This is a genomic window from Mesorhizobium sp. B2-3-5, assembly GCF_006442395.1.
Classification (GTDB): domain Bacteria; phylum Pseudomonadota; class Alphaproteobacteria; order Rhizobiales; family Rhizobiaceae; genus Mesorhizobium.
The window spans coordinates 163716-357265 of sequence record NZ_VFVX01000003.1 but is presented as its reverse complement, the minus strand read 5'-3'; the positions used below and the strand labels follow the sequence as shown (position 1 = coordinate 357265).

At 63.8% G+C, this 193550-nt stretch carries 175 protein-coding genes, 2 tRNA genes and 4 pseudogenes (1 of these 181 only partly in view); 84 read left to right on the top strand and 97 right to left on the bottom strand.

Annotated features, from left to right (window positions below):
• Positions 1 to 183, top strand: a 183-nt coding sequence (locus tag FJ958_RS31930; protein ID WP_348642194.1) for a transposase, incomplete at its 5' end; no start/stop codon positions are given.
• Here FJ958_RS31930 and FJ958_RS06425 read toward each other — a convergent pair.
• Positions 155 to 364, bottom strand: coding sequence for a recombinase family protein (locus FJ958_RS06425; RefSeq protein ID WP_140740786.1), 210 nt, complete (start codon positions 362 to 364; stop codon positions 155 to 157). The two genes, FJ958_RS31930 and FJ958_RS06425, sit on opposite strands and share 29 nt — an antisense overlap.
• Positions 365 to 543: 179 nt before the next feature.
• The gene (locus FJ958_RS06420) at positions 544 to 3423 is read right to left on the bottom strand and encodes a DNA methyltransferase (RefSeq protein ID WP_140740784.1); all 2880 of its coding nucleotides are present in this window, start codon (positions 3421 to 3423) and stop codon (positions 544 to 546) included.
• Between the two features lie 246 nt (positions 3424 to 3669).
• On the opposite strand from FJ958_RS06420, the gene FJ958_RS06415 reads away from it, so the two are divergent.
• Together FJ958_RS06415 and FJ958_RS06410 are read left to right on the top strand one after the other, a co-directional pair.
• Positions 3670 to 5055, top strand: a complete 1386-nt coding sequence (locus FJ958_RS06415; RefSeq protein WP_140740782.1) for a hypothetical protein — start codon at positions 3670 to 3672, stop codon at positions 5053 to 5055.
• Positions 5016 to 5501, top strand: a complete 486-nt coding sequence (locus FJ958_RS06410; protein WP_140740780.1) for a hypothetical protein — start codon at positions 5016 to 5018, stop codon at positions 5499 to 5501. Before FJ958_RS06415 ends, FJ958_RS06410 begins: the two co-directional genes overlap by 40 nt.
• Before the next feature lie 38 nt (positions 5502 to 5539).
• On the opposite strand, the gene FJ958_RS06405 is transcribed toward FJ958_RS06410, so the two are convergent.
• Together FJ958_RS06405 and FJ958_RS06400 are read right to left on the bottom strand one after the other, a co-directional pair.
• Positions 5540 to 5971, bottom strand: a complete 432-nt coding sequence (locus FJ958_RS06405) for a hypothetical protein (RefSeq protein WP_140740778.1) — start codon at positions 5969 to 5971, stop codon at positions 5540 to 5542.
• Positions 5972 to 5975: 4 nt separating this feature from the next.
• Positions 5976 to 6941 carry a hypothetical protein gene (locus FJ958_RS06400; protein ID WP_140740776.1) on the bottom strand — a complete coding sequence of 322 codons (966 nt, stop codon included), beginning with the start codon at positions 6939 to 6941 and terminating at the stop codon, positions 5976 to 5978.
• Positions 6942 to 7158: 217 nt separating this feature from the next.
• Here FJ958_RS06400 and FJ958_RS06395 point away from each other — a divergent pair.
• Positions 7159 to 8601 (top strand): annotated as a pseudogene (locus FJ958_RS06395) (YifB family Mg chelatase-like AAA ATPase); the annotation flags it as partial.
• Between the two features lie 1156 nt (positions 8602 to 9757).
• Here FJ958_RS06395 and FJ958_RS06390 read toward each other — a convergent pair.
• From FJ958_RS06390 to cysK (FJ958_RS06345), 10 genes are all read right to left on the bottom strand, one after another.
• Complete coding sequence (locus FJ958_RS06390) at positions 9758 to 10726, bottom strand: FkbM family methyltransferase (RefSeq protein ID WP_246679512.1); 969 nt, start codon at positions 10724 to 10726, stop codon at positions 9758 to 9760.
• Between the two features lie 309 nt (positions 10727 to 11035).
• Positions 11036 to 11215, bottom strand: coding sequence for a hypothetical protein (locus tag FJ958_RS06385; RefSeq protein WP_140740774.1), 180 nt, complete (start codon positions 11213 to 11215; stop codon positions 11036 to 11038).
• A 78-nt stretch (positions 11216 to 11293) separates the two neighbouring features.
• A complete protein-coding gene (locus tag FJ958_RS06380; protein ID WP_246676979.1) occupies positions 11294 to 11521 on the bottom strand; it encodes a hypothetical protein in 228 nt (75 codons plus the stop codon).
• Between the two features lie 269 nt (positions 11522 to 11790).
• Entirely contained in the window at positions 11791 to 13962 is a 2172-nt protein-coding gene (locus FJ958_RS06375) for a malate synthase G (RefSeq protein WP_140740772.1), read from the bottom strand.
• A gap of 257 nt (positions 13963 to 14219) precedes the next feature.
• A complete protein-coding gene (locus FJ958_RS06370) occupies positions 14220 to 16262 on the bottom strand; it encodes a hydantoinase/oxoprolinase family protein (protein ID WP_140740770.1) in 2043 nt (680 codons plus the stop codon).
• Between the two features lie 250 nt (positions 16263 to 16512).
• A complete protein-coding gene (locus FJ958_RS06365) occupies positions 16513 to 17139 on the bottom strand; it encodes a CDGSH iron-sulfur domain-containing protein (RefSeq protein WP_140740768.1) in 627 nt (208 codons plus the stop codon).
• Positions 17140 to 17251: 112 nt separating this feature from the next.
• Positions 17252 to 17623, bottom strand: a complete 372-nt coding sequence (locus FJ958_RS06360; protein ID WP_140740766.1) for a hypothetical protein — start codon at positions 17621 to 17623, stop codon at positions 17252 to 17254.
• 128 nt (positions 17624 to 17751) lie between these two features.
• Positions 17752 to 18108 (bottom strand): hypothetical protein, encoded by a 357-nt coding sequence (locus FJ958_RS06355; protein WP_140740764.1) that lies wholly within the window; start codon positions 18106 to 18108, stop codon positions 17752 to 17754.
• Positions 18109 to 18176: 68 nt separating this feature from the next.
• Positions 18177 to 19664 carry an aspartate aminotransferase family protein gene (locus tag FJ958_RS06350; RefSeq protein ID WP_140740762.1) on the bottom strand — a complete coding sequence of 496 codons (1488 nt, stop codon included), beginning with the start codon at positions 19662 to 19664 and terminating at the stop codon, positions 18177 to 18179.
• A 14-nt stretch (positions 19665 to 19678) separates the two neighbouring features.
• Positions 19679 to 20767, bottom strand: a complete 1089-nt coding sequence (gene cysK / locus FJ958_RS06345; RefSeq protein WP_140740760.1) for a cysteine synthase A — start codon at positions 20765 to 20767, stop codon at positions 19679 to 19681.
• A 253-nt stretch (positions 20768 to 21020) separates the two neighbouring features.
• Between cysK (FJ958_RS06345) and FJ958_RS06340 the strand changes: the two genes are divergently transcribed.
• Both FJ958_RS06340 and FJ958_RS06335 read left to right on the top strand, forming a co-directional pair.
• Complete coding sequence (locus tag FJ958_RS06340) at positions 21021 to 23009, top strand: BTAD domain-containing putative transcriptional regulator (RefSeq protein WP_140740822.1); 1989 nt, start codon at positions 21021 to 21023, stop codon at positions 23007 to 23009.
• 97 nt (positions 23010 to 23106) lie between these two features.
• On the top strand, positions 23107 to 23283 hold the full coding sequence (locus FJ958_RS06335; RefSeq protein WP_181176298.1) for a hypothetical protein: 177 nt from the start codon (positions 23107 to 23109) through the stop codon (positions 23281 to 23283).
• Positions 23284 to 23320: 37 nt separating this feature from the next.
• On the opposite strand, the gene FJ958_RS06330 is transcribed toward FJ958_RS06335, so the two are convergent.
• The 12 genes from FJ958_RS06330 to FJ958_RS06275 all read right to left on the bottom strand — a co-directional run bounded on the left by FJ958_RS06330 (position 23321) and on the right by FJ958_RS06275 (position 35405).
• Positions 23321 to 23629, bottom strand: coding sequence for a UBP-type zinc finger domain-containing protein (locus FJ958_RS06330; RefSeq protein ID WP_140740757.1), 309 nt, complete (start codon positions 23627 to 23629; stop codon positions 23321 to 23323).
• 85 nt (positions 23630 to 23714) lie between these two features.
• Positions 23715 to 25412, bottom strand: a complete 1698-nt coding sequence (locus FJ958_RS06325) for a cyclic nucleotide-binding domain-containing thioredoxin-disulfide reductase (protein ID WP_140740755.1) — start codon at positions 25410 to 25412, stop codon at positions 23715 to 23717.
• A 179-nt stretch (positions 25413 to 25591) separates the two neighbouring features.
• Complete coding sequence (locus FJ958_RS06320) at positions 25592 to 26134, bottom strand: cytochrome b (RefSeq protein WP_140740753.1); 543 nt, start codon at positions 26132 to 26134, stop codon at positions 25592 to 25594.
• A 289-nt stretch (positions 26135 to 26423) separates the two neighbouring features.
• Positions 26424 to 26508: transfer RNA gene (locus tag FJ958_RS06315), tRNA-Leu, on the bottom strand.
• Positions 26509 to 26582: 74 nt separating this feature from the next.
• Positions 26583 to 27203: a 2,3-bisphosphoglycerate-dependent phosphoglycerate mutase gene (locus FJ958_RS06310; RefSeq protein WP_140740751.1), complete on the bottom strand. Its 621-nt coding sequence runs from the start codon at positions 27201 to 27203 to the stop codon at positions 26583 to 26585.
• 33 nt (positions 27204 to 27236) lie between these two features.
• Positions 27237 to 28079 carry a 4-hydroxy-tetrahydrodipicolinate reductase gene (gene dapB, locus FJ958_RS06305; RefSeq protein ID WP_140740749.1) on the bottom strand — a complete coding sequence of 281 codons (843 nt, stop codon included), beginning with the start codon at positions 28077 to 28079 and terminating at the stop codon, positions 27237 to 27239.
• Positions 28076 to 29935, bottom strand: a complete 1860-nt coding sequence (locus FJ958_RS06300; RefSeq protein ID WP_140740747.1) for an ABC transporter ATP-binding protein — start codon at positions 29933 to 29935, stop codon at positions 28076 to 28078. The genes dapB and FJ958_RS06300 overlap by 4 nt, the downstream gene beginning before the upstream one ends.
• 132 nt (positions 29936 to 30067) lie before the next feature.
• Complete coding sequence (locus tag FJ958_RS06295) at positions 30068 to 31093, bottom strand: glucokinase (protein ID WP_140740746.1); 1026 nt, start codon at positions 31091 to 31093, stop codon at positions 30068 to 30070.
• Positions 31094 to 31270: 177 nt separating this feature from the next.
• Entirely contained in the window at positions 31271 to 32356 is a 1086-nt protein-coding gene (gene mepA / locus FJ958_RS06290) for a penicillin-insensitive murein endopeptidase (protein WP_140740744.1), read from the bottom strand.
• A gap of 124 nt (positions 32357 to 32480) precedes the next feature.
• A complete protein-coding gene (locus FJ958_RS06285) occupies positions 32481 to 33365 on the bottom strand; it encodes an SDR family oxidoreductase (RefSeq protein WP_246679511.1) in 885 nt (294 codons plus the stop codon).
• Positions 33366 to 33577: 212 nt separating this feature from the next.
• Positions 33578 to 34732, bottom strand: coding sequence for a tRNA epoxyqueuosine(34) reductase QueG (queG, locus tag FJ958_RS06280; RefSeq protein ID WP_140740742.1), 1155 nt, complete (start codon positions 34730 to 34732; stop codon positions 33578 to 33580).
• Positions 34713 to 35405 carry a glutathione S-transferase family protein gene (locus tag FJ958_RS06275; protein WP_140610628.1) on the bottom strand — a complete coding sequence of 231 codons (693 nt, stop codon included), beginning with the start codon at positions 35403 to 35405 and terminating at the stop codon, positions 34713 to 34715. Before FJ958_RS06275 ends, queG begins: the two co-directional genes overlap by 20 nt.
• 162 nt (positions 35406 to 35567) lie before the next feature.
• On the opposite strand from FJ958_RS06275, the gene FJ958_RS06270 reads away from it, so the two are divergent.
• Positions 35568 to 36374, top strand: coding sequence for an undecaprenyl-diphosphate phosphatase (locus FJ958_RS06270; protein ID WP_140740818.1), 807 nt, complete (start codon positions 35568 to 35570; stop codon positions 36372 to 36374).
• Between the two features lie 164 nt (positions 36375 to 36538).
• Here the strand turns inward: FJ958_RS06270 and FJ958_RS06265 are convergent, their stop codons facing one another.
• Together FJ958_RS06265 and rsmI are read right to left on the bottom strand one after the other, a co-directional pair.
• Positions 36539 to 36916: a YraN family protein gene (locus FJ958_RS06265; RefSeq protein ID WP_140740740.1), complete on the bottom strand. Its 378-nt coding sequence runs from the start codon at positions 36914 to 36916 to the stop codon at positions 36539 to 36541.
• Entirely contained in the window at positions 36909 to 37814 is a 906-nt protein-coding gene (gene rsmI / locus FJ958_RS06260; protein WP_140740738.1) for a 16S rRNA (cytidine(1402)-2'-O)-methyltransferase, read from the bottom strand. The genes FJ958_RS06265 and rsmI overlap by 8 nt, the downstream gene beginning before the upstream one ends.
• A gap of 182 nt (positions 37815 to 37996) precedes the next feature.
• Between rsmI and FJ958_RS06255 the strand changes: the two genes are divergently transcribed.
• The gene (locus FJ958_RS06255; RefSeq protein ID WP_246679510.1) at positions 37997 to 38170 is read left to right on the top strand and encodes a hypothetical protein; all 174 of its coding nucleotides are present in this window, start codon (positions 37997 to 37999) and stop codon (positions 38168 to 38170) included.
• Between the two features lie 79 nt (positions 38171 to 38249).
• On the opposite strand, the pseudogene FJ958_RS31925 reads toward FJ958_RS06255, so the two are convergent.
• From FJ958_RS31925 to rph, 6 genes and pseudogenes are all read right to left on the bottom strand, one after another.
• Positions 38250 to 38360: pseudogene (locus FJ958_RS31925) on the bottom strand (transporter); the annotation flags it as partial.
• A gap of 229 nt (positions 38361 to 38589) precedes the next feature.
• A complete protein-coding gene (locus FJ958_RS06245; protein WP_140740734.1) occupies positions 38590 to 38913 on the bottom strand; it encodes a low molecular weight protein tyrosine phosphatase family protein in 324 nt (107 codons plus the stop codon).
• Between the two features lie 55 nt (positions 38914 to 38968).
• On the bottom strand, positions 38969 to 40132 hold the full coding sequence (gene hemW / locus FJ958_RS06240; protein WP_140740732.1) for a radical SAM family heme chaperone HemW: 1164 nt from the start codon (positions 40130 to 40132) through the stop codon (positions 38969 to 38971).
• Between the two features lie 11 nt (positions 40133 to 40143).
• Entirely contained in the window at positions 40144 to 40806 is a 663-nt protein-coding gene (gene rdgB, locus FJ958_RS06235; protein WP_140740731.1) for an RdgB/HAM1 family non-canonical purine NTP pyrophosphatase, read from the bottom strand.
• A complete protein-coding gene (locus FJ958_RS06230; protein WP_140740729.1) occupies positions 40806 to 41216 on the bottom strand; it encodes a VOC family protein in 411 nt (136 codons plus the stop codon). Before FJ958_RS06230 ends, rdgB begins: the two co-directional genes overlap by 1 nt.
• 276 nt (positions 41217 to 41492) lie before the next feature.
• Positions 41493 to 42209 carry a ribonuclease PH gene (gene rph, locus FJ958_RS06220; RefSeq protein WP_140740728.1) on the bottom strand — a complete coding sequence of 239 codons (717 nt, stop codon included), beginning with the start codon at positions 42207 to 42209 and terminating at the stop codon, positions 41493 to 41495.
• Between the two features lie 156 nt (positions 42210 to 42365).
• Between rph and hrcA the strand changes: the two genes are divergently transcribed.
• The 6 genes from hrcA to FJ958_RS06190 all read left to right on the top strand — a co-directional run bounded on the left by hrcA (position 42366) and on the right by FJ958_RS06190 (position 48108).
• Positions 42366 to 43448 carry a heat-inducible transcriptional repressor HrcA gene (hrcA, locus tag FJ958_RS06215; RefSeq protein ID WP_140740726.1) on the top strand — a complete coding sequence of 361 codons (1083 nt, stop codon included), beginning with the start codon at positions 42366 to 42368 and terminating at the stop codon, positions 43446 to 43448.
• An 81-nt stretch (positions 43449 to 43529) separates the two neighbouring features.
• Positions 43530 to 43727, top strand: coding sequence for a hypothetical protein (locus FJ958_RS06210; RefSeq protein ID WP_140610618.1), 198 nt, complete (start codon positions 43530 to 43532; stop codon positions 43725 to 43727).
• Positions 43728 to 43854: 127 nt separating this feature from the next.
• The gene (locus tag FJ958_RS06205; protein WP_246679519.1) at positions 43855 to 45204 is read left to right on the top strand and encodes a sorbosone dehydrogenase family protein; all 1350 of its coding nucleotides are present in this window, start codon (positions 43855 to 43857) and stop codon (positions 45202 to 45204) included.
• 290 nt (positions 45205 to 45494) lie between these two features.
• Positions 45495 to 46112, top strand: a complete 618-nt coding sequence (locus tag FJ958_RS06200; protein ID WP_140740723.1) for a LysE family translocator — start codon at positions 45495 to 45497, stop codon at positions 46110 to 46112.
• A gap of 178 nt (positions 46113 to 46290) precedes the next feature.
• Positions 46291 to 47271 (top strand): cysteine synthase A, encoded by a 981-nt coding sequence (gene cysK / locus FJ958_RS06195; RefSeq protein ID WP_140740721.1) that lies wholly within the window; start codon positions 46291 to 46293, stop codon positions 47269 to 47271.
• 210 nt (positions 47272 to 47481) lie between these two features.
• Positions 47482 to 48108: a glutathione S-transferase family protein gene (locus FJ958_RS06190; protein ID WP_140740719.1), complete on the top strand. Its 627-nt coding sequence runs from the start codon at positions 47482 to 47484 to the stop codon at positions 48106 to 48108.
• Between the two features lie 21 nt (positions 48109 to 48129).
• On the opposite strand, the gene FJ958_RS06185 is transcribed toward FJ958_RS06190, so the two are convergent.
• Together FJ958_RS06185 and FJ958_RS06180 are read right to left on the bottom strand one after the other, a co-directional pair.
• The gene (locus FJ958_RS06185) at positions 48130 to 49377 is read right to left on the bottom strand and encodes an RNA polymerase sigma factor (protein ID WP_140740717.1); all 1248 of its coding nucleotides are present in this window, start codon (positions 49375 to 49377) and stop codon (positions 48130 to 48132) included.
• Between the two features lie 7 nt (positions 49378 to 49384).
• Entirely contained in the window at positions 49385 to 49753 is a 369-nt protein-coding gene (locus tag FJ958_RS06180; RefSeq protein WP_140740716.1) for a YciI family protein, read from the bottom strand.
• A 257-nt stretch (positions 49754 to 50010) separates the two neighbouring features.
• Here FJ958_RS06180 and FJ958_RS06175 point away from each other — a divergent pair, with 257 nt between their 5' ends.
• From FJ958_RS06175 to FJ958_RS06165, 3 genes are read left to right on the top strand one after another with little or no spacing between them, the layout of a single operon-like run.
• Positions 50011 to 50967 (top strand): TAXI family TRAP transporter solute-binding subunit, encoded by a 957-nt coding sequence (locus FJ958_RS06175; protein WP_246679509.1) that lies wholly within the window; start codon positions 50011 to 50013, stop codon positions 50965 to 50967.
• A 60-nt stretch (positions 50968 to 51027) separates the two neighbouring features.
• The gene (locus FJ958_RS06170; RefSeq protein WP_140740713.1) at positions 51028 to 53148 is read left to right on the top strand and encodes a TRAP transporter permease; all 2121 of its coding nucleotides are present in this window, start codon (positions 51028 to 51030) and stop codon (positions 53146 to 53148) included.
• Entirely contained in the window at positions 53145 to 53528 is a 384-nt protein-coding gene (locus FJ958_RS06165) for a DUF1850 domain-containing protein (RefSeq protein ID WP_140740711.1), read from the top strand. The genes FJ958_RS06170 and FJ958_RS06165 overlap by 4 nt, the downstream gene beginning before the upstream one ends.
• A gap of 596 nt (positions 53529 to 54124) precedes the next feature.
• Here the strand turns inward: FJ958_RS06165 and FJ958_RS06155 are convergent.
• The gene (locus FJ958_RS06155) at positions 54125 to 54265 is read right to left on the bottom strand and encodes a hypothetical protein (RefSeq protein ID WP_013892047.1); all 141 of its coding nucleotides are present in this window, start codon (positions 54263 to 54265) and stop codon (positions 54125 to 54127) included.
• A gap of 398 nt (positions 54266 to 54663) precedes the next feature.
• Between FJ958_RS06155 and FJ958_RS06150 the strand changes: the two genes are divergently transcribed.
• From FJ958_RS06150 to ligD, 3 genes are all read left to right on the top strand, one after another.
• A complete protein-coding gene (locus FJ958_RS06150) occupies positions 54664 to 55170 on the top strand; it encodes a ferritin-like domain-containing protein (protein ID WP_140740709.1) in 507 nt (168 codons plus the stop codon).
• A gap of 127 nt (positions 55171 to 55297) precedes the next feature.
• On the top strand, positions 55298 to 56176 hold the full coding sequence (locus FJ958_RS06145) for a Ku protein (RefSeq protein WP_140740707.1): 879 nt from the start codon (positions 55298 to 55300) through the stop codon (positions 56174 to 56176).
• Positions 56177 to 56188: 12 nt separating this feature from the next.
• Entirely contained in the window at positions 56189 to 58699 is a 2511-nt protein-coding gene (ligD, locus tag FJ958_RS06140) for a DNA ligase D (protein WP_140740705.1), read from the top strand.
• 5 nt (positions 58700 to 58704) lie between these two features.
• Here ligD and FJ958_RS06135 read toward each other — a convergent pair whose 3' ends face one another.
• Positions 58705 to 59379 (bottom strand): winged helix-turn-helix domain-containing protein, encoded by a 675-nt coding sequence (locus FJ958_RS06135; protein ID WP_140740703.1) that lies wholly within the window; start codon positions 59377 to 59379, stop codon positions 58705 to 58707.
• 188 nt (positions 59380 to 59567) lie between these two features.
• On the opposite strand from FJ958_RS06135, the gene FJ958_RS06130 reads away from it, so the two are divergent.
• Both FJ958_RS06130 and FJ958_RS06125 read left to right on the top strand, forming a co-directional pair.
• Positions 59568 to 59900, top strand: a complete 333-nt coding sequence (locus FJ958_RS06130; RefSeq protein ID WP_140740701.1) for an NIPSNAP family protein — start codon at positions 59568 to 59570, stop codon at positions 59898 to 59900.
• Complete coding sequence (locus tag FJ958_RS06125) at positions 59897 to 60241, top strand: antibiotic biosynthesis monooxygenase (RefSeq protein ID WP_140740699.1); 345 nt, start codon at positions 59897 to 59899, stop codon at positions 60239 to 60241. The genes FJ958_RS06130 and FJ958_RS06125 overlap by 4 nt, the downstream gene beginning before the upstream one ends.
• Positions 60242 to 60443: 202 nt before the next feature.
• Here the strand turns inward: FJ958_RS06125 and mbfA are convergent, their stop codons facing one another.
• A complete protein-coding gene (gene mbfA, locus FJ958_RS06120) occupies positions 60444 to 61427 on the bottom strand; it encodes an iron exporter MbfA (protein WP_140740697.1) in 984 nt (327 codons plus the stop codon).
• Positions 61428 to 61604: 177 nt separating this feature from the next.
• Here mbfA and FJ958_RS06115 point away from each other — a divergent pair, with 177 nt between their 5' ends.
• Together FJ958_RS06115 and FJ958_RS06110 are read left to right on the top strand one after the other, a co-directional pair.
• Positions 61605 to 61928 (top strand): hypothetical protein, encoded by a 324-nt coding sequence (locus FJ958_RS06115; RefSeq protein ID WP_140610601.1) that lies wholly within the window; start codon positions 61605 to 61607, stop codon positions 61926 to 61928.
• Positions 61929 to 62105: 177 nt separating this feature from the next.
• Positions 62106 to 63086, top strand: a complete 981-nt coding sequence (locus FJ958_RS06110; RefSeq protein ID WP_140740695.1) for a threonine/serine dehydratase — start codon at positions 62106 to 62108, stop codon at positions 63084 to 63086.
• 69 nt (positions 63087 to 63155) lie between these two features.
• Here FJ958_RS06110 and FJ958_RS06105 read toward each other — a convergent pair whose 3' ends face one another.
• From FJ958_RS06105 to FJ958_RS06090, 4 genes are read right to left on the bottom strand one after another with little or no spacing between them, the layout of a single operon-like run.
• The gene (locus FJ958_RS06105; protein WP_140740693.1) at positions 63156 to 64292 is read right to left on the bottom strand and encodes an ABC transporter permease; all 1137 of its coding nucleotides are present in this window, start codon (positions 64290 to 64292) and stop codon (positions 63156 to 63158) included.
• The gene (locus FJ958_RS06100) at positions 64289 to 65209 is read right to left on the bottom strand and encodes an ABC transporter ATP-binding protein (RefSeq protein WP_140740691.1); all 921 of its coding nucleotides are present in this window, start codon (positions 65207 to 65209) and stop codon (positions 64289 to 64291) included. Before FJ958_RS06100 ends, FJ958_RS06105 begins: the two co-directional genes overlap by 4 nt.
• On the bottom strand, positions 65206 to 66159 hold the full coding sequence (locus tag FJ958_RS06095) for an HlyD family efflux transporter periplasmic adaptor subunit (protein WP_140740689.1): 954 nt from the start codon (positions 66157 to 66159) through the stop codon (positions 65206 to 65208). The genes FJ958_RS06100 and FJ958_RS06095 overlap by 4 nt, the downstream gene beginning before the upstream one ends.
• Positions 66156 to 66860 carry a CerR family C-terminal domain-containing protein gene (locus FJ958_RS06090; RefSeq protein ID WP_140740687.1) on the bottom strand — a complete coding sequence of 235 codons (705 nt, stop codon included), beginning with the start codon at positions 66858 to 66860 and terminating at the stop codon, positions 66156 to 66158. The genes FJ958_RS06095 and FJ958_RS06090 overlap by 4 nt, the downstream gene beginning before the upstream one ends.
• A gap of 89 nt (positions 66861 to 66949) precedes the next feature.
• Here FJ958_RS06090 and FJ958_RS06085 point away from each other — a divergent pair, with 89 nt between their 5' ends.
• The 3 genes from FJ958_RS06085 to FJ958_RS06075 are packed head-to-tail and all read left to right on the top strand — an operon-like array spanning position 66950 to position 69007.
• Positions 66950 to 67423: a CYTH domain-containing protein gene (locus FJ958_RS06085; RefSeq protein WP_140740685.1), complete on the top strand. Its 474-nt coding sequence runs from the start codon at positions 66950 to 66952 to the stop codon at positions 67421 to 67423.
• Entirely contained in the window at positions 67420 to 68361 is a 942-nt protein-coding gene (locus FJ958_RS06080) for a CHAD domain-containing protein (protein ID WP_140740683.1), read from the top strand. Before FJ958_RS06085 ends, FJ958_RS06080 begins: the two co-directional genes overlap by 4 nt.
• A gap of 28 nt (positions 68362 to 68389) precedes the next feature.
• On the top strand, positions 68390 to 69007 hold the full coding sequence (locus FJ958_RS06075) for a DNA-3-methyladenine glycosylase (protein WP_246679507.1): 618 nt from the start codon (positions 68390 to 68392) through the stop codon (positions 69005 to 69007).
• A 31-nt stretch (positions 69008 to 69038) separates the two neighbouring features.
• Here the strand turns inward: FJ958_RS06075 and FJ958_RS06070 are convergent, their stop codons facing one another.
• The 4 genes from FJ958_RS06070 to FJ958_RS06055 form a co-directional block, all read right to left on the bottom strand.
• Positions 69039 to 70775, bottom strand: coding sequence for a SulP family inorganic anion transporter (locus FJ958_RS06070; RefSeq protein WP_140740679.1), 1737 nt, complete (start codon positions 70773 to 70775; stop codon positions 69039 to 69041).
• A 67-nt stretch (positions 70776 to 70842) separates the two neighbouring features.
• On the bottom strand, positions 70843 to 71121 hold the full coding sequence (locus tag FJ958_RS06065; RefSeq protein WP_140740676.1) for a helix-turn-helix transcriptional regulator: 279 nt from the start codon (positions 71119 to 71121) through the stop codon (positions 70843 to 70845).
• Between the two features lie 95 nt (positions 71122 to 71216).
• Positions 71217 to 71918: a phosphatase PAP2 family protein gene (locus FJ958_RS06060; protein WP_140740673.1), complete on the bottom strand. Its 702-nt coding sequence runs from the start codon at positions 71916 to 71918 to the stop codon at positions 71217 to 71219.
• 28 nt (positions 71919 to 71946) lie between these two features.
• A complete protein-coding gene (locus FJ958_RS06055; protein ID WP_140699180.1) occupies positions 71947 to 72285 on the bottom strand; it encodes a hypothetical protein in 339 nt (112 codons plus the stop codon).
• A 170-nt stretch (positions 72286 to 72455) separates the two neighbouring features.
• On the opposite strand from FJ958_RS06055, the gene FJ958_RS06050 reads away from it, so the two are divergent.
• Together FJ958_RS06050 and FJ958_RS06045 are read left to right on the top strand one after the other, a co-directional pair.
• Positions 72456 to 73847, top strand: coding sequence for a sensor histidine kinase (locus tag FJ958_RS06050; protein ID WP_140740670.1), 1392 nt, complete (start codon positions 72456 to 72458; stop codon positions 73845 to 73847).
• Positions 73844 to 74506: a response regulator transcription factor gene (locus FJ958_RS06045; RefSeq protein ID WP_140740667.1), complete on the top strand. Its 663-nt coding sequence runs from the start codon at positions 73844 to 73846 to the stop codon at positions 74504 to 74506. Before FJ958_RS06050 ends, FJ958_RS06045 begins: the two co-directional genes overlap by 4 nt.
• A gap of 106 nt (positions 74507 to 74612) precedes the next feature.
• Here FJ958_RS06045 and FJ958_RS06040 read toward each other — a convergent pair whose 3' ends face one another.
• Complete coding sequence (locus FJ958_RS06040) at positions 74613 to 75146, bottom strand: hypothetical protein (protein ID WP_140740664.1); 534 nt, start codon at positions 75144 to 75146, stop codon at positions 74613 to 74615.
• A 276-nt stretch (positions 75147 to 75422) separates the two neighbouring features.
• Here FJ958_RS06040 and FJ958_RS06035 point away from each other — a divergent pair, with 276 nt between their 5' ends.
• Positions 75423 to 77426, top strand: coding sequence for a PhoX family phosphatase (locus tag FJ958_RS06035; RefSeq protein WP_140740661.1), 2004 nt, complete (start codon positions 75423 to 75425; stop codon positions 77424 to 77426).
• Between the two features lie 130 nt (positions 77427 to 77556).
• On the opposite strand, the gene FJ958_RS06030 is transcribed toward FJ958_RS06035, so the two are convergent.
• Positions 77557 to 78744 carry an NAD(P)/FAD-dependent oxidoreductase gene (locus FJ958_RS06030; protein WP_140740658.1) on the bottom strand — a complete coding sequence of 396 codons (1188 nt, stop codon included), beginning with the start codon at positions 78742 to 78744 and terminating at the stop codon, positions 77557 to 77559.
• A gap of 367 nt (positions 78745 to 79111) precedes the next feature.
• On the opposite strand from FJ958_RS06030, the gene FJ958_RS06025 reads away from it, so the two are divergent.
• Positions 79112 to 80149 carry a phosphatidylglycerol lysyltransferase domain-containing protein gene (locus FJ958_RS06025; RefSeq protein ID WP_140740654.1) on the top strand — a complete coding sequence of 346 codons (1038 nt, stop codon included), beginning with the start codon at positions 79112 to 79114 and terminating at the stop codon, positions 80147 to 80149.
• Between the two features lie 22 nt (positions 80150 to 80171).
• Here the strand turns inward: FJ958_RS06025 and FJ958_RS06020 are convergent, their stop codons facing one another.
• Both FJ958_RS06020 and FJ958_RS06015 read right to left on the bottom strand, forming a co-directional pair.
• On the bottom strand, positions 80172 to 80951 hold the full coding sequence (locus FJ958_RS06020) for an ABC transporter permease (protein ID WP_140740816.1): 780 nt from the start codon (positions 80949 to 80951) through the stop codon (positions 80172 to 80174).
• Positions 80952 to 80965: 14 nt separating this feature from the next.
• Positions 80966 to 81892 carry an ABC transporter ATP-binding protein gene (locus tag FJ958_RS06015; RefSeq protein WP_140740652.1) on the bottom strand — a complete coding sequence of 309 codons (927 nt, stop codon included), beginning with the start codon at positions 81890 to 81892 and terminating at the stop codon, positions 80966 to 80968.
• A 240-nt stretch (positions 81893 to 82132) separates the two neighbouring features.
• Between FJ958_RS06015 and FJ958_RS06010 the strand changes: the two genes are divergently transcribed.
• Together FJ958_RS06010 and FJ958_RS06005 are read left to right on the top strand one after the other, a co-directional pair.
• Positions 82133 to 83494 carry a cytochrome ubiquinol oxidase subunit I gene (locus tag FJ958_RS06010; protein WP_140740649.1) on the top strand — a complete coding sequence of 454 codons (1362 nt, stop codon included), beginning with the start codon at positions 82133 to 82135 and terminating at the stop codon, positions 83492 to 83494.
• 106 nt (positions 83495 to 83600) lie between these two features.
• Complete coding sequence (locus FJ958_RS06005) at positions 83601 to 84605, top strand: cytochrome d ubiquinol oxidase subunit II (RefSeq protein ID WP_140740645.1); 1005 nt, start codon at positions 83601 to 83603, stop codon at positions 84603 to 84605.
• Between the two features lie 162 nt (positions 84606 to 84767).
• Here the strand turns inward: FJ958_RS06005 and msrA are convergent, their stop codons facing one another.
• The 4 genes from msrA to FJ958_RS05980 all read right to left on the bottom strand — a co-directional run bounded on the left by msrA (position 84768) and on the right by FJ958_RS05980 (position 88316).
• Complete coding sequence (gene msrA / locus FJ958_RS06000) at positions 84768 to 85493, bottom strand: peptide-methionine (S)-S-oxide reductase MsrA (protein WP_140740642.1); 726 nt, start codon at positions 85491 to 85493, stop codon at positions 84768 to 84770.
• 298 nt (positions 85494 to 85791) lie between these two features.
• Positions 85792 to 86094: a hypothetical protein gene (locus FJ958_RS05995; RefSeq protein ID WP_140740639.1), complete on the bottom strand. Its 303-nt coding sequence runs from the start codon at positions 86092 to 86094 to the stop codon at positions 85792 to 85794.
• 129 nt (positions 86095 to 86223) lie between these two features.
• Entirely contained in the window at positions 86224 to 86922 is a 699-nt protein-coding gene (locus FJ958_RS05990; RefSeq protein WP_140740637.1) for a DUF1223 domain-containing protein, read from the bottom strand.
• 311 nt (positions 86923 to 87233) lie between these two features.
• Complete coding sequence (locus FJ958_RS05980; RefSeq protein WP_140740631.1) at positions 87234 to 88316, bottom strand: TadE/TadG family type IV pilus assembly protein; 1083 nt, start codon at positions 88314 to 88316, stop codon at positions 87234 to 87236.
• A 208-nt stretch (positions 88317 to 88524) separates the two neighbouring features.
• On the opposite strand from FJ958_RS05980, the gene lepA reads away from it, so the two are divergent.
• Positions 88525 to 90330, top strand: coding sequence for a translation elongation factor 4 (lepA, locus tag FJ958_RS05975; protein WP_140740629.1), 1806 nt, complete (start codon positions 88525 to 88527; stop codon positions 90328 to 90330).
• A gap of 81 nt (positions 90331 to 90411) precedes the next feature.
• Here lepA and FJ958_RS05970 read toward each other — a convergent pair whose 3' ends face one another.
• Both FJ958_RS05970 and FJ958_RS05965 read right to left on the bottom strand, forming a co-directional pair.
• Positions 90412 to 90999, bottom strand: coding sequence for a Swt1 family HEPN domain-containing protein (locus tag FJ958_RS05970; RefSeq protein WP_140740626.1), 588 nt, complete (start codon positions 90997 to 90999; stop codon positions 90412 to 90414).
• Positions 90996 to 91712 carry a DUF5343 domain-containing protein gene (locus FJ958_RS05965; protein ID WP_140740623.1) on the bottom strand — a complete coding sequence of 239 codons (717 nt, stop codon included), beginning with the start codon at positions 91710 to 91712 and terminating at the stop codon, positions 90996 to 90998. The genes FJ958_RS05970 and FJ958_RS05965 overlap by 4 nt, the downstream gene beginning before the upstream one ends.
• A 262-nt stretch (positions 91713 to 91974) precedes the next feature.
• On the opposite strand from FJ958_RS05965, the gene FJ958_RS05960 reads away from it, so the two are divergent.
• A complete protein-coding gene (locus FJ958_RS05960) occupies positions 91975 to 92490 on the top strand; it encodes a hypothetical protein (protein ID WP_140740620.1) in 516 nt (171 codons plus the stop codon).
• A 119-nt stretch (positions 92491 to 92609) separates the two neighbouring features.
• Positions 92610 to 92798, top strand: a complete 189-nt coding sequence (locus FJ958_RS05955; RefSeq protein ID WP_140740617.1) for a hypothetical protein — start codon at positions 92610 to 92612, stop codon at positions 92796 to 92798.
• Between the two features lie 220 nt (positions 92799 to 93018).
• Here FJ958_RS05955 and FJ958_RS05950 read toward each other — a convergent pair whose 3' ends face one another.
• The 3 genes from FJ958_RS05950 to FJ958_RS05930 all read right to left on the bottom strand — a co-directional run bounded on the left by FJ958_RS05950 (position 93019) and on the right by FJ958_RS05930 (position 96499).
• On the bottom strand, positions 93019 to 94659 hold the full coding sequence (locus tag FJ958_RS05950) for an ABC transporter substrate-binding protein (protein WP_140740614.1): 1641 nt from the start codon (positions 94657 to 94659) through the stop codon (positions 93019 to 93021).
• Between the two features lie 491 nt (positions 94660 to 95150).
• The gene (gene secB, locus FJ958_RS05940; RefSeq protein WP_140740611.1) at positions 95151 to 95651 is read right to left on the bottom strand and encodes a protein-export chaperone SecB; all 501 of its coding nucleotides are present in this window, start codon (positions 95649 to 95651) and stop codon (positions 95151 to 95153) included.
• A gap of 347 nt (positions 95652 to 95998) precedes the next feature.
• Positions 95999 to 96499 (bottom strand): FxsA family protein, encoded by a 501-nt coding sequence (locus FJ958_RS05930; RefSeq protein WP_140740608.1) that lies wholly within the window; start codon positions 96497 to 96499, stop codon positions 95999 to 96001.
• Positions 96500 to 96713: 214 nt separating this feature from the next.
• On the opposite strand from FJ958_RS05930, the gene FJ958_RS05925 reads away from it, so the two are divergent.
• From FJ958_RS05925 to FJ958_RS05910, 4 genes are all read left to right on the top strand, one after another.
• Positions 96714 to 97421, top strand: a complete 708-nt coding sequence (locus tag FJ958_RS05925) for a Tim44/TimA family putative adaptor protein (RefSeq protein WP_140740814.1) — start codon at positions 96714 to 96716, stop codon at positions 97419 to 97421.
• 129 nt (positions 97422 to 97550) lie between these two features.
• Entirely contained in the window at positions 97551 to 98648 is a 1098-nt protein-coding gene (locus tag FJ958_RS05920; protein WP_140740605.1) for a murein transglycosylase A, read from the top strand.
• Entirely contained in the window at positions 98648 to 99178 is a 531-nt protein-coding gene (locus FJ958_RS05915) for a Smr/MutS family protein (RefSeq protein WP_140740602.1), read from the top strand. The genes FJ958_RS05920 and FJ958_RS05915 overlap by 1 nt, the downstream gene beginning before the upstream one ends.
• Positions 99179 to 99188: 10 nt before the next feature.
• Positions 99189 to 99557: a helix-turn-helix transcriptional regulator gene (locus FJ958_RS05910; RefSeq protein ID WP_140613432.1), complete on the top strand. Its 369-nt coding sequence runs from the start codon at positions 99189 to 99191 to the stop codon at positions 99555 to 99557.
• A 90-nt stretch (positions 99558 to 99647) separates the two neighbouring features.
• On the opposite strand, the gene FJ958_RS05905 is transcribed toward FJ958_RS05910, so the two are convergent.
• From FJ958_RS05905 to FJ958_RS05890, 4 genes are all read right to left on the bottom strand, one after another.
• Complete coding sequence (locus tag FJ958_RS05905; RefSeq protein WP_140740599.1) at positions 99648 to 99899, bottom strand: hypothetical protein; 252 nt, start codon at positions 99897 to 99899, stop codon at positions 99648 to 99650.
• 423 nt (positions 99900 to 100322) lie between these two features.
• Positions 100323 to 100934 carry a transglutaminase-like cysteine peptidase gene (locus tag FJ958_RS05900; RefSeq protein WP_140740596.1) on the bottom strand — a complete coding sequence of 204 codons (612 nt, stop codon included), beginning with the start codon at positions 100932 to 100934 and terminating at the stop codon, positions 100323 to 100325.
• Between the two features lie 169 nt (positions 100935 to 101103).
• Entirely contained in the window at positions 101104 to 102381 is a 1278-nt protein-coding gene (locus FJ958_RS05895) for a polyhydroxyalkanoate depolymerase (RefSeq protein WP_140740593.1), read from the bottom strand.
• Between the two features lie 232 nt (positions 102382 to 102613).
• Positions 102614 to 102982 (bottom strand): septal ring lytic transglycosylase RlpA family protein, encoded by a 369-nt coding sequence (locus tag FJ958_RS05890; protein WP_140740590.1) that lies wholly within the window; start codon positions 102980 to 102982, stop codon positions 102614 to 102616.
• A 309-nt stretch (positions 102983 to 103291) separates the two neighbouring features.
• Here FJ958_RS05890 and FJ958_RS31520 point away from each other — a divergent pair, with 309 nt between their 5' ends.
• From FJ958_RS31520 to FJ958_RS05850, 7 genes are all read left to right on the top strand, one after another.
• Positions 103292 to 103477 carry a hypothetical protein gene (locus FJ958_RS31520; RefSeq protein WP_181176295.1) on the top strand — a complete coding sequence of 62 codons (186 nt, stop codon included), beginning with the start codon at positions 103292 to 103294 and terminating at the stop codon, positions 103475 to 103477.
• A 219-nt stretch (positions 103478 to 103696) separates the two neighbouring features.
• Positions 103697 to 105139: a pyridoxal-phosphate dependent enzyme gene (locus FJ958_RS05880; RefSeq protein WP_140740587.1), complete on the top strand. Its 1443-nt coding sequence runs from the start codon at positions 103697 to 103699 to the stop codon at positions 105137 to 105139.
• On the top strand, positions 105136 to 106317 hold the full coding sequence (locus tag FJ958_RS05875) for a PLP-dependent aspartate aminotransferase family protein (RefSeq protein WP_140740584.1): 1182 nt from the start codon (positions 105136 to 105138) through the stop codon (positions 106315 to 106317). Before FJ958_RS05880 ends, FJ958_RS05875 begins: the two co-directional genes overlap by 4 nt.
• Before the next feature lie 362 nt (positions 106318 to 106679).
• Positions 106680 to 107648 (top strand): GlxA family transcriptional regulator, encoded by a 969-nt coding sequence (locus FJ958_RS05870; RefSeq protein ID WP_140740581.1) that lies wholly within the window; start codon positions 106680 to 106682, stop codon positions 107646 to 107648.
• A gap of 258 nt (positions 107649 to 107906) precedes the next feature.
• On the top strand, positions 107907 to 109211 hold the full coding sequence (locus FJ958_RS05865) for a Xaa-Pro peptidase family protein (protein WP_140740578.1): 1305 nt from the start codon (positions 107907 to 107909) through the stop codon (positions 109209 to 109211).
• 327 nt (positions 109212 to 109538) lie between these two features.
• Positions 109539 to 110219: an isochorismatase family protein gene (locus FJ958_RS05855; protein WP_140740572.1), complete on the top strand. Its 681-nt coding sequence runs from the start codon at positions 109539 to 109541 to the stop codon at positions 110217 to 110219.
• On the top strand, positions 110219 to 111193 hold the full coding sequence (locus tag FJ958_RS05850; RefSeq protein WP_140740570.1) for an alpha/beta hydrolase: 975 nt from the start codon (positions 110219 to 110221) through the stop codon (positions 111191 to 111193). Before FJ958_RS05855 ends, FJ958_RS05850 begins: the two co-directional genes overlap by 1 nt.
• Positions 111194 to 111259: 66 nt before the next feature.
• Here the strand turns inward: FJ958_RS05850 and dnaQ are convergent, their stop codons facing one another.
• The 5 genes from dnaQ to FJ958_RS05820 form a co-directional block, all read right to left on the bottom strand.
• Complete coding sequence (gene dnaQ / locus FJ958_RS05845; RefSeq protein ID WP_140740567.1) at positions 111260 to 111988, bottom strand: DNA polymerase III subunit epsilon; 729 nt, start codon at positions 111986 to 111988, stop codon at positions 111260 to 111262.
• 75 nt (positions 111989 to 112063) lie between these two features.
• On the bottom strand, positions 112064 to 112669 hold the full coding sequence (gene coaE, locus FJ958_RS05840; RefSeq protein ID WP_140740564.1) for a dephospho-CoA kinase: 606 nt from the start codon (positions 112667 to 112669) through the stop codon (positions 112064 to 112066).
• The gene (locus FJ958_RS05835) at positions 112666 to 113508 is read right to left on the bottom strand and encodes a shikimate dehydrogenase (protein WP_140740561.1); all 843 of its coding nucleotides are present in this window, start codon (positions 113506 to 113508) and stop codon (positions 112666 to 112668) included. Before FJ958_RS05835 ends, coaE begins: the two co-directional genes overlap by 4 nt.
• A complete protein-coding gene (locus tag FJ958_RS05830; protein ID WP_140740559.1) occupies positions 113501 to 114100 on the bottom strand; it encodes a Maf-like protein in 600 nt (199 codons plus the stop codon). The genes FJ958_RS05835 and FJ958_RS05830 overlap by 8 nt, the downstream gene beginning before the upstream one ends.
• A 271-nt stretch (positions 114101 to 114371) precedes the next feature.
• A complete protein-coding gene (locus FJ958_RS05820) occupies positions 114372 to 115193 on the bottom strand; it encodes a pyruvate, water dikinase regulatory protein (protein WP_140740556.1) in 822 nt (273 codons plus the stop codon).
• A gap of 403 nt (positions 115194 to 115596) precedes the next feature.
• On the opposite strand from FJ958_RS05820, the gene hemE reads away from it, so the two are divergent.
• The 4 genes from hemE to FJ958_RS05800 all read left to right on the top strand — a co-directional run bounded on the left by hemE (position 115597) and on the right by FJ958_RS05800 (position 119749).
• Positions 115597 to 116628 carry a uroporphyrinogen decarboxylase gene (gene hemE, locus FJ958_RS05815; protein ID WP_140740553.1) on the top strand — a complete coding sequence of 344 codons (1032 nt, stop codon included), beginning with the start codon at positions 115597 to 115599 and terminating at the stop codon, positions 116626 to 116628.
• A complete protein-coding gene (hemJ, locus tag FJ958_RS05810; protein WP_140740550.1) occupies positions 116628 to 117173 on the top strand; it encodes a protoporphyrinogen oxidase HemJ in 546 nt (181 codons plus the stop codon). The genes hemE and hemJ overlap by 1 nt, the downstream gene beginning before the upstream one ends.
• Positions 117174 to 117333: 160 nt before the next feature.
• The gene (rho, locus tag FJ958_RS05805) at positions 117334 to 118599 is read left to right on the top strand and encodes a transcription termination factor Rho (protein WP_140697565.1); all 1266 of its coding nucleotides are present in this window, start codon (positions 117334 to 117336) and stop codon (positions 118597 to 118599) included.
• A gap of 217 nt (positions 118600 to 118816) precedes the next feature.
• The gene (locus tag FJ958_RS05800; protein WP_140740547.1) at positions 118817 to 119749 is read left to right on the top strand and encodes an EamA family transporter; all 933 of its coding nucleotides are present in this window, start codon (positions 118817 to 118819) and stop codon (positions 119747 to 119749) included.
• A gap of 33 nt (positions 119750 to 119782) precedes the next feature.
• Here the strand turns inward: FJ958_RS05800 and FJ958_RS05795 are convergent, their stop codons facing one another.
• Positions 119783 to 121801: a thioredoxin domain-containing protein gene (locus FJ958_RS05795; RefSeq protein WP_140740544.1), complete on the bottom strand. Its 2019-nt coding sequence runs from the start codon at positions 121799 to 121801 to the stop codon at positions 119783 to 119785.
• Between the two features lie 88 nt (positions 121802 to 121889).
• Here FJ958_RS05795 and mnmE point away from each other — a divergent pair, with 88 nt between their 5' ends.
• The 5 genes from mnmE to FJ958_RS05770 all read left to right on the top strand — a co-directional run bounded on the left by mnmE (position 121890) and on the right by FJ958_RS05770 (position 127759).
• Entirely contained in the window at positions 121890 to 123221 is a 1332-nt protein-coding gene (gene mnmE / locus FJ958_RS05790) for a tRNA uridine-5-carboxymethylaminomethyl(34) synthesis GTPase MnmE (protein WP_140740541.1), read from the top strand.
• Positions 123222 to 123434: 213 nt separating this feature from the next.
• The gene (gene mnmG, locus FJ958_RS05785; RefSeq protein ID WP_140740538.1) at positions 123435 to 125306 is read left to right on the top strand and encodes a tRNA uridine-5-carboxymethylaminomethyl(34) synthesis enzyme MnmG; all 1872 of its coding nucleotides are present in this window, start codon (positions 123435 to 123437) and stop codon (positions 125304 to 125306) included.
• Positions 125303 to 125935: a 16S rRNA (guanine(527)-N(7))-methyltransferase RsmG gene (gene rsmG / locus FJ958_RS05780; RefSeq protein ID WP_140740535.1), complete on the top strand. Its 633-nt coding sequence runs from the start codon at positions 125303 to 125305 to the stop codon at positions 125933 to 125935. Before mnmG ends, rsmG begins: the two co-directional genes overlap by 4 nt.
• A gap of 56 nt (positions 125936 to 125991) precedes the next feature.
• A complete protein-coding gene (locus FJ958_RS05775) occupies positions 125992 to 126792 on the top strand; it encodes a ParA family protein (protein WP_140612853.1) in 801 nt (266 codons plus the stop codon).
• Between the two features lie 76 nt (positions 126793 to 126868).
• The gene (locus FJ958_RS05770) at positions 126869 to 127759 is read left to right on the top strand and encodes a ParB/RepB/Spo0J family partition protein (RefSeq protein WP_140740532.1); all 891 of its coding nucleotides are present in this window, start codon (positions 126869 to 126871) and stop codon (positions 127757 to 127759) included.
• 285 nt (positions 127760 to 128044) lie between these two features.
• Here FJ958_RS05770 and holA read toward each other — a convergent pair whose 3' ends face one another.
• The 7 genes from holA to FJ958_RS05735 all read right to left on the bottom strand — a co-directional run bounded on the left by holA (position 128045) and on the right by FJ958_RS05735 (position 146213).
• The gene (holA, locus tag FJ958_RS05765) at positions 128045 to 129088 is read right to left on the bottom strand and encodes a DNA polymerase III subunit delta (protein ID WP_140740529.1); all 1044 of its coding nucleotides are present in this window, start codon (positions 129086 to 129088) and stop codon (positions 128045 to 128047) included.
• Positions 129089 to 129350: 262 nt separating this feature from the next.
• Positions 129351 to 129899, bottom strand: coding sequence for a GNAT family N-acetyltransferase (locus FJ958_RS05760; protein ID WP_246679506.1), 549 nt, complete (start codon positions 129897 to 129899; stop codon positions 129351 to 129353).
• A 14-nt stretch (positions 129900 to 129913) separates the two neighbouring features.
• The gene (locus tag FJ958_RS31920) at positions 129914 to 131233 is read right to left on the bottom strand and encodes a hypothetical protein (protein WP_140740523.1); all 1320 of its coding nucleotides are present in this window, start codon (positions 131231 to 131233) and stop codon (positions 129914 to 129916) included.
• Positions 131234 to 131261: 28 nt separating this feature from the next.
• Positions 131262 to 131792: a tail fiber protein gene (locus FJ958_RS05750; RefSeq protein WP_140740520.1), complete on the bottom strand. Its 531-nt coding sequence runs from the start codon at positions 131790 to 131792 to the stop codon at positions 131262 to 131264.
• A 9-nt stretch (positions 131793 to 131801) separates the two neighbouring features.
• Positions 131802 to 132305 (bottom strand): tail fiber protein, encoded by a 504-nt coding sequence (locus FJ958_RS05745; protein ID WP_140740516.1) that lies wholly within the window; start codon positions 132303 to 132305, stop codon positions 131802 to 131804.
• Positions 132306 to 132317: 12 nt separating this feature from the next.
• Complete coding sequence (locus tag FJ958_RS05740; RefSeq protein WP_140740811.1) at positions 132318 to 132818, bottom strand: tail fiber protein; 501 nt, start codon at positions 132816 to 132818, stop codon at positions 132318 to 132320.
• A gap of 240 nt (positions 132819 to 133058) precedes the next feature.
• The gene (locus FJ958_RS05735; RefSeq protein ID WP_181176293.1) at positions 133059 to 146213 is read right to left on the bottom strand and encodes a right-handed parallel beta-helix repeat-containing protein; all 13155 of its coding nucleotides are present in this window, start codon (positions 146211 to 146213) and stop codon (positions 133059 to 133061) included.
• 354 nt (positions 146214 to 146567) lie between these two features.
• Between FJ958_RS05735 and FJ958_RS05730 the strand changes: the two genes are divergently transcribed.
• A complete protein-coding gene (locus FJ958_RS05730; RefSeq protein ID WP_246679504.1) occupies positions 146568 to 147047 on the top strand; it encodes an invasion associated locus B family protein in 480 nt (159 codons plus the stop codon).
• A gap of 196 nt (positions 147048 to 147243) precedes the next feature.
• Positions 147244 to 148488 (top strand): Xaa-Pro peptidase family protein, encoded by a 1245-nt coding sequence (locus FJ958_RS05725; protein WP_140740510.1) that lies wholly within the window; start codon positions 147244 to 147246, stop codon positions 148486 to 148488.
• A gap of 325 nt (positions 148489 to 148813) precedes the next feature.
• Here FJ958_RS05725 and FJ958_RS05715 read toward each other — a convergent pair whose 3' ends face one another.
• From FJ958_RS05715 to FJ958_RS05690, 5 genes are all read right to left on the bottom strand, one after another.
• Complete coding sequence (locus FJ958_RS05715; RefSeq protein WP_140740507.1) at positions 148814 to 150250, bottom strand: amidase; 1437 nt, start codon at positions 150248 to 150250, stop codon at positions 148814 to 148816.
• A 75-nt stretch (positions 150251 to 150325) separates the two neighbouring features.
• Positions 150326 to 151414: a Gfo/Idh/MocA family oxidoreductase gene (locus tag FJ958_RS05710; RefSeq protein WP_140740504.1), complete on the bottom strand. Its 1089-nt coding sequence runs from the start codon at positions 151412 to 151414 to the stop codon at positions 150326 to 150328.
• Between the two features lie 306 nt (positions 151415 to 151720).
• Positions 151721 to 152887: an ABC transporter substrate-binding protein gene (locus tag FJ958_RS05700; protein WP_140740501.1), complete on the bottom strand. Its 1167-nt coding sequence runs from the start codon at positions 152885 to 152887 to the stop codon at positions 151721 to 151723.
• A 61-nt stretch (positions 152888 to 152948) separates the two neighbouring features.
• On the bottom strand, positions 152949 to 153791 hold the full coding sequence (locus tag FJ958_RS05695) for an ABC transporter permease (protein ID WP_140740498.1): 843 nt from the start codon (positions 153789 to 153791) through the stop codon (positions 152949 to 152951).
• Positions 153788 to 154621 carry an ABC transporter ATP-binding protein gene (locus FJ958_RS05690; RefSeq protein WP_140740495.1) on the bottom strand — a complete coding sequence of 278 codons (834 nt, stop codon included), beginning with the start codon at positions 154619 to 154621 and terminating at the stop codon, positions 153788 to 153790. Before FJ958_RS05690 ends, FJ958_RS05695 begins: the two co-directional genes overlap by 4 nt.
• Positions 154622 to 154931: 310 nt before the next feature.
• On the opposite strand from FJ958_RS05690, the gene FJ958_RS05685 reads away from it, so the two are divergent.
• The 3 genes from FJ958_RS05685 to FJ958_RS05675 all read left to right on the top strand — a co-directional run bounded on the left by FJ958_RS05685 (position 154932) and on the right by FJ958_RS05675 (position 158462).
• Positions 154932 to 155864, top strand: a complete 933-nt coding sequence (locus tag FJ958_RS05685; protein ID WP_140740492.1) for a MurR/RpiR family transcriptional regulator — start codon at positions 154932 to 154934, stop codon at positions 155862 to 155864.
• Between the two features lie 112 nt (positions 155865 to 155976).
• On the top strand, positions 155977 to 157773 hold the full coding sequence (locus tag FJ958_RS05680; RefSeq protein ID WP_140740489.1) for an NAD(P)/FAD-dependent oxidoreductase: 1797 nt from the start codon (positions 155977 to 155979) through the stop codon (positions 157771 to 157773).
• A 107-nt stretch (positions 157774 to 157880) separates the two neighbouring features.
• Complete coding sequence (locus tag FJ958_RS05675; RefSeq protein WP_140740486.1) at positions 157881 to 158462, top strand: CatB-related O-acetyltransferase; 582 nt, start codon at positions 157881 to 157883, stop codon at positions 158460 to 158462.
• Between the two features lie 54 nt (positions 158463 to 158516).
• Here FJ958_RS05675 and FJ958_RS05670 read toward each other — a convergent pair whose 3' ends face one another.
• On the bottom strand, positions 158517 to 159752 hold the full coding sequence (locus tag FJ958_RS05670) for an amidohydrolase/deacetylase family metallohydrolase (protein ID WP_140740483.1): 1236 nt from the start codon (positions 159750 to 159752) through the stop codon (positions 158517 to 158519).
• 28 nt (positions 159753 to 159780) lie between these two features.
• Positions 159781 to 160146, bottom strand: coding sequence for a RidA family protein (locus tag FJ958_RS05665; RefSeq protein WP_140612859.1), 366 nt, complete (start codon positions 160144 to 160146; stop codon positions 159781 to 159783).
• A 218-nt stretch (positions 160147 to 160364) separates the two neighbouring features.
• Between FJ958_RS05665 and FJ958_RS05660 the strand changes: the two genes are divergently transcribed.
• A complete protein-coding gene (locus tag FJ958_RS05660; protein ID WP_140740480.1) occupies positions 160365 to 160850 on the top strand; it encodes a hypothetical protein in 486 nt (161 codons plus the stop codon).
• Positions 160851 to 160994: 144 nt separating this feature from the next.
• Here the strand turns inward: FJ958_RS05660 and FJ958_RS05655 are convergent, their stop codons facing one another.
• A complete protein-coding gene (locus FJ958_RS05655; RefSeq protein ID WP_140740477.1) occupies positions 160995 to 161630 on the bottom strand; it encodes an isoprenylcysteine carboxylmethyltransferase family protein in 636 nt (211 codons plus the stop codon).
• A 264-nt stretch (positions 161631 to 161894) separates the two neighbouring features.
• On the opposite strand from FJ958_RS05655, the gene FJ958_RS05650 reads away from it, so the two are divergent.
• The 9 genes from FJ958_RS05650 (at position 161895) to FJ958_RS05610 (ending at position 170303) form a co-directional block, all read left to right on the top strand.
• Entirely contained in the window at positions 161895 to 162152 is a 258-nt protein-coding gene (locus tag FJ958_RS05650; RefSeq protein ID WP_140740474.1) for a hypothetical protein, read from the top strand.
• Positions 162153 to 162179: 27 nt separating this feature from the next.
• On the top strand, positions 162180 to 162977 hold the full coding sequence (locus FJ958_RS05645) for a hypothetical protein (RefSeq protein ID WP_140740471.1): 798 nt from the start codon (positions 162180 to 162182) through the stop codon (positions 162975 to 162977).
• Between the two features lie 103 nt (positions 162978 to 163080).
• Positions 163081 to 163764: a winged helix-turn-helix domain-containing protein gene (locus tag FJ958_RS05640; RefSeq protein WP_140740468.1), complete on the top strand. Its 684-nt coding sequence runs from the start codon at positions 163081 to 163083 to the stop codon at positions 163762 to 163764.
• On the top strand, positions 163761 to 165140 hold the full coding sequence (locus FJ958_RS05635; RefSeq protein WP_140740465.1) for an ATP-binding protein: 1380 nt from the start codon (positions 163761 to 163763) through the stop codon (positions 165138 to 165140). The genes FJ958_RS05640 and FJ958_RS05635 overlap by 4 nt, the downstream gene beginning before the upstream one ends.
• A 131-nt stretch (positions 165141 to 165271) precedes the next feature.
• Positions 165272 to 165877, top strand: coding sequence for a hypothetical protein (locus tag FJ958_RS05630; RefSeq protein WP_140740462.1), 606 nt, complete (start codon positions 165272 to 165274; stop codon positions 165875 to 165877).
• A gap of 1 nt (position 165878) precedes the next feature.
• Positions 165879 to 166541 carry an ABC transporter ATP-binding protein gene (locus tag FJ958_RS05625; protein WP_140740459.1) on the top strand — a complete coding sequence of 221 codons (663 nt, stop codon included), beginning with the start codon at positions 165879 to 165881 and terminating at the stop codon, positions 166539 to 166541.
• The gene (locus tag FJ958_RS05620; protein ID WP_246679503.1) at positions 166534 to 167217 is read left to right on the top strand and encodes an ABC transporter ATP-binding protein; all 684 of its coding nucleotides are present in this window, start codon (positions 166534 to 166536) and stop codon (positions 167215 to 167217) included. The genes FJ958_RS05625 and FJ958_RS05620 overlap by 8 nt, the downstream gene beginning before the upstream one ends.
• Positions 167214 to 169868 carry an ABC transporter permease gene (locus FJ958_RS05615; RefSeq protein WP_140740454.1) on the top strand — a complete coding sequence of 885 codons (2655 nt, stop codon included), beginning with the start codon at positions 167214 to 167216 and terminating at the stop codon, positions 169866 to 169868. Before FJ958_RS05620 ends, FJ958_RS05615 begins: the two co-directional genes overlap by 4 nt.
• 180 nt (positions 169869 to 170048) lie before the next feature.
• Positions 170049 to 170303: a DUF1344 domain-containing protein gene (locus FJ958_RS05610; RefSeq protein WP_140740451.1), complete on the top strand. Its 255-nt coding sequence runs from the start codon at positions 170049 to 170051 to the stop codon at positions 170301 to 170303.
• Positions 170304 to 170588: 285 nt separating this feature from the next.
• Here the strand turns inward: FJ958_RS05610 and FJ958_RS31515 are convergent, their stop codons facing one another.
• On the bottom strand, positions 170589 to 170759 hold the full coding sequence (locus FJ958_RS31515; RefSeq protein WP_181176292.1) for a hypothetical protein: 171 nt from the start codon (positions 170757 to 170759) through the stop codon (positions 170589 to 170591).
• Positions 170760 to 170911: 152 nt separating this feature from the next.
• Entirely contained in the window at positions 170912 to 171340 is a 429-nt protein-coding gene (locus FJ958_RS05605; RefSeq protein ID WP_140740809.1) for an Lrp/AsnC family transcriptional regulator, read from the bottom strand.
• Between the two features lie 44 nt (positions 171341 to 171384).
• Here FJ958_RS05605 and FJ958_RS05600 point away from each other — a divergent pair, with 44 nt between their 5' ends.
• Positions 171385 to 172566 (top strand): saccharopine dehydrogenase family protein, encoded by a 1182-nt coding sequence (locus tag FJ958_RS05600; RefSeq protein ID WP_140740448.1) that lies wholly within the window; start codon positions 171385 to 171387, stop codon positions 172564 to 172566.
• Between the two features lie 196 nt (positions 172567 to 172762).
• Here the strand turns inward: FJ958_RS05600 and lpdA are convergent, their stop codons facing one another.
• The 5 genes and pseudogenes from lpdA to FJ958_RS05575 all read right to left on the bottom strand — a co-directional run bounded on the left by lpdA (position 172763) and on the right by FJ958_RS05575 (position 178656).
• A complete protein-coding gene (gene lpdA / locus FJ958_RS05595) occupies positions 172763 to 174157 on the bottom strand; it encodes a dihydrolipoyl dehydrogenase (protein WP_140740445.1) in 1395 nt (464 codons plus the stop codon).
• A 264-nt stretch (positions 174158 to 174421) separates the two neighbouring features.
• Positions 174422 to 175801 (bottom strand): annotated as a pseudogene (locus FJ958_RS05590) (dihydrolipoamide acetyltransferase family protein).
• 17 nt (positions 175802 to 175818) lie between these two features.
• The gene (locus tag FJ958_RS05585) at positions 175819 to 176832 is read right to left on the bottom strand and encodes an alpha-ketoacid dehydrogenase subunit beta (RefSeq protein ID WP_140740442.1); all 1014 of its coding nucleotides are present in this window, start codon (positions 176830 to 176832) and stop codon (positions 175819 to 175821) included.
• Between the two features lie 3 nt (positions 176833 to 176835).
• Positions 176836 to 178068 (bottom strand): 3-methyl-2-oxobutanoate dehydrogenase (2-methylpropanoyl-transferring) subunit alpha, encoded by a 1233-nt coding sequence (locus tag FJ958_RS05580; protein ID WP_140740439.1) that lies wholly within the window; start codon positions 178066 to 178068, stop codon positions 176836 to 176838.
• A 315-nt stretch (positions 178069 to 178383) separates the two neighbouring features.
• Entirely contained in the window at positions 178384 to 178656 is a 273-nt protein-coding gene (locus tag FJ958_RS05575; RefSeq protein ID WP_140740436.1) for a hypothetical protein, read from the bottom strand.
• Positions 178657 to 178974: 318 nt separating this feature from the next.
• Between FJ958_RS05575 and FJ958_RS05570 the strand changes: the two genes are divergently transcribed.
• Positions 178975 to 179778, top strand: a complete 804-nt coding sequence (locus FJ958_RS05570; protein WP_140740433.1) for a SapC family protein — start codon at positions 178975 to 178977, stop codon at positions 179776 to 179778.
• Positions 179779 to 179948: 170 nt separating this feature from the next.
• The gene (locus tag FJ958_RS05565) at positions 179949 to 180149 is read left to right on the top strand and encodes a DUF2934 domain-containing protein (RefSeq protein ID WP_140740430.1); all 201 of its coding nucleotides are present in this window, start codon (positions 179949 to 179951) and stop codon (positions 180147 to 180149) included.
• Positions 180150 to 180315: 166 nt separating this feature from the next.
• Here the strand turns inward: FJ958_RS05565 and FJ958_RS05560 are convergent, their stop codons facing one another.
• Positions 180316 to 180816: a type 1 glutamine amidotransferase domain-containing protein gene (locus FJ958_RS05560; protein ID WP_140740427.1), complete on the bottom strand. Its 501-nt coding sequence runs from the start codon at positions 180814 to 180816 to the stop codon at positions 180316 to 180318.
• A gap of 30 nt (positions 180817 to 180846) precedes the next feature.
• Between FJ958_RS05560 and FJ958_RS05555 the strand changes: the two are divergent.
• The 5 genes and pseudogenes from FJ958_RS05555 to FJ958_RS05535 form a co-directional block, all read left to right on the top strand.
• Positions 180847 to 181818: pseudogene (locus FJ958_RS05555) on the top strand (Ti-type conjugative transfer relaxase TraA); the annotation flags it as partial.
• A 128-nt stretch (positions 181819 to 181946) separates the two neighbouring features.
• The gene (locus tag FJ958_RS05550) at positions 181947 to 182147 is read left to right on the top strand and encodes an AlpA family transcriptional regulator (RefSeq protein ID WP_140740808.1); all 201 of its coding nucleotides are present in this window, start codon (positions 181947 to 181949) and stop codon (positions 182145 to 182147) included.
• Between the two features lie 837 nt (positions 182148 to 182984).
• Positions 182985 to 184115 carry a transglutaminase family protein gene (locus FJ958_RS05545; protein WP_246679501.1) on the top strand — a complete coding sequence of 377 codons (1131 nt, stop codon included), beginning with the start codon at positions 182985 to 182987 and terminating at the stop codon, positions 184113 to 184115.
• Positions 184116 to 184153: 38 nt separating this feature from the next.
• On the top strand, positions 184154 to 184975 hold the full coding sequence (locus FJ958_RS05540) for an RHS repeat-associated core domain-containing protein (protein WP_181176290.1): 822 nt from the start codon (positions 184154 to 184156) through the stop codon (positions 184973 to 184975).
• Between the two features lie 2 nt (positions 184976 to 184977).
• A complete protein-coding gene (locus tag FJ958_RS05535) occupies positions 184978 to 185319 on the top strand; it encodes a hypothetical protein (protein ID WP_140740424.1) in 342 nt (113 codons plus the stop codon).
• A 148-nt stretch (positions 185320 to 185467) separates the two neighbouring features.
• Here the strand turns inward: FJ958_RS05535 and FJ958_RS31510 are convergent, their stop codons facing one another.
• Together FJ958_RS31510 and FJ958_RS05525 are read right to left on the bottom strand one after the other, a co-directional pair.
• A complete protein-coding gene (locus FJ958_RS31510) occupies positions 185468 to 185611 on the bottom strand; it encodes a hypothetical protein (protein ID WP_181176305.1) in 144 nt (47 codons plus the stop codon).
• Between the two features lie 281 nt (positions 185612 to 185892).
• Positions 185893 to 186120: a helix-turn-helix transcriptional regulator gene (locus FJ958_RS05525; RefSeq protein WP_140740418.1), complete on the bottom strand. Its 228-nt coding sequence runs from the start codon at positions 186118 to 186120 to the stop codon at positions 185893 to 185895.
• Positions 186121 to 186366: 246 nt separating this feature from the next.
• On the opposite strand from FJ958_RS05525, the gene FJ958_RS05520 reads away from it, so the two are divergent.
• Positions 186367 to 186795, top strand: a complete 429-nt coding sequence (locus FJ958_RS05520; protein ID WP_140740413.1) for a hypothetical protein — start codon at positions 186367 to 186369, stop codon at positions 186793 to 186795.
• Positions 186796 to 187034: 239 nt separating this feature from the next.
• Here the strand turns inward: FJ958_RS05520 and FJ958_RS05515 are convergent.
• Positions 187035 to 187109 (bottom strand) — tRNA-Gly (locus tag FJ958_RS05515).
• Between the two features lie 213 nt (positions 187110 to 187322).
• Here FJ958_RS05515 and FJ958_RS05510 point away from each other — a divergent pair.
• The 4 genes from FJ958_RS05510 (at position 187323) to FJ958_RS05490 (ending at position 190132) form a co-directional block, all read left to right on the top strand.
• Entirely contained in the window at positions 187323 to 187820 is a 498-nt protein-coding gene (locus tag FJ958_RS05510; RefSeq protein ID WP_140740410.1) for a prolyl-tRNA synthetase associated domain-containing protein, read from the top strand.
• An 85-nt stretch (positions 187821 to 187905) separates the two neighbouring features.
• Positions 187906 to 188913 (top strand): thioredoxin, encoded by a 1008-nt coding sequence (trxA, locus tag FJ958_RS05505; protein ID WP_140740803.1) that lies wholly within the window; start codon positions 187906 to 187908, stop codon positions 188911 to 188913.
• A gap of 207 nt (positions 188914 to 189120) precedes the next feature.
• Positions 189121 to 189792, top strand: a complete 672-nt coding sequence (locus FJ958_RS05495; RefSeq protein ID WP_140740407.1) for an LON peptidase substrate-binding domain-containing protein — start codon at positions 189121 to 189123, stop codon at positions 189790 to 189792.
• Positions 189793 to 189883: 91 nt separating this feature from the next.
• Positions 189884 to 190132: a Trm112 family protein gene (locus tag FJ958_RS05490; RefSeq protein ID WP_140610253.1), complete on the top strand. Its 249-nt coding sequence runs from the start codon at positions 189884 to 189886 to the stop codon at positions 190130 to 190132.
• 245 nt (positions 190133 to 190377) lie between these two features.
• Here FJ958_RS05490 and FJ958_RS05485 read toward each other — a convergent pair whose 3' ends face one another.
• Positions 190378 to 193550 carry the 3' portion of an error-prone DNA polymerase gene (locus tag FJ958_RS05485; RefSeq protein ID WP_140740404.1) on the bottom strand. Its footprint extends 175 nt past the window's final position, so 3173 of the gene's 3348 nt are visible here — the last part of the coding sequence; its start codon lies off the right edge, out of view; it ends in the stop codon at positions 190378 to 190380.

Below are 193550 nucleotides of genomic sequence, written 5' to 3'. Positions count from 1 at the left end.
CCACCTTATAGCCCCGACTTTAACCCGATCGAAAATGCCTTCTCGAAGCTGAAGTCGATCCTCAGGAAAGCCGCCGCACGCAACATCCCCGAGCTTTGGGACGCAATCCGCGACGCGCTGCCCCGCTTCACCGCCGAGGAATGCACAAACTACTTCAGCGCCGCAGGCTACGAGCCTGAGTGATCAGATTCTGCTCTAGTTCAAGTCGTCGATCGTCCCGGCCAGATTCCACCTCAACGAATTCTCCGACCAGCTCGCCATTGCATCCGGCAAACTCCCGGACCATCTGCTGCTGAGCCTCTAATCCGAGCCCAGATCGGGCCTGTTTTTTGGTCGAAACGCGGTAATAGCCGACGTATTTCATCGATCCTCGTCAAACATAAACGCTCGTTTATGTTTTAAAGGCTCCTCCCTAAATGCGATCCGAGACAACGGCGCCAAAGCCCCCGAGGACAAGCCGACGCCCTATCGAGAGAAGAGCTGTACCGATTGGTCTGGGATGAGCCGATAATCAAAGCCGCAGTACGGCTTAACACGTCCGTTTCAGCTCTGTTGCGCTGCTTGCTGTTGGTTAAGGGAGAAAAGGAGAGCAAGAACTTCCTCGTCTGGAAGGTTCGCGGGCCAGCCATAAGCTGCGGCTACGGCATCGTCTACCGCGCAATGCGCATGGACCAGCCAAGAGGGACGCGCGTTGTAGAGATTGGTTAGCGTTCGCTTCTTCAACATCTTCGCAGCTTCCTCGTTCAGCGGAAGGATTCGTTCCGGCAATCCGGGCACGACTTCCGCCTCTCGTCGAACGAGGTCCGAAGGGTTCAACCAATTCTCGCGAAGCTTATCTAGCTGACGCGCCGCATCAGCGATAGCAACAGCTCTCGGGTCGTCTGCGTAGTCCGCCGCAGGGACATCCGGAGTTAGTCCTTCAGGAAACGGAAATGTTTCGAAAGTCGTAGTCGGCGTGTAACGGGGATCGTTCCCGACACCAAGCCACGTTCCCATGCCAAGCGCCCATAGCTCATGGAAGCGGGAATGAAGGATTCCGAACGCGGTGTCGTCGTCGCGAGCGATCGCGACCGTGGCGGAATCAGGAACCACCGTCGAGTCACGCCAGACAAAGAGGCGATGCTTCGAAACACGCGGGGTAATGATGATCCTCTTTAGAGAGGCAATAGCTGCGAACAACTCTGGGCGACTACGCCAAAGTCGCCACCAATATCGATTCAGTTCCTCGTTATCTCGTTCGGCCCTGAAGGGGCGAACTATCTGACGAACATGATCAAATGGAGCCTCGAACAGTGCTGCTTCTTGTTCGGTGCTGGCCGCATCGAAGAAAATGATCCATCGATCCTCAGGACGCCGTGTTATGTCACGGCCATTGGTCCATGGTCTGAGAACCGCCGCATTGCCCTGACCGTTAGGATTGATTGGGGCCCGCAGTATCTCTCGGGCGAAGTCACCATCGATCTCAAAAGGCCCATAACTGATGATTCCCTGGAAGGCTATTCGCTCGTTTTGACCGATGACGGCTGAGCGGGTCAGGTCCACACCATTTGATGCTGCTGTCAGATCAGAGAAGATCTGCTTCACCATCGTACCGTTAAGCGTGCTGACATCGTGGCGGTTACGGGAGAAACAAATCAATGACACCCGAACAGCGGCTCCATCCACCGTCCATCCTTTATCCGGATAGGCGCAATATATTGAGCCATCAGCGACGATCGGCCTGAGAACTTCCCGATTCGCCCCGCCCCGAATCGAATTCGTCGAAACCAGGCCGACCCGCTCCGCTTGGCCGCGCGCCACGTACTGCCACGCCTTGGCAAACCAAAAGCATACCAGATCGGCGCCGCCTCTGACCCGGCCGTTATACAGCTTCCGTAGCGCCTCGGTGTAATCGCGACCCAATTCCGGCTTCATTTTTCGATCACCAAGGAAGGGCGGATTGCCGATAATGGCATTGGCTTCCGGCCATTCGGCTTCGATCCATTCGTCACCTCTTTCGCCGATCGAAACGCGAGTCATCAAGGCATCGCGGCACTCGATATTGTCGAGAGACTTCAGCACCGGATTTTGGCTGGCAGCGAATCCGTTCTTTAACATCCACTGAATTTCACCGATCCAGACGGAAACGCGTGCAAGCTCGGCTGCATAGGGATTGAGCTCAATGCCTTTCACGACCTCAGGTCCGATCTGTGGGAATCCCCTCGGCAGGCCAAAGGCCTCTGCCTCCACCTGTGCACGGTGTTCCAAATCCTTCAGCGCTCGCAGGGCTAAATAGAGAAAATTTCCGGAACCGCAGGCCGGGTCGAGAACCCGGTAATCGGCAAGGTGCTTCAGGAATCCGTCAAGAATTGACTGTGCCTGGTTCCTTGCTCGTGTCGCCGCAGCACCCTTCGAGGTCGCCGCCTTTTCCATCAGGTTGGCTATTTGGGTCCTCGCTGCCTCCCACTCGGCCGACAGAGGCTCCACGATGACCGGATTGATGATCATCATGATCTTGTCGCGGTCGGTGTAGTGGGCACCAAGTTGGCTGCGCTTATCCGGGTCGAGTCCGCGCTCGAAGAGGGTGCCCAAAATGGAGGGATCGATGTCGCCCCAATATCGCGACGCCGCATGATGGACGATCTTGATCTCGTCCTTCGTCAACGCGAACGCGAAGTCGTCATCGAAAAGACCGCCGTTGAACCAGGCGACCTTCTCGAAGCCAATCCTGCCGCCCCCCTTCATGGCCGAAAACAGGTCTCGGGCGAAGGATCTGAATTCACTTGGGTCTTCCAGAGCCCGCTCCAGCATGCGGGTGAAAATGGCGTCCGGAAGCAGCTTCACGTCCTCGGCGAACATACAGAAGACGAGCCTGTTGATGAAGTGCGCCACCTGTTCCGGCCCGTGGTCTCGAGCACGTAGGGAGCGCGCCAGCCGAGCGAAGTCGCCGGCGACTTCCTCGGTCAATTCCTGCCGGGTCTTGGTCGGGCGAAGGCCATCCGGATCGGACAGCGCTGCCTTCAGCCAACTTCGCTTTTCCGGGTCTTCAAGCTCGGCAATGGCGATCTCATAAACTTTCGAAACAGAGTTGGTCCAGTTCGTATGAATTCTAATCCTCGTGCCGATGTCGGACACAACAAGCAGCGGCGGATTGTCAAGGGCGACCGCATACCGCTGGAGCTGGGCAAAAGCGGTGTCCAGGTTGGCTTTGGTGCCCTTATATTCCCACGCAAAGCAGTTGCGTTTGAAAACGTCAGCGAACCCTTGGCCGCCGGTTGTCTTCGAGGCACCAACCTCGAATCCATAGTCTTTTCCTGTCGGATCAACGTCGGCCGGCGCTGGTTCGTCCAGCAGCCTACACAGGTCTAGGAAATGTGCTTGGGCGGCGGCTCGCTCCTTCAACTGGGAGTTCTGCCACTTCGCAATGAATTCCCTTGGCGTCACGCTGCTGTTCCCCCCCGAATCCTTCCCGGCGACAATAGGACACCAAAAGAGAACCCGATAGCTGAGTCCCCGTCACATGGAAATTGACTAATCGACGCTGGACCTCCGGCGGTCGGCCCGCGCCCACTGTCGCGCGAAAGAGCTCGACAGACTGCTGTCCGCACAGTATATTAGCCTTCCATAAAAAAGAGGGACGAATAGATGTCTGGGACAAGCCCAGTTAGGCCTATTGGATTCGCCCAAGCGTTGAACGTAAGCCTTAACGATTATTACGATCTTCTCAAGGTGAACGTGACCGGTATCAAGGCAGAAGAATTCCTGCAGCTGAAGCTGGTGGCCGACCCCGTCTCAATAAGCAACGACAAAGCGAGCGCAGGTGGATACATCTGGTGGTCCTACTACAATCTGCTGGATCGTGGGGACCATGTCGTTGTCCCTCAGGCAGTCGACGATCAAGTCGCCATCAGCGCTGCGCGACTCGCAAACGTCTATGGCGACTTCCTGAACATCCTTATTAAATTCGTAGCAAAAAAAAATCTGACGCCGCCTGAGGAAAAGGAACTCGCTAACCTGCAGAAGCAGATTGCGGCATGCAAGAAGAAGATTGGCAAGCTGCTCGCGGAGGACACCGCGAATTGGGAAAAATACGCTCGGGGACACGGTTTCGCTGTTGGTGATCAAGGGCAGTATCTCAAGTGGTCCCAGTACCAGGGAAATTGGGACGACGTTCTTGAGCAGCAGGACCTTCTGAAGGACTACCGTTTAGATCGCAAGATTCTCCTAAACGGGCAATATCCGGATCCCGAAGACCGGAAGATAAGGGACCAGCTGGACCTTTTCGACAGTCTGCCCATGCAGCTCGGCTACCCGGTTCATGCCGACCACCTGTATTCGAACGGCGACTCGTTTGATGTCGGTTACTTGAGCACGATGGCAGGTTCGGAAAACGCGATGTTCGACAGCCGGCGCTATGTTGAATGGAAGCAGGATCTGAAGACGATCCTAACGACCGGCGGCGGGCACTTTGATGCAACACTTGACCACAGCACCGGCACCTCGACGTCAATGACAACTGACTGGGGAGCGAGCGGTAGCGGTAGTTACGCCTTCATAAGCGCACATGCCAACGTGAGCGAACATACCGCCATCCAGGAAGACTTCAACACGCTGACGCAGATGAACCTGCACTGCGAGTCTGCGTTTCGAGTTGAGATCACGTATGGTGGCTGGTTCGATCCAACGCTCTTCGATTGTCAGCATGTCATCGACAATCCACACACCTTCGCGCCGTTCCTGGGCGACAAGGGGTCGCTTCTTTATTATCCTACGAGCCTCATTTTAGTCCGCGGCTTTGCCGTTGAATTCCTCAATACGCAGAATTGGTCATACGACTACGACCATAGCTTCTCTGCAAGCGCGGGCGGTGGTTTCAGTTGTTGCGGGATCAGCTTCGGTGCCAGTGCCAACTACTCGGAGCACACCCATGCGCACAAGATCGATCAAGCTACTACCCATTTGGTTTTCAAGGACGACGTCAACACGATACGCTTCGTTGGACTGGGAGTAGTGAAGAACACAGCCTTCATGAAGGCATGGCGGAAGAACGTAAAGAAGATTCACGGGCGCGGCTGATGGAGTGCCGCACAATGCCAAAGGGTCCCGTGGCGGCGCTTTCAAGCCTGCTTCTTGTGGGGTGTTCGAGTCTCGACTTTATCCCCAGCCAGAAGTTTCCACTATGCCCCCAAATCGCAGAGATGAGCTACGGTCAGGATGATGCGACTGGCAAGACCGTGAACCTCTATGTGCAGGAACAGGCTCACGTGCGGCATTTGCGGATTAATCCAATTTCGGAGTACGTTGCGGAAGTCCACGGCAACCCCGTGGATCTCCAGTGGTTCACGAAGAACTATCCTCAGATGCTTTGCTCGTTTGATCCCCGACAGGAGTCCCACGTCAAGGAGACCTACATCTCGTGCGTCAGCCATGTGTCTAACTGGATCAAGATCGTACGCTCCGAGCATCCAGAAGCCTTGATGTATGACAAGACTCTGTTCGAAGCCAACTGTGCGTCGCTATAGCACGTTGGACCGTCGTCTCCCGCAAAGTCGGCTGCTGCTCATTTCGCGCTGTTGGGCGCATACCCGAACAATGACTTGGAGATCATGCCAATGAATACGCCGAAAAAGGTTTCCACACCACCCAGCGTAATCTTTAGCTGATCTGGGCCAAAATGATCAAGCTGTTGGTAAAAAAGCCAGAACAATGCAAGCACAAGTCCCACCAAAAACAACGGAAAAACAACGCAAATAGTCGCATACATTAACGAGACTCTAGTCCTTTCCGACGGGTCAGCCTTGTTTTCAATAACGTTGCTAAAGGCGCCGAACGCGATCACAGCTAGCACTGGGCTAGCCATCAGCAGGGTCTGCATTGCGTCCACGCCACCAAGAAGGGAGAACACCCCAAGAGCCATCGCAGTAAGAAACACCAGCAGGTGTCCAAAAATTACAATCACTGATACCAGTGCTCGCAAAACTCCGAGGTTCATTTCTCTACCTGTAGTCGATTTGCATAGTGCAACCTAGATGCAGTTCGCCTTCCACACCCTCGAACTCAGCCTTGCATCGGCTCGGGCTTCCGCCTAAAAACGATCCAAAGCTGACAGCGGCAACAAATTCTTCTGTATAACTGTTATATTCATCTCCGACCAATCGTCTAAAATGTTCATCTGTTGGCGGGCTTTTCCGCGCATTTACCTTCGGTGCAACGAGTAGATTCTCCGTGTGCACGACCACCAGATAGTCAGAACCGCGGGGTGCCAGTAGCGTCGCAATTAGGTCGTACTTGTCCCAGGTACCCTTTGCGCGGTTGCCGCGAGAAATTTCCGACGGCACTATAATCGTCATGCGCTTAGTTGGGTAGTACGGATCTATCGGTGCGATAGAAAGGGGGCCTTCTACAATATCGGAAGAGCCATGCGCTGGAGAGACATATCTTGCCACAGCAGACTTTATAAAGCTCTCGAACTGCTGACCCTTCGTTAAATCGCCGACAGCAGCCTTCCCGACGGCCGCGTAGCTGATTTCGGCTCCTCCGCAAAAGCCCTTTGCATGAGTGACTGATTTGGCTATTCCCGCTTTAACAAGGTATTCGGCAACAAACTTTTCCGATCCTATTGGAACAACAAAATCATTAGCGGGGTCGGCCCCATATGGAGTTCCCGCTTTCCAGGCGCCCTTGAGTTGTAGTCTTACAGTGGTTTTCTGCTTGCTCGCGTAATCAATTGCCGCTGAAATTTTCTTATTCGCCCAGTCAGCTTTTGCAAGAAGGGCGTCAACATCCTTGAAGCTTTTCATCTTCTTACTGAAGACAATCGAAAGGCCGCCGTACTCTCCGCCGCATTGCGTCTTGCCTAGGTCATATGCTTGGGCCTCGATGGGCCCAACGGAAAATGCCGCGCAAATGAGACCGGCCAACGCAAGGGGTAATCTTCTTTGGTTCACGCCTGCGGTAACCATTCAATACCCTCCTTGAAGAACTATCGCAACTTGTGCTGGCAAATTCAAGGTATCACTAATATTCTGTCGCCTCGCGCAACAGCCATTCAGGGAATTTTGCGGCGCTTAATGGTCTCGCCGCTAACATTAGGCACCGCTCAATCAGCCTCAATGCCAATGCCAGTATGTGGTGGCCACTGCTGCGCGGGCGGTCTGTTGGGAATTAAATCGCTTCACAATCCAGATCGTCGGCTTGCCGGACAAGGCGGTGGCCGAAAGCCGCGAGCGGGTGCAGGCGGCGCTTCATGCGTCGGGCCTGTCGATGCCGTCGAAGAAGGTGACGGTCAATCTCGCGCCCGCCGACCTGCCGAAGGAAGGCAGCCACTACGATCTGCCGATCGCGCTCGGCCTGATGGCGGCTCTCGGCGCCATTCCGGGCGACATGCTGGCCGGCTACGTCGTTCTCGGCGAATTGTCGCTCGACGGCACGATTGCCGCCGTCGCCGGTGCCTTGCCGGCAGCGATTGGCGCCAACGCCGAAGGCAAGGGCCTGATCTGCCCGTTCGCCTGCGGACCGGAAGCCGCCTGGGCCGGCGCGGATTTCGACATATTGGCGCCGCGCAGCCTGATCGCGATCGCCAACCATTTCCGCGGCACGCAGGTGCTGTCGCGGCCCGAAGCCGGCATCCACGCCTCGGCCCGCGACCTGCCCGACCTCGCCGACATCAAGGGCCAGGAGACGGCCAAGCGGGCGCTTGAGGTCGCGGCCGCCGGAGGCCACAACCTCCTGATGGTCGGCCCGCCGGGCTCGGGCAAATCGATGCTGGCGCAGCGGCTGCCGTCGATTCTGCCGCCGCTGGCGCCGAAGGAACTTTTGGAAGTCTCGATGATCGCCTCGGTGGCGGGCGAGCTCGGCGAAGGCAAGCTGACCGACCGGCGGCCGTTCCGCGCCCCGCATCATTCGGCCTCGATGGCGGCGATGGTCGGCGGCGGGTTGCGGGCGCGGCCCGGCGAAGTGTCGCTCGCGCATCACGGCGTGCTGTTCCTCGACGAATTTCCCGAATTCACGCCGCAGACGCTCGACGCGCTGCGCCAGCCGCTGGAGACCGGCGACTGCATGATCGCGCGCGCCAACCATCGCGTCACCTATCCGGCGCGCATCCAGCTGGTGGCGGCGATGAACCCATGCCGCTGCGGCATGGCCGGCGAACCCGGCTATCGCTGCCTGCGCGGCGAACGCTGCCGCACCGACTACCAGGCGCGCATTTCCGGTCCGCTGCTCGACCGCATCGATCTCAGGATCGAAGTGCCGGCCGTTTCGGCCAGCGACCTGATCCGGCCGGACCGCGCGGAGAAGAGTGCCGATGTGGCGCTGCGCGTGGCCCGTGCCCGCGCACTGCAGCGCGAACGCTTCGAGCGGCTCGGCGCCACCCGCGCCACCACCAACGCCCATTGCGCGCCGGCGGTCATCGAGGAAATCGCCATGCCGGATGCCGCAGGCCTGTCGCTGCTCAAGGATGCCAGCGAAAAACTCGCCTTTTCCGCGCGGGCCTATCACCGCGTGCTGAAAGTGGCACGGACATTGGCCGATCTCGACGCCAGCGAAACCGTCGGTCGCATCCATCTGGCCGAGGCGATTTCCTATCGCATGAGTTCAGAGCGGATGGCGCAGGCGGCGTAGCAAGTGGCCGTTGGAACACAGATCCGTCCACATTGAAGGAATTGAAGACCGTATTTGCCTCCCGGGCCTCAATCGTTGAGATGTCCCGCTGGCGGCGTGAGAAAAGCCGTTTCAGAAGATACCAGGGGTAGTTGCGAACGCCAGCCCATATAGCGGCCCCAACCAGCGCCGTGAGGACGGCGTATCCTGCCAGGGTCCGGACAGAAGGCCGGCTCAACGTTACGAACAGAATCCAAGAAGCAGAAGGGCGGGAAGGAGGGCGGCGGCGAAGTCGCTCACGATCTTGACAGGCTGAGCCAGGAACCGTGCCGATTCTGCATCTTGCTTCTGCAATTCGGGGCGATCTGCCCACCCTGTGAAATCGTTGAATTGTGCCGCTCTCGAGCGCCTTCGAGACCCTATATGCGATATCGTCGGCGACTATAGGATCGTCGGAAAAATGATTCGACATATTCCGTTTGGAACCCATCTCCCCCCACGCGCGCGTGTCGGAAAACAACGCTTCCCCAGGATTGGCAGCCCTATTGCGTGCTCCCCCGCGCCAAGGTGGCGCAGGATCTGTGCGGTCTCGGCCCCCTGTGGGTTTCATTCCCACCTGTCGCGAACCGGTTTCTGTCGCTCGGATGGGTACGATTTCCTTTGGGCCGTTGCGGTGTCGATCTCGACCATGACCCGAGCGGTAATCTTGACTGTCACCTTACCTGCCTCATCATCAACGCGCGTCACGTATCCCGTTATCGCCACCTTTTCGCCGGGCTTGGCTTTCCTCGGAGGCTCAATGGCAATTGGGAGGTTGTAGCTTGGAATGCTCACACACGCTCGACCACTCCGACGCACCATCAAGATAGTCGCCGTCAGCGTCACCTCATCGCCGATGTCTATGCTCCGCCTCATACCTGGATTCCGGCGCCGATGACGGGCTCATCAAGACATTGCTAATATAACGGTGACGCAGTGACGCAAAGATGACAGTTGTCGCCCACTCCCTCGCAAGGCAGAAGCTGCGGGTTCGAATCCTGTCGGGTGGCCATTCAGGTCAACCCCTGAACCCTGTTCCACGTCAGGCAAGCGGGCGTCGAGAAACTCCGGACTGGAATTGATCCTCATGTTGAGGCCGGGGCGGATCCGCGGAACAAGTACACTCCGATAGCGGACGCTATACCCATCTGCTTATAGGCGTGCCGGCCTCCAGGAACTCACGGACAATTTCGCGTTCCATGGCAGCGGTCCTTCGTCCTTCCGAGTTCCTCATGTAGGGGGAATGGAACTCGACATAAGCGGCATGGAGATCACGATGCAGCCCCGACCGGATCATGTCGTCCAGAATCTCGTACTCCGCCCCTTCGACATCGAGTTTGAGAACGACCACTTCGTAAAGGCTACGCTTGGCTTGGATCATCCGTGACAGCGAAAACGTTTCGACAAGCTCCGGCGCAAATCGCTGCGACTGATACAAGCTTCCGTTGTGGCCGGGAATTATAGAGCAGCCTTCGTAGGTAGGGTCCGAGTGCTCTGGCGGGGGACCGAGCAGTTCGGCATAGCCATCTTTCACGCTCGCAGCCTTGGCCACGATCTCCATGGCTCCGTTTTCCGAGCGCAAACCATGAAGGTACTCCAGGCAATTCTTGTTTGGCTCGACAAGAATGTAGTCAAAGTGGTCGGGCGTGTAGTACCGGGAAAAGAATTTATACCCTTGGCCGATGTTTGATCCGCAATCGATAAACAAGCCACGACTTCGCGTTGCCGCCTTGAGCTTGGACAAGGCCTGCCTTGCATCGCTCGCGACGCGATGCCGGAGCCTTTGCGACCGAATTGGTTCGCTTAGTGATAGCGCCAACAACTGGAGGAGCCGACCGAACCTATTGGTTCTCAGCACATCTGCTATCTGGTTGATCTTTCTGATTGCCTTACCGGAGCCGTATGCCGTGCGCTCCAGTGGCGGACAGGGCAACCCGAGGCGCATGCGTTGGGTGTGTGCGAAGGCAATCGCATCGCGCTCGCGCCTGAATTCATGGAACGTTTCCTGGCCGCCCTCGCATACGCGGGCAAACCAGCCCTCGAAGCCCTCCGACAATTCCACGGAGGTTTTGGAGCAACCGGCATCATATTCGGGGGAAACAGGCATGGCGCTTCCTGCATAGCGGTCGAAACCCGACGTTCCATTAGGTTACGCTGATACAATGAATGTGCTGTGACAGGCGCAACGGCCGGCCAACTTCTTGGCTGATGCGGACCTATGCGATCGGCGAGTTCGATCTCTCGGCGCCGAGCGCGTGGATCGAAGTGCCGGCCGTCATCTGGCCGAGGCGATTTTCCGTCGCATGAGTTCGGAGCAGGTGGCGCAAGGGCCTGCGATACCGCCGCTGACTGCGCTCCGACCCTTCGGCGCGAGCGGACCCAGTATGGTCGTCGGCTGCGGTGATGACGGCCGGGATCAATAGGTTCCGGTCGCGGCCTTATACCTCCTGTGTTTCTTGTGCTTCTTTGCGGCGGCCTTTTCCACGCCAGCCGGGCCAGCGCTGGTCGACGCAGCGGCCGCGGCGTTGGCTTCGAGCACCGGTATCGTGACCACCAAGGCAATGCCACGCCGAGCGCCGAGAATAGATTTCTTCATCGCTTCATATAATTTCAGGAATGATGGCGGGCGCTTGAGTGGCCAGCAGGCCCGCCATTCCGCAAAATCGCGAAATCCTTATTTCTTCTTGCACTCCATGGCGGCCTTCATCGCGGCGGTCGCTGCGGCCTCGGTCTTGTAGGACGTCTTACCGACCATCATCACTGTCTTGCCGTCGGGCTTGGTAGTGGCGACGGAACACGTCTTGTCGCTTACCTTTTGAGCCACAAAATACTCTGTCGCCGCAAAGGCCGGTGCCGCTGCGAACACCGCGATGATCGCTGCAGAAACAAGTCTTCTGGTCATGATATTCCTCCGCTTCAGGCCCCGATCGCCCTTGAACACTATGACGCGGCGACTTGTCGGAAGCCTTGCTGGAGCATTACGGTTCGGTAATGTAGTCAGCGATGGCGCGCTCTCGACGCCAGCGAGACCCACGGCCGCATCCATCTGGCCGAGAGACTTCTTATCGCATGAGTTCGGAGCACGTGAGCCGGCGCACTTCACACACGACCCACCCGGCCCTTCGGGCCGCCTCCAGGGGGGACGCCGAAGCTCCCGCCCGCCCGATCCTCTCAGGCCCGCCCCTTCGCCTTCAATTCCAGCCGGCGTGCATGCAACACCGGCTCGGTGTAGCCATTGGGCTGGCTGGTGCCCTTGAACACGAGATCACAGGCTGCCTGGAAGGCGATGGAATCGTCGAAATCCGGCGCCATCGGCTGGTAGAATGGATCGCCGACATTCTGGCGGTCGACGATGGCCGCCATGCGCTGCAGGGAATCCATCACCTGGATTTGCGAGCACACTTTGTGGCGCAGCCAGTTGGCGATGTGCTGGGAAGAGATGCGCAACGTGGCGCGGTCTTCCATCAAGCCGACATCGTTGATGTCAGGCACCTTGGAGCAGCCGACGCCCTGGTCGACCCAGCGCACGACATAGCCCAGAATGCCTTGCGCATTGTTGTCGAGCTCGCGCTGAATCTCGTCGGGCGTCCAGTTGGGCCGTACGGCGACCGGCACCGACAGGATGTCGTCGAGCTTGGCCTTCGGCCGGTTTTTCAGCGCCGCCTGCACGGCGTGCACATCGACCTTGTGGTAGTGCGTGGCATGCAGCGTGGCCGCCGTCGGTGACGGCACCCAGGCGGTGTTGGCGCCGGCCTTGGGGTGGGCGATCTTCTCGACCAGCATGGCGGCCATCAGATCCGGCATCGCCCACATGCCCTTGCCGATCTGGGCGTGGCCGGCCAGCCCGCATTCGAGCCCGATGTCGACATTCCAGGCTTCGTAGGCGGATATCCAGGCGGCCTGTTTCATGTCGCCCTTGCGGATCATCGGGCCGGCTTCCATCGAGGTGTGGATCTCGTCGCCGGTGCGGTCGAGGAAACCGGTGTTGATGAAGACGACACGGTCTTTTGCCGCGCGGATCGCCTCCTTGAGGTTGACGGTGGTGCGCCGCTCCTCGTCCATGATGCCCATCTTGATGGTGTTCCTTGGCATGCCGAGCAAGGCTTCCACCCGGTCGAAAATCTCGACGGCGAAGGCGACTTCCTCCGGCCCGTGCATCTTCGGCTTCACCACATACATCGAGCCGGCGCGGGAATTGGCGCGGCGGCCCTTCGGCCCGACATCGTGCAATGCGATCAGCGCTGTGACGGCCGCGTCCATGATGCCTTCCGGCACCTCGTTGCCGTCGCGGTCCAGGATCGCAGGATTGGTCATCAGATGGCCGACATTCCTGATCAGCATCAGCGAGCGGCCGGGCAAGGTCAGGGTACCGCCGGCGGGCGCGGTGTAGACGCGGTCGGGATTGAGCTTGCGGGTAAAAGTCTTGCCGCCCTTGGTGATCTCCTCAGCCAGGTCGCCCTTCATCAGGCCGAGCCAGTTGCGGTAGACGACGACCTTGTCCTGCGCATCCACGGCAGCGACCGAATCCTCGCAGTCCTGGATGGTGGTCAGTGCCGATTCCAGGATGACATCGGCGATGCCGGCCGGATCGGTGCGGCCGATCTGGTTGTCGCGGTCGATCACGATCTCGATATGCAGTCCATTTTTCACCAGCAGCACGGCTTGCGGATTGGCGGCATCGCCGCGATAGCCAACGAATTGTTTCGGGTCGGCGAGCGTGGTGGAGCCGGCGCCTTCGCCCAGCTTCAGCGCGCCGTTCGCCACCGACAATCCGTTGACGCCGGCCCATTTGCCCGAGGTCAGGGGCACGGACTGGTTGAGGAAATCCTTGGCCCAGGCAATGACCTTGGCGCCCCGCGCCGGGTTGAAGCCCTTGCCCTTCTGCGCGCCATCCGTTTCAGGAATGGCGTCGGTGCCGTAGAGCGCGTCGTAGAGCGAGCCCCAGCGCGCATTGGCGGCGTTCAGCGCATAGCGCGCGTTCATCACCGGCACGACCAGCTGCGGCCCGGCGACGACAGCGATTTCAGGATCGACATTTTCCGTCGACACGCTGAAGGCCGGCCCTTCGGGAACGAGATAGCCGATCCCCTTCAGGAAGGCCTTGTAGGTTTCCATGTCGACGGGTGCGCCATTGTCGCGATACCAGCCGTCGAGTTTCTCCTGCATGGCGTCGCGTTTTGCCAGCAGCGCCCGGTTCTTCGGCGCGAGATCGTGGACGATGGCCGAGAAGCCGTTCCAGAACGTGTCCGCATCGATGCCGGTTCCCGGCAGTGCTTCGTTGGCGACAAAGTCGTGAAGCTCGCGGGCAATCCGCAATCCGGCGATTTCGACGCGATCGGTCATCAGGGCTTTCTCCAGGCGAAAGGCTTGGCCGGCCTTTGGCATGTCAGGGCGCAAGGGTCAATTCGGCTAAGGGTGAAGGTCCCGCATTTTGCCGCCGCGAAGCCGCGTATCTCCCCCCTTGAGGGGGAGATGGCCGGCAGGCCAGAGGGGGTCGGATCGATTGGACGCCGACGTCCTGCGGCTCATCTAGGTCAGCGCTCCACGCGCGGCGACCCCCTCTGTCGCCTTCGGCGACATCTCCCCCTCGAGGGGGGAGATTACACCGCGATCCTCGGCCTGCCCGAGGCCACCGCCACCACATGCGCCTCGATGAACATGCGCTGGGCTTCGACGGTCGAGACGCGAAACTCGGTCGCGACATCGATCTCGGCGCTGTCGGTGCCTGCATCCCGGGCCCGCTGGGCGACGATCGCCCGCACATCGGCCTCGGCCGCCGCGATCGCCGCCGCCTCGTCGAGGAAGTCGCGCACGGTTTCCCCGGAGGCAAGACGGAACAGCCCTTCCTTGGGCTGGCTGACCCGCGCCTCGGCCGAAACCCTGACCTGGCCGACCACGGCGCCGAGCGCGTTGGCGACATCGGTGTCCTCAGGCACCACGCAATCATTGCCGACCAAGGGCGCGAGGCCGGCATAATGCAGCGGTGCGGAGGCGCCCAGCCCGATGACCGGGCGGTCGAGCGCGACGGTGAGGCGAGCGATGCCGGGGTGCGCGTCGACCGCGCGCTGGACCAGCGCATGCGCCACGGTCGCGGCGCCGTCGAGCCCGTCCTCGGCAAAGGCGGTTTCGAGGATGTATTCGGCCGACCAGCGCGTCAGCGTCACCAGCACCCGCTCCGAGATCGCTTCCGGCGAGGCTGCGATGGGCTGGCCACGGCCGTCGCGCCTGCGGGCGAACAGTTCGGCGCCGAGGCGGGCGGTGGCGGCATCCCAGTTTGCCTGCTTGCCAAGCACATGTGCCGCGTCCGACGGGGTGAAGCCGCAAATATGCACCAGCCCGCGCGACACCAGCCGGTTCAAGGTGGCGTTCTGGGCATTCGACGTCAGCAGCCGGTCGAGGGCAAGCGGCGTCGCGCCGATCGCCTCGTATAGCCGTGCTTCCGGGGCGGTCAGGCCTGCGGCAAGCCTGTCCGGCACGCCGGTGCGGACGGCAAAGCGGCCATCCATGCGGCCGGTGTTGGGCGCGCGCAGCTGGCGTTCGAGCTCCGATTTGACCGCTTCGCCATGCGCCATGCCGGCAAGCGCCAGCGGCACCAGGCGGCGCGGCCCGAGCAGGACCTTCGGGTTGAGCGCGCCGTCCTCCAGCGTCACTTCGGAATCGCCGCCAAGGCCGAAGGTGCGCATGGCGACGGCCTCGACCATGGTGCGGAAGCCGCCGACGGTGGCGCCTTCCGGATCAAGCCTGGGCCGGCCTTTGTCGAGGACGGCCACGTCGGTGGTGGTGCCGCCAATGTCGGACACCATGGCATTGTCGAGCCCGGTCATGTGGCGGGCGCCGACCAGGCTGGCGGCCGGGCCGGAGAGTATGGTCTCGATCGGCCGCTGGCGGGCGAATGCCGCCGAGACCAGCGCGCCATCGCCGCGCACCACCATCAGAGGGGCGGCGATACCGCGTTGATCGAGAAAGCCCTCGGTTGCCGCCACCAGCCGGTCGATCATCGAGATCAGCCTGGCGTTGAGCAGTGTCGTCAGCGCCCGGCGCGGGCCGCCAAGCTTGGCCGACAGTTCGTGGCTGGCGGTAACCGGCAGGCCGGTCTTCTCGCGGATCAGGTCACGGGCGGCGACCTCGTGCGCCGGATTGCGGGTGGCGAAATAGGCGCAGACGGCAAAGCCGGACACTGAAACGCCGAGTTCCGGCAAGGCGGCCTCCAGCCCGGACAGATCGAGCTTGGCGGCATTGCCGTGGACGTCATGGCCGCCTGGACAAAACACCACCGGGTCGGTGCCAAGCGCCGTCTTCAGCCCATCGCGGGCAAGGTCGGCTTCGGAAAAGCCGATCATGACCAGCGCGACGCGGCCGCCCTGGCCCTCGACCAGCGCATTGGTGGCGAGCGTCGTCGACATCGAGACCAGCTTGATGGCGGTCGGATCGGTGCCGGCCTTCTGCAGCACCGCGTCGACGGCGCCGGAAATGCCGACGGCCAGATCATGCCGCGTGGTCAGCGCCTTGGCCTTGGCCAGCGCCTTCCCCTTGTTGGGCCCCGCTTGCGGACCTTCGGTTTCAGACCACAGCACGGCATCGGTATAGGTGCCGCCGGTGTCGATCCCGAGGAAGAGAGGTTTGGGTTTGGGTTTGGCGGTCATTTCTGGTGGCGGTCCGGACACGAGGAATTCTGCTGCGAAGCCCTTAGCCGATACGGCCCGGAGGATAAAGGCGGGAGCGATGGGCCAGTCGGTGGAGAGCGTATTCTCCCCCCTTGAGGGGGAGATGGCCGGTAGGCCAGAGGGGGTCGGTCCGACCTGACGCGGCGCCCTCTTCGCGGCGAAAGAAGAGGTTAGCGCTTCACGCGCACCGACCCCCTCTGTCGCCTTCGGCGACATCTCCCCCTCAGGCTCAGCCGATAAATCCCACCTTCTTGTGGCTGCCATCGCAAAACGGCTTGTTGGCGGAATGGCCGCAGCGGCAGAGGAAGGCAACCCTCGTGCGGTCGATTGTGTGGCCGGTGCCGGTGACGATTTCGAGATTGCCCTCTAGCTTGACCGGGCCATTGGTCGTCGGCGTAACCTTCAGTGGCCCATTCCGCGCTTCGAGGGCCGGCGTGTCCTTCAGCGCCGGCTCGCCGGTGGCCGTGAAACCTGCCTTGGTGTGACTGCCGTCGCAGAATGGCTTGTTTTCCGACGCGCCGCAGCGGCAGAGCGTGGCGCGATGGAACGTCTCGCCGTCGAGCACGATTTCGGCGTGAACGGCAAGCGGGCCGTTTTCACGGATGCGCGCCGTGTTGACCACGGGCGGCTGTTCCTGCGGCCCGCCGTCCTTCCTGCTGTATGTGATGGCGCCGGAGGGACAGTTTTCGGCGATGGCGACGATCTTCTCGACGCTGGCGGCCTCGGGATGGATCCATTGGCCCGGCGCATTGGGCACGAAGACATGCGGATCGCCGAGCACGCAGTTGCGCGAATGGATGCAGCGCTTGCCGGAAAACCCGACATCGATCTTGTCGCTTTCGACCATGCCGGCCATCGCTGGGCTCCCTTGCCTGGAGCACGTCGCGTCCGAACGACAGACGCGGCGCGCATTGGGTGTTTGGGCAAGCTATGGCTGGAACGGGAAAACCGTCAAGCTGGCAAACCGGTCAGGGGACCAGGTTGATCTCCTCGGTTTCGCCGCCGCTGCAGGTGTAGCAGCAATCCTCGCATTTTTCCTTGTTGCCGGGACCGACGCCCCAATAGGTGCCTTCGTCGCCATCGACCCAGGCGCCGTAACAGATCGATTCACCCTCGTTGCAGGATATCGGCAGCGACTTGGTCTCGCCATCGTCAAGATAGAAATCCTTGCCGTTGCCCGGCCAGACATAGTCGCGGTCCTGGCTGTAGAGCTCGACGCGCATGGCATTGGGATGGCTGTTCTTGATGGCAAAGGTGACATCGCCGGCATGGGCCGACGGCGTGATCAGCATGGCAAGTGAAAGCGCGGCCAAGGTGCGGCGCGCGTAGGCGTAGAACATGGTAACCCCCTGGATAAGCGGCCCACCCGGCCGCGACGCGACCATGGCACGCTGTGTTGAGTCGCGAAAGTGGGGCTGGTGTTTCGACCCCCGACTTAATTTGGGTCCGACAGGTCCTGGCCTGCTCCCTATGGCACCAGGTCGATGGTTTCGGTCGAATGTTCGACGCAGATGAAGCAGCAATTGTCGCAAGGCTGGTCGTTATCCGGCCCGACGCCGGCAGAGATCCGGTCGTTGCCGTCGACCCAGGCGCCATAGCAGATGCGCTCGCCCTGATTGCATGAGATCGGCATCGATTTCCGGGAGCCTGGATCGATCAGGAACACCTTGTCGTTGCCCGGCCAGACCGTCTCACGGTCCCGGCTGAACAATTCGACGGCAACCGCTTGCTCGCGCAGATTCTTGACGAAGAAGGCCATGTCGGCGGCTTCGGCCGGGGTGGCCAAGACCAATGCCGCGAGCACGGCCATACGAAAGAGCGTCACGGTCGGATCTCCCGAATCACCGCCGCAGAATCGCATGGCCGCCCATGCCTGTCGCTCTCGTTTTGGAGCTAATCCCCGGATGACCCTTCCGCCGCGATCCCCCGCCCCAGCCTCACCGTTTCCCTGACCAGAAGATCGAGATCGTCACGCCGGGTGCGGTGGTTGGCGATCGCGACGCGCAGCCAATGCTCGCCATGCACTGTGGTGTCGGAGAGTGCCGCAATGCCCTGTTCCTGCAGCCGCAGCATGATCTCGGTATTGAGCGCTTTCAGCGGCTCGCCGGCGATCCCTGGCTGATAGCGGAAGCAGACGATGTTGATGGTCGGCGGCATGGCCAGCTCCAGCAGCGGCTCGGCCTCGATCAGCCCGGCGAGATAGAAGGCCTGCGCGATGTTCTGATCGATCAGGCGGCCGAACTTGTCGGCACCGTGCTCCTTCAGCGCCATCCACACTTTCAGCGCACGAAAGCCGCGCGTCGTCTGCAGGCCGTAATCGTGCAGCCATTCGCCGGAGGCTAGGCCCCGCGGCGTCGATTCAAGATATTCGGGCGTCACCGCGAATGTCTTGCGATGCGCGGCGGCATCCCTGACCAGCGCGCAGCCGACCTCGAACGGCGCATGCAGCCATTTGTGCGGATCGAGCGCGACAGAATCCGCCCATTCGATGCCCGCGACCAGATGCGCGTTTTGCGGCGCAATGGCAATCAGCGCGCCGATGCAGCCGTCGACATGGAACCAGAGGCCTTCCTCATGCGCCAGCTTGGCAAGCGTGCGCAGGTTGTCGATCGCGCCTGTGTTCACCGTGCCGGCATTGCCGATAACGCAGGCCGGCATGAAGCCTGCCCCGCGGTCCTCGGCGATCGCCGCGCGCAAGGCATCGACGTCGATGCGCAAGCTCGAGTCAGTCGGAACTCGGCGCAATGCCCGATTGCCGAGGCCGAGCGCTTCCATCGCCTTGCGGTGGCAGGAATGGATCTGGTCCGAGCCGTAGAAACGCAGCGGCTTCTCGATTGCCGCGACGCCGTGCTCGCGCACATCGATGCCGGCCTTGGTGTTGCGCGCCACGGTCAGCCCGATGATGTTGGCCATCGAGCCGCCGCTGACCAGCGTGCCGGAGGCGGATGCGGGAAAGCCCAGCATCTGCTTGCACCAGTCGACCACCTGGCTGTCCATCAGCGCGGCGGCATGGTTGCCACCGCCAAGGTTGGAGCCCTGGACCGCCGCCAGGAAGTCGCCGAGCGCGCCGGCGAGATTGCTCGAGCCCATGTACCAAGACCAGAAGCGCGGGTGGATGTTGCCCATCGGGTAGGACATCACGGTGCGGGAGACCGCGTCATAGACAGCGGCCAGCGGCGCCGGCGATCGCGGCAGGCTTGCCGCGAAGACCTCTCGCACATCCGCCGGCATCTCCCGCCAGACCGGGCGATCGCGCACGTCGCGCAGATAATCGACGGCGTCGTCAATGATCCGGTGCGACAGGGCGTGCGCATCGGCCCAGTCGGAAGGATCGAGCGTCTCCTCGTCCAGCATTTCGAGCGATTCCCGCGCGCCATCCATGACCGGTCCTCCTGTCAAGCGGCCGGGAACTGGCAGCCGGGCGTCGAGCGGGACAGCGCCGTCTCCTCAGCGTCCATCTCAGCCTCGATGCCGTCGAAGAGCGGCGTCGACATATAGCGTTCGCCGGTGTCGGGCAGCATGCACAGGATCACCGACCCGGCCGGCGCCTTCTCCGCGACTTGCCGCGCCACGGCGAAAGTGGCACCGCCGGAAATGCCGGTGAAGATGCCTTCCTTCCGCGCCAATGCCCTGGCCCATTTGATGCCTTCGGGGCCGGCGATCGGGATCACCTCGTCATAGAGGCTGGCGTCGATCGCTTCCTGCAGCACGTTGGGGATGAAATCCGGCGTCCAGCCCTGGATCGGATGTGGCTCGAAAGCCGGATGACTGGCGGCGGGGGCGCCATCGGCGCCGCGCTGCTGCGCCTTGCCGCTGCCGATCAGCTGCGCATTGGCCGGCTCCGAGAGCACGATGCGGGTGTCCGGCCGCTCGCGGCGCAGCACGCGCGCCACACCGACGACGGTGCCGCCGGTGCCATAGCCGGTGACGAAGCAGTCGAGCCGCGACCCGGCGAAATCATTGACGATCTCGCGCGCCGTCGTCGCCTCGTGGATGGCTGCATTGGCGGCGGTTTCAAACTGGCGGGCGAGGAACCAGCCATTGGCCTCGGCCAGTTCGACCGCCTTCTTGTACATGCCGAAACCTTTTTCGGCGCGCGGCGTCAGCACCACCTTGGCGCCCAGTATGCGCATCAGCTTGCGGCGTTCGACCGAGAAACTGTCGGCCATGGTGACGACCAACGGATAACCCTTCTGCGCGCACACCATGGCAAGCCCGATGCCGGTGTTGCCGCTGGTCGCCTCGACGACCGTCTGGCCCGGCTTGAGCGCGCCGCTGCGTTCGCCCTCCTCGATGATGTTGAGCGCCAGCCGGTCCTTCACCGAGGCGCCCGGGTTGAAGAACTCGGCCTTCACGTAGATCGTCGCGTGCGCCGGTGCGAGGTTGTTGATGCGCACCACCGGCGTGTCGCCGACCGTATCCAGGATGCTGTCGAACAGCCTGCCGCGTCCGGCGGTGGTCCTGATCTTTTGCCTATTCAACATCTTTGATCTCCTTGATCGTGATCGTCTTCAATTTCACGGGCCGGTTACAGACCGGCGGTTTGGGCGGCGAGGTTTCGAGACCTTGCCACGCTAGGACTGACGTGCCAGCGATGCGGCAATGGGGCAGCAGCGGAGAAACCCGCCTTCGGATGCGCCTTGTCGGTTTCGGTGATACACAAGAGGCCGACAAGCCAGCGTGGGAGCAGGCGTGGAAACGCACGTGGAATCCGCCCCGTCGAGGCAGGACGGCGACATGCCGGGCCTGTCCGTGCGCCTGCTCGGATCGCTGACGATCTCCCGCAACGGCGTGCCGGTGGCACTGCCGGCATCGCGCAAACTGCGGGCGCTGCTGGTCTATCTGGTGCTGGCGCCGCATCCGGTCGGGCGCAGCCGCCTGTGCGAGCTGTTCTGGGATGTGCCCAACGATCCGCGCGGCGAGCTGCGCTGGTGCCTGAGCAAGCTGCGCGGTGTGCTCGACGCGCCGGAGCGGCGCCGGGTCTCTACGCAGGGCGATATGGTCGCGCTCGATCTGGACGGTTGCCTGGTCGACGCGCTGGAGATCAGCCGCGCCACGGCGCAAGGAATCGGCACGCTTGATGCGGAGCGGCTGCGAGCGCTGGCCGGGCTCTTCGCCGGCGATTTGCTCGACGGCCTGGAACTCGAGCGCAGCCCGCTTTTCAACAGCTGGCTGATCGCCCAGCGCCGCCGCTTCAACTCCTGCCACGCGGCGGTGCTGGAACAGCTCGTCGAAAACCTGCCGCCGGATTGCGACGAGACGATCGGCCATCTCGACCGGTGGGTGGAACTGGCGCCGTTCGACGGGCGCGCCCATGTGACTTTGCTGGCCAGCATGGTCCGGCGCGGCGAGATCGGCGCGGCCGAGCAGCACCTGGCGGCGACCGAACAGCTGTTCCGGTCGGAGCAACTGGATTTCGCACCGCTTCGCGCGGCGTGGCGGGCGATCCGCGATGAAGGGGCAAGTGCTTCGGAGCAACGGCAGCCGGCCTTGCTGCCCGCGCTGTCGCAGCTGGTCGCCACGGCGAATGAAGCCGGCCCTGTCGAACCAAGCCATGCGTCGTTGGCGGTCATGCCGTTTGCCGAGGAAAGCGGCGCGCGCGGCGGACTGGCCGATGGTTTGACACACGACATCATCACCCGCCTCGCCAAGCTCAGGGATTTCTTCGTCATCGCGCGCGGATCGGTGTTCGCGCTGGCCGAGAAGGCCATTGCTCCCGAGGAGGCCGGCAGAAAACTGAATGTCGACTATGTCGCCACCGGCACGGTGCGCGGCCTGGCCGGCCGGGTGATCGTCGGCGTCGAGCTCGTCGAGGTGCGCACGGCCAGGATCGTCTGGGCCGAGACATTCGAGCGCCGGCCCGACGACATCTTCGCGGTGCTGGACGACATCGGCGACAGCATCGTCTCGTCGATATCGGCCGAGATCGAAACGGTCGAGCGCAACCGCGCCATGCTGAAGGCGCCCAATTCGCTCAATGCGTGGGAAGCCTATCATCGCGGCCTCTGGCACATGTACCGCTTCACCCAGGCTGAAAACGAGCAGGCGCGGCATTTCTTCGCCCGGGCGCTGCAACTGGACCCGACCTTTGCCCGCGCCTATGCCGGCCTGTCCTTCACCCACTGGCAGAACGCCTTCCAGCGCTGGGGCGACCGCGACCGGGAGAGCGCGCTGGCCTTCGAGAGCGCCGGCCACAGCCTGCTGGTAGACGACCCCAATCCGGCCGCGCACTGGGCCATGGGGCGAGCGCTATGGCTGCGCGGCGCGCAGGACGGATCGCTCGTCGAACTGCAACGGGCGGTGGATCTCAGCCCCAATTTCGCGCTTGGCCATTATGCGTTGTCCTTCGTCCACTCGCAGTCGGGCGATCCGCGGGCGGCGATCGGCTCCTCCGACCATTCGCGCCATCTGAGCCCCTTCGACCCTCTTCTGTTCGGCATGCTGGGGGCAAGAGCCATGGCGCATGTCCGGCTCGGCCAGTTCGAGGAAGCGGCCGAATGGGCGCTGAAGGCGGCGGCGCGGCCCAATGCGCACGCCATCATCCTGGCGATCGCCGCGCACTGCCTGGCGCTGGCCGGCCGGCTCGACGAGGCGCGCGGCTTCGCCGCCGCAATCCGCAAGACATTGCCGCACTATTCGAGCGAGGATTTTATCGGGACGTTCCGTTTCGAGCCCGACGCGGAAGCGCTGTTCCGGCAAGGCGCGAGGCGGATCGGGCTGGGCTGAGACCGGGCCGAACTCCAGCCGGTTAACAAGGCCGGAAGGAGTTACTTAACCGTTCACGGTTATGTGACGCCTTGGGGGGCATGACAAAGTGAGTATGATGAGCAACAGCCCCGAAAAGCGCAACGAATGGCGCGCCATTCTTCATGTCCAGGCCCGAATCGCCGTCCTGTTCGTCCCCGTCGTGGCCAGCCTGCTCCTCATCGCGGCCCTTGCCGGCAACGACCGCAAATCCGTTCCCGACGTCGACCGCACCGTCACCAGCTCGGTGCGATAAATCAGGCCGAACCGCTTTTTCCTGGCTCTTCGAAACTTCAGTAAAACCGCGGGATCGGTCCGTTCTGCGGCGTGGTGCGGTCGCCGAGGTCGAGAAAGATCTCGTCGACAAAGCACCATCCCCAGCCCTCGGGCGGATCATAGCCCTCGATGACGGGGTGACTGGTGGCGTGAAAATGCTTGGTGGCGTGGCGGTTGGGCGAGTCGTCGCAGCAGCCGACATGGCCGCAGGTTCGGCACAGCCGCAGATGCACCCACCACGATCCGCTCTTCAGGCACTCCTCGCAACCGAGTGCGCTCGGCGTCACGTCCCTGATCCCAGCCGCATGTCTGCATTCATCCGCCATCACATTCTCCTGGCCAGTTGGGCTCAACTATTTCTTTTGCGCAAATTCCCCAGGGAAAGCGCTGCGCGATTTTCCCGGGAAACCGTTACGCACTTTCCCTGAAATTGCTCTCCGTGGCGAGGCTACCGTCCTGCGCCAGATAAGCATGCAAGGCCGCGACCACCTGGGCGCCCTCGCCGACAGCCGCCGCGACGCGCTTGACCGAGCCGCAGCGCACGTCACCGATGGCGAACACCCCGCTGCGGCTGGTCTCCATCAGGCCGTGCGCCGTTCCAAGCTCCGACCCGGTGCGAATGAACCCCTTGGCGTCCAGCGCCACATTGCATTGTGCGAGCCAGTCGGTGTTCGGGTCGGCGCCGATGAACAGGAAGAGATGGCGGATCGGGCGCGTCGTTCCCTCGCCGCTGACGCGATTGCGCCAACGCACGGTGGCAAGATTGCCCTCCTCGCCCTCCAGCGCCTCGATTTCGGTCTCGGTCAGCACCTCGATATTCGGCTGCGCCTTGATGCGCTCGATCAGGTAGCGCGACATGCTGGCATCGAGGCTGCCGCCCCGCGCCAGCAGCACCACTTTGCGCGCATGGCTGGCCAGGTAGACGGCCGCCTGCCCAGCCGAATTGCCGGCGCCGACCAGCGCCACCTCCTGGCCGGCGCAAAGCCGTACTTCGATGGGCGAGGCCCAATAGTGCACGGACGTTCCCTCGAACCGCGACAGGTTGGCGACATCGAGGCGGCGGTAGCGCGCGCCGCTGGCGATCACCACGCTGCGCGTCCGCACGGTCTCGCCGTCGCCGACGTCGAGCAGGTAACGGGCACCCGACATGTCGGGTGCGGCGCTCAGCAGCTTGGCCTCGTCGGGGATCCCCATTTCGACGCCGAACTTCTGCGCCTGATTGTAGGCACGCGCCATCAGCGCCATGCCCGTAATGCCGGTCGGGAAGCCGAGATAGTTCTCGATGCGCGAGGAGGCGCCGGCCTGGCCGCCGAAGGCACGGCAATCGAGCACGATTGTCGACAGCCCTTCGGACGCCGCGTAGACCGCCGCGGCCAGCCCGGCCGGCCCGGCGCCGACAATGGCCACGTCATACACTGTATCGGCATCGATCGGCCTGACCAGGCCGATGCAGCGGGCGAGGTCCTTCTCGCCGGGGTTGAGCAGCAGCCTGCCGTTCGGACACAGCACCACCGGCAGATGATGCGGATCGACGTTGAAGCGCTCGACCAGGGTTTTCGCGCAGGGGTCGCTGCCGGAATCCAGCACCCGGTGCGGCTGGCCGCTGCGGGCCAGGAAGCCTTGCAGCCGCAACACGTCGGCATTGTCGAGCGGTCCGATGATGATGGGCCCGCTGGTGGCGCTTTCGAGCAGTCCGACACGGCGCAGGATCAGCGCCCGCATGATGCGCTCGCCGAGACTGGCCTCCTGTACTATCAGATCGCGCAGCCTCCGCGAGGGGATGACGAACGCCTCGACCGGCTCGGCGGCCTCGGCATTGACAAGCGAGGGGCGGGCCGAAAGCTGCGCCAACTCGCCGACGAAGCTGCCTGGACCGTGGGTGATGAGCGTTTCGCGCCGGCCGAGCCCGCCATCCTGGGTGATGTCAACGCTGCCCGACAGGACGACGATCAGGCCGGGCGCCACGTCGCCTGCCTTGATGATGTGCTCGCCGGCGGCATAGGCGCTGGCCTCGCCGAACCGGCGCATGCGATCGATGTCGGCCTCGGCCAGCGTCGGGAACGCCTGATCGCGACGGGTCGAGAAGATCGGGTTGGTGGCTTGCGACATGGCTGCGAGCGTAGCGCCTCGCCCGGACGGTTTGAAGCGGTTTGTTCAGCGCCTAGCCGGGAGGGGAGGTTGGTTGCTGGCCGCCAAGCCGTCGCGCCGCGATGACGAGATCGGGGAGACTTGAAACCAACGTCGCGATTCGCAGACGAAGAACAATCACCCGGGACTGACGCCGCATCTCAGGAGCCCGCCGTCTCCGGCAGCATGCGCTTGAGCACATCGTCCCCGCGGATGAAATGATGCCACAGCGCCGCCGCCGCATGCAGTCCGGCAAGGATGAGGATCAGGTTGGCGCATAGGCTGTGCAGCTCTCTTATGAACCGGGCCGTGTCGCGGTCGGGCGCAACCGGAGCCGGAACGGTGAAGAGGCCGAAAAAGCTCAGGGCGTCGCCCCTGTACCAGGTGAGCAGGATGCCGAGGACCGGAATGGCCACCAGCAACGCGTAAAGCAGCAGGTGCGCGACCTTGGCCGCCCATCGTTCCAGCTCTGACATTTCCCCCGGCAACCCGGGCGTTCCCAGTGCCAGGCGCAGGCCGAGGCGGATCACCACCAGCGCGAACAGCAACATTCCGAACGAGATATGGAGCCACCAGACGAGCGCACGGCCGGGATCGCCGCGTGGAAAGAGGTCCGTCACATAGGTCAGGCCATAAAGGCCGATGACCAGCAGAAACACCGCCCAATGCATGGCCTTCTGCGCGTTTGTGTAGGTGGGGTTCATCCGAGCCTTCCGATTTTTGCATCGTTTCCAAACTAGCCGCGATCATGTCAAAGCTTTGTCGTGCCGAGCCCCTTTGGCCGTACTTGAACGACCAGCGGCGAGTATTGCCGGCGAGCATTGCAGGATCGGACCGTGATCGCGGTCGGACGAACATTGGAACAGGGGACCTGTCAGTTCGCTGACAGTCGGTGGCAGTCCGGCAACGATGCTTCAGACAAAGAAAAAGCCCGGCGAACCGGTCGTTTTCTCTTAGGGTTTCTGAACCGTCGAACGATTCGAAACGGGAATTTGGTGCCCAGAAGAGGACTCGAACCTCCACTCCTTGCGGAACACGGACCTGAACCGTGCGCGTCTACCAATTCCGCCATCTGGGCTGGTGCGGGCTCAATAAGCGGGCAAGCGATTGCTGTCAACGCGCTTTTTTCAAACCCGCCAGCGGCTTGCCGGTTCAGCCCTCCAGCACTTCCTTCGAAGCCACGGTCGAATCGGCGTTGAGCGTGTAGATGACCGGCACGCCGGTGCCGAGCTCCAGCTTGACGATCTCCTCGCCGGACTTGCCGTCAAGCGCCATGATCAGCGCGCGCAGCGAATTGCCGTGGGCGGCGACCAGCACGGTGCCGCCGCGCAGCACATGCGGCTGCAGATCGTGCAGATAGTAGGGCCAGACGCGGGCGCCGGTATCCTTCAGGCTCTCGCCGCCGGGCGGCGGCACGTCGTAGGAGCGGCGCCAGACATGCACCTGCTCCTCGCCCCATTTCTTGCGGGCATCGTCCTTGTTGAGGCCGGAGAGGTCGCCATAGTCGCGTTCATTGAGCGCCTGGTCGCGGATGGTCTCCAAATCGCTCTGGCCAACGGCGTCGAGAATGTGCTGGCAGGTTTTTTGCGCCCGGGTCAGCGCCGAGGTAAAGGCGATGTCGAATTTCAGGCCTCGGGCCTTGAGCTTCTCACCGGCGGTCTTGGCTTCGGAATGGCCCTGCTCGGTCAGATCGACGTCGCGCCAGCCGGTGAACAGGTTCTTCAGGTTCCATTCGCTCTGGCCGTGGCGGACGAGCACGAGAGTTCGCGACATGTTTGCTCCCTTTGGTTTTGGGGTTAGACGGTCTCAGGCGAGCCCAAGCACGTCCCGCATCGAATACAATCCCGGCTTCTTGCCACGCGCCCACAACGCCGCCTTGACGGCGCCGCGGGCGAAGATGGCGCGGTCCTCGGCATGGTGGGCGAGCGTGATGCGCTCGCCGGTGCCGGCCAGGATCACGCTGTGGTCGCCGACCACCGAGCCGCCGCGCAGCGTGGCGAAGCCGATCGTGCCGGTCTTGCGCACGCCTGTGTGGCCGTCGCGTGAACGCACATCATTGCCGGCCAGCGCCACGCCGCGCCCGGCGGCGGCGGCCTCACCCAGCAGCAGCGCGGTGCCCGAGGGCGCGTCGACCTTGTGCCTGTGGTGCATTTCGAGGATCTCGATGTCGAAATCGTCGCCGTCGAGTGCACGTGCCGCCTGTTCGACCAGCACCGCCAGGAGATTGACGCCGAGGCTCATATTGCCCGACTTGACGATCGTCGCGTGGCGCGCCGCCGCGGCGATTTTCGCGTCGTCGTCGGCCGAACATCCCGTTGTGCCGATGACATGGACGATGCGCGCCTGCGCCGCGTAGCCGGCGAATTCGACGCTCGAGGCCGGCGTGGTGAAATCGAGCACGCCATCGGCCTTGGCGAAGACCGGCAGCGGATCATTGCCGATCGCCACGTCGATGCGGCCGATGCCCGCGAGTTCGCCGGCATCCTTGCCCAGATGAGGCGAATCCGCGCGCTCGACCGCGCCGATGACCCGGGCGCCCGGAATGGTGTGGATGGCGCGGATCAGCGTCTGGCCCATGCGGCCGGCAGCACCCACCACCACAAGGCCCATATCGGTTGCCGGCTTGTCGTTTGCTGACGTCTCGCTCATGCCGTGCTCCCGGCGATGCTTTGGGTTTCGATGTCGTGAACCGAAGTCTGGATCGGCGCGCTGTCGTCGACAAGCCCTAGGCCCTTGACGCCCTGTATCCGGTGGAAACGGGCATAAACGCTGTGCGGATCGGCCATCAGCGAGGCGTGCGTGCCCTCTTCGACCAAATGGCCCTGTTCGAGCACGATGATGTGGTCGGCATTGACCACCGTCGACAGGCGGTGCGCGATGACGATGGTGGTGCGCCCTTCCATGACCTTGGTCAGCGCCTGCTGGACACGGGCTTCGGCCTCGTTGTCGAGCGCCGATGTCGCCTCGTCGAGCAACAGGATCGGCGCCTGCCGCACGATGGCGCGGGCGATCGACACGCGCTGGCGCTGGCCGCCCGAGAGCGTCGCGCCGTTCTCGCCGACCGGCGTGTCGTAGCCTTGCGGCTGCTGGCGGATGAACCCGTCGGCCGCTGCCTGCTTCGCCGCCTCCTCGATCTCGGCATCGGTCGCGGAGGGGCGGCCGTAGCGGATGTTGTCGCGGATGGTGCCTTCGAACAGATAGGGCGCCTGCGAAACATAGGCGATGGAACCGCGCAGCGACTGCTTGGTGACCTTGGAAATATTTTGGCCGTCGATCTCGATCGTGCCGGACTCGACATCGTAGAAGCGCTGCAGCAGCGCCACCAAGGTCGTCTTGCCGGCCCCGGAGGCGCCGACGATGGCGGTCATCTTGCCGGCGGCGGCGGCGAAGCTCAGGTCCTGCAGCACCGGCATGTCCTCGACATAGCGGAAGGACACGTTGTTGAACCGCACTTCGCCGGTCGTGAAATGCGCCTCGGTTGCATCGGGCGCGTCGCCCTGCTGCGGCTCGAGATCGAGCAGCTCGTAGATCATGCGCGCATTGACCAGCGCCCGCTCCATGCCGACCTGCATGCGCGCCAGGCGTCGCGCCGGATCATAGGCCAGGATCAGCGCGGTGATGAACGAGAAGACCGCGCCCGGCGGCTGACCAAGGACGAGTGCCCGGTAACCGGAATAGGCGATGACGGAGGTAACGGCGAGGCCGGCAAGCATGTCGGAGATCGGCGCCAGCCGTTCAGACACGCGGGCGATCTTGTTGTTGCGCTGCTCGGCCGTGTCGGCCATGGCGCCGATGTGGCGCGCAAGCGCGTCCTCCATGGTGAAAGCCTTGACGATGGCGATACCTTGCGTGGCTTCCTGCACGGCCCCGATCAGCCGGGAATTGATCAGCACGGATTCCCGGGTGATGCGCCGCACGCGACGGGTGAGATAGACAACGGCCCAGATCAGCGGCGGTCCGATCAGCAGCGAACTGAGCGACAGCACCGGATCCTGATAGACCATGACGCCGACAAGGCCGACCAGCGTGACCGCGTCACGGCTGATGGATGTCAGCGTCAACGACAACAGGTCGCGGATGCCGCCGACGTTTTCGTTGACCTGTGCCGCCAGCCGGCCTGAACGCGTGTCGTTGAAGAAGCCGACACCGAGCTTCATCAGATGATCGAAGATGCGCTTCTGATAGCGCGCCACCAGATTGTTGCCGATCTTGGCCAGCGCGACCGCCTGGCCATAGCCGGCGAAGCCGCGCAGCAGGAAAGCCGCCATGAAGCCGGCGCAGATCCATACGATCGCGTCGCCACGCCGTTCGTAGAAGATCTGGTTGACCATCGGGGCCATGATCCAGGCGGTGAAGGCGGTCGTACCCGAAACGATCAGCGAGCACGCGATGACCATGGCATAGGTCCAGCGGTAGTCACGGCTGTTTTCCGCGAGAATGCGGCGGAGCACCGCTGTGACCTGACCGGGCGTGGCCTTCTGCTTGTTTGGAGCTTGAAAAGTCAAATCGGGAGCTTCGTGGTTTCCGCCTGGGGCCGGGCTGCAATTCGGCACTCCTCTTAGCGCCATGCGGCCGGCTTGCCTATGCCCGCGGCTGATTAACTTCGTCGCGGGCAGCGCGTTCTCGAGGCGATGCCACTAGGCCTGCCAGCGCCGGCCCTCCGTCTGAACGCCGAACAGCGACGGGTTCCTGGCATAGGCGGCAAGGCCGAGAAGTGCCGCCAGCGGATGGGTGATGACATAGACAGGCATGGAGCGCATCAATTCGCTGTGTGGCGCCTTGTCCTCGAAGGCGGCGCGGAAATTGCCGGCCTTCAGCGCCGGCACGATTTTCTGTGCGATGCCGCCGGTGAGGAACACGCCGCCGCGGCTCATGAACACCATTGCGAGATCGCCGGCCGTGCGGCCGAGGCAGGTGACGAACATCGACAGCGCTTCCTCGGCGACCGGATCGGTCTTGGCCAGCGCCGCCGCCGTGATCGCCGCCGGCGTGGTGAAGGGCGTCGGTTTGCCGTCCGCCCTGGCCACCGCCCGGTAGGCATTGACGAGGCCACGCCCACTCAGTATCTGCTCGCCCGAAATGCGGCCCTCGAGCTTCTCGATATGCGGGAACACCTCGAAATCGCGGGGTGAGCGCGGGCCGATGTCCATGTGGCCGCCCTCGCCCGGCACCGGGATCCAATGGTGCAGCGCGTAGACCAAGCCGGCAACGCCGAGCCCGGTTCCCGGACCGAGAACGACGCGTCCGGCATTTGGCTCCGGCGTGCCGCCGCCGATCTTTTCCATATGCTCTTCGCCCAGCGCCACGACGGCCAGCGCCTGCGCCTCGAAATCATTGAGCACGACGATGTCGCTCAGCCCGAGGCTCGAAAACATCTGCCTCGGCTTGACGATCCACGGGCAGTTGGTGAGCTCGATCTCGTCGCCGTCGACTGGGCCAGCCACCGCCAGAACCGCCGAATTCGGACGAATGGATGAGCGGTCCAGCACCGCCGCCTGGATCGCCTCGTCGATGGTGTTGTAATTGGCGGTCTGCACGATCGTCGGCTCGCCGGCCTCGGAATTGGCGTCGAGCACGATCGAGAAGCGCGCATTGGTGCCGCCAATGTCACCGATCAGGATCGGAAACCGCAACGACGTGTCGATATCGCTTACGCTTGGCATGCTCTCGTCCGTCTCCGGCGCCTCCTGACGGCGTGTCGCCGTTCTTCGTTGACTAGCGCATGAGTTTGAAAAGGGAAACGGTTTTCGAACCCGGCAATGCGCTGAGAGAGTTTCTGCGGCCAAACAGCCACTCTTTCGCGGAAAACGGCACCCTAAACCGATTGAGCGACGCGACAATCAGTTCGCGGGCGGTCGTGGGCGCGGCACCGGCACCCCGACCTCGGGCGTCGTGAAAGCGTTCACCGCGCCTGACAAGCCGGCCGTGCCGCTGGCCGTGGTGGCGGGCGATGAAGGCGCTTCCGGTTCAGGTGCTGCGACCGCGAGGGCCCCGCCACGGTAGGTCGCCGCCTCGGCCGATTCCGGCCCCGGCGCGTCGAGCACGAATTGGCATTGCTTGGGCAGGTTCGCCATCGTCATCAGGTCGCGGGCTTTCGGCGCGTCCGGATTCTTGTTGGGCCGCCATGGCTCCTGCGTGAACCACCAGGCCAATGGCTTGCCGCAGCCGTCGTCGGCCGGGGCCGCTTCCTGCCCCTTGCAAGCGGGCGAGCCCGGTTGGCAGCCGATGCGGACGTGGAAGTGGTAGTCGTGGCCCCAGAACGGCCTGATCTTGCGCAGCCAGGAGCGGTCGCCGGTGACGGTGTCGCAGAGCTTTTTCTTGATGCCCGGATTGACCAGGATGCGCTCGACCTCCGGGTAGCTCGCGGCGCGCTTCAAAAGCCGCGTATGCATCGGCTTCCACAGCGCGTCGTTCACCAGATGGGTCTTTTCATCGACCATCAAGGTGGCGCTGATATTCTCGCGCTCGCTGGTGGTGAGCTTGCGGTCCGGCATCGGCGTCAGCCAGATGTCGGCGTCAAGGCCGATCTGGTGCGAGGCATGGCCGCTCAGCATCGGGCCGCCGCGCGGCTGCGAAATGTCGCCGATCAACAGGCCCGGCCAGCCGTCGGACGCCGCGTCGCGCGACAATTTCTCGATCAGCGCGATCATCGCCGGATGGCCCCAGCGGCGGTTGCGCGACGGCCGCATCACCTCCCAGTGCATGCCGTCCATGGGCAGCGCGACGCCGCCGGCAAAGCAGCCCTTGGAATAGAAGCCGAAGGATTGCGGGGCGGTCACTGTGGGCAGTTTCTCGGCGCCGAACAGGTCTTTCGCGCGCTCCTCGGCGAAGGCCGGTTTCACGGCGAGGGCCGTCAGGACAAACAAGCCAAACGCAGCCGCCAGCAGTGATTTTTTGCCCAGGGACGACCGCGTCGCTGTCTTCATGAAACCGGATCCCACCACAATCCCAAGCCCGAATCATAGCACGCCGCGCCCGGGGTTTCGATCGCTCTACCTCTTGGCGCAATTCCGGACGGAAAACCGTTTTCACACTTTTCCTGGAATTGCCCTAGCCCTTCATCAGGCTGCGCGGCTCGCCGTCGCGCCAGTCGCCGCTTGCCCACATATGGTCGAAGGCGGTGCGGTAATCGGGAAAACGAAAGCGATAGCCCGCCGCCTTGATCGCCGCATTGGCGACGCGCTTGTTCTCGCCATAGAAGGACCGCGCCATGGGCGAAAGTTGGGCGGTCTCGAAGGGAATCTCGGGCGGCGGCTCGATACCCATCAGCGAAGCGGCATAGGCGACGACATCCTGCGGCGACGCCGGCAGGTCGTCGGTGACGTTGAAGATGCCCCCTTTGCCGGCTTCGATCAGCTGCCACAGCGCGCCGGCAATGTCGTCGCAATGGATGCGGTTGAACACCTGGTCCGGCTTGACCAGCCGCCTAGCGGTGCCGTTTTCCAGATTGACCAGCGCGTTGCGGCCCGGACCATAAATGCCGGACAGCCGCAGGATCGCAACGGGCCGACTGATCTCCTTGCCCAGTTGCAGCCAGTCCTGCTCGGCGGCCGCCCGCATCACCGAGCGCTTCGAGACCGGGCGGCAGGCGGCCGTTTCATCGACCCAGGCCCCGCCATGATCGCCATAAACGCCGACCGTGGAGAGATAGCCGATCCATTGCAGCGCGGGCATTCGGGCGATTGCCGCGCGGGCGGCGACCAGTACTGGATCGCCGGCCGCATCGGGCGCGATCGAAATCACCAGATGCGTGGTTCTCTCCAGCGCCTCTGCGATTTCAGCGGTCAAGACGCCATCGAACAACAGCGGGACGATGCCGGCCTGCCGCAGCGCTTCGAATTTATCGGCCGAGCGCGTCGTGCCGATAATCGTGGCTGTCCCGGTGTCGGCGCTTGGGTCATCGGAAACAAGATTCTTACGAAGTGGGACCCCCACCCTAACCCTCCCCACAAGGGGGAGGGAATGCTGCCGCGCGACATTTTCCATAAGGTCAGGCGAGTCTGAGGTCGGCACCGACAGAAATCCCCCTCCCCCTTGTGGGGAGGGGTTAGGGGTGGGGGTATTCGTAGGGCGCAACCCTGGCGTGCCGGCGCGGGCAAAAGCCTTGCCCGAATAGCCGGCGCCGAAGATGAATATCCGCTGTTCGCTCATGCCTGCGTCCTGTCCGGCCGCGCCAGACGCCATTCGTCGCGCACGGCGCCATCGCTTTCCGTCTTCAGGCCGGTCGCGGCCCGCTCGGAATATTCGGCCTCGGACACAAGCCGCGCCAGCGCCCATATTGCCGCGCCCCGCACCAGGGGCGAAGGATCGCCCAAGAGAGCCCGAACGATGTCGGCAAGGGCGGCATCGCCGGAATTGCCGGCGGCGATCAGCACGTTGCGGACGAACCGGTCGCGGCCGATGCGCTTTACCGGAGAACCGGAGAAGAAGGCGCGGAACGCCGCATCGTCCAGTTCGAGCAGTTCGGCGAGCGGCGGCTCGCGCAGATCGTCGCGGGCGGCGAGCTTGGCCTCCGAAGCCGCGCGGGCGAACTTGTTCCACGGGCAAGCGGCGAGGCAGTCGTCGCAGCCATAGATGCGGTTGCCGATCGCCTCGCGGAATTCGTGCGGGATCGGCCCCTTGTTCTCGATGGTGAGGTAGGAGATGCAGCGCCGCGCATCGAGCCGGTAGGGCGCCGGGAAGGCGTCGGTCGGGCAGGCGTCGAGGCAGGCGCGGCAGGAGCCGCAATGGTCCGTTTCAGCCCGGTCCGGCGCGAGTTCGGCCGTGGTGAAGATTGTGCCGAGGAACAGCCAGGAGCCGTGTTCGCGGCTGACCAGATTGGTGTGCTTGCCCTGCCAGCCGAGCCCGGCGGCTTCCGCCAGCGGCTTTTCCATGACCGGTGCGGTGTCGACGAAGACCTTCACGTCGCCGCCGGCGCGCGCCGCGATCTTGGCGGCGATTTCCTTCAGCCGTCCTTTCATGACCTCGTGATAGTCGCGGTTCCTGGCATAGACAGAGATGGCGCCGCGGTCGCGCTTGGCCAGCACGTCGCGCGGATCATGATCCGGGCCGTAATTCATCGCCAGCACGATGATCGAGCGCACTTCGGGCCAAAGCGTCGAAGGCTCGCTGCGGCGTTGGAGCGTGTCGGAGATCCAGTCCATCGAGCCGTGAAAGCCGTCCGCGACGAATTCGGCCAGCCGGGCCGGGGCCAGCGGGATCGCATCGGGAGTGGTGACGGCAAGCGCATCGAAGCCTGCGCGCCGCGCCTCCGCGTCGATCAGCGCGCGCAGTTTCGACGCGTCAGAAATCGAGGTCCGCATAATGCGACACCGGTGACAGGCCGCGCACGCGATCGGTCAGGAGCGGCCGGAAGGAGGGCCGCGACTTCACGCGCGTATACCATTCGCGCGCCGCGGCGTGTTCGCGCCAGTCGATCTCGCCGAGATAGTCGAGCACCGAAAGCGTCGCGGCCGCCGCGAGATCGGCATAGGTGACCCGGCCGCCGGCCAGCCAGTGGCGGGTGCCGGCCAGCCAGTTGGTGTATTTCATGTGCTGGCGGATGTTGGCGCGCGCCGCACGGATCGCGCCCGAATCCGGTGACCCGCCGCCCGCCGTTTCCGGCATGATCGGCTTCAGCACGCGCTCGCGCACCAGATGCCGGGTGATCTCGCTTTCGGCCTTGTTCAGGTACCAGTCGATCAGCCGGCGGATTTCGGCGCGCTGCATCGGGTCCTCGGCGAACAGCCGCTTGTCGCGCTTAAGGACGCCGCGCGTCTCATCGAGATATTCCGAGATCACCGTCGCGCCGACGATCGGCACGTCGCCTTCGGCCAGCAGGATCGGCAAGGTTCCGGCCGGGTTCAGCGCCAGAAACTCCTTGCGCCGCGTCCATGGCTTTTCCTCGATCAGCGCCAATTCCTCGCCATACTCGCCGAAGGCAAGTCGAACGAAGCGGCAGGTGGCGAACATGGGATGGTGGAAAAGCGTCAGCATGGTTCCGCGATGATAGGGCGCACTGGCGAATCGCCGGCTGCGCCGGTAAGTCTTGGCGGCCCGCAATTCGGGCCGTCACGGTGCTGCGACCTATAGGGGGACTTCGGCGCCATGACAAGCAAGCCCTGTTCTCTCGCCGTCTTCCCCAATGCCGAGGTAGAAATGGAAAGCCAGACCATCGTCGAAGCCCTGCTGCTCGGCCTGCTGGAAGGGTTGACCGAATTCATTCCGGTGTCCTCGACCGGCCATATCCTGCTCGCGGGGCATTTCCTCGGTTTCAATTCCACCGGCAAGGCCTTCGAGATCCTGATCCAGCTCGGTGCCATCCTGGCCATCCTCAGCGTCTATTTCCGGCGGCTGTGGCAAATGCTGCTCGACCTGCCGCACGACCGGCTGACGCGGCATTTCGTCATCGGCATCCTCATCGCCTTCCTGCCGGCGGCGATCATCGGCGCGCTGGCGCATGACTTCATCAAGACGGTGCTGTTCGAATCGCCGAGGCTGATCTGCATCATGCTGATCATCGGCGGCGTCATCCTTTTGGCCGTCGATCGTATGAACCTGAAGCCCGTCTATCGCGACGTCGAACGCTTCCCGACCCGGCTTTACCTGCAGATCGGTCTGTTCCAGTGCCTGTCGCTGATCCCGGGCACCTCGCGCTCGGGTTCGACCATCGTCGGCGCGCTGCTCCTGGGCGTCGACAAGCGGGCGGCGGCGGAGTTTTCTTTCTTCCTCGCCATTCCGACCATGGTCGGTGCCTTCGCCTTCGACCTGTTCAAGAACCGCAACGTGCTGTCGTCAGCCGACCTGCCTATCATCGCCATCGGCTTCGTCGCCGCCTTCGTCACGGCGCTGTTCGTGGTCCGTTTCCTGCTCGATTACGTCTCGCGCAACGGCTATTCGCTGTTCGGCTGGTGGCGGCTGGTGGTGGGCATCGTCGGGCTGCTGGCGTTGATGATCTGGGGGTGAGGAGCGATCCGCGAAGCGGACAGGAAGCCAATTGCTTGGCTTCCTGAGCGACGAACGCCCTGAGCCAGCGAAGGGCGAGCAACGCTCGTAGGTGGCTCCCTCTAACTGTTTGTTTTGACGCAATCCCGGACGGAAAACCGCTACGCACTTTTCCTGGATGGCCCTCAGTTTCTCCCATAAAACGCGTTCTCGACATGCACCGGCCAGCGCCAAGGCAGCACCGCGACCATGTCGAAGCGCATCGACAGCCTGCCGTAGTCGGACTGGCGCGAGAGCCAGATGTCGGCGGCCGCCTCGATGCGGCGCTCCGATTCATGGCCGATCGCCTCCATGGCTTCCATCAGCGTGCGGCGGGCCTTGACCTCTACGAACAGCACCAGGTCGCCGCGCCGCGCGATCAGGTCGATCTCGCCGAAGCGGGTGCGATGGCGGCGCGCGAGGATCCTGTAGCCCTTCAGCAGCAGGGCGGCGGCCGCCAGCCATTCGCCGCGATGGCCGCGCCGATAGGCTTTCTGGCGGCTGGCGCTCGGGCGCTCAGCCATCGGCATGGGCATCCCTAAGCTCCAGCAGCCGCCGGTAGAGCATCTGTTTCTGGCCGCCGGTCATCTTCGCGGCTTCCGCCGCGGCCTTTGAGGCCGGCATTTCGGCGGCGAGCGAGAGCAGCAGGCGGTCGATGTCCTCAGGCTCGTCGGCCCTAGCCTCGGCGGGGCCGACGCAGACGACGATCTCGCCCTTCGGCGTGTCGGCCGCCGCGTAGTGATCGGCCAGCGCCCCGAGCGTGCCAATGCGCATTTCCTCGAAAGTCTTGGTCAATTCCCGGCCGATCGCGGCTTTGCGTTCGCCGCCAAGCGCTTCGGTCATGGCGCCGAGCGACTCGGCCAGCCGGCGCGGCGATTCGAAGAAGATCAACGTCGCCGGCACGGCTCGCAGCGCTTCCAGCCGCGCCAACCGCTGCCCTGATTTCACCGGCAAGAATCCGGCGAACAGGAAGGCGTCCGACGGCAGGCCGGATGCCGTGAGTGCTGCAAGCCCCGCCGACGGACCGGGGATCGGCACGACGCGGATGCCATGGTCGAGCGCCTCGCCGACCAGTCTGTAGCCGGGGTCGGAAACGAGCGGCGTGCCGGCGTCGGAAATCAGCGCGACGCTCTGGCCGCTCTCAAGGGCTGCGATCAGCTTCGGCCCGGCATCGCCGGCATTGTGCTCGTGATAGGCGGTGGTGCGCCTGCGAATGCCGTAACGGTCGAGCAGCACGCGCGACACCCGCGTGTCCTCGCAGGCGACGATGTCGGCGGCGGCCAGCGTCTCCAGCGCGCGCAGGGTGATGTCGGCAAGGTTGCCGATCGGCGTCGCCACCAGATAGAGCGCCGGCTCGAGCGGACGGGCCGCGATCTCGGTCTGCCCGACCACATAGCTGCGCTTGCCCGTCTCGCCAGTCAATGATGCCGTCTCCGTTCAGCCCTGTTTGGCCTGCCAAAATCATACTTGGCATGGCTGGCGCGGGCTTGCAAAACTCACGTCGATGTAAGGTAGCCGCCATTCCTTCGCCACAGTAGGGAACGAAACCGGATTTGGCGGATTTAGCCCCTGATTCCCTAGGGGAGGACAGGATGGATTGGCTGATGATACAGGACGTTTTCGCGCCCTACTATGCCGGCCGCAACAGCGCCTCCCCGACCAGGGACAAGCGCCTGCCTGCCGAAGACGAAGCCAGCCTGAGCAAGCGGGCCGCCAGGGCCTTGCCGACAGACGCCAGGCTTTCCAACGACAAACCAGACAGCACGACGGAGCACTGACCGAACGATGCCCAATCGCTTCGATATTTTCATCACCCGTCTTGAAACGAAAAGCGCCAGAGAGGGCGTGCCCCCGCATCCGATAGGCGACCAGCACCGCGCCCGCCGCGACAAGGCCGACGCCAAGCCGGTTCGCGCTGGGGAGTCGCACGCCGAAAAAGAGCGCGCCAAACACCGCCACAAGCACGACGCCTGAATAAGCTTTGCGGTGAGCGCGAAGACCGCCTAACTTCGTCGTCCTAGGGCGAAGCAAGGAGCGCAGCGACGCGGCGCAGACCCTAGGATCCATGCCATGACATCAATGCGTTGCAACGGTGCAGAAATCTGGCCCGTCGCATCCCTCGACAAGGGTCGCGGCATGGATCCTCGGGTCAAGCCCGAGGATGACGAAGACACCTATGATCGGCCGCCCCATTTCTTCAGCCGAGATACCGCGGCACCTTGCCCTCCAGAATCCGCACCAGCTCCGGATCCATGAATTCATAATTGTCCGGGATGTCGAGGCAGATGACCCTGGCCTTCTTCAGGCTGGACTTGAATTTCTTCTGCAACTTGGCGCGGTGCGCCTTTTCCATGACGAAGATGATATCGGCCCATGCGACGAGTTCATGCGTCAGCGGCGTATCGGCATCGTGATTGGTGCCCGCCGATTCAACCTCGATATCCCCGCGCTTGGAAAACACCTGCTCGGCGGTCGGGCTGCGCAGGCGATTTTGGCTGCAGACGAAGAGGACGTTCTTCACCGGGACATTCTCTGATCTTGTCCGAAAACCGGTTCCCACTTTTCGGGATCATGTCCTACCGCGCCAGATCGGCCACCACGGCATCCAGCACGATCATGCCGGCCGGCGTGGCGCGCAGCCGGGAATTGCCGATCGGCGCCACCAGCCCCTCGCCCTGCAGCACCGACAGCCGCGCGCTCGACAGGCCGCGCCCGGAGAACGCCTCGTAGCGCGACAGGTCGATGCCTTCGGCGAGCCTCAGCCCCATCAGCAGGAATTCGTCGGCCTCTTCCGAGCGCGTCAGGATCTCGCCTCCGGTGACGCCATGGCCCTTGGCCTCGACCAGATTGGCCCAGGTTTCCGGCATCCTTTCGGCGATGGTCACCACCCGGTGGCCATTCTCGATGAAGCGGCCATGCGCGCCGGGGCCGACGCCGACATATTCGCCGTAGCGCCAGTAGGTCAGATTATGCCGGCTCTCGGCGCCCGGCCGGGCGTGGTTGGAAATCTCGTAGGCCGGCAAGCCATGCGCCGTGGTGATCTCCTGCGTCAACGCGTAGAGATCGGCGGCATGGTCGTTGTCGGGAATGATGAATTTCTTCGCCGCATGCAGCGCATGGAAGGGCGTGCCTTCCTCGATGGTCAGCTGGTAGAGCGACAGATGGTCGGCGGCATGGCCGATCGCCTGTTCGAGCTCGGATGCCCAGGCCTCCGGCGTCTGTCCGGGCCGGGCATAGATCAGGTCGAAGGACAGGCGCGGAAAGATTTCTCTGGCCAGGCCGATCGCATGCAGCGCTTCCTCGACATTGTGCAGCCGGCCAAGGAAACGCAAATCCCTGTCGTTCAGCGCCTGCACGCCGAGCGAGACGCGATTGACGCCGGCGGTGCGGTAGCCACGGAAACGCTCGGCCTCGACCGAGGACGGATTGGCCTCCAGCGTCACCTCGATGCCTTCCGGCGCCGTCCAGTTCTTCGCCACGGCATCCAGAACCCTGCCCACCGTCTCGGGCTTCATCAGCGACGGCGTGCCGCCGCCGAGGAAAACGCTGGTCACCTCGCGCGGGCCGGTGCGCTGACGCATCGTTGCCAGCTCCGCCTCGAAGGCGGCGGCGAAGCGCTCCTGATCCACCGGCTGGTGACGGACATGGCTGTTGAAGTCGCAATACGGGCATTTGGCCGCGCAGAACGGCCAGTGGACATAGACGCCGAAACCGGGCGTCCGGTCGAGCGGCATGCTCATGCCGGTTCCGATCATTGCGCGCCAAGCCTGGCGCGGGCGAATTTCTGGAAAGCCCGGGCGCGGTGTGACAAAGCGGTCGCCTGGCCAGGCTTCCAGCCGTGTTTTTCCTCGGCGCTCATCTCGCCAAAGGTTTTCTCGAAGCCATTGGGCAGGAACACCGGATCGTAGCCGAAGCCGAGCTCGCCCCGCGGCGGCCAGACCAGCGTGCCTTCGACCTCGCCGCGATAATATTCCGCCTCGCCATCAGGAAAGGCCAGACAAATGACGGCGACGAAGCGGCCCGTGCGCTGTGCCGCCTCGGCCGCGCCGACTTCCTGCAACGCCACTTCCGTGCGCTGCATGGCCATGCCGAAATCGCGTGATCCCTCAGGGGTTTCGGCCCAGTTTGCGGTGTAGACGCCCGGCGCCCCGTCGAGCGCGTCGACGCAGAGGCCAGAATCGTCCGACAGCGCCGGCAGGCCAGTCGCCTTTGCGGCGGCCAGCGCCTTGATGTAGGCGTTCTCCTCGAAGGTGGTGCCGGTTTCGTCAGGCTCGGCCAGGCCATAGTCCTTGGCCGACTTCGCTTCGAAGCCGAACGGCTCCATCAGATCGGCGAATTCGCGCAGCTTGCCGGCATTGTGGCTGGCAACGACGATCTTCTTGCCGTCAAGCGTATGAACAGTTGGCGAATGCATCAAAGGCCCCAGATTCTTGGCTCGGCGAACTCGATCGAATTGCCCGAGGGGTCGCGTATATAGATCGAACGGCCACCTTGCGGCCATTCGAATTCGCTTTCGATGGCAATGTTTTTCGCCTCGAGATGCGCTCTCCAGCGGATGATCTCGTCGGCGGTTGCCGCGAAGCAGAGATGACCTTCGCCGAGCGTGCCGTGCGGCGGCACTTTCAGCTTGGCATCGGGCGACGGCGGGATCCTGGTCGCCTCGGCGTTGAAGATGAGCAGCACGCCCGGTCCGCAGCGGAAGAAGAGGTGGCGGCCGTCGACCTTGCCGAGCAGGTCAAGGCCGAGGATATCGGTGTAGAAGGCTTCGGCGGCGGCCAGGTCGGTGACGTAGAGGGCCGATTCCAAGATCGCGGAGGGTGTCACGAGGCGCCCCCCTCTGGCCTGCCGGACCCGGCCCTACGCTGTCGCTCCGGGCGTTTGTTGTTCGGAAAGCCAAGCAATTGGCTTCCCGTCCGCTGCGCGGACCACTCCTCACCCCCCTCAAGGGAGGAGATCAGCGGTATTGACTGCTTCCGCCAATTTTCAACGTTGACGGGTAGGCACGGCCAGCGAAACTGCCAATCTCCCCCCTTGCGGGGGAGATGTCCGGCAGGACAGAGGGGGGTGGGAAGGATCGCCAACCTTAATCGTCCAAAAATCTTACGCCACCGCCATCTGCTGCAAACTCACCAGCCGCGAAATACCTTTCTTGGCCAAGCCCATCAGGGCGGCGAACTGGTCCTCGGAGAAAGGCTCGCCCTCGGCGGTGCCCTGGATCTCGACGATGCCGCCCTTGCCGGTCATGACGAAATTGGCGTCGGTGCCGGCCGAGGAATCCTCGAGATAGTCGAGATCTATGACCGGCTGGCCGTCATGGATGCCGCAGGAAATCGCCGCGACATGGTCCTTCAGCACCTTCGAGACACTGGCCATCTGCCGGGCTTCCATCCAGCGCAGGCAGTCGTACAGCGCCACCCAGCCGCCGGTGATCGACGCGGTGCGGGTGCCGCCATCGGCCTGGATGACGTCGCAGTCGACGGTGATCTGCTGTTCGCCCAGCGCCTGCAAATCGACCACGGCGCGCAATGAACGGCCGATCAGGCGCTGGATCTCCAGCGTGCGGCCGCCTTGCTTGCCGGCGGAGGCTTCGCGGCGCATGCGCTCGCCGGTGGAGCGCGGCAGCATGCCATATTCGGCCGTCACCCAGCCCTTGCCCGAATTGCGCATCCAGCCGGGCACCTTCTCCTCGAGGCTTGCCGTGCACAGAACATGGGTGTCGCCGAACTTCACCAGGCACGAGCCTTCGGCGTGCTTGGAGACGCCGCGCTCGAAGGAGATGGCGCGCATTTCGTTGAATTGGCGTTTGGAGGGGCGCATTCGGCCTGCTTTCTGTCAGTTTTTTGAAATCGTGGCCGGCTTTTAGACGCATGGGGGGCAGCGCGCAAAGGAAAACGGACTGGGTGATCCGACACAGACACCGGGTTGCGCGGCGCGCCGAAGTCTATATCCTCGACAAGGAGGTTTTCGGCCGAAATGACCAAGGCAATCGATCCCGGTTCGCAGCCGCTTGCGCTTCAATCGCTCGATATGCGCTCACGCGACATCTTCCGGCGCATCGTCGATTCCTATCTCAGGGATGGCGAGCCCGTGGGCTCGCGCAGCCTGTCGCGCATCCTGCCCTCCTCGCTGTCGCCGGCCACCATCCGCAATGTGATGAGCGACCTCGAACATCTCGGGCTGATCTACGCGCCGCACATCTCGGCCGGCCGCTTGCCGACGCAAGCCGGCCTGCGCTTCTTCGTCGACGCCTTCATGGAGCTTGGCGACCTCTCCGACGAGGAGCGCCGCACCATCGAGGCACAGGTGCGGGCATCGGGCTCGGGCGCGACGCTGGAGCAGATGCTGACCGAGGCCAGCCAGATGCTGTCGGGCATGTCGCGCGGCGCCGGCCTGGTGCTGGCCGCCAAGAACGAGGTGGCGCTGAAGCACATCGAGTTCATCCAGCTGGAGCCGACCAAGGCGCTTGCCGTGCTGGTGTCGCAGAATGGCGACGTCGAGAACCGTGTCGTCGAGCTGCCGGCAGGCATCACCGTCTCGCAACTGCACGAAGCCTCGAATTTCCTCAACGCGCATATTCGCGGGCGCACGCTGGCCGAGGCGCGCACCGAGATCGCACGCATCAAGGAAGAGACCAAGGCAGCTCTCGACACGCTGTCGCAGGACCTCGTCGAGAAGGGCCTGGCGGTATGGGCGGGCGCGGAAAGCGGTCTGCCGGCGCGGCTTATCGTGCGCGGCCGCGCCAATCTGCTCGAAAACGTCACCGCGCAGGCCGACATCGAACTGCTGCGGCATCTTTTCGAGGATATGGAGACGCAGGACGGGTTGATCCAGCTGCTCGACCTTGCCGAGCAGGGATCGGGCGTACGCATCTTCATCGGCTCGGAGAACAAGCTGTTTTCGCTGTCGGGCTCATCGCTGGTGGTCGCGCCCTACCGGGACAAGGATGCCCGCGTGGTCGGCGCGCTCGGCGTCATCGGCCCGACCCGGCTGAATTATGCCCGCATCGTGCCGATGGTCGACTATACCGCGCAGTTAATTTCCCGCATGCTGCGGTAAGGTATTTCGGCCCGACCTGACCGGGATGTCGACGCACTTTCGAGTGCGATACCGAACGAACAGGCCGCAAGGAGAAAAACAATGGCGCTCGAATCGTTCAAGGCCCAGATCAGCCTGCTGCTGGAGGAGATGGTCAACCAGCCGGAAGACGCGCATGAAGTGCAGGAGCAGCTGCGCGAAAAACTGCGCGAGATGCGCGCCATGGGCCTGCCGCTGCCGGCCGATCTCGTCGAACTGGAAAGGCGCCTCGACAGCGACCTCGACGCCACGGAGGCCTGACCGCCGCTCCGGCGCCGCTTCAACTCGGCGTGTGGCGTGGAACAATCGCGATGGTCAGCCGTTGCCGCTGGCCGTGGCAACCGATTGCCGACACGTTGCGGAGGATCCCATGATCCGATTTGCTTCAATGGCCGCCATCCCGGTTGGCCTTGTGATTGCCAGTTCGGTCCTGGCCGCCGACCAACCCGTCCTAAGAGGCGCGGCCGCCTTCGGCGACTGGCGCGCCGACGAACCCGGGGTGCGCCGGCTGATCAGGCCGGAAGACCTGCCGAAACCGTATGCCACCAAATCGGCCTCGAACAGCGCCGGCCTTGCCGACATGCCGGCCGATACAAAGCCACGGCTGCCGCCCGGATTCTCGGCCGAGCTGATTGCGTCCGGCATCGACAATCCGCGCGTCGTGCGCATCGCGCCGAATGGCGACCTGTTCGTCGCCGACAGCGAAGCCAACCAGCTTCGTGTCTACCGCCTGACCCAGGGCAGCGCGAAACCCGCCGAGAAAGGCATCTTTGCCGGCAATCTCAACCAGCCCTATGGGATTGCTTTCTATCCGCCGGGCGACGACCCGCAATGGGTCTATGTCGCCAACAGCGACAGCATCGTGCGCTTTGCCTACCGCAAGGGCGCGCTGAAGGCCTCCGGCAAGCCGCAGACCATCGTCGACAACATTCCCTCGAACCACCACTGGACGCGCGACATCGCCTTTTCGCCTGACGGCAGGACGCTTTATCTCTCGGTCGGCTCCGGCTCGAACGTCGCCGAGGATATGAGCAGGAAGCCGGATGGGGGCCTCGAAGCGTGGGTGAAGTCGAAGCCGCTCGGCGCCACCTGGGGTGCCGAGGAAGGCCGCGCCGACGTGCGGGCCTTCGACCCGGACGGCAAGAACGGCCGCATCGTCGCCACCGGCCTGCGCAACTGTTCCGGCATGACGGTGCAGCCGGCGACCGGCGCGCTCTGGTGCGTCGTCAATGAGCGCGACGCGCTCGGCGACAATGTGCCGTTCGAATATGCAACCGCTGTCAGGGAGGGCGCCTTCTATGGCTGGCCTTGGTACTATATCGGCAACAACGAAGATCCGCGCCACAAAGGCGCGCGCCCCGATCTTGCCGGCAAGACCGATATTCCCGACGTGCTGATGCAGGCGCATTCGGCGCCGCTCAACATCGCCTTCTACGACGGCAAGGATTTGCCTGCCGACACGGCGTTTCCCAAGGAATACAGGGGCGACGCCTTCGTGGCCCTCCATGGTTCATGGAACCGCGGCAACAGGACCGGCTACAAGGTCGTCCGGCTCAAGTTCAAGGACGGCAAGCCGACCGGCGAGTACGAGGATTTCATGACCGGCTTCGTCATCTCAAACGGTGAGGTCTGGGGCCGGCCGGTGGGCGTGGCGGTGGCGAGCGACGGCGCGCTGATCGTGACCGAGGACGGCAACGGCACGATCTGGCGCGTGACCTACGGGGCCGGCCGTTCCTGAGCCGTTCCTGAGGAGTCTTGCTTGAGCAGAGCAGTCCCACTCACCCGGATTGCCAGCCGAATTGCGAAGAGCAATTCGGGACAATCCGACCTCTCCCCGTGGGGAGAGGAGGTCACCAACCTTGAGGCCCGGCTCTTCTCCCCCTCGGGGAGAAGGTGGCCGCGAAGCGGCCGGATGAGCGGGCTTCATAAGGCGAAGACCGCGATGTCTGGTGCAATGGATTCCAGCTCCAGGAAATTCAACTGCGGTCCATACCATGCGACAAGACATGCTGATTTGAGACACATGTCATGACCCTCACCGGCTTTCTCGCCTACAGCGCCGCTCTCGGCATCGCCGCCGCCATTCCCGGCCCCGGGATCACGGCGCTCGTCGCGCGTGCGCTGGGCTCCGGCTTTCGCTCGTCGCTCGCCATGTCCTTCGGCCTGATGGTTGGCGATCTCACCTATCTGACCGCCGTGGTGCTGGGCCTCGCCTTCGTCGCGCAAACCTTCGGCATGGTGTTCCTGGCGATCAAATGGGCCGGCATCGCCTATCTGGCTTTCCTCGGCTGGCGCTTCTGGACCGCCGGCATCACACCCGAAACCGTCGAAGCGAAAAACGGCAAGGCCGGATTGCTGTCGAGCTTCGCCGCCGGCCTTACCGTGACGCTCGGCAATCCGAAGACGATGATCTTCTACCTCGCCATCACGCCGACCATCGTCGACCTGAAGACGATCACGCTTGCCGATTATGGTATCCTCGCGGCGCTGACGGTCGTCGTCCTGTTCGCCGTGCTGGTGCCTTACCTGGCGCTCGCCGCCAAGGCGCGCTGGTTCCTGAAATCGCCACGCGCGCTGAAGACCCTGAACCGCACGGCGGCGGGGTTCATGATTGGCGCCGCGGCAGCGATCGCCGCCCGTCAATAGGGCGCTTTCAGCGAATCCATTCCAGAAACAGGCGTCGCCCCGAAACGCTTTTCCAAGGCGGAAGCGTTTTAGACACAAGCCCTACTCGGATATTTTCGGCCGACAGTCTATCTTGCGCGGCCGAAGGCCCTATCTTGCCGGCTGGTGCCAATTGCCTGAAATCCTGGGAGCGAAACCAATGAACAAGCCCGTCACCTCCGCCCGCGTCCCCGGCCGCGGCCGCATCTACAATTCCGTCACCGACACGATCGGCGACACGCCCCTGGTACGGCTCGACAAGTTCGCCAAGGAGAAGGGCATCGTTGCCAATCTCGTCGCCAAGCTCGAATTCTTCAATCCGATCGCCTCGGTCAAGGACCGCATCGGCGTGGCGATGATCGAGGCGCTGGAAGCGGCCGGCAAGATCTCGCCCGGCAAGACGACGCTGATCGAACCGACCTCGGGCAACACCGGCATCGCGCTCGCCTTCGCCGCCGCCGCCAAAGGTTACAAGCTGATCCTGACCATGCCCGAGACGATGTCGGTCGAGCGCCGCAAGATGCTGGCGTTGCTTGGCGCGGAGCTGGTGCTGACCGAAGGCCCGAAAGGCATGAAGGGCGCCATCGCCAAGGCCGACGAGCTGGCCGCGACCATCCCCAATGCGGTCATCCCGCAGCAGTTCGAAAACCCCGCCAATCCGGAAATCCATCGCAAGACGACAGCGGAGGAAATCTGGAACGACACGCAGGGCGAGATCGACATCTTCGTTGCCGGCATCGGCACTGGCGGCACCATCACCGGCGTCGGACAGGTCTTGAAGAAGCGCAAGCCCTCGCTGCATGTCGTCGCCGTCGAGCCGGAAGCCTCGCCGGTGCTGTCTGGTGGCCAGCCAGGCCCGCACAAGATCCAGGGCATCGGCGCCGGCTTCGCGCCAAAGATCCTCGACACCACGATCTATGACGAGATCGTCAAGGTTTCCAATGAGGATTCCGTCGCCAATGCGCGTCTCGTCGCCCGCCTCGAGGGCGTGCCGGTCGGCATTTCGTCGGGCGCGGCCCTGCAGGCGGCAATCGTCATCGGCTCGCGGCCGGAGAACAAGGGCAAGACCCTCGTCGTGGTCATCCCCGATTTCGCCGAGCGCTATTTGTCGACGATCCTGTTTGAGGGGCTGGGGGCTTAGGGTTCCTTACGCCGGGATCAGAACCCCGTCAGTCGAGTTCCTTCGCGCCCCCTCTGCCCTACCGGGCAGAGGGGGTGCTGTCCCGCCAACGCCCCGCATGGTGAGCCTGGACCGCCGAAAAAGTGCTCCTGGCTGCCACCACCAGCTTGAGCGGAACACCGCTTCCGGTGCAAATCTCTGGCGGCCTGTTTCCGGCCGGGGGAGGATTTCATGTACAAGCTCTATACGCGTCCCGGCAGCGGCGGCTTTGTCATCGAGGCGGCGCTGGCGCTGGCGAACGCACCCTTCGAGCAGATCGACGTGCCGAAGACCGACCGGCCCGATCCGGCTTTCCTGGAGATCAGCCCGCTGAACCAGGTGCCGGTGCTGACCTTGCCGGACGGCCGCTCGATCACCGAATCGGCGGCGATCTGCATCCTGCTTGCGGAGCGCCACCCCGAGGCTGGCCTGGCACCGGCGATCGACGCGCCCGCGCGCGCCGAGTTCCTGCGCTGGATGGCCTTCATGTCGTCGGTGATCTACCCGGCGATGTTGCGCTTCTATTACGCGCCGCGCTACACGGCCGATGCCGACGGCGCCAAAGCCGTCAAGCAGGCCGCCGTCGCCGAGATGGATCGCGGCTTTGCCGTCATCGACGCCGCCTTGCCCGGCCGTGACTGGCTGGCCGGCGAGGCGATGTCGGTGGCCGACATCTATCTGGTGATGCTGGTGGCCTGGCATCCCGACATAGGCAAGGCACGCGTGGCCTGGCCGAACATCGAACGCCTGTGGGGCGAACTGCGCGGACATGCGCTGATGCGGAAACTCAACGCCTCGCACCAGATGTGGCCGGCCTGAGCAGGCCAGCAGCATCGCCCTTCAGTTTTTGGGAAGTGCTGCTCTTTTTGCCTGCAGGAAGCGGCGCAGCGCCGGATCACGTTCGAGGCCGATGGCCCGGTCATAGGCTTCGGCCGCATGCACCACATTGCCGAGCCTGGCCAGCAGACCTGCGCGGGCGGCCCAGTAGGGTTGATAGTCGGCGAGGCGCTTGTCATCACCCAGCACGTAAAGCGCGGCCAGCCCTGCCGTCGCCCCGTCTGTCTCGGCGATCGCCACCGCGCGGTTGATCGCCACGACGGGCGAACCTGATATCATCGACAGCGCATCGTAGAGCTGCCTGATCGCGGCCCAGTCGATACGGCCGCTCAGCCGTCGCGTCGTATGGGCCGACTGCACCGCTGCCTCGAGCTGATAGCGGCCGATGACGCCCTTGGTCGCGGCATGGCCAAGCAGGGCCTCGGCCTCGTCGATCAAGACATCATCCCACAGCGCGCAATCCTGCGCGGTCAGCGGCACATAATCGCCGGCGGCATCGCGTCGCGCGGGCCGGCGCGCCTCGGCAAACAGCATCAATGCAAGCAGGCCAAGCGCCTCCGGCTCGTCAGGCAGAAGCGAGGCCACCAGCCGGCCAAGCCAGATGCCTTCGCTCGCCAAATTGCGGCGCCGCGTCTCGGTGCCGTCCGGATCGGACCAGCCTTCGGCGAAAGCCGCGTAGATCGCTTCCAGCACGGCGTCCAGCCGTTCGCCAAGCTCGGTCCGCTCCGGCACGCGGAACGGAATGCCGGTTTCGCGGATACGGGCCTTGGCGCGTACCAGGCGTTGGCTCATCGTTGCCGGTGAGACGAGAAACGCCGAAGCGATCGTCGCGGCATCGAAGCCGAGGATGGTCTGCAGGATCAGCGGTGCGCGCACGCCCGATTCGATCGCCGGATGCGCGCAAGCAAACATCAGGCGCAACCGCTCGTCGGGCAGGTCTTCGTCGGTCATGCGCGCCTCCATCTCTTCGGCAATCAGCTTGAGATGCTCGCGGCCAGCCTCCCGGGTGAGCCGCCGGCGCACCGCATCGACGCGGCGCCGCCGCGCCACGGCCAGCAGCCAGGCTTCCGGCTGCGCGGGCACACCGGTTCGCGGCCAGCGTTCGAGCGCGGCCGCGAACGCATCAGCCAGCACGTCCTCGGCGCCGGCGACGTCGCGCGTGCGCGCCGCGAGCCAGGCGACCAGCTTGCCGTAGCTCTGCCGGGCGGCTGCTTCGGCCGCCGCCCATGCCTTCTCAGAACGATCGTCCATCACATTCTCATTGCTCGGTGATGTACTCTGTCATTTCCCAGATGGGCCGTACCTCGACCGTGCCGGTGCTGGCGGCGGGACAGCGCGCCGCCCATTCGATGGCCGTATCGATGTCGGCCGCCTCGATCATATAGAACCCGGCAAGCTGCTCCTTGGTATCGGCATAAGGGCCGTCGAGCACGTTGGTCTTGGCGCCGGCCATCCGCACCGCAGTGGCCGCCTGGGTCGGGCGCAGCCGTTCGCCAGCCAGCCACGCGCCGGATTTCTTCAAAGCTTCGGTATAGGCACCGTAGGCCGCGAGGGCCTGCTGGGTCTGTTCTTTCGGCGTATTCGCCATCGCGGCTTCGTCATTGTAGATCAAAAGCATGTATCGCATGGGTCTTCTCCCGTGGTTTCGAAGGCCGCTCCGTTGCGGGCCGAACGTATGTCGCGCGGCGGCGACCGATTTCGACAGGTTGCGGAAAACTTTCGGCCGCGGTCGCGCCTTGCGCAAGCCGGCAGGCGTTCCGGATCCACTCAACCGTTCGTCTAATGGCACATTTGCGGGTTGGCATTTGCGGCCCGCCGTCTAAACTCGGGCCGGTCCGCGTCGAGGAGGTGATGCGGTTGTCGCTATTCCAGGGAGGAAAACACGTGCTCTTTTTCAGAACGAAGTTCATCGCGGCTGGCATGGTGGCCCTTTCGCTGGGCGTGGGTATCTGCGGTGCCAGGGCCGACGAGTTCATCAACGTGCTGACCGGCGGCACGTCCGGAGTCTACTACCCGCTCGGCGTCGCGCTTTCGGAAATCTACGGCAAGACCATTCCGGGCGTGCGTACCCAGGTCCAGGCGACAAAGGCTTCGGTGGAGAACCTGAACCTTCTGGAGCAGGGCAAGGGCGAGATCGCCTTCGCGCTCGGCGATTCGGTGAAAGCCGCCGCCGAAGGCGACGCCGATGCCGGTTTCCCGCAAAAGCTCGGAAAGCTGCGCGCGATCGCGGCCATATACCCGAACTACGTCCAGATCGTCGCCAGCCAGGAGTCCGGGATCAAGTCCTTCGCCGACTTGAAGGGCAAGAGCCTGTCGGTCGGCGCACCGAAATCCGGGACCGAACTCAACGCGCGCGCCATCTTCGGGGCGCTGGGCATGAGCTACAGCGATCTGTCGAGGACCGAATACCTGCCGTTCGGCGAATCGGTCGAACTGATCAAGAACCGCCAGCTCGACGCCACGCTGCAGTCGGCGGGGCTCGGCGTCGCGTCGATCAAGGACCTTGCTTCATCGCTGCCGATCACCGTGGTGGCGGTTCCGGCCGAGGTCGCCCAGAAGCTGGGCGCGCCGTTCCAGGCGGCGACCATTCCCGCCGGCACCTACCAGGGCCAGAAGCAGGACATCCCGACGCTGGCCATCACGAACATCCTGGTTACCCGTTCCGACCTGTCGGATGAGGAAGCCTATCAGATGACCAAACAGTTGTTCGAGCACCTCGACCAGATGGTTGCCGCGCACAATGCCGCCAAGTCGATCAAGCTCGAGGACGCGATCAAGGGTCTGCCCGTCCCGCTGCATCCGGGCGCCGCGCGCTACTACAAGGAAAAGGGCATAATGTGACAAGGGGCTATGGCCGGGGACCGGGCGGCCGGCTCCCGGCCGATTGAAGGCGCAAGTCCCATGGCTCAGACAGCGGCCGGCATCGAGACAAGAACAGAGGCCACGGCGGAAGATTTCCACGACCCGACCGGTGGCGGTTTCGCGCCGTCGCGGGAAGGCCGGCTGCTGTTCTGGATCGCGGTCATCTTCTCGCTGTTCCAGATTGCCACGGCCGCCCACATCCTCAGCATCCCGAGTCAGGTGCTGCGCGCCTCCCATGTCGGCTTCCTGATGCTGCTGGCTTTCCCGCTCGTCGCGTCCGCGCGCAAGCTGGGCGCCGCCGGACGGACGCTCGCCTGGGCGCTGGCCCTGGCCGGTGTCGCTGTCGCCGCCTACCAGTATCTCGAATACCAGGCGCTGATCCTGCGCGCCGGCGACCTGAACACGGCCGACCTGATCTTCGGCGTCATCGCGCTCGTCACCGTCTTCGCTGCTGCCTACGCGATGATGGGGCCGGCCTTGCCGGTCATCTCCGGGTGTTTTCTTCTCTATGCGCTGTTCGGCCAGCATCTGCCGTCGCCGCTGAACCATCGCGGCTACGACTTTTCGCAAGTCGTCGACCAGATGGCCTATGGCACGGAAGGCATCTATGGCATTCCGATCTATGTTTCGGCCACCTACATCTTCCTGTTCATCCTGTTCGGCTCATTCCTGGAACGCGCCGGCATGATCAAGCTTTTCACGGACGTCTCGCTGGGTTTCGTCGGCCATGCACGCGGCGGCGCTGCCAAGGTGGCGGTGATCGCATCGGGGCTCATGGGCACGATCTCAGGATCCGGCGTCGCCAATGTGGTCACCACGGGCCAGTTCACCATTCCGCTGATGAAGCGCTTCGGCTACCGCGCCGCCTTTGCGGGCGGCGTCGAGGCCACGGCCTCGATGGGCGGACAGATCATGCCACCGGTGATGGGCGCGGTCGCCTTCATCATGGCCGAGACGCTCGGCGTCGAATATTCCGAAATCGTCAAGGCGGCGATCATTCCCGCCTTGCTCTATTTCGCCTCGGCCTTCTGGATGGTGCATCTCGAAGCCGGGAAACACAATCTGCTTGGCCTGTCCCGGGCCGAATTGCCTTCGCCGCTCGCGGCATTCCGCCGAGGCTGGTACCTGATCCTGCCACTGGCCGTCCTCATCTACCTGCTGTTCTCGGGCTACACGCCGCTCTATGCCGGCACGATCGGACTCGCCATGACGGTGCTGCTGATCCTCGGCGGCTCGGTGGCGCTCGGGCTGCCCTCGCCCATCCTGCGCGCCGCCTTCTGGATCGGTCTGGGTCTGGTCGCCGCCAGCTTCTTCAAGATGGGCATCAACGCCATTCTCGTCGCCGCCGCCGTGCTGATCGTGGCAAACCTCTTCGTCTCGGGCGGGCGCGACACGCTGATCGCCTGCCGGGATTCGCTGGCCGAAGGCGCGCGCACGGCGCTGCCGGTCGGCATTGCCTGCGCCGTGGTCGGCGTCATTGTCGGCACCATGACGCTGACCGGCGTCGCGACGACCTTCGGTGCCTTCATCGTCTCCATCGGCCAGTCCAGCCTGTTCCTGTCGCTTGTCCTGACGATGGTGACTTGCGTCGTGCTGGGTATGGGCATTCCGACCATTCCAAACTACATCATCACGGCCTCGATCGCAGGGCCGGCGCTGCTCCAGCTTGGCGTGCCGCTGCTGGTCGGCCACATGTTCGTGTTCTATTTCGGCATCCTGGCGGATCTGACGCCGCCGGTGGCGCTTGCCTGTTTCGCCGCCGCGCCGATCGCCCGGGAAAGCGGATTGAAAATCGCCTTCGAGGCCATAAAGGTCGCCGCCGCCGGTTTTGTCGTGCCGTTCATGGCCGTCTACACGCCGGCTCTCATGCTGCAGGACGGCGGCCCACTGTCGGCGGCGGTCGGGTATTGGCCCGCAGTCGCCTATATCGTCGTCAAGGCCGTGCTGGCGATCGGCCTGTGGGGGGCGGCCGTGATCGGCTTCCTGCGCACGCGGCTGACCGTATGGGAACGGTTCGCAGCGGCCGCCGCCGCCTTCCTGCTCGTAGCGGCAGTGCCGTTGACCGACGAGGCCGGCTTCGTCCTGTCGCTGCTGGTGGTGGGCGCGCACTGGTACCGCACCCGCACCGTGTCCGGCGCTCCCGGGCCGACGATCCCTTGAGCCTCTGCATCCTGGCCGCCGGCAAGACAGTGGCGCTGGCTGCCGCCGCCTTCACCCTGTCGTGGACGCATTCGGTCGAACGGACGCGCTGGGAGGAAGACTGGAGGGTGACGCCTTCCGGCCTGCAAGTCGTCGAGGCGCGCATCGAGGGCTCGGGCGCCGGCATGGAGCCACCCGAGGGCGCGGTGCTTCGCGGCGGCTGGTGGGTCTACGCGCCCAGGATCGGTACGCAGCGCCGCGTCGTGCTAGCCGCCTCCGGGGCGACTGGCGATGGGTGGACGCTGTGCACCCCTCAGGGCTGCCGGGAACTTGGCAAGACGGCGGGCGGGGCGATCGTGCTGGAGGCTTGCGGACCCGCCAGCACAAGCCAGTCGCGGTAGCCCGTGATCGTCCCGGCGACCGGGTGTGTATCCCGCAGACCTTCCATCTCAAAACCAGCCAGCCATGCCGTTAGCCGGTTATGTCGTTTCGCCCGCTGAACACTGGATGGTCTTCAGCCAATGACCGCGACGAAGCTGTCGAGCCGTGTGAAGTCAGCGCCATCAATAAGAACGAGACTGGTTTCGTAGCTGTCGGTGCGCGGCCCGTGTCTCCGGAACGCGCTTCGCCGAAGCGCGTTGGCGAAGCGGAATCGGTTCCTGACGGTCGAGCCTGGTCACGAGGCGCACGAAACCCGAGCACAGCACGCAGGCGCCATCGAAGACGATCAGCGGATGGCTTGCGTCGAAGGATTCAGGTGGGCGGCCTGGCTTGGGACGGCTTGACTTGGTCCGGCTTGACTGGGGAGGATCGGTCACGGGTGCCTCGGCTGCTCGTGTCCCGTGACACCAAGCCAGCCGGAGGCGGCATCAAAGACGTGGCGATGTCGCACGCCGCCTGCCGGCGAAAATCGGGCGCTCGGCGCGATAGGTCGTGGCGCGGGAGTCGGCACCCGGCCTGCAGATGCGGCTGTTGTGGCGGCTCTCGAACGTCATGGTCAGTGCGCGCCCAGCGACGTGCCGCGGCGGGCGCAAGCCGGACCGGGGCCGCGCATGTAATAGCGCTCGGGCCGATAGGTCGGCGCGACGAATTCGCGGATGGCGGCGGCATAGCCGATGAGGTGCGTGAGGAAGTTCATTTTACCTGTCCCTGTCCCGTTTTCGGATGTCCTTTCCGATTTGCGGGAATGATAGCATCGAGGCGTGAATAGTCGGTGAACGTGATGTTAATTTCTGGTCGAAAACCCGTTGCTTCATGGCCGGAATGCGGCCGATTCGGGGTGTTTCGACGCCTTTTGTCGCCATTTTCGCCGGTGTGACTTTTGCATCACATATGTTTCGTTTGAATGTCGCCCGCGCGCGGTTCTGTTTCAACTTCCAGACGGCCGCCGGAATTTCATTTGCCTCCTGCCAATGGGGACCGGAACCGGCCCATGCACCGGACGTTGACCCTTGGAGCCGGCATGCCGGCTCGACGGGCACTGCCGAGGGCAGGCCGACAATCCCGAAACCGCAAGAGCAATGGAAGGCTGAAACCATGGGCTTCTTTTCGAAGGACATCAAAACGCTGGACGACCTGTTCGTGCATACTCTGCGCGACATCTATTATGCCGAAAAACAGATCGAGAAGGCGTTGCCGAAGATGATCGACAAAGCCACCGACGCGCAGCTGAAGGCCGGCTTCGAAAAACATCTCGAGCAGACAAGGGGTCACGTCGAACGTGTCGAGGAAGTATTCGAGTTGCAGGGCGTGAAGGCAAAGACGGTCAACTGCCCGGCCATTGACGGCATCCTCGAGGAGGCCGACGAGGTAAGCGGCGATATCGACGACAAGGACGTGCTGGACGCTGCCCTGATCGCTTCGGCGCAGGCGGTGGAGCACTACGAGATGACCCGCTACGGCACGCTGATCGCCTGGGCCAAGCAGCTTGGCCGCAGCGACTGCGCCGATCTGCTGGCCAGGAACCTCAAGGAAGAGCAGGCGACGGATCGCAAGCTGACCGAAATGGCGGAAAGCAAGATCAACCTGCAGGCCGCCGAGTAAGGGGCTGACGGCCAAGGCCGGAGGCAGTCGCGCCGGCCTTGGTCCGACCGGATTGGAACCGGTTGCGCCGTCGTCCGTTGCACCTCATCTTTCTTAACAGGAATCGTCTTTCTCAACAGGAATCGTCATGGCGCCGCGTCCGGCCTGGAGAGGCTACCTGAAGCTTTCGCTGGTCACCTGCGCCATCGAACTGACCAACGTCGTCACTCATGCCGAGAAAGTCTCGTTTCGCATTCTCAACCGCCAGACCGGCAACACGGTCAAGCGTATCTATGTCGACGCCGAAACCGGCAAGCCGCTTGGGGACGACGACGAGATCAAGGGTTACGAAGACGACAGTGGCGACTTCATCCACATCGAGGAAGACGAGATCGAGGCCGTACAGATCGAGTCGTCGCATACGATGGGGCTCGACGGTTTCGTCGACAAATCCTCCATCGAGCAGATCTACCTGGATACTCCCTACTATGTCACACCGGCCGATAAAGTCTCGCAGGAAGCCTTCGCCGTCATCCGCGACGCCATGGCCGGCAAGAAGATGGCGGGGCTGGCCCGCATCGTGCTCTATCGGCGCGAACGTCCCGTGGTCATCGAGCCGCTCGGCAAGGGCATGTTGCTGACGACGTTGCGCTACGACAACACCGTGCGCCAGCCTGATACCGTCTTCGGCGACATCGAGGCGGTGAAGACGGATCAGGAAATGACCGATCTGGCCGAGCTCATCATCGACAAGAAGAAGGCGAAGTTCGATCCCTCGAAGTTCGAGGATAAATACGAGGACGCGCTGCTCGAGCTCATTCGTGCCAAGAAGGCTGGCCGCAAGGCGCCGAAGGCCAAGGCGCCGCCCAAACCCTCCAATGTCGTCAACTTGTTCGATGCGCTGAAGAAGAGCCTTTCGTCCGAAGGCGGTTCCGGCACCGGCCGCGCAAAGACCGCGGCGAAGACAAAAGCGGCGACCAAGCGCGGCAAGCCGAAAGAAGCCGCGACCAAGCGCAAGTCGGCGTGAGGATGCGAACAGATGGCTAGCCTCGAACAATATCATGCCAAACGCGATTTCAAGAAAACCGCGGAGCCGGCCGGCAAGGTGGACCGCAAGAAGGGCGAGGCAGGCGGCATCTTCGTCATCCACAAGCATGCCGCGACGAGGCTGCACTACGACCTTCGCCTGGAACACGCGGGCGTATTGTGGAGCTGGGCGGTGACGCGCGGCCCCAGCCTCGACCCGCATGAGAAACGGCTGGCCGTGCATGTCGAGGATCATCCGATCGATTACGCGCCGTTCGAAGGCACCATTCCGAAGGGTGAATATGGCGGCGGCTCGGTCATCGTCTGGGACGAAGGCACGTGGACGCCCGACGGCGATCCGGCCAAGGCGATGAAGAAGGGACATATCGATTTCGAACTCAACGGCCACAAGCTGCACGGCCGCTGGCATCTGGTGCGGCTGAGACCGCGCCCCGGCGAGAAGCGCGACAATTGGTTGCTGATCAAGTCGGACGATGCGGCGGCGCGGCCGGGCGAGGATATTCTGAAGGACGAGCCCAGATCGGTGAAGTCCGGCCTGACGATCGAGGAGGTCGGCGAAGGCAAGGCCGCCAGGGGTGAGAAGCCAAAGGTCTGGCATTCGAACAAGCCGGCCGCCGGCAAGGGGAAGGCTTCTGGTCACAAACTCGAGTTCGTCGAGCCGCAGCTTGCCACGCTGGAGCGGGATGCACCGTCCGGCGAGGACTGGCTGCACGAGGTGAAGTTCGACGGCTATCGCATGCAGGCGCAGATCGCCGGCACCGACGTGCGGCTTCTGACCCGCACCGGCCTCGACTGGACGGAGAAATTCGGCGGCGAGATCGTTGCCGAGCTCGCTGGACTGAAATGCAACGACGCCATCATCGACGGCGAGGTCGTCGTGCTGGCCGACAGCGGCGTCTCCTCCTTCGCGCTGCTGCAGCAGGATTTGTCGGCGAAGCGGACACACCGCTTCATGTACTATGTGTTCGACCTGATGCGGCTCGACGGCAAGGATTTGCGCGGCGAGCCGCTGGTCGAGCGCAAGCAGGCCCTGCAGGAACTGCTCGGCAAGCAATCCGAGAACCCGGCGGTCCGTTTCTCCGACCATTTCGCCGAGCCCGGCAAGGTGATGCTGGAGCATGCCTGCCGCATGGGGCTGGAGGGTGTCGTCTCCAAACGCGCCGATGCGCCCTACCGCAGCGGGCGCGGCCCGACATGGGTGAAGTCGAAATGCACGGCGCGGCAGGAATTCGTCATTGGCGGCTATTTGCCGTCCGACAAGACCGGGCGTGGGCTGCGCTCGCTGCTGGTCGGCTATTACGAGGGCGGCAAACTGCACTATGCCGGCCGCGTCGGCACCGGCTTCTCCACCAAGGGCGCCAACGAGTTGAAGAAGAAACTCGACGCGCTGAAAGCCGCGGCTTCACCGTTCAGTGCGGCCGTGCCGAAGGGCAAGGGCCTGGTCTGGGTCAAGCCGGAGCTTGTCGGCGAAGTGGAGTTCCGCAGCTGGACCTCGGACCGTATTATACGCCATGCTTCGTTCCAGGGATTGCGCGAGGACAAGCCGGCGGAGGAAGTCGTGCAGGAAAAGCCCAAGGCAGCACCGACAGCCAAGAGCGCGGTCGAAGCCAAGCCGGCTTCAAGCGCCGCCAAGGCTGCCGGAACCGCTAGAACCACCGTGAAGCTCTCCCATCCTGACAAGCTTTTATGGCCCGACGAAAAGATATCGAAGCAGGCCCTGCTCGATCACTATGCACTGGTATGGCCGCGCATGAAGCAGTTCGTGGTCGACCGCCCGCTCAGTCTGGTCAGGGCGCCGGATGGCGTCCACGGCCAGCGCTTCTTCCAGAAGCATGCGTCGGCCGGCATGCACGAGAAGATCGGGAAGACGAACGATCCCATCGATGGCGAGGAAATCCTGTTCATCCGCGATTTCGACGGCATTGCGGCCCTGGTCCAGCTAGGCGTGGTCGAAATCCACATCTGGGGCTGTACCATCGATGACCTGGCAAGGCCCGACCAGATCGTCTTCGACCTTGACCCGGACGAGGGCGTTGACGTCGAGGCGGTGCGCGCGGCCGCCCTCGACATACGGGGCAAGCTCGACGAGCTGTCGCTGCCCAATTTCGTCAAGACATCGGGAGGCAAGGGCTTTCATGTCGTCGTGCCGCTGAAACCGTCGGCGGATTGGGCCGAGGTCAAGAGCTTCGCCCATGATTTCGCCCGCGCGCTGGAACAGGGAGCGCCGGACCGCTACACCGCGACGTTGTCGAAGAAAGCGCGCACCGGCAAGATCTTCGTCGACTATCTGCGCAATGGCAGCGGCGCGACCACCGTCGCCCCCTACTCCTCGCGGGCCAAGAAGGGCGCCACCGTGTCGATGCCGGTGACCTGGGCCGAGATCGAGGCCGGGCTGGCGCCAAACGCGTTCCCGATCGGCGACAAGACAACGCTGAAGCAGCTGGCGAAAGCCGATCCGTGGGCGGATTTTTTCAAAAAGGGCAAGGTGTTGAAGCGGGGATAGCCGGCTCAGGCTAGAAACACCCTCTCGAATGCCGCCTTGCCCGGCGGCGAGAAAATGACCGCCCGGCTGTCCTTCTCCCGCCGTGCCCATTTCTCGGCAAGGATCTTGTCGAGAATGGCGGCCCCGAGCGTGCCCGCGAGGTGCGAACGCCGCACGCTCCAGTCGAGGCAGGCGCGGCAGACTGGCCGGCGCGGCCTGGCGTCGACATCGATGCCGATGGCCGCGAAATGCGATGCCGCCGACGGGCCAAGCCTGATCTCATTGTCGTCGCGCAGCAGGATGTCCTTCTCGACCAGACGGTCCAGCATCGCGACCGCCTGCTCGCCGGCGAGGTGATCGTAACAGACGCGGGCGACGCGCATCGCGGCGTCACGCGGGCCCGGCCGCACGCGCTTGGGGCCAACGGCTTCCGCAACGCCGGTGATGGCCTCGATCATGCCCGCCACCTGCGGCCCGGCAAGGCCGTAATAGCGATGCCGGCCCTGGCTGGCCAAGGTCAGCAGTCCGCCCTCCATCAATTTCGACAGATGCGAGCTGGCGGTCGGCAGGGAGACGCCGGCTTCCAGCGCAAGCTCGCTCGCCGTCAGTGCCGTGCCGCCCATCAGTGCGGAGAGCATATTGGCGCGGGCCGGATCGCCGACCAGGCTGGCGACGCGGGCGATGTCGGGTCCTTCACGCATAGTTTGATCCTTGTCGAAGCATCGCTGTTAGGTAACCACTATTCTGGCTTCAGCTCAAGGAGTGGCGACGCAAGCGGCGGCGGCTCCTGACGCGATCCTGCCTACCACACCGATGCGCACGACGTTTCGACCGCGCTCGAACTATTGATGTAAAAACCCCATTGATGCAGAAACCCAGGGAGCCGACCATGACCATCACCTGCTTCATCCGCTATGAGATCGACCCGTTCGGCAAGGCTGCCTTCGAGGAGTATGCCCGCAACTGGGGCCAAGCCATTCCGCGCTGCGGCGCCGACCTGATCGGCTACTATGCCCCGCATGAGGGCTCGGCGACGACGGCCTATGCCGCCTACAACATCGACAGCCTTGCGGCCTACGAAGCCTATCGCGCCCGGCTTGCCGCCGACCCCGCCGGCAAGGCAAATTATGAGTTCGCCCGCCGTGAGCGTTTCATCCTCAAGGAGGATCGCATGTTCCTGAGGCACGTCTCCGGTCCGCACGCGCCATTGGTGAAAATATGATCGCCGTCATCTTCGAGGTCGAACCGGCGGCGGGCAAACGCGATGCCTATCTCGGCATCGCCGCCAGTTTGCGCCCTCTGCTCGACGGCATCGATGGCTTCATCTCGATTGAGCGCTTCCAGAGCCTGGCCGACCCGAGCCGCATCCTGTCGCTGTCATTCTGGCGCGACGAGGACGCGGTGAAAGCCTGGCGCAACACCGAGGAGCACCGGCAGGCGCAGCAAGCCGGCCGTGGCGGCATCTTTGCCGGCTATCGTCTGCGCATCGCGCATGTCGTGCGCGACTATGGGCTGACGGAGAGGGAACAGGCGCCGGCGGACAGCCGCGCGGTGAATGGGTGAGTGCTGGTTCTTCCTTCTCCCCTTGTGGGAGAAGGTGGCCGAGCGAAGCTCGGTCGGATGAGGGGTGCTCCAGCTTAACGCGTCCAATGCGGGTGCATGGTGACAAGGCTGCCAACGTCTCACTCCGTCCAACACCCCTCATCCGTCTCGGCGCTGCGCACCGATCCACCTTCTCCCACAAGGGGAGAAGGTAAAAAGGCGCTCATGCATTCCCGATCAGCACGCCGGCCGCGAAGACCAGCGCGCCGCCCAGCACCACCTGGAAGGCGGCGCGCAGGAAAGGGGTCTGCATGTAGCGGTTCTGGACGAACGCGATCGCCCACAATTCGAAGAACACCACCACGGCGGCGACGGCGGTCGCCGTCCAGAAATGCGGGATGAGATAGGGCAGCGCGTGGCCGAGACCGCCCAGCGTCGTCATGACGCCGACGGTCAGGCCGCGCTTGATCGGTGAGCCGCGGCCAGACAGTTTGCCATCGTCCGAGGCGACCTCGGTAAAACCCATCGAAATGCCGGCACCGATCGAGGCGGCAAGCCCGACCAGAAGCGTCTGCCAGGTGTCATGCGTGGCGAAGGCGGCGGCGAAGATCGGCGCCAGCGTCGACACCGATCCGTCCATCAGCCCGGCCAGCCCCGGCTGCACATAGGTGAGAATGAACTGACGCTGCTCGGCCGTGGCTTCCTCGGCCTTGACCGCGCCCGGCACGTGCTTCTGCTCCAACCGCTGCGCCAGCGTCTCGTGGCCCTGTTCGGCCACCGCCAGATCGTTGAGCAGTTTGCGCGTCGAGGCATCCGTCGTCCGCTTTGCCGCTTCGACGTAGAACAGGTAGGCCCGCCGCTCCATTGCCTCGGCCTGGTTGCGCACATGCTCGATGCCGAGTGGCCTCACCAGCCAGTCGGGCTTGCGCTCGAAATAGCCTTTCACATGCTCGCGCCGGATCAGCGGAATGCGTTCGCCGAAACGCTTGCGGAAAAGCTCGATCAGTGAGTCGCGATGGCCATCCTCTTCCTCGGCCATCTCCTCGAACACTTTTGCCGATTGCGGAAAGCTTTCCGTCAGCCCGTCGGCATAGGCCCGGTAGATGCGGCCATCGTCCTCCTCGGACGAAATGGCCAGCGCCAAGATCTCCTGTTCGGAGAGTGACTCGAAGGAGCGGCGGCCGAAGCCGAAAACACGGGAAAGCATGAGGAAATCACCCTAGTTTAGAATTGTTCTAAACTAGGGTTGGAAGTGTCTCCGGTCAATCGCATGCTTGGCCGCGAGGTCAAGAATTGTTGAAGCGCTCGAGGGCGGTTGGTCCTTTGTTATCGGCAAAGATTCGCCTATATAGCTGAACCTAAGACAAGAATGAGGATCCAACAGATGACGACAAAGCATCCCGCACAGCATTTCGACCCGAAGCCTGTCCTCGATCTTATCGCCAGCATCGAGGCGGACCTGCAGAGGCTGAAGGGCCTTGTCGAGCAGGAGGTCGAGAAGTTCGACCCCGCCAATCCGCACAACAAGGCTCCGGATGGCAAGCTGACCGAGGAAGGCGTCGAATGCTGCTACCGCATGTTCGACGAGGGCAAGTCGCGCTATTCGGTCTCACAGCAGATGAAGATCTCGTTTGCCGCCGCCACCCACCGCTTCAACAATTGGCGCAAGCTGGGGGGCACCAAGAGGCAAAGGACGCTGCTGGGTTAGGAGCGCTCAATTGCCGGTCTCGGCGCCGCCCCTCATTGCCCTGCCGGCAGGACAGTGAGGGGCGGTGCAAACGCCGTTCATGACTCGCCAACTTTGTAACGGTCACATTTTTTCAATGGCACGCCACGTGCCTTTGCGGGCATCATGAGAGACACCATCTCTCTTGCTGGACTTCGCATGACCACCCTCACCCTTCCCGGCATCGCCGACATCCGCGCCGCCGCTACCCGGCTTTCGGGCCTGATTGTCGAAACCCCCTTGATCGAATCGCAGGAGCTGAACAAGCGCTTTGGCGGCCGTATCCTGTTCAAGCCCGAGACGCTGCAGCGCACCGGCTCGTTCAAGTTCCGCGGCGCCCACAACAAGCTGTCATCGCTCAGTGAAGAAGAACGCAGCCGTGGCGTCGTCGCCTTTTCCTCGGGCAATCATGCGCAAGGGGTCGCCGCTTCCGCCGCCATGTTCGGCGTCAAGGCGGTCATCGCCATGCCGGCTGACGCACCGGCGATGAAGATCGGCAATGTCCGCAGGATGGGCGCCGAGGTGGTGCCGTTCGATCGCTTCCGCGACGACCGCATGAGCGTGGTTCGCCCCTATCTAGACAAGGGCATGGTGCTGGTGCCGCCCTTCGACGATCCGGCCATCATCGCCGGCCAGGGCACGATCGGCCTGGAACTCGTGAGGCAGGCCAGGGCGCTCGGCGTCAGCCTCGACGCGGTCATCGTTCCCTGCGGCGGCGGCGGCCTGACCAGCGGCATCTCCGTCGCGGTCAAGGATGCCTCGCCCGGCACCGCGGTCTGGGCGGTGGAGCCGGAGCATTTCGACGACACGCGCCGCTCGCTTGCCGCCGGCGCCCGGGTTTCGAACGAACCCGGCTACAGCTCGATCTGCGACGCGATCCTCACCGCCGAGCCGGGCGCCATCACTTTCGAGATCAACCGCAGGAACCTCGCCGGCGCCATTGCCGTCTCCGACGCGGCGACCGCACAGGCGATGCGCGACGCCATGGCCCACCTCAAGCTGGTGGTCGAACCGGGCGGCTGTGTCGGACTGGCGGCGCTGTCTTCGGGCGGGATCGAACTCGCGGGCAAATGCGTCGCCGTGGTGCTGTCCGGCGGCAATGTCGATTTCGGCACCTATGCCGAAATCATGGCGGCATAGAATGCCGCCGCTCCTGATGCAGTCGCCAAGGTCACTTTCCGTCTTTCGACCTCGCCCCGCCCCGCAAAATCAGTCAAGCGTGCGCCTGAACCGCAACAGCGCAGTGCCCGCGAACACCAGCACGAACACGGCGAGCCAGCCGATCTCGACCGCGATTGCATGGAAATCGGCCCCCTTGAGCATGACCGACCGGGTGATGCGCAGGAAATGCGTCAGTGGAAAGATTTCGCCCAGCGCCTGGGCCCAGCCCGGCATGCCGCGGTAGGGGAACATGAAGCCCGACAGCAGCAGCGAGGGCAGGAAGAAAAAGAAGGTGAGCTGCATCGCCTGCATCTGCGAGCGGGCCATGGTCGAGATGGTATAGCCGAGCAGCACCAGCGAAAGCACGAAGACAAGCACCGACGACAAGAGCAGTGTCAGGCTGCCGACGAACGGGATATCGAACAGGAGCTTCGCCGCCACCAGCACCACCGCAACCTGCACCGCGCCGACGACAAGGAAGGGCAGCACCTTGCCCAGCATGATCTCGGCGGGGCTCGACGGCATGGCGAGCAGGTTTTCCATCGTGCCGCGCTCGGTTTCGCGGGTCAGCGCCATGGCCGTCATCATCACCATGGTCATCTGCAGGATGACGCCGAGCAGGCCGGGCACGATGTTGTACTGCGAGATGCCTTCCGGATTGTAGCGCTGATGCACCACCACCTGGAGCTGCTGCCTGGCGTTCTCGGCGGCGGCGGCCTGCATGCCCTGGGCGCGCAGCAGCGCCTGGCCGGCGATCGTGCTCAGCGTGGAAATGGCGCCGCTCGCGGCCGAGGGATCGGTCGCGTCCGCCTCGATCAGGATCCGCGGATTGTCGCCGCGCTCGACGCGCCTGGCGAAGTCGGCCGGGATCGTGACGACGAAGGACACGTCGCCGCGCGCCATCAGGAACTCCGCCTCTTCGGCGCTCTGGGTCACATGGTCGAAACGATAGTAGCCCGTCACCTGCAGCGCGGAGACCATGGCGCGCGTATACTGGTCGTTGCTCATCGCCACCAGGGCCGTCGGCAAGCCCTTCGGATCATTGTTGATGGCGAAGCCGAACAGCACCAGCTGCACCAGCGGCACGCCGAGCATCATGGCGAAGGTGATGCGGTCGCGCCGCATCTGGATGAATTCCTTGATCAGCAGCGCGCCGAGCCGGGCAAAGGAAAAGACGCTGCTCATGCCATGTTGTCCTTCGAACCCGACATGAACTGGATGAAGACGTCCTCAAGGCTGGTCTCCCCTGGTGCCACCGTCACGCCCTTGTATTGCTTCTCGACATCGGCGAGGGCCGTTTCGAGCTTCTTCTTGTCGGAGCCGACGACATGCAGCGTCGCGCCGAACGGCGCCACCTGGTCGACGCCGGGGCGGCCCTGCAGCGTTTCGGCCAGCTTGTCGAGACGTGGGCCCTGGACAACGAACGTGGTCAGCCCGGCATTCTGCACCACCTCGGCGACGGTGCCGGTGGCCAGCATCTTGCCGTAGGAGATGTAGCTGATGCGGTGGCAACGCTCGGCTTCATCCATGTAGTGGGTGGAGACCAGCACGGTGAGACCGCCGCTGGCGAGGTGATGGATCTCGTCCCAGAATTCGCGCCGCGCCTTCGGGTCTACGCCGGCCGTCGGCTCGTCGAGCAAAAGCAGCTTCGGCTTGTGCATGATGCAGGCGGCCAGCGCCAGCCGCTGCTTCCAGCCGCCGGACAAGGTGCCGGCCAACTGGTTGCGGCGGCTGGCCAGCCCAAGCTCATCGAGTGTCTTGGCCACGTACTCTTCGACCGGCTTCAACTGGTAGAGCCGCGCCACGAATTCGAGGTTCTCGCCGATCGTCAGATCCTCGTAGAACGAGAATTTCTGCGTCATGTAGCCGACTTCGCGCTTGATCCGGAGCGAGTCGGTGCGGATGTTGAACCCCAGCACCGTGCCTTCGCCCTCATCCGGCGTCAGCAGGCCGCACATGATGCGGATGGTGGTGGTCTTGCCCGAACCGTTGGGGCCGAGGAAGCCGACGATCTCGCCTTCGGCGACCGACATCGACACATGGTCGACGACGGTCTTGTCGCCGAACCGCTTGACCAGGCCATGAACGTCGATGACGTTCATTTCGCCGTTTCCGCGAGATCGACGTCGACGATCTGGCCGGGCTGCAGCAGACCCGCATCGCCCTCCGGCCGCGCCTCGACGAGATAGACCAGCTTCTGCCGGTTCTCGAGCGAATAGATCACTGGCGGCGTGAATTCGGGGTCGGGCGAGACATAGCTGACGCGCGCCTTCACGTCCGGGCCGCAACCGTCGCAACGAACTTTGAGCAGGCTGCCCACCTTGACGGAAGCGAAGGCGGTTTCCGGTATATAGACGGTGAGCTTGACCGCGCCGTCGGGCAGCATGGAGATGACAGGCGCCGTCGGCCCGGCTGTATCGCCTGGATTGCGAATGACATCGTTGACGCGGCCGGGCGATGGCGCCGCCAGCACCCGTTTCGACAGCCGCCACTCGGCCTGCTGCAACGCGGCCCGCGCCTGTTTGACCTGATTGTCGGCGGCCTTGATCGTCTCGGCGCGCGCCGGCAGGCCGCCGACGGCGAGATTGGCCTCAGCCTGCCCGACCTGGGCGTTGGCGGTCTCCAGCGTCGCCGAAGCCGTGTCGTAGTCGGCCTGCGTGCCGGTGCCGCGCTTGAACAGATCGGCGGCGCGGTCGTATTTTCGCTTTGCGTCATCGGCCTGCGCCTTGGCCATGTCGACCTGAGCCTTGAGCGCGGCGATTTCCTCCGGCCGCTTGCCGACCTGCAGGTCGGCAAGCTGTGCCTGCGCCTGGGCGAGGCTTGCCTCGGCCTGCGCCACCGCGATCTTTGCGTCGGCGCTTTCCAGCGTCACCACCGTCGTGCCGGGCGTGACGCGATCGCCGCGCTTCACGGCAACTGCCTCGACCTGCGCCACCTCGATCGGCGCCAGCAGCACATAGTCGCCTTCGACATAGCCGACGGCCAGCGGGGCGGTGGGCGCACAGGCCCCGAAAAGCTGCGCGGCGAGCGGCAGCGAACACAGCAAGCTCATGGTCTTTGCCCCTTCATCCCCGTCCCTTTTCTGGCGGCCAGTATGGCGCTGAGGTTGTCCGTGGTGACCGCAATGACCTTGGCGGCCTCGGCGGCGCCGATGTCATGCCAGCCCATGCGGCGCATCACCGCTTCGCGGCCGATGCGGAAATAGATGACCTGGCCGATCAGCGTGAATACAGTCAGCCGGGTCCGTTCGCTTTCAGCCGGCTCGCCGGTCGCCTGCTCCCAGATCACGCACAGCCGGCGATGCGTCGGCTCGAAGACGCCATCATAGATGCGGTCGAGCGCCGCCGTCGGATGCGACAGTTCACGCAGAACGAATTGCACGATCTCGCCGGCCTGCGGCTGCGCCACGATGAAACCGACCATCCGCTCCAACGCCACGAAAAGCTGCGCGCGCGCCGCTTCCGGATCGCTTGCCGCTCCCGGCTGGCCGCTGCCGAGCGCCTGGCCGGCGATCGTCTGGATGGTTTCGACGATATAGTCGGCGGCGGCAGTGCGAAGGCCTTCCTTGCCGCCGAAATGATAGGCGATCGAGCCGATATTGGCTTGCGCTTCCGCCGCGATCTCGCGGGTCGAGGTGCCATCGAAACCCTGCCGGCCGAACAGTTTCAACGCCGCGCGAACAAGCGCGGCGCGCGTCAGCTCCGCCGGGGCTGGTTGGCGGCGCGGAGTTCCCGTGATTGGCGACTTGGTCATGCCGAACTTTAATCAATCGATTGATTAAAGTCAACTTGTGAACATAGCCGTCTTGCCATCGCCCGCGGCAGACGCTTTAGTGCCCGGCCATGGGCAAGGAAGTCGAGCGCAAGTTCCTGGTCTCCAGCACCGCGTGGCGGGAACTGGTCGAGGCGGATATCCGCATTCTCCAGTTCTACCTCGCCACCGCGCCTGGGCGAACCGTCCGCATCCGCATCAGTGACGGCGCCGCCGCCAAGCTGACGCTCAAATTCGGGCACGCGGCGCGTGAGCGTGACGAATTCGAATACCCGATCCCGTTGGCCGACGCGCTGGAGATGCTGGACTTCGCCATCGGACGTGTCATCGAGAAGACACGTCACCATGTTAGGCATCGCGGCTATCTCTATGAAGTCGACGTTTTTGGTGGCGGGCTCGCGGGACTTGTGGTGGCCGAACTCGAGACGCCGGAAGACGTGCCGGACGAAATGCTGCCAGACTGGCTCGGCCGAGAAGTCACCGGCGAGCAGAAGTTTTACAACGCGTCGCTCGCCCTCGGGGGGATTCCGGAGATCGCCGCATGAGCTTTCGCATCGACCCGCGCCTGCCGTTGACCGGTGAGGTCAGGCGCATCCTTGCCGAGGAAATTGGCAAGGCCCTCCAGCATCTGGACACGGCGCGCAGCCGGCCGGAACAGGGAGTGCATAAATGCCGCAAGCGGCTCAAGAGCGCGCGCGCCTTGCTGCGGCTGGTTCATTCCGGAGACGATACATTCTGCACGACCGAGAACCATTGCTACAGGAATGTGGCGGCGCTGCTTGCCGGCCCCCGTGAGGCGACGGCGCTGATCGAGACCATCGACCGGCTGGCGGCGGATTTTCGCAAGGAAAGCGCCGATGGCGGGCTTGATGCCGTACGCGACAGGCTGGTCGCCCGCCAGCATGATCTGCTTGAGGGCGCCGGCCTTCGGGCAGCAATCGGCGCGGCGACCGCGGCCTGCGAGGACGGCATGAAGCGGATCGAAAGTCTTGCCTTGCCCGACCAGCCGGAACAGGCCGCCGACGTGCTTGCCGAAGGCGCCCGTGCCATCTTGCGCCGCGCCAGGAAGGCGCTCGACAAGGCCGGCTCGCGCGGCGAAGCCGACGACTTCCACGACCTGCGCAAGGCGGCCAAGACACATGGCATGCATCTCTCGCTGCTGGGCAGGCTTTGGCCGGCGCCGATCAAGGCGCGGCGCAAGGCCGTCGATACGCTGGGCGAGCGGCTCGGCGAGTTGCATGATGTGTTCGTCATGCGCGCGCTGCTCGAGACCGACGGCGAGCCGCTTGGGCCGCCGTCGGATACAAAGCTTCTTAGCAAGCTGCTGAAGCGTTCGGAAAAGAGCCTGAGGAAAACCTGTCTCGCCGAGGCCACCGAACTGTTTGGCGACAGCCCCAAGCACTCGACGAAGAAACTAGCCCGCAAGGCGCGCGACGATCTTGCCGGCGCTCCGTCGCCGGAGGATTTGGCCGCCGCGGGTTGACCGCGGAAGGACTTCGATCCGTCGGGTTGTGGCGACCGTGAAGCACAGGGATAATCACCGGCCGCTCGGCCGCGAGGACTTGCCGAACGATACCGTGTCCCTCGCCCGCACTCTCATCGGCAAGGTGGTGGTGCGCGACTTGCCGGAAGGCAGGGTCAGCGGCCGCATCGTCGAGACCGAGGCCTATGTCGCCGGCGATGCCGCCGGGCACGGCTATCGGGGGATGACCCCGCGCAACCGCTCGCTGTTCCTCGAGCGGGGGCACGCCTATGTCTATCTCGCCTATGGTGTCTCCTATATGCTGAATGTCTCGAGCGACATGCCGGGGATCGGTACCGGCGTGCTGATCCGGGCCCTCGAGCCGCTGGAAGGTATCGCGATCATGCGGCTGAACCGGGGCACAGAGCGCTTGCGTGACCTGAGGCGTGGGCCGGGACGGCTGGCCGCGGCGTTACGGGTCGACCGGTCGCTCGACGGCCTCGACCTGTGCCGGGAAGGCCCTCTATGGCTGGCAAGCGATGACCACGAGCCCGGCGAAATCGGGCAGAGCACCAGGATCGGCATTTCGAAGGATGCCGACCGCCTGCTGCGATTCTATCTCAGGGGCAGCCCCTTCGTCAGCGGTCCGGGATCGCTGAACAGATAGGAGTCGGCCGACGCCGCGCCTCGGGCGAGAGCTACTGTGCCTCTCGTTCTCCCGCCAGCTGTGCCCTCGCGTCGCGGATCGAGGCGGCATAGGTCACCAGCGGCCGCTTGACGCCGTGGTTGATCAGCATGCGCCGTATCTGCGGCGACGCACCGGATATGATGAAGCGCACACCGGCGCGCCTGGCCTTGTGGGCCGCGCTTTCGATGACATTGGCCGCCGTCGAATCGAAGAGCGGCACGGCGGAACAGTCGAGGATGAAGTTGCGACGCTGATCGGCGATGCGGTCGAGCACGCTGCCGACGGTGGAGGCGGCGCCGAAGAAGAAAGCGCCCGAGATACGGTAGACGACGGTGTCGGCGTCGCTCGCCTCGCTGGAATCATAGGCGCCGGCGCCATTGATGCGGTCGGCGACGTCGTCCTGCACCAGATCCGCCTCGACCGCGACCGACTTGGCCATGCGGTCGATGAACAGGATCGAGCCGAGCGCGAAGCCGACGACGATGCCTTCGGTCAGGTCGCGGAAGACGACGATGAGAAAGGTCGCCATCAGCACCAGCGCATCGCCGCGCGACGCGCGCAGCAGCGTGGCGAAGGCCTGTTTTTCGAACATGTTCCAGCAGACCACCGCCAGCACGCCGGCAAGGGCCGAGAGCGGGATGTAGCTGGCGAGCGGCGCCGCCACCAGCATCAGCACGAGCAGGATCGCCGAATGCACCATGCCCGAGAACGGCCCGTGCGCGCCGGCCCGCACATTGGTGGCGGTGCGGGCGATGGTGCCGGTGGCGCAGATGCCGCCGAACAGGGCAGAGGCGATGTTGGCGAAGCCCTGCGCCACCAGCTCGCAATTCGACCGGTGCCGCCGGCCCGTCATGCCGTCGGCGACGACGGCCGACAGCAGCGACTCGATGGCGCCGAGCAGCGCGAAGGCGATGGCGTCCGGCAGGACCTCTATCATCCTGCCGAGGCCGACCGGCGGCAGGGCCGGCCATTGCAGGCTGCGCGGGATGCCGCCATAGCGCGTGCCGATCGTCTCGGCCGGCAGCGCAAGCAGCGCCACGACGAGCGAGGCGAGCCCGATGGCGATCAGCATGGCCGGCCATTTCGGCCGCCAGCGCTTCAGCAAGGCGATGGTCGCGATGGTCAGCACCGCCACGAAGGTCGCGGCAGGGTTGATCGTGCTGGCCGCCTCGCCAAGCGCGATCAGTTTTGGCACGAACGGTCCGGGCTCCTTGCCCGGCAGGGTCAATCCGAACAGTTCGACGATCTGGCCGGAGAAGATGATGACGGCAATGCCGGCAGTGAAGCCGACGGTGACCGGATAGGGGATGAACTTGATGTAGGTGCCGAGCCGGAGGTAGCCGATGGCGAGCAGGAAGACACCGGCCATCATCGTCGCCAGCAGCAGGCCGTCAACGCCGACGCGGGCAACCGTGGCCGCCACCAGCACGATGAAAGCGCCGGCCGGCCCACCGATCTGGAAGCGGCTGCCGCCCAATGCCGAGATGATGAAGCCGCCGACGATGGAGGTGTAGAGGCCACGCTCCGGCGTCACGCCCGATGCGATCGCGATTGCCATCGACAGCGGCAGCGCAACGATGGCGACCGTCAGGCCGGACATGAAGTCGGCCTTGAATTGCGGCAGGTGGTAACCCTCCCGCCAGACCGTCACGAGTTTCGGCGTGAACAATTCGGAAAATGTCGGCTTTGCCGGCCTATGGGCCGCCTTATGGGCCGATTGATGCCCTGCCCGCCGTATCTGATCCATGGACTGCCTTCCGCACCTGAAAGGCGGCGGGATCGTCGGCAGGACTGTCGGCGGTCGCCGTCGCGACTTATGCCGGCTCAGCCTTGGGACCTGGCGGCACGGCGGGCTTGAGGCGCACGCCCCTGCCGCCGCGTTCGCTGGCCTGGTTCTCGCCGATCAACTCCACCCCGGCCTCGTCGAGAGCCTGGATGACCTTCATCAGCGTATCGACCACGCCCCTGACCACACCGTCGCTCGCTTCCATGCGCTGGATGGTCGGAAGCGAGACGCCGGCGCGCTCGGCGAGTGTCTTCTGGTCGATGCCGGCCAACGCCCTTGCGGCACGCATCTGCGCGGCAGTGATCATCGGCCGGAACCCATGTCTGAGTCTGCAGACATAACGTATAATACTATCATTCTGATGTTTCAAGCATCATCAGGCATGGTTCGAACATATGAACGTCACTCACTTTCGCCGACCACACTGCGCCGCTGCAGGAGCCGCGCGGCCAACCAGCACAACATCGCCCAGGCGAAGCCCGCGCACCAGCCTGCCAGCACATCCGACGGCCAGTGGACGCCGAGATAGACGCGGCTGATGCCGACCAGCACCGTCGTCAGCACGGCGAGTGCCAGGACATAGACCTTCGTCGCGCGGCCATGCAGGAAACGCGCCGCGAGCGAACCGAGCGTGAGGTAGGTCACCGCCGACAGCATGGCGTGGCCACTGGGGAAGGAAAGCGACGTTTCGCTGACCAGATGCGAGACGAGCTCGGGCCGCGGCCGGTCGACGCCGACCTTCAAAAGGCTCGACAGAACCTGTCCCCCCGCCACGGCGACGAAGATGAGAAGTGCGGTTCCCGGCCTGCGGATCAACAGCAGGTAGATGATCGCCGCCGTGGTGATCAGCACCAGCACGCTGGGGCTGCCAAGGCTGGTTATGTCGCGCATCGCCCCCTCCAGCCACGGCGGACCGACCGGAACGCCGGGCTGGCCCGCCTGGCGGAAAGCAAGCAGGATTTCCGTGTCGAAGCCGTGCGGCGCGGTCGCCCGCGCCACCTCCATCAACTCCACGAAGCCCCACAGCCCACCGGCGATGACAAGGCCGGCCAGGAGGACCGGGAATTCGATTCGGTTGAGCAGGGTGTTGGCGGTATCTTTCATCGGGCCGGTGTCGCAGTCTTCATCTCGATCATCGCCCCTGCAGATAGGGCCCGAGCGTGATCAGCGCCACGGCGGCGACCGCCAGCACGATGCCGGTCGCCTGCAACGCGTTGACGCGCTCGCCAAAGAACAGCAGCGCCACGACGTTGACCGAGACCAGCTGGATGACGGCCGACAGGCTGAACGACACCGACATGCCGAATTCACGGATCAGCCGCAGCATGATCAGGTTGCCCAGCGAATAGAGCGCGAGGGTCAGCAGGATCTTGCCCAGGCTCGGCGCCAATCCCCATTGCTTGGCGGCGGTTGCCGCCAAAAGGAAGATAACCGTTGAAAAGCCAAGCTGGAGCAGTCCCGAAAAGCTCACGTCCCATCCCCCTCGAAGCGGTGCCCGCCATGTGTGTCGCGGCTCTTGTTTCCGAAGCGCGCCGGGCCGTCAAGCGACGTCGTTCGAACGAAGGTCTTGGCAAGGGCAAGACTGAAGCTCAATGTGCAGCCACCGCCCGGCCTGTTGACAGAGGGGGTGGCCAGGAGCCGATGATTCGTATTCTTCAGAACTTGGCGCGGCGCTGGAGCGAGCTTTCCCTTGCCGTGCAATTCCTCGTTGCCGGCGGCTTTGGCCTTCTGGCCATCATGCTGGTGGTAGGCTTCTGGGTGACGATGCAGATCAGGGACGGCGTCATCCGCAATTCGGCCGCCACGACCGCACTTTATGTCGACAGCGTGATTGCACCACTGCTGCCGGACCTGCGCAAGAGCGAGGAGCTGAGCGAGTCCGTCAAACAGGCGCTCGACGAGACGCTTGGCCAGGGCGCGCTCGGCAAACGCCTTGTGTCGTTCAGGCTCTGGCGGCACGACGGCACCGTGCTCTATGCGAAGGACGCGGCCTTGATCGGCCGCCGCTTCGATCTGAGCGACAATCTGCGTTCCGCATTCCAAGGCAGCGTCACCGCCCAACTCGACACGTTCGACGGCAATGAAAGCAAGGAGCAGGCTGTCGGCGTACCGCTGCTGGAGATCTACAATCCGGTGCGCGAACCCTGGTCCGGCGACGTGGTGGCCGTCACCGAATTCTTCGAGGTCGCCGGCGATTTCAAAGCCACGCTGGCTTCGGCCCTGCTGTCGAGCTGGCTTGTCGTGGCCGGCACCACCTTGACGGCATTCCTGCTGTTGTCGGGCATCGTCCTGCGCGGCAGCCGCACCATCGACGATCAGCGCGGAGCGCTGCGCCGCCAGGTGTCGGAGCTGCAAGGCCTGGTGGCGCAGAACAGCGCCTTGCGCCACCGCGTGCAGCGGGCGTCGCGCCGCGCGACCGCACTCAACGAAAGATATCTGCGCCGGATCGGCGCCGACCTCCATGACGGTCCGGCCCAGCTCGTGGCCCTGGCGGCGCTGCGCATGGACAGTCCGGTGTTTTCCGGCGACGGCCACTGGGGCGAAAGCCGCTCCACCGAGGTCGCGATGATCCGCAAGACGCTGGAGGATGCGATGCGCGAAATACGCGGCATCTGCACCGGCCTCGTGCTGCCGCAGATAGAAACGGCCGCCACCACGGATATATTGCGGCTGGCCGTCAACGAACACGAGCGCCGGACGGGAACCTCGGTGACGCTCACATTGCCTGGACATTTGCCCGAGCCCGGCGCCTCTGAGAAGATCAGCATCTATCGTTTCGTGCAGGAAGGGCTGAACAATGCCTATCGCCACGGACAGGGCAAAGATCAGATGGTTCGTGCCGAAATGAAAAATGGCAGGCTTTTCGTGGAAGTTTCGGATGGCGGACCAGGCTTCGATCCGGCGCGGGCGGAGGGGCTAGGGCTCGCCGGCCTGCGGGAACGGGTCGAGAGCATTGGCGGCCAGTTCGAGACCTTGAGCGGGCCGCAAGGCACGCGGTTGGTGATCAGTTTGTCTGTCGAGGAGCAAGCATGATTGGCGCTATTCGCATTGCCATTGTCGATGATCATCCGCTTTTTCGCGAAGGTGTGACGCGCAGCCTGTCGGAGATCGGAGGCTTCGAAATGGTCGGCGAGGGCGCGACCGCGCAGGATGCGGAACGCCTCGCTTCGACGGTGCGGCCCGACATATTGCTGCTCGACATCTCCATGCCGGGTGGCGGGCTGGCGGCGGTTGCAAACATCCTCGCCGACCATCCGGCCCAGAAGATCGTCATGCTGACCGTTTCCGAGGCCAATGCCGATGTGACCACGGCGCTGAACGCGGGGGTGCGCGGCTATGTCCTCAAAGGTATCGGATCGCGCGCGCTCGCCGATATCCTGCGCAATGTGGCGGCCGGCGAGAGCTATCTTTCGCCGACGCTGTCGGCCCGGCTGCTTTCCGATCTCCAGTCCCTGCAGCCGGCCGACGGCACGACGGACCGCCTGCGGCAACTCACCGGGAGGCAGACGGAAATCCTGCGGCTGGTGGCCGAGGGGCTCAGCAACAAGGAAGTCGCCTTGCGGCTGGACCTGCAGGAAAAGACAGTCAAACACCACATGACCGGGGTGCTGTCGAAACTCAACGTGCGAAACCGCACGGAAGCGGCCCTCATGATGCGCGAGTTTCGCGACCGTGACAGGAACCGTCCATAGCGATCCCGATGCGGGAAACCGCGCGGCGCCGGTCAAAAAAAGAGGTCACCTCCGCCGGGGGCGGCGGAGGTGACATGCGAAACTGACCGTTGCCTGTTGGCCAGCTTCACAAGGCCTTGAGACGGCTGATATCGGCCGGCGTGACCCGGCGGTCGATGATCGTGCGACCGAGGGCGTCCTCCATCCTGAAACGGCCGTTCTCGATCTTTTCCGTCAGGCCGTCCGGATGCTGGACCGTGATCTTCTTGCCATCCACATCGACCTTGTCGCCGGTCGCCATGTTGACGTGACTGCTGGCGCCCTGGTCGTTCTGCCCGGTGCTGGATCCTGGGTTGCCGCTACCGTCGTCACCACTACCCGTTCCTGAATTGTTGCCGCTATTCCCGCTGTTGCCGTTGCCGTTCCCGTTGTTGCCGCCGCCACCGTTGCCGCCGTTGCCGTTCCCGCTGTTGCCGCCGCCATTGTTGCCGCCGTTACCACCGTTGCCGTTCCCTCCGCCCTTGCCGGCCTGTGCGCTGGCAGCGTAGAGGCCTGGAGCGAAGCCATGGAAGGCAATGTGGTAGGGAGCGACGGTCAGCGCCAGCGCGGATGCCGATCCGAGCGCCAACCGGAAACAACGGGTCGTGATCGATCTTCGCATCCTAGTCTCCGTCGATTGAGCCGGCGCGCCCACCCTCAACGTTGCAGCCAACATCGCCGAAAGACGTAGTAGCCGGAAGCGGCCTCCGACCGTTGCGTTTGTCCTCCAGGACCTTTGCAAGCGCAAGCTTGGACCAAAGTCCGAGATTCCGGGTGAGCAACCTGCACCATGCAAGCAACAGAACAGGCATAATGTCACGAAAATGTGATCAGCCGACTGTACGGGATTGAACAGGTACCCAAGCTCCAGCAACTCCAACAGCCAGAGGCAAGCCCCATGACCGAACAGCGTTCCTCCGACGCCCGATTCCGCACCAGCCTGCTTGAGGAAAACGAAGGACCGGCCATCAACCCCACCGACAACCGCACCATGGGCGAGATCATTGCCGCGCGATTCTCGCGCCGGGGTTTCCTGAAGGGATCGCTCGCGGTCTCGGCGATCGCCGCCACTGTCAGCCCGCTGGCCATGATCGCCGCGGACGACGCCCGCGCCGCCGAAGGCTCCGCCTTCAAATTCGACGAGCTCGAGGCCGGCATCGACGACAAGCACCATGTCGCGCCAGGCTATGACGCCGACGTGCTGCTGCGCTGGGGCGACCCGCTGTTCGCCGATTCGCCGGAATTCGATCCGACCAAACAGTCGGCCGAGGCCCAGGCAAAACAGTTCGGCTACAACAACGACTATGTCGGCTATATCCCGATCCAGGGCTCCGCCGAGCATGGTCTGCTGGTGGTCAACCACGAATACACCAACCCGCATCTGATGTTCCCCGGCATCGTCAAGATCGTCGAGAAGGACGGCAAGAAGGCAGCCGAGGTCGCACCGCTGAGCAAGGAGCAGGTCGATGTCGAGATGGCGGCGCATGGCGGCACGATCGTCGAGATCCGCAAGGTGTCGGGCAAATGGCAAGTGGTGCGCGACGGCAAGCTGAACCGCCGCATCACCTCCAACACCGAAATGGCGCTGTCAGGCCCCGTCGCAGGCCACGACCGCGTCAAGACCAATGCCGACCCATCCGGCGCCAAGGTGTTCGGCACCGTCAACAACTGCGCCGGCGGCGTCACCCCCTGGGGCACCTATGTGATGGCCGAGGAGAACATCCACGGCTACTTCTCCGGCGAACTGCCGGAGGGCCACAAGGAAGCGGCCAACTACAAGCGCCTCGGCATTCCGGAAGGCGCCTATGAATGGGCCGCGCATTACGACCGCTTCGACCTCGCCAAGGAGCCGAACGAACCGAACCGTTTCGGCTGGATCGTCGAGGTCGACGTCGACGATCCGAATTCGACGCCGAAGAAGCGCACCGCCATGGGCCGCTTCAAGCATGAGGGCGCCGAATCGATCGTCGCCAAGGACGGCCGCGTGGTCTTTTATCTCGGCGACGACGAGCGCTTCGACTATGTCTACAAATTCGTCACCAAGGGAACCTTCAACGCCAGCGACCGCTTGGCCAACAAGGACCTGCTCGACGACGGAACGCTGCATGTCGCCAAATTCGCCGAGGACGGCACGGTGGAATGGCTGCCGATCGTCTTCGGCCAGGGCCCGCTGACGGCCGAAAACGGCTTTGCCGGCCAGGCCGACGTGCTGATCGAGACGCGCCGCGCGGCCGACCTGCTCGGCGCAACCAAGATGGACCGGCCGGAAGACATCCAGCCCAATGCCGTCAACGGCAAGGTCTATGTCATGCTGACCAACAATTCCAAGCGCAAGGGCGACCAGGTCGATGCCGCCAACCCGCGCGCCGCGAACGCCTTTGGCCACATCATCGAGATATCGGAGAGCGACGGCGACTTCGCCGCCACGAAGGGCAAGTGGGAAGTGCTGCTTAAATGCGGCGATCATTCCGTCGCCGATGTCGGCGCCACCTTCTCGACCGCCACGACGGCCAATGGCTGGTTCGGCATGCCCGACAATTGCGCGGTCGATTCGGCCGGACGCCTGTGGGTCGCCACCGACGGCCAGGGGCCGAAGGCCACCGGCCGCACCGACGGCCTGTGGGCGGTCGACACCGAAGGCACGGCGCGCGCGACCTCGAAACTGTTCTTCCGTGTGCCGATCGGCGCCGAAATGTGCGGCCCGCTGTTTGCGCCCGACGACCAGACCGCCTTCGTCGCCGTCCAGCATCCGGGCGACGGCGGCGAAGACTGGGAAGCCTTTGGCCGCCCCTCCTACTATGAGGATCCGTCGACACGCTGGCCCGATTTCAAGCCCGACATGCCGGTGCGGCCGGCGGTCGTCGCCATCACCAAACAGGGCGGCGGCAAGATCGCCGTCTGAGTTCAGGTGAAAGCTCTGAAGGAGGGGTTTCGGGACCCGAGGCCCCTCCTTTTCGCATGGAGTTTGCTCGCTGCGTCGTCCAAATCCGGCATGCCTGCAGACGCATGATTGCCGGCTCCCCGAGCCGGGATCAGCGCGACGCGCCGGATGGAGGGCGGGAGCCGGCGATCCGGCCGGCGATCGCCTTGGCCAATATGGCGGCATTGGCGAAGCAGCCGCGAATGCTCGGCCGCATGCCGGTGAACCACAGGCCCGGCAGTTTCGGGTCGGCGTCGCCGCCGTTGAAGAGCGGAACGCCCTTGCCGTCGAGCACGCCAAGATTGCCGACCATGCGCTCCAGCCCGGTGCGGTAGCCCGTCGCGGCGATGACGATGTCGGGATCGACCAGGCCGCCATTGGCCAGGACCACGCCGTCGCGGGTGAACTCCCGTATCGGGGGGACCACGACGATCTTGCCCGATTTGATGGCGCTGACGGCACCGTCGTCCGCGGCGATCGCGGTGTAGTCCGAGGTCAGGCGGCTGGCGCCGCCCGCCGGCGCGGGCGGCATGCCGAATTTGGTGAGGTCGCCGAAAACCAGGCGCTGCGTCAGCGCCATCACCGCATCGGCGACGCGCAGCGGCAAGCGCGCCATGAGCGGCGAGAGCCGGTGCACGGCGATCTTGCCGATCCGCTTGGGCAGAAGGGCGGGGCCGTTGCGGGCCGACAGCCACAGAGCCGCCGTATCCACGCCCGCCAGATGATTGAGGGCATCGAAGCCCGAATTGCCGGCGCCGACGACCAGCACTTTCTTGCCGGCATAGGTGTTGGCGTCGCCAAAATCCGCCGAATGGATGATCCGGCCCGTGAACGCCTGCATGCCCGTCCACCGCGGCGTGAAAGGCTCCCTGTCGCGGCCGGTGGCGACAACGACATGACGCGCGAGGCGCGAGCCGGTGCTGGTGCGGACCGCCCAGTGGTCGCCCATGAACATGATGGTCTCGACGGCGACGCCAAACTCCACCGGCAGCCGGTTCGCCTCACGGAAATCGTTCATATGGCGGATAACGACATTCCTGGGCGGAAAGGCGGGGGTACCCTTGGGAAAGGCAAGGCCGGGCAGCGCCGACAGATCGCGATGGGTGTTGAGATGCAGTTGCTGGTGGCGCCGGTGCCAGGGCTCGGCCAGCCGGCTCTCCTTTTCGAGGATCGCGGTCGGCACGCCGGCCTTGAGCAACGCCTGCGCGACGGCCAATCCGGCGACGCCGGCGCCAATGACGATCGCCGGCTCGATCGCCGCCAACTGCTCCACCATCGCCCTGGTCGTCGTATCAGCCATTCACTCTCGTCCCATTCAACCGCCACGGCACCCCGCAACGCATCGCAGGGTGCTGTAACCGTTTGATCGCGCGCAGACCCGCCGCCAAGCGGAAACGACTGGGGTTGCGAAAATGCGGCCAAAACAACGACATGGAGCGGATTGCCCGCTTCTGTCCGAATACATGCAGCCCTATATGGCATATCAGCGGCATCGGCGATAATCAGGTCGCGGCAAATTGATTGATTCGAGGCCGGGGGGCTGGCGGATCTTGTTACCGACGCAGGAATTCGAAACCCGCAACCGATTTCGGTTTCCCACGAAAATCAAGGCGCCGTGGTGTGTCGGCAGGCGCGTCGAACCACAGGCGGCACGCGGAATCTCGACCATGCCCTCCTTGCGGATCTATTTCGACAATATCCTCGAGGGTGCCTCGCCGAAGGTAGAGCGCCAGGCGCTGACGCATGTCGAACGGCTGGCAATGGTTCGCCGCCATGGCGACTTCTCGCTCGCCTATTCCACCGCCGTGCAGGGCAAGCTTTCCTATTTCGGCGACGCCGACGGCTACATCGCCTTCGGCACCAAGATGAGGCATCACTTCGCGCTTGGCGACCCGGTGGCGGCTCCGGCCAAGCGGCCCGACTACATCAGGCGCTTTGTCGAGACCGCCGGCGACCCATGGTTCGTGCAGATCGGCGAAGAGACCGCACGCGTGCTGGCCGGACTCGGCTACAAGATCAATCGGCTGGGCATCGACACCCGCCTGCCGCTACCCCATCATGACTTTTCCGGCAAGCGCAACGAAACGGTGCGCTATTCCGAGCGTTGGCTGTTGAAGAAGGGGTTTTCCTTCGACGAGGACAAACGCACCATCTTTCTCGACGAGATCGCCCGGCTCTCGCAAAATTGGCGCGGCGACCGCATCGTCAAGCGCTGGGAGATGGGCTTCCTCAACCGCCCCTTCAACGATCAGCTCGGCACCGACATGCGCCGGTTCGTCCTGCATGGTCCCGATGGCGAACTGATCGCGCTGCTCGACTTCGACCCGCTGTTCGCCGACGGCAAGGTGATTGGCTACACCACCGCCTTCAAGCGCAAGCATGTCGACGCCTCGCCGCATGCCGAGGTCGGGCTGACCAAATTCGCCGTCGACCGGTTTCGCGAAGAGGGTGTTTCCGTGGTCACGCTTGGCCTGTCGCCACTGGTCGACATAGGCCTAGGTGGATTTGCCGAAAGCGCGTTCTGGCGAAACATCTTTCAGCGCGCCTACGAGTCGCCCTGGATCAACCGCCGCAGGTTCAACCTGCAGGGCCAGGCGGCGTTCAAGCGCCGCTTCCATGGCGCGGAAGAGCCGGTCTACATCGCCTTCCGTAAGGGGACATATATCGAGATGCTGGGGTTGCTGCGGCTGGTCAAGGCCATTTGAAGCTGGATTCTGCGAAGCCGCGTCAGTTCCGCAACCGGTAACCGGTCCGGAAGATCCAGGCGACGATGGCGATGCAGACGGCCAGGAAGACCAGCGTCATGCCCAGGCTGACGCCGACGGAGACGTCGGCCTTGCCGTAGAAACTCCAGCGGAAGCCGCTGATCAGGTACACGACCGGGTTGAACAGCGTGATCGTCTTCCAGATGCCGGGCAGCATGTGGATCGAATAGAAGCTGCCGCCCAGGAAGGTCAGCGGCGTGACGATCAGAAGCGGCACCAGCTGCAGCTGCTCGAAGGTCTTGGCCCAGATGCCGATGATGAAGCCGAACAGGCTGAAGGTCACCGCGGTCAGCACCAGGAAAGCGACCATCCAGAACGGATGCTCGATCCTGAGCGGCACGAACAGCGCCGCGGTCGCCAGGATGATCAGGCCGAGCAGGATCGACTTGGTCGCAGCACCCCCGACATAGGCGATGATGATCTCCAGATAGGAGACCGGCGCCGACAGCAATTCATAGATCGAGCCGACGAATTTCGGGAAATAGATGGCAAACGACGCATTCGAGATCGATTGCGTCAGGAGCGACAGCATCATCAGGCCCGGCACGATGAAAGCGCCGTAGCTGATGCCGTCGATCTCGGTGATGCGTGAGCCGATGGCCGAGCCGAAGACGACGAAATAGAGCGATGTCGAAATGACGGGCGAGATGATGCTCTGCAGCACGGTGCGGAAGGCACGCGCCATCTCCACCCGGTAGATCGCCCATACAGCACGAAAATTGGGGGCCGCACGAAGGTTCATGGCAGCGCGCAGGTTCATGGCTCTTGCCTCAGAAGATTGACGAAGATCTCTTCCAGCGAGCTGTTCTTGGTGTCCAGATCGCGGAACTGGACCCCGGCGGCCTCGAGATCGCGGATCAGCGAGGCGACGCCCGGCCGGTCGCTCTGGTTGTCATAGGTGTAGGTGAGCTGGTTGCCGTCCGGAGCCAGCTCCAGCGCATAGTGCGAGAGCCCGTCGGGCACACTGTCCAGGGGCGCGCGCAGCTCCAGCGTCATCTGCTTGCGGCCGAGCTTGCGCATCAGTTCGGCCTTGCCCTCGACCAGGATGATCTCGCCGCGATTGATGACGCCGACGCGGTCGGCCATCGCCTCGGCTTCCTCGATATAGTGGGTGGTGAGGATGATGGTGACGCCGTCCTCGCGCAGCCGCCGCACCATCGCCCACATGTCCTGGCGCAGCTCGACGTCGACGCCGGCGGTCGGCTCGTCGAGGAACAGGATGCGCGGCTCATGCGACAGCGCCTTGGCAATCATCAGCCGCCGCTTCATGCCGCCCGACAGGGTGATCGCCTTGGCGTCCTTCTTGTCCCACAGCGACAGGTCGCGCAGCACCTTCTCGACAAAGGCCGGGTTGGCCGGCTTGCCGAACAGGCCGCGGCTGTAGTTGACCGTTGCCCAGACCGTCTCGAAGGCATCGATGGTCAGCTCCTGCGGCACCAGCCCGATCAGGCTGCGCGCGGCGCGATAATCGCGGCCGATGTCGTGGCCGTCGACGGTGACGGTGCCCGACGAGCGGTTGACGATGCCGCAGACGATCGAGATCAGCGTCGTCTTGCCGGCGCCGTTGGGACCTAGCAGCGCGAAGATCTCGCCGCGCTGGATGTCGAGATTGACTTGCTTGAGTGCCGTGAAACCGGTGGCGTAGGTCTTGGAGACCCCGGAAATGGACAGGATGGAGGGCATGGCTGAAACGGCTGCCTGAAAGAGGTCCCCTGATATAGGCCTGTTGTCGTCGCATGCAACCGGAAGTCAATGGCGCTGCTGACAGTTCTCGACATCGAGGCTTGGGGACCGGCCGGAAATGCGTCGCTTGCAACCGGCAAAATTGTCCTGTGGCGTTCGGCCTCGCGGCAGGACGCCGCTTTGACCTGAAGCCGCTTCGGGCCTATCCTTCGCGAATACTTGCAGCAGCCGGAGCCCATCATGGACCCGCTCATACTTTCGCGTATGCAGTTCGGCGCGAATATTTCGTTCCATATATTGTTTCCGACGATCACCATTGCGCTGGGTTGGGTGCTGCTGTTCTTCAAGCTGCGCTACAACGCGACCAACGATTCCGCCTGGATGCGTGCCTATTTCACCTGGGTGAAGGTGTTCGCTCTGTCCTTCGCCATGGGCGTGGTCTCGGGTGTCACCATGAGCTTCCAGTTCGGCACCAACTGGCCGGGCTACATGGAGCATGTCGGCAACATCGCCGGACCGCTGCTCGCCTACGAGATCCTGACCGCCTTCTTCCTCGAGGCGGCCTTCCTCGGCATCATGCTGTTCGGTTTCCGCCGCGTGTCGAACCGCATCCACACGCTGGCCACCGTGCTGGTGGCTGGCGGCACCACGGTCTCGGCCTTCTGGATCATCGCGCTGAATTCCTGGATGCAGACGCCGGCCGGCTTCGTGATGATCGACGGCAAGGCGCATGCCGTCGACTGGTGGGCTGTCGTCTTCAACCCCTCGATGCCCTATCGCCTGGTCCACATGCTGCTCGCCTCAGGCCTGACGGTTTCGTTCCTGATCGCGGGGCTGTCGGCGCTGCGCTATCTCAATGGCGACCGCTCGGAATCGATGTGGAAGGCGCTGCGCACCGGCGTCTTCACCGCCGCGATCCTGATCCCGATCCAGATCTTGGCCGGCGACCAGCACGGGCTGAACACGCTGGAGCACCAGCCGCAGAAGATCGCCGCCATGGAGGCCAACTGGACCACCGGGCCCAACGTGCCGCTGGTGCTCTTCGCCCTGCCCGACGAGGCGGCGAAGGAGAACAGGTTCGAGGTGACCATTCCCGACGGGGCAAGCTTGATCCTGCGGCACAGCGCCAGTGGCGTCGTGCCGGGGCTGAACGATTTTCCGGGCAACCATCCACCGGTCTTCCCCATCTTCTGGAGTTTCCGCATCATGGTCGGAACCGGCCTTCTGATGCTTGCCGTTTCCTGGTCGGCGGCCTTCTTCCTCAAGCGCCGGCACCGCTTGCCGAAGCCACTCGCCCTGCTGATGGTGCCGATGGCGCTGTCGGGCTGGCTGGCGACGCTGGCCGGCTGGTACACGACCGAGATCGGCCGCCAGCCCTGGCTGGTGACGGGCGTGCTGAAGACCGCCGACGCCGTCGGCCCGGTGGCGGGCAGCCATGTGGCGCTGACGCTCGCCATCTATCTCATTCTCTACCTGCTGTTGCTGATCGCCTATCTCGGCGTGCTGGTGCATCTGGCGCTGAAGGCGGCCAAGGATGGCGACACCTCGCCGCTGCCGGGTGTTCTCAACGCGCCGCTGTCGCAGCCGGCGGCAGGAGAGTGAGCATGCTTTCCTCGCGGGTCCGCGCGGACCCCCACAATCAATTTGAAACGATCGCTTCAAGCGGTAAGGCCGTGCACCCGGCCCATCGCGGCTGGGAGACATAGCGATGACCTACGACTGGCCAACCCTGCTGCCGCTGATCTTCGCCGGCCTGATGGGCCTCGCCATCCTGATCTATGTCATTCTCGACGGCTTCGATCTCGGCATCGGCATCCTGTTCGCCGCGGCGGAAGACACCGAGCAGGACACGATGATCGCGGCGATCGGTCCGTTCTGGGACGCCAACGAGACCTGGCTGGTGCTGGCTGTCGGCCTGCTGCTGGTCGCCTTCCCGATGGCGCATGGCGTCATCCTGACCGCGCTCTACATTCCGGTTTTCGTGCTGCTGGTCGGGCTGATCCTGCGCGGCGTCGCCTTCGACTTCCGCGCCAAGGTGCCGACCGAGCGCAAGCATCGCTGGAACCGCATCTTCTTCCTCGGCTCGATGATCGCCTCGCTGGCGCAGGGCTATATGCTGGGCGTCTATGTGCTCGGCCTCGATGTCGGCCCGGGCGGCATGGCGTTCGGCGTGCTGGTGGCGCTCTGCCTGGCAGCCGCCTACGCGGCGATGGGTGCGGCCTGGGTTATCTACAAGACCGAAAGCGCGTTGCAGAGGAAGGCGGTGCGCTGGCTGCGCACAGCGCTGGTGCTGACCGCGCTCGGCATGGCGGCCGTGTCGCTGGCGACACCCTTCGCCAGCCCGCGCATCTTCGACAAATGGTTCGTCTGGCCCGAGATGCTGTACCTGTCGCCGCTGCCGATCCTGTCGGCGCTGCTGTTCCTGTGGCTGTGGCGGCAGACCTTCCACCTGCCCAGGCCCGACGACCGCCATGCGCTGACGCCGTTCCTGACGCTGGCCGGCATCTTCGTGCTGGGCTTTGCCGGCCTCGCCTGGTCGTTCTACCCGTTCGTGGTGCCCGACCGGCTGACCATCTGGCAGGCGGCGTCGGCGCCCGAGAGCCTGGCCATCATCCTGGTGGGCACTGTGGTGGTGCTGCCGATCATCATCTTCTATTCGTTCTATGCCTATCGTGTGTTCGGCGGCAAGGCGACGGATCTGACCTACGATTGAGAGCATAATCTCCCCCCTTGAGGGGGAGATGTCGCCAAAGGCGACAGAGGGGGTTGCCGCGCGTGAGGCGCTAACCTCCATTCGCCGGAATGCGCCAGCGCCCGGTCGAACCGACCCCCTCTGGCCTGCCGGCCATCTCCCCCTCAAGAGGGGAGATTATGCTCAATTGCTCGCCGACAGCACCAAAACCGGCTTTTCGCTGTACAGCGCCGGGAACAGCGTCTTCAGGTTCGCCACCTTGGGCAGGTCGTTGTAGACGATGTAGGGGTAGGTCGGGTTCAGCGTCAGGAAGTCCTGGTGGTAGTTCTCGGCCGGATAGAAGGTCTTGCCGGTCTCCAGCGTGGTGACGATCGGCTCGGGGAACACCTTGGCCTTGTCAAGCTGGGCGATGTAGCTCTCGGCGATCTTCTTCTGCGTATCGTTTTCGGCGAAGATGGTCGAGCGGTATTGGGTGCCCGAGTCCGGCCCCTGGTAATTGAGCTGCGTCGGGTTGTGGGCGACCGAGAAATAGACCTGCAGCAGCTGGCCGTAGGTGACCTTCGACGGGTCATAGGTGATCTCGACGGATTCGGCATGCCCGGTGCGGCCGGTGCCGACCGTCTCGTAGACGGCGTTTTCCTTCGAGCCGCCCGTATAGCCGGAGACGGCCTTGCTGACGCCCTTGACGTGCTGGAACACGCCTTGCACACCCCAGAAGCAGCCGCCGGCGAAGATCGCCGTCTCGGTGCCGCCAGCCGCCTTTTCGTCCATCGCCGGCGGCGGGATCTTCACCGCGTCCTCGGCGGAAACGGCCGGCGTCAGCCAGAAGGCGGCGCCGGCGGCGGCCAGGACGAGCGCGGCCAGCGCGCCCCTGACAAGGCCGGTCGAACGGTTCTTGATATTGGTCATGGTTGCACTCCTCATGGCTCCACAGGGATCAGTCTATTGGATCGGGTAGGTCGGCGCGATGCACGAGTTGCGGCGGAAGCTCACATTCGTGTGCGCCGGCGCCGGCATCCCGGGTAAAATGGCCGCCCCCGACCTTGGACAGGAACGGCCATGGCAGGGACGGCCGGGAGCCGTGGCCCAGGGCCTAGAGCCGGATGATTTCAGGTCGAGTCGACCTGAAATCTGAATCCGTCTCTAAATCAAAAAGTTAGAGCATGATGTCGTCCGAAAACCGCTTCACACTTTTCGGCATCATGCTCTAGTTGGCCGGAGCCGTCGCTCCCATCGCATCCGCCGGCTTCATCGCGTCCGTCGCCGGCTTCATGGCATCGGCGGGCTTCATCGCGTCGGCTGGCTTCATGGCATCCGTTGCCGGCTTCATGGCGTCGGTGGCCATCGGGTCAGCCGGCTTCATGGCGTCCGCCGCCGGCGCCATCGCGTTGGCGGCCGGCTTCATGGCGTTGGTGGCGTCGTCGGCGCGGGCGATGCCGCCGGCCAGCAGCGCCGTCGAGCAGAGAGCGAGAGCGAGCGCCGGCAGCGTCAGGCGGGAAAAATTGGTCATTGGTGGTTTCCTTGCGGTTGGCGTTGGTGGTTGGTGGCGCGCCCTTGCGGCGGCCGGGCTTTTGCGACGCCGCTCAGGCGGCGTAGCGCAAAATTGCGTGCGATCCGGTCCTTCGGTGAGGCGATCTGGCTAGTTGGTGGCGGCGGCCAGGATCGGCCCGCCGCCCGGCGATTGCACCAGCACGGCGGTGCTGAGGCCGCCGGACGCCGCGGGCAACGCATAGGTGGCGGCATCGCCCGTCCAGCTGCCCAGCTTTTGCAGCGCGTGCACGACATTGGCGTGCGGCAAGGTGCGGCCGGTGTTTTCGCCGCGCGCGACCGGCACCTGCACGACGCCCCTGGCATAGCGCACCAGCCAGACATCGGCCTTGCCGCCCGGGGCCGGACCGGCGCCGATCACGACCTTGCCGCCGTCGAGCGACAGCGACGGACCGCCGGTCTTGCCAGCGGCGGTGATCAGATGTTCGATCTCGCCGGGTGCGGCGCCGACGACGTCGGCATGGCCGTTGACCACCACTTGCGGCGTGAACGGCCCGTCATGGCCGAGCGGCGGCTCGTAGGAAACCTGGCGCTGGGTGAATTCGGGCTTTCCGAATGTGTCCTTCCAGCCGAGATAGTCCCAGTAGGTGACGTTGAAGGACAGCGCCAGCACACCGGGCTGGTCCTTGACCTTGATGAGATTGGCGTTGGCCGGCGGGCAGGACGAGCAGCCCTGGCTGGTGAACAGCTCGACCACGGTGAGCGGCTGGGCTTGCGCCGCCCCGAGCGTGGCCGCGAGCGCAAGCGCGCCGGACAATGCGATGAATTTGCTGCGTCTGGCCTGCGACATCGGCTTGCTCCGTGGGGGACGGCGCTCGGTTGCGCCGGTCATATCCCCACTTCGCCGCCATTTGCCGCTTCGTTACAGCGCTCACCGGTTCGTGATCGGGGGCGCGTTTTCCTTCTCCCCAGAAGATTGGCGCAGGCGCTCGCGGCAGCAAATCTCCCCCCTCGAGGGGGAGATGGCCGGCAGGCCAGAGGGGGTCGGTTCGACCGGGCTCGGCCTTGTCTGCGCCGTAAACGGAGTTGGCGCTCCACGCGCGGCAACCCCCTCTGTCGCCTTCGGCGACACCTCCCCCTCGAGGGGGGAGATCGGCAGCCTTACTGCGTCAGCACCGTGTTCGAGGGCCGCTTGTCGAAGTCGCACTTGCCGGTCACGTTGTAGAAGAAATCGGCGTTGCCGACAGGCGCCGGGACCGCGTTGCCGCCGTCTTCCCAGGCCTGATAGCCTGTCGTGCCGCAAGGCACGATGCCGAAGATATCAACGATCTGGCCGGTCGCGATCTCTTTGTAGTTGATAGCGTTGGTCTGCGGATCCTTGACCCCGTTATAGAGCCGGTTGGAGGTGGTCGCATCGTTCGTCTTAAGGTACTGCGGGTTACCTGATGGCACATACATCTGCAGATAGAGGCCACCCATCTGGCTGACGTCGATCGACGCGCCAAGGCCGTCGGCGGGGTACATCGTGTCGACGCAGTAATATTGCGTCTTGAATGTGTCGGTCTGGATCACCGCACCGGCGGGTGTATTGGAGTCGACGAGCTTGCAGACCTGCTTCTGGGCCACCGTGGTGACGGTCTTGCCGGTTGAATCGGTCGTAAGCACGCTGGTGGTGGTGGTGCCATAGCCTTTCGGGTCCCCGGTGCCGCCATATTTATAGTCGATCGTCATCAGCGGCTTGGCCGCCGTCGCCCCGAACTGCGTGCCGTAGAGCGTCATCGTCTTGTTCCAGTAACCCGACACGCCTGTGACCTTGAAGGTGGCCTGCACCAGCGCCGGCGGCTTGCTGACCGCCGAGGCGACGGCGACCGGGACGGTGTCAATCCTGGCGATGGTCATGAAAACGGTGGGCATGGCGAAACTTGCCGTGGCCCGCGCGGTGGTGGCGGTGGTGGCGGTGCCAGCCACGAAGCTGGTCAGCGTCGCGCTGCCTTGTCCGCCGTTGGCGATGAAGGCATCCTGCAGCCCCTGCTGGCGCTGCTGCAGCGTCGAGGCGGTATCCATGGTGGTGATCGACAAGATCGCGGCATCCAGCGCCTGCTGCTGATTGGACCTGGTCTGCACGGCCGACGTATAATCGACGGCAAAGCCGACGACGGTGATCAGCGGCACCGTACACAGGAAGAACAGCGGCATGATGGAGCCGCTGCGGGAGCGGGCAAACCCGCTTGCAACATTGCGCATTTCTTACCCCCGAAACACATGAGCGGCCAGGCAAATACCATGCCGCCGACAACCAAGGTCTAACGCGATCCTTTAAAATTTATGCATTCCAGGCCGCCAGGCCCGGATTTTCGATTTTTCCGGCAATGCTCACCGCTTTGTGATCGCCAGGGCGGCCCTTGCGCCGCAAGCCTTGCCGCCGATTGCCGCCCCTGCTAAAGCGCCGGGCATGAGCACGCCCCTCGACCACATCCGCAATTTCTCCATCGTCGCCCATATCGACCATGGCAAATCCACGCTTGCCGACCGCCTGATCCAGCTGACCGGCGGGCTGGAGGCGCGCGACATGAAGGAGCAGGTGCTGGACTCGATGGACATCGAGCGCGAGCGCGGCATCACCATCAAGGCGCAGACCGTGCGGCTGAAATACCGTGCCTTGAACGGCGAGGACTACATCCTCAACCTCATCGACACGCCCGGCCATGTCGACTTCGCCTATGAAGTGTCGCGGTCGCTGGCCGCCTGCGAGGGCTCGCTGCTGGTGGTCGACGCCTCCCAGGGCGTCGAGGCGCAGACGCTGGCCAATGTCTACCAGGCGATCGACAACAACCACGAGATCGTCGTGGTGCTGAACAAGGTCGACCTGCCGGCCGCCGAGCCCGAGCGCATCCGCGAGCAGGTCGAGGAGGTGATCGGCATCGACGCCTCCGAAGCCGTGCTGATCTCGGCCAAGACCGGGCTTGGCATTCCCGACGTGCTGGAGGCGATCGTCCACCAGCTGCCGCCGCCACGCGAGGGTGACGCCACCGCGCCGTTGAAGGCGATGCTGGTCGACAGCTGGTACGACGCCTATCTCGGCGTCATCGTCCTGGTGCGCATCATCGACGGCGTGCTGAAGAAAGGCCAGACCATCCGCATGATGGGCACCGGCGCCAAATATTTGGTCGAGCGCACCGGCGTGTTCACGCCCGCCCGCGTCAATGTCGACGAGCTTGGCCCCGGCGAGTTCGGTTTCTTCACCGGCTCGATCAAGGAAGTGGCCGACACCCGCGTCGGCGACACCATCACCGAGGACAAGCGCCAGACCGCGCATGCGCTGCCCGGCTTCAAGCCGGCGCAGCCGGTGGTGTTCTGCGGCCTGTTTCCGGTCGACGCCGCCGATTTCGAGGATCTGCGCGCCGCCGTCGGCAAACTGCGCCTCAACGACGCCAGCTTCTCTTATGAAATGGAAACCTCCGCCGCGCTCGGCTTCGGCTATCGCTGCGGCTTCCTCGGCCTCTTGCATCTCGAAATCATCCAGGAGCGGCTGGAGCGCGAGTTCAACCTCGACCTCATCGCCACGGCGCCCTCCGTCGTCTACCGGCTGTTGCTCAATGACGGCTCGATGAAGGAACTGCACAACCCGGCCGACATGCCCGACGTGGTGAAGATCTCGGCCATCGAGGAGCCGTGGATCCGCGCCACCATCCTGACGCCCGACGACTATCTCGGCGGCATATTGAAGCTGTGCCAGGACCGGCGCGGCATCCAGGTCGACCTCTCCTATGTCGGCAAGCGCGCCATGCTCACCTACGATCTGCCGCTCAACGAAGTCGTCTTCGATTTCTATGACCGGCTGAAGTCGATCTCCAAGGGCTACGCCTCGTTCGACTACCACCTGACCGACTATCGGGAGGGCGATCTGGTAAAAATGTCGATCCTGGTCAATGAGGAGCCGGTCGACGCACTGTCGATGCTGGTGCACCGCACGGCGGCGGAAAAGCGCGGCCGGCAGATGGTCGAGAAGCTGAAGGAGCTGATCCCGCACCACCTCTTCAAGATCCCGATCCAGGCCGCGATCGGCGGCAAGGTCATCGCCCGCGAAACCATCTCTGCCCTGCGCAAGGACGTGACCGCGAAGTGCTACGGCGGCGACGTCTCGCGCAAACGCAAGCTGCTGGACAAGCAGAAAGAGGGCAAGAAGCGGATGCGGCAATTTGGGAAGGTCGATATTCCGCAGGAAGCTTTTATCCAGGCGCTGAAAATGGGGGATTGAGAAGCCGGTCTTGGTGGACTCATCGACCGGCGATCGATGAGTTCATGTTTTGCGATATCCGGCCAGCGTCTACCTGAAGCACTATTCCATCAAACGGTACCAGTTGCGGACGACCAGCTTGAGCTTTACGACATCGTCCTCGCCCAAAACACCGCAGTGCGCGATAGGACCGCGAAGCATATTAAGCTGCTGTAACACCTTTTCGACGCCGACCTTGTCATGTCGCGAGAAAACTCCACCGAACACGTCCCAGTTTGCCTTTATGATCTCACCAAGCTCGCCAAAGGTAGTGTAATCGATCATACGATCCGATCTTGGAATGATGCCCTCTCGGCGCTCACGCTCCAAATTCTTTGCTGCATTCAACCGAACGTTTTCAGGAACTTTGGTTAGCCACCAGTCTGATTCGTCGCTAGCTTCAATCAGATCAACGATGAAGCTACGTATCTCGTTTTCTAAAAGATAGAATAGTTTATAATATGACCCCATACGATCTGCTTGCTGCCGATTCTCGGAAGAAGCCACGGAAACATAACCCTTAATAAGAGCGTCAGAAAACTTTTCAATTGCGGTTACGTGTCCTTTCACACCTTGCTCCGCAAGGGCGGCATCCACTGCCGACCGCAGGGATGCGCCTCTCAACAAAAAATGCTGAAGCTCTATTTTCAATTCAACAAGTTCTCTCTTATCGAGCGAAAGATCGCATTGTATACTTGGACATCGGTCGTTTCTGGAAGAACAACATTAATTGTGGTCACAAGATTAAAATCGGGGCTTTGGTTGGATTTCCTGTTCTCGCCACCTACCGAGTCCTCAAATTTTCCTGACCTTTCCTGATTTTGCTCCTGGGATTTGAGCTCTTTCGCACTTCGTGCGAACTCGTTGAAGGCGTTGAACGTACCAAAAATAGCACTCACGATCGGGTCGCTTTTGTGAAGCCCTGTTATTTCGATAATCAACTCTTTTATGCGCTCATCAGGTAGTCTGTGGGCATATTCGTTTCGCCGGAAAATTTCTGAGAACCCATTCTTAAGCGCGACGAGCGCAGCTTCTGCGCGAGTCGAGTCTGACTTGAATCTGGAGTACAGCTCCGTCGGAGAGTTGTCGGAATTTAGCAATCCCATCCGCTTTAGAAGCGGAGGAATCGGTCGAGCACTACCTCCACGAATTTTTAATACAGTGTCCAAAAAACTTTCGTTGAATTGTTGTGGGCGCTCCGCCTCAACCAAGGCTTTTAGCGCCTCACTTAGCCTGCCGTGGGTAGGGGTATATGGAAGATTACCGGGAATTTCACGTCGAGTTCCCTTCTTTTCACCAGGTGTTTGATCAAGCTCAGTTTTTGAAGATGACGCTTCTTCCTTTTGAATCGTTTTTTCTGCCACCGAGCCCTCCCCGAAGGAACATCAATGGAACAATACAGGGGCACGTTCGCCCGATGTCAAGCTACCGCAAGCCATTATTTAGCTAGCGCTTCAGAACTTGGCTCGGGTCCCCATTCTTGCAACATCAGGATTCTCTCTGGCTCACCTAGGCCGCGTCTGCGTTGAATTCTCGGAAAGTCCGGAGGGAGGTCTGCCTGAGCCCATAGGGCCATACTTTTAAACCTCCCGGGGCGTATGCTCTCGCCGGCTAAAAGGAGACCACATGCGCACCAGCCCTCTAGACACCATCGCCGCGCTCGGCCTCGCAAGCGGCGGCGTCTTCGGCCTCGCCGGCACCTTTGTCGCGAGCGCTCCGCTACGCGAAACGCTCTGGGCGATCGACGGCGTGGCGCTGGTGGTGGCGACGGCGCTGCTCACCATGAAATACCAGCGGCTGGGCAATGATTGCGTCGCGGCAGGCTTCCTGACCTTCCTTGCCGGCGAAAGCCTGCTTTTATCCGGCAATGCGGCGGGGCTCGAGGCCAGCGTGCCTTCCTATGTCGGCGGCATCTCGCTTTGGGCGGCGGCGCTGATCATGGTCAGCGTGCCCAGCACCTTCGCGCTGTGGATGCGGTTCACCGCGTTCATTGCCGCCGCCCTGTTCCTGGCCTCGGTGGGCATGGTGCTGTGGGGCACGCCGCTGCTGCCGACCTCGTCGCCCCTGCCCGCCGCCGGCTATCCGTTCCTGGTGGCGACCTTTGCTGGTTGGATCTGGACGCTGGTGAGGCCGGCGCGGTGAGTGGGACCGCCGAGCGCTGGCGCTGCCCCTCACCTGCCTGCCGGCATCCTCTCCCCGTAGGAACGGGGAGAGGGGCGCTCGTCGCCGATTTCGCCAATCGCCGAAAGGTGGAGCCAGCGTTGCGGCCAGCCCTTTCTCCCCGTCTCTATACGGGGAGAAATGCCCGGCAGGGCAATGAGGGGCGGCGCGACGTCTGGGGGAGTTCGCCCCTGCTGCCGACCTCGTCGCCCCTGCGCGCCGCCGGCTATCCGTTCCTGGCGGCGACCTTCGCCGGCTGGATCTGGACCTTGGTGAAGTCTGCGCGGTGAGAGGGACCGCGCGGCGCGACTTGCCTTCTCCCCTTGTGGGAGAAGGTGGATCGGCGCCTTAGCGCCGAGACGGATGAGGGGTGTTCCAGCGGAGTGTGGCGTTGGTGTTTTCTGGTCTCGTGATTGTTGAGGTGTCGCCAAGCTGGAACACCCCTCATCCGACCTCGCTTCGCGAGGCCACCTTCCCCCACAAGGGGGGAAGGTAAGAACGCGCTCTGCCTCACCCCCCAATCCACACCTTCTCGAAATGCTGTTCCAGCGCCTGGTGCTGTTCGCAGCCTTCGATGCCTTTGCGGTAGGTCCGATAGACCGAGCGCCAGTAGGGTTGGATGATGATGCCTGAATCGCGCAGGTTCTTTTCGATCCCAGCCATGATCTCCTTGCGCTGGGCGGGGTCGGGCATGGCCAGCGCCTTGTCGAGCAGCTCGTCGAACTCCTTGTCGGCATAGGCGCTCTCGTTCCAGGCCGCACCCGATTTATAGGCCAGCGCCAGCACCTGGACGCCGAGCGGGCGGCCGAGCCATTCGGTGCAGGAATAGGGGAACTTGCTCCAGTCGTTCCAGAAGGTGGCGGCGGGCAGCACGGTGCGCTTGATCTTGAGGCCGGCCTCGCGGATCTGCGCGGCGATGGCGTCGGCCGTGCTCTTCTGCCATTCGATGTCGACCGAGATCAGCTCGTATTCATGGTCCGCCTTGCCGGCTTCGGCGATCAGCTTCTTCGCCGCCTCGACGTCGCGCCTGGCCGGGCCGATATCGGCATATTCGGGATGCATGGGGCCGACATGGTGATTATCGGCCGGCTTGCCGCGGCCGTCGAGGCCGAGCTTCAGCACGGCGGAATTGTCGACGGCGAGCTGGGCGGCGCGGCGCACCTTGACGTCGTCATAGGGCGCGTTGGAGACATTGAAGCGGGCGACGATGGTGGAGCCGGTGGCGATCTCGGAATTCTTCAGCCCCATCTTCTCGGTCTGCGACACGGCATCGGAGGCGGTTTCGTGGTCGGTGTCGATCTCGCCGGATTCGAACGCCGACAGCATGGCGTTGGGGTCGGAGCCGTAGTCGATCCACTGGATGCCATCGAGGTAGAAGTCGCCCTTCCACCAGGGCTTGTCCTTGCGCTTCACCTCGGCGCCCGTTTCGGCGTCCCATTTCATCAGTTCGCAAGGGCCGGTGGTGATGGCCAGCGCCTTCATGGGATCGCCATTGCCATCATAGGAGCGGTGCATGATGAGCGCCGGATAGTCGGCCATGCCGGCGACCAGCGAAATGTCGGGCTTCGGCAGATTGAGTTTTATCGTGTGGTCGTCGAGCTTCTGGATGCCGCCATCGACCACTTTCTTGGTGTCGGCATTGACCAGCGCGCCCATGCGCGCGGCGACCGAATTGCCGGCGACACCAGCCTCGCACCAGCGGGTGAGGTTGTGGATCACATCGTCGGCGTTGAAGGCGTCACCATTCGACCAGGTGATGCCCTTGCGCACATGCAGCGTCAGCGTCCTGGCGTCGTCGCTCATCTCCCACTTCTCCAGCAGCCAGGGCTCGAAGGTGAAGTCGGTGTTCCAGCGCACCAGATATTCGTTGCAGTGGCGGGCGACGTTGGACATTTCGACGCCGTCGAAGGTGCGCGGGTCCTTGAAACCCTTGACGTTCATGGCGACGCGCAAGGTGCCGCCCTTCTTCGGTTCCGCCGCGCGGGCCGGCGTCGGGGCGAGGCCGCCCAGCGCAAAAGCGCCGGCGGCGCTGACGCCGAGGCCGGCCATGAGCGCAAAATATTCGCGGCGGTTGATGCCGCCCTTTTTGAAATCGTCGGCGACGGGCTTGGCCCGTGGGTGCAGCTTGCGGTCGGTCAGCATGAATTTCATCGTCGTTCCCTCTTGTTGGTGCATGCCGCCCAAAATGCGAGGCGGTTTTGGGACAACGGCATGCACGGAAATTGGCTCGCCCCGGTGGACCGCGCCAACGTGGGGCGGCCGCGACCGCCGGAGCGCCATTGCCTCAGAGGGAATGATAGGGCGGGGTGACGCGGCGGAATGTTCTGGAATCCGCAGGACTTGTGCGCTGGTCCGCATGGGGGTGAGGAGCGGTTCCGGCTATCCGACGCCGAGATCCTTCACACCCCCCTCTGTCCTGCCGGACATCTCCCCCGCAAGGGGGGAGATCGAATGTCGCGAATGCTCTCGCCAATTATCGCCAACGTTGAAGGACGGGCGCTAGGCAGAAACTGCCAATCTCCCCCCTTGCGGGGGAGATGTCCGGCAGGACAGAGGGGGGTGCTGTCCCGCCGACGTTGCGGCAGCACAAACAAAAAACCCGGCGCGAGGGCCGGGCTTTTCGGAAACGAGGATGAGAAGCCTCAGCTCACCTGGACCTTGGACGCGGCCTGGTCTTCGGCGATCTTCTGCTGGAACATCTGGGCGAAATCGATCGGGTCGAGCATCAGCGGCGGGAAGCCGCCATTGCGCGTCGCCTCGGCGATGATCTGGCGGGCGAAGGGGAACAGCAGGCGCGGGCACTCGATGAACAGGATCGGCAGCATGTGCTCCTGCGGGAAGCCCGAAATGGCGAAGACGCCGCCATAGACCAGCTCGACGTTGAACAGCACTTCCTGGTCGAAGGAAGCCTTGGCGTTCAGCGTCAGGTTGACGTCGAACTGCTTGTCGGAGAGCGGATTGGCGTTGACGTTGACATTGATGGCGATGCCGGGAGCCTTGTCGCGGCCGCGCAGCGAATTCGGCGCGCCGGGGCTTTCGAAGGACAGGTCCTTGACATACTGGGCCAGGACGTTGAGCGAGGGCTGCGTCGCGTTACCGTTTCCGTTGGCCGCGCCGGCGGGCGCGTCATCATTGCTGGCCATGAGCCTGATATCCTTTTGCCTGGGCAGCGTTGCTGACCGAATTGAAATCGGGCGTTCGCTACCATGGCCGGCATGACAAGACAAGGTTTGCCGCCTTCGGGGCAGGGCGATGGTTCGGAGCTTTTGTGGGAGATCAATATCCCGGGGTAGCGCCGCCCCTCACCTGCCTGCCGGCATCCTCTCCCCGTATAGAGACGGGGAGAGGGGCGCTGTCATCCGCGATTTCGCCAATCACCAGCGTTGCGGGAAGAGCGCCGAGGGCGCGACAAGTCCCTTCTCCCCGTCCCTATACGGGGAGAAGGTGCCGGCAGGTGGATGAGGGGCGGCGCTGATCTCTCACCAGCTACCTAGTCATCCTTCAGCCGCCGCCAGGGCGAGTTGTGGTCCGGGCCGCGCTTCGGATCGTCCTCGCGCGAATAATCGCCGTCGTCGAGGTCGATGACCCTGTCGCGCGGCCGGCCGCGGAAGCCGCCTGGCGAGAAGTTGGTGGCCACGACGATGCGGCCCTTGAACCTGCTCCAGGCAAGGTCGCGCACCGGAGGCAGGAACAGCAGCAGGCCGATAATGTCGGTGATGAATCCGGGGATGATCAAAAGGATCGCGGCGACCACGATCATGGCGCCATGGGCAAGCTGGCGGCTGGGGTCGCGGCCGGCATCCATCTCGTCGCGGATTCGGGCCATGACGCCGAAACCCTGGTGCCTCAGCAGCAAAACGCCGGCAAGGCTGGAGGCGATCACCAGGCCGACCGTCGCCAGGGCGCCGACCTCGCGGCCGACGATGACGAAACCGGCGATTTCCAGCAGCGGAAGCGCGAGGAGGAAGAGGGGTAGCAAGGAGATGCGCAAATCTTGCCAACCTTTTCTATCGTTTGGCCGTTCGATTGTTTTGGCCGTCGGCGACCAATCGCCGCTGGCCCTGGGGCTGTTAGATAGGTATGCCTGCCTTTAATTTGAATGATTGCGCCTTGCGTTCTATATGCTTTGGATATTGAACGCTATGCGACCGTGGGCTCCGGGCCGGGCGGTCCGGCCAAGAGACAGGGATTGATTGGCGGAAGATATGGGCTTCTTCGACTTCGGCACGATTTTCTTCCTGATCGCGGCGGTGGTGATCTTCTTCCAGCTGCGCAATGTGCTGGGCCGTCGGACCGGTAGCGAGCGGCCGCCCTTCGACCCCTACACGGCGGCGCGCACCGACAAGGATGCCACGCAGAAGCCCGAAAATGTCGTTTCGCTGCCACGCAAGCGGCTGCCGGGCGAGCCGGCGCCGGCCGACGCCTACACGGCCATCGATGCCTTCGCCAAGCCCGACACCGATCTCAACAAGGGCCTGCGCACGATCAAGGACAATGATGCGTCGTTCGATCCGAAGGGTTTCGTCGACGGCGCCAAGATGGCCTATGAGATGATCGTCATGGCCTATGCCGATGGCGACCGCAAAACGCTGAAGAACCTTCTGTCGCGCGAGGTCTATGACGGCTTCGTCGCCGCGATCGGCGAACGCGAGGCCAAGTCGGAGAAGATCCAGTCCTCCTTCGTCGGCATCGACAAGGCCGACATCGTCTCGGCCGAGATGAAGGGCGGCGAGGCGCATGTCACGCTGCGCATCATCAGCGAGCTGATCTCGGCGACGCGCGACAAGGCAGGCACCGTCATCGACGGTGATCCCGAAACCGTGGCCGAGGTCAAGGATGTCTGGACCTTCGCCCGCGACACGCGTTCGCGCGATCCGAACTGGAAGCTCGTCGCCACCGAAGAAGAAGACTGAGCCCCGATGCATGTCGCCCAAAAGTGCGAAGCGGTTTTGGGGCAACGACATGCAGCAGAACCAGGGCTTGAAGCGCGTCGCATGACGCTCTTCGAGCCCGACGCGCTTTAGACAGGCGGCGGGGCTCCGGTGTCGCTATCGCCTTCCTTCGCGGCAAAATCCTTTGACGATCTTCCCGGCTGGGGCGACGACGACCATCTGCCGGCCTTCGAGGCGTTCCGCCGGTCCGCCTTCCATGCGCCGGTAAAACCCTATCGCAGCGGTGCGCTCGGCGTCGATTTCGGCGCCTTCGCCGAGGCCTATGCCGAAGCGCGCGGTGTCCCTTGCGCCAGCCGATCGGAAGCCCGCGCTTTCTTCGAACGCCATTTTGTCCCGATGCTGGTGCGCGCCGAGGCCGGCGCCGGCCTCGTCACCGGCTTCTACGAACCGCAAGTCGAGGCTTCGCCGGTGCGGACGGAGCATTTCTCCGTGCCGCTCATGTCGCGGCCGGCCGATCTCGCCGATGTCGACGACGCCGACCGGCCGCCGGGAATGGATCCCTATCTCGCCTTCGCGCGCCGGACGCCCGGCGGGCTGTCGGAATATTTCGACCGTGGCGCGATCGAACGCGGCGCGCTTGCCGGCCGAGGGCTGGAGATCGCCTGGCTCGCCGACAAGGTCGACGCCTTCTTCATCCATGTGCAAGGGGCGGCGCGGCTTGCCATGACCGACGGACGGCTTTGCCGCGTCACCTACGCCGCCAAATCCGGCCAGCGTTTCACCGGACCGGGCAAGGTGTTGAGCGAGGCGGGCGAAATCCCGCTCCCTGAAGTGACGATGCAGTCGATCCGCGCCTGGTTCAAGGCGCATCCGGAGCGCGTCGACGAGATCCTGTGGCAGAACCGCTCCTACATCTTCTTCCGCGAGGCGGATGTGGAAGACGCCGCTCTCGGCCCGATCGCCGCCGCCAAGGTGCCGCTGACGCCGGGCCGCTCGGTCGCGGTCGACCGGTTGCTGCACACATTCGGCACGCCTTTCTACATCGACGCGCCGACGCTCACCGCTTTCGAGGCAAAACCGTTCCGGCGGCTGATGATCGCGCAGGATACCGGCTCGGCCATCACCGGCCCGGCGCGCGGCGACCTGTTCGCCGGGTCGGGCGATGCCGCCGGCGAGATCGCCGGCGTGGTGCGCAATGCCGCCGATTTCTACGCGCTGGTGCCGCGCGCGCTGGCCGGGGGCGCATAATGAGCAGGCGCCCCGACAAGCTCAGCGAGGACGACCGGGTGCTGTGGAGCCTGGTGGCGCGCACGGCCAAGCCGCTGAAAGGCAGGGCTTCGGTCGACATTCCCGACATGACGGCTGATGCCAAGCCGGCGACGCCACAAGCGGCCCAGCCCGTCGCCAGTCCGGCAGGCGCCGCAAAGCCGAAGGCCCAGCATGTCACGCACCGGCTCGATGAGCCGACGCTCGACAAATTGTCAAAAGGCCGGCTGCCGATCGAGGGCCGCGTCGACCTGCACGGCATGACCCAGGACGAGGCCTATTCGCTGCTGTTCTCGTTCCTGCACCGGGCGCATGCCGGCGGCGTCCGCTATGTGCTGGTCATCACCGGCAAGGGATCCTCCTCGGGCGGCGACGGCGTCTTGCGGCGCGCCGTACCCGCCTGGCTGTCGACGCCGGCTTTCCGGCCGCTGGTCTCCAGCCACGACCATGCCGCCCGCAACCATGGCGGGTCCGGCGCGCTTTATGTGCGGCTGCGGCGGGTGCGCCCGTGAGGACGGGTTCGTGACGCCGTTGGGCGAGCGGTTGCGGGCGCTGCGGAAGGAGCGCGGCGTCAGCCAGAAGGACATGGCGGCGGCGATCGGCGTCAGCGCCGCCTATCTGTCGGCGCTCGAGCATGGCAGGCGCGGCGCGCCGACCTGGACGCTGATCCAGAAGATCATCGGCTATTTCAACATCATCTGGGACGACGCCGAGGAACTGGCGCGGCTGGCCGAAGCCTCGCACCCGCGCGTAAAACTCGACACGTCGGGCCTAAGTCCCGCCGCCACTGAACTCGCCAATCTGCTGGCCGAGAACATCGAGAAGCTCGACGAAGCGGAACTGCGCCGCATCACCGCCTCGATCCGCAAGGCGCTGGGCCAGCTGAAGTAACTGGCTTTATCCGATTTCGCGACGGCCGGGCGTCCCGCTCATCGCAAGACAGTGCCCGCCGGCGGCAGCCAGCGGGCATCTGTGGCGAGATCAATACTTGCCGGCCGTAGGGCCGTTGGGGTTGCCGCCATTGGTACCCGGGTGGCCATTGTCATGATGGTCGCGGCCGTTGCCGCCGCCCAGGCAGTCCGAGGCGCCCGCAGTGCCACAACAACGGCCGGCCCAAAGGTCATTGAGCGTGGTCTTGACGCAGCTCGTGTCGATCTGACCAGCCAGAGCGGATCCGGTCAGGGCCGATACCGCGACGGCGGCGAGGAGGCTGTTGCGCAGGAAAGCAGTCATTTGAAGTCTCCATGGTTTGTTTCTGTCGTCCACGGCTGTGTGTCGCCGGGCGGGACGAATTGGTTCACGGAGAGATGGAGACAATTTTCGGGAGGGCCCCAAAGGGGGCGGTTAGTCGAAGGCAGTGCGGCTATGGCAGAGGCCCAAGAGATTGGCGGAAGCCTCCACGGTTTCGTCATCCACGGGCGGAGCGGGAGCGAAGCGGACGCGCAGACCCGAGGATCCATGCCGCGACCTGCGAGCTCCGCGGCGGTGCAGAATGTAGTGATATAGCCGCGCCTAGTCCTAGGCCGCCGTGTTTTATGTTGGTGTCACGGCATGGATCCTAGGGTCTCCGCGACGTCGCTTCGCGACTGCTGCGCCCTAGGATGACGAAGCGCTGGGGTGGCGCCGCCTCAAGCGGTCCCCCCCCGCTGTCGGCCCTTACTCCACCGACCCGACCAAAACCTGCTGGCCACCGCGGATGGAGACCCAGCGGCCGGTATTGTCGATCGCCTGCCGCTTGAGGAAGCGGTAGCCGGTCTGGTCCCAGGGCTTGACCTTGTCGTTCAGATTGTCGAGCACATAGTCGCCCCTGTCGGTGCGCACCGTCAGCACGGCGTGGCCTTCGCCATCGGGCTTGCGCACGACGGTTATCAGCACATCGGCAAGCGACATGCCCATGCGGGCGAGCTGGCGCCGCTTTTCCAGCACATAATCCTCGCAGTCGCCGACGCCCTTGTCGGGATAGGCCCAGACCTCGTCCTTGCCGTAGATATCCATGTCGCTCATCGGCTTGACGGCGGCATTGACCCTGGCGGTGACGTTGACCAGCTTGCGCATCAACCCGTCGGTCAGGATTGCCGGCGCGAGATCGGCCGGACGGATCGAGCATTCGCCGGGATAGAGCTTGCAGAAATCGTAGTGGCCGATCGGCTGCGAGGTCAGGCCCCCGGTCGCCATCGCTCCGGCCGCCAATGCCGGCCAGCTGCCCGTTATTGCCAGCCCGGCTGCCACGCACACGCGCAGCCTTCGCGCCATGATGGAGGAATTCATTGTCCCCGCTCGCCCTGTTGTTAACAAAAAGTTAAGGGCGATTTACAGTCCGTGTCAATCAAGACGCGGGCCTGATCTGCAAGCATGGTTACCCGCGGGCAGGGACAGCGCCTATTATGCAACAGAACAGGCTGGAGCGCCGATCTCTTCGGAGTTGGCCTGGAAATATCTATCGCTTGGCCGTGCGGACCAGCTTGGGCTTCATCGTAATCCGGTCCTGACGCCCATAGCTGGTGATGAAGTCGACGATGCGCGGCACGATCTCAGAGCGGAAACGCGAGCCGTTGAAGACGCCGTAATGGCCGACCGCCGGCTGCATATAATGGGCCTTCTTGTCGGCCGGAATGTTGACGCACAGATCCTGCGCCGCCTTGGTCTGGCCAAGGCCCGATATGTCGTCGTTCTCGCCCTCGACCGTGAACAGGGCGACGTTGCGGATCGCGGACGGATCGATCCTGGTGCCGCGATGCGTCATCTCGCCCTTGGGCAAGGCATGGCGCACGAAGACGGTGTCGACGGTCTGCAGGTAGAACTCCGCGGTCAGATCCATCACAGCCAGATATTCGTCATAGAAATCGCGGTGCTTCTCGGCACTGTCGCCATCATACTTCACAAGGTGCATGAAGAAGTCCTTGTGGGCGATGATGTGACGATCGAGGTTCATGCTCATGAAGCCGGAGAGCTGCAGGAAGCCGGGATAGACCTCGCGGCCGAAGCCCGGCACCGGCCAGGGCGCGCACATGATCACGTTGTCGCGGAACCAGTCGATGCCTTTTTCCTCGGCCAGCAGATTGACCGCCGTCGGGTTGCGGCGCGTGTCGATCGGCCCGCCCATCAGGGTCATGGTCGAAGGGACGAAGGGGTCGCCCTTCGTCTCCATCAGCGCCACGGCGGCCAGCACCGGCACGGAAGGCTGGCACACCGCCATCACATGCGTATCCGGGCCCAGCGTGTGCAGCATGTCGATGACATAGTCGATATAATCATCGAGATCGAAGCTGCCGTCGGCCAGCGGCACCATGCGGGCGTCGACCCAGTCCGTGATGTGGACATCGGCATAAGGCAGCATCGCCTCCACCGTGCCGCGCAGCAGCGTGGCATAGTGGCCCGACATCGGCGCCACGATGAGAAGCTTCGGGTCCGGCCGGCGGCCGGCGGGGACGGCGCGCTCGAAACGGACGAGATTGCAGAACGGCTTCGACCAGATGGTCTTTTCGGTGACCTCGACGCTTTTCCAATCGACGACGGTCTTGCCCAGGCCGAAGGCCGGCTTGCCGTAGCGGCGGGTGATGCGTTCGAACAGCTCGGCGCCCGCCGCGACCGAACGGCCCCAGGGCGTGTGCGAAAACGGGTTGAGCGGGTTGGAGTAGAACATCCGCACCGCATCGGCATAAAGCCGTGCCGGCTGCAGAGCCGCGTGATTCAATTCATAGAGCTGGTAGAACATCAACACCCCCGCTGCTGCCTCGACCGAAAGGGACGACGAGCAGCGCCGAGCCTCAAATGTCTCGCGGCGAGGTTAACAACTAATTGCTGCGATGCAATACGTCACTTGGCGTGACCAACTGTTCTTTCGTCCAAGGTGTTGAAAACCCGGCTGGAACGGCGGAGCCGGCTCAATGTGTGTTGCGAAGTGTGTAGGAAATGTGTCCGGCCCCTCATGCCGGACACCGGAAGCATCAAACGCGCGCCATGCAGATCGCGGTCTGGCCGGAGCCGATGAAGCCGAGCTGGCTGGCGGCGCCCTTCGATAGATCGAGCACGCGGCCCCTGATGAACGGACCACGATCGTTGACGCGGACCACGACGCTACGGCCGTTGTTCTTGTTGGTGACCCGCAGCTTGGTGCCGAAAGGCAAGGTGCGGTGGGCGGCGGTCAGGGCAGAGGGATTCATGCGTTCGCCCGATGCGGTCCGCGAATGCAGCGCGTACCAGGAGGCGCGGCCACACTGGCCGGCCGACGCGGTTGCCGAAGTGGCGGAGGCGCCGACCATCAGGCCAGCAGCGAGCGTTACCGCGACAAGCGCGGTTTGTTTGTTGGTCTTCATATTTGGGGGATGGCTCCGTTTTTGACAGGCCTCAGCCGTTAGGTGCCGAATAAGGCGGGAAATACGGCCGCGATCTGGCGGTTCCATGGCGGGAGCACACGTTTGGAGTCACCAGGTAACAGTCTGTCAGGGATTTTCCGGCGGCCCGGTATCACTTTCCGATGATCTTCCAACTGACATCGGAGATCCGTTTGACAAGATCCGCGACTAGTCTCCAAGTAGAAACCGGCAAGATTTGCCCACTTCCTTTGGCTCATTCATTCGCGCCACGGCGCCGCAATCGATTGACTGGGAAAGCGAGATTCGTCAATGAGACTGACCAAAAATCTGCTGGCCTTGGTTGTGCTCGCCATCGGCGCGCTGTGGTCGCTGCAAGGCATCGGCGTGGTCGGCGGCAGTTTCATGACCGGCCAGTCGCGATGGCTCTATATCGGCCTCGCCGCCATGCTGGTCGGCCTGGCCGGGCTGGTGTGGGCGAACCGCCCGCGCGGCTGAGCAAGCGCTTGCTTGGGTGAGCTGATTTCCTTTGGAAGCTGGAGGGACAGCACGGCAACGCGACAGCGCGCGTTCTGCAACATCTTCCAGCTGGAACATCATTCCCCGTCTGGCCGGGTGATTGGCATGATCTATCTTCTTTCCCGCGACAAACGGCTGGAAAAGAGGCTACGCTGCCGCTCCGCCCTTGGGGCGGCCGCTTGATCATGGAGCATCGATATGAGCGAGCACAAGATCGCCGCGCCTGGCGGGGTTTCCCCGGAAAGCGGATCGTCCCGCCTGCTGCCGCCCTACAGATCGGTTCTCGACCTGATCGGCCAGACGCCGGTGGTCGAGCTGACCAGATTCGATACCGGCAAGTGCCGGCTGTTCATCAAGCTCGAAAGCCAGAACCCCGGCGGCTCGATCAAGGACCGCATCGCGCTGTCGATGATCGCGGCGGCCGAGAAAGAGGGCAGGCTGAAGCCAGGCGGCACGATCGTCGAGGCGACCGCCGGCAATACCGGCCTTGGCCTCGCCCAGGTCGGCATTCCCAAGGGCTACCGCATCATCCTGGTGGTGCCCGACAAGATGTCGCGCGAAAAGATCCAGCATCTGCGCGCGCTCGGCGCGGAAGTGCGCATGACGCGTTCCGATGTCGGCAAGGGCCATCCCGAATATTATCAGGACATGGCCGAGAAGATCGCGGAAGAGCTGCCGGGCGCCTTCTACGCCAACCAGTTCGCCAATCCGGCCAACCCGCTGGCACATGAGACAACGACCGGCCCGGAAATCTTTTCGCAGCTCGAGGGCAATGTCGACGCGGTGGTGGTCGGCGTCGGCTCCGGCGGCACGCTGACCGGGCTCGGCCGCTACTTCGCCGAGGTCTCGCCGAAGACCGAAATGGTGCTCGCCGATCCCGTCGGTTCCGTGCTGGCGCCGCTGATCAAGACCGGCAAGATGGAAGCGGCCGGCAGTTGGACCGTCGAAGGCATCGGCGAGGATTTCGTGCCGCCCAATGCCGACCTGTCGCTGGTGAAGAAGGCGTATTCCGTCAGCGACAAGCAGAGCATGCTGGCGGTGCGCGATCTCCTGTCCCGGGAAGGCATTCTGGCCGGCTCGTCGTCCGGCACGCTCCTGTCCGCCGCCCTGCGCTATTGCCGCGAGCAGACATCGCCCAAGCGGGTGGTCACATTCGTCTGCGACAGCGGCAACAAATATCTGTCGAAGGTGTTCGACGATATCTGGCTGGCCGAGCAAGGTCTCGCCGACCATGAACAGCATGGCGACCTGCGCGACCTCGTCATGCGCTCGCCCCGCACCGGCGACATCGTCTATGTCGGTCCCGACGAGAGCCTGCTCAACGCCTATGGCCGCATGCGCCGTTCCGATGTGTCGCAGCTGCCGGTGCTCGATGAGGGCAAGCTGATCGGCATCGTCGACGAGAGCGATATACTGGCTCACGTCGACGGCCCCTATGACGGGCGCTGGGAGCGCTTCAACGGCCCGGTGCGCACCGCCATGACCTCCAATCTGCACACGCTGCAGGCGAGCCAGACCCTGGATGCGCTGCTGCCGGTGTTCGACCGCAACGAGGTCGCCATCATCTTCGACGTCGACGAGTTCGTCGGCCTGATAACCCGCATCGACCTGATCAACCATCTGAGGCGCCGCGCGAAATGACATCGACAAGACCACCATTGGGCAAAAACCGCCTGGCCTTCTCCACCCGCACCATCCATGGCGGCCAGAGCCACGATCCGCTGACCGGTGCGGTGATGGTGCCGATCTACGCCACCTCCACCTATGGCCAGCAGTCGCCCGGCGTGCACAAGGGGTTCGAGTACGCCCGCAGCCAGAACCCGACGCGCTTCGCCTTCGAGCGCGCGATGGCCGACCTCGAAAGCGGCTCGGCCGCCTTCGCCTTCGCCTCCGGCCTGGCGGCGATCTCAACCGTGCTGGAGCTGCTCGATTCCGGCGCCCATATCGTCGCCACCGACGACATCTATGGCGGCTCGTTCCGGCTGATGGAGCGGGTGCGCAAGCGCTCGGCCAATCTGCAGGTCAGCTTCGTCGATTTCACCGACCTCGCGGCGGTGGAGGCCGCGATCCGCCCCGAAACCAAAATGCTCTGGGTCGAGACGCCGACCAACCCGCTGCTGCGCATCGTCGACCTCGAGGGCGTCGCGGCGCTCGCCAGGCGCAAGGGCATCCTGTCGGTCGCCGACAACACCTTTTGCAGCCCCTACATCCAGCGGCCGCTCGAGCTCGGCATCGACATCGTGGTCCATTCGACGACCAAATATCTCAACGGTCATTCCGACATGGTCGGCGGCGTGGCTATCGTCGGCGACAACAAGGATCTCGCCGACCGGCTGAAATTCCTTCAGAACGCCATCGGCGCCATATCGGGCCCGTTCGACAGCTTTTTGGCGCTGCGCGGCTTGAAGACGCTGGCACTCAGGATGGAGCGCCATTCGTTGAACGGCCTGAAGATCGCACAATGGCTGGAAGCGCGAAAAGATGTGCGGCGCGTCGTCTATCCCGGCCTCGGCAGTCATCCGCAGCATGCCATCGCCGTCCAGCAGATGCACGCCTTCGGCGGCATGATCACCGCCGTGCTCGACCGCGACCTCGCCGGCACGAAGCGCTTCCTCGAACGCACACAGCTGTTCACGCTCGCAGAAAGCCTCGGCGGCGTGGAGAGCCTGATCGAACACCCGGCGCTGATGACGCATGGCTCGATCCCGGCCGAGAAACGCGACGAGATCGGCATATCGGATTCGCTGGTGCGGCTGTCGGCGGGGATCGAGGACGGGGACGATCTGGTCGCGGACCTGGATCAGGCGCTGGGGGGTTGAACGGCGAGTGCGTGCAAGCACCGGGAGACTGGTATTCTTCGGCCGACGTCCCGGCATGGATCCTAGGGTCTGCGCCGCGTCGCTGCGCTCCTTGCTTCGCCCTAGGATGACGAAGAGAAAAACAGCCAAGCCAATCGCGGATGTTTAAGTTTGGCGGTTGCATTTTGAAGACTTTGGAGATTGGCTGAAACAAACCTCACTTCGTCATCCTAGGGCGGAGCAGGAGCGCAGCTCCGTCGCGAAGACCCTAGGATCCATGCCGCGACATCAAAGCGTCTCGACTCTGAAGGCCACGCCGTCTCAAGCAGTGATGAGCCAAGTACCGTTGACCCCGGACGCCATTCGCCCGAATTGTATCGTCCATGGCCACGCGCGACGCTTCAAAACCCACCGAGACCATCACCTTCGCGGTGCTGGTGTTTCCCGGCTTCCCGATGATGGCGTTCAGCTCCGTCATCGAGCCGCTGCGCGCCGCCAACATCCTGGCGAAGAGGGAATGCTACCGCTGGATCATCGTCGGCGGCACGAAGGGTTCGGTCGAGGCCTCGAACGGCGTCGTCATCCAGCCGGGCTTTTATGCCGAGGATGCGCCGAAGGTCGACCGTATCGTCGTCTGCTCGGGGGGCGACGCCGATCATCTCGTGGCCGAGGACGCGGCAAGCTGGATCCGCCGCAGCCTGCGCGGCGGCGCCCATATCGGCGCGGTTGCCGATGCGGCGTTCTTTCTCGCCCGCGCCGGCCTGCTCGACGGCCATGCCTGCACCTTGCACTGGACCAGCCAGGCCGCCTTTACCGAGGCCTTTCCCAACATCGAGCTCAGGCGCGATCTCTATGTCATCGACCGCAAGCGTTTCACCTCGGCCGGCGGCGTCGGCAGCCTCGACATGATGCTGGAGATCATCACCCGGGACTACGGCGCCGAGCTTGCCGCCGGCGTCGCCGAATGGTTCGTGCACAGCCAGCTGCGTTCCAGCGTCGACCGCAAGCTGATGCCGCTGCGGCTGCGCACCGGCGTCCGCAACGAACTGGTGCTGTCGGCCATCGCGATCATGGAAGACGCCGTGGAGGAGCGGCTCGGCATGGCCGAACTGACCCAAAAACTCGGCGTTTCCTCCGACAAGCTCGAACGCTCCTTCCGTTCCGAACTTGCGATCTCGCCCAACGGTTACTACCGGCGGCTGCGGCTGAAGCGCGCCGCCGATCTGCTGGCGCATTCGACGCTCGCCGTGCGCGACGTGGCGCTGGCCTGCGGCTTTGCCTCGATGTCGAGCTTTGCGCGGGCATTTCGCGAGGAGCATGGACATCCGCCGAAGCTGGCGAGAAGGCACTAGGGGCCGCACTCTACGAGGGCCCCTCATCCGGCCGCTACGCGGCCACCTTCTCCCCGGTGGGGAGAAGAGGTTGGCGCCGGCGCTGGTGGTCTCCTCTCCCCCTCGGGGAGAGGTCAGCCGAGTGAAGCGGAGGCTGGGTGAGGGGCAGCGCCACGCGTTCCAGAGCGGCATCCCGCACAACCCACGCGGTTTTCCGCACAATGCATCCGGCCCTCCTGCGCCATGGTCGAATCCAGCAACCCACCCAAGGCCAGGCACATGAGCATCGTCGTTTTCGAACCGGACAGCACCGAGGACGTGGACTTCAAGGACCGTATGCGCCATCCGGCGGCGGCCGATCCGGCCGGCGGCATGTGGCTGTCCGACACCGAGCCCTCCTTCATCGATGCCGACGCACTGCGCAAGGGCCGACTGGCCAAGCTGCGCGGCTGGATGCGCGAGGCCGGCTATGGCGGCGTCGTGCTGTTCGACCCCTACAACCAGCGCTATGCCACCGGCTCGCGCAACATGTTCGGTTATTTCCTGCGCAACTCGACCCGTTATTTCTTCGTCCCGACCGAAGGGCCGATCGTGCTGTTCGAATATCCGCAGAGCTACCATGTCTCCATGGTGCTCGACACGATCGACGAGGCGCGTCCTTCCAAGCTCGTCTGGTCGTCGGTTTCGGGCCGCGACGACGAGACCGCCGGTCCGTTCGCCGACGAGATCGCCGAGTTGCTGAAAAAGCATGGCGGCGGCTCGATGAAGCTCGGGCTCGACCGCTGCAGCCATCTGCAGGCGCTGGCGCTGGAAAAGCGTGGCTGCGAGGTCCGCGATTGCCAGGGCGAGATCCTGGCGGTGCGCGCGGTGAAGACGCCGGAGGAGGTGAAATGCCTGCAAGTGTCGATGGCCGGCGCGGAGGCCGCGGTGGCGGCGGTGCGCGAGGCGATCAAGCCCGGCGTTTCCGAAAATGACCTGTTCGCCATCATGTATGGCGAGGTGATCCGCCAGGGCGGCGAGTTCATCGAGACGCGTCTGCTGACCTCGGGCCAGCGCACCAATCCCTGGTTCAACGAGGCCAGCGGCCGCAAGATCCGGCCGGGCGAATTGCTGGCGCTCGATACCGACACGATCGGCTGCTACGGCTATTACTCGGATTTTTCCCGCACGTTCCGCTGCGGGCCGGGCAAGCCAACCCCCTACCAGAAGTCGCTCTACCGCATGGCGCATGACCAGGTTCAGCACAACATCTCGATCGTCAAGCCAGGCATGGCCTTCCGCGAGATCGCCGAGAAGGCCTGGAAGATCCCGGACCGCTTCGTCGACCAGCGCTACACCTCGGTCATGCACGGGGTCGGCATGCATGGCGAGACGCCGTTCATCGCCCATGCCATGGACTACGAGACCTATGGCCGCGACGGTCATATCGTGCCAGGCATGGTGGTGAGCGTGGAAAGCTATATTGGCGAGAAGGGCGGCCGCGAGGGCGTCAAGCTGGAGGACGAAATCCTGATCACCGACACCGGCACCGAACTTCTGTCGCGCTTCCCCTATGAGGATAAGTTCCTGGAGAAACAGGTTTGATGGTCGTCTCCGCCGCAGGCCTACACGCGGTACCGCCAACCTTCGAGATTAGCCGCAACGCCTCTCGCTTCGTCATCCTAGGGCGGAGCAAGGAGCGAAGCGACGCGGCGCAGACCCTAGGATCCATGCCGCGACCCCAACGTGTCACCACGGAGCAGAATTCTGCTCCGCTGCACCCTTCGACAAACATCACGGCATGGATTCCAGGGTCTCCGCGACGCCCTGGAATGACGAAGTCGCGGACGCTCTTCGGCCAACATCAGAGGTCTGTGCCAACATGTCGGCCAACATGCCGAGAGAAACAGCGTTAGCCGGAAAACCCTCCGCATGAAAAGCCCCATCACCATCAAGCGCGGTTCGGTGGCCGCCGTCTTCATCGACCTGCAGGAAGAGCACCGGCAGGACCCACGCTACCTGGTCGACGGCTTTGAAGAAATCCTCGCCAACGTCCGGCGACTGCAGATGGCGGCGCGCGAGAACCATGTGCCGCTCCATCACTGGGCCTATATCGTCGATCTCGACAAACAGGATCGGCCGTTTCATCCGCTCGATGCCGACGGCAAATCGGCCTTCTCCGACAAGAGCGATCCGCTGACCGAGATCTGTCACGAGGTGGCGCCGGCCAATGGCGAGGCGTTGCTGATCAAGGCCGAGGCCAGCGCCTTCCGGTCCGGGCCAGCGGCCGATCAGCTCAAGGCTTCGCGCATCGAATGGCTGGTTGTTGCCGGCGTCTGGACAGAGGCCTGCATCGACGCCACCGTCAAGGACGCCGTGGCCAAGGGCTTTCGCGTGCTGCTGGTCAAGGATGCCTGCGGCAGCGGCAGCGCGGCCATGCACCAGACCGGCATCCTCAACCTTGCCAACCGGCTCTATGGTGGCGCGGTTGTCGACACCGACGGCGCCTGCCGGCTGCTGGCCGGCGAGACGGTCACCGCCTGGCAGGTCGAAGGCTCGGTGCCGCTGCGCTTCAGCTTCGACAACGCGGCCGAGCTTTATGCCGAGCTCTGATGCGCCCGGCCGTGCAGACTGACGTGACCAGCCGCGGCAAGTACGAGACCCGGCTAGACCCGGCCCTGTGGGCCTATATTGACAGCGTCAACGCCTGGTACCCGCAAGAGATCGTCGGCCTGCCTGTCGACAAGCAGCGCGCGGTCTATAACCGGATGTGCCGCGCCTTCCATCAGGGGCGCCCGTTAGGGGTCAAGACCCGTGACGGGCTGATCGCCGCCGCCGATCGTGGGATTCCGGTGCGCCGCTACCAGCGCGCCGGCGAGGCCGCGCGAGCCCTGGTCGTCTATTATCATGGCGGTGGCTTCATCCTTGGCGGGCTCGACAGCCATGACGACATCTGCGCCGAGATCTGCGCCGGCACCGGCTTCGAGGTGCTGTCGATCGACTACCGGCTGGCGCCGGAGCATGTCCACCCCGCCGCCTTCAACGATGCGCTGGCCGCCTTCGAATGGGCGGCCAAGACGAGCAGCCTGCCGATCGTGCTGTGCGGCGAGAGTGCCGGCGGCAATCTGGCGGCGGCTGTTGCGCAGGCGACGCGCCGGCATGCCCGCGCAGCGATCGGTCAGGTGCTGATCTATCCCGGCCTCGGCGGAGACGAAAACGCCGGCTCCTATGTCGAGCATGCGGAGGCACCTCTGCTGTCGGTCGGCGACGTCGCCTTCTACCGTGATGTCCGCTCCGTCAGGCGGCAATCGCCCGACGATCCGACCTTCTCGCCCTTGCGCGACACCGACTTCTCCGGCCTGCCGCCCACCGTGGTCATCACGGCCGAATGCGATCCGCTGTCCTCGGATGGCGAGACCTATCGCGACCGCATCCTGGCCGCAGGCGGCAAGGCGTGGTGGCATGAGGAGAAGCGGCTGGTGCACAGTTTCCTGCGCGCCCGCACCACGGTGCCAGCCGCGGCGGAGGCTTTCGTCCGCATCATCGATGCAATTGCGGCGCTGGGCCGGGGCGAATGGCCGTATTGAGGTTCGTCCTTGTTTCTTGACGAAATTCCGGACGGCGAACCGTCTCACACTTTTCCTGGAAATGCCTTACGACGCCGCCACGGCACTTGCTTCGGATGAAGCGGCTTTCAGCCACAGCGCCTTTTCGCCGAGCGTGGCGACCATGGCGGCATGGGCGGCGCGCTCGGCTTCGGTCAGGCGCGGCCGCAGCTGTGCCGGTCGTTCGGCGACGACGATCTCGATCTGGCGGACATTGTCGCCGCCCTGGGAAGGGCCGGCCATGCTGTCGAGGATGAGGGCGGCCTGCTTGCCGCCGATCAGCTCGATATAGACTTCGGCCAGCAGTTCGGAATCGAGCAGGGCGCCGTGCTTGGTGCGCTTCGTGTTGTCGATGCCGTAGCGCCGGCAGAGCGCGTCGAGCGAATTGGGGCCCATCGGGTGCTTGCGGCGCGCCAGAGCCAGCGTGTCGACGACAAGCCCATTGTCGACCGGCGGATGACCAAGCCGGGCGAACTCGACATTGAGGAAGCCGATATCGAAGGTGGCGTTGTGAGCGATCAGCTTGGCGCCTTCCGTGAACTTCAGCCACTCCTCGGCGATTTCGGCGAAGGTCGGCTTGCCCGCAAGATCCGCCGCGCTGATGCCGTGCACCGCCTGCGCCTCGGCGTGGATCGCGCGGCCCTGCGGGTTGATGTAGTGGTGGAAAGTCTTGCCGGTCGGGAAGCGATTGACCAGCTCGACGCCGCCAAGCTCGATCACGCGGTCATCGCGCGAATCAAGGCCGGTGGTTTCGGTGTCGAAGATGATCTCGCGCATCGAATCAGTTGCTCCAAAGGAGCAGCATCGCGAGACCGGAACAAAATGGCAATGGGCAACGCCGACAGCATGCCGTCAGGAGGGGGTGTTGCCGGACTTATCCCCGGAGAGTTCGGCGATGATGGCGGCGACGGCGGCGCGGGCGGCATCCAGCCCCAGCCCGGTGTCGATGATGAAATCGGCCATTTCGCGTTTCTCCGCGTCTGGCACCTGCTTGGCCAGGATCGACGCCAGTTTTTCCTCGGTCATGCCTGGCCGCGCCAGCACGCGCTGGCGCTGGATTTCGGCGGGCGCGGTAACGACGACGACCTTGTCGACGCGGTTGCGGCCACCGGTTTCGAACAGCAGCGGAATGTCGAGCACGGCGATCGATTCGCCGGCGTTACGACGCTTGGCCAGGAAGGCGTCGGCGTCGGCACGAACCAGCGGATGGATGATGGCCTCCAGCCGCTTCAGCGCGGTGGCGTCGCCGAGCACACGGGCACCCAGTTTTGCGCGGTCTACGCTTCCGACAGATGTGGTTCCGGGAAAGGCGGCTTCGACCAAAGGCGCCGCCTTGCCGGCATAGAGGCGATGCACGGTCTCGTCGGAATCGTGGACGGGCACGCCAGCCTCGGCGAACATCCTGGCCGTTGTCGACTTGCCCATGCCGATCGAGCCGGTGAGACCGAGTACGATCATGCTTTCGGCACCAGGTCGGCCACGATGAGCGCGCGCAGCTCCGTGGTGACTTGCGGCATGAAACCGAACCAGCGTTCGAAACCGGGCACGGCCTGGTTGAGCAGCATGCCGAGGCCGTCGACCGTCTTCAGCCCCCTGGCGCGGGCGGCAGCCAGCAGCGGCGTTTCAAGCGGCACATAGACGATGTCGGTGACGATGGCGTGGGCCGGCAACAGAGCCGGATCGGCGGAGAGGCCTTCATTGCCATGCATGCCGAGTGCCGTGGTATTGACCAGCAGGCCGGCGTCGGCAAGCAGTTCGTTGGTCGCCGCCATGTCATGCGCCGAAATGCCGTTGCCGAAACGATCGCGCAACTCTATAGCCCGGGCAAGCGTGCGGTTGACGATGCGGATGTCGCGGACGCCGCGCCGCTTCAGCGCCTGGACCACGGCGCGGGCCGCGCCACCAGCGCCAAGCACGACCGCGGGCCCCGCATTCACCCAGTCCGGCGCGTAATCGTCAAGATTGGCGGCAAAGCCATGGCCGTCGGTGTTGCCGCCCCACAGGACGCCGTCCTCGAACCAAAGCGTGTTGACGGCACCGATCTCTTCAGCCGCCTGATCGCGGCGTTCGACCAGCGCGAAGGCTGCCTCCTTGTGCGGGATGGTGACATTGCCACCGCGATAGCCGGCCGGCTGCAAGGTCGCGATGAATTCGGCGAAGTCCTGCGGCGCGACGTCGATGGCCTCGTAACTGCCGTCGATGCCATATGCGGCCAGCCAGTAACCATGGATCTTCGGCGAGCGCGAATGTTTGACCGGATGGCCGGTGACGAAGGCCTTCTTGATAGCCTCAGCCATCAATGGCTCCCAGCGTGCGCAGTTCCGCCAGCAGTGGCAAAAGCGGCACGCCGACAATGGTGAAATGGTCGCCCTCGATCTTTTCGAAGAGTTGAATGCCTTCGCCCTCGACCTGGTAGGCGCCGACGCTGGCCAGGGCTTTGGCCCCGACACGGGCGAGATGGCGGCCGATGAAGGCAGGGGCGAGCTTGCGCATGGTCATCGAGGCGATGCCGACATGCCGCCACAGCACCTTGCCGTCACGCACCAGCACGGCGGCGCTGTTGAGCTGGTGGGTCTTGCCCGACAGCGCCAGGAGATGGCGGCGCGCGCCTTCCATGTCGGCCGGCTTGTGGAACACCTCATCGCCGAGCGACAATGTCTGGTCGCAGCCGAGCACCAGCGCACCGGGTTTGCGCTCGCTGACCTCGGTGGCCTTGGCCTCGGCGAGGATGAGAGCGACATCTTCCGGCGAAACGCCGCTGTCCTGCAAGGGCGCCTCCAGCGCCCGCTCGTCGACATCGGCGGGAACCGCTTCGACGTCGATGCCGGCATTGAGAAGCATCGCCTTGCGGAACGGGCTGCCTGAGGCAAGGATGATTTTTTCGGTCATTTTTTCACACAGGCGCGGACACAGGCGCGGTTGGAGTACGGGGCTTATTCAGTGAAGCCGGCGCCGCCCCTCATTGTCCTGCCGGACATTTCTCCCCGTATAGGGACGGGGAGAAAGGAGCGGTTTCAGCGCATGCGCTCTTTCCGGCCACGTTGACGATTGGCGAAACCATCAATGACAGCGCCCCTCTCCCCGTCCCTATATGGGGAGAGGATGCCGGCAGGCAGGTGAGGGGCAGCGCCGACTTCCGCAAAACCGACTCTTCGCTCATCTATCTGTTCTTCCCCCGCAGGGCAACGATCGCCGCCGCCGTTTCCTCGATCGAGCGGCGGCTGACGTCGATCATCGGCCAGCCGTGCCTGGTGCAGATCTGGCGGGCATAGGCAAGCTCCTCATTGATGGCGGCGCGGTCGACATAGTCTGTCGGCACATAGGAACTGCTGTTGCCGAGGATGCGGTTCTGGCGGACATGCGAGATGCGCTCGGCGGTGGCGATCAGCCCGACGACCAGCGGTGCCTTGGCGTTGACCAGGCTCTCGGGCACCGGCACGCCGAGCACGATCGGGATGTTGGCGGTCTTGATGCCGCGGTTGGCGAGATAGATGCTGGTCGGTGTCTTGGAGGTGCGCGAAATGCCGATCAGCACGATGTCGGCATCGTCCATATTGGCCGGCAGCTGGCCGTCATCATGTTCCATGGTGAAGTTGAGCGCATCGATGCGGCGGAAATATTCGGCGTCGAGGACGTGCTGGGCGCCGACGCGCCGGCCGGCCGGCGTGCCGAGATAGGACTGGAAAACGGTAAGCACCGGCTCCAGCACCGAGACACAGGGCAGGCCCATGGTGGCGCAGCGCTCATCGATGCCGCGCGCCAGCCTCTGGTCGACGACGGTATAGAGAATGATGCCCGGCTCCTCCTCGATGTCCTCGAACACCTTGGCCACCTGCTTTTCGGTGCGGATGAGCGGGTAGATGTGCTCGATGGCTCGCGCATCCTTGTATTGCGCGGAAGCCGCGCGGCCGGCTGCGAGCAGCGTTTCGCCGGTCGCGTCGGAAATCAGGTGCAGGTGAAAGAAGCTCTGGGGTTTGTTCACAGGGATCACCTGGGTCTGTGGGCGGATGTGGATAAGGTCGGACAACGAGCCGGGCTCGTCGAAGGCGACTGTATCAGATGCCAGTTTGTCCACAATTCGATGTGCTGTCGGCTTCGTCGGGCGGCTGGGGACAAATCCGGGGAGGATGTCGTTTGCCTTTCGTCCGTCCACAGGGCCGGCTTTTCCGGCGGCGGCGTAACGCTTTGACTCCGATGATGGATTCCTGATCGTCCCCAGAACCCTGCATTCGGGAGAAAGAAGCGCGCGACAATATGCTTGCTGGCTTTTTGCTTGATGAAGCGGGACAGGTGACAACCACCACAACCAACAGACTCTTAGAATCAGAAGAATCTTAGATATAAGAATATTTGATTAGAAAGAGGCTTGGAGAAGCGAGCGCTCGATGCCCCAGAACCGGATCATGCTGGATGTCCTGAAGGGCAAGGCTCATTTTCCTCCTCCGCTCTGGATGATGCGCCAGGCCGGGCGCTATCTGCCGGAGTATCGTGAAACGCGCCGACGTGCCGGCTCGTTCCTTGACCTCTGTTACGATCCCGACCTTGCCGTCGAAGTGACGCTGCAGCCGATCGAGCGCTTCGGCTTCGACGCCTCGATCCTGTTCTCCGACATCCTTGTCGTTCCGCACGCGCTTGGCCGCGACGTTCGCTTCGAAGAGGGGCGCGGCCCGCTGCTGACGCCGATCTCCGCCGCCGAGATCGCGGCTCTGGAGAGCAGCATGTTTCACGTGAATCTCAAACCGGTCTACGAGACGGTTCGTCGGCTGCGGGCGAAACTGCCCGACGAGACGACCCTGATCGGCTTCTGCGGCGCGCCATGGACGGTGGCGACCTACATGATTGCCGGCCACGGTACGTCGGACCAGGCGCCGGCGCGGCTGTTCGCCTATCGCGAACCGGTCGCCTTTCAACAACTGCTGAAGGTGCTCGCCGATCATTCGGCGGCCTACCTGATCCGTCAGATCGAGGCCGGCGCCGACGTGGTGCAGATATTCGATTCCTGGTCCGGCGTGCTCGACGATGCCTCTTTTGAACGGTTCTGCGTTCAGCCGGTGGCCGAGATCGTCCGGCAGGTCAGGGCTGCCCATCCCGATGTTCCGATCATCGGCTTTCCCAAGGGCGCCGGTGTGCGCTACCAGACCTATCGGGAGAAGACCGGCGTAACCGGCCTGGGGATCGACTGGACGGTGCCGCTGGAGACGGCGAAGGACTTGCAGCGCTCGGGTGCCGTCCAGGGCAATCTCGATCCGTTGCGGCTGGTGGCCGGCGGCCAGGCGCTCGCCGATGGCGTCGAGGCGATCCTGAAGGCTTTGGGCGAAGGCCTGCTGATCTTCAATCTCGGCCATGGCATCACGCCGGAGACGCCGGTCGCGCATGTCGAGGCGATGGTGAAACAGGTGAGGAGCGCGACACGCTGATGGCTCGGTCGGACAGCACTGGAAACACGAACAGCACCGGTCAGGCAATGATGCGCATGGTCGTCGGTATCGCGGCGCTTGTTGTGCTCACCGCATTGTTGTTTTTCGTTGCGCCTGAAAGTTTCTATCCCTGGGCAAAGGCGATCCATATTCTCGCCGTCATTTCGTGGATGGCCGGCATGCTCTATCTGCCGCGCTTGCTGGTCTATCACGCCGATGCCGAGAAGGGTTCGCTGCAATCGGAGACCTTCAAAGTGATGGAGCGGCGCCTGCTGCGCGGCATCATCAATCCGGCAATGATCGTCACCTGGATGTTCGGCCTCTGGCTCGCCTGGAAAGGTTTTGGTTTCCAGGGTGGCTGGCTGCACGCCAAGATCGCCGCGGTGCTCCTGTTGTCCGCGGTTCACGGCTATCTCGCCAGCGCGGTGCGCAAATTCGCCGAGGATCGCAATGAAAAGCCGGCGCGGCACTGGCGGATCGTCAACGAGATCCCCACATTGCTGATGGTGGCAATTGTGATCCTGGTTGTCGTCAAGCCTTTCTGAGGCCTGTCAGGTCCGTAAAACGCGGCTTGCTCTTTCACCAGACCGACGATAAAAGACGGGTCTTCCTTCCCGTCATGCGCCGCCCCTCATTGTTTTCGGCCGCGCCCGGCATTTGTCGCATCCCGCCGATATTTTCCCAAAGCTCACCCAGAGTCCGTCTATGCAAGAAATGAAACTTACCGAGTTCAAGAACAAGAAACCGCCAGAGCTGATCGCTTATGCCGAATCGCTCGAGGTCGAGAACGCCAGCGTCATGCGCAAGCAGGAGCTGATGTTCGCGATCCTGAAGAAGCTGGCCGCACAGGACGTCGAGATCATCGGCGAAGGTGTGGTCGAGGTGCTGCAGGATGGTTTCGGTTTCCTGCGCTCCGCCAATGCCAACTATCTTCCAGGTCCCGACGATATCTACATCTCGCCGTCGCAGATCCGCCGCTTTTCGCTGAAGACCGGCGATACGGTCGAAGGGCCGATCCGCAGTCCGAAAGAGGGCGAGCGCTATTTCGCGCTGCTCAAGGTCAACACGATCAATTTCGACGATCCGGAAAAGATCCGCCACAAGATCCATTTCGACAATCTGACGCCGCTCTATCCGACCTCGCGGCTGAAGATGGAAGTCGAGATCCCGGCCACCAAGGACATATCGTCTCGGGTGATCGATCTGGTGGCGCCGATCGGCAAAGGGCAGCGCGCCTTGATCAACGCGCAGCCGCGCACCGGCAAGACGGTGCTTTTGCAGAACATCGCGCACTCCATCACCGCCAACCATCCGGAATGCTATCTGATCGTGCTTCTGATCGATGAGCGCCCGGAAGAGGTGACCGACATGCAGCGCTCGGTCAAAGGCGAAGTCATCTCCTCGACCTTCGACGAGCCGGCGGTGCGCCACGTGCAGGTCGCCGAAATGGTCATCGAGAAGGCCAAGCGGCTGGTCGAACATGGCCGCGACGTCGTCATCCTGCTCGATTCCATCACCCGCCTCGGCCGCGCCTACAACACCGTCGTGCCGTCCTCCGGCAAGGTGCTGACCGGCGGCGTCGACGCCAACGCGCTGCAGCGGCCGAAGCGCTTCTTCGGCGCGGCGCGCAACATCGAGGAAGGCGGTTCGCTGACCATCATCGCCACGGCGCTGATCGACACCGGCAGCCGTATGGACGAAGTCATTTTCGAGGAGTTCAAGGGCACCGGCAACTGCGAAATCCAGCTGGATCGCAAGGTGGCCGACAAGCGCATCTATCCGGCGATAGACATCCTCAAGTCCGGTACCCGCAAGGAAGACCTTCTGGTCGCGCGTTCGGACCTGCAGAAGATCTTCGTGCTGCGCCGTATCCTGGCGCCGATGGGCACCACCGATGCGATCGAGTTCCTGATCGACAAGCTGAAGCAGACCAAGACCAATGCCGACTTCTTCGATTCGATGAACACGTAACGGGCAATCGGGAATTTCCCGGACCGCGCATCAGGCCCCATTCCGGTCAACCGGGATGGGGCTTTTTGTTGCCTCCAGATGGGTCGCATTCCGGATACCGCGTGGTTGTATGCGGCGGCGGGCGGTGCCAGCCTTGTGCGATGGTGCGCGTCTTGTTGAGGCATGATTCTGCCCGAGCCGGTTTGCTGTTTTGATCACATGCGCGGTTGGAAGTGACGTGAAGAAGACCATCCCGACGCTTGTCGGCTTTTCAGCCATCCTGACCTGGTCGTTTCTGGCGCTGCTTTCCACGGCCGCGGGGCCGATACCGCCCTTTCAGCTGGCGGCGATGACGTTCTTTCTCGGTGCGCTTGTCGGAGTGGGCAGCTGGACCTTCCGTCCAGGCGCGGTCCGTTCGCTGCGGCAGCCATGGGAGGTCTGGGCGACAGGGGTGGCGGGATTGTGCATCTATCACTGCGCCTATTTCTTCGCGATTCAGTCCGCACGGCCTGTCGAGGTCAGCCTGATCGCCTATCTCTGGCCTTTGCTGATCGTCGTCTTCGCCGCCTTCCTGCCGGGCGAAAGGCTCAAGGCTCACCACCTTGTCGGCGTCGTCCTTGGCCTTGCCGGGGCGATCGTGGTGATCACCAAGGGAGGCACTATCGGTCTCGCGAATGGCGTGATGAAGGGTCATGTCATTGCCTTGTTCTGCGCCTTTATCTGGGCCGGCTATTCCGTCCTGTCACGGCGCTTCGGCCAGGTGCCGACCGATGTGGTGGCCGGCTACTGCTTCATCACCGCCGTGGTTGCGCTGGCGTTGCATCTGACGCTGGAAATCACGGTCTGGCCCGAAACGACGATGCAGTGGGCCGCGATCCTCGTTCTTGGCACGATCCCGCTCGGCGCCGGCTTCTATGCCTGGGACTATGGCTGCAAGCACGGGGACATCATGATCCTGGGTGCCTTGTCTTATGCCGCGCCGCTGTTTTCGGTGATCGTGCTGTTGTTGGCCGGGTTTGGCGTGTTCCACTGGTCCGTGGTGCTTGCCTGCGTGCTCATTACGGTCGGCGCGGTGATCGCGGCCAGGGATTTGCTGTTCAAGCCACGGCCGGATGCGAAATCGGTCAGGGCATTGCCTTCGGCTGTGCCGGCGGAAGCGGACACCGCCTGACGGAAAATCGCCTCACACTTTTCCCGAGTTGCCCTATTGGCGGTGCAGGAGATGCTCGAGCTCCTGCGGGTCGCTTACAGCGGGAAGGCAAAGCTGGCCCGTACAAAGCCAGGCGCCCGCCCTGTTGGTCGGCGGGAAAATGCCGCCAGGCAGCAAGGGTCGATTCGCTTCCGAACCAATCGCTGCAATGATGTCGACGCGACGCGGGTCAGGACGTCGATTCGCGGCCGTAACGAGCGCTGGATCCTCCGGCCTGTCCACGACAACCAACTTCAATGGCTCGATCGCGAGTGCACAGGCATTGACGATGCCCGCCTGGCCATAGGCCTGGTGCGCCGCGCGGCCGGCGGCGTGCTCGGCGATCTTCCACGCTCTCTCCTGCAGCTCGATATCGGCGGTAACGGAAGCCAGCCGGACCAGCGCTTCGATGATCTGGCTGGTGGCTGACGGAATGGCTTCGTCGACATCGCCCCTGATGCGGATCGGCACGTCCGTGCTGTCGGAAGCGGTCAGGTAATAACCCGTCCCCTCGGCGTCGACGTGCCAGCGGTCGAGCTGCTCGATGAACCGGCTGGCCTGATCGATGTAGCGCCAATCGCCTGACGCCTCGAACAGCGAGATCGCCGCATTGGTCATGCCGGCATAGTCGCCGGACAGAGCAGGAAACAGCTTTCTGGGGCCGAGCATGGAATGCGGCAAGCGCCCGTCTCTGGCGGCGGCGCCGATATGGGCAAAGGCCTTGGCCGCCGCATCGATCCAGTCGGGTCGCGCCAGCGATCGGCCGGCCTCTGCGAGCGCCGCGATCACCAGGCCGTTCCAGTCGGTCAGGGCTTTCGCGTCGAGGCCTGGCCGGACCCGATCTTCGCGAGCGGCGAGAAGTCCGGCCTTGAGCTCTACCAGCCTTTCGCGGTCGGCCACGCTTTGGGTTTGCTGGGCGAGGGTTTGATGGACAATCGGCTTGCCTTCCCAACCGTGCGGGCTGGAGAGCGTGAAGTGTTTGAAAAACAAGCCGGAATCGTCGCCAAGGACGGCTTCGATCTCCTCTCTGGTCCAGGTGTAGAAAAGGCCTTCCTCGCCATCGCTGTCGGCGTCCAGGCTGGCGGCAAAGGCACCGCCGTCGACGCGCATTTCGCGCAGCAGCCACTCGACGGTCTCTTCGATTCGTATGCGGAACAAATCATTGCCGCTCGCCGCGTATGCCCAATTGCAGAAGCGGATGAGCTGGGCGTTGTCGTAGAGCATCTTTTCGAAATGCGGCACCAGCCATTCCGCGTCGGTCGAATAGCGGCTCAGTCCACCGCCGATGTGGTCATAGATGCCGCCGGCCAGCATCTGTTCCAGGCTGACGAGGACGTCGTCGCGATGCGCGGCATCGCCGTCGCGCAGCCAGGACAGCCACAGCGTGAGCATGAACGGCGCATTCGGGAATTTGGGCGCGCCGCGCAGGCCGCCAAGGTCACGGTCGATCATGCCGGAGATGCGGCCGGCAAGGTCGGACAATGTATCGCGATCGAGAAGCGCCTTGGCATGTGCCGCCGAGAGCCGCACCTCGACATGGGTGGTCAGGCCGTCGGCGCTCTGGTTCAGGCTGGCCCTCTTCTCGCGCCAGGCCTTGTCCACCGCCTCCATCACCTGGATGAAGCCCGGGCGGCCAAAGCGCGGCTCCCTGGGAAAATAGGTGCCGCCCCAGAACGGCTTGCCGTCCGGTGTCAGGAACATGGTCAGCGGCCAGCCGCCCTGCTCGCCCATGGAGGAGAGCGCGGCCATGTAGATCTGATCGATGTCGGGGCGCTCCTCGCGGTCCACCTTGATATTGACGAACAGACGGTTCATGACGGCGGCGACGTCGTCGTTCTCGAAGCTCTCATGGGCCATGACATGGCACCAGTGGCAGGCGGCATAGCCGACGGAGAGCAGAATCGGCCTGTCCAGGGCCTTCGCCTCTTCCAGCGAAGCCGGCGACCAGGGCCGCCAATGCACCGGATTGCCGCTATGTTGCTGCAAATAGGGGCTGGCTTCGTCGGCAAGCAGGTTTTGCGCGGGCAATGTCACAACGGGCAACTCGGTCACAGTGGGTAGTTGGGCGGCAAACTCGGTTCAGTGTGTGGCGGAAGCTAGGGCGGTTCGACAGGGTGGGCAAATGATTTCAGCCGATTCGATCGTTGCGCTGTCGAGCGGCCGGCTTCCGGCAGGCGTTGCCATCATCCGTATTTCCGGCCCGCAGACTCGATTCGTTGTCGAAACGATCGCGGGCGGCATGGTTAAGGACCGCGCGGCGGTCTTGCGCAAGTTCAGGGCCCCCGATGGAATCGTGCTGGACAGCGGGTTAATCATCTTCTTCCCAGGCCCGGCCAGCTTCACCGGCGAGGATGTCGCCGAATTTCATGTCCATGGCGGACGCGCCGTGGTGGCCAGGATGCTGGAGACGATCACCGGTTTTGCGGGCGTCAGGCATGCCGAAGCTGGGGAATTCACGCGCCGCGCGTTTCTCAATGGCAAGGTCGACCTGATCGAGACCGAGGCGCTGGCGGATCTTGTCAACGCCGAGACCGAAGCGCAGCGGCGCTTTGCCCTCCGAAATGCCGAGGGCGTCCAGAGTGAACTCTATCTCGGCTGGCGTCGCAGGCTTGTCCATGCGCGCGCCATGATCGAGGCCGAAATCGACTTTGCCGATGAGGACGACGTGCCCGGCGCCGTTTCGGATACGGTCTGGTCCGATGTCGGGATGATGATCGGCGAGATCGACCGTCACATCGCCGGTTTTCGCACCGCGGAGATCATCCGCGACGGCTTCGAGGTTGTGATCCTCGGCGCGCCGAACGCCGGCAAGTCGAGTCTGTTCAACGCCTTGGCGCGAAGGGATGCAGCTATTGTAACGGATGAGCCTGGCACGACGCGGGATCTGCTTGAGGTGGCGCTGGATCTCGAGGGGTTGCGAATCCGGTTGACGGACACAGCGGGATTGCGTGAGGCGGCAGGCAAGGTCGAAGCGATCGGCATCGAGAGAGCGAGAGCCAAGGCCGATCGCGCCGATCTCGTGTTGCTGTTGGAGGACGTGGCGAATCCCGGCGATGTCGCTTCTCTGCCCGGTTCGGTACCGGTGCTGCGGGTCGGGACCAAACTCGATCTGCTCGATGAGCGGACGGCAGTGGCAGCGCGCCGACATTATGATCTCGTTATTTCGATCCTGAATGGGGCGGGCGTGGACGCGCTCGTTGCAGAGATCGGCCAGCGCGCGGCGGATGCGGCCGGCGACCTTGGCGATGTTCTGCCGTCACGTCTGCGGCATGTCGAATTGCTTGGCGAGGCGAACCGCCATCTGCTTCGGGCGACCGAAGCCGGCGCCACAGGCCAGGAGCTCCGTGCCGAGGAGTTGCGGCTCGCGGCGGATCGGCTGGGCCGAATTGTCGGCGCCATCGATGTCGAGGACATGCTGGACGTGATCTTCGCGCAGTTCTGCATTGGGAAATGACTCACGTGAAACACGCACCGGCGCGAAGACGCTTAAGGATTCACGTGAAACACCGGCAGGCTGGATTGCCCCAATCGTTCCATTGATTCACGTCAAACGACGTTGCCGGACCTTGCCGCTCTGTTTCACGTGAAACTTGCCGCGAAGTTTTCTTGACAGCTTCGCCCCGCGGGGACATGTGTCCTCAAAATCTTTCGAGTCCAGGATGTGGAAATGACCGATCACTATGATGTGGTTGTGGTGGGCGGCGGCCATGCGGGTAGCGAGGCAGCCAGTGCCGCCGCGCGCGCCGGCGCCAGGAGCGCGCTGGTGACGTTGCGCTTCGAGACGATCGGCGTGATGTCATGCAACCCGGCGATCGGCGGGCTCGGCAAAGGGCATCTGGTGCGCGAGATCGACGCCATGGACGGCCTGATGGGCCGTGTGACGGATGCCGCGGGCATCCAGTTCCGCCTGCTCAACCGCCGCAAGGGGCCAGCGGTGCGCGGCCCGCGCACGCAAGCCGACAGGAAGCTCTATCGCCTGGCGATGCAGGAAGCGATTCGGCAGCAGAACGATCTCGACGTGGTCGAGGCCGAGGTGCTGGACTTCGAGATCGTGGACGGGCGGATCGCAGCCGTCTTGCTGGCCGACGGCCGCAGGCTTGCTTGCGGCGCGGTGGTGCTCACGACCGGAACTTTCCTGCGCGGCCTCATTCATATCGGCGAGAAGAAGATCGTCGCCGGCCGCATGAACGAGCAGGCGAGCCTTGGCCTGTCGGCGACGATGTCCCGCGCCGGCTTCCAACTCGGCCGCTTGAAGACTGGCACGCCGCCACGGCTGGACGGGCGGACCATCGACTGGGCGTCGCTCGAAAGCCAGGCGGCCGACGAGGATCCGGTGCCGTTCTCGCTGATGACCGATCATATCTCGACGCCGCAGATCGATTGCGGCATCACGCGCACGACCGCCGCCACCCACGAGCTGATCCGTGCCAATCTGGGCCGCTCCGCCATGTATTCCGGCTCGATCGAAGGCGTTGGGCCGCGTTACTGCCCGTCGATAGAGGACAAGATCGTCAAGTTCGGCGATCGGGATGGACATCAGATCTTTCTCGAGCCGGAAGGCTTGGACGATCACACTGTCTATCCGAACGGGATCTCGACCTCGCTGCCCGAAGATGTCCAGCTCGATATTCTGAAGACCATTCCGGGCCTGGAGCGGGCTGTGATGCTGCAGCCCGGCTATGCGATTGAATATGACCATGTCGATCCGCGCGAGCTTGATCAGACACTCGAGACCAAGCGCGTCGCCGGGCTCTTCCTCGCCGGGCAGATCAACGGCACGACCGGTTATGAGGAGGCAGCCGGGCAGGGCTTGCTGGCCGGCATTAACGCGGCGCGCCGGGCGTCGGGCGGCGAGCAGGTCGTGCTCAGCCGCACCGAGGCCTATATCGGCGTGATGGTCGACGACCTGACCAGCCGCGGCATCAGCGAACCGTACCGGATGTTCACCTCGCGCGCCGAATTCCGGCTGTCGCTGCGCGCGGACAATGCGGACGAGCGGTTGACGCCGCTGGCGAAGAGGCTGGGGATCGCTTCCGCGCGACGCATGCAGCGTTATGGCAATGTCATGCGGCGGCTCGACGAAGCGCGGGAACTGGCTACCGCGCTGACGATGACGCCCAATGAGGCGGCGCGGCACGGACTGGAGATCAATCGTGATGGCGTCCGCCGATCGGGCTATGAGCTGCTGGCCTATCCCGGCGTCGACGTCGCCTGGCTGGCGACGATTGAGCCGCGCTTTGCGGCAATTGACGCCAAGACCGCGGAGCGTCTTGAAACGGAGGCGAAATATTCTGTTTACCTCGACCGTCAGAAGACCGACGTCGCCCAGATTCGGCATGAGGAGAGCCGGCTGATCCCGGACAGCGTCGATTTCGCCGGCGTGCCTGGTCTGTCCAATGAGTTAAAGCAGAAGATGCAGGCGCGGCGGCCGCGCTCCATCGCTGACGCCCAGCGCATGGAGGGCATGACGCCAGCTGCATTGGCGATCATTGTCGCGCATGTCCGCCACCATGAGAGCGCCCAGAGGGACGTTGCGTGAGCTCTGTCTCCTGGAAGAGCCTGCAGGACGCGGCCGGCCCCGTTTCACGTGAAACATTCGATCGGCTGGTGGCGTTCGAGCAGATGTTCCAGAAATGGAACCGCAGCATCAATCTGGTGGCGCAGTCGACCTCGGGCGATGTCTGGCAACGCCACATCCTCGACAGCGCACAGCTTGGACGCATAGAGCCCAATGCCACGCGCTGGGTCGACATCGGTTCGGGCGGCGGATTTCCGGGCCTGGTCATGGCTTTCCTGCTCGCCGAGCGCGATGGGGCCAGCATCGATCTGGTGGAAAGCAACCGTAAGAAGGCGTCGTTCCTGCAGACCGTCATCGGCCAGTTCAACCTGCCGGCACGGGTCGTGGCGCGGCGCATCGAAGACAGCCATGCGCTTGTTTCGATGCCGCAAATCGTCACGGCGCGGGCTCTGGCCTCGCTCTCGCTGTTGCTGGACCTGTCGGCGCCCTGGCTGACGTCAGGCGCGCGCGGGCTATTCCACAAAGGCCGGGATTATCGCGCGGAAGTGCAAGAAAGCGTTAACCGATGGTCCTTCGATCTGGTAGAACATCCCAGTGTGACCGACCCTCATAGCGTCATCCTTGAACTGTCTGACCTGCGACCTGTCTGATCTTCGCCTTGTCGGGCTATTTTGGCGACCCAAAAATGAATTTCTGGCATAAACCCATGATGAAGAATGGCCCTCGAATCATCACCGTAGCCAACCAGAAAGGCGGCGTCGGCAAGACGACCACCGCCATCAATCTGGCCACGGCGCTGGCGGCCATCGGCGAAAAAGTGCTGATCGTCGATCTCGATCCGCAAGGCAACGCCAGCACCGGTCTCGGCATCGACCGCAAGGACCGCACGGTCTCGTCCTATGACGTGCTGACGGGCGAGCTGGATCTCGAAGCCGCGGCGGTTCCGACCGCCGTGCCTGGCCTGTCGATCGTGCCGTCGACGCTCGATCTGCTCGGCATCGAAATGGAAATCGCCTCGGCGCCGGATCGGGTGCTGCGGCTGCGCAACGCCTTGCGCGCCGCGGCCGGGCGCTCGGCCAATTTCGGCTATGTGCTGATCGACTGCCCGCCCTCGCTCAATCTGCTCACGCTCAATTCGATGGCGGCCGCCGATTCGGTGTTGGTGCCGCTGCAATGCGAGTTCTTCGCGCTTGAAGGCCTCAGCCAGCTGCTGGAAACGGTCGAGCAGGTGCGCCGTTCGATCAATCCGGAGCTCACCATCCAGGGCATCGTGCTGACCATGTATGACGGCCGCAACAATCTGGCCAACCAGGTGGTGCAGGACGTCCGGGAGCACATGGGCGACAAGGTCTACGAGACCATCATCCCGCGCAATGTGCGGGTGTCCGAGGCGCCGTCCTATGGCAAGCCGGCGATTCTGTACGATCTGAAGTGCTCGGGCAGCCAGGCCTACCTGCAATTGGCCTCAGAGGTCATCCGCCGCGAGCGCAAATTGCGCGCCGCTTGATGAGCTCCTGCGCATAATCAACAGCGATTCGATACCGAAACGATCTGACGACAACGATCTGAAGCCTGGAATAAAGATGAGCGAAGACCTTTCGAGAAAAAGACTGGGGCGGGGACTGGCAGCGCTGATCGGCGAGATCGATCGCCCGGCGGCGCCGGAAAAGCCCGGCATCAGCGCCGATGGCAAGGTGCCGATCGAGTTTCTCAGCCCCAACCCGAAGAATCCACGCCGGCATTTTGGTGACGCCGAACTTACCGATCTCGCCCAGTCGATCCGCGAACATGGCGTCGTGCAGCCGGTCGTCGCGCGGCCATCGCCGACACAGGCCGGCCGCTACGAGATCATCGCCGGCGAGCGCCGCTGGCGGGCGGCACAGCGCGCCGGGCTGACCGAAATCCCGGTCATCATCCGCGATGTCAATGACCGCACCGCGCTCGAACTGGCGATCATTGAGAACGTCCAGCGTGCCGACCTCAACGCGGTCGAAGAGGCGCTGGGCTACCAGCAGCTGATCGACGACCATGGCTACACCCAGGCCGATCTCGGCCAGGTGATCGGCAAGAGCCGCAGCCATGTCGCCAACACGCTGCGGCTGCTGAAATTGCCTGACGTGATCCGCGACATGCTGGTCGACGGCGCGCTGTCGGCTGGCCATGCCCGCACGCTGGTCACGGCGGAGGATCCGGCTGGCCTCGCCAAGCGCATCGTCGAGGAGGGGCTTTCCGTGCGCCAGGCCGAGGCGCTGGCGCAGATGCCGGCCGGCAGCGCCGCGAAAGAAGCTCGGCCCGCGGCCACGCCGGAACAGAAAGACGCGGATACGCTGGCGCTCGAAAAGCTGCTGACCGACACGCTCGGCATGATCGTGACCGTCGATCACAAGGGCAAAGGCGGCGGCCTGCTTCGGGTCGCCTATCGCAGCCTTGAGCAACTGGACGAGGTTTGCCGCAGGTTGAAGGCCGAGCGGTAGGTGTGTCGAAGCACAGAGGATTAGCCGGCTAAATCCTTGATTGAAGATGATGAGGGCCGGCAGCTGCCGGCCTTTCTCATTTCAGCGTTGGCGATTGGCGAAAATCTCCCCCCTTGAGGGGGAGATGGCCGGCAGGCCAGAGGGGTCGGTTCGACCGGACGCCAACGTCCTGAGGCGATTGAGGTTAGCGCTCCGCGCGCGGCGACCCCCTCTGTCGCCTTCGGCGACATCTCCCCCTCGAGGGGGGAGATTCCGGCCGCGCTTTTTGCGACGATCTCCGTGCCGCTACCGCTGTGCCAGCCTCGCGCTCTCAACCGCTATCCCCAGCAGCGCCTGTCTTGCCAGTGCGACGGAGAGGTCTGGTCTGCGCCGTGTCTGCAGCACGGCCGTCTGCAGCCGGGTCAGCGCGCGGCCAAGCGCTTCGCTGCTCCAGCGTTCCAGCGCCTTCTCCACCAGCTTGCGTCGCGAGAAGAAAACCGGCGGGCGCGCGCCGGCAACGACCGAAGCCGCGTTGCGGCCGCTCGATTCCATCTGGCCGCGCATGAGCTGGATCTGCTGCAATTGCCGCATGGCGGAGGACAGAACGAGAAAAGGCGGGCCGCCGGACTGGCAGTGGCGGGTGAAAGCGGTGTCGAAGTCGCCGATCTTGCCTTCGAGAAGCGCATCGACGGCGTCGTCGAACGAGGCGCCGGATACGTCGCCGGACATCGCCTTGACCTCCTCCAGACCGATCTCCTTCTGCCCGTGAGCATAGAGGACGAGCTTCTCGATCTCGCCACGCGAGGCCAGCCGGTCGCCGCCGAGATTGCGGCGCAGCGCCTGCCTTGCCTCCAGCGTCATCGACATGCCGGCCTTGCGCAGCTCGTCGTCGATGACCGCGTCGATATCGCGGGCCTCGTCGGCGTAGCAGGGCAGCGCCATGGCGTTGTCGGCGCCTTCGACCACGGCGCGCAGGCCAACGCCCTTCTTGAGATCGCCGGCCTCGATCAGGATGATGGCGTCTCGCGCGGGCTCCGCCGTCAACGCCTTGACGTCGTCGGCCAGCGCCTTCTGCCCGGAGGCATTGCGCACCCACAGCAGCCGCCGGTCGGAAAACATCGGTACGGTGCGGGCTTCGTCGAGCAGCCGGCCCTCGTCGCGGTCGACCTCGGAGCCCTCAAGCCGGACCACGGAGAACGGATCATCCAGCGGCAGCCCGGTCTTTTCGGCAAAGGCCTTCGCTCGCTCGGAAACGAGCCCCCGATCAGGACCATAGAGCAGGACGATCGAGGTGCGCGGATCGGGCCGCGACAGCCAGGAATCGACCTCGAAAGCTTTCTTCTGTGCCATGAAGGGTGGTTAGCATGACTGGAGCTAGTGGTGGTAGCTCGAGATTTGGCGGGGGCGCCTCCTCATCCTCTCCACCCCTTGGGGGATGGCCTGACGGCAAGGCTAAAGCGCGTCGCGTCGAAACGGATTCATGCGTCGGGCTTTAGGTCTTTGTCTTTACGCATGTCGTTCTCCCAAAACCGAGGTCCCTTTTAGGCGACATGCACAGGGATGAGGTCGAGGCGGATTTTGCTGGATCGGATCACCGGCATTTAGCGGCGTGCTACTTCAGCCTTGGCCGGTTCGGCGCCACCGGAGGCGCGCAAGCCATCAGGTCGTAGACGCCCTTGTCCTCGACGATTGTGAAGCCGAGCCTGACATAGAGCTGCCGCGCCGGATTGTCTTTCTCGACATGGATGGAAGCTGATTTGCCGGCTAACCATGCCTCCTCGACCAGGTCGCGCAACAGGGCCGAACCATAGCCGTTGCGGCGGTATGCCGGCAGGAAAGCGATGTCGATGATGCGATGCTGGCTCGGCCAGCGTTCGATATAGAGACGCCCTATATCCTGCCCGGCGCGGTTCACCACCAGCCACTCGGCCTTGGGATAATGCCTGACATAGTGGGCGCGCTGCGCCTGGAACTGCATGTCGAGAAAGGCAGCCTTCTGCGCGTCGCTCCAATCCGTCACGGCGAGTTCTTCGGCGCGGGTCGAGGCGTAGAGCCGCGACAGAAACGGTATGTCGGCCTCCTCGGCCGGGCGAAAATTCAGCCCGGCCTGCCCGGAGCGAGGCCAGGCCGGAAGGGGGCGCGCCGGCTTACCGTTTGTCACTGCCCGCAACGCCGTCAGACCGGCGGGGTCAGGTCGCGCACCACGACAATCTGCTTGAGGTTGTCGTTGGTCAGCGACGTCCAGGCATGCTCCCACTCGGAACTGTCGATGGCCATCTGGTTGACCGTCCAGAGTCCGTGGGTGCCGTCCGGCATGATCATCAGGCTGAACAAGGCGAGCCGGCCGTCGGCATTGTAGTTGAGCGTCAGGCGTGTCGAGTAGAGGGACGCGCCGAAATCGCGCCATCCCGACCAGTTCTGGGTGCGGGCGTCCCACTGCGCGTTGAATTCGTGGACACGCTGCTGGTCGGACGAGACCAGCACGATGTCGCCATCACCCTGGATGCCGGCGGCGAGCGTGTATTTGGGCACCCTGGAGTAGCCCGGCGTCGCCCATTGCGTCCATGTATCCGAGCCGGCGGGCTGCTGGCGCGTGTGCAGCACCTGCCCGTTCTGGGTCAGGGCGAACAGGTTGGTGGCGCCGAGCGGGCCGACCACCGGCGCCATCTCGGTGAAACCGCCGGTTTGGCCGTTCTGCACCCACGGCGTCCAGTCGGTGGCTTTCAGCGCTTCCGCCTTCGCCTGCTGGCAGCGGTAGAGGTGGAGGCCCGAATTGATGCCGAACAGCCCGATGCGGCCATCGGCCTGGCGTATGGCCGTGACTGCCACCAGCCCACCGGGAATCTGGATCCACTCACCCCACATCTTGGCCGGCGGAACGCGCACGTCGACGGTGACGACGATCGGCGTCGTGGTGCCGGGCGGCGTAATGGTTTTCTTCACCTGAACGACCTGGTCCGGATTCTGGTAGATCCACCAGATGCGGCCCTGATGATCGGTCACGAAAACCTCGATGCGGCCGTCGGCATCGTTGGCCATCGACAGTTTCTGGTAGCTGGTGGCGCCGGGCGGCGCACCGATGTCCATCGGCGGATTCCATTTCTCGATCGGGCCGATCTGGTTGGCGTCCTCGGTGATGAAGGACAGTTTGGTGCTCCCTGACTTCTGCGCCACCACCGCCACCCGCCCGTCCTTGGTCAGGCCGGCGGTCATGATCACATAGGCGCCGGGAGCGATGGCCGACCAGTTGGCCGGCCATGGGCCGTTCGGGGCGGTCTGCGCCTTCTGGATCAGGCGTCCGGCAGCCGAATCGATCCCCACCACCATCAGCCGCGACAATTCGAAGAAGGGCGTGCCAGCCGGCATGTTCTGATAGACGGGCGCGGTGCCTGGCGCCCGCGAGCGGGCCGGCGCCCGTCTTTCGCTGGACGCAGGCGCGGCTTCCGCCTTCTTGCCACTGGCCGCTTTCGACTTTGGAGCTGTTGTCTTGGCCATTTGATCGGTCCTGCCTGTTGGCTCGGTGTCAGGTTCTCGGCGGGTAGACGCCTTGCAGCGCGATGCAGAAATTGAGTGTGAGATACGGCATCAGGTTGTTGTGCGGCTGGTCGCCGCCGGCAGACGTCAAAGCCTGATCGGCCATCGCGACCATGTTGGCGTTGGTCGTGGCCTGATAGGCATTTCCCTGGGCCGATTGCGCAAATGAAGTCGCTGGCGTCGGCGTCTGAATGTCGGCAGGGTCGCCATTGTGCGCCCTCATGAAGTGGCTGTGCGACGGGATCTCGGATTGAAGCAAAGATACCGTGTCCGAACCGCCGGTCTCGCCCAGATAGTGCAGCGAAAGGCCGAGGCCCTGGCCCGGATGCATGGGGGCATTGCCCTGCATATCCGGCAGGGCGAAATTGGACTTGCCGTCGCCGCCATAGGTGGTCCCCAGCAACGAAAATAGCGCCGTGTTCTGAGAAAGCGGCAGCAGTTGGCCATCGCAGAAGGCCCAGCCCTTGGGTGGGAAATTGAAGGGAAAGATCCGGATTTCGGCGACGAATGGATCGGCCATGACGTCCTCTTAGGTCTGTGACGGAAAGATGCCGAACAGCGAGATGATGAAGTCGACGCAAAGATAAGGTTGGAAATTGTTATGTGGCTGGTTACCGCCTACGAAACTGACAGCTGCAGCCGCCATGTTGGCGTCGGTGACATCCGCCGTGTACAGCGTGACTGAGGGCGATGCGGCGGTCACGGAGGCAGCCGGCGAGTTCCGGGTGCCGGCCGCTGTCGAAGCGAGCATCGCATGACCATGATTTGGAAGCTGCTGCATCGTCAGCGTGATCTCTTCCGCACCGCCGGTCTCGGCCAGGACAAAGCCGTTGCCCTGGTGAATCGGCAGCCGGCCGCGCAGGTCAGGCAGCGCGAAAGTCGATTGGCCGTCGCCGCCATAAGTGGTGCCGATCAGATTGAACAGCGTCTCGTTCTCGGAGATCGGCAAGAGTTGTCCTTCGCAGAACATCCAACCGGCCGGCGCGAAATTGCCGGCAAACATGCGGATTTCGCCAACGTAAGGCTGTGCCACGATGCGTCTCCGTTAATTCTGCGAGGGGAAGATGCCCTGCAGCGCAATGCAGAAGCTGAGCGTCAGGAACGGTTGCATGTTGAGGTGTGCCTGACTGCCGCCAGCATTGGCAATGGTTGTCGGATTCAGTGAGGTGAGGCTGGTTGGCGCCCCATAGGCATTGAGCGTGGACGCCAGGACATTGTTGGCGGGAAAGCTGACGTTTCCGGCAGTGGCTGTCGATGCCATGGCTGTGTGCACATGCGTGGGCATTTCGGAGATCGACAGCGTGTGGCTCTGTTCACCGCCGCGCTCGCCAAGCGTGTGGCCGCCGCCCCTGTGCATGGGCGCGCGTGCCTGCAAGTTAGGCAAGCCGAAATTCACCCGGCCATCGCCGCCAAAAGTGGTTCCGAGCAGCGAAAACAGCCCCTGGTTCTGGTTGATGGGAAGAAGCTGGCCGTTACACAACGCCCACCCTTTGGGTGGAAAATCGAATGACATGATCCTGATTTCGGAAAGAAAAGGCTCTGCCATCGAAATCCCCTCCGACACGGCTCATAACAACATCTGGCGGGCAAAGTCTTATCGTGTCGAACCATAAAGCATATGGCTCAGCAAAACGCCCTCTGATCGTCACGGAACTTTGACACCGCCAAATTAGCACTCAGCATAGCCGCTGATGTAGTTGAATTCAAGTAGCCATTAACAGTTCCGACGCGGTTCTATTCTAGCGAAAACTTAGTCAACTTGATGGGCCGACACGAGAACGAACCGTCAATTCGGCACCGTCGGCAGTGGTGTCGTGCCGCTCAGGAATCCATGTCCACTCGTCGTGAATTGCGACGTCGTCGTGATGTCGCTTGCCGGCGTCAGGCCTGGATTCAGGCCGCTGAGATACGAGATGACAGCCGCCGTATCGCCGGCGGCGCCGGCATAGCCTTGTAGATGGACGGTAGAGTCGTTGCGCTGACGAATCCGGATTGTGCTTCCCGAGTTGGGCGGCGTCGCGCCGAGATCCACCGTGTTTCCGAAGATATTAAGGAATGCGACGTTGTTGGTCGAAACCGCGGCAGCGCCAATATTGAAGACAATACCGTGCTGCGAACCGGCGCCGGGGGTGTCGATGATGTTGTTGCTTACCGTCGCATTGAGCACAGCCGTTCCGTTGTCCGGCTCGCCATCCTGAAGGTTTATTGCGGGGCCACCACCCCAACCCGAAACGTGATTGCTATCGATGATGACCGTCATGATGCCGCCGGTAGAATGGTTCTCCGCGCGAATGCCGGAAGACTGCGTCGTGCCCGAAGTGGCGTTGCCCACGGTGCCGATGGTGTTGCCCGCTACCTGACCCTGCCAAATGCCGCTGCCCGCGCCCTCATTGACGTTGATTGCACCGCCCTGAATCGTTCCCGTCATTATATTGTTCGAGATGTTGAAATTCACATGCTCGGTGCTGCCGGCGGAGCCACCGGAAATCGTTATGCCTTGGCCGAGCGCGTTGACGCCACCGCCACCCGAGAAAGTATTGCCCGTGGCGACGATGGTCATCGTCGCACTGTTGTCGCCGACGGTTTGCAGATGGTCGCCATTGGTGGCGGCAAACGTGTTGCCGGTCACATGCGCGGTGACGGTGGCGGTGCCATTCGCCTCGATGAAGAGATTGTCGTTGCCATTGGTGCCGGTATCGGTGTCGCGGATGGTGTTGCCCGAGATCGTCAGGGCGAGCGTACCGCTTGAGGTCAGGATGCTGATATTGTCCTGATGACCACCCTTGACGACGCTGTTGGTAATGGCCGCCGTGCCGGTCAGATCGGTGAAATAGATGCTGCCCTGATTGATCGCGCTGCCCCCATTGGCCCCGTCGATCGTCGAGTTGGCAAGCGTGAAACCGTTGACAGTCGTGCCGCCGATGCCGTTGCCGGATGTGTTGGTGACGTGGATATTTGTCAGCGACACCTTGGCCGTGTTCGTCAGCGATATGCCGTCGCCCGACGTGTTCTGGATTGTACCACCGCTATTAGCGGCACCCGTGCCCGTCACCGTCAGCCCGCCGCTGGACCCGGTGGTGTTGAGCACGATGCCGTTGACCGCGCCGTTGGACGAAATGCTCTGGAACGTCAGGTTGGCCGCGCCGATCGTCGTATTGGCGACGTTGAGTGCGGTCGCGGTGCCCGAGTTGATGCTGCTGCCGGTGCCGGTGGCGCTGATCGTGCCGCCGCCGGTGGCGGTGAAGCCGGCAGTGCCGCTGCTCGAGGTGTCGATCGTCAGCGTGTTGGCGAAGTTGATGGTCGAGCCGGTGTTGCTGTTCAGGAAGATGCCGTCGCTCGCGCCAGTCGAAGTGATGGCGCCGTTGAACGTGACCGAGCCGCCGGTACGGTTCTGGATGTCGATCGTCCGGCCGTTGCTGCTCTTGGTGATCGAGCCGCCGTAGGTGATGGAGGCGGTGCCGCCAGAGCCAAGGAAGGCGACGCCCGTGGCGCCTGTCAGCGAACCGGTTCCCAGGCTGACGACGCCGGCGCCGGTGACACCGCTGACCACGACATTGTTGACGCCGCCGCCCGAGGTGGTCGAGGTGAAGTTGATGCCTGTCGTCGTGGCGATGCCGTTAAGGTTGATCGCCTGGCTGGCAGTCGTGCTCACCGAGCCGGTGGCGACATTGACCGTGCCGCCATTGGTGGCGGTGAAGGCCGTGTTGGAGCCGCCCGTTGTGATGGTGAGATTGGCGAAGCTGACGGTCGAGGTCTGGCCGCCATTGTTGATCGAGACAGCGGCGCCGGCGGCGTTGTTGTGGTTGACGGCCCCGGTGAAGCTGACCGTGTTTGCTCCCGTCGCGCCGGAGATGACGATGCCGCTGGCCCCAATGCTCGATGTAACCGTGCCGGCAAAGCCGAAGCTGCCGCCGGAGCGGTTGGTGATGCTGACAGCCGTGCCGGCGACGCTGGCGACCGAGCTCGTGCTGTCGAAGCTGAACGCAGCATCGCCACCGACGACGGACAGGCCGCCGCCGCCCGTCGTATCGACATTGGTGGCGGTGACCGTACCGGAGGCAGCGCCGAACTTGATTGCGGTCCCGGGCGCCCCCGTGGAGACGAGGAAGAGATTGGCCAGCGTCGTCGTGCCTGTGGCGCCGGTGCCGAAGTCGATATCGGCGCCGGTGACGTTCCTGATCGTCATGTTGCTGATCGTGGCGTTCGCAGTGCCGTTGCCGCTGATGCCGATAGCGGCATTCACGCCCGTGCCGTCGTCACCATTGATGGTAAAGCCGTCAATGATGTTGCCGCTGCTGCCCAGCGTGATGACGCTGCTGCCATCCGCGCTTGTCAGCGTCGCCGCGCCGCCGGACGTCTGATCGGCGATCGAAAGGCTGTTGCTGGCCAGCTGGACCGGCAACGGCACATTCAGCGCCAGGTTGATGTTGCCGTTGCCGAAGCCGCGCACCTGTTCATTGGCCTGCAGAACCAGCGTGTTGTTGCCGTTGCTGCTTGCCGCGGTGATGACGCCATTGTTGACGAGAACGATGATGTCGGTCGAAACCGCCGCCGCTTCCGCTGTCGAGAGCGTCGCGAGATTGTTTTGGTCTTTGCCGCTGCCGTCGCCGGTCGCGCTGGCGCCGACGAAATAGGTCTTGCCGATGCCGAAGCCGAGGCCGGGGCTCGCCTGGAAGTTCACGTCCTTGAAATTGTAGGTGCCGGAGGCCGGCGCGCTGGAGGCGTCGATGCCGACATTGGCGCTGATGGTCGAGCCCTGGTCGGTCCCCGATTCGCCGTCGCCAAAGGTGAAGGCGAGGTTCGTCGTGCTGTTCAGGAATATGCCGGTGTTGACGCCGGCGATGCTGGAGCTCACGCCGCCGGCAGCCGCGTCGCCGAGGCGCATGGTCTGGCCGCCGGTGGCGCCGCGCAGGTCGACGCCGATCGAGGTGCCGGCGGCAGCCGCGTTGGTAACGTCGAAATCGGCGGCCGTGATCGCCGCGTTGATCGTCGCGCCGTTGAGACTGAAGGCTGTCGCCGTGGAGCTGTTGAGGCCGATGCCGAGCGAGTTGAAGGACAGCGCCGCACCCAGCGTGCCGGAAACCGAGACGCCGGTGCCGGTGATGCCCTGCAGGGTGACCGTGCCGAGCGCGATCGCGCCGGCGCCGGACGACGCGACGTTGGTCAGCGCGATGCCGGTTGCCGCACCGCTGGCCGAGACGCTGGAGAAGTTCACGCCGCCAGCGCCGACGGTGACGCCGTTCAAGCTGAGCGCGGTGCCGGTGCCGGTCGAAATGGTGTTGCCGGACCCCGTGGCGCTGATTGTGCCACCGCCCGTGGCGCTGAAGCCGGCGGCGCCGCTGCCGCTGGTGTTGAGGGTCAGCGTGTTGGTGAAATTGATGATCGCGCCGGTGTTGGTGGCAAGAGCAATGCCGCCGCTGGTGCCGCTGGCTGCAATGGTTCCGCCGAAGCTTGCCGTGCCGCCGGTGCGGTTCTGCACCGAGACAATGTTGTTCGCATTGTTCTTGGCGATGGTGCCGGCATAGGTGATGTTGCCCGCGCCGCCATCGACGTTGAAGCCCACGCCGCTCGGGTTGGTGATCGAGGTGTTGGCGCCGAAGCTGAAGGTGCCGTTCGAGCCGGTGGTGATGTCGACGCCGGCATCGCCGCCGTTCAGCGTCGTCGTGCCGTTGAAATTGTAGGTGCCGTCGGCGTTGCTGAACTGCAGGCCGGTGCCGTTGGTCGCCGACAGCGTGCCGGTGCTGAAGGTCAGCGTGCCGGTATGGCCGCCCGAGACGCTGACCATGGCGGCGTTGCTGGCCTGCGTGATGTTGCCGGAATAAGTGACATTCGCCGTGCCGCCGCTGACCAGGAACGCCGTGCCCGTGGCGCTGCTGAGCGCGCCGGCGCCGAGGCTGACCGTGCCGGTGACATTGGTCAGGCCGACATTGTTGGCGCCGCCGCCGGACGAGGTCGAATCGAGATTGACGTTGGTGGTCATGCCGAAGAGGCTGATCGCCTGGCCGCCGGTGGAATTCACCGTCTCGCTGCCGGTGGTGGCGATGACGTTCATCGTGCCACCGCTTCCGGCAATGCCGGCACCGGTCGTGGTGGCGATGGTCAGGCCACCGTTGAAGCCGGTGGTGCCACCGCTTTGCGTGAGTCCGGCGCCGCTCGTCGTGTCGATATTGACGAGCCCGGTGACGTTGAGCGTGCCGGTCGCCCAGCCGATGCCGCCGCCGTTCGTGTTGTTGACCGTCACCGTGTTGAAATTGAAGGTGCCTGTGTTGGTGTTGATGGCGCTGATGCCATCGCCCGTCGTTCCGGTGACGCTCGTCGCGCCGGTGACGGTGAACGTTCCGGCGACACCGTCGAAGATGATGCCGTTGGCGCCGCCGCTGGCGGAGACGCTGTCGACCGTCATGTTGACCGTCAGCGGGTCGAGGTTGAATGCGGCGCCGTTGGTGGTGTCGACCGATCCGCCGCTGCTGTTCAGCGCGAAAGTGGTGTTCGCCGCCTTGGCGTCGACCAGCAGGCCGGTGCCGCCATCGTTGAAGGCGGTGAACGTGCCGAGATCGAGCGTGCCGCTGGTGTTGACGAGGCTGAGACCGTCGCCCTGCGCCCGCGCAGCCAATGTCCCAATGTCGAGCGTGCCCACACTGACGGTGCCGCCGGCGCCGGTGGAATCGAACGTTATATTGTTGAAGGCGATGCCGCCGCCGGTGCCGCCGAGGACCGTGTTGCCGGCAAACGACCGGATGGCGATCGAATTCTGCGTCGCATTGATGTTCTGGCCGACAAAGGATGCGGCCAGTGCGGACCCGGTCGATTGCAGCGTGTTGCCGTCGAGCGAGAGCAGAAGCGTGTCGGCCGGCGCACTGGTGGTCGAGAAGTCGAGCGCACGACCACCGGCCGCGATGTCGTTGTTCCGGAGGAAGAAGCTGGAGGCGGATGTCGCATCGACGGCGACGCCGGCGCCGGTGCCGGTATTGCGGATGATCAGGTTCTCGATGCCGCCGGTGAAGGCGCCACTGCCGGTGGTCGCCAAATTGACGACCGAGGTGGCGCTGTTGCTCTGCAGAATCGGGCGCAGCGAATCGATGCCGGCCGGCGCCGCGATAACAGGTGTGTTCTGCACCGTGGTGAAATGGAACGCCGCCGAGGCGCCACCGCCGGCATCGACACCGAGCTGCGACACATCGACGGCCGCGTCGCCGCTCTTGAAGGCGAGCAGCACTTGCCCGTCATCGAGCTGGAACGTGCTTCCAGCCATGTCGATCGTCGACTGGCTGCCGCCGGTGGTCTTGTCGATCAGCACGATGACATTGGCGGTGGAGGCCTGGGCGCTCGTATAGCTGCCTGGATTGGCAAGGCTGCCGTCGCCGGTGCCGCCTTCGACGACGTAGTAGACACTGATCGACGACAGGTTGGCGGTGTCGCCAGAGAAATTGACGTCGTTGAAATTGTAGTCGCCCGCGGTCGGCAGGCTGTCGGTGGCGTGGATGACCTGACCGCCCGTGGTCGCGATCGACGATTCGGCCGGCCCCTGGCCGTCGCCGAACACCAGTCTGGCGTTGGTGGCGCTGGAGAACTGGACACCATATCCGACATTGCTGATGGTAGAGGTCTGGCCGGTCGGGTTGTTGTTGACGAGATCGCCGAGCTGGATCGTACCGGTGCCGGTGGTGCCCGCCATGTCGATGCCGATCGTGCCGGCGAAGCCGCCGCCGCCAACGTCGAAATCACCGGCGGTGATGGTGCTCGTGCCAAGCGAGGCACCATTGAGGTCGAGGCCGACCGCGTTGGCGGTATTGAGCCCGATCTTCAGGCTGTCGAAGCCGAGCGCCGAACCGAGCGTGCCGGAAATATCGACGCCGCGCGAGGTGATGTCTTTCAGGTCGACCGCGCCCAGGCTGATGCCGCCGCCGCTGACATTGTTGAGCGAAACGCCGGTCGCCGCGCCGTCGGTTGTGACGGAGGCGAAGTTGATCCCGCCGGCTCCCACGGTCGCGCCGTCGAGGTTGAGCGCGGTGCCGGTTCCGGTCGTGATGGTGTTGCCGCTGCCGGTGACGCTGACCGTGCCGCCCTCGAAGGTGCTGGCGCTGAAGCCGGTGCCGCTGGCGGTGGTGATCTTGAGACCGCCATTGGTAAAGTTGAGCGTACCCACACCCTGGTGATTGACCGTATCTCCACTTGGGTCCTTGGTGACGGCGTTGTTGCCACCGCTGCTGGTGTCGAAGACCTTCGACGTGCCGTCGAAGGTAATCGTTCCATCCGAGAAGCCATTGACATAGACGCCTTGGCCCGAACCATGGTGGTCGATGGTGCTCGAAATCGTATACGAGCCGTCGGCCGTCCAGAAATCAAAGGCGTTCGAGGACGTGGTCGAGCTGACCGAGCCGGTCAGGGTCAGGTGGGTCCAGTCGCCCGCGCCAGTTGCCACGGCGGCGCCGGTGCCGACCTTGATCGACCCGTTGTAGTCCAGCGTACCAAAGGCAAGATTATTACCGCCCGAGAGGGCGAGGGCCGAATTGAGGGTGCTTGTCGTCGCGCCGATGCTGGCGCTGCCGCCATTGCCGCCGACATGGATGGTCCCACCCTGCGTGTTCAGCGCGACGCCCCATTTCCCACCGTCGATGGTCAGGGTGGATCCGGCGACATTGGCGATGTTTATGGTGCCAAGCTGGCCGCCAATATCAAACCCGGTCTCGCTCACGTCGAGATCGATCGTGCCGGTGAAATTGACCGCGCCAGCGCCGCTCAAGTCGGCCAGCGAGGCGCCGATGAATCCGGTATCCCTGAGCCCGCCAATGTTGATATTGCCCGCGAGATTGGCGCCCGATAGGAACACGCCAGCACCGTCCGAATTCGATACGGCCGAGATGCTGTCGAAGGTAACACCGGCACTGCCCACATCGGCGGAAGCTATGATCAACCCGTTCGCGCCGGAGGTGATCTTGTTGCCGCTGCCGGATACGCTGACAGCGCCGCCATAGCCCGCGACGAAGCCTGCCCCGGCTGCCGTCGTTATATCAAGGCCGCCATTGGCGAAATTGATCGTGCCGTTCGTGTTCGGCGCCGGCGCGCCCGCCGGATAATTGCCCGCGAGACCCAGGCTGACGCCATCGGTCGCGCCCGAGCTGATCTGCTTGGTGGCGCCCGAGAAGGTGACGGTTGCCGCCGCGCCGTTGTCGATCCCGCCAACGAGAATATTGCCGCCGCCAGCCGCGTTGTTGTCGGTGAGGTTGCCCGACAGCGTCACCGAGCCGCCGGTGAGTTCCTGAATCGAGACCGCGGCGCCCAGACCGTTGCTGGCAATGGTGCCGGCATAGGAGATGACGGCGTTGCCGCCGCTGGCATTGGTGGCCGAGCCGACATTGAACGACGCGCCCGTGCCGGTGTTGGTCAGCGTGCCGGTGCCGAAATTGGCGGTGCCGGCCAGATTCCGCAGGTCGATGCCGTTGCCGGAGGTGAATGTCGCGCTGGTCGAGGCGAAATTGATACCGGCGGTGATGCCGTCGAGCGCCACCGCTTGCCCGTTGGCGTTTGCCAGGGTCCCGGTCGTGACGTTGATCGTGCCGCCGCCGGTGGCGGTGAAAGCTGTCGCTCCATTGGTGGAAACGTCCAGGTCGGCGAAGGTGACCGTGGAGCCGGTGTTGCCGGCGAGCGAGATGCCATTGCCGCCGATCGTCGCCTTGTCGGTGAAATTCACCAAGCCGCCTGTGCGGTTGGCGATGTCGACGCCGCCGCCGGTCAGCGTTCCGGCCGTTGCGCTGTTCGGCAAGGTGCCGCGCGTCACCGTGATGTCGCCGGCGCCGCCATTGGCTTCGAGCAGCGTGCCGGCGACGTTGATGTTGTTGTTGATGATCGACAAATTGGTGTCGACGTCGGCGACCTTGAACGCCGTCTGGCCGGCGGCGACATTGCTGACCGTCACGCCTTCGATGATGACGCCGCCGGTGTTGTCGAAGCCGATCGCGTTCTGGTCGATCGTGAAAACGGAACCGGTGGCGCCGGTGAAGTCGAAAGCCGTGTTGCGCACCTGGTTGCCACCGAGCAGGTGCATGAAATCGCCGCTGCCGGTGACCACGCCTTCGTTGCCGGTGACGCTGCCGCCGGTGGCGCCGAGATTGCCCTGGACATTGATCGGCTGGACGGTGCCGGAGGTAAAGATGGAGGTGCCGTTGCCGAAGCCGGTGATCGACTGGCCCGAATCGAGCGTGAACGGCGTGGCGCTGAGGTCGACCGTGCCGACGAAGGCGAAGGTCAGGTTGCCGGTCATGGCATCGGCCTGGGCAACCGTGACCGTCGTCACCGCGGCGCTGAGCCCGTCGGTGCCGGCGGCGATCACACCACCGCTCTGGGAGACCATGATGACGCCGCCGACCGCGCTGGCCAGATGGGCGGGGCCGGTGAAGGTCACGTCGTCGAAATCGTAATTGCCGAGGCTCGGATCGAGCCCGATGGTGTTGACGGTGTAGCCGCCGGCCGCCGCGGTGATGGAGGATTGCCGCCCGTCGCCCGCATTGCCGTCGCGGAAGGTGAAGTTGGCGTTGGCCGAGGTCGCCGTGGTGCCGCCCGAGGACAGCTCGACGCCGACGCCTGCATTGGTGATGCTGGAGCCGCGCAGGAAGGTGATGGTCTTGTTGCCTGACGTCGACGACAGGTCGATGCCGCGCGAGGTCAGGTCGCCGGTGCCGGTGATCGTCGTCAGGCCGAAACCGGCCGTGGTGGACGAGCCGCTGAAGTCGATGCCGGTCTGGTTGGCGCCGGCACCCAGCGTCACATTCGTCGTGCCAAACGTCACGTCGGCATTGGTGCCGCTGAAATTGATGCCGGCCGTGCTGGCGGCCGAGCCCATCGTCACGCTGGTCGTGCCCGTGAACGTCACCGAACCCGCATTGCCGCCGATATCGATGCCGTTGCCGCCGGCGCCCGAAACGGTGACGGCGCCGAAAGTGGCGCTGCCGGCGACGTTCGAAATCGACAGGCCGTTTCCGGTTGCATTGGTGACCGACAAGGGCGCGGTCACGCTGAGGGTCGCGCCGGCGCCAAGGCCGGAGACAACCGCACCACCGCTGCCGGTCGCGGTCAGCGCCGAGCCCGAGAAGCTGATCGTGCCGCCGGTCGGGGCACCATTGGAGCCGATGGCGAATAGGTTGCCGGTGCCGGTCGAGGTTATCGCCCCGGTGAAGGCAACCGAGCCGCCAGTGATGCCATCGACTTTCACCGCCGTACCCGGTGCGGTCGCCGAACTGGTGATGGCGGCGCCGATGGTGATGGCCGCGCTGCCGCCGGAAACGACGACACCGTCGCCGGTGCCGGAATTGGTGATGGTGCCGCCGATGCCGATCGTACCGGTGTTGCCGTTCAGGCTGACGTCGGCGCCGTTGACGCCCGACGTGACGAGATTGTTGACGCTGACGGTTGCGCCACTGTTTTGTACCGTAAATCCGGGTCCGCTGCCGCCGACCGTGGCTAGGGTGGTCGTGCCGTTGAACGTGTAGGTGCCGCTGGCGATATTGCTGAGGCGAATGGCGTCGCCATTGGCGCGGCTGATGCTTACGGCGCCGAAGGTGACATTGCCGCCGCTGGTGTTGTCGATGACGATGCCGGTCGGAACGGCGCCGCCGGCGCCGTCGACGGTTACGCTGGCGAACGTCACGCCGGAAGCGCCGATGGTCAGGCCGCTAGCGCCGCCGAGAAGCTGGAGGCCCTTTTCGGTTGCGCCGGCGCCGGTGTTGATCGTGTTGCCGGAGCCGGTCACCGTCAGTGTGCCGCCATTGACGGCGCTGAAGCCAAAGCCGCCGTCGGTGGTCAGGTCGAGGCCGCCGGTGAAGTTGATCGCGCCGCCCGTATCGCCGCTCAGGTCGATCGCGTTGGCCGCGCCGGTGCTGGCGGTGATCTTGCCGCCGAATGTGGCGCTGCCGCCGGTCATGGCGTTGATCTTGACGGCGCTCGCGGCGGCGGTCTGGTCGATCGTGCCGTTATAGGTGAGGTTTGGCGTCGAGGAATCGATGTTGAACGCCACGCCTGTCGTGCCGGCGATCGAGCTTGCCGCGTCGAAGGTCAAGGTGCCGGTGGTGCCGCCGGTGATGCTGACGCCGGTGCCGGCGCTGATGACGTCGAAATTGTTGAAGGTGCCGGTGCCGCTGAAATTGTCGAGCGCAAGGCCGGTGGCGACGCCGCTCGCCGTCACGCCCTGGACCGTTAGGCTGCCGGAGCCGGAGGCACTGATCGCGGCTCCGGAGCCGGCGGAAATGTTGAAATCGAGCAACGAGCCGCCGGCCGCGGCGGTCACGACGGCGCCAGCACCGGAATTGGTCAGCGTCGCCGCGCCGCCGCCGGGGTCCGAAATCACTGTGTCGTGCTGGATGTTGTCACCGGTGACGTTGACCGGAATGCCGCCGAGCGAGAAGCCGCGGCCGTTGCCGAACGATGCCAGCGTCTGGCCGGCGCTGAGCGAGAAGCCGCCCGTGGTGGCGATGGGCGAGCCCTCGTTGACCAGCACGAAGATCGCGTTGCTCTGGGTGTCGAGGTCGGCCTGGTCGATCGCCAGCAGGCTCGAGGTCGAGGAGCCGTCCCCGGACGATCCGATGGCGCCGACGAAGATCACATTCTGCTGGTCGAACAGCTGCGGACCGCTGAAAATGGTCGACCCGAACCCGTAATGGCCAAGCGTCTGGTTGAGGCCGCGCGCGTCGAGCGAGGCGGTGCTGCCGGAAATGGAACCGCCGCCGAAGCTGAATTCGGCATTGGCCGAATGGGTCAGCGATCCGGTGATGCCGAGGCGCACGCCCGTGTCGACGCCCGAAATGGTGCCGCCATTGGTGACGGTGATCGTGGCGTCGCCGGTCGTGTCGGCGAGGTCGATGCCGATGCTGCCGCCGGCGCCGGCGCCGGTGATGTTGAGCGACCGCGCGGTGAAATTCGTCTGGCTGCCGGAGAAATCAAGGCCCGTGCCGACGCCGAGGCCGGAGATGACGATGTTGCCGGCCACCACGGCGGCGTTGACGCCCGTAAACGACATGCCGCCGGCGCCGGGGTTGGTGATGTTGATGTCGCCGAAGCGGATCGTTGCGGGCGATTCGGAAATGGCGATTGCCGGTCCGGTCGTGTTCGAGATCGTGGTGTTGCCGGTGACGGTGAAGCTGCCCGAGACATGGTCGAGCACGACACCCGAGGGGCCGCCGTTCTGGGTGATCGAATCGAGCACGACATGGGCGGTGATCGGGTCGATATAGACGCCGATGCCGCCATTGCCGGCGATGGTGCCGCCGGTGGTGGTGAACGTGCCGCCGCTCGACGTGCCCTGCACGGTGATGCCGCGGTCGGTATTGTTCAGCGCGTTGATCGTGGCGAAGGTGTAGGTAGCCTGGCCCGTAATATCGAGGCCATCATCGCCGTTGCCCTGCAGCAGCGTCGTGCCGGTGAAATTGTAGGTGCCGTTGCCTTCGATGTGCAGGCCGTCGAGACCGTTGCCCGAGGCGGTGAAATTGGATCCGGTGATCCCGATCGAAGTGCCCGTGAAGTCGGCGCCGTTGCCGCCGGCATTGGTCACCGTGACGTTGGTCAGCTTGGCGCCGGTGATGTTGTTGCCGAAAATGCCGTCGGCGCCACCGGTGATGGTGATGCCATTCAGCGTGTTGCCGTTGCCGAGCGTGATGACGTTGTTGGCGACGTTGGTGCCCTGGATGGTGCCGTCGCTGCCGCCCAGGTTGAAGGTCGTGGTGCCGCCGTTGAAAAGCCTGGCGGTAACGCTCTCGCCGCCGCCGATGACGGTCTGGCCATTGGCCAGCGTCACGCCGGCGGTCGTCAGATCGCCATTGCCGCCAAGGGCCACCACAAAGCCGCCGCTGCCGGCCTTGGCGACCGCGTCGTCGAGCGTCGTCGGGTCGCCCAGCGTGCCGGTGCCGGCAAGCCCCCCATCGGCGAAGTAGAACTTGCCGAAGGCGGTATTGGTGGCGGCGTTGATGGCGACGCGCGTCGTCGAGCCGCCAGTCTTGTCCTGCGACTGGATGCGGACGCCGATATCGCCGCGCACACGCTCGTTGAGCCGCTTGCGCAGGCCTTCGCTGACCGGATAGACCGGCTCCGGCCCGCTGTCTGCTCCATCACCCGAGCCATGGCCGGGATTGAACGGGATGTTCAGCCGCACGCTGCCGGCGAACTGGGTGTCGTCGCGGTTGTCGTTGCGGACCTCGCCGGCGAAGACCAGCGAGGTGCCGCTGCCGAAGACATCGCCGATCGTGTATTCCAACCCGGCCTTGGCGCCGGTGACGCTGCCGTCGTCGCCGTGCGGATCCTCGAAATGGTAGCCGCCGATATCGAGCCGCAGCGAATGCTTGTCGGGCAGGTTGACCGGTACCTGGGCGCCGATCTCGCCCTCGATGCCCCATGCCGCGTAATCGCGATGGTCGAGCACCGATATCTGCTCGATCAGCTGATTGGAGACCATCGAGAGGGTCGAGCTGACCGAATGGTCGGTGCTGTCGCCCTTGATCGGCACGAAGACGTTCACATGCGCGTCGAAGTTCGGCGTGATCGCCTCGGCGCCCAGCGTGGCCGATGTGAACTGGGTGCCGTTGTAGTTTTCGAGATTGATATAGGCGTAGCCGCCGACCATCAGGTCGGGGTTGACGATCCGGCGAATGCCAAGGCCGATGTCCTGGCCGGAGGCGTCCTTGAAATCGTGCTTGGCCCGGACGTCCAGGAACAGCACCGATTCGGCGGTCTGCTTGATCGGGATGAAGCCTTCGAGCGCGGCATTGCCGCCATTGTTGTCGGCGCCGATGATGGCCCTGACCTGCGGCTGCCAAAGCCCGGTGTCGTCGGAATAGGCGGCTGCTCCCGAAAGCGCCAGCGCCAGCGTCGAAAGCGCTGTCGTCTTCAGGAGGTTTGCGGCGAAACGCGAACGACCGCCGCCGGCGCGCGCGCGGAGCCCCTCCCGACGCAGCGCCATATCACCAACCTGCCGAGATTCCTCGGTAGTTCCCATCCCCGGCGTGCCCTTCCAGGACTACACGTCCCGCGTGTCATCCATACGCGAATTCTATTGTATAGCGAGTCCAGACTATTGTGAGTGCTGTTGTCGAGACTCAAAATTCAGTTCTGTGGCAAGAGGGCCACAGTATTTTTGCCGGCTTGCTTGGCGAGGCGCCGGCTTTCGGAGCAGTCACGGGTGTTGTATCAAGCCTTTTCGGGCAAAATACCTGCTTGGGCAAGGAAATTGGGGGGCACGGAGATTATGATACTTGTTTTAGCTATCGCTAATCTAAGAAGAGTGGCCGCGGCATCGGCTGTCCTTTGGCTGGCGATGGCTTGGGTTGGACCCGTGCTGGCCGAGGAGGCCAAGCCGGCCCAGCCACAGCAGGCAGACGCCAATCCGTGGGCCGTGAACTGCTCCAGCGGCTCGGCGACCACCGAGCTCCAATGCCAGGTGTCGCAGAACCTGACGGAGGCCAAGACAGGACAGCGCGTGCTGACCGTGACCGTGCGCCGCGACAATGGCAATGGCAGCCTGGCCATGCTGCTCGCTCTGCCGCACGGCCTGTTCCTGCCATCCGGGGCCAGCTATCAGATCGACCAGGGGCAGAAGACGACCATCGCCATCCAGACCAGCGACCAGAACGGCGCCTACGCCGCGACCCCCCTGTCGCCAGAACTCGTCAAGGCGATGAAGTCGGGGACCAATCTGAACATCGGCATGGAATCGGTCACCCGCAAGCCGGTCACCATTCCGGTGTCGTTGGCCGGCTTCACTGCCGCGATCGCCAAGCTGGAATCGACCAAGTAGCCGATCTCGCCGTTCGTCTGAGTGGACGCTTGTGTCCACGGATCGATGCCTCGGCGATTGGCGGCAACACCCGTCACTTCGCCCAATCCCGAATGTCGCCAATGTGAGGCGACAGCGGATCTTCCGCAGCGAGGAACCGGCTTGATTGTCCGCACCGGCAATGCTCCGTTGGCGCTTCTGATGTCAGGAGAAAGACATGACGGGCTTTGTCGACCGCCAGCGTGTCGCGCTGTTGATGGAACGGGCCGGCATCGAGGCGCTGGTGCTCTGCGCGCCCGAGGCATTCCATTATGCGACTGGGGCTTGGATCGGCCCGGCGGGGCTGTTCCGGCGCGCCGGCGCGGGCTTCGTTGTCATCCCGGCCCGGCACGACCTGCCGATCGGCGTCGTGGTCGCGGACTTCAACGCGGCGCAGGTGAGGACCGCCGCGCCCGAAGCGGCCGTGCGCTCGCACCCGATCTGGATCGAATCCGCACCGGTCGAAATTGGAACCCAGGGACGTCCCTTGGTCGAGCGCATCGAGGCCGGCCTGGCCTCGCTTGGCCGCGCGCCGGATTTCTCGCGCCCCGCCACCTTCGATCTCGCCGCTTCGGTGCGCCAGTTGCAGGCGATGCTGAAAGAATTCGGGCTGGCGCGCACGACGCTGGGCGTCGACCTCGACTTCGTTCCGGCCGCCGATCTCGCGGCCATCCAGGCGCTGCTGCCGCACCATCGGGTGGTCGACGGCTCGGAGGTCCTGGACCGGCTGCGGGCCGTCAAGTCACAGCGCGAGATCGACCTCCTGCAGCAGGGCATCATCCTGTCGGAAGCGGGGCTGGAGCGTCTGCAGGTGGATGCGATGGCTGGCATGCGCCAGGCCGACCTCGTCGCGCTCTACCGGAAAGGCGTCGCCGAAGCGGCCGCAGGCCTGTCGCATCCGGTCGTGACGGCGGAATATGTGACGCTTGGCGCCCGCGCCAAAGGCGCCGATGCCAAGGCGATGCCCGGCGATCCGCTGAAGTGCGACATGGTCTGCACGGTCGGCTTCTATGCCTCCGACATGTCGCGCAACTTCATCTTCGGGCCGCCTTCCCCAGATCAGGCACAGCTGCACGCGATCGCCGAGCGCGCCTTCGAGGACGGGCTGGCGGCCCTTGTGCCGGGCAATTCCCTCGCCCATGTCCACCGCGTGACCACCGACAGCCTGGAGCGGCAGGGGTTGCGCTCCTACCGCCGCGGCCATTTCGGCCACAGCGTCGGCCAGTCGGTCTTCTCCGAGCAATGGCCGTTCATCTCAGCCGACAGCGATATCGTGATCGAAGCCGGCATGGTGCTGGCCTTCGAGATCCCGCTCTACATCGATGGCCTCGCCAGCTTCAACCTCGAGGACCAGTTCCTGGTCACGCCGGATGGTCCTGTCGCGATGAACAGGCTGCCGAGGCGGCTGGAGACGATCGGTTAGCGAGGACGCTGTCGTCTGGCTGGCCGCGCACTTTGGGCGGCCTGCTGCGCCATGGCCGCTGTTCACAATGACACCGCCGCTGGCGCTGCCCCTCACCTGCCTGCCGGCATTCCCTCCCCTTATGGTGACGGGGAGAGGGACGCTCTCAGTGCCGATCTCGCCAATCTTGCGCGCCGTCAGAAAGGCGCCGGCGTCGCGGCCAGCTGCTCTCGCCCCGTTCACGGGGAGAGATGTCCGGCAGGACAGTGAGGGACAGCACCGACGGCAGAGATTGTTGCGTCATGTTGATATTGGGTGATGCCGGCATCACCGACATCAACGCATCCTACGCGCTCACCGGCGGCCGCCGATCCCTCCAGGGCATTTCCTGCTCGAGCTGCGCCGACGCGGCGAGCACCATCGCTTCGTCGCCGTAGCGTCCGACCAGCTGCACGCCGATCGGGACACCGCCATTCGACCAGCCAAGCGGCAGCGAGATCGCCGGCTGGCCGGAGATGTTGAAGGGGAAGGCGAAGACCGCATCGGTCCATTTGGCGTTGTAACGATCGATGTCGGTCTCCGACATGTCGTAGTAGCCGAACGGGCGCGGAAGCTGGGTGAGCGTGGGCGTGATGAAGAGATCGTAGGCGGTGAGATCGCCGACAATGTCGCGGCCGACCTGCCTGAGCTGCTCGACGTCGGAGATGTGCCTGACGCCGCTGGTGGCGCGGCCGCGCTCGATAATCGCCCAGGTCACCGCCTCGACGTCTTGTGGCGTCACCGGCCGGCCGATCACCGTTTCATGATAATCGAACGTCGCCGCCGTCTGCACGCAGGTCATGTTGGTGTAGGTCGCCCACACGCCGTTGGCATCGAGCGGCATGTCGTGCTCCTCGACATGATGGCCCAGCCGCTCGAGCGTCGCCACCGTTGCCAGCACCGCCGCCTTCACCTCTGGATCGATGGCCGTGCCATTGGGCGGCGTGACGGTGAAGCCGATGCGCAACGTCTTGGGCGCCCGGGCCGACAGGCTGAGCCAGCTGCCATCCGGCACCGGCGGCGTGTAGGGGTCGCCCGGCAGCGCGCCGGCCACCGCATCGAGATAGGCCGCCGTGTCGCGCACGCTGCGCGAGCAGCAGAGAAAATAGGCGCCGCCATACCAATAGTCGCCGAACGGGGCGAGGCTGACGCGGCCGCGCGACGGTTTGAGCCCGACAATGCCGCAACAGGAGGCCGGAATGCGGATCGAGCCGGCGCCGTCGCTGGCTTCCGCGATCGGCACCATGCGCGCGGCGACGGCGGAAGCCGCACCGCCGCTGGAACCACCTGGCGTGATGCCCTCCTTCCACGGGTTCTTCGTCGTTCCGTAGAGTTTTGGTTCGGTCGTGATCGACCAGCCGTTTTCGGGCGCGTTCGATTTGCCGACCAGCACCAGCCCGGCCGACTTCATGCGGCGGACCACTTCGGTGTCGAAATCGGCGACGACATCCTTCAGGTAATAAGAAGAATTGGTGTTGGGCGCGCCTGTCCAGGACGAAGCCAGTTCCTTGAGCAGGAACGGCACACCGGCGAAAGGCGCCGATTTGTCGACCGCGCCTGCCTGTGCGCGTGCCATGTCATAGAGGCGATGGATGACCGCGTTGAGCGCCGGATTAAGCCGTTCGACCAGCATGATCGCCGCCTCGACCAGCTCGGCCGGCGAAACCTCGCCCCGATGCACCAGACCGGCGAGATCCAGCGCGTCGGAGTCCGCATAGGTTTTCAACAGACCGTCGGTGACCATGTCTCTCTCCCAGTTTGCGACGTTGGCGCTGCCCTCACCGCCGGCGCCTCCGCCGCCGCCAGCAACCGGGTTGCATCAGGCCAGGTCGACGGTCCGGCCGAGCGCGATGCTCTGCTCGGCCGCCAGCACGATGCGCAGGCTGTTGACCGCCGCGTCCATCTGCTCGGTCAGGTCGAGATCCTCGCGGATCGCTCGCAGGAAGAAGGCCTGTTCGCGGTCGCACAGCTCCTGATGGCCGGGCTCGTCCTCCATGCTGACGATCTCGTCCGGCTTGGAGAAATTCTTGTCGCCGTCGACGGCAGCATAGTGGATCTTCAGCGCGTCGGTCTTGGTATGGCGGTCAATGTCAGCGGAATTGGATACTTCGGCGTCCGAAGCGGTACTTGCAGCCTGGCCGGCAACGATCGACACCGCCCCTTTCGGGCCGACCACGTCCTTCACGAAATAGGCCGTCTCGCTCATCATCGGGCCCCAGCCCGCCTCGTACCAGCCGACGGAGCCGTCATCGAAGGTGACATGCAGATGCCCATAATTCTGCTTGTCGGCCTCCGCCCAGAGTTTGGCGCCGATGCCATGCACGCGCACCGGCTTGGCGCCGGTCAGCTGGCACATGACGTCGACATAGTGCACGCCGCAATCGACGATCGGGATCAGCGAATCGATCAGGTTCTTGTGCCAATGCCAGGCGGTGCCGCTGCTCTGCTGGTTGAGATTGAGACGCATCACCAGCGGCTTGCCGAGCGTCTTGCCGACCTCGATGAACTTGATCCAGGAAGGATGGACGCGCAGGATGTAACCCAACACCAGCTTGCGGTTTTTCGCCCGTGCGGCGGCGACCACCTTTTCGGCGTCCTCGATGTTGGTGGCGAGCGGCTTTTCCATGAACACATGGCAATTGGCCGCGATCGCCTTCAGCGCATATTCGGTATGGGTGTTCGGCCAGCTGTTGATCGAGACGGCGTCGGGCTTCGTCTCCTTCAGCGCCAGGTCGAAATCCTCATAGAGCGGGTAGCCGGAAAGCTCCGCCGGAATCTTCTTGCTGCTCTTGATCGAGCGGCTCATGATGCCGACGATCTCGAAGCCTTCGGAGCGATGATAGGCGCTGGCGTGCGACGCACCCATATTGCCCAGACCCACCACCAGCACTTTCACCTTGTCGGCCATGTCAGCCTCCCATTTATTGACCGGATCGTGGGCAGCGACGTGTCGCCACCAATGTATTGCCCTGGCAATCGAGCTACGTCGGCGCCGCCCCTCATTGCCCTGCCGGGCATTTCTCCCCGTATAGTGACGGGGAGAAAGAAGTCTTCGCCGAGGATTTCGCCAATCGCCCGCGTTGCAGAAAGAGCGCGGAGGGCACGGCCATCTCCCTTCTCCCCGTCACTATACGGGGAGAAGGTGCCGGCAGGCGGATGAGGGGCAGCACCGACACCGCCAAATCACCAGACTGCCCTGCTAATCCGCCAGTCCCTACTTCACCGCCGAATCGAACAGATGCGCCTTGATCTTCTCGACATCGAGCGCGGCAAAGCCTTCCGACAGCTTGATGCCGTCGGCATCGGCCTTGACCTTGGCCTTGTCGAAATTGTTGGCCGCCGGGATCAGCTCGTTGGTGCAGACATCCTCGGCCTTCACCGGATTGGTGATCTGGCCGATCTTGTGGATCTCGTCGAAGAAACCCTGCCAGCTCGCCATGTCGTGCGAGCCCCAGCCGCCGCGCTTGTCCATGTCGCCGCGGAAGACGTTGATCTGCTGCAGGATCGAGGTGGTGCCGAGCTCCGGGCCGAGATTCTTGGCCAGTGTCGGGAACTGCTCGAACACCGCTTCGACCGCCGCGCGCGGATTCTGGTAGCCGAATTCGAGGCCCATCGCCCAGCCGCGCAGATACTTTTCCAGGAACGCCTTCTTGTCGGGATCCGCCAGGTCGGCGGTGCGAACGACGAAGGTGTTGGCCGGCAGTTTCGAATGCTGGACGCCGAGCCAATACTCGAAATCGAGTCCCTTGGCGATCCATTCGGCGCGCAGGCCTTCCCACGACAGGGCGGCGTCGCCCTGGCCGCCGGCAAGGGCTGTGCCCCAGGTCGGCCAGCCGGCTTCGACATATTTGACCTTCTTGATGTCGACGCCTTGTGCCGCCAGCAGCGGATCGGTGATCGACTGCCAGGCGGCGGAGCCGAGCAGGATGGTCTTGCCTTCCAGCTTCTTCAAGTCGTTCGATCCCTCGCCCTTGCGGAAAGCGATGCTGAACGTGTCGCGCGCGCCCATGTGGAACACCGACTTCAGCTTCATGCCGTTCTGGATGGCGAAGGAGAACACGCCGGGCGAGGGGAAGCCCATGTCGGCCTGGCCGACATCGACGAACTTCACCGTCGCGGTGCCGTCCGACGGGCCGGGCTGCATGTCGGTGTCGAGCCCGTCGAAATAGCCGGCCTTCTTGGCCGCCCAGTAGGGATAGTCGTCGAGCACTTCGAGCGTGCCGCGCGGCGAGATCCAGGTGAATTTGCCATAGGCCTCGGCCCTGGCCTTCAAGCCCGTGGCGCCGAGCGCGGTGGCCGTCACCAGGCCGGCGCCGGTCACTTGCAGGAAAGTGCGGCGGCTGATGCCCGCCGCGTTGTTGATTGGATTCTCCATCTTCATAACATTCCCCTTTTTGTTGATTGTCAGTCTCTTGCCGACCGTCTCCCGGGCGTCTTCTGCCTTATGCCTCCCAACTCGCCCATTTCTTCCCGATCAGGAAGAACAGCACGTAGATCAGAATGCCGAGCGTCGACAGGATCAGCACCACGGCGAAGAACTGCGGCATCTGGATCATCGACGAATAGGTTGTCAGCCGGTTGCCGAGGCCGAAACCGCCGCCGACCATCTCGGCGCCGACGGCGGTGAGCAGGCCGAAGATGGCGCCGATCATCAGCCCGACCAGGATCATCGGCAGCGCCATCGGTGCGCGGATCTTCCAGAATATTTGCAAGGTGCTGGCGCCGTAGGATCGCGCCAGCGCGATCTTGGCGCTGTCGACGCGGCGAAAGCCGGTGGCGGCGTTGATCATCACCATCGGCCCGGCGGCCAGCGCCACCGCGATGATGCGCGGGGTGTAGCCGAAGCCGAAACGCAGGATCAGCAGCGGCACCAGCGCCAGCATCGGCGTGGTGACGAGCAGCAATATGTAGGGCGCGACGATCTTTTCGGCGAAAGGGAACTGGGTGATGACGGCCGCCAGCACCATGCCGACCACGGCGCCGATGGCGAAGCCCGATACCAGCTCGACCAGCGTGTAGCCGAGGTGCGGCGCGATCAGCGGGAACTCGTCGAACAGCGCGTAGGCGATCGAACTCGGCGGCGGCATGATGTAGAGCGGCACGTGGAACAGCCGCAGCGCCAGCTCGATGCCGCCGATGATGATCACCGCAACCGCGATGATGGCCGCCACTTCCTTGCCCGACTTGATGCCGGGACCGCCGGCGAAGGCGGACAAATTGGTCAGGCTGACGTCCTGTCCGTCACTTGCCTTGGATTTGGAAAATTCCGGAATGGCGTCGCTCATGGCCTGATCCTCACGATCTCGGCACTTGTGCGCGCCTGTTCCGGCGGCTTCGGCCTGGCGCGCTCGCCGACGATGTCCATCTTGATCCGGTTGGTGAGGTCGAAGACTTCTTTCGTCGCCATGATCTCCAGCGAGCGTGGCCGCGGAAACGGCACGCGGTACTCACGGGCGACCTTGCCCGGCCGGGCGCTCAGCACCACCACGCGGTCCGAGAGGAAGATCGCTTCCTCGATGCTGTGGGTGATGAAGACGATGGTGGTCTTGGTGTCGAGCCAGATTTCCTCGACCAGCCGGTTCATCTCCTCGCGGGTGAAGCTGTCGAGCGCGCCGAACGGCTCGTCCATCAACAGCACCGAGGGCTTCAGCGCCAGCGCCCGCACGATCGCCGCGCGCTGCTGCATGCCGCCTGACAGCTCGCGCGGGAACTTGCCGCCGAAACCGTCGAGCCCGACGCGGTTGAGGAGATGTGCGATCCAAGCGCGGTCCGGCTTCTCGCCCTTGATCTCGAAGGGGAAGCGGATATTGGCGTCGAGATTGCGCCAGGGCAGGAGATTGGCTTCCTGGAAGACGATGCCGATATCGGGATGCGGACCGGTGATCGCCTTGCCGTCGAGCCGGATCTCGCCGCTGGTCAGGCCGTGCAGGCCCGACATCGACCACAAAAGCGTGGTCTTGCCGCAACCGGACGGGCCGACGATCGAGACGATTTCATTGGCGCGGATGTCGAGACTGCAGCGGTCCAGCGCCAAGAGGTCGCCGGACGCCGTGTGATAGATCTTGGTCGCTGCCTGCACGCCGAGCTTCGGCGTTGTTGCTTCGCCCGCGTTCATCCGCCCCTCGGAGATTGCGTGATGATCCAATGGTCATCAGACTGCCAGAAATCAGTCTGTAACTATCCTACTTCGCTGTCAAGCGGTCGTGATGGCAAGCGTGTAACGAAAATTCCGAGCTTCCATTAATCCCTTGTTATTGCGTGTTTTTCTCCGTCTTGAAATTCGTGTTGCTTTCCTACATACTTAGCGCCATGGCTCCGGCATGCCCTTGCGGCACGCACCGGTTGCACCCATGGCCAGGCGCATGGAACGGCAGCGTGCAAACATGGTAAGAGGTCAGGTCGAAAAGACAGGGAAGACCGACTTGATGACCGAAGCTGACAGCCAGGAAGTGAGCAGTGATCTGGAAGGGCGCGACCTCCGGCGCATCCCCGACATCATCTCGCTGGTCAAGGATTCCTATGCCGAGCTGCGCCCGGCCGAGCGCCGCGTCGCCGATGTTGTGTTGGACGACGTCAAATACGCCGTCGACGCCTCCAATGCGGCCCTTGCCCAGCGCGCCGGGGTCAGCGAACCGACGGTCACCCGGTTCTGCCGCGCCATCGGCTGCGAGGGCGTGCGTGATTTCAAGCTGAAGCTGGCGCAGAGTCTTGTCGTCGGCGCGCTTTATCTGGCCAAGCCGCCGGCGACCAGCGGCGACAACGGCATGCCGTTCTGGAACGCAGTTTTCGGCGAAGCACGCCAGGCCCTGCAGGAGGCCGAGCGCCAACTCGACCCGGCGCAGCTGCAGAAGGCCGCCGAACTCATTGCCAAGGCGCGCCAGGTTACCGTCTTCGGGCTGGGCGGCAGTTCCTCGGCGCTGGCACAGGAAACCCAATACCGGTTGTTTCGCTACGGCATATCGATCAGCGCCCAGTGCGATCCCTACCTGATGCGCATGACCGCCTCGACGCTGAAGCCCGGCGATCTGGTGATCGCCATTTCGGCGACCGGGCGCACGCGCGAGGTGATCGAGGCGGTCGAACTCGCCAAGCACTATCGCGCCAACGCCATCGCCGTGACCGCGCCCGACACCGAGCTTGCGCGCGCCTGCGACGTCAGGCTGACGGTTGCCGTGCCCGAATATCCCGACACGCTGAAGCCAACCGCATCGCGCTTCGCCTTCCTGGCGATGATAGACCTCTTGGCGGTGGCCTCGGCCTACAAGCTCGATGGCCCGGCGCGTGAGACGGTGCGCCGCATCAAGTACAACGCCCAGATCCACCGCACCGGCAAGGAGATGGAGCCGCTGGGGGACTAGTCTCTTCTCCCCGTTCACGGGGAGAAGGTGCCGGCAGGCGGATGAGGGGCGGCGCCGGGTTCGACAGTTACCGTCTCAACGGATGGGGCGCATTGCAGGAAGAGGGACAGACATGCTCGAAATGGCACCAACGAAACAGGCCGCCGCATGGCTCGGCTCCTTTGCGCAGGCGCTTGAAGCCGGCGACGTGGCGGCGGCCGGCAATCTGTTCGTCGACGATTGCTACTGGCGCGATCTTCTGACCTTCACCTGGAACGTGAAGACCATGGAAGGCCGCGAGGCCATCGCCGACATGCTCAAGGCGACGCTGGCGACGACGAAACCCGCCGCATGGCAGCTCAGCGGCGAGGCGACCTCGGACGAAGGCACGATCGAAGCCTGGTTCACATTCGAGACCGCGGTCGCCTCGGGACAAGGCATCATGCGCCTGCGCGACGGGCGCTGCCGGACATTGTTCACCGCCATGACGGACCTGAAAGGCTTCGAGGAGCGCAAGGGCGCGGCGCGGCCGCTCGGCGTGCGCCACAAGGCCGATCCCGAGCGCGAGACCTGGTCGGAGGCGCGGGCGCGCGAGACGCGCGAACTTGGCGCCTCCGAGCAGCCCTATTGCCTGGTCATCGGCGGCGGCCAGGGCGGCATCATGCTCGGCGCGCGTCTCAGGCAGCTCGGCGTGCCGACCATCGTCATCGAGAAGAACGCGAGGCCAGGCGATTCCTGGCGCAACCGCTATCGCACGCTCGTGCTGCACGATCCGGTCTGGTACGACCATCTGCCCTACATTCCGTTTCCCGATAACTGGCCGGTCTTCACGCCCAAGGACAAGATGGGCGACTGGCTGGAAATGTACACGCGCGTCATGGAGCTCAATTACTGGGCCGCCACCAAGTGCCTCAGCGCGAGCTATGACGAGGCGGAGAAGGTCTGGACCGTGGTGGTCGATCGCGTCGGCAGGCAGGTCACGCTGAAGCCGAAGCACATCGTCTTCGCCACCGGCGCCTACGGGCCGCCGCGAAAGATCGACCTGGCCGGCGCGGACCAGTTCAAGGGCGAGTTGCTGCATTCCAGCCAGTATTCGAGCGGCGATAAATTCCGTGGCAGGAAGGTCGCGGTCATCGGCGCGGCAAGCTCCGGGCATGACGTCTGCGTCGACCTTTGGGAGAGCGGCGCCGACGTCACCATGATCCAGCGCTCGCCGACCACCGTGGTCAAGTCGGACACGCTTATGGAAGTAGGCTTCGAAATCTTCTCGGAAAGCGCGCTGGCGCGCGGCATCACCACCGAGAAGGCCGACATGATCGTCGCCTCGACGCCGTTCGCTCTGGTGCCCAAGGGCCAGCGGGCGCTCTACGACGTCATCCGGGCGCGCGACGCAGGCTTCTACGATCGCCTGCGCGCCTCGGGCTTCGCCATCGATTTCGGCGACGACGAGACGGGCCTGCTGATGAAGGCCTACCGCACCGGCTCAGGCTACTACATCGACGTCGGCGCCTCGGACCTGATCATCGACGGCAAGATCGGCATCCGCAGTGGCGTGGCGATCAAGTCGCTGACGCCAAAGGGCATCCTGTTCGATGACGGCACCGAGATCGAGGCCGACGCCATCATCGCCTGCACCGGCTACCAGTCGATGAACGAGAATGTGGCCGCGCTCGTCTCGCGCGAAGTCGCCGACAAGGTCGGCCCCTGCTGGGGCCTTGGCTCCGGCGTCAAGGGCGACCCCGGCCCGTGGCAAGGCGAGCTGCGCAACATGTGGAAGCCGACGGCACAGGAAGCGCTGTGGTTCCATGGCGGCAACCTGGCGCTGTCGCGCTTCTATTCGAAATATGTGGCGCTGCAGATCAAGGCGCGCATGGAAGGCATCGCGACGCCGGTTTATGGGCCGCCGAGCAATTCCTCACGCCGGAATTGAAAGGAGCTGGGGCCACCGGACCAGCCCGGACGAAAAATCGTCCGCGAAGCTTTCAGATGCAGTAAGGATTCCCGCTATAGTGCCCGGCCACTCGCGGGAGGACGCCGATGGGATTTCTAAGAGGGCTTCGCATCAAGCTTGGACTGAAAAAGGACCCGTTGCCGCCACTGCCAGGTGTCGAGATCGGGCGTCATACTTACGGCCTCAGCAAGAAATCGTTCTTCGTTCCGCGTGAAACCGTGCCGGTGCGGATAGGATCATTCTGTTCGGTCGGCCCCGACGTTCTCTTTATCTGTGCGGCTGAACACCGCCTCGACAGCGCGACCACTTATCCGATCCAATCCGTGGACGGGAAGATCCGCAACGGAAATGGAACCGTCGGCAAGGGTCCGATTACGGTCGGCCATGACGTCTGGATCGGTGCCCGCAGTGTCATCCTCAGCGGCGTCACGATCGGCAATGGAGCGGTGATCGGTGCCGGCAGCATCGTCACAAGAGAGATTCCGCCCTATGCCATCGCGGTCGGCAATCCGGCTCGTGTCATGCGCTACCGGTTCGCGCCGGATGTCATCGAGCGCCTGCAGTCGTTGAAATGGTGGGACTGGAGCGATGACCTGATCCGCGCGCGTATCGAGCTTTTGACGACGATGGATGTCGTGAGTTTCCTGAACACGCTCGGCCTGGCATGACTGCCCCGGCAGTCGCCTGACCGCGGACAGAGCCTCGACCTCGCCGGCAAGGCCTCACTCGTGCCGATGCCCGAAGTGCCGGGCAGCGACCTCGACATGGGTATGGTTGGCATGTGCCTCGAAACGCTCGGTCTCGCCGAGGTCGTTCGCCGCCTCGTTCGGCCACCAGGTGCCGCCGATGACGATGCCTTCCGACACCAGCCGCTGGTCGGCGACCAGCGAGGCGCCGACCGCGTCGACGAAAGTGAAGCGGCCCGACCGCTGGCGAAGCACGGCGACGTCGCCGACAGCGCCGACAGCCAGCGTGCCGAGATCTGGCCGCGCGATCGCCCGCGCCGGGGCCTGCGTCGCGGCGCGCAGCACCTCGACCAGCGGCATGCCGAGCGCGATCAGCTTCGACATGCAGACCAGTATGTCGAAGGCCGGACCATCGACGCAGTAGAGATGCACGTCGCTCGAGACGACGTCGGGCGCCAGACCCTCGGCGAGCATGGCGCGGGCGACGTCGAAGTCGAACGAGCCCATGCCATGGCCGAGATCGAAAATGACGCCGCGCTCACGCGCCAGCCGCATGTCGGGCCGCACCGCGCCGGAAGCGAAGACCGGCGCATTGGGGAACGGCCGGAAGCAGTGGGTGAGGATATCGCCCCGGCGCAGGCGCGGCAGCACTTCCGAGCGGCCGGGCGGCGGCTCGTCGATATGCGCCATCAGCGGCAAGCCAGCCTTGTCGGCGGCCTCCAGCGCGAGATCGACCGGCGCGATGCCGCTGGTGCCGCCGGCATGCTTGCCGGAACGGACCTTGACGCCGACGACGACGTCGGCGTGCTCACGCACCGCCGCGACCACCTCGCGCGGCTCGCACAGCCTGAGATCGCTGCACTCGCCGACCGACACTGTCTGCGAGAAGCCGAAGATGCCGGCGAAGGAAATGTTGACATAGGCCAGGATGCGCGTCTTCGAGCGCTCCATGACGTGGCGGCGGAAGCCGAGGAAATTGCCGGCGCCGGCACTTCCCGCGTCGATGAAAGTGGTGGTGCCGCTCTTGGCGGCGAGCCGGTCGGCGTCGACGCCGAGCGAGGTGCCGCCCCAATAGACGTGACTGTGCAGGTCGATCAGGCCGGGCGCGACGATGCAGCCGGTCGCGTCGACGACCTGCGCGGCTCTGGTCACGGGGATGTCGGCATCGACCGCCGCGACACGGCCATTGGCGATGGCGACATCGCGCGGCGCGTCGAGCCCCGACGCCGGATCGATCAGCCGTCCGCCCTTCAGCAGGAGGTCGAATTGCATGGGGGAACCTCCGCTTCCTTTGCCTTTGTCAGACCGGCCGGTAGGCGACCGCCTCGACCTCGATCTTGATATCGATCATCAGCCGCGATTCGACCGTGGTGCGGGCCGGCGGGTTCTTGGGAAAGTGCCTGGCGTAGACGGCATTGAAGGCGCCGAAATCGCGCGCGTCCTCGAGCCAGACGGTGGTTTTCACCACATCGTCCAGGGTGCAGCCGGCCAGGGCGAGCGCGGCCTTCACATTGGCGAGCACCTGCTCGGTCTGTTCGGTAATGCCGCCTTTCACCACGATGCCATCGCCGCCGACCGGGACCTGGCCCGAGACATAGACGAAATCGCCGGCCCGCACGGCGGGCGACAGCGGCACATGGGATGTTCCAAAAGTCTGCTTGGGCAAGGGATGACCTCCTCCGATGACGCGACGCGGCGCCAGGACGGCGCCCGCTTGGCGCAGATTTACCGCGATCGGGGCGATCCCGATAGAGGTCTTGTTGGAAAGCAACATTCTTCGAAAACCATGTTGCTTTATTACAGAAGCGCCTGCATCGTGCGCGCTTGCCGGACGGTCTAGAAGCCGCGGCGGACAGATGCCTTGCGAGACCGGAGAACCCGACAATGACCTTCGACAAGAACCCGTTTCCATCGGGCGACGCCGACCGCCACGCGCTGTGGGAAATGCTGGTGCGGCGCGATATCGACGCCTTCATCGGCCAGGACTGGTCGATGGTCGAGAATGATTTCGTCGCCGAAAGCTTTTTCGGCATGCATGCGCATCTCCTCGCCAATGCCGACGCATGGCGGTTGCAGTTCCCGAGGCTGGAAGTCTATCGCGACGAGTGGCTGCGCCAGGCCAAGGAGACGGCGGCGACGGAATTCGCGGAACCGCTGCGCGAGGCGCTGTTTCGCGTCACCAATCTGCGCGACATCGATGTCGATGGCGACCGCGCCGTGCTGCACAAGAAGTTCGATGGCTCCGTCGCCAAGGCCGACGGCGGCGTCGACAGGCTGAAATGGCAGACGCTGTATTTCTGCAGGAAGGTCGGCGGGAGCTGGAAGATCGCGGGCTTCGTCGGCTACATGCCTTATCCGCTGGGAGCATAGCGTATTCCCGGACCGCGCATCGCGGCTTCGTCCGGAATTTGTACAGAGGCTTGGAGCGGTCGGCGATCCTGGCGCTGAGCCGCACTGGTCGAAGCGCCGCACGACCTGAAACGATTTTCCTGATTGCAGGGCGGGCGCGGATGATCAGTAGAGCGTGACGAAGGCCGGGAACAGCAGGCCCGTCTCCCGGAAATATTCGATCAGCTCGATGGCCGGGAAGATGGCGAGGAAATAAAGCCCGTCGAGGAAAGTGCGCTTGAGCGCGCGCGTCGAGAACTGCAGCTCGTCATGGTCGCGGTAAAGCAGCGGGTTTGGCCAGAAGCGGGGGGTGGCCTCGATATAGGCGACGTAAGCCGGCCCGAACTTGCCCAGCAGGAATCCGGCTTCCTTGCGCGCGGTGACGCGAAAGATGAAGAAGGAGGCGGCGCCCAGCAGCAGCGCCGCCACCAGGGAGCCATAGATCAACCCGATGCCGACCGCGCCCACTGTCGAGAAGAAATAGAGCGGGTTCTGGGTCATCGAAAACGGTCCGGTCGAGACCAGTTCCTGGTTCTTCTTGCCGCCGACATAGAGGATGCTCCACAGCCGCCCGACGATACAGATGAGCACCAGGCTGAGGCCAAGATGCTCGAGCGTCTCATGGCCGTTCGAGCCCTCGCTCAAGGCTGGCTTGGCGAAAAACAGAAGCAGCACCGCGAGCACCGCCGCGACCCGCACGAAGATCAGTCGCTTGCGCTGGACAAAGGCATCGGAAACCGGCTTGAGGGGCGCGTAGGTCATTGGTGTTTTCCTTGGGCGCTGACAGGCCCGGGAGCACTGGGGCACGCCATTGATGGCGGATGCAAGGCAGTGGCCTTCTATCAGCGCACCACGAGGCTTTCGTAAAGGCCTTTTGGCCGATCGGCGCCCATTCTTACGAAATTGTATGGCGGCGGACAGGCGAGTGTGAATTCGCGTCCCTACTGTCGAGATGCCGGCTTGCTCCTCCTGCGAGCCGGAATCAACCCACAGCCGGGCAACCGGAACCAGACAGGAAAACATCTCATGAGAAGATACGCGCTCGCCATTGCACTGGGCATCGTCGCCGTCTCCGGTCCGGTCTCCTCCGTTTTCGCGGCCACAGCGCCTTGCGAGGAGACGCTGAAGACGCTGCGCGCGGCGGAGGCGACGGCAAAGCTCGGCGATGCCGACAAGAACAAGGTCTCGGAACTGGAGACCAAGGGCATCGAACGCTGCAACGCGGATGACGACAAGCGCGCCGACGACTTCTTCGCCCAGGCCATGAAAGTCATGGGCAAGTAATTTCCGCGAACCATGAGGACGGTCGCCATGCTTTCTCCCAACACGCAAAACATCGCCGCACCGAGCCAGAACAGGGTCCCCGAGGTCACTGTCGATTTCTGGTTGATCAAGCTTATGGCGGTGACCATGGGCGAAACGGCGGCCGACTATCTCGCCGTCAACCTTGGGCTCGGGCTGACCGTCACGTCATTGATCATGACCGGTGTCCTGATCGTCGCCCTTGTCCTCCAGCTCGCCCAGAAACGTTACGTGCCCTGGGCCTACTGGCTGGCGGTGGTGCTGATCAGCGTCGTCGGCACGCTGATCACCGACAACCTCGTCGACAATTTCGGCGTGCGGCTGCAGACCACGACGATCGCCTTCAGCGTGGTGCTCGTGGCGACGTTCGCGGTCTGGTACGCGAGCGAACGGACGCTTTCGATCCACACCATCTTCACCACAAGGCGCGAGGTCTTCTACTGGCTGGCGATCCTCTTCACCTTTTCGCTCGGCACCGCCGCGGGCGATCTTGTCGCCGAGAGCTTCGACATGGGCTACCTGACCACGGGCCTGCTGTTCGGCGGCGTGATCGCGCTCATCGCGCTCGCCTATTACCTGTTCCACCTGGACGCCATCCTGGCCTTCTGGCTGGCCTATATCCTGACGCGGCCGCTTGGCGCCTCGTTCGGCGATCTGCTGTCGCAGCCGGTCGAATATGGCGGCCTCGGCTTCGGCACCACCTTCACTAGCCTGATCTTCCTCGGCTGCATCGTCGCCCTAGTCTTCTACATGACGCTCAGCAAGAAGGCCGATGAACTGGACGAGATCCTGCTGGAGTCGGAATAAACCCGCGGCGCGCGCTGCGCCTGGCAGGCGTCACGGCCATCCTAGGAACGGACCCGCGCCGGTGATAGCCTGTTCGCGGTAGCGGCAACCAACCGGGACAGCGATGCGACTTCTTCTCGTCGAGGACGACCAAAGGACCGCCGATTACATCGTCAGGGGGCTGACAGAGGCCGGCCATGTCTGCGACCTCCTGCGCAACGGACATGACGCGCTTTTCGCCGCGACCAGTGGCGCCTATGACGTGATCGTAGCCGATCGCATGATCCCGGGTCTCGACGGCCTGTCGATGGTCAAGGCGATCCGTGCCGCCGGCGTGCGAACGCCGGCTATCTTTCTCACCTCCGTCGGCGGCGTCGACGACCGCGTCGAGGGCCTCGAGGCGGGTGGCGACGACTATCTGGTCAAGCCCTTCGCCTTTTCCGAGCTGCTTGCCCGCATCAATGCGCTCGGCCGGCGGCCGGCGGCGCAGGAACAGAAGACGGTTCTGCGGGTTGGCGACCTCGAAATGGACCTCATCATGCGCCGCGTCACGCGGCAGGGCCAGCCGATCGACCTGCAGCCGCGCGAGTTCAGCCTGCTGGAAGTGCTGATGCGCGGCGAGGGCCGCGTGATCACCCGCACAATGCTTCTGGAACGCGTCTGGGACTTTCATTTCGACCCCAAGACCAGCGTCGTCGAAACCCATATCAGCCGGCTGCGGGCCAAGATCGACAAGCCGTTCGAAACCCAGCTGATCCACACGGTCCGTAACACCGGCTACAGCCTGCACGCACCGCTCGCGCCATGATGGAAGCATGGGCCCGCCTGCCGCGCAGCACGCCGTTTCGGCTCGCCCTGACATTCGCCTTCCTGTTCATGCTGGCTTTCGTGCTGTCGGGCGCCATCGTCTACCAGATGATGAGCGCGGATCTTGCCGAACAGCTCGACGAGAGCATCAAGGAAACCTATTCCGTCGTCGCCGCGACCTATTCCGACAGCGATCTCAAGGAACTGGTGGAGACCGTCCAGAGCCACTCCATGCGCAACCCGAAGAAGGAACAGCTTTTTTCGCTGACCGACGCGGCCGGCAACCGCCTGGCCGGCAATTTCACCGCGGCGGGTCTTCCCGACGGCTTTTCGTTGTTCGGCGCCGAAATGCCCGGCATTCCTCCGGATACCGAATACCGCGCCTATTCCGGCTCGGTCGGCGGCAACACCCTGACGATCGCATTCAGCCTGTCCGAGACGGACGAACTGGAAACGATCATGCTGATGAGCTTCGGCTGGGCAACCCTGATCATCACCGGGCTGGCGGTCGCCGGCGGCGCCCTGCTCGCCTCGCGCGTCCAGCGCCGTCTCGACGGCATTGCCGCCACCATGGTCGATGTCTCGCATGGCCGGCTGGATACACGCATTCCGCTGACCGGCAATGGCGACGACATCGACATCGTCTCCAGCCAGGTCAATGCGGCGCTCGACCGGCTGTCGAGCCTGGTTGACGGCATGAAACAGGTCAGCACCAACATCGCGCACGATTTGAAGACACCGCTCAATCGCCTGCAGATGATCCTGGAAGGCGCCGCCGACAAGGCAGCGCAGGATCAGGACGTTTCGGACGATCTCGCCGATGCGCGGGCCGAGGGCTATCAGATCAACGAGACCTTCGATGCGCTGTTGCGGATCGCGCAGATCGAGGCCGGCGCGCGCAAGGCGCGCTTCACCGATGTCGACCTCGACGAGATCCTGCAAATCATAGCGGAGATCTATACCGACGTTGCCGAGGACGACGGCAAGGTGCTGTCATCCAGGCAACTGAAGGAAGCCGCGGACCGAATCCATGGGGACCGCGAACTGTTGACCCAGATGTTCGCCAATCTGGTGGAGAACGCGCTTCGCCATTGCCCGTCCGGCACGACCATCAAACTGTCGGTGACGCGTCAGGGCGATCGTGTTCTTGCCAGCGTCGCCGACAACGGACCCGGCATTCCCACGGACGAACGCGAAAGGGTGTTTCAGCGGCTGTACCGGCTGGACCACAGCCGCTCGACGCCGGGCAGCGGCCTTGGGCTGAGCCTTGTCAGGGCCATTGCCGATCTGCACGGCGCATCCATTACGTTGGAGGACTGCCGGCCCGGGCTCGCCGTGGTGGTGAGCTTTCCGCTGGTAAAATCGCCGGCGCCATAGAGCCGGAAGCCGAAGCCGAAAGCTTGCCAACGCGCCGATAACTTACAAAAGCGTATGAGGCTGGCGACCCGCCCGTAAGCTTGCAGCGCCATACTGGATGGACTTCACCTTCCATCGAAAGGCCGCGGAAAATGAAAACCCATTTTCGGAAAACCATCGGCGTCCTGCCGGTTCTCGCCTTCACAGCATGCCTGGGAACGACAGCTGCCCTGGTTCCGGTGCTTGGCTGCTTGCCGGCCTCGGCCGCCGAGAAACCCGTGCAACCGGAGAAGAACCCTCCGGGCGACATCCCCGATACGCAGGTCTTCATCGACTATACTTCACCGGAAGGGTTCACCCTGAAGGTGCCGGAAGGTTGGGCACGGTCGGATCGTGCCGACGGCGCCAGCTTCGTCGACAAGCTGGACGGCGTCGTCGTCTCGGTTTCCAAGGCGGATACCGCGCCGACCGTCGACAGCGTCAAGGCGAACGATGTCGTCAAGCTCGAGGCCGCCGGGCGCGCCGTGCGGGTGAGCGCCGTCAAGCAGGTCAAACTGCCGGCCGGCGCCGCGATCCGCATCGTCTATACCTCGAACTCCGAACCGAACGCGGTAACCAACCGGCAGGTTCGCCTCGAGAACGAGCGCTATCTCTATTTCAAGGACGGCAAGCTCGTCGTGCTCGAATTCTACGCGCCCAAGGGCGCCGACAATGTCGATCAGTGGCAACTGATGTCCAACTCGTTCCGGTGGAAATGAGATGCACGCGTTGGACGCGCATGAGATCTATCGGTTCTTCCACATCGGCGATGATGAGACGACCGCATTGCGGGGCGTCAGTTTCCACGTCGCCGCCGGCGAGATCGTTGCCCTGGTCGGGCCTTCCGGCAGCGGCAAATCCACCTTGCTGGCCTGCGTAACCGGCCTCGATGAACCGGATGGCGGCTATGTCGAGGTGTCCGGTGTCCGGCTGACCCGGCGACCGGAGGCCCATCGCACGCGTGTTCGCGCCGCCAGCTTCGGCATTCTGCCGCAATCGGGAAACCTGTTCGGCCACCTGAATGTCGAGCAGAATCTTCGATTGCAGATGCTCCTGGCGAAGAAGCCGGATGACCGGCGAATGGCCAGCCTGCTGGAAAGCGTCGGCCTTTCGCATCGCGCACGTGCCTTTCCGACCGAGCTGTCCGGCGGCGAGACGGCGCGGGCGGGCCTTGCGGTGGCGCTGGCCGCCGACCCGCTGATCCTGGTTGCGGACGAGCCGACCGCGGAGGTCGATAGCGATACCGAATCCCGGCTGATCGCTCATTTCGAGGCGAGGCGCGACGCCGGACGGGCGACGCTGCTGGCCACCCATAGCAAGGCGCTGGCGCAGCGGGCGGATCGCATCATCAGACTGAAGGATGGGAGGATCGATCGTGGGTGAAACGCTTGTCGTCGCAAAAGACCTCGGGCGGGACTTCCGGGACGGCAACGCCGGTCGGATCGAGGTGCTGCGCAATGTCGACTGCGAGATCGTGTCGGGCGCGCGCATCGCGCTCGTCGGACCTTCCGGCAGCGGCAAGACGACGCTGCTGCATATTCTTGGCGGCCTCGACAGGCCGACCGCCGGCATCGTCGAATGGCCCGGCCTCGGCGCATTCGAGGCCTTGAGGCCGCGCCAGATCGGCTTCGTGTTCCAGTCGCCCAGCCTGTTTCCCGCTCTAACCGCCGTCCAGAACGTCGGCCTGCCCTTGCTGCTGGCCGGCGAGAATGCCGGCGCCGAGGAGATCGGGGCATCGCTTCTGCAATCGTTCGGCCTCGGCGAACTCGGCGACAAACTGCCGGAGGAACTGTCCGGCGGCCAGGCTCAGCGTATCGCCATGGCGCGCGCCCTGGTCATGGGTCCGAAGCTTGTGCTGGCCGATGAACCAACCGGGCAGCTGGACAGCCGAACCGCGCTGCGTTTCTTCGACGCCGTGCTCGACCGCCTGGAAGGAACCGACATCGCCCTGGTCGTCGCCACGCATGACGAAGCCATGGCCAACCGCATGGCGACGCGCTGGACGATGGATCATGGCCGGCTCACCACCGGGCTTCGGCCGGGGACCGCGGCGGCATGATGTTCCTGCTGTGGATTCGTGGTGTGCTCGCTCGCCGTTTCATGCGCGTGGCGGGCGCGGCAGCCGGCATCGCACTGACGGTCGCGCTGCTTGCGGCGATGGCGCTCTTCCTCGCCAATGCCAGTGCATCGATGACCGCTCGCGCCGTGTCGGCGGTCCCCATCGATTGGCAGGTGCAAGTGATTTCCGGTGCCGATCCGGGTCTCGTCGGCAAGGCCCTGACCGAAGCCGCTCCGGTCAAGGCCGTGCATCAGGTCCGCTATGCCGATGTCGCCGGCTTCGAGGCTCGAACCGGCGGCACGACCCAGACCACGGGGCCTGGCCAGGTGGTTGCTTTCGATAGCGGGTATTCCAGCGATTTCCCGGCGGAGACCCGGTTGCTTTCCGGTAGCCCCGACGGAGCGCTGATTGCCCAGCAGACCGCTGCCAACCTCCATGTCGCCCCCGGCGACACGGTCTCGATCCAGCGGACGGGTTTGCCGCCGGCGGAGGTCAGGATTGCCGGCGTGGTCGACCTGCCCGACGCCGACGCCCTGTTCCAGGCTGTCGGTCTGCCGCCTCAGGCAGCGCCGCAGGCCCCGCCCGACAACGTCCTTATCCTGCCGCAGGAGACCTGGCGGCAAACGTTCGACCCGCAGGCCAAGGCGCGCCCCGACACCGCCCGGCTGCAATTGCATGTGCGCCTCGCGCACGGGGCGCTGCCGCCGGATCCGGTCGCGGCCTATACCTTTGTCACTGCCGCGCAGCGCAATCTCGAGGCAAGAGTCGCCGGCCAGGCCCTGGTGGCCGATAATCTCGGCTCCCGCCTCGGAGCGGTTCGCGAGGATGCGTTGTACGCCTCCGTGCTGTTTCTGTTCCTCGGACTGCCAGGCATCGCATTGGCGATTGCGCTTACCTTTGCCGTCACCTCGTCCGGCGCGGAACGCCGCCGCACCGAGCAGGCGCTGCTTCGCGTCCGCGGCGCGACGGCCAGGGACATATTGTTTCTGTCCGCGACAGAGGCCGCCGTCGCCGCCATTGGCGGAACCGCCTTCGGCATGGCCGTGGTATTCCTCCTTGGCATGGCCGCCCCAGGCCTTGACGCTGCGCTTGGCGTGGACCAGCCGAAGCTGCTTCTTGTCGCCTTCTTCGGACTGCTGGTCGGGTTCGTCGCCTTTCTCTACCCGGCCTGGCGGGACGCGCGCTGGGCGACCGTGATGGCGGCGCGGCGCACCGTGAGCCGGCCGCATCCACCGCTGTGGCAGCGCCTGTGGCTGGACGGCCTGCTGCTCGCTGCGGCGGGATTGGTCTTCTGGCAATCGGCGAGCACCGGATACCAGATCGTGCTTGCGCCCGAAGGCGTGGCCGCGACAGCCGTGGACTACAAGGCGTTCGTCGCCCCCGCCCTGTTCTGGCTCGGCATGGCGCTGCTGACCATCAGGCTGTCGGCCACGGTCATCGCACGCAACGGCACGCTCCTGAGATTGATTGTCGCCCCGGTATCGGGAGCACTGGCGCCAATCGTATCGGCCGCCCTGTCGCGGCAATCGGGCCGCCTGACGATCGGCATTGCGATGACCGCGCTGGCCATCTCCTTCGCAACCTCGACGGCCGTCTTCAACACCACCTACAATGCCCAGGCACGCATCGACGCCGAGCTCACCAACGGCTCCGATGTCACCGTCTTCGGCACGACGGACAAGCCCGCCGGAGCCCACCTCGCGGCGCTCGCCTCGTTGCCTGATGCGGCGGCGGCCGAACCCATGCAACATCGTTTTGCCTATGTCGGCGCCGACCTGCAGGATCTTTATGGCATCGACCCCAATCGCATCGGACGCGCGACCGGTCTTTCCGACGCCTATTTCAGCGGCGCCAGCGCCGCTGGCACGCTTGCCCTGCTCGCCGCGACGCCGGACGGTGTCCTGGTGTCGGAAGAGACCGTGCAGGACTTCCAGCTCCAGCAAGGCGATACGATCAACCTGCGGCTCGTCGATGCCAGGGATCACCAGTATCATCCCGTGGCCTTCAAGTTCATCGGCGTCGCCCGCGAATTTCCGACAGCGCCAAAGGATTCGTTCCTTGTCGCCAATTCGGCCTATGTCGCCCACATGACCGGCTCCGATGCATCCGAATACGTGCTTATGCGGGCCAAGGCGGATCCCGCCGAGCTGGCGCGACAGGCTTCTTCGGTGCTCGATTTCGATCAGACGCTGAAGGTGGCCGACATCGGCCAGGCGGCACATCTCATCGGCTCGAGCCTGACCGCGGTCGACCTTGGCGGTTTGACGGCAATCGAACTGGGCTTTGCGGTCGTCATGGCCGCGGCCGCCGCCGGGCTGATGTTGGCACTGGGGTTCTTCGAGCGTCGCCGGCCTTTCGCCATCCTTGCCGCGATCGGCGCCAAACCCCGCCAGCTCGCGGCCTTCCTTTGGGGCGAAGGTCTGCTGATCCTTGTCGGCGGCATGGCGTTCGGCCTCCTTTCGGGGCTGCTGACGGCATGGATGCTGGTCAAGCTGCTGACCGGCGTATTCGATCCGCCACCCGAGACCTTGTCGATCCCCTGGCTCTATCTGGCAGCCGTGCTCGGCCTCGTCGCGGCTTCGGTGGCCGCCGCCGTTTTGTCCGCCAGGCCATCGGCGGGACAGGCAACGGAACTGCTGCGCGACCTGTGAAGCCGGACGTCGATTTACCTATTTGTAAATCTGCGGCCAGATCATCGAAAACTCCACGGTCTAGGCTCGATCTGTCTCTCGTCAGGAGAGACGAATCCGGCGACCAAACGGCCCGGATACGGGAGCCGCTCAACGGCCAACAGCCGGCGGCTCCGCAACCAAGCCAACGGGAAAAACAACATGAAAAAATCAGCTATCGCAGCCGCAATGATACTCGCCGCCTTGTCCTCAACCGCCGCTTTCGCCAAGGCGGCCACCGGCACAATCGCCAGTGTCGACAAGAAGGGCGACTCGATCACGCTTTCCGATGGCAAGACCTTCGTCCTGCCGGAAGGCATCGAGGCCGAGACGCTGAAGGTGGGCGAGAAGGTGGTGGTGACCTATTCGACCAAGGCCGGCAAGCTGGCGGCATCGAGCATCCAGCCGGCTAAATAGGTGCCCTCATCCGGAGCAATTCCGGGAAAGATGCGTAGCGTCTTTCCGTGAGACCATGAACCGCTCCGGGCCGGAGCCCCAGCCGGCGGCGATCTTGACTGCTGCCGGCGCGCGGCGGCTTCCCCTAGCCCGGATCCATCCGGGCTAGGGGTAACGCGGTGATCAGGCGCTCGAGCCGGGTGTTTTCAGGGATGCAAGGCGAACCAGGGCCGCGCCCGGCGCTTGACGCGGGCCACGTGGCAGCACCGGTCTTGGCCCAGGTTTTCGCGAATCGGCATCCGCCGACTACCAGAACCAGAGCGGATGGAAGCCGTAGTCCGGCACCGAGCCTTTTCCGGACATGACGATCAGCAGGAGGGCGATGGCCAGCAGGACGGCGCTGGTCGTGATCCAGATCCGTCGGCTCGGCCAGACGGGAGCACTGCGCGGTACGGTCAAAGCTACCTTTCGGAACACGACAGGCCTTGCTTGGAACAATTCAGCCGCAGCGGTTCAAGTGCGACACTGCCGCGTCAATCATACCGGTGTTTTGCCGGGTTCTTACAAATCGGTAAGAGGGTAGAACCGTTCACGACCGGCCCGGGACCGCATAGCCTCGGCCGCGCCGTTCAGCGGTCGATCCGCGTCGACAGGATGATCGACGACGAGGTCCGCTCGACCCCGTCCATGGCGCCGATCTGGTCGAGCAGCGCGTCGAGGTCGCGGATCGATGGCGCGTCGACGATGACGATCATATCGAAATTGCCGCTCACCGAGTGCAGCGTCCTGACCGGTGGCAGCGCCTGCAGTGCTCGCACCACCTTGTCGGCGAGCTTTGGCGTGACGGTGAGCAGCACATGCGCCCGGACCAGCCCCTGTTCATAATCCGGCGACAGCCGGACACCATATCCGGCGATGATGCCGCGCTGTTCCAGCCGCTCGATCCGGCTCTGTACCGTCGTGCGCGACACGCCGAGCCGCCGCGCCAGTTCGGCTGTCGAGGCGCGTGCGTTGGCGCGCAGCAGGGAGAGCAGGGCCTGTTCGGCTTCACTGAGCATTTCGACGAAATCCTTCGGCATATCACCTGAAAACAGGTTTCACTTTGCCAGATTCCACGCTTTCTTTCGACAGGCAAGCTGCGATCATCCCGACAAACACGGATTGGCAGGGGTATTTGACCATGAATAACATTGTTATCGTCGGCGCCGGCAAGATTGGCTCCACCATCGCCGAGATGCTGGCCGCGACGGGCGATTACCACGTCACCCTCGTCGACCGCTCGGCGGCGCAGCTCGCCGCGGCCGAAGTGCCTGAGGGCATCGAGACGCTCGAACTCGATATCGCAGCACCCGGCGCGCTTGAGGCGGCGCTCGCCGGCAAGTTCGCGGTGTTGAGCGCCGCGCCCTTCCACCTTACCACGCGCATCGCCGAGGCGGCGGCCAGCGCCGGCGTGCACTATCTCGATCTCACCGAGGACGTCGTCTCGACCAGGCGGGTCAAGGAGCTTGCCCGTTCCGCCAAGAGCGCCTTCATTCCACAATGCGGGCTGGCGCCGGGCTTCATCTCGATCGTCGCCAACGATCTCGCCAGCCGTTTCGACACGCTGGAAAGCGTGCGCATGCGCGTCGGCGCCTTGCCGCAATACCCGTCCAACGCGCTGAACTACAATCTGACCTGGAGCACCGACGGCGTCATCAACGAATATTGCGAGCCCTGCGAGGCGATCGTCGAGGGCGAGCTGGTCGAAGTGCCGCCGCTGGAGGAGCGCGAGGAATTCTCGCTCGATGGCGTCACCTACGAGGCGTTCAACACCTCCGGCGGGCTCGGCACGCTGGCCGAGACGCTGAAGGGCAAGGTGCGCACGCTGAACTACCGGACCATCCGCTATCCCGGGCACGCCGCGATCATGAAGGCGCTGCTCAACGACCTTGGGCTGCGCCATCGCCGCGACGTGCTGAAAGACATTTTCGAGAGCGCCCTGCCGGCAACGCTGCAGGACGTGGTCATTGTCTTCGTCACCGTCTCCGGCCGCAAGAACGGCCGCCTGCTGCAGGAAACCTACGCCAACAAGATCTATTCCCGGCGCGTCGGCCAGACCGTGCGCAGCGCCATCCAGATCACCACGGCGTCCGGCATCTGCGCGGTGCTCGACATGCTGGCCGACGGCAGCCTGCCGGCGACCGGCTTCGTCAAGCAGGAAGAGATCGCGCTGGACGCCTTCCTCGCCAACCGCTTCGGCCGCGCCTACGCCCAGCACGAAATGGTGAGCCGGCTGGCGAGCTGAGGCGCGTAATCTCCCTCCTTGAGGGGGAGATGTCGCCGAAGGCGACAGAGGGGGGTTCCCGCGCGTGGAGCGCCGGCCTCTATCGGTCGCTAGAGGTCGCATCCCGTCGAACCGACCCCTCTGGCCTGCCGGCCATCTCCCCCTCGAGGGGGGAGATCACGCGCTCCGAGGACGGACCTGCAGGACATTGCTGCACCTAAACATGCAGCGCGTGTCCCAGCGCCTTCAGCGCCGCCTCCTGGAACCCTTCGCCTTGCGTCGGGTGGGAATGGATCGTTCCGGCGATATCCTCGAGCCGCGCGCCCATCTCCAGCGCCAGCCCAAAGGCCGTCGACAGTTCCGACACGCCCTGCCCGACCGCCTGGATGCCGAGCACCAGATGGTTGTCGGCGCGGGCGACGACGCGAACGAAGCCATCTTCGCCAAGCTTGGTCATCGCCCGTCCGTTGGCTGCAAACGGGAACATGCCGATCTTGATCTCGCCTTGGGCCATGGCCTCTTCGGGCGACAGTCCGGCCGTCACCAGCTCCGGATCGGTGAAGCAGACGGCCGGGATTGAGCGCTTGTCCCAGCCGCGCTTGTGCCCGGCGACGATCTCGGCCACCATTTCACCTTGCGCCATCGCCCGGTGCGCCAGCATCGGCTCGCCGGTGACATCGCCGACGGCGAAGATGCCGCGCATCGAGGTGCGGCACTGGTCGTCGATGCGGATGAACTTGCCCGCTTTGTCGAGGTCGATCTGCTCGAGCCCCCAGCCTTCGGTCACCGGCTTGCGGCCGACCGTCACCAGGATATTGTCCGCCGCGAGCTTGGCGTTCTTGCCGTCCGATGTCTCGACCAGCAGGGCGTCGCCCTTCGTTGACAGGCCCTTGGCCTTGGCGCCGGTCATCACCTCGACGCCAAGCGCGGAAAGCCGCTTGACCACCGGCCGGGTCAGCTCGGCGTCGTACTGCGCCAGCACGCGCGGCAGGGCCTCGACCACGGTCACCTTGGCGCCCATCTTGGCGAAGGCGATGCCGAGCTCCAGGCCGATATAGCCGCCACCGACGACCACGAGCCTCTTGGGCACCTCGCTCAGCGCCAGCGCTTCGGTGGACGAAATGACAGGTCCGGCGAACGGCAGGAAAGGCAATTCGACCGGCGCCGAGCCGGTGGCGATGACGACCGCCTCGGCTCGGACCACCTGCATGCCCGTCTCGGTCTCCACCTCGACGGTCTTGCCGTCACGGAATGTCGCCCAGCCATGCACGGTCTTCACGCCGGCCTTCTTGAGCAGGCCGGCGACTCCGCTGTTCAGCCGGCTGACGATGGCGTCCTTCCAGGCGATAGTCCTGGTCAGGTCGAGCACTGGCGTGGTCACCGAGATGCCGAGCGGGCTCTTGCCGCCGGCCATGTGCGACACCTTCTCGAATTCTTCCGCCGCATGGATCAGCGCCTTGGAAGGAATACAGCCGACATTGAGGCAGGTGCCACCCGGCTTGCCCACCTCGACGATCACCGTATCGATGCCGAGCTGCCCGGCGCGGATGGCGCAGACATAGCCTCCGGGACCGGCACCGATGACGAGCAACTTGCAGGAGATTTCTTTCATCTTGGCACCTCGATCGGTCGCGGTGCCTTGGGAGCGCAGCGCCTATGTTGGAGATTGGCGGACGCGTTCGTACTTTCGTCATCCTGGGGCGGAGCAAGGAGCGTAGCGACGCGCGCAGACCCCGAGATCCATGCCGCTACGTCAAGGCGTTGCAACGGTCCAGAATTCTGTTGTGCTGCGCGCCTCGGCCGAGGTCGCGGCATGGATCCTCGGGTCAAGCCCGAGGATGACGAAGGTAAGGGGGCAGCGTCCGTATCCATAAACCTAATCCACGAAGATCAGCGCCGGTGTTTCCAGCAGCGTCTTGATACGCTGGATGAAGACGGCCGCGTCCCAGCCGTCGATGACGCGATGGTCGAAGCTGGACGACAGGTTCATCATCTTGCGTGGGATGAACTGCGTGCCGTCCCATATCGGCCGCACCATCATCTTGTTGACGCCGATGATCGCCACCTCGGGGTGATTGATGACGGGCGTCGTCGCGACACCGCCCATGGCGCCGAGCGAGGTGATGGTGATGGTCGAGCCGGACAGCTCGTCGCGAGTCGCCGTACCGGACTTGGCCGCCTCGGCCAGCCTGGCGACCTCGGCGCCGCACTCCCAGATGTCGCGCGCCTCGGCATGCTTGACCACCGGCACCACCAGTCCGGACGGCGTCTGCGCGGCGATGCCGATGTGAATGCCGCCATGCTGATGGATGACACCGGCCTCGTCGTCGAACAGCGAATTGAGCTGGGGCTGATCCGCTATCGCCTTGACCATCGCCCGCATCAGGAAGGGGAGCAGCGTCAGTTTCGGCCTTTCAGCGCCCGCCTTGGCAGGGCGTTTTTCCTTGTTGAGCGCGGCGCGCAGCTCTTCCAGCGCGGTGACGTCGATCTCCTCGACATAGGTGATGTGCGGGATGCGCGATTTGGACAGCGTCATCTTCTCGGCGATTTTTCGCCGAAGCCCAACCACCTTGATGTCCTCGACAGCATCGTTGCGGGCAAGGCCCGATGCCTTGGCCATTTGCGGCCCGCGTGCCAGGAACGCCTCGATATCCTCATGGCCGATGCGTCCGGCCGGGCCGCTTCCCGCAACCTGCCTGAGATCGATGCCGGCCTCCTTTGCCCGCAGCCGGACGGCTGGCGACGCCAACGGCTTTTCGCCCTCCGGGCGCGGCGCGCCCACCGTCGCAGTACCCCCACCCCTAACCCCTCCCCACAAGGGGGAGGGGAACGCGTTTCGGCTCCCAAGGTCGAAGCAAAGCGCGCGCCACCGTCATCCGCGAATCCAAGAAACGATGACGTTGGAGCGGCTGTGACCGAATCCCCCTCCCCCTTGTGGGGAGGGGTTAGGGGTGGGGGTAGGTGTCGCCGTAACCTCCGGCGATTTCGCGCCTTCCGCTTTCACATTCCCCTCGCCCGCCACCTTCAGCCGCACGATGGGCGAGCCAATGGCCACGGTGTCGCCGATCTCGGCGCCCAGCCACAGGATCTCGCCATCGACGGGCGACGGAATCTCGACCGTCGCCTTGTCGGTCATGACGGCGGCGAGCACCGTGTCCTCGCGCACGATGTCGCCAACCTTGACGTGCCATTCGACGAGCTCGGCCTCGGCCACGCCCTCGCCGACATCGGGCAGCTTGATGATGTGTTCGCCCATCTCAGGCCTCCCCCGCTCTACGCTTCCATTGTTTCGATGAGGGCACGGCCGACGCGGGCCGGTCCCGGAAAATAGTCCCATTCCTGCGCATGCGGATAGGGCGTGTCCCAGCCGGCGACACGCGCCACCGGCGCCTCGAGATGGTAGAAACAATTTTCCTGAACCAGTGCCGAAAGCTCCGCGCCAAAGCCGGAGGTCAGCGTCGCCTCGTGCACGACGACGCAGCGCCCGGTCTTCTTCACCGAGGCCACGATCGTGTCGAGGTCGAGCGGCAGAAGGGTCCTGAGATCGATGATCTCGGCATCGATGCCGGTCTCCTCGGCAGCGGCCTGTGCGACATAGACCATGGTGCCGTAGGCGAGCACGGTGACGGCAGAACCCGCCCGGCGGATCGCCGCCTTGCCGAGCGGCACGGTGTAGTGGCCATCGGCGACCTCGCCGAGCTCATGCTTCGACCATGGCGTCACTGGCCGGTCGTGATGGCCGTCGAAGGGCCCGTTGTAGAGCCGTTTCGGTTCGAGGAAGATCACCGGATCGGGATCCTCTATCGCCGCGATCAAAAGCCCCTTGGCGTCATGCGGGTTGGACGGCACCACCGTTTTCAGGCCCGACACATGGGTGAAAAGCGCTTCCGGGCTCTGGCTGTGCGTCTGGCCGCCGAAGATGCCGCCGCCGGTCGGCATGCGCACCACGATGGGGCAGGTGAAATCGCCGTTGGAGCGGTAGCGAAGCCGCGATGCTTCCTGGGTCAGCTGGTCGTAGGCCGGATACATATAGTCGGCAAACTGAATTTCCACGCAAGGTTTCAACCCGTACGCGGCCATGCCGATGGCCGAGCCGACAATGCCGGATTCGTTGATCGGCGCGTCGAAACAGCGGCTCTTGCCGTATTTGGCCTGCAGGCCCTGCGTGCAGCGGAAGACGCCGCCGAAGAAGCCGACATCCTCGCCGAACACGACGACGCGCTCATCGCGTCCCATCGACACATCCATGGCGTCGCGGATCGCCTCGATCATGGTCCGTCTCGGCATGGCTCAGACTCCCGCCTGCTGGCGCTGGCGCCGGAGATGCGGCGGCATCTCGGCATAGAGGCCTTCGAACATGTCGCGCGTCGATGGCTTGCCGCCGGCATGCAGCGTGCCGTGGCCTTCGGCTTCCTTCTGCGCCGCGATCACCGTGTCGAGGATTTCGGCTTCGGCCTGCGCATGCCGCTCATCCGACCAGACACCAAGCTGGATGAGATGGTTCTTCAGCCGCACGATGGGGTCGCCGAGCGGCCAGGCGTCGGATTCGGTCTTTGGCCGGTAGGCGGACGGATCGTCCGAGCTGGAATGGGCACCGGCGCGGTAGGTGACATATTCGACCAGCGTCGGCCCGAGATTGCTGCGCGCGCGCTCGGCCGCCCATTTGGCCACCGCATGCACGGCGAGATAGTCGTTGCCATCGACGCGCAGCGACGGGATACCGAAACCGAGGCCTCGCGCGGCGAAGGTGCCGGAGCCGCCGCGCGCAATGCCCTGGAAGGTCGAGATCGCCCATTGGTTGTTGACGACGTTGAGGATCACCGGCGCCTTGTAGGTGGAGGCGAAGACCAGGGCCGAATGGAAATCCGATTCCGCCGTCGAGCCGTCGCCGATCCAGGCGGCGGCGATCCTGGAATCGTTCGATATGGCCGAGGCCATCGCCCAGCCGACCGCCTGGATATACTGCGTCGCCAGATTGCCCGAGATCGAGAAGAAGCCGTGTTCCTTCGACGAATACATGATCGGCAGCTGCCGCCCCTTCAGCGGGTCGGCCTCGTTGGAGTAGATCTGGTTCATCATCGTGACCATCGGATAGCCGTCGGCGATGAGCAGGCCGGCCTGCCGGTAGGTCGGAAAATTCATGTCGCCCGGCGCGAGCGCCTTGCGGAAGGCGCAGCTCACCGCCTCCTCACCGAGATGCTGCATGTAAAAGGAGGTCTTGCCCTGGCGCTGCGCCATCTGCATGCGGGCATCGAAGGTCCTCAGCGTCATCATGTGGCGCAGGCCGGTCAGCAGTTCTTCGTCGGTGAGCAGCCCGGCCCATGGCCCGACGGCTTCGCCGTTGCGGTTCAACACCCGGATGATCGAGAAGGCCATGTCGCGGATGGTGCGCGGATCGACATCGATTTCCGGGCGCGGCACCGAGCCGGCCTTGGGGATGGGCACGTTGGAAAAGTCAGGCGTTCCGCCCGGCCGCACTTCAGGCTCCGGAACGTGAAACCGCAACATTCCAGCATCGGCCATGACCTTTGTCCTCCAATGTTGCCTGGCGCCGATATTTGCACATCCGCGCGCCTGGACCAGTGCGAATTCGCCGGGCAAGCCTTTCGCGTATCGGGCCGGCCGCGCCGGCCGATCCAGCCTCCCGCCCACAGGATGAAGATATGTCCGCGAAATTTCTTGTCGATGTTGCGCGGCGGTGCGCAATTAGGCGAATGGTTGGAAGCGCGTCGCCGCAAGAGGAGGTATTCTGGAGGCCTTGCTCCCATCTCGCCCTTGTGGCGAGGTCGGACCGCAGGTCCGGTAGGGGACCGGCACCAGCCTCGCAAGACTACAAGACTAGTTGAAAACCGCTTCGTAAAGCCGCCCCGCCGCATCGGCCGCGACCGGCACGATGAAGATGTCATGGGCTCCGCCCTTGCCGGCAAGACTATAGGTCGCCTGCGGCAGCGCCACGTCGCGCGGCCCCCGAAACAGCAGGGAGAACCCGCCGCCGGGGCGCGGGCTGGCGGGGATGGCGCGGACATCGGTCAATTCCAGGGCAATCGGCCGCTCGCCGATCGTGGTGGTGAAGGCCGTGCCGACCGCTTGTTCGAAATCCGATTTCGTCATGCCATGCGCCTCGACTTGCCTGGAGCGTTCAGCTTCCGGTTCCCTGGTTTCCGGAATTGCGGCAATGTCGCCGCTTCGCCGCAAGCTGTCCATAGCCGCAAGGCGGGCTTGCCGCACAACGCGGTGCAAACCCCGGCGTAAATCCGCATTATCCGGCCATGCCTGCTTTTGTCGTGGCGAGGAACGCGGTAGAGCCTTTACTTCAATCCTGCGCACGATTTCTTGCCGACCGAAGATCGGCGCAGAAAAACAGATCCCGGCGGGATCGCGTATAAGCGGGCCGGCGCGACCGGGTCGCGGCAGAAGAGGAACCGAACGATGGCTGACAGCGGTGCGAGAACGGCAGCGGCGCCGGCGGATGCTTCAATGCCGCTGTTTTATTCGAGGCCCGAGGCGCTCAACCCGGGGCGGCACGGTTTTCTCGGCCTCACGGCGCGCAGTGACTTTTCCTTCGCGCGCTCGGCGCACGCCATTCCGGTGGTGGCGTCGGAAATGCCGGCGGCGATGCGCTCCTATCCGATCGTCTTCATCGGCACCGGCAAGGCGCCGGTGATCATCACCGGCGTGCGTCAGGGCGAGAACCTGTTCGTCGACGCCGACGGCCGGTGGACGGCACCGCACTATGTCCCCGCCTATGTGCGCCGCTATCCTTTCATCCTTGCCGAGGACCCGACCACGGCAGGCCGGCTGGCGCTGTGCGTCGACCGGGCAAGCGAGCGTGTCGTCGACCAGTCCGTCGCACCACCGCGCGAAGACAAGATCGCGCCATTCTTCAACGGCGCCGAGCCGGCCGAGGCAACCAAGCAGGCGCTCGCCTTCTGCAATCAGTTCCAGATAGACTTCAGAGCCACTCGCGAGATGGTCGAGAAGATCGACGCCCACGGGCTGTTTTCGCCGCGCCAGAGCAAGGTGACGCTGGAAGGCGGTGAAGTGCTCAACCTCACCGATTTCCAGGTGATCGACGAGGAGGCCTTCAACAAATTGAGCGACGAGGCCTTTCTCGACCTGAGAAGATCAGGCGCGCTCGTCCTGGTCTATTGCCACCTTGCCTCGACCAACAGCTGGACATCGCTGGTCCATCAGGCGTCGCTGCGAAAGGCGGACGGAATAAGGGGCGGTTGATCATCTGCGGGGGTCGCGACCCTAACTCTTTGTTTCGACGCTATTCCGGACGGAAACCGCTTCAAACTTTCCCAGGAATCGCCTGGCTCGGGCATTTCCAGTCGACCCGTGGTGGAACATTTTCCGCACTGTCCTGTTGCCTCCTTTTAAAATCCGGAAGGAATGCAGCTATGGTGATCAGCCAGGAAGAACGCATAGCGCATATCGGGAAGCGGGCCCGCGAGCTCTGGGAACGCGAAGGACTGATGCCCGATCGTGAGAAAGCTTGCTGGGACAAGGCAGTCGAAGAGTTCGAATCAGGCAAGTTGACGGCAGGGCGAAAGCAGGCCGGTGCGGATGCCACCAGCCATACTGCGGACGCCAAGCACTGAAGTCCGGCCTGTGGTCTTGCAACTCGCGGAGCATGGCGCCATCCCGGCAGCTCCGCCACCTCAAGCCACCGCCTTGAGCACGCCGGCCCTAAACCGATTCGCACGACGAGCTTGAGCGCTGTCTTATGTCGTTGCCGAGGTCACATTTTGGGCGAGGTGCATCAACCTACGGCGCGGCTCTCTCCTCGTGCAGGCCCTCCCTGATCTCCTCGGCGAGCTTGTCGCAGAAGGCGTCGAGATCGCCGGGGTTGCGACTTGTGACAAGGCCCTGATCGGCGACGACTTCACTGTCTTCCCAAAGACCGCCCGCATTGATGACGTCGGTCTTGATGGATTTGTAGGACGTAAGCCGGCGTCCCCTGGCGATACCGGTTTCCGCCAGCAGCCAAGGCGCGTGGCAGATGGCGCCGACGACCTTCTTGGCCGACCAGAACGCCTTGATAAACTCCAGCGCCTTCGTCTCGACCCGCAGGAGGTCGGGATTGATCACTCCGCCGGGCAGGACGATTGCGTCGTAATCATCCGCGCGCGCCTGATCGAGGGTCTTGTCGACGGGAACCTCGCGGCCCCAGTCCTTGTGGTTCCAGCCTTTGATGTTGCCGCTTTCGAGCGACACAACCTCGACCTCCGCGCCCGCTTCGCGCAACTTCTTCAGCGGCACTTCCAATTCGGACTGTTCGAAACCATTGGTCGCAACGTCGCGCTGTCACGGCATCGAGACAGGATGGACCTGCATTACGGCGGCGATGACTTCGCCACGCGGGACCGGCTTGTTCGTACCCTGTCACGCGACCGAGCCAAGGACATGGCGTCGGACTACGAGCAAGCCAATCCAGCTCAAATCTATGCCGAGCGGCGCGGCATCACCTTCCGCCAGCGCGTGGTCGAGATCGTGCGGCGGGTCGTTCCGGAGAAGCTACGCGACAGGATCGAAGGCCTGCTCGACGGGTTGCGCTCGCCCCCAAACGCGGAGCCTGGCCAGGACCGTCGACGCAGGCCGGAAAGGGAAGATGTTGGTGCGAAAAGCGCGGATGTTGGCTCCGCGCCTGAAAAAGAAGCTTCTGCCAAGGGAGCGCAGCGCGAAACGGATGCGCCGGTGGACGCGGAAGCGGCGTTGCGCAGGGCTCGCACGGTGGCGCTTGTGCGTCAGGCGCGCGCGCTAGATGCGATGCTGCGCACTGATAATGCGGATGGGCAGGGCAGTCCCGATCAGATGCGCGAATTGAGGGATGCCCGCAGCGCTTTCGAAAAGGTTCGGCCTCATGGCTGGCGCGATGCCGAAGCGGCTTACGTGAAAAATCCCGAGCTGGTTCGTGAAGCGGGCGCCGGCCGTGTCAATCGCATTGTCCTCGCTCTCCAGCTTGAGACCGAAATCCGCACTGGGATGGACATCGATCCCGGCCGCCGCGCCGACCGGTTCGTCGAACGTTGGCAAAAACTCGACCGGACGGGACAGGAGCAATATCAGGACGGCGACATGTCCGGCTACAAGTCAACGCGCTCGGCAATGTCCGATATGGCCAACAGCCTCGAACGCGATCCGCAACTTGAATCCCTGCTTGCCAACCGCAAGCGCGATCTTGGCATTCATGCCGATTCCGGCCGCCGCCTGGGCGCGGAACTCGCATTCAGCCATGGCATCGGCAGGGGACGCGGCATCGGGATTTGAACCCTCCGATTTGCCGCCGTTTCCACGCCACAGGCGGTTGAAGCGACAAACCTCATTGCGTGGAGCATCGGTCCGTACCTGTCTGTCCCAGCGGATACCAGCAACAACCAGTGAAAAGCAGGCGAGCTTTGCCCGAGCCAGATCGTATCATACGCCTCAAAACTGTCCTTGCTCGGACCGGCCTATCCCGCTCGACCATCTATCGCAAGATCGCCGAAGGGACGTTCCCGGCCCAGATCAAGATCAGCATCAATGGGGCGGGCTGGCGGGAATCCGAGATCAATCGGTGGGTTGAAAGTCCCGCCAGCTGGTATCTTCGAATGGATTAACACGCCACTACTGTCCGGAGCAGACCACCGATCTGCCGATTGATGGATGTCCAATATGGGGCCGTTGGACGGAATGGCAGCTTCGGAGAGCGATATAGGGGAAGGAGATTTACGGATATGTTCGAACCACCTCCTGCGGTTCGAATCACCTCCGGCGGGCCGGGAACGATGAAGATGGGCACTATTCTCACCCCATAGTCACCTAAGGCACGCCAAGCCTCTCCCGAGCTATGGCCTTTAGTCGTCCTGCCCATGACGTGCGTGCAATAGCTACACAGCCCCTCATCGAAGCCAGCGAGCGCGTCCTCAAGTGGGATGTAGCTGGAACAGCGCATGCACTCGGTTTCATACCTCACCCCCAATTGAGTAGAGTGGTCCGGCGAGACGGCTGCCGGTATGCGTGAAGCATCTTGAGACAGGGTGTAGGGCCTGGCCAGGTGCTAAGGGCACTATTGGGTCATCCGTCGAAGGCCGACAGAGCCTTTCCGACGAAGCAAGGGAACTCGGGAAATTTCTCATTATGCGACGGTGACGAAAAAATAAAGCTGAAATCGGCGGGGTCAATTCGGGGCTTGAGGCTTTATTGCGGGAAAATATTGAACAACTTCAATGTCGTATGGCGGAGAGGGAGAAAATCATCGTGTGCGTGCAAATTTGCAGGCGTAGAATTTCATTAGATAATTAAAATCGTGCAAAAAAGTTGCACCAAAAATGTACCAACCTTAACAGGCCTTCTGCCTCTCATTTGATTGTCTATGCAGCAGGTTGGAGTCAGAGCCTAAGGTCAAGCCGGTTATCACGGGGCGATGTGTAACTTGGCAGGAGCCGCCCAGGCTCATGCTGGTTTTTGCAACACCAAAGTCCTATCCTGCGGTAGCTCGCGGCGTCCGTACACGGGTATTGTCCACAGATTGTTGCGATGAGGGGAGCCGCCACCTCTATGTCCGGTTGGGCAAATATGGCTATCAATCTGACACTTGCGGTCAGGGACCGACATGTATGATTACACGGCTAATATATGCATTCATCTTTGCGTTGCTGCTTGGCCTGAATGTCGGCCGACCGGCCGTAGCCGATCACTTGCCGACCTCAAATCCTGCGACTTTCGTACGCAGCCTGCTTGAGAGCGAGACTGATTTTGGTCGTGCCAAGCTGGCGGTCGACAAGTTCATCGGTCCCTCCGTTGATGAGGCGGCTGTGCTTGCTGAAATCGACGGCATGGTGGCGACGATCAACAAGATGCTCGGCACCCTTCCGCCAGATACCGCGTCAACCAGCATGGAAAAGATGAAGGCCCTACGCACGTTTCTCTACGAAGGCGGTGGGTGGAACAATGGTCGACCCTTCCAGTACGATCTTTCCGACCCCTATGGCCAGCAACCTGGAGCGCAACTGCTTTCTAATTATCTCGTCACCCGCAAGGGCAACTGCGTCTCCATGCCAATGCTGTTTCTTGTTCTGGGCGAGCGACTTGGATTGAAATTGACGCTCTCGACGGCGCCGCTGCATGTGTTCGTGAAGTTTACCGATGACGCGACCGGCAAGACATGGAATCTGGAAACGACTAGCGGTGCGGGCTTTACGCGCGATGAGTGGTATCGGCAGAAGCTGCCGATGACCGACCAGGCCATTGCCAACGGCGTCTACCTCAAGACGCTTTCGCGCCGGGAAGCCATGTCGGTCATCGCAACGGCAGTTCTCGACAACCTCATCGCCGCCGACCGCTATGAGGATGCTATAGCCGTTGCCGATGTGCTGAGCGAAGCCTATCCCGCCAACGCCTATACGTTGGTCAAGAAGGGTACGGCGTACTACCGGCTGCTCGACGCCAACATCATCAAGAAATACCCTAAGCAGAGCGATATTCCGGCCGACAAGATCGCCTATGCGAATGATCTTTATAGGGCCAACCAGGCGGCGTTTGCCAAGGCCGAGGCGCTTGGCTGGCGCGAGCCGAAGCTGAATTAGACACCAAGGACGATTTAAGAGGGCAGGGGGATTTGACGATGAGATTTGGCGTCGCAAGGATCGTTCAACGCTTATTGGCGGTGGTGCTGGCCATATCCATGATAGTTTTCGGCACGGCCGGAGCCTATGCAACAACGGCATACGGCCCGCATATGCTACCGCATCAGAATGCGCGCCACGATGTCCAGCCCGTCCGCTTCATTTCGCCTGACACGCTCGACCCCACGGCGCCAGGCGTCGGCACAAATCGTTACGCTTATGCCCAGAACGATCCAATCAATAATAGCGATCCAAACGGTCACTCCTGGCTCGGTGAGATCGGTCGGGGATTGGCGGCGCTAGGTCGTTCTTTACTTGGCAGCGGGGAACGCAGCGCCGCCAAAGATGCTGGAAAAGCACTGGGTGAGGGTGCAGAAAGCGCTGCAAAAGACAGCCTACCAAGCGTTGAAAAGGCGGCAAACGACAAAGGTATTTCCACTGCTGACAAGAAAAAGGGATCATATCAAAAACCAGAGAATCTCATGGACCGGATGTTGCAAAATGAAGCTAGGCAAAATCCGCAGAATGGCACACCACTAGCCAACATGAATAGTGATAAAAACTTTTTAGCACAGGACGGCTGGCAAAAAATGGAAATGAAGGCCCGCGACCCCAACGGAAATGTAGTCGCCGAGGCTCACTATCAGTACAATACTCGAACCGGGCAGGTTGCCGACGTAAAATCGATAAACAGAGCTAGCGATTCATCGAAAGGGTTCTGGTCGAGTGTTTCGACGCATCTGAGTATTGCTGCAGGAGTTGTGGATACAGCCCTCAGAGAGACTTCACTGAATCCATTTGACGCGTCAGAAGCAAAATAGAAATGAAAATCAGAAATATCGGCCAGCAAAAAGTATACGATGTCTATGCAATGGCGGTTCACACCCAAGACGATTGGGTTTTCAAGGATCGTGTTATCTTTTACATTGCGGAGGAAGGGAGAGTTGGCCTTAGTGTTGAGAAACTAAGTGACGTTGAAATAGTAGACAGCAAAATCGGGCATGATTTCAAGTTTCAGTTTATGACAGATGGCAGAGGATTTTTGATCCTATCAGGTCACTTTACCGATGCTGATCACTTATCTCGACTTATGGATTTAGATCAACAAACTCTAATTGCATTTGAGGCTGCGCGCGCCATGCACAATTCACGAAGGAAGCGGTAGTTTAGAGTCCCGATGGGTGACCTGTAAACCCCACGCTTGTATCTGCCTGCGTGAGCGCATCGCATCTGCCTGGCGTAGGTAGGCAGATGCTTTCCGACCGCACGCGTGATTTCATTCCTAAATTCAGCAATCTCCTAGATCTAGCGATCTAGCCGACGGTCGCGGCCGTCATATCGAACAGCACGTCGAGGAGCGGCCATTCCAGTTCGACCTGGTAGGATTCGGCCACCGGCATGGTCTGCACCACGCGCCGGTTGCGCGAAAACCCCAGCGAGATGATCCACATCGACATCAAGAAGCTCGGCCGCTTCAGCCAGGTCGGGCACCGCATCACAGGCGATCCACAGAAGGGCAAGTTGTTGGCAGCATTATACCGAGAAGCTAGGGGAATCGAGTGGGTCCACCAGGGCACGCACCTGGAACCAAACTTTATGAGCGGTCGGCGCCTTCTTAAGAAGCCAGTGCGAGCAAGTGTCCGTGTTCAGGTTCTTACTGTTGTCCGCCGAACGGCTGTCTTGAGGTGCGAAGCCCCACGCGCCAGCTACAGGGTTGTTAAATTGCGCGCGCGAGCAGCTAATCTCCACGATCACTCTTCGATTTACAGACGAGGGCTTCTGGCTCCATCCCAAGCGCGTGGGCGATGCGTCCGAGAACTGTGACGCTGGCCGAAACATCAGCGCGTTCAATCGCTCCGATGTAGCGAGCGCTCAAACCGGAGCGCTCTGCCAATTCCTCTTGCGTCAGGTGCCGTCTGTTTCTCGCTTGCCGCAAATTGACAGCTAAAATTTCCTTGAGGTCCATCCAAAGAGCTAACTCGCGAATGGAACGATCATTCCAGGAACGATAGTTCCTATTCGTCATTATGTGTGCTATGAAGAGAAACCCCTTCGCCAGCATAACGGTCATCCCATTATGAATGACGCCCCTGAGGTTCCAGTCGATAGCGGAAGCTCTCTCGATCCCGTTTTGGCCCTGTGGCACGAGTGGCAACAGGCTCGATATGTCTCGCTCGTGCTATGCCGGGTGCAGCAGCGCTTGGAGGCGAGAATGATGGTCGATACCGGAATTGAGGTATTGACTGCGAGCGCGTCCTTAACGCGACGATTATCAGTCACAGCGACCGAACCTTGCTCTCAGCACGCCATAGCTTGTGAAGCCGAAGTTTTTGCCATGACTGAGGCGCTCACGCCTCAAGACACGCTACCCGCACTCCCCGCCTCATCGCTCATCGGCATTGTGGCTAAGTTGGAGATGATCGTCGGTGCCGACCGAGATATCGGTGACCCCACCGATTTCCCATGGCCGCACATAACTTCGGTGCTGCACGACCTCAAAGCTATCGCCGGCGACTTGACTTCTTATCGACCAGACCGCGCATCGACACGCGCGAATGCAGCCCGCCATTTGCAGCACGCCTTCAGGCTTGTCCGGGCGCTTGCGGACGAGAATGCTCGGCTGAACGCATCTGCCTTATGAACTTCGCTGGGCTATTCAAGGCTTGGCACGGTACCCGGTCCTTGGACCGTTGACATCTTCAAACTGGATGTTGTGCTAGAAGCATCGTCACCGCAGCAAGCGTAAAGGAAGGGGGCAAGGCCGCCGCCGCTTTTGTCTGTCGTGATTACAAGGAGCTTACATTGCAGGTTTAAAAAATAATGTAAGCAAAAGGCGCCCCGAGAGGCGCCTCTTAATTGCTTGATTCCCTGAGAGGAAACTGGAGCGGGTGAAGCGATTCGAACGCTCGACCCCAACCTTGGCAAGGTTGTGCTCTACCCCTGAGCTACACCCGCTCACACGGCCCTTGGCCGCAAGCCGGGCCTATATGGCTGAAGAGCGCGGCGATTGCAACAGGGAAATCGCAGCCTTTTTTGACGCGCCGTGACGATGCCGGCAAGACTTGCCGGCAAAGGGTGGATTTGTGCGCCCTGGCGCGCGGTGGTCTTGTGTCGGGCGCCTCATTGGCCGTAAACGGCATGGCTGGAACCAGCCGAAGAAGAAACCCAATGCCGAAGACCGAAGCCGAGCTTCTTGCCTTTCTCGCCGAACTCGGCATCGCCGTTTCGACGAAACGCCATCCGCCGCTCCATACCGTCGCCGATTCGCAGGCGCTGCGCGGCGAGATTACCGGCGGCCACACGAAAAACCTGTTCCTGAAGGACAAAAAGGACAATTTCTTCCTCGTCACCGTCGGCGAGGACGCTGTCGTCGATCTCAAGCAGATCCATCAATTGATAGGCGCCGCCAGCCGTGTTTCCTTCGGCAAGCCGGAGATGCTGATGGAACTGCTCGGCGTCACGCCGGGCGCGGTCACCGTCTTCGGCGTCGTCAACGATACGGCAAACAGGGTGAAGCTGGTGCTCGACAAGGATTTGATGGACCATGCCGTCATCAACGCGCATCCGCTGACCAATGAGGCGACGACATCGATCGCGGCGGCGGATCTCATCAGATTCGTCGAGGCAACCGGGCATGATGCTGCTATCTTGAAAGTCTCGGCATGATCGCCACATGGATGGCGAAACCGACTTCCAATTGAAGACATTGCGCCGGCCCGCTGTTCGGCGGCGCGACCGAAAGGGTGACGAGATGAGCGACAACAATCGGTTTGGCGGGTCATTCGGCAGCAATGGCGGCCAGTATGCCACCACGGTGCAGTATGGCGGAACCGAACCCGCGCGCGCCAACGCCGCGTTTGGGGAGGCGGCGGCCGCCCCTGTAACCGGCGAGATTATCAAGGACACAACGACCGCGGCCTTCGCGGCCGACGTCATCCAGGAATCGCGCCGCCAGCCGGTGCTGGTCGACTTCTGGGCGCCGTGGTGCGGGCCCTGCAAGCAGCTGACCCCGCAGCTGGAAAAGGCGGTCAAGGCGGCCGGCGGCAAGGTCAAGCTGGTCAAGATGAACATCGACGATCACCCCTCGATCGCCGGCCAGCTCGGCATCCAGTCGATTCCGGCGGTCATCGCCTTCAAGGACGGCCAGCCAGTCGACGGCTTCATGGGCGCCATCCCCGAAAGCCAGATCGTCCAGTTCATCGACAAGGTCGGCGGCAAGGGCAATGGCGCGCCGGCCGTGGCCGAGGCGATTGCCGCGGCCACGGAGGCGCGCGACGCCGGCGATATGCAGGCCGCCGCCGACATCTATGACGCCATCCTGGCGCAGGCGCCCGAGACCATCGAGGCGATCGCCGGACTGGGCGAGATCCTGTTCGGGGCCGGTGACGTTGAAGGCGCCGAGGCGCTGCTGGCAACCGCACCCGAGGCCAAGAAGGACGCGCCGGCGCTTGCCGCGCTGCGCGCCAAGATGGCGCTCGCCGCACAGGCGGCGGAATTGGGCAACCCGGCCGAGTTCGAGCGCCGGCTGGCCGACAATCCCAACGACCATCAGGCGCGCTTCGACCTGGCCATGATCCAGAACGCCCGGGGCGAGCGCACGGCGGCGGCGGACAATCTCCTTGCCATCATCAAGGCCGACCGCACGTGGAACGAGGACGGCGCCAAGGCGCAATTGCTGCGTTTCTTCGAAGCCTGGGGCATGACCGACGAGGCGACGCTGGCCGCCCGGCGCAAATTGTCGTCGCTGCTGTTTTCCTGAGCCCGAGGCCGTTTCGTCGCACGGGCTTGCGGGCGGCGCCGACTGCGCCAGATTAGAAAACTGGCTTCGGCGGGCCGATGGCCCTGGCAGGCAAAGGCGGATCGGGCGTGGACGCGCACTATGTCTTTGTTTTTATGCATGTCGTTCTCCCAAAACCGAGGTCACTTTTGGGCGACATGCATTAGGTGAAGCGATCGGAGGAATGAGGTGCAAGCGGGAAACGCGCATTACCGGCTCGCCAAGGATCTGCCGTCAGCGATCCCGATCTTTCCGCTCGAGGGAGCGCTTTTGCTGCCCGGCGGCCGCATGCCGCTCAACATCTTCGAGCCGCGCTACCTGCAGATGGTGGATGAGGCGGTGGCCGGCTCGAGGCTCATCGGCATCATCCAGCCCAGTCTCGACGGCGCGCTGCGCGAGGATGGCGAGCCGGAGCTGTGCAATGTCGGCTGCGCCGGGCGCATCATCGCCTTTTCCGAGACCGGTGATGGCCGCTACCTGATCTCGCTGCAGGGCGTGTGCCGGTTCCGCATCGGCCAGGAGCTGACTGTCAAGACGCCGTTTCGCCAGGTCAAGCCGGCGCCATTCCTGGCCGATCTCGGTGACGACCAGGCGGCGAACGAGATCGATCGGCCGGCGCTGCTCAAGGCGTTTCGCGCCTATCTGCAAGCCAATGATCTCGAGGCCGACTGGGAAAGCGTCAGCCGCGCCGAAAACGCCATGCTGGTCAATGCGCTGTCGATGATGGCGCCTTACGGGCCGGCCGAGAAACAGGCGCTGCTCGAGGCCGCTGACCTGAAGACAAGAGCCGAGACGCTGATCGCCATCACCGAAATGGCGCTGGCGCGCGAGAATGAGGATTTTGGCTCGAGCCTGCAATGAGATGTGCCGATATTCAGGTGACCATTTGCAGGCCGGCATCACCCGAATCTCAATACATCTCAGGTCGGCAGTTGGTTGAGGGGAGGCCGTGATGGCGGCGGATGGACGTGACGGAAGGAAGGTCAGTGTCGACCCGAAGCTGCTGGAGCTTCTGGCATGCCCGCTGACCAAGGGGCCGCTGGCCTGGGATCCTGAGCGGGGTGAACTGGTCTCGCGGGTCGCCAAGCTCGCCTATCCGGTGCGCGACGGCATCCCGATCATGCTGCCCTCGGAAGCGCGGACACTGTCGGCGGAAGACGTTTTGCCCGTGACGCCGCCACGGCTGAGCGGGCCGAGCTGAACGGCGCAGAAGCACTCCTTTTCGTCGTCATTCCAGGGCGGAGCAGCCGCGAAGCGGCGTGGCGAAGACCCTGAAATCCATGCCGCGACACAGGTGACATGTGAAAGCGGGCCAAGGCCGGGTGCCTTTCCTCTCAGGAAGCCATGCTGGACCGTGGCATTCTTTACCAGACGTCACGGCATGGATCCTCGGGTCTCCGCAACGTCGCTTCGCTCCTGCTCCGCCCGTGGATGACGAAGGTAAGGCTACTGAAAATTGCGCCCCTTGGGCATGACCCTTTCCGCTTCTTCCGACAGCATTGCCAGGTCCTGGCCGACCGGCGCGTTCCGTAGTGCGGGTTGGCTGGAGCGATCCGGACCTTCCCCGGAGGCGTGTCGTGTGGCAGGCGGGCCGGCCGCGCTGACTTTCTCCAGCAGCACGGTCAGCCAGGGTGTCAAATCCTCGATCTTTTCCGCGACGATATGGACGACACCGGATTCCGACTGCAATTTCCCGCTGACCTTCACGAAGCGCGCGCCCATGACGATGGGCCGGAAGCGGGTAAAGGTTCTCTCCCAGAAAATGACATTGGCGACAGCCTTGTCGTCTTCCAGCGTCAGGAAGATCGCATTGCCCTTGCCGGGGCGCTGGCGCACCAGCACGAGACCGGCAACAGAAACCCGCCTGCCGTCGCGCACGGAAGGCAGGTTGGCGTTGGGGATGATGCCGGCCTGGTCGAGCCGCTCGCGCAGGAAGGCGACCGGATGCGCCTTCAGCGACAGGCCCAGCGAGCGGTAGTCGTGGATGACATGCTCGCCGAGCGGCATTTTGGGCAGCTTCGTCTCGGGTTCCAGTTCGCGCAGGCGCAGCGCCGACTGGTCGAACAGCGGCAGTTTTTCGGCCGCACTCTTGCCGTCGAGCGCACGCACCTGCCAAAGCGCGGCACGGCGGTCGAGGCCGAGCGAGCGGAAGGCATCGGCCTGCGCCAGCCTCTCGATCTCGCCGACATCGAGGCCGGAGCGCAGCCAGACGTCCCGGACGGTTTCGTAGCCTGCACCGCGCCGCGCGACGAAGGCCTCCATGCGTTCCTTGGAAAGTCCCTTGATCTGCCGGAAGCCGAGCCGCACCGCATGATCCGCCTCGATGACACCGCGCATTTCGGCATGGCGCGGCAGGATGCGGGCCGGATCGAAAGGTGCTTTTTCCAGGGTGCAGTCCCAGACGGAGAAATTGACGTCGACCTCGCGGATCTCGACGCCGTGGTCGCGCGCGTCGCGCACCAGCTGCGCCGGCTGATAAAACCCCATCGGCTGCGAGTTCAGGATCGCGGCGCAGAACACGTCGGGATAGAAGGTCTTGAACCAGCATGAGGCATAGACGAGGAGCGCAAAGGAGGCGGCATGGCTCTCGGGAAAGCCATATTCGCCAAAACCCTCGATCTGCCTGAAGCAGCGCTCGGCGAACTCCTTCGTGTAGCCCTTGCCGACCATACCCTCGATCATGCGCTGGCGGTAATTGCCGATGGTGCCGGTGCGCTTGAAGGTGGCCATGGCGCGGCGCAATTCGTCGGCTTCGCCCGGTTTGAAGCCGCCGGCGACGATGGCGATCTTCATGGCCTGTTCCTGGAACAGCGGTACGCCCAGCGTCCTGCCAAGGATCGCTTCTAATTCTGGCTTTTGATATTCAGCTGCTTCCTTGCCCTGCCGGCGGCGCAGATAGGGATGGACCATGTCGCCCTGGATAGGGCCGGGCCGGACGATCGCCACCTCGATAACGAGGTCGTAGAAATCCTTTGGCTTGAGCCTTGGCAGCATCGACATCTGGGCGCGCGATTCGATCTGGAAGACACCAAGCGTGTCGGCGCGGCCGATCATGTCATAGACGCGTCTGTCTTCCGGCGGCAGGGTGGCCAGCACATAGGGTTGGCCATAGTCATCCCGCGCCTTCGGATAATGGTCCGTGAGCAAAGTGAAGGCACGCTGCAGGCAGGTCAGCATGCCCAGCGCCAGAATATCGACCTTGAGGATCTTCACCGCGTCGAGGTCGTCCTTGTCCCATTCGACCATCTTGCGCTCGTCCATCGCCGTCTTGATGATGGGGACGATCTCGTCGAGCCGGTCCCTGGTGATGACGAAGCCGCCGACATGCTGAGAGAGATGGCGGGGAAAGCCCATGATCTCGTTGGCGCGTTCCATCACATGCCGCGATACGGGATCGCTCCGGTCAAGGCCGCCGGCCCGGGCTTCCTTTTCGCCAAGCTCGGATGTCGACCAGCCCCAGATCGATCCGGACAGGGACGCCCTGACATCCTCCGACAGGCCCATTGCCTTGGAGACTTCGCGCAGCGCCGAACGGCCGCGATAGCTGATGACGGCGGCGGCGAGCGCGGTACGCTTGGCGCTGTATTTCGTATAGATGTACTGCATGACCTCTTCGCGCCGCTCATGCTCGAAGTCGACGTCGATATCGGGCGGCTCGTTGCGCTCCTCGGAAATGAAGCGCTCGAAGAGTGTGTCAATCTTGTCCGGGCCTACCTCGGTGATGCCGATGCAGAAGCAGATGATGGAATTGGCGGCGGAGCCGCGTCCCTGGCAGAGGATGTTCTGGCTACGGGCGAATTTTATGATGTCGTGGACGGTCAGGAAGTAGCGCGCGTAGTTCAGGCGTTCGATGAGAGCGAGTTCTTCCTGAATGCGTTGCAAGACGCTGGCGGGGACACCGCCGGGGAAGCGCCTGGCCGCACCTTCCCGCGCCAGCCTTTCCAGCTCGGCCTGCGGGCCAAGGCCCGATTCCGTCGGCTCGTCGGGGTAATTGTACTGGAGGTCGCTGAGCGAGAAGGTGAGTTCTTCCGCGAACCGCAAGGTCTCGGCCAGCGCCTGCGGATGGCGGCGGAACAGGCGGGCCATCTCCAGCGGCGGCTTGAGGTGACGCTCGGCATTGGCGGTGAGTTGCAGCCCGACTTCGGCCACCGGCGTGTTGAGACGGATCGCGGTCAGCACGTCCTGCAGTGGGCGGCGTTCCGCCGTGTGGTAAAGGACGTCGTTGGTCGCCATCAGCGGGATGCCGGCAGCCTCGGCAAGCGCCGCCGCCTGCTCGATCCGGAAACGGTCATTGCCCGCATAACAGGGCGAGACGCCAAGGCGCAGGGCCCTGCCGAAGCGGTCCTTGAGCTGGCGGAGCAAAGCGAGGCTGTCTTCTCCGCCCGCCGCCAGATCCGGCAGGACCGCCAGCGATATCCGGTCTCCCCATTCGAGCAGATCGCCGCGCTGGAGAAGGGTGGCGCCTTTTTCGGTCTCGTCGCGCAGATTGGCTTGGGTGAGCATGCGGCACAGATGGCCCCAGCCCGCGCGGTCCCTGGGATAGGCGAGAATGTCGGGCGTGCCGTCGCCAAAGACCAGCCGGCAGCCGGGATGGTAGGCGAGCTTTTCGACCTTGGCCT

What these genes read in the sequence shown, in the direction of transcription:
- FJ958_RS06425 (WP_140740786.1), bottom strand. Translation starts at nt 364, where the DNA reads ATGAAATACGTCGGCTATTACCGCGTTTCGACCAAAAAACAGGCCCGA.
- FJ958_RS06410 (WP_140740780.1), top strand. Translation starts at nt 5,016, where the DNA reads ATGGCGGAAGAACGTAAAGAAGATTCACGGGCGCGGCTGATGGAGTGC.
- FJ958_RS06405 (WP_140740778.1), bottom strand. Translation starts at nt 5,971, where the DNA reads ATGAACCTCGGAGTTTTGCGAGCACTGGTATCAGTGATTGTAATTTTT.
- FJ958_RS06400 (WP_140740776.1), bottom strand. Translation starts at nt 6,941, where the DNA reads ATGGTTACCGCAGGCGTGAACCAAAGAAGATTACCCCTTGCGTTGGCC.
- FJ958_RS06390 (WP_246679512.1), bottom strand. Translation starts at nt 10,726, where the DNA reads ATGCCTGTTTCCCCCGAATATGATGCCGGTTGCTCCAAAACCTCCGTG.
- FJ958_RS06385 (WP_140740774.1), bottom strand. Translation starts at nt 11,215, where the DNA reads ATGAAGAAATCTATTCTCGGCGCTCGGCGTGGCATTGCCTTGGTGGTC.
- FJ958_RS06380 (WP_246676979.1), bottom strand. Translation starts at nt 11,521, where the DNA reads ATGACCAGAAGACTTGTTTCTGCAGCGATCATCGCGGTGTTCGCAGCG.
- FJ958_RS06375 (WP_140740772.1), bottom strand. Translation starts at nt 13,962, where the DNA reads ATGACCGATCGCGTCGAAATCGCCGGATTGCGGATTGCCCGCGAGCTT.
- FJ958_RS06370 (WP_140740770.1), bottom strand. Translation starts at nt 16,262, where the DNA reads ATGACCGCCAAACCCAAACCCAAACCTCTCTTCCTCGGGATCGACACC.
- FJ958_RS06365 (WP_140740768.1), bottom strand. Translation starts at nt 17,139, where the DNA reads ATGGCCGGCATGGTCGAAAGCGACAAGATCGATGTCGGGTTTTCCGGC.
- FJ958_RS06360 (WP_140740766.1), bottom strand. Translation starts at nt 17,623, where the DNA reads ATGTTCTACGCCTACGCGCGCCGCACCTTGGCCGCGCTTTCACTTGCC.
- FJ958_RS06350 (WP_140740762.1), bottom strand. Translation starts at nt 19,664, where the DNA reads ATGGATGGCGCGCGGGAATCGCTCGAAATGCTGGACGAGGAGACGCTC.
- cysK (WP_140740760.1), bottom strand. Translation starts at nt 20,767, where the DNA reads ATGTTGAATAGGCAAAAGATCAGGACCACCGCCGGACGCGGCAGGCTG.
- FJ958_RS06340 (WP_140740822.1), top strand. Translation starts at nt 21,021, where the DNA reads ATGCCGGGCCTGTCCGTGCGCCTGCTCGGATCGCTGACGATCTCCCGC.
- FJ958_RS06335 (WP_181176298.1), top strand. Translation starts at nt 23,107, where the DNA reads ATGAGCAACAGCCCCGAAAAGCGCAACGAATGGCGCGCCATTCTTCAT.
- FJ958_RS06330 (WP_140740757.1), bottom strand. Translation starts at nt 23,629, where the DNA reads ATGGCGGATGAATGCAGACATGCGGCTGGGATCAGGGACGTGACGCCG.
- FJ958_RS06325 (WP_140740755.1), bottom strand. Translation starts at nt 25,412, where the DNA reads ATGTCGCAAGCCACCAACCCGATCTTCTCGACCCGTCGCGATCAGGCG.
- FJ958_RS06320 (WP_140740753.1), bottom strand. Translation starts at nt 26,134, where the DNA reads ATGAACCCCACCTACACAAACGCGCAGAAGGCCATGCATTGGGCGGTG.
- FJ958_RS06310 (WP_140740751.1), bottom strand. Translation starts at nt 27,203, where the DNA reads ATGTCGCGAACTCTCGTGCTCGTCCGCCACGGCCAGAGCGAATGGAAC.
- dapB (WP_140740749.1), bottom strand. Translation starts at nt 28,079, where the DNA reads ATGAGCGAGACGTCAGCAAACGACAAGCCGGCAACCGATATGGGCCTT.
- FJ958_RS06295 (WP_140740746.1), bottom strand. Translation starts at nt 31,093, where the DNA reads ATGCCAAGCGTAAGCGATATCGACACGTCGTTGCGGTTTCCGATCCTG.
- mepA (WP_140740744.1), bottom strand. Translation starts at nt 32,356, where the DNA reads ATGAAGACAGCGACGCGGTCGTCCCTGGGCAAAAAATCACTGCTGGCG.
- queG (WP_140740742.1), bottom strand. Translation starts at nt 34,732, where the DNA reads ATGCGGACCTCGATTTCTGACGCGTCGAAACTGCGCGCGCTGATCGAC.
- FJ958_RS06275 (WP_140610628.1), bottom strand. Translation starts at nt 35,405, where the DNA reads ATGCTGACGCTTTTCCACCATCCCATGTTCGCCACCTGCCGCTTCGTT.
- FJ958_RS06270 (WP_140740818.1), top strand. Translation starts at nt 35,568, where the DNA reads ATGGAAAGCCAGACCATCGTCGAAGCCCTGCTGCTCGGCCTGCTGGAA.
- FJ958_RS06265 (WP_140740740.1), bottom strand. Translation starts at nt 36,916, where the DNA reads ATGGCTGAGCGCCCGAGCGCCAGCCGCCAGAAAGCCTATCGGCGCGGC.
- FJ958_RS06255 (WP_246679510.1), top strand. Translation starts at nt 37,997, where the DNA reads ATGATACAGGACGTTTTCGCGCCCTACTATGCCGGCCGCAACAGCGCC.
- hemW (WP_140740732.1), bottom strand. Translation starts at nt 40,132, where the DNA reads ATGAGCATGCCGCTCGACCGGACGCCCGGTTTCGGCGTCTATGTCCAC.
- rdgB (WP_140740731.1), bottom strand. Translation starts at nt 40,806, where the DNA reads ATGCATTCGCCAACTGTTCATACGCTTGACGGCAAGAAGATCGTCGTT.
- rph (WP_140740728.1), bottom strand. Translation starts at nt 42,209, where the DNA reads ATGCGCCCCTCCAAACGCCAATTCAACGAAATGCGCGCCATCTCCTTC.
- hrcA (WP_140740726.1), top strand. Translation starts at nt 42,366, where the DNA reads ATGACCAAGGCAATCGATCCCGGTTCGCAGCCGCTTGCGCTTCAATCG.
- FJ958_RS06210 (WP_140610618.1), top strand. Translation starts at nt 43,530, where the DNA reads ATGGCGCTCGAATCGTTCAAGGCCCAGATCAGCCTGCTGCTGGAGGAG.
- FJ958_RS06205 (WP_246679519.1), top strand. Translation starts at nt 43,855, where the DNA reads ATGGCCGCCATCCCGGTTGGCCTTGTGATTGCCAGTTCGGTCCTGGCC.
- FJ958_RS06200 (WP_140740723.1), top strand. Translation starts at nt 45,495, where the DNA reads ATGACCCTCACCGGCTTTCTCGCCTACAGCGCCGCTCTCGGCATCGCC.
- cysK (WP_140740721.1), top strand. Translation starts at nt 46,291, where the DNA reads ATGAACAAGCCCGTCACCTCCGCCCGCGTCCCCGGCCGCGGCCGCATC.
- FJ958_RS06190 (WP_140740719.1), top strand. Translation starts at nt 47,482, where the DNA reads ATGTACAAGCTCTATACGCGTCCCGGCAGCGGCGGCTTTGTCATCGAG.
- FJ958_RS06185 (WP_140740717.1), bottom strand. Translation starts at nt 49,377, where the DNA reads ATGGACGATCGTTCTGAGAAGGCATGGGCGGCGGCCGAAGCAGCCGCC.
- FJ958_RS06180 (WP_140740716.1), bottom strand. Translation starts at nt 49,753, where the DNA reads ATGCGATACATGCTTTTGATCTACAATGACGAAGCCGCGATGGCGAAT.
- FJ958_RS06170 (WP_140740713.1), top strand. Translation starts at nt 51,028, where the DNA reads ATGGCTCAGACAGCGGCCGGCATCGAGACAAGAACAGAGGCCACGGCG.
- FJ958_RS06155 (WP_013892047.1), bottom strand. Translation starts at nt 54,265, where the DNA reads ATGAACTTCCTCACGCACCTCATCGGCTATGCCGCCGCCATCCGCGAA.
- FJ958_RS06150 (WP_140740709.1), top strand. Translation starts at nt 54,664, where the DNA reads ATGGGCTTCTTTTCGAAGGACATCAAAACGCTGGACGACCTGTTCGTG.
- FJ958_RS06145 (WP_140740707.1), top strand. Translation starts at nt 55,298, where the DNA reads ATGGCGCCGCGTCCGGCCTGGAGAGGCTACCTGAAGCTTTCGCTGGTC.
- ligD (WP_140740705.1), top strand. Translation starts at nt 56,189, where the DNA reads ATGGCTAGCCTCGAACAATATCATGCCAAACGCGATTTCAAGAAAACC.
- FJ958_RS06135 (WP_140740703.1), bottom strand. Translation starts at nt 59,379, where the DNA reads ATGCGTGAAGGACCCGACATCGCCCGCGTCGCCAGCCTGGTCGGCGAT.
- FJ958_RS06130 (WP_140740701.1), top strand. Translation starts at nt 59,568, where the DNA reads ATGACCATCACCTGCTTCATCCGCTATGAGATCGACCCGTTCGGCAAG.
- FJ958_RS06125 (WP_140740699.1), top strand. Translation starts at nt 59,897, where the DNA reads ATGATCGCCGTCATCTTCGAGGTCGAACCGGCGGCGGGCAAACGCGAT.
- mbfA (WP_140740697.1), bottom strand. Translation starts at nt 61,427, where the DNA reads ATGCTTTCCCGTGTTTTCGGCTTCGGCCGCCGCTCCTTCGAGTCACTC.
- FJ958_RS06115 (WP_140610601.1), top strand. Translation starts at nt 61,605, where the DNA reads ATGACGACAAAGCATCCCGCACAGCATTTCGACCCGAAGCCTGTCCTC.
- FJ958_RS06110 (WP_140740695.1), top strand. Translation starts at nt 62,106, where the DNA reads ATGACCACCCTCACCCTTCCCGGCATCGCCGACATCCGCGCCGCCGCT.
- FJ958_RS06105 (WP_140740693.1), bottom strand. Translation starts at nt 64,292, where the DNA reads ATGAGCAGCGTCTTTTCCTTTGCCCGGCTCGGCGCGCTGCTGATCAAG.
- FJ958_RS06100 (WP_140740691.1), bottom strand. Translation starts at nt 65,209, where the DNA reads ATGAACGTCATCGACGTTCATGGCCTGGTCAAGCGGTTCGGCGACAAG.
- FJ958_RS06095 (WP_140740689.1), bottom strand. Translation starts at nt 66,159, where the DNA reads ATGAGCTTGCTGTGTTCGCTGCCGCTCGCCGCGCAGCTTTTCGGGGCC.
- FJ958_RS06090 (WP_140740687.1), bottom strand. Translation starts at nt 66,860, where the DNA reads ATGACCAAGTCGCCAATCACGGGAACTCCGCGCCGCCAACCAGCCCCG.
- FJ958_RS06085 (WP_140740685.1), top strand. Translation starts at nt 66,950, where the DNA reads ATGGGCAAGGAAGTCGAGCGCAAGTTCCTGGTCTCCAGCACCGCGTGG.
- FJ958_RS06080 (WP_140740683.1), top strand. Translation starts at nt 67,420, where the DNA reads ATGAGCTTTCGCATCGACCCGCGCCTGCCGTTGACCGGTGAGGTCAGG.
- FJ958_RS06070 (WP_140740679.1), bottom strand. Translation starts at nt 70,775, where the DNA reads ATGGATCAGATACGGCGGGCAGGGCATCAATCGGCCCATAAGGCGGCC.
- FJ958_RS06065 (WP_140740676.1), bottom strand. Translation starts at nt 71,121, where the DNA reads ATGATCACTGCCGCGCAGATGCGTGCCGCAAGGGCGTTGGCCGGCATC.
- FJ958_RS06060 (WP_140740673.1), bottom strand. Translation starts at nt 71,918, where the DNA reads ATGAAAGATACCGCCAACACCCTGCTCAACCGAATCGAATTCCCGGTC.
- FJ958_RS06050 (WP_140740670.1), top strand. Translation starts at nt 72,456, where the DNA reads ATGATTCGTATTCTTCAGAACTTGGCGCGGCGCTGGAGCGAGCTTTCC.
- FJ958_RS06045 (WP_140740667.1), top strand. Translation starts at nt 73,844, where the DNA reads ATGATTGGCGCTATTCGCATTGCCATTGTCGATGATCATCCGCTTTTT.
- FJ958_RS06040 (WP_140740664.1), bottom strand. Translation starts at nt 75,146, where the DNA reads ATGCGAAGATCGATCACGACCCGTTGTTTCCGGTTGGCGCTCGGATCG.
- FJ958_RS06035 (WP_140740661.1), top strand. Translation starts at nt 75,423, where the DNA reads ATGACCGAACAGCGTTCCTCCGACGCCCGATTCCGCACCAGCCTGCTT.
- FJ958_RS06030 (WP_140740658.1), bottom strand. Translation starts at nt 78,744, where the DNA reads ATGGCTGATACGACGACCAGGGCGATGGTGGAGCAGTTGGCGGCGATC.
- FJ958_RS06025 (WP_140740654.1), top strand. Translation starts at nt 79,112, where the DNA reads ATGCCCTCCTTGCGGATCTATTTCGACAATATCCTCGAGGGTGCCTCG.
- FJ958_RS06020 (WP_140740816.1), bottom strand. Translation starts at nt 80,951, where the DNA reads ATGAACCTTCGTGCGGCCCCCAATTTTCGTGCTGTATGGGCGATCTAC.
- FJ958_RS06015 (WP_140740652.1), bottom strand. Translation starts at nt 81,892, where the DNA reads ATGCCCTCCATCCTGTCCATTTCCGGGGTCTCCAAGACCTACGCCACC.
- FJ958_RS06010 (WP_140740649.1), top strand. Translation starts at nt 82,133, where the DNA reads ATGGACCCGCTCATACTTTCGCGTATGCAGTTCGGCGCGAATATTTCG.
- FJ958_RS06005 (WP_140740645.1), top strand. Translation starts at nt 83,601, where the DNA reads ATGACCTACGACTGGCCAACCCTGCTGCCGCTGATCTTCGCCGGCCTG.
- msrA (WP_140740642.1), bottom strand. Translation starts at nt 85,493, where the DNA reads ATGACCAATATCAAGAACCGTTCGACCGGCCTTGTCAGGGGCGCGCTG.
- FJ958_RS05995 (WP_140740639.1), bottom strand. Translation starts at nt 86,094, where the DNA reads ATGACCAATTTTTCCCGCCTGACGCTGCCGGCGCTCGCTCTCGCTCTC.
- FJ958_RS05990 (WP_140740637.1), bottom strand. Translation starts at nt 86,922, where the DNA reads ATGTCGCAGGCCAGACGCAGCAAATTCATCGCATTGTCCGGCGCGCTT.
- FJ958_RS05980 (WP_140740631.1), bottom strand. Translation starts at nt 88,316, where the DNA reads ATGCGCAATGTTGCAAGCGGGTTTGCCCGCTCCCGCAGCGGCTCCATC.
- lepA (WP_140740629.1), top strand. Translation starts at nt 88,525, where the DNA reads ATGAGCACGCCCCTCGACCACATCCGCAATTTCTCCATCGTCGCCCAT.
- FJ958_RS05960 (WP_140740620.1), top strand. Translation starts at nt 91,975, where the DNA reads ATGCGCACCAGCCCTCTAGACACCATCGCCGCGCTCGGCCTCGCAAGC.
- FJ958_RS05950 (WP_140740614.1), bottom strand. Translation starts at nt 94,659, where the DNA reads ATGAAATTCATGCTGACCGACCGCAAGCTGCACCCACGGGCCAAGCCC.
- secB (WP_140740611.1), bottom strand. Translation starts at nt 95,651, where the DNA reads ATGGCCAGCAATGATGACGCGCCCGCCGGCGCGGCCAACGGAAACGGT.
- FJ958_RS05925 (WP_140740814.1), top strand. Translation starts at nt 96,714, where the DNA reads ATGGGCTTCTTCGACTTCGGCACGATTTTCTTCCTGATCGCGGCGGTG.
- FJ958_RS05915 (WP_140740602.1), top strand. Translation starts at nt 98,648, where the DNA reads ATGAGCAGGCGCCCCGACAAGCTCAGCGAGGACGACCGGGTGCTGTGG.
- FJ958_RS05905 (WP_140740599.1), bottom strand. Translation starts at nt 99,899, where the DNA reads ATGACTGCTTTCCTGCGCAACAGCCTCCTCGCCGCCGTCGCGGTATCG.
- FJ958_RS05900 (WP_140740596.1), bottom strand. Translation starts at nt 100,934, where the DNA reads ATGAATTCCTCCATCATGGCGCGAAGGCTGCGCGTGTGCGTGGCAGCC.
- FJ958_RS05895 (WP_140740593.1), bottom strand. Translation starts at nt 102,381, where the DNA reads ATGTTCTACCAGCTCTATGAATTGAATCACGCGGCTCTGCAGCCGGCA.
- FJ958_RS05890 (WP_140740590.1), bottom strand. Translation starts at nt 102,982, where the DNA reads ATGAAGACCAACAAACAAACCGCGCTTGTCGCGGTAACGCTCGCTGCT.
- FJ958_RS31520 (WP_181176295.1), top strand. Translation starts at nt 103,292, where the DNA reads ATGAGACTGACCAAAAATCTGCTGGCCTTGGTTGTGCTCGCCATCGGC.
- FJ958_RS05880 (WP_140740587.1), top strand. Translation starts at nt 103,697, where the DNA reads ATGAGCGAGCACAAGATCGCCGCGCCTGGCGGGGTTTCCCCGGAAAGC.
- FJ958_RS05875 (WP_140740584.1), top strand. Translation starts at nt 105,136, where the DNA reads ATGACATCGACAAGACCACCATTGGGCAAAAACCGCCTGGCCTTCTCC.
- FJ958_RS05870 (WP_140740581.1), top strand. Translation starts at nt 106,680, where the DNA reads ATGGCCACGCGCGACGCTTCAAAACCCACCGAGACCATCACCTTCGCG.
- FJ958_RS05865 (WP_140740578.1), top strand. Translation starts at nt 107,907, where the DNA reads ATGAGCATCGTCGTTTTCGAACCGGACAGCACCGAGGACGTGGACTTC.
- FJ958_RS05855 (WP_140740572.1), top strand. Translation starts at nt 109,539, where the DNA reads ATGAAAAGCCCCATCACCATCAAGCGCGGTTCGGTGGCCGCCGTCTTC.
- FJ958_RS05850 (WP_140740570.1), top strand. Translation starts at nt 110,219, where the DNA reads ATGCGCCCGGCCGTGCAGACTGACGTGACCAGCCGCGGCAAGTACGAG.
- dnaQ (WP_140740567.1), bottom strand. Translation starts at nt 111,988, where the DNA reads ATGCGCGAGATCATCTTCGACACCGAAACCACCGGCCTTGATTCGCGC.
- coaE (WP_140740564.1), bottom strand. Translation starts at nt 112,669, where the DNA reads ATGATCGTACTCGGTCTCACCGGCTCGATCGGCATGGGCAAGTCGACA.
- FJ958_RS05835 (WP_140740561.1), bottom strand. Translation starts at nt 113,508, where the DNA reads ATGGCTGAGGCTATCAAGAAGGCCTTCGTCACCGGCCATCCGGTCAAA.
- FJ958_RS05830 (WP_140740559.1), bottom strand. Translation starts at nt 114,100, where the DNA reads ATGACCGAAAAAATCATCCTTGCCTCAGGCAGCCCGTTCCGCAAGGCG.
- hemE (WP_140740553.1), top strand. Translation starts at nt 115,597, where the DNA reads ATGCCCCAGAACCGGATCATGCTGGATGTCCTGAAGGGCAAGGCTCAT.
- hemJ (WP_140740550.1), top strand. Translation starts at nt 116,628, where the DNA reads ATGGCTCGGTCGGACAGCACTGGAAACACGAACAGCACCGGTCAGGCA.
- rho (WP_140697565.1), top strand. Translation starts at nt 117,334, where the DNA reads ATGCAAGAAATGAAACTTACCGAGTTCAAGAACAAGAAACCGCCAGAG.
- mnmE (WP_140740541.1), top strand. Translation starts at nt 121,890, where the DNA reads ATGATTTCAGCCGATTCGATCGTTGCGCTGTCGAGCGGCCGGCTTCCG.
- mnmG (WP_140740538.1), top strand. Translation starts at nt 123,435, where the DNA reads ATGACCGATCACTATGATGTGGTTGTGGTGGGCGGCGGCCATGCGGGT.
- FJ958_RS05775 (WP_140612853.1), top strand. Translation starts at nt 125,992, where the DNA reads ATGATGAAGAATGGCCCTCGAATCATCACCGTAGCCAACCAGAAAGGC.
- FJ958_RS05770 (WP_140740532.1), top strand. Translation starts at nt 126,869, where the DNA reads ATGAGCGAAGACCTTTCGAGAAAAAGACTGGGGCGGGGACTGGCAGCG.
- holA (WP_140740529.1), bottom strand. Translation starts at nt 129,088, where the DNA reads ATGGCACAGAAGAAAGCTTTCGAGGTCGATTCCTGGCTGTCGCGGCCC.
- FJ958_RS31920 (WP_140740523.1), bottom strand. Translation starts at nt 131,233, where the DNA reads ATGGCCAAGACAACAGCTCCAAAGTCGAAAGCGGCCAGTGGCAAGAAG.
- FJ958_RS05750 (WP_140740520.1), bottom strand. Translation starts at nt 131,792, where the DNA reads ATGGCCGATCCATTCGTCGCCGAAATCCGGATCTTTCCCTTCAATTTC.
- FJ958_RS05740 (WP_140740811.1), bottom strand. Translation starts at nt 132,818, where the DNA reads ATGGCAGAGCCTTTTCTTTCCGAAATCAGGATCATGTCATTCGATTTT.
- FJ958_RS05735 (WP_181176293.1), bottom strand. Translation starts at nt 146,213, where the DNA reads ATGGCGCTGCGTCGGGAGGGGCTCCGCGCGCGCGCCGGCGGCGGTCGT.
- FJ958_RS05730 (WP_246679504.1), top strand. Translation starts at nt 146,568, where the DNA reads ATGGCTTGGGTTGGACCCGTGCTGGCCGAGGAGGCCAAGCCGGCCCAG.
- FJ958_RS05725 (WP_140740510.1), top strand. Translation starts at nt 147,244, where the DNA reads ATGACGGGCTTTGTCGACCGCCAGCGTGTCGCGCTGTTGATGGAACGG.
- FJ958_RS05715 (WP_140740507.1), bottom strand. Translation starts at nt 150,250, where the DNA reads ATGGTCACCGACGGTCTGTTGAAAACCTATGCGGACTCCGACGCGCTG.
- FJ958_RS05710 (WP_140740504.1), bottom strand. Translation starts at nt 151,414, where the DNA reads ATGGCCGACAAGGTGAAAGTGCTGGTGGTGGGTCTGGGCAATATGGGT.
- FJ958_RS05700 (WP_140740501.1), bottom strand. Translation starts at nt 152,887, where the DNA reads ATGAAGATGGAGAATCCAATCAACAACGCGGCGGGCATCAGCCGCCGC.
- FJ958_RS05695 (WP_140740498.1), bottom strand. Translation starts at nt 153,791, where the DNA reads ATGAGCGACGCCATTCCGGAATTTTCCAAATCCAAGGCAAGTGACGGA.
- FJ958_RS05690 (WP_140740495.1), bottom strand. Translation starts at nt 154,621, where the DNA reads ATGAACGCGGGCGAAGCAACAACGCCGAAGCTCGGCGTGCAGGCAGCG.
- FJ958_RS05685 (WP_140740492.1), top strand. Translation starts at nt 154,932, where the DNA reads ATGACCGAAGCTGACAGCCAGGAAGTGAGCAGTGATCTGGAAGGGCGC.
- FJ958_RS05680 (WP_140740489.1), top strand. Translation starts at nt 155,977, where the DNA reads ATGCTCGAAATGGCACCAACGAAACAGGCCGCCGCATGGCTCGGCTCC.
- FJ958_RS05675 (WP_140740486.1), top strand. Translation starts at nt 157,881, where the DNA reads ATGGGATTTCTAAGAGGGCTTCGCATCAAGCTTGGACTGAAAAAGGAC.
- FJ958_RS05670 (WP_140740483.1), bottom strand. Translation starts at nt 159,752, where the DNA reads ATGCAATTCGACCTCCTGCTGAAGGGCGGACGGCTGATCGATCCGGCG.
- FJ958_RS05660 (WP_140740480.1), top strand. Translation starts at nt 160,365, where the DNA reads ATGACCTTCGACAAGAACCCGTTTCCATCGGGCGACGCCGACCGCCAC.
- FJ958_RS05655 (WP_140740477.1), bottom strand. Translation starts at nt 161,630, where the DNA reads ATGACCTACGCGCCCCTCAAGCCGGTTTCCGATGCCTTTGTCCAGCGC.
- FJ958_RS05650 (WP_140740474.1), top strand. Translation starts at nt 161,895, where the DNA reads ATGAGAAGATACGCGCTCGCCATTGCACTGGGCATCGTCGCCGTCTCC.
- FJ958_RS05645 (WP_140740471.1), top strand. Translation starts at nt 162,180, where the DNA reads ATGCTTTCTCCCAACACGCAAAACATCGCCGCACCGAGCCAGAACAGG.
- FJ958_RS05640 (WP_140740468.1), top strand. Translation starts at nt 163,081, where the DNA reads ATGCGACTTCTTCTCGTCGAGGACGACCAAAGGACCGCCGATTACATC.
- FJ958_RS05635 (WP_140740465.1), top strand. Translation starts at nt 163,761, where the DNA reads ATGATGGAAGCATGGGCCCGCCTGCCGCGCAGCACGCCGTTTCGGCTC.
- FJ958_RS05630 (WP_140740462.1), top strand. Translation starts at nt 165,272, where the DNA reads ATGAAAACCCATTTTCGGAAAACCATCGGCGTCCTGCCGGTTCTCGCC.
- FJ958_RS05625 (WP_140740459.1), top strand. Translation starts at nt 165,879, where the DNA reads ATGCACGCGTTGGACGCGCATGAGATCTATCGGTTCTTCCACATCGGC.
- FJ958_RS05615 (WP_140740454.1), top strand. Translation starts at nt 167,214, where the DNA reads ATGATGTTCCTGCTGTGGATTCGTGGTGTGCTCGCTCGCCGTTTCATG.
- FJ958_RS05610 (WP_140740451.1), top strand. Translation starts at nt 170,049, where the DNA reads ATGAAAAAATCAGCTATCGCAGCCGCAATGATACTCGCCGCCTTGTCC.
- FJ958_RS05605 (WP_140740809.1), bottom strand. Translation starts at nt 171,340, where the DNA reads ATGCTCAGTGAAGCCGAACAGGCCCTGCTCTCCCTGCTGCGCGCCAAC.
- lpdA (WP_140740445.1), bottom strand. Translation starts at nt 174,157, where the DNA reads ATGAAAGAAATCTCCTGCAAGTTGCTCGTCATCGGTGCCGGTCCCGGA.
- FJ958_RS05585 (WP_140740442.1), bottom strand. Translation starts at nt 176,832, where the DNA reads ATGCCGAGACGGACCATGATCGAGGCGATCCGCGACGCCATGGATGTG.
- FJ958_RS05580 (WP_140740439.1), bottom strand. Translation starts at nt 178,068, where the DNA reads ATGGCCGATGCTGGAATGTTGCGGTTTCACGTTCCGGAGCCTGAAGTG.
- FJ958_RS05575 (WP_140740436.1), bottom strand. Translation starts at nt 178,656, where the DNA reads ATGACGAAATCGGATTTCGAACAAGCGGTCGGCACGGCCTTCACCACC.
- FJ958_RS05570 (WP_140740433.1), top strand. Translation starts at nt 178,975, where the DNA reads ATGGCTGACAGCGGTGCGAGAACGGCAGCGGCGCCGGCGGATGCTTCA.
- FJ958_RS05565 (WP_140740430.1), top strand. Translation starts at nt 179,949, where the DNA reads ATGGTGATCAGCCAGGAAGAACGCATAGCGCATATCGGGAAGCGGGCC.
- FJ958_RS05545 (WP_246679501.1), top strand. Translation starts at nt 182,985, where the DNA reads ATGCTGGTTTTTGCAACACCAAAGTCCTATCCTGCGGTAGCTCGCGGC.
- FJ958_RS05540 (WP_181176290.1), top strand. Translation starts at nt 184,154, where the DNA reads ATGAGATTTGGCGTCGCAAGGATCGTTCAACGCTTATTGGCGGTGGTG.
- FJ958_RS05535 (WP_140740424.1), top strand. Translation starts at nt 184,978, where the DNA reads ATGAAAATCAGAAATATCGGCCAGCAAAAAGTATACGATGTCTATGCA.
- FJ958_RS31510 (WP_181176305.1), bottom strand. Translation starts at nt 185,611, where the DNA reads ATGTCGATGTGGATCATCTCGCTGGGGTTTTCGCGCAACCGGCGCGTG.
- FJ958_RS05525 (WP_140740418.1), bottom strand. Translation starts at nt 186,120, where the DNA reads ATGGACCTCAAGGAAATTTTAGCTGTCAATTTGCGGCAAGCGAGAAAC.
- FJ958_RS05520 (WP_140740413.1), top strand. Translation starts at nt 186,367, where the DNA reads ATGATGGTCGATACCGGAATTGAGGTATTGACTGCGAGCGCGTCCTTA.
- FJ958_RS05510 (WP_140740410.1), top strand. Translation starts at nt 187,323, where the DNA reads ATGCCGAAGACCGAAGCCGAGCTTCTTGCCTTTCTCGCCGAACTCGGC.
- trxA (WP_140740803.1), top strand. Translation starts at nt 187,906, where the DNA reads ATGAGCGACAACAATCGGTTTGGCGGGTCATTCGGCAGCAATGGCGGC.
- FJ958_RS05490 (WP_140610253.1), top strand. Translation starts at nt 189,884, where the DNA reads ATGGCGGCGGATGGACGTGACGGAAGGAAGGTCAGTGTCGACCCGAAG.